Source organism: Segetibacter sp. 3557_3 (assembly GCF_004354985.1).
Classification (GTDB): Bacteria; Bacteroidota; Bacteroidia; order Chitinophagales; family Chitinophagaceae; genus Segetibacter.
The window spans coordinates 115,343-346,028 of record NZ_SMSK01000003.1 but is presented as its reverse complement, the minus strand read 5'-3'; the positions used below and the strand labels follow the sequence as shown (position 1 = coordinate 346,028).

Genomic DNA, 230,686 nt, shown 5'->3' with positions numbered 1-230,686 from the left:
TGGAAAGCCCCGTTGCGGAGGTGTTCTTTATGAATTGTCTTCTGGATGCGCTGTTGTGGGGCATATCGTTATTTTTATCGAATTTATACTATGGAACACGGGCGACACTGATGGTACGGAATTATTTTTGATATTTCAAGCGACAGGTTTAATCACTCTCCTTAACCTAATCCTTTTCCATCCGCGGTATCCGTGTGCTATTGGCTACTTCCCGCTATATCGAAGTAAGGCTTTCAACCGCTTCTTATCGGCTTTGAAGATCGTACCATGTTTATGGCCCTCTGGTACACTTACGATTTTTGTTGCGTCGGTGAAGTTGATGAAGTCGCTTGTTCGTTGCGCGCCGTAGATCTTTTCACGGTATTGATCGTAATACACCAGGTAACCATCTTTTACTTTTGCAACAGCCGGCCCTTCGGTAAACAGCGGTGTAAACGCTTCAGAGGGCTTTGTGAATGGTCCAAGTGGATGTTTGCTGAAAGCGATTTTGATGTTTCGTGCGGGGCGGGTATTGTCTTTCAGCACAAGTACATAATCTTCTTTTCCTCTTTTTACAATCACACAGTCGATCACGCTAAAGCCCGGGTCCAAAAACAGTTTGGTATCACTAAAAGTTTTAAAATCTTTCGTGGTAACATAATACATCCGGTGGTTATTGTCTTCTTCTTCGATTCCGCGGGGAAACCGCTTCGGGATGGTTGTAGCCCATATGATGATGAACTGCTCGCGCTCATCGTCGTAAAACAATTCGGGCGCCCAAACATTAACTGCCGTTGATTCGTTGGCCATCACATCAATGGCACGTTGTTCTGACCAGTTGATGAGGTCCTTTGATGAAGCATAACCAAAACCCTTGTTGCCCTTCCATGCTAAGGTCCAAACAAAATGATAGTTGCCATCCGGCCCCTGAACAATCGAAGGATCACGCATCACCTTATCCCCTATCTGCGGACGAATGAATACCGTATCAAAGTCGTTCCACTTGTATCCGTCGTGGCTGTACAACATGCGAAGGCCTGCTGTTGCCGGTTCGTGAAAAGAGGTGAAGAGGTAGACGTTTTTACCTACGCTGCACGAGGCGAAGAGAACGATGAGATATGAGAGATGAGTGATGAGACGCAAGCGTGTAAAATATTTACTGTTTGTTGTGTAAAAAAAGATGAGTGATGGGATGTAAAGAGATATGAGTTATGGGATATGAGAGATGAGACGCAATGTTGTCAGGTCTCCACTCGCTTCCTTAGTTAATAGATATGAGTTATGGGAGATGAGACGCAATGTTGTGAAGTCTCTACTCGCTGGCTTGTTAATAGATGTTATTGGTAATTAGAGATGAGTTCTCGTGTTCTAACTTCATAGCATTTGTGGATCGTGTTGTATATTTAAATAGTGTTATTTCTTCAGATTTTGTTTCACAGTAATTATTGAACTTTTAATCATTCGCAAAATGTTTTCTGCTTCCGAGTGAATACTCTGAAACTCTGATTCGCTTAAGAATTGGGTTTGATGTAACAGCTCCAACCAATATAAACTTTCGTCGCATTCCTTTTGGGCGATGGCGAGTTTATGCACAAAATCCATTTTGCTTTCACCATTTTGCGCTTCACGAATTAATGCACCAATTGCTGTTCCACTTCGCAGCAATTGTTTACTCATCACAAACTCTTTTTTCACTTCCGTAAGGTACTTGTAAAGGTTGATTACTCTAATCGCGAAATTGAAACTTTTGTCTTTCAAAATGCTCTTCTCCGGCATCTTTCTTCGGTAATAATTATTGATTAGAACTTTGAAACCAACACTACAGCTAGGTAACCATCTTCTCCAAATTCAACAGGCTGAACCATAGTCACGACATTAAAAATTTACGTCTCATCACTCATATCTCATCACTCATATCTTGGCGTCATCTCTCATCGTTCATATCTCATCACTACTTCTCCAACACCAGCACCCAATCGTTCCCTTCCTTCTCTACCCCTGGTGGGTCAAATTGCTTAGTGCCCTTATTATCGAAACGACCGATGGGCTGGGAGGTGCCGTTGCGGGGGTTATACCAGGAGGCCTTTACTTTACTACCACCGGTTTTACCCAGGTTTACTTCGAAGTTGCGGCCGGTATAGCTATAAACAAATGCATAATCTTTACCCCTGGTAGCTGCAATGTATTGGTACTTTTCGCCCTGCTTACCGGCTACCAGCGACTGGTCGGGAACCCGGTCGAAATAAGGTTTTGACAACATGAGTTTTTTTAGGTACTGCAATTGCCCGGCACCAGGATGATCGATGGCATCGGACCAGTAAAAACGTGAGCCATAAGCAGCACCAGTTTCGCCGGGTTTACGCATCTGCATGACCGCGTTGTGCCCATAGGTATAACCGGCTCCACCTGCAAAAACGCTCCAGTAACCATAACGCCTCACATCATTGTCATTCCATCGCGGCTTTGTCGTATCGTGAAGTCCATATGGGATCTCTTCATACGAAGGTTCGCCGTCGAGGGTTGGCTTGATGGGAGTTTTGGCGTAATCCATCAACACGAACTTATAGTTATCCGGACCAAACTTATGTTCGGCGGCAGCGGTATCAAGATCATAGCTTTTATGACCCGACTGAAACATGTTGAAGTCGAGCCAGGGTTCGGTATGAAACCATTCGCTTGAAGTGGTACGTCCAAAAGGATGAAAAGTGATGAGGTGATTGGGGTCGGTCGCACGCAGGTTTGTTCCAATCGCTTTCCAGGTGTTCATCGAGTCGCTTCCCTTTATGTCGCCACCATTTAACCAAACTATATTTGACTTGTCTTTGTACCGGTTCGCGAGCCACTTAGCATATGTTGCACCTTCCTGTTGACTCACCCATCCACTCTTAACATTGCTGCCCCAAACAGGGACCATACCCATGTACAACCCGCGTTCTTCGGCAAGGTTCACGATATAATCCACGTGGTCCCAATAGTCGTATTGGACAGTGTCGGAGAAGCTGGCACCCAGGGTAGTTTTTGGCGTGGCTACATTTTTATTGATCAGTGCTGAGTCGCCGTATGCATTAACCACGTTTAAACTATGCAGAACCATCACCTGGATCATGTTAAAGCCTTTTTGCTTACGGTTATCAAGGTAACGTGCCGCTTCCTCCCTGTTCAGTTTTCCAAAAAGCAGCCAACCGGTGTCGCCAAGCAAGAAAAACGGGTCTCCATTAGCCTGTGTAAAATAACGCCCATCAGGTGATATCGAAAGCTTGCCGGTTTTCTGCCCATAGCTGTTCAGGCTACTGAGTATAATAAGTGCAAGAACAATTCGTTTTAAATACATACCGGATAATTTGTTGCTGGATTAGTTACTTAAGGTTGTCTTGTCTGGTATCTGTGTTGCAAATGATCTGTTGTAGTCGAACAACTCAATCGACTCAAAACATTGTAGACACCAGCCACTTTTTCGCTGGACTGGCATGAGCGTGAATAGGGATCCGCGGATTAAGCGACGATGATAACGCTGCTTGAAACCTACCTCCGAAAAAGGACTCACCGCTTCTATCTGAACTTTGTGATCCAGATAAGTGCTGCCCCACCGGTGTCGCTGTTCAGGCTTAACGTTTTTCCACCACTTACCTCCAGTTCATGACCAATGGCGCTGCCATTTTGCGGGTTGATGTATCGAACGACAAAGCTGCCTGGCTTACCCGACAGGTCAATACTAGTCGCCTGTCCTGTTGTATAAACGATATGTTCACCGTCTTTGTTAGCGAGCATCTTAACCCCATTTTCTTGCTGATGGATTGGTAACATGGTCGCCGCGCTGGAGAAGAATTTGGGGTAATTTATGGTTGGCAGGGCGGGCAAAGAACCACCCGCCATAAATACGGCCCAGCCATAGGTATCGTAGCTGTCACCGGAGTAAATCACAGCTTTGCCAGGGTATTTATCCCTGTACTCCCTTACTGCCCGGTAAACCTGATCAAACGACGTTTTTTTAGGATTGAGTAATCGTGCATGTTGCCGCGGTGCAAGGTTTTGCCCGCCATTTGGTGCATACGCTGATCCATCTGCCTGGAAGTGCCAGTAACGGATATCAATAATGTCGACAGTGCGTGCAAGTTGCGGATCGTTTAAGATGGAGTCCTGAACATCTTTTGTTGCACTTAGACCAATAAATGGATGTTTCTTCTTTTCCTTCTCCCAATCAGCGATCGTATTGATCCAGAATTTTGCAAAGTGAAATGGTCCGGTGAATTCGGCACTGGTAAGATGGATCACGCCCGAGTTATCGGCAAAATTGTCCATACACTTACGGATGTAAGCTTTATTCAATTCACGACGAGCCGGGTTACTGATATCATAAAATTGTGCAGCCAGAAAAATCCGCTTGTCGCCTGCATATGGTGGTGGCTCAGGAAAGGCCGTGCTATTAATGTTGTTTGCAGTGCGCCATGGAAAGTCGGCGTAGTGAGCGCCTGCCTCAATAATGTTGTGTTGAAAATAGTTCTGGTGAACCAACACCTGGCCCTGTTGGTCTGCGAGGTCAGCAAACTTTTTCAAACGACTCCAGTACCACTTGTTGTACTTTGTCAGGTCGTATTTGCTAAGTCCATCCCAAGCTGTTTCTTTTCCGCTGCGGGCAAAAGGCTGTTCATAAAAGGGCGGCCATACTTCGCCATTCATCCTGCGAATACGTTCATGATCATCGCGCCTGCGCTCGTACCATAAACCGTAGTTGTGCTCCAGCGCAACTACCTTCTGGCTTTTCATCAGGTTAACAACGTCTTCCAAATTATCGGTAAGACCGGTGCCTGTGCGACCAGGCACAAAACGGGTGATGTGCGGACTTGCGTCGCGAAGACCAAAAGCCCCCTGAACATTGCCCCGCCACCAGGATACCTCGTGTCTTCTCCCGTGCAATACACTATCGCCACGAACAAGCCATCCATTCACTATGGTCATAGGTGTAACAGGCTTAAGGGCCGCAGGTTTTGCAAATCCAATTTCATCGATTGTTTTTGTACCGGGCTTAGTTGTAACAATTTTATTCTTCGCTGCTACCTGGTCAATCCAGTCGAACAATACAAGTGGTGGATCAGCAGCGATGGCCGTTAGTTCCATGGCCACACTAACCGGCGGGCTGCTGGAAGCCTCGGTAGACATGGGCAGAATGTAAGCGCGGTCCGAAACGTTTTGATTTAATCGCTCTGCCAATTGCGCGTAAAACAAACTGCGCGGTTGAATGGCACCATTCGACTCTGCCCAAAAGCCGTCGCCCGTAAACTGCGCCCAATTACCAAAGGCCCAGTTGTTGGCTGTTGGTGGCTTCACACTTTCCATGATAGCGGCAGTACACTGGTACAATACACTGTTGGCTGCGGCCCAACCCGCACCTTGCGCATCCTGGCCGCGATTGCCAAAACGAAGCGCATTGCCATCTACGTTTACGATGTCGAACAACAGACCTGTTGACCAGCTGTCGATCGCACCACTAAAACTATAAGGCAACTGCGAATGACATTGCACAAATGCATTTGGACCGGCAGTACAAAAAGCTGCAGAGAAATCGTGGTAACCGTTTTCCGCGTAACACCTTTGAAACAGGGTTTGCTGACCACGGGTAATAAAAGTATAGCGCCTCTCGCCGCCAATTTCGGAAACAGGCGACAATGATTTGCAATCTTCAACGGTCACCCGCTTTGCGCCTTCAAGCAGCGATACGGCAGAACCTGCAAAGTGTTCGAAAACAACCTGTCGAACCCATCCGTCTATAACGTTGTTAATTGTGATAGCCATCCAGCGATGGGCTTCGTCTTTTGGATTGAGGGGATCATATGCAGAGCGGCATCGCAGGTTTTCAATACCCACGTTGTTGATACGGCCATTCCACTGGTAAGTAGCAATCAGCCCGCCTCCATACGTCGTATCGAGTGCATTGGTGATGGGCACGTCGAGGGTAAGCTCATCCCCGTTTACAGCGGTTACTTCACGGTCCCAGAAAATGTCGCGCTGACCCGGTTTCCATCCGCTCGCGTCGATACCACCACCAAAATGACGGGTACCCAAAACATCTATCCACTTTTGTGTTGAGGGGCGGTGCACCAATACCCTATCGCCTGTTTTAATCGCCGAACCTTCAACGCGAAACTTATTTGCATTTACGGGAACATAGGGATCGCGTATCCTTACTTCAGCAGCCTTTCGCATATCGTCGATACCTGAAATGGTGATGAGCGTTTCGCGGTCATCGCCGGCACCAAACAAAATGGTTCCATTCGCTCCCATCCCGCTTCCACGAAGTACAACACCTGATGAACGAATCTGTAATCCGCCATTTACCTGGTATGTGCCCTTGTCGAGTAATACGGCACCTTTAAAACCGGACTGATCAGCCGGCAGGCTTGCAACGTAGTCTATTGCCGCCTGTATACGAACGGTTGCATCACCTGCTTTAAGGGGAACAAATACTTTGACGGGTACAGTTGGGATCGCCTGGTTGGAAGCCTTGTACCCGGCATATGAGAAATCGGGAATCCTATTACCGAGTGAGTCAGGGGTATAGATTAAACGACCGGCCTTTTCCGAAAGTGGCGGCGGTGGCTTAATTGGTTTTGGTTGTGCAATAGCCTTTATGCCAAAAAAGGCAAGCAATAAGCACAGCACAACAAGTATGTTAACCGATGTTTTCAAGAATAATGAAGTATAGTTTAATTTCTTTGAACCCAACTGCAGGAATGCTAAAAGACATCGTTGCGTCGCACTCTTGTACGGCAGACTCATTAGGCAGCGAGTGACAAAACATATTCAAACGAAAGCTCACCGGCAAGCGCGACTGGCGCAATCACATGGGATGGGGTTCTTCGTTTGTCGGAATGACGAATGTTTACGATGGGATTCCTCCTTTGTCGGCATGACAAAGGTCACGAAAGGGACTCCTCCTCGCTGGAATGACAACTCGAGGAGATTCCTCCGTTGTCGGATTGACAATAACTTTCGTCGGAATGACAACAGGGTTGCGACGAATGACACCTCTCGCTGAATAGCGATACAATAGTACAAGAGTGCGACGCAACAATGTTCTATAGTATTCCAAATGCCGGGTCCATAAAAATGCTTATGGTTTAGCTGTACTTGTTGTTGGTTTTACAATCCGAAGGTCGACTACGCTGTTAATGTATTCTTCGATGTTGGTATATCCATCTTTATCGCGGTCCAGAACAGCATCGGCCGGATTCTTTGGATTAAGCTTGTGGCTGGTTTCCCATTCATCCGGCATACCATCGTTATCGCTGTCTTTGTATGGTGTTCCCTTATACTCGGGGTAACCACCCACCTGGCTAACATCGGTGATGATGCCTTGCTTATAAGAGTCTTCGGGTAGGCGACGCTTAATGTATTTGCTGCCTACGTTTGTTTTACCACCTTCAATATAACTCACTTTACCAGTACGAACGGTTTCAACAATCCGTTTGTCAACGCCGTCGCGGCGGGGCAATACGGCACCAACATTTTCAAGAACATATTGGTAAGCATCCTGGGCGGAAATGATTTCAACCGGTGCCATGGGCAAGGGCCTATCAACACGGATCCTCTCTTTGTATTTTCCCGCATCTGGTCCATCTGCAACCTGTACCCCGCCATCCCAGTTGTCTTTAGTTACGCGATCATTGCCTTCAACAATGTTTCCGGCGACGTAAGCTTTTCCAAATTCAATACTGTCTTTTTTTGAACGACCCGACTCAGGTTTCAATATCCTGTGGCCTATCGGCTTATCGCGCGGTGTAATGGGTCCGGGCTTATAATAGTTGTTGATGAAGTTGTAAAAGGAGTTGTTGTCGCCGCCATCAGCCGATCGGTTCCACCAGTTAAAAACAACATTATTGGCAAAGCTGAAATCACCATACATACCGATAGATGGATTGCGGCTGATATTGTTTGCCCAGAGGTTACGCATAAACGTACTGTTGAGTCCACCAATGGTGCTGCCAAAAGAATGGTTGTAGGTATCAAGCGCCTCTGAAAAAATGGAGTTCTGTATGGTAACGTTTACGGTCGGCAGTTTTTCTGCTTTGCCGGTACGGTCGTAAACGTGGCGGTACATCGACATGTTTTCATCGAGTCCCCAACTTGCCGAAACATGATCAATGATGATGTTACCTACGCCGTTGCCACCAATGGCGTCGTCGCGACGGGTTACATGGGTAGCACCCCGGCGAAAACGCATAAAACGAATTACAACATCATGGGTATCGATCAGCATTGACTCACCTGCAACACAAACCCCATCGCCGGGTGCAGTCTGTCCAGCAATTGTAATATAAGGTGCGCGGATGTTTATGGGACTTTTTAACTGTATGATGCCGGCAACATTAAACACCACGATACGTGCGCCGCCTTGCTCGCAGGCTTCGCGTAATGTGCCGGGGCCACGATCCTCCAGGCTGGTAACCACATATACCTTTCCACCTCTTCCGCCGAAGCTAAAGGCTCCGCCTCCCTCAGCCCCAGGAAAGGCGAGGATTTTGGATTGCAATAAGTCGGAAGGTTTTTTTGCCCAGGGAACGAAAGGTTTGCCTTTCTTTTCGTCTGCCTGTACGGCAGGTAAAGCTTTCTCCCAGGCTGCATCAGAAAGCTTTTGAAATCTATCCATCTCTAATTTTTGTGAGTCTTCCAGCGCCGGCGGTATCGTTGGATACTGGGCCTTTGCAGTTTGAAAAACAAAAAATGGAATGGCTAAAACAAAGAGCGAAACTTTTATAATCATGCGATAAAAATGCAAAATTCAAAATGCGCAAGAGCCAATTAAAAATGCAAAATGTAAAATGCAAAATCAACTCGTGCACATTCAACGTGACCACTAAACAACAAGTCAACTTGTGAACCCATCAACTCTCAAACGATACCTCAATACTTAACCTGTCAACTTATCAACTATTCAACTTATCAACTATTTAAAATCCTCAATACCTCAATACCCAATACCCACCTACTTCCTAACCGCTACCATCTTCTCAGCACTTGCAGCAACACTGTTCAGGTATTCTTCAATACGGGTATAGCCTTCTTTGTTGTACTGCGAAGCATCTGCAGCGTTCTTAGGATTAAGGCCGTGTTTGGTTTCCCATTCGTCTGGTATGCCATCGTTATCGCTGTCTTTATACGGTGTGCCCTTGTATACGGGATAACCACCAACCTGTTTGATGTCGGTAATGATGCCCTGCTTATACGAGTCAATGGGTAAACGGCGATGTTTGAACTGGGTCGTTGGCAGTTCCACATTGTCTTTATAAGTGATCTTGCCGGTACGTACCTGCTCAACAATCCTGCTGTCTACATCATCACGCCTGGGGAGTGTAGCCCCGGCATTTGAGAGCACGAGGTTATACGCCTCCATAGTAGGCATAATGGTAAGCTCGGGCATCGGCAATGGCTTATCAACCTTTATGTTGTCTTTGTATTGTCCTGCATTCGGCAGTTCTTCTACCTGTACCCCTCCATCCCAATTATCCTTTGTTACGCGATCATTGCCGTCAACGATATTGCCGGTAACATATGCCCTGCCATAAACCTGGTATTTAAGTTTACTTCTACCAGACTCGGGCTTTAAGATGCGATAACCAATGGGTTCATTTCTCGGGGTTGCAGGCCCGGGTTTATAGTAGTTGTTTACGATGTTGTACATGGCTGTGTAATCGCCACCATCGGTGGACCGATGTACCCAGTTAAACACAACATTATTTACGAAATTGAAAACCCCGTTCCAGCCAATAGAAGGATTGCGGCCAGCATTATCCGCCCATATGTTGCGCATGAAAGAACAATTCTCTCCGCCAAGGGTGCTTCCGAAAGAGTGGTTCCAGGTATCAAGACATTCTGAGAAAATCGAGTTTTGTATGGTGATGTTTACGGTGCCCAACTTGGTTTCGGTTTTACCGGTACTGTCGTTGTACATATGCCTGTACATGCTCATGTTTTCATCGAGCCCCCAGCTTGCTGACACGTGATCGATGATGATGTTGCCGACAGGATTTCCACCAATCGCATCGTCTCTCCTGCCTACGTTCGTTTCACCCCTACGGAAACGCATGTGGCGGATAATAACATCATGGGTATTTATCCAAACGGTTTCGCCGGCAACACATACCCCGTCACCAGGTGCAGATTGCCCCTGTATGGTAATATAGGGTGCACGAATAATCAATGGCGTTTTAATACGGATAATACCTGCTACGTTAAAAACAATGGTACGTGCGCCACCCTGCTCGCATGCGTCGCGTAAAGATCCGGGTCCTTCGTCGTTAAGGTTGGTAACAACAATCACCTTTCCGCCACGTCCGCCAAAGCTGTATTTGCCACCACCTTCAGCTCCCGGAAAAGCAGGGATGTCGGCTTGGGGTAAATCTACCGGCCGGCCGGCCCAGGGAATAAAAGGTTTGCCACGTTTTGCTTCTGCCTCTATAATCGGTACGGCTTTAGCCCACGCAAGATCCGACTTGCGCATGGCCTCTTTCATCATGGCGTTGCTGGCCTCCTGGATGTCTTTAGGCACATCAGGATATTGGGCTGATGCGCTACTGCATACACCAGATAATACAAATAGAGCAAGAAGACTTTTCAAATTAAACCTCATTAGAAAGATTTTACGCCAACAAGTAAGTTTTAGAAGACGGTAGTTTTGGTAAGTGAAAGCCTTATCTATTTTTCGATTTTTACGTCAACATTGATATAACTGTCCTTCGCCGGGCTGGTGCCGTTCGCGAAATTGATTTGCATACATCCAACTTTACCTGCCGCGGTTTTGAAATACACGAGGTTTCCAGCCACCAATTGGGTGATCTTGGTGCTCGTACCAGTGGTTAAACTTGCAGCACCTGTTGAACTTGTTGCTGCACGTATTGAAGCAGCAGACAATAAAGTATTAAATCCAGGGCTTGCTGAACGCTTCATTATCGTTACATTTTTAGTCCAGCTGCTGATATCATAATAGCTCAACTGCGGTTGTGGTGCACTCAATGAATAGAGGGAGAACCTCAGGTCGTCTGTTGTACTGGCAGATGCCGTGCCTGAAGTATCGTAATAAACACCGAAGTCGATCGCCGCACTATTTGCAGCTCCAGTTGTATAACTATATACAGTGCCCGTTGCTGCCGACATATAGGTTGTATTCGTTTTTGCAGTGGTATCGGGAACGTACAAAAACCGGTAGGTGAAGTAGTTGAAGTCCGGGCTGACAATTACATTGATGTCCCTGTGACCAATGTAATTACCCCTTGCATCGAGTGCCTGGATACGGTACAGGTAACTGCCATTGGCACTGTCGGCCATTAGTCGTTTGGTAGCAGAATAAGTGTTTGCATTAGCATCGCTTAAAGTATCCCTCACCACGAAAGCAGTTTGATTAACGGGGTTCTTCTGAATGCTAACATACTTCATCTGTTTGTTTGATGAGATTGTAAAGCTAAAAACAAGGCTGTCCTTAGGATTGACGGTTACATCACCCGTAACCGATTTAGGGCCAGTACTGGTGAGCTCAACGATTGCATTGTTGCTGTCTACAGGGTCAACCGTTTTAACGCATGAACTAAAGAAGAAGAAAACGATAACAGTACCCGTTATAAATTTGAGCATAATATTTTTTTTATAATCACTAACTATTGATAAGGATCAAATGTGCCACCTGCCCAGCCATTTGTTTGTGCAATAGCCGGAGTTTGGGTAAACAGGGTTGGCAGTGGGTACACATAGTACCTGTCGGGTAAGATGATATTGTTCGCGCCTTCCAGTGAGGCAATTACACCTGGACCAAATACGCGGTCATAGTTTGCAGGAGTATTGATTGCGATGGTATCCCTTAATTTAATTCCAAAGGCATCCGTTCTTTCAAGGAATATATCTGTAGGTAGTGCTCCGGTACGCGTTGTTCCGGGGTAGTAAGGCGGTTTGGTTGGTACCCTGTACGATTCCCTTGCCGTGATCAATCCAAGATTGCGGGTTCTTCTCAGGTCAAAGTTCCGGGCGCCTTCCAGCGCAAACTCTACTTGTCTTTCTCTAAGTATAAGCGACCGCATAGCTGCCTGGTTGGTTGCAGGAGCCAGTCCGTAGTCAAATGCACCGGCAACAATCCCGGCTCTTACCCTTATGAGCCGAACCATACTTTTTGCTTCAGCCAGGTTGCCTGTTTCATTTGCGCATTCAGCAAGGTTTAGGATGACTTCAGCCAAACGCAGTTCGATCCAGTCCATACCATTGCCACCACCAGTGTTGGAGTTGTAAACCGCCTGGGCGGGTGTAAGTGAAGGGTTGATAAAACGTTTTAAATAAAAGCCGGTGTTGATAGACCCTTCGTCGGTTATGCCAATATAACTCCACTGCTTACGACCGGCCTTTCCGCTCAGCGGCCATACATCGCCATTATAGGAAATGGAAGCTGCGAAACGTGGATCCCGGTTGAGCCAAAAGTGCACAGGATCGTAATTTGAACCTGCATCGGTTGGAGCAAGGCCGTTGGCCATCGGATATGCCTGAACCAAATTCCATGTGGGTTGATTTGAGCCACCACCTGCGGTGCTTTCTGATGCGGGACGCGTAACGTTCTCAACATTCTGGCCCTGGTCTTTAGAGGCCTGGTATTTTCTTACCAGTAGTATTTCTTTGTGATCTTCTGTAAGGAAGATGTTGGCATAGCTCGACAGCAAAACGTAACCATCAGCAACGCACATATCGTAGGCTACTTTATTTGCCTCGTAAGCTGCTGTCCAACGGGATGCGATATTGCTTGGGTTAAATTGAGGACTTGCCCAGTATAATAATGTTTTCGCTTTTACGGCTGAAGCTGCAGCCCGGGTAACACGCCCAATGTCGGCATTACCGGCCCAGGCTTTAGGCAGATAAGCAGTTGCCGAGTCAAGGTCGCTGGCAATCGCTGCTATACATTCACTGGTTTTAGATCGCGGCACCTGTAACTCCTGGTCAGGAGTCTGGGGATGAAATATCAATGGCACACCCCCATACAGTCTTACCAACTTAAAATAAGTATAAGCTCTGAGGAAGAAGAACTGGCCCTTTAACGGCCTTTTTACATCTTCCGTAAGCCTGGTGGAAGCGTTTAGTCCATCTATTGCCTGGTTGCAACGACGAATATCCGCATACCTGTTTGCAGTAAGGCTGGTTCCGCTGGTTCCGATGTCGGTTACGGAATTCTCCGTAAGCTGACCATAAAGCCATGCAGTACTTGCATTGTTTAGTTCGTCGGAAGTGTTGTGTATACCGCCAAGCGTTGGCCATCCCGGCATAACCAGGGCATAAGTTCTGTTGAGAAATAATCCTACAGCACCTACATCCTCGAAAGACCCTTCGACTTCAAACCCATTGGGATCTGCAACTTCGAAAAAATCTTTCTTGCAGGATGAGAGTAGCGCGCCGCCAAGAAGAAAAGCGGCTGTTACGGAAAGTATCTTATATTTTGAAAACTTCATGTTATTGTTTTTTGAATTAGAGACCCACATTCAAACCCAGGTTAATTGTTCTTAATGTCGGATAGCTGGCGAAGTTGCCGGTGTAAGGATCTTTGTATTTGAGTGGGTTAATCAGCGTCCAAAGGTTGGTTCCACTCAACATCACCCTCATATTCGGAATTTTAAATCTTTCTGAAAGTGCCTTTGGTAAGCTGTAAGAAAGTACCATGTTGTTGATCCTTGCACTTGTACCATTAACGGCCCAGAAAGTAGATGCTTCTCTAATCAGCGGCGCATCAGCTCTTGGATACTTTGCATCCGGGTTTTCCGGTGTCCAGTGGTCATTCCAGAAAGCCGGGCCATTCTGGTTGATGGTTGGTACTTTCCGTGCTTCACTATCGAAAAGTCTTTTACCACCCACCACCAGGTTCATGTTGGTCTGGAGCTTGAATTGTTTGTAGGTAAGTCCAAATGTAATTCCGAACGCAGCATCAGGGGTTGTTCTGCCATACATAAGAGTTACGTCGTTATCATCAATTTTTCCATCACGGTTGATGTCTTCATAATTCATAAATCCAACCTGTGGCTTTTGGTTGCCAATGAGGTAGTTTGGATTTTTCGAAAGCAGTGCATCAACTTCCTCCTGCGAACGCAAGATGCCTGTTGCGATATAACCGTAGTTGTTACCGTTATACGTCCGTGGGTCTTTACCAATTGGGTTTGAAAGACCATTGCTGCCGAACAAACCAAAGTTGATCGGGGTATAGTAGTTCTGTAAAAGCTGACCATTCGACCAGCCAAAGTTTACATCAACATTAAAGTTCAGGTCACGACTAAAATTATCCCGGTAACCCACCGCAAATTCAGATCCCCAGGCAAGTTGCCTGCCGTAATTCTTTACGGGATTGATAAGGCCTGAAGTAAGGGGCACTGAAGCAGCATCAAGCTGGGCAAATGCATCAAACGTATATCGCTGGTAAAAATCAGCAGTAATCGTTAATTTGTTGTTGAGCACTGCAGCGTCAAATCCAAAGTTGAAGCTTCTTGCCTTTTCCCAGGTTGCGTCAGGATTGGGGTAAATATTGGGATCAAGACCATTGGTGAAAGTGTTTCCAAAAAGATAACCGGTTGTTTGTGTAAAACGGCTAACATAAGTTTTGTTTGAAAGCCTGTCCTCTCCTACCATACCATATGTAGCCCTCAGCTTTAGATTCGTTAACCAGCCGAAGTCTTTCATAAAGTTCTCATCACTTACTTTCCAACCCACTCCCACAGTTGGGAAGAAACCCCACCTGTTATCAGGACTAAAGTTTGACGAAGCGTCGTAACGACCGGTAAACTCAACAAAATATTTGTTTTTAAAAGAGTAGTCAGCCCTGCTGATACCAGAACGTTTTGCAAACTGTGTAGCCTGCGGGTTCCGGATGATGTCGGTAAGGGAACCGTAGTTTGCAAAGTCGTTGCTCCATGCCCAGAACTCATCGACACCTGCAACCAATTGTGTCAGTTTGGTCAGGAATAGGTTACGGCTATCGGCTTCACTTTGGTCTGTTCCTACCAACACACTAAATTCATGATCCCTGATCTTTTGAGCATAGCTTAAGGTACCAATCAACTGGTAGCTGCCAGATACGGTTGACCCTTCTGACAACTGATCATTATTCGTAATTCTTTGTGTAGGCGTAGTTGCGTTAATAGAGTCGGTATACAGGGTATTACCATTAGCAGTAGGGCCCCTGCGAACGAAGTTGGTTACCGTATATGCCGGGTAGTATTGCTTATCAGTTGCCGTGCGGTTAAGTTTTCCGAACTGCACTTTCGCAGTCAGGCCCTTTAAAAACGCTGGTTTGTACTCAAGCGATGCATTTACACTTAACCCCTGGGAGCGGTTCCTGGTGTAATTACCGGAATTAAACAATGCCTGCATGTTCCAGTTGCCGGGAGGGTTCGGACCGTTCCAAAAGGTTGGCTGACCATTGATGGTAAGCGGTACCCATTTTGGCGTCAGGTAAAGTGCCCTAATTGATAAGTCATCTGTTTCGGCGTTAGCACCTTTTAATGTATTCCTGTTTTCTTCGTTGAAGTCGGTTGAAACGCTGATGTTAGCAGTCAGTCCTTCTATGATTTTTGCATCCATGCCCGAACGTAAGCTGTACTTGCTAACCTTGATGTCACCATAGTTACCGGTTTCTTTATAAAAACTGCCACCTGCAAAAAAGGTAACCCGGTCTGAACCACCGGAAACGTTAAGGGTATGCCTTTGAACTTTACCGGAATGCCATAGATCATCATACCAGGTTCTGTCGGGCATCTCTCTTAACAACGCAAGATCAGCATCAGAAAATCTTTCTACTATCGGGCGGTTATTTAATGCATATCCATCATTCAAAAATTTAGCATGCTCGTAAGCAGTTAAGGTTTTAGGAGGTTTAACCGCTTCGGTTGAAGTACCCAGGTAGCCGGAATACGACAGTCGTGGTTTACCTATCTTACCTTTTTTGGTGGTGATCAGGATAACACCTTTTGCACCTGCGGCACCATAGATGGCTGCAGACGCATCTTTCAAAAATGTAATATCCTCAATTTGGCTTGCATCGAGGTTTTCGAAAAAGTCAGGATTTGGTGACTGGTTATAAATGGTAGGATTAACAACGATACCATCGATAACATATAGCGGTTGAGATGTCAGGCCTGAAAACGTACTAAGCGTTTGCGAATTCCTGATGTTGATTTCTGTGGTTGAACCAGGCTTACCAGATTGAAAGTTTACACTTACGCCCGGCACCCTGTTTACCAATGCTGAACCAATGTTTGCTACGGGAAGATCTTCGATATCTGCTGCCTTAATCGTTGAAACTGCACCCTGAACATTTACCCTTCTCTTGGTACCATAACCAACAACGATGACGTCGTTCATCTTGTTATCGACCTTGATAAGTGAAACAGTGATACCAGTTTTGCTGCCCACCTTTACTTCCTGCTCTGAAAAACCAACATACGACACTACGAGAACGCTCTCGTTCGAAGGAACACTCAAGGTGAACCGGCCATCAGTGTTTGTGGTTGTTCTTTTAGTTGTGCCTTTAAGTGTTACGGTAACTCCCTCTAGTGGCGCAAGGTTTTCCTGGTTGGTGATTACCCCCGTTACAGTTCTTTCCTGGGCAAATAAGGAGAAACTGCTCAGAAATAAGAGGAGTAATGCGAGTGAGCGGCCCGCGCGTTTTTGATTCATATGACACTTTTTATAGTATAAGATGTGAGGCAGTAATTCCAAATACCGGAACAGCAAAGGGTATTTACCGAGGGCAAATCACCATTGGTATAATTGAAACTATTTATTTGAAGTATTGGGCTTGGATGCGTTGATACGCTTAACCCACTCCTCGCGTTCTTTCGTCAGGTTATAGCCGGCTGCAGACAAGTAATTATTGATCTTTCCTTTGTACTTGCCAAACCACTCATGCTTTTTTTGCGATGACTCTGCATCCATAGCATGCTCGCGCGCTTCAACAAGCCACAACATAATTTGCTTCTTTTGTGCTTCAGTCAGTGAAGGGATCATTTCGAGTGTGGCCTTGTAAGTTACATGAACCACGTCATAAGTCATTCCGTCTTTCACCTTATCAACCTGCTCCGGATTTAGATTCCTGGAAAGCGAGGATAGATAAGCAACATGAAGTTTATCAATCTGTGCACTTGCTTCATCCTGTACCTGCTTCACTTGTAAATTCAAAGCTTCTTTGTCCAGAGCTGTCCCGGCCTTTAATGCTTTGATCCTGTTGTCGCGTGAAGTATGAATATCATTCAGGTTTTTGTACTGCCCCGCAATAAGATCGCGTACGGTGGTCGCCTTGCGACTATCGTTGATACCAAGGGTATTTACAATTTTCTGTGCACGTTCAGTAATCGTCTTCAGGTAGGCAGCCTGCCCGGTAGTGTCGGTGCCGGCACTCTGCGAAAACAAGGATAAGGAGAGAAAAAGAAGCACCAACAAAATGCCATACCGGCCGGCATTGAACCTGCCCGCACGATCAGCGTGATCTACTGGAGAATAAGAATAACCGGATTGTCGTTTATTGTTTATAATAGCGACAGCAGGAACCAACGAAGGATGATGATTATCGTGCAAGCAAATGAAATTAAGTTGTTTCAAATTGGTATCGTTAGCAAGTAATTTAAACCGCCCTGAAGTGCGCAATGCAGGTTTATTTTTACTTAGATAAAAGTAGCTACCATTTACCCCTTAAACAATGTCAGGTTTTACTATAATGATGGATGATTTTACTATTTTCAACATTTTAATCCGTCACTAATCCATCCAGGTGCACCATCAATATAAATGTACATCGGTTGCATTCGTCATATTGTAATTGACACCCAACTAACACCCTATTGAAAGTTGAATTAGCTGTTTGCTATAATTCTTTCGCAAATACGCCTGAAGCTTGGCCCACTGATGTATTATAATACTAATATCAATCAACCAATAACCTTTATGCTATGCTTTGTTGCAGATAAATCACCATTGTGCTGGTTGTACCAGACTACCATAACAAGAACGCAGGTATGCTGTTTTTGCCCTTAGATCGGCGGCTTTGGACCCGGGAGTTTCCGATCGAACTGTTGGAATCAAAATCGGCAATGATGGAGAATATGCTCATAATAACACAGGCTGCTTCATCTAAGAAACAGCCTGTATGCGACGCCTTGAAAATATGTGCAAACTTTACTATTTGTTCTTCTTGGTTACCAACTGCAACAAACATGGAACATTGTTGCCCGCCCGGATGAGCCCGTCGGACGAGTGTCCTCACTTGTACTTGTATCAATATGGCAACAATAAACGGTGCACCTTCAAAATACCTGATCCATATTGCGCACCCTAAATCCTCCCTCTAATCCGTCGCTTAAATCTTGAATATAATGCCGCGTGCCCGGCGCTGATAATAGCCCCTTACAAAAATTACGAAAATACATTATACAGCATCTGACAAGGAGGTAAATGTAAAATCACGAATCTTCATCGGTGGTACAATCATATTACCTGTTCTTTCCGGCTTTCCGAGCTCCTCAACATTGTTTAGCATAATAACCGGGCTCTCATTGAACCTGAAGTTTTTAATCGGGAACTGGATCTTTCCGTTTTCAATATAAAATGTACCATCACGTGTTAGGCCCGTTAATAATAAGGTCTGAGGGTCTACGTTCCGTATATACCAAAACCGGGTAACCAGGATACCCTTCTCGGTATTCTTGATCATATTCTCTAACGAAGCGGTACCTCCCTCAACGATAACGCGGTTTGCAGGCGGCAATGCTTCTGCGTTTTTCTGCTGCGCCCAGTAGCGTGAATAGGCCAGCTTTTTTACAACCCCCTTATCAACCCAAACGGTTTTAGTAACCGGGCGGCCATCAGGACTCCATGTTGCACCGGGCAGGTCAGCATTTAATGGATCCGAATAAATGGTCACTTTGGGATCGAATAGCTGTTCTCCCAGCCGGGTACCCCCACCCTTCTTGCTCATAAAGCTCCTTCCCTCATCGGCGTTTCGCGCGTCGAAACCATTCATCAGGTTCGACAACATATCACTGGCAGCAAGCGGCTCAAGTATAACAGTATACTTGCCGGGCTCGATAGCTTTAGCGCCGGCGGAGCCATTTGCTTTTGAAGCAGCGATCCTGGTCAGCGCAAGGGTGTCAAGTTTGGCAACGTCGTTATAACTTTTGTCTACATATCCTGACCCGGTGCCTGCCTGGTTGCGGAGGGTTACCGAAAACGAAACGTCAGTATTCTTGTTATAACCATACAACCCTTTCGAGTTTAGCATGGCGTTGAAGCCGGCCGTGTTTTCGAGAAAACCCGCTGCCTCTAATTTTCCTTCTTTTGCTACGTTCAGGCTTTTTGCAACGGCGTCAGCGCGCTTGTCAGGATCCATAGCAGCAGTTGCAGGTTTAAAGGCAACAGACTCCAGGTAAGTTTGTGGTCCAAGCAAAGGCATGTATTCCGGGTTCTCGGGTGCAAGACTCGCAAGCTCCTCGGCCCTTTTGATTACCTTCTGTAATGAGGCATCATCAAACTCATTTATGGTTGCAGAACCGCTTTTTTTCCCAAACGATGATGTTACACCCAGTGACATCTGGCTTACATCACCGGCGGTTGAAACAGCATTGCGGGCATATCGTATGTTACCACCCTCTGAACCCCCAAGGGTAACGGTGCATTCATCGGCCTTAGAATAGGACAAGGCCTTTTTTAGTATCGCCTGCGCTTCTTCTGTACTTAAGATCGGCATAGTTCAATTATATTTTTCTTGCTGTATTAATTACGTTTACGCCATTGAAACGGGTTGTTGCGCTGCCATGAGAAACCGCATTCGACTGCGAAGGCTGGCCTTTACCATCGTTAAACGCACCACCCAAACGATAATCGCTTTTATCAGCGATATCAGTGCATGAGTTCCAGAACTCACGGGTATTCGCCTGGTAGGCTACGTCCCGGAGCATTCCTGCTATCTTGCCGTTTTTGATTTCGTAGAAAGTTTGTCCGCCAAACTGGAAATTGTACCGTTGCTGGTCAATCGAAAAAGAACCATCACCAATGATATATATTCCTTTCTCTACATTTTTGATCAGGTCATCCACGCTTCGTTTTTCTTTACCCGGCTGCAGGCTCACGTTTGGCATCCGTTGGAACTGTACATCTGCCCAGCTTTGGGCATAACAGCAACCGTGCGACTCTTCTAAGCCGATAATATGTGCCTGGTCGCGGATGGCCTGGTAATTTACCAGTACCCCGTCTTTGATAAGGTCCCATGTTTTGCAACGCACACCTTCGTCGTCATAACCCACTGCGCCCAGCGAACCTTCCTGGGTTTTATCGGCAACAACATTTACGAGTTTACTTCCGAATGCAAAGTTCTTCCCCTGCCATTTGTCTAAAGTTAGAAAACTGGTGCCGGCATAATTTGCTTCATAGCCTAGCACCCGGTCGAGTTCTGTAGGATGGCCGACAGATTCGTGAATCGTTAACCATAGATGGGAAGGATCAAGTACGAGGTCATATTTGCCGGGCTCCACTGATTTAGCCTTATTCTTTTGAGCAACCTCCGCTGTTGCCGCCTTTATATCTTCCAGCATATCGTAGCGCATACCATAGCGTGTAACTATTCCGGGCACTTTTGCCGATGCGAGCGGTTCAAGGTATTCGTAACCCATTCCCATGGGTGAGCTCAAGGCTTTCCTGGTATCAAACTTTCCATTTGCCTGGTCGATTTTCGTAACCGTAAAGGTTGGAAAAATCCGGTGGATGTCCTGGTCGATGTACGACCCGTCAGTAGAGGCAAAATACTTTTGCTCGTTGACGGCGAAAATATTGGAGTTCACAAAATTTGCCCCGTTCTGCATGGCAATTGCGTTTGCTGAAAGCAAGAGGTCCACCTTATCTTTTACGGGAACTTCAAAAGCATTTTTTTGTATCGGCGGTTTCCAACTTACCTCGCCATATCCTTTCTGCGGCGCAAGTCGAACCGGCTCTCCCTGGATTTTAGCGTTTGCTTCTGCCACGGCAACGGCGCGCTCTGCTGTGGCAGCGAGTGAGGCAGTAGTTACATTATTGGTAGCCGCAAACCCCCAGCAGCCATTTGCCAGTACACGAATACCAACACCAAACGACTCCGTATTTGCCACACCCTGAACTTTGTTTTCGCGGGTAGCAACAACCTGGTTAAGGTACCTGCCTATTCGTACATCAGCATAAGTGGCGCCCCTTGCTTTTGCTGCCGATAGTGCTGCATCGGCAAGTTGCTTTTTTACACTAACATCTATCCCTTCATTTATCGCCTGTAATGGATCAATTGGATTACCCAGCAGAAATGAACGCGGGATCACCAACGCACCCAGGCCCATAGCAGACATTTGCAAAAAGTCTTTTCTTTTCAATATTTTCCTTTTTTAAGGTGATGAAGTTTAATGATGAGAATGGCAAATCATGTCCAGCGGCAATGATTATTCGGGTAATGTCTTGCAGTAATTAAACCGTTAAGCAACAGGCAATCTATCCTTTTTTATGCGCTTTTCATTTGGAGGCAAGGAATTTTTTTTCAATCCATAAGAAACTGCAAGCGGCAAGAAACAAGATCAGAAAGTATTTTGGGTTCACTTCAGCCGTCTCCTGTGAAGGTGCAGGCCTTGCGAGTGCTGAAGGTGAATGGCTTAAAGCATATGCTTTGGTTGCTGATATTTTATCAGCTGCTCTAATCGACGCCCATGCGCCCTCAGGGTAAACATACCACCACCTGGTAGTTCCATCTGCCGCTACAATCTGTTGCCAACCTGCCGTTCTCGGCCAAACGGTTCCTTCCCAGGAATATTCCAGGCTTGGATCTTGGCGGAGGTACACCGATTGTTGCCCGGTTACCCCGGTTGGAATGCCTGGCTGATCGGTTCTGAGGCAAAGCTTCGCGGGTTCATTTACAACCGGCAGTAGTGGCGCAGTTCCCCAGCTCTCGCCAGCCTGGGAAGCTCGCAGCGCACCGTTTATGATGGTTGTCCAGAAGCTGTTATACTCCCCCTGTTGTTCGGCGAGCGACCAAACATAGGTATTGGCTAGGGTACTAAATACGATCTTACCTTTTCCAAATAAGCCCGAGTTTACCAGGGTGCGATTTGCCATGTCGTTAACCAGTGCACGGGTTCCGGCAACCGGTTTGATGTGTAAATGGCCCGCTGCCGGCAGTGAAGGCAACTTGATATCAGTGCTGTTGATCCGGGCGTTAATCGTTGCCGCAGTATTCGGATATGAAAGGGTTGGAAATATTCCGCTATAAAACATACCTCTTCCACCCATGCTATCGGCTGTTACAACAATCCCCAGTCCATCGCTAAACACCATTCGCTGAATTAAATTTTGTGATTGGGTGTTGAGCCCTGCCAGTGTGGAATGGTCGGTAATCAACAGGTCGAACTTTGATAAAAGGGATGCACTAAGGGTAAAGGCCGTTGCGATCGAAGAGTTCACGAGATCGGTCTGAAACTTATTTTTACTTATGGATGTTTTTGCGACCACTTCGTATCCCCTGGCAGTGAGCCACCGCTTGAGAAACTTATGTTCAAAGTCGGGAAACGATGCAAGCAGGATTACCCTTAACGGTTTTGGTGACACGACTTCAATGGGTACAGGATTGTTTTCAAGTGTGTCCTTGCCATTAAGTACCGTAAGTTGATACTGATTACGCCCGGTAAAAACAGGTTTTGTTTTGAGTGTAAAACCTGGTTGGTTTGGATCCAGGGATATCGAGTCAACCGTACGCCCCAATAAGGAAAGCGCGACGTTCACTTTTAATTTTTTAAGGTTGTGATAGGTGCCAGTCACCAACAACTCGTTGCCTGCAATAACCTGACGGTTCCAGTTGATCCCCCGCATGCCTTCGACAGAACCAGGTGGATGATATTTCAAAGGCGTATTGTTGAACGTGGCCAATTCAAAGTCAGAAAAGCCATTGCCAAACACATGGATGGTTTTACCCGTTATTTCCTGAACACCCGTAATGAAAGTGGCACCCATATCGGGATCCGCGGCAATCTGATCACTCGTGGTGTAGATGGGCGGTCGGTTTTGTTGAGCACGTATAAACCGATCCACACTATCGCGATTGAAACCGCCGGTCAAGACAATTGCCGTTGCTTTTTCTTCTACTATTTTCCGTTCGTACCGTAGTGGTATGCCAAGAAGGGCTAAGGAGGCGCATGCTACAAGGCTCGCTATGATCCGACCCCACCTGAACAGCGGGTTTGTCCTCCGGTATTCCCGGTAAGCAAGCCACAGGAACAGGATGGTACATGCAACCGCAATGAACAACCATTCAGTCATGTTTCCGGTTTAGGTTCATCAAATAACGGTCACCTAAACGCATGTTCGGGGCTCGCTCAGTTGCGTGCGGGCGTTCAGCCGGGCTGGTAAGCATTTGCTGAAAGGCCATGCCGGCAACCCTGATATCATTGTTCTGGTACCTACCTTCAAGCACATTGCGCAGGGCTTTATACCCGGGCAAAAAAACTGCAGGCTTATTGGCAGCAAAAACAGACAACCTGTTTGCTGCCTGTTGGAGAACGCCGAGGTTTTCGGCGCTGATCTTTTGTGATGGTCGAATGTCTCCCAATACACCAAGTGCCTTGCGAACCACAAGAGCATTGTCTTCTGGCGCCTTCCGTTCTCCACGATAAACGGGCTGATTTACGTCGGCGAGCTCACCCGTCAGTCGCTTTCCTGGTTGCAGGGGGGTTGTTTTTATACCTGTTTTTGCAACGTATGACCTCGACTTTTGTTGAAGATCTTTGAGTAGCCGCAAAGCCCTGTACTCGAAAGGCAGGGCATCACGGGGTTTTATCGTGCGCAATTGTAGTTCGGCCTTCCACATCTCGCCAAGGGTTGCCTTAAGTTGCTTTTTTGTTTGCGGATCAAAAAAGGTAGCATCTTCGGCAATATCGTGTTTATGGGCATAGCTTTCCACTACCTTGTCGGTGTTCCCGAATTCTTCAGCGTGTTCTTCACCTTCATGGTCATGATCCTCTCCGATCTCGTTGTCCGTTTCTTCGCCCAGGAACTTGCCATAGCGCAGCCGTAATAATTTTTGGTCAACCCCAAGGTCATTGCTTTTCGCCGCAAACAGGGCCGCACTCATCGTATCCCTGTCTTTAAGCAACTGCTCCGTTTCGATTATGATCTGGCGTTGGCTCCTAAAGAATTCCGGTTTCAAGTCCACCCCGTTTGCGAGCCCTTCAATCTCCATCAACCTCGCAGTATCTTCCAGCCGAACGATAAAAATATCAGAACGTTTTTCTTGTTCATAACTGTCCCGTGCCGAAATATAGAAGTACAGCTCGTCGCCCGGCTGCATTCCCATCTGATTGAGATCGATACGACTATTCAGTTGATATCTTGCCTTTCCGGGTGTAAAATTTAGAAAGGTCAATTGTTGTTCCTTAAACTTTACGGCTTCCCCGCTTCCACTCGCAATCGTAGCATGAATCGCTGCTGCAGTAATGCTATAATCATCCGTGAGCAACACATCCACCAATGCTCTTGATGGTTGTCCATATTCAATAAGACTGGTTGGCTTTGGAGAACGAACGATAATAGCGGGTGGCTGATCGCGGCGAAGTTCAATACTGTACAGTTCTGATAGGGTGTTGTTGATCCTGACCTGGTAAAACCCTGCAGCGGTAATCTTTTTATGGCTCTGCCATTCAGTTTGGTCTTTTGTAGAAGGCTTCAACCGCAATACCTGCTTATCATTAAAAATGAGCTCCACACTATTTACGGCAAGCGTAGTGGTTACCTGCCAACTTACTGTTGCACCATCTTCAGCAATGAGGTTGAATAACCCTTGCTCGCGTGCCGGTTTCCGGGTGTATGCAGGCGGGCTTATCCGTATGCGGGCCAACCTGATCGCGGCAAGTTTCGTTTCAGCTTTGGGCCCTGCTAGCGGTGCCAGCGAAGCAAACCCGGATTGATTTGGCGCAACCAATAACATTAGCAATACAACAACGACAGCAGCTATAAGTAAACCGGCACCAAACTGCAATCGCTTTCTCAGACCGGGGGGTTCAGGTACCGTTACAGGAGCCTGCAAGATCTTTTGTGCCTGTAGCTTTTCAAGAGGGTTCATCTGCCCGGGAGCCTTTAACAGAAGAGCTGCACTTTCCTGTAAGTGGCCGGCCGTACTGTTGAGGTATCGAACGACTTCGTCCTGCTTTACCGGGTTAAACCAGCGATGCCTTTTTGCTGCAACAGCTGTAATGCATAACATTAGCGCGATTGGCCAAGTAGAAGTGCCAAACCGGATGAATAAGCCAATCATCATGATGAGTGCAGCAGCAAACAATAACAAGTAAGCGAATAAGATCTTCGCCGACCATCGTTTTTGAAATGAAGCTACCAGCTCCTGTCCCCGCGACTCATGCATTGACGACTCCTTTTTTGTTGTGCAGAGATACCCAGCGTTCCGCAATAAACAAGAGGAATGCAAGCAACCAAAACCAGCGGCTCAGATCTTTTTTCTCTGCGAGCTCCGGCTTCGCAGCGGCAACGTTTGCCGGCTTAGTAACCGGGGCAATTTGCAGTGGATCTATACTCCGAAGATCGGTGCCGGTAAATTCCGCTTCCGCGTGGTTGAACATTAAGCGATAAAGTAGTTCCGGAAATTGGCTGCTCCAAGCGAGATCGTTCCAGGCCGGATCAAAGCGACTGTAATAGCGGTAAACTGTCGACTGACCTTGTTCGCTGGTGAGTAATGGCCTTCCGAAGCCATCCTTCCAGAGCACAACTGCGTTGTGTTGTAAAGTTTCCGGTGCATTTACCTGTTGATAAAGATTAGCGGCGATCGGCAATCCCATTGGTATAATCCCGGTTGAATACTGAGCCAATGGTTTGCCGCCGGCATATACAAAGATGTGTTTGTGCGATGTTGATGGCAGTGCTTCATCACTGAGCCAAAAGAGCCAATCACCTGCCGGGACCCCATTCTTCTGTGTTGTGAATGCAATTGATATTGGCCTTTCAGTAAAGTCCTGAATGGCCCGCAATGCTGCATTAACGTACCTCCCGTCATTGACTTGTTTGCCTGAATAAATAACCACCTTTAACTTACTGGTGGCCACCGGAATGCTGTCGCCGGTTTGCGTTATTAAATAAGGTTGGCCCTCATTGCCCTGATGGATAGCCTTAACGTAGGAAGCCGTATCGACAGCAAGATAACTTATGGCCTTTGATGATGAGGTCTCCTGTATAACTTTCAGCCGGTTAGCCGCAGTTCTGAAAGCATCGACAATACTCGTTTGTATGGTATCCAGGGTTGAGTATACCCGCCAGTTCAGGTTCATGGCAACAACCGGCCTTGCGCCGGAAAAGTGCTGAAGGCGATTTGTGGTAAACAGGTAAATCGGAAGTCGTTCTGGTGCCAGCTGGTCGAGTGATTTCACCAGCCCCCAGTAGTTCAAAATGCTCCTTAAGCCGGTATCGTTGACTGCCTGTTTTACCTGCTCCCAATCTGCCTTTTGAAAACCGGGTTCGAAATATCGAAACGTAAAACCGGCGTTTATCAGGGAATCTATCGTGGATCCATAGATGGTGTAAGCCCGGCCGATGTGCTGCCTTTCGATTAACAACCAGCCCTTTTCTGCCGTTTGCCTGGTTTGTTGTAAATAATACGGCTTAGCCAGCAGCAACGCCAGTGCAATCAAAATAAGGCAGCGAAGGATCAGAAGCAGCAGGTCTGAAAGCTTAAAGCTGGTTGCATGCGCTCGTGAACGCTCGGATAGCAAAGCAATACTACCCACTTTCAGCACCTTGCCCGACCTAACATTCCATAAGTGAATGACAATTGGAACAATAATGCCTGCAATCGCCAATAACCATATGGATTGAAGAAAGTACATCGTCAGCCCCGGATTTTATTTCGTTGCACAAGAAAGTCCCGCAATGCCTCATCCACCGGGTGTTCAGTATTGATTAAGCGGTAAAAAATGTTTTTGTCCAGTAATCCTGCGCGTACATCCGCAAGGTATTTCTCTAAAGCCTGCTTGTATAGCTGCTTGCTTTGTGATGGATCAATACGAATGGTTTTGCCCGTTTCAAGGTCCTCAAGCGTGCTAAAACCTTTGTAATCGAGGTTTATTTCGTTAGGTGCAAGCAGGTGAAAGACAATAATCTCATGTTTATTCGAAGCCAACGCATGTAACAAACGGCTAATCTCTCCATCCTGCTCGTAATAATCGGTGATAAAGATGAGCAGCTCTCTTTTGTTGATACCGGAGAAAATGCTTTTATAATCTACCGGGTTGGTGAATCCACCTTGTGGATCGATCTGTTCCAGCTGGTAATAAATGCGGGCAAGGTGCTGATGATCCTGGCGTGCGGGAAGGGAAAACAGTTCGCCTTGCCGGAACACAAACAAGCCGGTTGCATCACCCTGCCTTTGTGCCAGGTAAGCGAGAGAAGCTGCGAGGTATCGCGCGTATTCTATTTTGGTAAAAGCCCCCGATGTATGGTTCATTGATGCGCTTGCATCAACAAGTAGCCGCACCGATATACTGGTTTCTATTTCTGACTCACGGATGTAATAACGGTCGGATCGGGCAAACATCTTCCAGTCGAGGCGGCGAAGATCATCGCCTGGCTGATAACTTCGATATTGGCTGAACTCCATGCCAATACCCTTTACGCTGCTGTTGTGTATGCCCGCCAAAAATCCATCTACCGTGGTTTTTGCAGCCAGCGGCAGGTCTTTTATTGCCATCAGCGTTTTCGGGTCGGCCAGTCGGCTCATATGGTAAAAGGGTTCTGGTTCACAATATCGGTTTCTTACTGCTGCATATGGCTTTACTGTTGAAAGGAGCGTCGCAACCGGAGTTGCAAGATGGACAAATGCCGGTCACCAAAAAAAGCTCACAAGGTAGCAGGCGTTTATCAGCTACACAAGGTTGCCTTTTGGCCTTGAGATGGATTTAAAAAGGGTTTGAGTAACGTCGTCGGAGGTAATATTTTCCGCCTCCGCTTTAAAATTCATGAGTACGCGATGACGTAAAACCGGGCGCGCCATTGCCTGGATATCTTCCATTTGAACAGCATAGCGCCCTTTTAACAATGCACGTGCTTTTGCGGTGAGGATCAGGGCCTGCCCCGCACGGGGACCTGCCCCCCATCGCACCCATTCTTTTACATAAGCATTGGTACTGGTTGCCGGCCGTGTTGCACGAATGATCGAGGACACATAGATGACGAGGTCGTCGTTAATGGTAACATCGCGAACGAGTGCCTGCAGTTGTTGTATCTCCCCGGCGTTTAACACCTGGCCAACATGGGTTTTACGGTTGGCGGTGGTATTGGTGAGTATAGCCGTTTCTTCCTGTTCGGTGGGGTAACCAATCCTGATGTACAATAAAAAGCGGTCGAGCTGGGCTTCGGGCAATGGATAGGTGCCCGCCTGCTCGATCGGGTTTTGTGTAGCCAGAATAAAAAACGGACGATCAAGCGGATAAGTTTTACCCCCATAAGTAACCTCAAACTCCTGCATGGCCTCCAACAACGCCGACTGGGTTTTGGGCGGTGTCCGGTTGATTTCATCGGCAAGGATGATGTTGCCAAACAGGGGTCCTTTGTTAAACTGGAAGAACCTTTTGCCTGTTGAATGGTCCTCTTCAAGCACCTCTGTGCCAACAATGTCGGTCGGCATAAGGTCAGGGGTAAATTGAATGCGGCGAAACGAAAGATCGAGTGCCTGCGCCATAGTGCGCACCATTAACGTTTTAGCAAGGCCGGGAACCCCCTCAATTAAACAGTGCCCTCCGGCGAGTAGGGCAACGATAACTTCCTCCAATACTTCATCCTGCCCAACAATCACTTTCTGGATTTCCCGAACAAGTTGCCCTAACTTCTGCAATAATTGTTGAACCGAACTTTCTGATATTTCCAAAGCAGTATATTTAAGGATCGTTTACGTTGTTGACCAAAGAGGAAATTAGGGCAAAAACAGAAACGAAAAAAATTGCCGGTGACATTCGGCTATAAAAAAGGATCGACATGGTGCGCCCGAGATTTACATTTACACGAATAAGGTACAGGTCGGGCGACTGGAACACCGATCAGCGTATGCCTTCAAATGTGTTGAATTCGCTGATTGAATACACGACCATTCCGGTGAACCTCGAAGAGAGAGTAATCGATTTGTCGGGTGATGAACTTTTCCAGTCACCTTTCACCTACCTCAGCGGGCATAAGCTGGTTCAGTTCGATTCAAAAGAAAGCGCTTACTTTAAAAAATATATTCGCAATGGCGGGTTTACGTTTGTGGATGATTGCAATCATGATATCGACGGCCTGTTTGCAAGATCTTTTGAAACGCAAATGGCTACGTTATTTGGCGCTGGCGCACTAAAGAAGATCCCAAAAACACATGAGCTTTACCGGTCGTTTTTTACGTTTGAAAAAGGACCGCCGACCACATCTTTTGAACTTAACGGCTGGGGCGACGACCTTGTGCACGATTACCTGAAGGCAATAGAGATTGATGGCAGGATCGCGGTATTGTACAGTAATAAAGATTATGGGTGTGAATGGGATTACGATTTCAGGAACAAACGTTTTTTAGCTGAGGATAATACGAAGTTTGCAATGAACATTGTGGTGTATGCGATGGGATGAGCGGGAATGATGAACTATGAATGATGAATGATGAACTATGATGTTGAGCTTTGAGTCATGCGGTTTAGTACATTATATTTTTTATGGACCCGGCTTCAGGAATTCTATAGGACAACGTTGCGTCGCACTCTTGTACGGTTGGGAATGCTATGCGCCAATTTTGTTCTGCCATTGAATTTGCCATGATTGCTTCGCTTTAACCTTTAAGGAATTAATTGAGTATAATGAATTGACTGCCAGACACAGCTAAATTCATTTAAAGCGAACCATACGGATTCAAGTTTTAAAACCAGGATGGTAATGTGAACTTGAGAGAGAATTTGTATTAAAAAAATGGACAATTGTAATCGTTTTCATTCCGATATCGATGTTTTTCATCTTACATTTTACATTTTTAATTATTTAATTATTTAATTCTTCAATATGCTTGACCGTAGGAAATTTTTACAAAACGCCTCGTTGGTAGCTGGAGGCACCTTTTTGGGTTCTGCTTTCAATAATGAAGCATTTGCCATTTTCAAGAACCGTATCGCACCCAGCGATCAGCTGAATGTAGGACTGATTGGCGCCAAGGGTATGGGCTGGTCGGATTTAACGGCCATACTTAAGATACCCGGGGTTAACGTAGTAGCGATATGTGATGTTGATAAATCGGTGATAGATCAACGGATGAACGACCTGGGTAAAATGAAGGTGAATACCGCATCGGTAAAAACCTATGGTGATTACCGCAAGCTGCTCGAGCAAAAAGATGTTGATGCCGTGATCATTGGCACCCCCGATCACTGGCATGCGCTCATGATGATCCACGCTGTTGAAGCGGGGAAAGACGTATATGTAGAAAAGCCTGTTGGCAACTCAATTGAAGAATGCCGTGCAATGGAAAGGGCACAGCAACGATACAATAAGGTGGTGCAGGCTGGCCAATGGCAACGAAGCCAGCAGCACTTCAGGGATGCGGTTGACTACGTTCATACCGGGGTTCTTGGCAACATACGTACGGTAAAAGTCTGGTGTTACCAGGGCTGGATGAAACCAGGGCCCGTTGTTCCCGACAGTGCACCACCTGCTGGTGTTGATTATGCCAGCTGGCTTGGCCCTGCTAAAAAACGGCCATTTAATTCCAGCCGCTTCCACTTTAACTTTCGTTGGTTTTGGGACTATGCTGGCGGTCTAATGACCGACTGGGGTGTACACTTGCTCGATTATGGATTGCTTGGCATGAAGTCGCCTGCACCAAAATCGGTATCTGCATTGGGTGGTCGTTTTGCTTACCCCGACCTTTACGAGGAAACACCAGACACCCTGACCACGCTGTACGAATTTGATGGTTTCAATATGGTGTGGGACTCCGCAATGGGCATCGATAATGGTTCCTATAACCGCGATCATGGAATTGCCTACATTGGTAACAATGGCACACTGATCTTAAACCGCGGTGGATGGGAAGTAATTGAAGAACGCCAAAGTACCAGTAAGGTGAGCAAGCCCCTGGTAAAAGCATCCGACAACGGTTTGAACATGCACATGATCAATTTCGTGAACGTAATCAAGTCCAGGAAAATGGAAGACCTGCATTGTTCTATACAGGCCGGTGCACACGTGGCCACAGTTGCCCAGCTGGGAAACATTGCTTTCCGTAGTGGCAAGAAGTTGGAGTGGGATGCAGCGAAGCATGCGTTTAGCGACAATAGCATAAATAAGGAATACCTGATGAAAGAGTACCACAATGGTTATAAGCTGCCTAAAGTGTAGGCTTGTGGTCATGCATCAAACAGCTGCTTTTGCACGCTGTTAGAAGTTGTGTAGAACCCGATCTTTAACGTGCCTGCTTCTCATTGTACATAAACCAAAAAGTATACAAAAGATTATGAAAAAAGCGTTGCTTGCTATTACGACTTCCCTGCTGTTTACCAGTGGGCTGTTTGCACAGGCAAAACCTGAAGACACCGAATATTATACCCCTGTTCCGCCCATCGTTAAGCCGGGTTCGGGCCCATTTGATGCGCCCGCTGATGCGATCATTCTTTTCGACGGAAAAAACATTGGTGAATGGGTAATGAGCAACGATACCACGGCAAAAGCAAAGTGGATCGTGGATAATGGCATGATGACGGTAGACAAAAAAACCGGCGACATACAAACAAAACGGAGGTTTACCGACTTTCAGCTACACATTGAATACCGGATACCGGAGAACATTACCGGCACGGGCCAGGCACGTGGCAATAGCGGCATTTTCCTGGCCGCCTTCCCGGGTAATGCGGGCGGCTACGAACTGCAGGTGCTTGATAATTACAACAACACCACCTACGTAAACGGGCAGGCGGGCAGCATTTATAAGCAATCACCTCCATTGGTAAATGCTTGCAAAAAGCCGGGTGAATGGCAAACCTATAGCGTCATCTGGACGGCACCACGTTTCAATGATGATGGCTCTGTAAAGTCGCCGGGCAGGATTACAGCGCTTCACAACGGGGTGCTTGTGCAAAACAATTACGAATTAAAAGGCGACACACCTTACATTGGCAAACCCGCCTACAAAAAACATGGTGCAGCACCCATCAAACTTCAGTCGCATGGCGATAAAAGTGAACCCATTAGTTTCAGGAACATCTGGTTGCGGGTATTGTGATGATAGGGGATTTGGGATTGAGGTATTGGGTATTGAGGAGAGAGTTGATTGGTTGATACGTTGATAAGTTGAGTGGTTGAGTGGTTTGGTATTGAGGTATTAAGGTATTGAGGTATTAAGGTATTGGGTATTGAGGAGAGAGTTGATTGGTTGATACCTGATAAGTTGATTGGTTGATAAGTTGATAGGCTGAAAGCCTTTTGTTGAAGGGCAAAAAATTAAAGAGCACAAGATGCAGTCACCTGCAAAATCTTGTGCTCTTTTTTCATTTTGAATTTTTAATTTTTAATTTTTAATTTTCTTCCTCACTCCAGCGCTTTCACAAAATCACTCACCAGGTAGCTGATCAGTTTACCGGTGGTTTCACTTCTTCTGCCATCAGGCATTGCTGATGCGCCTTCACAGATGTGGAGGTATGCCGGTTTTACATCTGCCGCTGCATACGAAACAAACTGGCGTGCATGAATGGACGAGAGCCCGGATGGTGTTGATGCACCACACAATGATTCTTCAATACATTTCAGGTCTACTTCGATCCCGGTTGCCGTATCATCAGTAAAGGCAGTTGCATGTGCAATGGCCTCGAGGAAGGTTTTCTTCTCGTGCAGGAATATGTCTTCGTAAGTAATAAAGTCGATAAACGGATTGTTCACGATATCAAGCCAGATATTCTGCGTCAGGTAGTTTTCGTGTAAACCAAGAATGAAGTACTTCTGAAGGTAGCCATCTTCTTCCGCGTAGCTGAAGCCATTGCCGCTATGTCGGCCTTCAAGCGGCCGGAAATCTGCCTGTGCGTCAAGGCTAAGGCAATTGATGGATGCCAAAGGCACCGCGTTGTTTTTGTATAAGCCTTTAGCCGCACCGCGTATAAGGGGATATGCATTATTATGACCACCGCCGATAACAATCGGGATTTTACCCAGTTGGGTAATGAGCTTAATTAAGGGCTCAACTGCTTCATCAACTTCGTTAACGGCATGCCGGTAAGCGTCAATACGTTCATCAGCGTTTAGCGCATTACTATCAATTAAACCGGATATTGCTTTGAAGTCGTAGTGCCCGAGAACAAGAATATTACTCCCTTCCAGGAAGTCATTGCTTTGGATGTTGAGAAATGCACTTAAGAATGGCTCCCATGCGGTATCGGTGCCACCGATACCGTGGTTGGCTTTCTCACCAATGTCTTCAGGAATACCTATCAGGACAAACTTAGCACCTGACTTTTGAATTGCTTCTTCCAGGTTCGTGGTGTCGGAAAGGGCAAGAACCCGCTCACCTACCTTTGTCTCAAAACGCCTGACCTTTGTTAATGCTAATACGTCTTTTTTGTTGTAAAAGGTAAAATATTTCATATAGCCCATAGTACAGCAGTTGTTGGTTGTGCATGTTCTAAAGGGATAAATGTAAGGAAATAATCTGCATAGCACGGTCGATGCACAGATGTTTGAAGAAGCATCAAAGTTGGCGCTTCTTCTCAGATGCAGAAATCATAATTGTTACCCTGGCATTACCGCTTGTATTTGGAAAAGCCGCAAGCCTTTCAGCTAAGGGCAGAGCCCGTGTTTACCAATATCGGTCGATTAAGGCCGCCACGCGAAATCACTCAAAGTCACAGTATAATTACCCGCCGCATTTTTCTTGCCGCTATATATTTGCGGATACCAGGCTTCAACGGGTGAATAAATTGTTGGCTGCGGGATGGGATCATCAAAACCGTCTCCTTTGTCTATAAAAGCCTTTGTAATCATCGGTTCCACAAAGTTTACACGGCCATTATAGGTTCCGTAGATGAACGTTTTGGTAAACGTTACCCTATCGAATTCCAGGCCGGTGGTGTCTACCCAATGCTTGCCCATGTCAGGGTCGGCGGCTGCAGGCACATAATGAGGTGGCAAGAAAGACAGCGGGGGATTCTTCTTCAATGCAATTGAGTCTTTTTCCCAACTGCCGATGGCCAAACGTTCAGCATTGTTGATGGTGTAAAAGTGAAAATCAAAGTGTGGAATGTCGTAAACGCTATCGGGAGCGTGGCCTTTGGGGTTCCAATCAACCACAATGTGGTCAAAGGCAGTAAGCCGCTTGATCTCATCACTCAGTGTTAACAAATATGTACTATGGCCTGAAGTGCTGAGTCCCTGTAGCGAGGCCGGTGTTAACTCAATGCCAATCGTTAGTGGTTTTCCGTTGGCTACGGTTGAAAACGACCTTATCCTTCCGTTGCCCATTTCAGTCTCCGGACCAGGGGGTGGTGTTTCAATATCGTATTTTTTACAGGAGGAAAGAAACAGGCTGCAGCATGACAGCAACAAAGCGGTTAGTGAAACGGTTTTCATTAGAACGTTTGAATTAATTCGCAATATATTATTTCTTACATCAACGAAAAAACCTCCCATTTGCAGCATGGCGGTTTTTTCGCTGTTGTGGCGGAACCTATTGCTTACGACAAACGCATTCAGATGGTTATTGTTATATCCAATTCCGACTTTTTGTAGAATCAAGCGATTTTTTAATTGCAAATTAATCCGCCTACATCTGCAAACCCGATATAAAACAGCGTACGCGTTGAGTTGTCAGGGTAGTGTGCAGCTTATTTTAAGAAACTGAAATTGCTCAAATCAATGTTAATGATGATAGACCAGCTTGGCCACCTGCCTTACAAGCAGTACCAATCTTTGCGACCCGGGAATGATTAAAACAACCACCGCTTTTTCCGGCTTGGTTGTTCCTGCATCAGGTTTTCGAGAAAAGGTATAACCTCTTCCTGTGACGAAAGGCTATAATCGGCTGCGGTAGTTTCGCTGCCCACACGGATCGTGTAGGCCTTATTGTGTAGCGCTTTAAACATGTCCTCATCTGTAGTGTCGTCCCCAATACAGATCATAAAGTCGGCATTAAAGTGCGTAGAAAGCTTGAGACCAGTAATCCCTTTGTCCATGCCTGAAAGTCGCACTTCGATAACCTTATTTCCATCAATTACCTGGATCGGTGTATTTGAAGTAAGTTGAAGCAGGTTATTCAGGAGTTCCCTTGAACGCACAAAACCGAGATCAGGTTGTGTGTTACGGTAGTGCCAGCTAAGGGTATTTGCCTTTTCTTCAATGAGAGATCCTGCGCAACGCGTCACATAGGATTGAAACATGGGTCGGATCTTGTCCTTCCACTCCGGTGACACCTTGGTCTGGGTTTCCCATTTACCATTTTTATGCTTGATAAAAACACCATGTTCCGACACAAAATGTATGGGAAGATGACTAAGCCACTTGTCGAGCGTTTGGGAATCGCGCCCACTGATAATCACAACTTCATTTTTGGGATCGGCACTCAAATTTTTCAGGCATTGCAATACCTGCTTTCCCGGCGCAGCTTCGGATGGCAGTTTTGTGTAAGGGCTCAAAGTACCGTCGTAGTCCAGTAGAAAACACCTTTTTTTAGCCCCCTGGTAATGCCGGTGGATTTTTTCCGTAGTTGCATTATCCAGCAATTTTGCCTTAGCCCTCCGCTGTTCATTTTTGATCTCTTCCAGTTGATCAAGAAAGTCATTTACCCAAACAACAACATCATACTCCTGCAGCCTGCCCTGCATAGTCTTCATCCGGCTTTTCTGTTCTGCAAGCGGCATTTCCAGGGCTGTAGCCAGGTACTCGGCCATTTGATCGGTATCGGTAGGTGTTAGCAAAAGCGCTTCATTAAGTTCGGCTGCTGCGCCCGCCAGCTCACTAAGAATAAGTACGCCTCCATTGTTGCTGGCTGCTACATATTCTTTAGCAACGAGGTTCATGCCATCTCGTAAAGGTGTAATCAGGGCAACCTCAGCAGTCTGGTATAAGGCACAGAGGTCTTCAAAAGCAAGGTGATTATACCTGTAAATAAGAGGTTGCCAGTGAAGGGTCGAGAACTTTCCGTTGATCATGCTGATATTCTCCTCGATCATTTTCTTCCGCTCACCATAGGTGGGAATGGCATCGCGCGATGGAATAATGTTCAATATAAATATCACCTTTTCACGCCATTCCGGGTAGCGGGTGAGAAATTGCTCGAATCCTTTTAAACGATAATTGAGTCCTTTGGTATAATCCAGGCGATCAACCGAAAATATGATTTTCTTATCGCCATAAACTTTCCTGAGGTCGCTGCTGATCTCTTTTACCTTGCTGTTTTTAACAGCGTCTCGAAACTTTTCAAAATCGATACCAATCGGGAAAAGTTCTGTTTTAATCAACCTGTTGTTAAACTGGATGGTATTATAGTGATTATCGATCCTTAGAATCATCTTAACGGACTGAATAAAGTGGGATACATAATCGTAAGTATGAAAACCGATCAGGTCGGCACCAAGTATTCCCAGCAGTAGGTTTTTTCGCCAGCTAGCTGGAAGTAACCGGTACAGTTCATAAGAAGGAAATGGAATATGCAGGAAAAACCCAATCGTGATCTCTGGAGCCTGCTGCCGCAACAACATCGGCAATAACATCAGTTGATAATCATGTATCCACACCACGTCGCCAGGTTGAACAACCGCTGCAATCTCGCGGGCGAAAAGCTCGTTTACGCTTTTATAAGCATCATAATATTCCGACTGGTATTCCGTTAATGAACTGAAGTAGTGGAACAAGGGCCAGATGGTGGAATTCGAGAAGCCGTTATAGTAATCAGAATATTCGTGCTCGTCAACAAAGATGGGTTGTATGGAAAAATCTTCCCCACTTAATGTACTGCTGTACGCGTTCCATTCTTCCTGCGAAAAGTTTGCACTGCCAATCCATTGTTTGCTCTTGAACTTTCCTGCACTCTGCTTGCTGCGTTCGAAATAGCTCTGGAGGGCACTGACCAGGCCTCCTGAACTTTGCCTTATCACTGGCTTATCACCACTGGTATCTAATGAAAAGGGTAACCTGTTTGAAACAATTATCAATCTGCTCATTTATGCTCATTTAATCTAGAAGCACAACGCATAAAAACTAAGCCATATACATGCAATTGTCACTTCAAACATATGGTTCCACATGCTTAATCAGCCTCCTTTTCAGCTTAACGTGGAGATTAGATACATAAGTTTGTTAATCGCTTGTACAGTCACGCAAAAACCGGAAATATGGCATAGTTTTTCTTCGACAAGCAACAAAAATCTGATTAAGAAGAGATTGGAACCCTATTTTTGCCGCGTTTAAAATCCTTGAATTGAATTACTTCATCTATATCCTCATTCTGCTATCTTTTGTCGGTTGTAACCAGAAATCAACCACCCCGGTGCCGCAGCTACAAGCAAAAGACACATCGTTTTTTAGGAAGCTGTCACCTGCTGAGCGGGCGTTTTACAAAGAGGCTTTATACAAGTCGTACGACTCGCTTTACGGAAGAGGGAACTTCAACGGGAGTATCATCATAGCCAAAAACGGTGAAATCCTTTTGGAAGAATATAAAGGCTACAGCGACTTCTCAACTAAAGACACCATTACCCCAAATACGGCTTTTCACATAGCATCAGTGTCAAAAACATTTACGGGTATGGCAGTATTAAAGTTGTGGGAGGAGGGTAAGCTATCGTTGGAAGACTCGCTAACCAGGTACTTTCCGGAGTTCCCGTACAAAGGAATAACGATAAGGATGTTGCTCAATCATCGCAGCGGGTTGCCTAATTACGTGTACTTTATGCCGGAGGATACGGCTTTCAGAAAGCGGGGACGTATTGCAACAAACGACGACATGTTGCAGGTAATGATCCGTAATAAGCCCGGGATCAACAATTACCCGGATCGTTCTTTTCATTATTGTAACACCAACTTCGCATTGCTGGCGCTCATCGTTGAATATGTTACCGCGCAGCCTTTTCCCGAATACATGCGCAGCAACCTGTTCGTACCACTGGGCATGAAAGACACTTATGTATTTTCCATTGCGGATACCGGGTCATATAAGCCCAGTTATCTATACCCGGCCCGTGCGATCGGAATAGAAAACTGGGATTGCATTTACGGCGACAAAAATGTTTATTCTACCCCACGTGATTTGCTGCTTTGGGATATGGCGCTTTATACCAATCGATACGTAAATAAAGGCACCCTAGAAGAAGCTTTGGTGCCATATAGTAATGAACGTCCCTCCGTTCATAACTATGGCTTAGGCTGGCGTTTGATGATGTTACCGGACAACAAGATCGTTTACCATAATGGTTGGTGGCATGGCAACAATGCCGTATTTACCCGGGTAATTAAGGATACCGCCACCATTATTATAACAGGCAACAGGTATAACCCGGGCATATATCGCGGTATGCACCTTGGCGATATATTCAACCGTCATCCGGGTACTGAACTGCCGGTAATAGTTCCCGGAACCCCTCAAAAGCAAGAAGGATAAACCAGGGCTATCCAGTTACCCGGCAAGGTGAACGAGTGATTACAGCAATGCTGCCTTAACCTAAGTAATGACCAGTGGTCTCAAACTCCCTGCGATTTATCCAACTCCCGGACCATTATTAGTTTGCATTCCAAATCCCGGATCAATTTCCGCAGGTGTAATCTCATAGTATCTTGTATCCGGGCAATTTCAAAACTTCCGGCTGCCACCAGTTTCTCGCCATATCTGCAGTAAAAACAGTCTTGCCACGCCGTCCGGTTTATCCGGTGCTTATTCCTGGCTACACCTTTTCAGCTACAATTAACGACAAGCGGATACATTCGTGTATCGTGCCAAATAGCCGCAAGGAACTGAAGAATAAATCAGCTTAAGGAACAGCATCATAGCGCTTGAGGTTAGAAGCAAATGGTTTTCTTAGGATCGAAATGCTGGTATCTGTGAGGAGGCGTTTCCAAGAATCAGAATGCCGGTCGTTAACCGGCATTAGAAATATGATAAAGACTTCCCGTTTATGGTCCTGTTAGTCTCATGCCTACAAGACAATGTATTCACCTTTTTTATTTACTGAAATTAACGGCAGCTTCTTCTTTTCTTCAAAGATGTCGTATACCTCCTTGATCTTTATCGCAAAGCGTTGCAAGTCCTGGTCGTGTTTTGTAGTACGTGCAAGGTATTCAAGGCTCTTTTTGTTATTGTACCGAATTGGAAAAATGTGCACCGGGATAAAATCTTGTCCCTGGGTTTTTGCATAAGCCGCAAGGATGTACAATTCCTCTATCTGGTTATCCTGGATGGGTATACAACCAACTGTCAGACAACTACCGTGTATATATATTTCACCTCCCGGCTTTATCGAGTCGCTTAGGACCTTGTCGGAAGCATTGGGATAGTTGAGCCCTAACGAAAGATGGTAAGAACTCCTCGGGTTAAACTCATTGATATAGTAAAATCCTTCCGGAACCTGGTAATCACCCTCCATCCGTTTAGGACCCATTCCACCCGCCAGTGCACAAACCTTGTAGGTTTTAAAAAGTTTAAAAGCTTCGTCCTTATTATTTCGCACCCAAACTTCAAGCTGGCTGTCATATTTAAACGACCTGATGTACATCTGCTTAACCGGCCAGGGCAACCCTGCCAGGGCAAACTGCCGCTTTAGGGTATCTTCTTTGCCTTTAATAGCAGAAGCTACACGGGGATAGCTTTTTTGAACGTCAACAAAAGACAGCTGTGCATGCACATTATTCAGCAGAACGAAAAAGGCGATGGTTAACGACAGGGCTTTCATTGAACCAAAAATATTTTATCGCTGCGGATAAAAATTTATTTTATCGTTAAAGTATAAAAAAAAAGTTTTCAGCCGTAGATATGCACATCAGAGATTGCCCCTTGCATCCTGCTCCCTTTCTAATGCCTCAAACAAGGCCTTGAAGTTTCCCTTTCCAAAACTCTTTGCGCCCTTTCGCTGAATGATCTCAAAGAACAGGGTTGGGCGGTCTTCAACCGGTTTGGAAAATATCTGCAACAGGTAACCCTCATCGTCGCGGTCGATCAGGATACCCAATTCCTGCAGTGGTGCCAGATCTTCGTCGATATGCCCTACCCTGTCGAGCACAGTTGCATAATAACTATCCGGTATTTTCAAAAATTCAACACCCCTACTTTTCAGGTCCCGCACTGTTTCCACAATATCCTGGGTTGCCACGGCAATGTGCTGTACCCCCTCACCATCATAGAAGTCGAGGTATTCTTCCACTTGCGACTTCTTTTTTCCTTCTGCAGGTTCGTTAATCGGAAACTTCACAAAGCCATTGCCGTTGCTCATAACCTTGCTCATCAAGGCCGAATATTCAGTTGATATGTCATTGTCATCAAATGTCAGGATGTTCTTAAAACCCATGACATTCTCATAAAACTTAACCCATGGATTCATTTGGTTCCAGCCAACATTGCCTACACAATGGTCAACATATAAGAGGCCGGTAGAGGGCGGGTTATAGTTGGATTTCCATTCTTTAAACCCCGGCAGAAAAATGCCGTTATATTTTTTCCGCTCCACGAACAGGTGTACCGTGTCACCATAGGTATGTATACCACTTAGGGTAACCTCACCATCCGGGTCGGTCAGCTTAACCGGCTCCAGATAACTTTTTCCGCCACGCTTTGTTGTTTCCTCCCATGCACTGGTTGCATCTTCGGTCTTTAGTGCAAGCACCTTAACGCCATCACCATGCCGGTAGATATGGTCGGCAATCTCATTACCAGATCTAAGCGGTGTGGTTAAAACAAAAGTGAGTTTGTGCTGCCGCAGTACATAACTCACCTTATCTTTTAACCCGGTTTCCGGACCTGCATACGCCAGGCTTTGAAAACCGAATGCGGTTTTGTAGAAGTGGGCGGCTTGTTTTGCGTTGCCAACATAAAATTCGACGTAGTCGGTTCCCTGTAATGGGAGAAAATCAGTTTGAACGGGAGTATTCTGCGGTATAGACGATACTGTTTGCATGGAAATGTTGATTGGTAATGGAATAAAAGTTGTCAGTTGTGCAATCAACAGGGCACGAATCCATGGCAAGGGTACTCATAAGTATATGGTATGGCTTGCGCTCGTTCATCGGGTTAAAGATAAAAAATTGGCATGAAGAAGCACCATTTACCGTTGTTAAGCCCGACGGCCAGCAGCTACTTGGCTGTATGCACACATAAACCGTTTGTGTATCCTGCTTCATTCGTTCTGCAGAACCTTTATAATTCAACCTGTAATGTTCCACAGGATCTATAATTAAGGTTCGTGGTTGACCTATGGAGCTGGGCAGGCAGCAACATGAGATATCCCTTCGAGAACCGTCCGGAAAAACGTAGCATGAGAAATAACAAAGCCAGCTTGCAATTACTATGGCAGCCTGACACTCCCGATCAACATCTTTACCCTGTGGCAAGTCCAATCGTACCCCTGGATCACTCAGCTGAGCCACTCGCAAAGGCCCCGGCTTAACCTATAACTATCCCTAAGTTGAGTCCTTAATAAGCGTAAGCCTATATCGAGGTCGGCTGAGTAAAAAACATTGCAGGATATCTTTAAAATGGATGAGGATATTGCTTGCTAAGAAAAAAACTCCGATTGATCATTATTTTCACAAATTGCAACCCTTACCAATGCCAGACTATGTACGACAATTACCCGGACAACACGAATGCTCACCCGACTGCATCTGATGCTGTTGCAGAGCGGCAACCTTCTTCCGAAATATCAAGACCTCCAAAGGTGGGAATTCTCGGTGGAGGTCAGCTTGGTCGTATGTTGTTGCAGGCTGCTGCTAATTATCCTGTAGAAACTTTCGTGCTCGAAAACGATCCCCTATGTCCTGCTGCGCACCTCTGTCATCATTTTACCAACGGCGACATCCGGAATTTCGACGACGTTTACCGATTTGGAAAGGGATTGGATGCAATTACCATTGAAATCGAATCGGTCAATGTTGAAGCACTCGAAAAACTAGCGCTTGAAGGGGTTAAGGTTTATCCCCGGCCGGCTGTAATAAAAACGATTAACAATAAAATAATTCAGAAGCAATTTTACCAGGAGAAAGGCATACCCTCGCCACACTTTGTGGTTACCACCCACCTGCAGGAATTGAACCTGCATAGTGCAATGCTTCCGGCTGTGCATAAGGTAGGAATGGGAGGTTATGATGGCCGCGGGGTGCAGGTCATGCGTACGCAAAATGACTTCACCAAAGGCTTTGATGCGCCATCAGTGCTCGAAAAAATGGTTGACATCAAAAAGGAAATCGCAATGATGGTTGCCATGGACGACCATGGAAAAACCGCGATATACCCTGTGGTAGAGATGGTCATGGATCCGCAATTTAACCTGCTCGACTACCAGGTAAGCCCCGCCCGCGTTCCGGAAACGGTAGGTTGGAAAGCAGAAGCCATTGCTTTAAAAGTCGTGCGGGAGCTCAACAGCCCAGGAATCTTTGCCATTGAAATGTTTGTAGATAAGAATGATGATGTATGGGTTAACGAAACTGCGCCCAGGGTACACAACAGTGGCCATCATACCATAGAAGCTAATTTTTCCAGCCAGTTCGATATGTTATGGCGTGTTCTGCTCGGCTATCCACTTGGAAATACAAAAGCCATTAAACCTTCATGTATGGTAAACGTTGTTGGCGCCGACAACTTCGAAGGTGATGTACACTATGAAGGCCTTGCAGAGATACTTAAAATTGAAAATGCATTTGTTCACCTGTATGGTAAACGAAAAACGAAACCAGGCAGAAAAATGGGGCATATTACGATCATGAGTAACGAAACACACGAACTACCCTACCAGGCAAATAAAGTTAAGCAGGCGTTGAAAGTGCAAAGCATCCAGGTAGATAAAGGTGAAATGTAAGTCGTGAGGGAGGCCGTCACAATAATCACTTGATCACCGCACAACAATCTACCAACAACCCAACAACGCTCAACCCAAAACCTCAATACCCAAATACCCCAATACCCTATACCTTAATACCCTATAACTTATTCCCCAATACCTTTATACCCAGATCCATAATCCGCATCACTAATCGAAATACCTCCATATGACACAATTGGGCGCCGCAGAACCTTACCTTGAAAACGAGTCACCTTTACTGGTTGGAATAATTATGGGTAGCGACAGTGATCTGCCCGTTATGCAGGAGGCTGCAAACGTGCTCAGGCACTTTGGCGTTAACTTCGAGCTAACGGTAGTGTCTGCACATCGCACACCACTAAGGATGATCGAATACGCCACATCAGCCTCGTCGAGGGGCTTAAAGGTGATTATCGCCGGTGCAGGTGGTGCTGCTCACCTGCCGGGCATGATCGCTTCTATCACAAGCCTGCCGGTAATCGGGGTTCCGGTTAAATCATCTAACAGTATCGATGGCTGGGACTCTGTTCTTTCAATTCTTCAAATGCCCTCGGGGGTACCGGTAGCGACCGTTGCTTTGAACGGCTCGAAAAACGCGGGCATTCTTGCTGCGCAAATTCTCGCAACCTCAAACGATACGCTGGCAAAAAAACTGGATAAATACAAAGCGGAACTTCAACAGGGTGTATATGAAAAACTGGATAAATTGGTTGCTGATGGCTGGCCTAATGAGTTCGACAAATCAGAAATTGCCTGATCAACAACCATCGCTAACATTGATAGAGGCGAAGCTCCTGGAAGACTTCCCCTCGGGCTCATCAATAGAGTATACATCGGGTAAGCTATACCTGTTTGGTGACGATGCCACGGAATACCGGGTGCTTGACACCGCATACAACAAGCTTTCGGCCATACAACTGTTTACCAGCAAAACAAAGAGGATTGAGAAGAGTAAGAAAACCGACATCGAATCCTCCACGGTTCTCCCAAACAAGTCGCTTCTGATGTTAGGTTCGGGCTCTACAGCCCTACGAAACAAACTCCTGATCAGCAATGCAACTGGTGATCCAGCCAAACGAACTATCGTACACACCAAAACGTTTAATGCAAGGGTGCGCAAGCGGGGTATCAAAGAAACCAATTACGAAGGCCTCACAGCCCTTAAAGGAGGATTAGTCATCAGCAACCGGGGCAACCTTGCACAACCGGTTAACCACCTGGTTTTTACCAGCAACGATTTCTGGAAGAATCAGTCCCGTGTCTCCTTCCATATTGCTGCGGTACAACTGCCCCGCAATACAAAAGCATTTGCCGGAATATCCGGGCTTGCAATAGATCATAATGACCGGCTTTTTTTTACGGCTTCAACAGAGGCTACAACAAATGCTTATGACGACGGTGAAATCGGAGACAGTTACATCGGGTGGATAAATGATATCAGTACCAAAACATCTGCAGGGTCCATTACACCCAATGGATGGCTTAAACTCAGTGACCATGACTCCGCGTTTAAAGATCAAAAGATCGAGGGTGTTTGTATCCAGGAAGGTAATGGTGCCACCATGCTTTTGCACCTGGTGGCCGATAACGATAAGGGCAATACCCGCCTCTTCAAAGTAAAGCTAATTATCCCTTAATCGGCTAACCTCGCAATGCCAAACTCCTGTGCTGTTGTTTGCGAACAAGCCAGTAATTCATCAAACAATTGTTTGCCATACCGGGCATACCATGGCGACAGGTTATCTACGCGCTCCTGCAAATTGTTACGAGGAAATAACGTCGATTTCACCCATTGAATTTGCCTTGTAGCACTTTCAAATTTTCGCTTTTCCGCCCGTAGCATCTTCTTCTCCAAAGCAATGAACTTTTTATCAAGCTCACTTTGCAGCGCCCCAACGTGAGCCAATAACGTTGGATCCACCTTTGCCGCAACATCCTGGATATGCTTGTAGCTATCCCGAAACTGTTCCCTCTCCTGCTCCAATGACAGTTGTAGCCCAGAACTCCTCCTTACATGTTTTTCGACGAGAACGTCCTGCGGCGCAAAAAATTCTGGCAAGGAAAACCCAAGTTTCGAGACCGTATCCCGCGAAGTTTTGTCGACAAGAACGAATGAATTCCTGAGCAACAAAACGGGGTATGGCACATCTGCAGCATCGAAAACGGCTTTCAATTCCAGCCAGTAGGCAACTTCACCACCACCCCCGATGAAGGCAATGTTGGGTAGTATCATCTCCTGGAAAAGTCCCCTGAGAATTACATTAGCACTGAACCGTTCAGGATGGCTCTCCAGCTCTTCGAGCACCTGTTCCGTCATCCAAACCTTGCCGGGCACCCGGAATACACCTTCTTCAAATACGATCCGGTCACGGGCACCATCATCAAGATAAAACAGGTTGATATCGCGACCACTCGCCTGTACCTTATAGTTTTCGCCTAACTTCTTTGCAGTCGACTCAACCAACGGGTGTGAAAACTGCGCTGTTAACTCGCGTTTTACAATAGGGTTAAATGGCCTTTTCAGGTTTGCATTGTCCGGGATCAGCACGAGGAGCCCGTATTCGCCAAACAGCTGGTTAACCAATACAAGCGTTGCTTGTTGAATGGTAACACCTTCCTGGTAAGCAGACCGCAGCAATTCCGACAATTCATTGCCAAAAGGGAGTACACCCAATTCACCATATATTCTTTCGATCAATGCAATAAGGTGTTTGTCAACTTTCATTCTTCCTACGGCGCCGGTCTGGTTTGTTTTCCACTCGAGCTTTTCACCATTCAGGTTAATATGACCAAGTTCTTCAAGATCGGCGTCTTCGCTACCCATATAATAAAAGGGCACAAAGTGGTATTGCGGCATCTGCCTGCCAAGCTCCTGCGCAAGCTTAATGGTGTGAAGAATTTTGTAGATGAAGTATAGGTGACCCGTAAAGATGTTGGGTTGATGTGCTGTGCAAATGGTGAATGTGGTATCCTGCGAAAGCTTAGCAAGGTTTTCCTGTTGCAGCGCCGAGAGTGGCAATCCATTATATTGCTGCCTGAGTTCTGATACCAACAGCTCCCTGTGAGAAGGTGCATTAATGCGATTGGCAATGGCTGCGCTTATCCCTTCAATTGTAGGCGGATGCGCAATAAGTGGTTTGATGTTTTCTGATCCGTCGAGATAGTCCGTTATGATCCTGGAAAAGTAGCCGGTACTTTTATAAGCAATGTAATCGCAGTTTATCGGCATGGTTGCAGTAGACGATTAGTTTGGTTGTTTTTATTTATAACCATGTGGTAAAGATCCCTGCTGGATGCGCAAGCGCCAACAACAAGTTCACATGTTAAGCTATCACATCTCCTTCCAGGTCGTAATCAAAAGCCTTAGTAATTTTAACCTGAACAAAGTCGCCAATCGGTAAGGGTTTGGGGGTGTTAATGACCACCTCATTATCCACTTCAACGCTGTCGAACTCTGTTCTGCCAAGATAGCGCCCTGCTTCCTTCTTATCCACAATTACTTTAAACACTTTACCAACTTTCTCCTGGTTTTTCTCAAGGCTGATTTCCTGCTGTACTTCCATGATTTCCTGGCAACGGCTTTCCTTTACTTCCTGGGGTATGTTATCAACCAGGCTATATGCACCGGTCCCTTCTTCATGACTATATGAAAATATACCAACCCGGTCAAAACGATGCTCTTCCAGGAACCCCTTAAGTTCTTCAACATCATCCTCCGTTTCACCAGGAAAGCCCGCTATAAGGGTTGTCCTCAGGCATATACCCGGTACTTTCTCGCGAATATTATAAATCAACTCGGTCATCTCTTCCCGGGTTATTTGTCTCCGCATTGCTTTCAACATGTTGTTAGAAGCATGTTGAAGTGGCATATCAAGGTAGTTGCAGATATTGTCCCGCTCCCTAACAGCATCAAGTATCTCAAGCGGAAACTTGCTGGGATAAGCATAATGCAGGCGTATCCACTCGAGTCCTTTAACATCGGCAAGCGCATGTAAAAGCCGGGGTAACTCCCGGCGCTTATAGATGTCGAGGCCGTAATAAGTAAGCTCCTGCGCAATAAGCATGACTTCTTTTACCCCACGTTTCACCAGGCCCTCGGCTTCCGCCACCAATTGCTCTATTGTTTTGCTGGTATGCTGCCCACGCATCAAAGGAATGGCGCAAAATGAGCAGGTACGATTACAGCCTTCGCTGATTTTCAGGTATGCATAGTGCGAAGGAGTACTGAGCAACCTTTCTCCAATCAACTCAGCCTGGTAGTTTGCTTCAAATCGTTTTAAGATCAGGGGCAGCTCCATTGTTCCGAAATAGGCATCCACCTCGGGGATCTCTGCTTCAAGGTTATTTCGGTAACGCTCACTTAAGCAACCCGTAACATATACCTTATCCAGGCGTCCACGGCGCTTCAACTCAACCTGTTCAAGAATGGTGTTTACACTTTCTTCTTTTGCCTTATCAATAAAACCACAGGTATTTACGATAACAATATTGTGATCCTTTTTGGCGCTCTCATGCACCACGGAGATATCATTCGCCAGCAGCTGCCCACTTAACACCTCACTGTCAACCATATTCTTGCTACAGCCGAGGGTGATGATGTTTACCTTATCTTTTCTTAGTGTTCTAGATTTCATAAAGAGCCGCAAAGTTAGGGAGATTGATGTCCTGCCATTGAATTTAACCTTTCATTTATAACTTTTTAAACATCTTCGCCCATGTATAACTACTAACCATTTCTAAACCATTTTCCGATGAAAAAGCTGTTGTTTTCTCTTGCAATGCTGGTATCATTTGCCTCATTTAGCCAGGATGTTTCAGGACCTCCATACGCAACAGCAGCAGGAGTAAAAATATCTTCGGGAGTGGCATTCAGCTATAAGAAATTCGTTACGGTTAAAAACGCACTTGAAGCCCAGGCACTGTTTTTCAGGGAAGGCGTACGGGTGATTGGTCTATACGAATTTCATTACCCGCTTGAAGGTGTTAGCGGACTTGCCTGGTATGTAGGCCCCGGCGCGCATGTTGGTGTATACGGTTCAAAATACAAAGCCATCAACAACACACGCACTGATCTTGGTATTGACGGTGTAATCGGTCTTGACTTCAAAATCCCAAACGTACCCATCAACCTCAGCCTCGACTGGCAACCCAGTTTTAGCATCCTGGGCAACGCAGGTTTACAACCTCAGTTTGGGGGCGTCGGTATCCGGTATGTTCTCAACTAATAATATCTTATTTGAATATTTAAGGGTTCCTGTCCGCGCGACAGGAACCTTTTTGTTTTCAGGAAATCCTGGCCTCACTCGCTGCACCTAAGCTTTTTACCCCCGTTTAGGTTGCTGTATAATTGGCACCACAATAAGTGGGGGGAGTCGTAAGCTATCATAGTTTGTTGAAGCTAAACGGTTGATTAATTAAAAACATAATGGTATTAACGGCTCGTTACATGCTTATTCGCCATAAATCGTGAAATTCGTGCCTTAAATAAGCACTACCTACAGTATGGTCAATAGAAAAGTTCAGGTTTGGTTGCCCTTGTTGTTTTCCGTTGTGATGGTTTTGGGAATGACGATCGGTTACAAGCTCCGGGAAAACACAAGCATGCCGGGTTTCTTCAAGATGAGTAACAAGAGCCCGATGCAGGAGGTGATCGACCTTATTCAAATGAAATATGTTGACCCGGTTAAAACAGATACACTTGGTAATAAGGCGATCCAGGAAATGCTTTCCAGGCTCGATCCACATTCAATTTATATTCCCGCAACCAGGCTCACCGACATCAACGACGAGCTCCGTGGCAACTTCAGTGGAATCGGTGTCGAGTTCCAGCTTTTTTATGATACCGTTAATGTGCTGAATGTCCTCAAAAATGGCCCTTCCGATCTTGCAGGCATCCAGGTCGGTGATAAAATCATCGCTGTAAACGACACCTCAAAGATTGCAGGCGTGAAAATCAAGCCCGACAACATCCGGAAGCTTCTTCGTGGAGAGCGCGGAAGTGAAGTAAAGGTGACTGTCTTTAGAGATGGCAGGCTCAAACCATTTACCATAAAACGCGGCACCATTCCTACCCCTTCCGTTGATGTCGCTTATATGATCACCCCCGAAACTGGTTTTATACACATAAACATGTTCAATGAGCTCACCTACCGCGAGTTTATGCAGTCCATGGAAAAACTGCAGGCCAGCGGTATGAAAAAGTTGATTGTTGACCTTAGGGGTAACGGCGGCGGTCTCTTGAACCAGGCAGTGAAAATTGCCGACGAGTTTCTCGATGGCAATAAGCTAGTCGTTTATACTGAGGGAACCCATGTGCCCAAATACGAATACCGTTGCCAGCGTGATGGATTGTTCGAAACCGGTGCGCTTACCATGTTGGTTGACGAGTCGTCAGCAAGCGCCAGCGAAGTGCTCTCAGGTGCTTTACAGGATTGGGACAGGGCAACCATCATCGGAAGAAGAACATTTGGCAAGGGCCTGGTACAGGAGCAGTTTGGCCTGTCGGATGGCTCGGGTTTGCGCCTGACAGTCGCACGTTATTTTACCCCGTTGGGCAGAAATATCCAGAAGCCCTACAATAAAGGCTACAGCGCCTACGAAGAAGAAGTTTACACCCGTTTTCACAATGGTGAGGTGGTACGGGGTGACTCTACCGCAACGAGTGAGCCATTTAAAACAAAAAAAGGAAGAACCGTTTATGGTGGCGGCGGAATTACCCCCGACATATTTGTTCCATACGACACTACTGCATTGGGCACCGAAGCAAGCCGGCTTTATACGAAAGGCACATTAAGCAATTTTATTTACAGCTATTATATTCAGAATAAATCCAGGTTTACCTCCTATAAAACACCACTTGAGCTCTCTTCCGGCTTCAAAACGACCAATGCTGAATGGAACGCCCTTAAAGATTTTGCCGCCCGTGATTCTATCGATCTCAATAAGGTTACGACAAAGGATCGCGAAGACCTGTTCCGCCGGATTCCACCACTTATGGCGAGGCAGATCTGGAGATACGAAGGCTATTATGAAGTGATGAACAACGACGACGAATTTGTGAAAAAAGCACTGGCCGTGCTTAAAAGTTAGTACCTGTTAAAAACCTTCATACCGGGGTAGCAATTGCTGGCTAATGTACCAGGTCGGCAAACCCGGAAGCGAATACAGTCAAAAAACCTCATCGACCCTGGATATTGGTCCACCGGTTACCTTTCTATAAACTTTACCATCTGCCTTACTGTTAAGGCAATCACCCCATTGCGATTTCATTACCTTTGAATAAAGTCTTACGAATATGTGGTTAAACAGTATCCTTGAAACATTAGGAAATACTCCCCTGATAAAAATTAATAAAATCACCCGGGAACTTCCTTGTACCGTTCTTGCAAAAGTGGAATACTTCAATCCCGGGAACTCCGTCAAGGATCGCATGGCCTTCAAGATGCTGGAAGTTGCAGAAAAGGAAGGCAAGATCAAACCGGGCGGCACCATCATAGAAGGCACAAGCGGAAACACCGGTATGGGCCTGGCACTTGCTGCAGTGGTAAAGGGCTACAAATGCATATTCGCAACCACCGATAAACAATCAAAAGAAAAGGCCGACATTCTAAAGGCAGTTGGCGCCGAGGTTATTGTTTGCCCTACCAACGTTGACCCTGAAGATCCCAGGAGCTATTACTCGGTATCTAAACGCCTGGCTAAGGAAACACCCAACTCCTTTCATATGAACCAGTACGACAACCTGGCGAACCGGCTGGCACATTACGAAACAACCGGTCCGGAGTTGTGGGAGCAAACAGAGGGAAAGATCACCCACCTTGTTGTAGCTACCGGAACAGGCGGCACCATCACCGGAGCGGGCAAATACCTAAAAGAAAAGAATCCTGCAATCAAAGTCTGGGCAATCGACGTGTTTGGTTCCCTTTTGAAGAAATACCATGAAACCGGTGAGATCGACATGAAGGAAGTGCATCCCTATGTAACGGAAGGAATTGGAGAAGACTTTGTTCCGCAGAACTACGACATGTCGGTGATAGATCGATTCGAACGCGTTACCGACAAAGATGGTGCAGTAATGGCAAGGCGAATATCACGCGAAGAAGGTTTGTTTGTGGGCTATAGTTCGGGCACAGCGCTCAAAGGACTCATGCAGTTAAAAGATGAGCTGAAGAAAGACGACCTTGTTGTGGTAATCTTCTGCGATCATGGCAGCAGGTACGTTGCCAAATTATACAACGACCAGTGGATGATGGAGCGTGGCTTCCTTGATGTAAAAACATTCCGTGATATCGTTAGCGGCCGCGCCTCGAAAAGACTGGTTACAATCGGAGCCGGCGAAACCGTTGCTGATGCATTTGAGCTCATGAAGAAGTACGACATCGAGCAAATTCCCGTAATGAATGGCACCGGCATGATCGGCGCAGTTAGCGAAGGTGGTTTGTTCAAAAAGATATTCACCAGCCCGGAGATTAAAACTGCATCAATTGAAAGTGTAATGGAACCCCCGCTGCCATTGGTTGCCTTTGATACACCTATCGAGAGACTAGGCGGCCTGATCACCAAAGGCAACGGCGCGGTTGTAGCGAAAGATGAAAGTGGAAACTACCATATCGTTACGAAATACGACGTCATACAAAGCCTTGCTAAATAAGCAACAATTTTTTTGAACCGGCTTTAGAACTTTGTGGAGGCTTTTGTTGCGCCGTGCCTCCAATTTATTGGTTGGTCGCACTGTACCCCTGTTGTTGCATCGGCAAGGCTGTTTACCGGCCAAATTGTGGGTACCCTGGTTAATGCCCCGATCGCGCTAACCTCAACAACTATGTTAAGCACAAAGCACCTCATTTTTCTTGAAGTAGCCCGGCAGAAGAGCTTTACCAAGGCGAGCCAGGTGCTTTTTCTCTCACAGCCTGCCATCAGCAAAAACATCCAGTCACTTGAAAACGATTACAAGTCGAAGCTGTTTGAACGACAGGGTTTAAAAATAGCGCTTACCCCAACCGGCAAGTTGCTATACGAACGTTTACTTGATGTAAAAAACATACAGGACCAGGTAGATTTCGAGATATCTTTTCTTAAAGATAAACTGCTGGCAAAAGGAATGCTTCGCCTTGGCGCAAGCACGACCGTTGCACTATATATTCTGCCACGTATACTTTCCGCATTTCATAAGCAGTACCCTGAAGTAGAGATCAACCTGTTGAACCGGAATTCCGAATCGGTGCTTGAAGCATTGCTCCAGAAGAACATAAATCTCGGGATTGTTGAAGGCCCCGGCAACACCAAAAATGTAGAGTACCTGCCTTTTCTTACCGATAAGGTTGTGCCCGTTTGTAACTCGCGCAGCAGCCTGGCGCACAAGAAAATTTCCTCCATAAAAGAACTACCTGCAATACCCGTGGTGCTCCGCGAAAAAGGTAGTGGCACTCTTGCGGCACTCAGCCAAAGCCTCGAGGCACATAAAATAAAAATCAGCGATCTCAATGTAAAAGTTCGGCTGGGAGGTACAGAGGCGCTAAAAAATTTCCTGCTTGAAGCTGATTGCCTGGGCTTTCTGCCACAACGTGCAATCATTAAAGAGCTCGCAGCTAATGAACTTTCCGAGGTGCAAATCCAGAATTTAGAAATTACCCGTCACTTCTATTTCATCCAACGCAAGGGAGAATCCATCAATGAGCTAAATAAAGCTTTCATTGCATTTGCAAGAACTATCTATAACCAACAGTTATGACCTATAATCAATTTACATGTGTTCGGTTATGAGTGCGTCTTACCTTTAGTTAATGATAGCTAATAACCCAGTCGCAATTGCAGTATTGCAATGTCCGAACTGTAGTAAAGAATATGATATTCAACAGGTACAATCCTATGCGACCTGTTGCAACCAACCACTGGTCACCCGGTTCGACGATCTTAATATAACCAAGGCAGATATTCTGACGAACGACGACTCAATGTGGCGCTACCGTGCCTTTCTTCCCCTTTTTGAAGATGACAACGTGGTAAGCCTTGGCGAGGGTTGGACAAAGATCCTTTCGCTTACTAAACTCGCCCAAAAACATAACATCAATAGTCTCCTTTTAAAGGATGAAAGCACAAATCCAACGGGCTCTTTTAAAGCCAGGGGGATTAGCATGGCCGTTTCAAAAGCAAAAGAGCTGGGTATAAACCATTGCGTAATCCCAACTGCAGGCAATGCCGGAGGGGCATTGGCTGCCTATTGTGCAAAGGCCGACATCGGTGCTACTGTTCTTATGCCGGCGCATACGGCAGAAACGCTTAAGGAAGAGTGCCGCTTATTCGGAGCCGAACTCATACTTGTCGACGGCTTAATCGATGCCTGTGGCAAGCTTGCAAGGCAGTTGTCAACCGAAAAAGGATACTTTGACATGTCAACCTTAAAGGAGCCCTACAGGCTTGAGGGCAAAAAAACCATTGGTTTGGAGATCGCTGAACAGTTGGATTGGGAGCTTCCTGATGTAATCATATATCCCACTGGTGGCGGCACCGGGCTGATCGGTATGTGGAAGGCGTTTCGCGAACTGCAGGCAGTTGGCTGGCTTACCGGCAAGCTGCCCCGGATGGTGATTGTGCAAACTGAAAATTGCGCACCAATGATGCACCATTTTCACCACAGGAACATCGAGGATTTTAAGCCTAGAGCCTCACTGGCGCTTGGCCTGGCAGTGCCCTATCCCTTTGCAACGGATCTTATGCTACAGGTTATTGAAGAAAGCAAGGGAACCGTTAGAACAGTAAGCGAACAAGACCTGCTCGAGGGCATAAAGCTGGTTGCATCAGAAGAAGGATACCTCTTGTCGCCTGAGGGAAGTGCAACTTATATGGCTTTTAGAAAGTTGCTTAACGAACAGTGGATCGGCGAAGAAGAAAACGTTATGCTTTTCAATACCGGGAGCTGGTATAAATACCGTTGAGCCCCTGCCGCCGTTGACCTGATTTTACATGGGCTCTTGTGTTATCGCCATTCGGCCGTAACTTCCCATTATGCTTACAATTACTGATCAACTAAGTTGCCAACTTGAGCTGCCCGAGCCAGCAAGGCGGATTGTTTCGCTGGTACCCTCCCAAACCGAATTGTTGCATGACCTTGGGCTCGAAAGCGAGGTTGTTGGCATCACCAAGTTTTGTGTACATCCCGAACAATGGTTTCACTCCAAAACCCGGGTTGGCGGAACAAAAAAGGTACACCTTGACCGGGTCGAGGATCTGCAACCCGACCTTGTAATCGGCAATAAGGAAGAAAACATTAAAGAAGAAGTTGAGGAGATCAAAAAGCTTGCTCCTGTATACATAAGTGACGTAAGCACCCTTGAGCAGGCCATCGACATGATTACTGCCGTAGGCGCAATGACCAACACCGAACACAACGCAGGCGAACTCATTACCGCGATCAAACATGGGTTCAACGACCTGGAGCAATATGTAAAAAACACTGCTGTAAAGCGAATTGAACCCCATTTACTTTCCGAACATGTACCCATAAGAACAGCCTACCTGATCTGGCAGGAGCCTTTGATGGCAGTCGGCAGCAATACGTTTATAGATGATATGCTTCAACGTTGCGGTTTGCAAAACATTTTTGCAGCTCAGGAACGTTACCCCATGATAACCGTTGACCAGCTTAGCAAGGACAAATGCGACCTGGTATTTCTATCTACCGAGCCCTACCCTTTCTCTAATGAACACGTTGCCGAACTGCAGGCACAATTACCTGGCAGTACAGTTATGCTGGTTGATGGGCAGATGTTCAGCTGGTATGGCAGCAGGCTGGTAAAAGCCAGCACTTATTTCAAAAGTCTGCTCGAACAGATTAACACTAAACCGCTAAATTGAGCCACCAAGCACGCAAAATGAGTTTTTCAGAAGTTCCTAATGCAGCCGTTCTCAAGATCAATGACGCCCCTTCGAAAAAGAAGCCTTCTTACCCCATAAACGATCGACTTCGCAATTACCTTAAGCAAAATGGAAGAGAGGTGCAGCTGCCGGTAACCTATGCCGACCTGGCGCGAATTACGTATTCCGTACCATTACTCGATAAAAACGGCCAGGATACCCATTGGGAAAAAGTGGTGTACGATATGAATGAGTGGACCTACATACGCGAGGGGCTGCTGAAGATTTATGCTATACTTAAAACCGAGGGTGATACCACCTTTACCAAACACCTCGACGTAGCCAGGATAGACTATTGTGCCTTTGGCAACTCTAATCCTTTTAGAATCCGGATCGTAAATAAGTACAACGACAACTACGATCACTTTTACATAAAAGCTGCCGATGCTTCGAGGATATACGGACTCGAACTGGAACATATTCTGTCGCCAAATAAGATCACCTATTTTACGCAGCACAATACCCTGGTTGAGGAGCACATTCCGGGCATACCGGGGGACATCTTTATCAAGCAATATCTCGACCAGCCGATTACCAATAAGATCAGGTTTGCAAAGGAATTCGTTAAGTTTAATGAGCGGTGTTTTGTTCGCTTACTCGGCGACATGCGCAGCTATAATTTCGTTGTTGATATCACTCCCGACATCGAAGATTTTCAGTACCGGATCAGGGCAATTGATTTTGACCAGCAATCTTATGAGGGCCGAAAAAACCTTTACCTGCCGCAGTACTTCAAGGAGAATTTTGCGCTTGTCGACCTTGCAATGAAACACCTGGACGGCGACTCTATTGAACAGTACCAGAGCGAGGAAAGAACCATGATGGCTTTCAGGGTTGCCGATTCTAGGTACCGGCTTATGGAGCTGCTGAATATTATGACCCGCGACCAGATTTCGACCAATGAGAAAATTGAAAGACTGCGCCAGGAGTTGCAGGACTATTCGGGAAATCGTCGTTTTCCACGTTGCAACACCATGGGCGAACTGGTGAAGTTGCACCTGAAAGACACCCTTGGTAAAACACTGCACCTTATACAGCAGGCGAAGAAAAAGAACAAGTACTAGTTGTTTCCATTGTTCTAATTAGAATGCCGTTAATGTCTTTCATTGTAGCTTATATTTGCCGCGTTTTGTTATACAGTACAAGAGTGCGACGCAACCGGGGTTGCTTGTTGTACTTCTGCCTGGTCCATAAAAAAACAACATTATAGTGGCAATACCGGCATACCGCGGTACTGTTGTTGTACCAAAATAAAATATTATTACCTTCAATTACCCAAGATCAGCATATGAAAAAAGAACAGGAAGAGGACTTAGAGGCTAACCTGGCCGGAGGAGCTGAAGAAAAAAGTGAAGCCGCAAAACCACGATGGTTTACCAGGAGGAAGAAGGGAATTCTGACGTCGACCGCTGAAAAAAAAGAAACCCCCGAAGGATTATGGGTTAAATGCCCCCAATGTAATTATATCTGCACCAGCGCCGACCTGCGCGAGGCGCTTTACGTTTGCCCAAAGTGCAACTACCATCACCGGATTGGCAGTGAAGAGTACTACGAAATGTTGTTCGACAACAAAGAATATGAAGAGCTTTTTGGGAACATCCGGAGCAAAGATTTTTTAGAGTTCACCGACCTTAAGCCGTATAAAAAACGGCTCGAAGACATATGGGCCAAAACAGACCTTACCGATAGTATGCGGGTAGCGGTTGGTGCGGTAAACAGCAACAACATTGTGATTGCCTGTATGGATTTTGAATTTATTGGTGGTAGTCTTGGCAGCGTTATGGGAGAGAAATTCAGCCGCGCCGTTGATTATTGTATCGCCAATAATTTGCCGTTCCTGGTGATCTGCAAAAGTGGTGGTGCGCGTATGATGGAAAGCGCGTTCAGCCTGATGCAACTGGCAAAAACCTGTGGAAAGTTATCGCAACTGAGCGATGCCAAACTGCCTTATATTTCCCTGCTCACCGATCCGACCTTTGGTGGTATTTCAGCAAGCTTTGGCATGCTCGGCGATTTGAACATAGCAGAGCCGGGTGCACTGATCGGTTTCGCGGGCCCGCGTGTAATAAAAGAGACCATTAAAAAAGACCTGCCCCCCGGTTTTCAACGGAGCGAATTTTTACTTGAACACGGGTTTCTCGACTTCATTGTTGATCGCACCAAACTAAGGGACAAGCTTACCCAACTGCTCATATTATTTAATAACTGATAGAACCATTTCATTTTTTACATTTGCCGGCTGCTAATAAAGCCGGCATTTGTATTAATGGGAACAAAAGAAATTAAAAACAGGCAAGCCTATTTTGAATACTTCATCGAGGATAAGTTCGATGCAGGTATGGTTTTGCTGGGCACGGAGGTAAAAAGTATACGTGAGGGCAAGGTTAGTTTCAATGATAGCTTTTGCCTTTTTTTTAAAGATGAATTGTGGCTAAGGGGGATGTATATAGCGGAATATGGACTGGGAACCTCGAACAACCACATTGCAGTACACGATCGTAAACTGTTGCTCACCAAAAGGGAGCTCAAGAAGATACAAAACAAACTAAAGGATAAGGGCTATACGATTATTCCGTTGCGTGTTTACTTTACCGACAAAAACCTGGCTAAAATTGAGATAGGTCTTGGTAAAGGAAAGAAGGTACACGACAAACGGGAAACAATCAAGAAAAAAGAGACTGATCGCGAGATTAAACGTTACCTGAAATAACAGGAATGTAACAACCTGGGATTAACGGGGTGATCGCCAAATGGCATAATTATGGGAACTTGCCCCAGTTAAATTTTTGAGAACTATGTGGAGCACTTGTATCGCTGGATTGTTGAAATACAGATTTGTTTTTGGTCTCTGTTTTTTGTTGTTGGTTTCAGGTGCTTCGAGCGCGCAAAAAGTAACTGGTGAGTGGTACGGTGTTGGAAATGTAAACCGGAATGGCGCTCACAACAGCTATCTTACCGAACTGATACTTGTGCAAAAAGGGAATAAGGTTACCGGTTCGCTCAACTACTTCTTTAAAAGCAATTCTATACAGGCGCGCATAACGGGGGTGTACCTGCCTGCAACAAGAACACTCGAACTTAAAGCAACACCTGTGCTGAATTACAAGGCACGCGATATCAATGGTGCTGATTGCCCCATGGAAGGATCTTTTACATTGACCGTAAGCCGGGTTGAGTCCTCTTTACGCGGCCAGTTTAACCCAACGCCAAATTATCGTTTTACCTGTCCCGCAATAAACATCAAGCTCGTAAAACAAGTAATCAAACCTAAAGATCCTGAGCCGGAGCCGGAAGAACCTGTAGCAGTACTCAGACCAGTGGATTCGCTAACGGCAAACCCGGGAATTAAGCTACCGCCTGCAGACACTATACAACGTATGCAGGAAGCCGCGTTGGTAACAGAACTCAACAAGCGAACTTTCGAGGTAAGCGATATTATAGAAGTAGATGCCGACAGCCTTCAACTCTCGTTATACGATAACGGCGAAATCGACGGTGATACGATTTCTTTGTTCCATAACCGGAAGCTGGTTGCTGCGCATAAGCTTCTTACCGCCCAGGCATTCACTACCATGATAGCACTAGATACATCGATAAACGAGATCAGCATGTTGGCAGAAAACCTCGGCAGTATTCCACCAAATACCGCGATCTGTGTAATCTATGCGGGCACAAAAAGGTATGAACTGGCATTATCAAGCAACTTCATCAAAAATGCTACACTGCGGTTTAGGAAGAAGCCTGCCGCCAATAAACCTCCTATGTAAATACAGTGTTGCCTAAAAGAGTTTACCCTGCGGTTTCTCTTCGGCATCCCTGACTTCCCAATCCATTTCGATGCCTTTGCTGTAATCGGTAAGTTTATTGCCGATTGCTTTCCAACCCATCACCTCAACAAATCCGGCAATTTTAATCTTTTGCGTTTTCGCCTGTGCACCCTTACCACTGTGCAGGTTTAGTACGGGATCCTCATCGGTGGTGACCGCCTCGAGACGATTGTTTGCACCCTCTTTAATAAATGGAAACCTCGTTTTCATTGAAGAAGTTTCGATGCGGAAGCGTTTGATATTGTATTGCTGTTTATCCGCGTCGAAGTAAACGGCGGTGATCACCTTTTCAGGATCAAACTTTTCGATTAACCAGATTTTCTCAGGTTCGAAGCGTTGGGTAAGTTCGGTATCTGTTATTTCATAAGAACCATCATCGTATACCAGCAGAATCTTGTCGTCTTCAAAGCTGCCGAGGTACTCCCCTTTTTCTTCTGAGTTGAGCCGCCCGAACTTATTATCAAACCAAAGCTTTCTACCGGCCAGGGTACTTTTACCAGCCTCTTTGAATTTGACTGCGCGAACCGGGTACTTGGTAACCTGGTTGCCCATGCTACTCCTGCCTTTTATCTCCAGCTCTTCAAAGTAGTATTCAAACTCCTTTTGGCGCGCCGTACAGTTAGGACTTAAAACAACTTTAACCACTTCCGCTTCGCCATTTGGGTTGGCAGTAAAGTAATGGACCTTGCTTTTTTCACTGCCTTTTGTAAGTTCATATTCGCGGTCGCGGGTAATACCCGTTACATTAAACCGCTTACCGTAAGTAACCCCGCTTTCACCATCAACATACATCATGTTATAGGTGGTGCGTTCATCATTTTTTTGAAAAATGGCTGCATGAATAATGTCTTTGCCGATAAAGACTTTATCAGCTACACGCACCACTTTCATCTTGCCTGCCTTGGTAAAAACAATGATGTCATCAAGGTCGGAACACTCGGCAATAAATTCGTCTTTTTTAAGGCTGGTTCCGATGAATCCCTCTGAACGGTTGAGGTATAATTTCGTATTGGCGATTGCGACCGACTTAGCTGTAATGGTGTCGAACGCCCTGATTTCTGTTTTACGCTCGCGACCCTTGCCGTACTTCTTCAGAAGGTTTTCATAGTAAGCAACAGCAAAATCGGTCAGGTGTTCCAGGTCATGCTTTACCTGCTTGATCTCATTTTCCAGTGCCGTGATCTGCGCATTCAGCTCATCGATATCGAGCCTGTAAATACGACGAACAGGTTTTTCAGTAAGTTTTATGATGTCTTCCCGGGTGATATCGCGTTTGAGCTTCTTCTTGAAAGGGTTGAACGCTTTATCAATTGCTTCAATTACTTTCTCCCAGGTTTCATGCTTTTTCTCCAGCTCCTTATAAATCTTTTCTTCGAAGAAGATCTTCTCAAGTGAGGTATAGTGCCACTTGTCCTGTAGCTCGCCAAGCTTAATTTCCAGCTCGCGGCGCAACAGATCTTTTGTTTTGTCGGCAGAAGATTTCAACAGTTCATTTACGCCCATGAAGCGCGGCTTCTGGCCTTCAATTACGCAGGCATTTGGCGAAATGCTTACCTCGCAGTCGGTAAAGGCATAGAGGGCATCAATGGTGATGTCGGGTGAAATTCCCGGCGCAAGTTCAATGTTGATCTCAACATTGGCTGCAGTGGTATCGGTGACTTTTTTTATCTTGATCTTACCTTGCTCATTTGCTTTAACGATGCTATCGCACAACGTTGATACGGTAACACCATAAGGCACATTTCGAATAACCAGTGTTTTTTTATCTACTTCTTCCACCACGGCACGTACGCGAACTTTACCTCCACGTTTACCCTCATTGTAATTGGTAACGTCGATCATCCCGGCTGTCTGGAAGTCGGGGAAGATCTCAAACTTTCTTCCTTTCAGGTACTTTATGGAAGCGTCGATAAGCTCACAAAAATTGTGTGGGAGTATTTTGGTGGACAAACCGACGGCGATACCGTCTGCTCCCTGTGCAAGCAACAAGGGAAATTTCATGGGCAGTGTTACCGGCTCGTTTTTTCGGCCGTCGTAACTGAGCTGCCATTCAGTTGTTTTGGCATTAAAAGCCACTTCGAGGGCGAACTTACTTAAGCGTGCCTCGATGTACCGGGCAGCCGCGGCGGCGTCGCCGGTGTTAACATCACCCCAGTTTCCCTGTCTTTCAATCAGCAGGTCTTTTTGACCCATGTTCACCAGGGCGTCTCCAATAGAGGCGTCTCCATGCGGATGGTATTGCATGCTTTGACCGATGATGTTGGCAACTTTGTTAAACCTGCCATCATCCATTTCCTTCATCGCATGTAGTATGCGGCGCTGCACGGGTTTAAGACCGTCTTCCATTGCAGGAACGGCCCTCTCTAAAATAACATAGGAAGCATAATCAAGAAACCAGTTTTTGTATTGCCCTGTTATCCCGTGATCATTTTCCAAAAAGTCCTGGTCGGTATAGGTACCCTTAGCCATTTTGTATTGATAATTAGTAAACCATCTTTCATCGGTAGCATACGATGCTCATCCTTCAAATAACATCATCTAAAACACTTTCCCGGCCCGATCGAGGTTATCACTGAACATTAATGCAACTTTACTTTCGATTGCATGCTTGCGCCCAGTGATCCAGCCGGCACAATCATTGAACAAGCCTGTTTTGTAAACGAAGCACCTGATCTTAGGGCCTGCCCTGTACAAATTTAGACAACGTAACATGCCTGCGGTTGTTTAGCCCTTAACATTCGATTGATTACCCTTCAACCGGCACCTCCACTTCTGAGGCTAGCTTTAATTCAAACTCCCTTAGATTCCTGACATCACCTTGCGAAACGATCTTGCCGTTCCTGATCAATTCCTTAACCCGGCCGAAGAGAAAGGCATCACCCGTTGTTTCTTTTGCTTTTGAAAAAAATTGGTTGAAGACCTTTTGCACTTTCAGCCATTCGTGTCCGATGTAGTTCAGCAGTTCAGCATCATAATAATCATCTCCTTTCTGAGCCAATTTTTTCCCGCCTTCAAGCAGGCGAACACCTTTGTTTTCGATTCCAAGCTTTTGCCATTCGTCGGGGTCAATCTCGAATTCTGATAGGGTAATCGGACGTGCCAATTTCTTTGCCTTTACGAACTCTTTAGGTTGGATTTGAAAAAGGCTGGTCGGATAGAAAATATTACCTTTTTCGTTTATAAAAGGAAGGTTGTTCAGGTACAAGATAAATATCCGGCCTTGAAAGTCCTTCAATTGACTCACCAGCCAGTAATAACCTGAAACATCGTGTTTATTTTGTGCGGCCCATATCCAAAGCACTTCCTCTTCATCGGCTCTTAGTTTTTCCAAAACTGCGTTGCAGGCATCATGATCGTGATTAAAACCACCTGCTACCAGGTGCTCGAATGGCCCGCCTGTTAGAACATCTTTCCACCAGTTAGCCCTGTTTTCTATCCCTTCCAACGCATAGATGTTGTTGATGGGTCCTACTGCGTAGTCGTCCCTGATAATTACCACTTCACCGGCCATAGTGGTGTCAAGTTCAAAGCTTTTCTCTAGTGCCCCCTTGTTCGCTTCTTCAAAAACGATGTGTATCATTTATGCTATCAATTAGATTTTGTTCCTGAATAGTTACTGAGCCTAAACTGAAGTTTGCTATGCCGATATTGCTTTGTCAGCAAGTGCAGGGAACTTCCACGTTATGCTTCAGCTGCTACATCTTCAGCGATATCAATTTCCACTTTCAGGTTGTCGATAATAAACTCCTGTCGCTGCATGGTGTTTTTTCCCATATAATATTCAAGCAGTTGTTGTATATGTGTTTCCGGCAACAACATAACCGGCTGCAACTTGATGTCTTCGGCGATAAATTTTCCAAACTCTTCAGGGCTAATCTCTCCCAACCCTTTAAAGCGGGTGATCTCGGCTTTTGCACCAATCTTTTTTACTGCGGCGGCTTTTTCGCTTTCATCGTAACAATAGATGGTCTCCTTTTTATCGCGTACCCTAAAGAGCGGTGTTTCAAGAATGTATACGTGACCGTTTTTGACAAGGTCAGGAAAAAACTGAAGAAAAAACGTCAGCATCAGCAACCGGATGTGCATCCCATCCACATCCGCGTCGGTAGCAATTACAATGTTGTTGTAACGTAAGCCTTCAAGTCCATCTTCTATGTTCAGGGCATGTTGCAGCAGGTTAAACTCCTCGTTTTCGTATACCACTTTTTTGGTCAGACCAAAGCAATTCAATGGTTTACCGCGAAGGCTAAAAACGGCTTGAGTATCTACCCTCCTGCTTTTAGTTATCGATCCGCTGGCGCTGTCTCCTTCGGTGATAAACACGGTTGTCTGATTCTTCTTTTCAAGGATCTCATCCTTGTGTTTACCCTCCACCTCATCGTTAAAGTGAAACTTGCAATCGCGAAGTTTTTTGTTGTGGAGATTGGCCTTTTTTGCGCGCTCGTTAGCCAATTTCTTAATGCCTGCGAGTTCCTTGCGTTCGCGTTCGCTTTGTTCGATACGGCGACGCATGGCATCTGCTGTCTGCGGATTTTTATGGAGGTAGTTATCCAGCTCCTTACCCATAAAATCGACCATAAAGTTCCGCATGGTAGGACCGCCTTCATACACGGTTAATGAACCGAGTTTGGTCTTGGTCTGGCTTTCGAATACCGGCTCCTGTACCCGTACGCTTATGGCTGCGCAGATGCTTCCGCGAATGTCGGCAGCCTCATAATCTTTTTTATAGAAGTCGCGGATCACCTTTACAAAAGCCTCTCGAAATGCCTGGTGGTGGGTTCCTCCCTGGGTGGTGTATTGCCCGTTTACAAAAGAATAAATGTCCTCTCCGTAGTCATTGTTATGGGTTATAGCAATCTCGATATCCTCACCCCTCAGGTGAATGATTGGATAACGAATTTCATCGGCATTTGTACGACGTTGTAACAGATCGAGTAAGCCGTTTTTACTTACATACCTTTTGCCGTTATAGTTAATTATAAGTCCGGCATTCAGGTAACAATAGTTCCAGAGCTGGTTGTCGATGTATTCGTGTATGAAATGAAAGTTTTTGAAAACGGTATCATCGGGAACAAAGCTGACCAGGGTTCCGTTTGCTTCCGTGGTTGCTTTTTCCTTATGCTCTTTTATTAAAACACCTTTCTCAAACTCTGCCGTTTTCTGCTTTCCCTCTCTAAAGGCGGTAACCTGGAAATACCCGCTTAGCGCATTTACCGCCTTGGTTCCAACACCATTGAGTCCAACGCTTTTTTGAAACGCTTTGCTATCGTATTTGGCGCCCGTATTTATTTTGCTAACAACATCTACTACTTTCCCAAGCGGAATACCCCGACCGAAGTCGCGGATAGTGACGGTTTTGTTCTCAATGACCAGCTCAATGTTTTTACCATGCCCCATGGTGTGTTCGTCGATACAATTGTCCATCACCTCCTTCAGCAGTACATAAATCCCGTCGTCAGGGCTACTTCCGTCACCCAGTTTACCGATATACATACCCGGGCGCAGGCGGATATGTTCCCGCCAGTCAAGACTCCTGATGCTTTCCTCATTGTAATCGTTCAAATTTAATTTTTCTGCCATTTCTTACGCCATTGACTATAATGATGAAAATCCAACCTTCGAGTTCCTAAACGTTGCCCGCACACAAGTCGATACGTTCAAGGTGCCTGAACTTTAAAAATGTGTTAGGAAGCCCGGCACAGACCCTCAAAAGCAACCCGCAAATATATACGCTCAGCAGATTCAGCCAACATTTGTTATGAACATCAGTTCCATTTATGTGAATACTAACAATTTAGCGTTGAGGATTCCGGTTCAGGGACAAACAGGATCTGGGATTAGGGATCGTTAAAACAAAACTCCACAGGCCGAAAATTTGATTGTTTTTCTACCCTGGAAAGGATCAAATAGCTCGGTAGGTGAGCTCACCGGATTACGGCTTGTGTAGCAGCTCCTTTAAACCTGCTGCTGCAAAGGGCAATGTCGGTAGCGTTTTAATAAGTTGAATTTCCTGGACCAGGGAGGTTTCATTATCCAGGAACCTGAAGATGGCAGATGATTTATTACGTTCAAATAATCGGGTAAAGACCTCCTTTCCGGGAACTTTATTATGTGCCAGAATATGTAGCAAAGTACTGTCGTAAAAAGCAAATCGTTTTTGAGACGGCGCATTGCTAATTAGTGCAGTGCCATTTATGAGCGCCTCAACTACAAAGTCGGCGTGTTTCTGAATAAACCGGAAAGTGTAGCCGCTTGAAGCTTTCGTTTGCCCGCCTGCTGTACCGATATAATACATCCCACCTTCGTGACGGGGAAAAACAGCATTTGTCATTGGAATAATACCAAACTCTTTTTCGACAACGCTGTAATCGGTTAAATTAAGAAAAGTTCTGATATACTCCGCAAGCGCCTCATCGTACGCTTCGGCAGCTAGTAAGTCAGCAGTAAACAAGGTGTATTCAACGAGTGCCCGGTTAGGAGCAATAGGCAACACATAAACGAATGTTGTTCCATGTGCCTGGTTTACACGGAAGTCCATTAAGGTGCCGACGCTTGTGTTGAAGGTATTACCGGGAGTTTCTATGATCCAGCCTTTAAAATGCTGCAGGAGATAAATTGTATGTGTCCGCTTTGCTGAAGGAATATATATAGAATTGAATACCGTAGCATGCAAAGTATTTACCGGCTTCCCGTCTAGTGTTACTTCAACCTTACCTGCATTGTTCGATGTGGCAATTTCGCCATAAGCAACCTGAACATTAGGATGGTGACTGATCTTCTCAAAACAGAACCGGTAGAAGTCAATCCCCCGGATCATCTTATACTCATACGGCTCTATGTTTAATTGTATGGGTCCCTGATCACCGAAAAAGTGCAATTCTTTCCATTTACGAAAGACAACGGGTTCAAAGAAGCTCCCTTCAGCTTCCCAGAAACACCAGGTACGATCGTTCGTGTCTTTGAGCGACTTGTCTAATAATAAAATGGTCTTCTCAGCAAATTTGCCGGAGTCAAGCATTCTCATTACGATGCTGAGGGATGCACACCCTGCCCCCAGGAAAACATAATCGTATGAACTGTTTAGATCAGGCGTCAAATAGAAAGTGGGTTTTTGAATAACAGGTCAGGTGCCGGAGAGAACTTCAGGAATGAACTACCTGCAAAGCCAGTACACGTGCAGTGGAGTCAAGTACCACATCACGTGTCTCGAACTATAGTCAAAGGCAGGTTTGAACAGGAGTTTGGTCGGTGGTAAGAACAGGCCTACGATGTAGCGGTATTCGTGCCAGATAATGCATTAGCCGCATGTCTTTTTTTATCTGCTCTAACTTTATCCCAATATTTCTTGGCAACCAGCAACATACCGAAACTTTCTCCTTCGTGTTTATCGATGTGTTTGTGGTGCATTTTGTGTGCCCACCGGATAGCTCTAACATACACGTTATTTGTACGGGTAAAAAGCTTAAACCGTTGGTGGATGATGATGTCGTGAACGACAAAGTAAGCAATGCCATAAAGCATAATGCCAAAGCCAATTGCGGCGAGCCAATAGATTCTATCCATTACTCCGTATGCAATACACAAGATACTCGGTACAGAAAATATCAGGAAAAAGGCATCATTTTTTTCGAAAAACCCCGGCCCCTTTTTATGATGGTCCTCATGTAAGTACCACAAGAATCCATGCATCACATACTTATGGGTAAGCCAGGTAATTCCCTCCATGATGAGGAAAGTGCCAAGTAAAATGAGTATAAAATATAAGATCTCCATTTGTTTACGTTTTAAATTAACTATCGGTTAATTAAGCCAATTGTTCGTTTGGTTTGCTCAAAATTGCTTTGCAGGACAAGCCGGCCCGGTTGAACCCGTTCGAATGGGCAGCGATTTACAATCGAATATCGCGGCCGGTCCATAAGAAATTGATCAACTAAACAACATGGTTTTAAAAATGATTAAATCAGTTTCAATTGATTTTTTACGCCGGCACGTACCACGATGAAAGCCTTTGAATAGTTCGGAATACGTATCCGTTGTTCCATGATACTGGTTGGATGTGTTTTTTTGATCTTCTTAAATAAGGACAAGTAATATTTATAGGCCACATAAACGCCAAATCTCACCTTTAATGGAAGTTGAACAATGCCTTCATATGCGTGCTCAAAATCCACACCGATCTCCTCTTCTATCTGCCGTTTCATTTCGTCGGTAAAATTATTAAAATCTACCTGCGGAAAATACGTTCGGTTAAGTTGTTGGTAATCGGCCTTAAGGTCGCGAAGAAAATTTACTTTCTGAAACGCCGCTCCAAGTGATTGTGCAAATGGCTTTAACTCGGCATATTTCACCGGATCGTTTTCACAAAAAATATAAAGACACATCAGACCCACCACTTCCGCACTTCCATAGATGTATTCGCGGTAAGCTGCGGTATTATAGCTTGTTTGATCAAGATCAAACTCCATACTTCTAAAAAATGCCTCGATAAGGGCGTGGTCGACGTTGTACTTATTTATGGTCTGTTGAAAACTGTGCAGAATTGGATTTAAACTGATTTTACGTTCAATTGCTTTGTAAGTCTCATGCTTGAACTCGGCAAGTAATTCTGCTTTATCGTATTCATGAAAAGTGTCTACTATCTCATCGGCAAACCTTACAAAACCATAGATGTTGTAAATTGGTGCCCTCATATCCTGGTGCAGGAGTTTGATTGCACTCCCAAAAGAAGTACTATACCGGTGCGTGGTAATTTTACTGCACTCGCGGCTTACTTCATGAAATAATTGCATCATACATTTATTTTTTATCGCTGCATTTCAAGGGTTACGGCCTTACCATAGTGTTTTTGCACCTCTTTTGCTACCACTTCGCCGCTGATCAAACTTGGTGGTACTCCTGGTCCAGGCACAGTTAACTGACCTGCATAAAACAGGTTTCTCACTTTTTTACTTCTGCACGATGGCTTTAATACCGCTGTTTGAAACAGCGTATTTGCAAGTCCATAAGCATTGCCTTTGAAAGCATTGTATTCGTGAATGAAGTCGCCGGGTCCAAATGTTTTTTTGAATATTATTGAATCCCGGACGTTTTCTCCGATACGGTCCTCGAACCTTTTCAAGATCATCTCGAAATAACGCTCCCTTAAACTTTCATCATCACCTGTCAGACCAGTGGCTACAGGAATGAGAAAGAAAAGATTTTCACACCCGTCAGGAGCTGCGGTTTCATCAGTTACCGAAGTAGCACTGACATAAAACAGCGGATTTTCTGGCCAGCAAGGTTTCGTATAAATTTCTGCGGCGTGCTTATCAAAAGGTACATCAAAGAATAGGGAATGGTGTAACAGGTTTTCCAGTTTTTTGTTCACACCAACATAATAAAGTAAACAGGATGGCGCCATCACCCGCTTTTCCCAATAACTTTCAGGGTAACTCCTTAGTTCCGGCGGCAGTAATTGCTGTTCTATAAAATGATAATCAGCAGAGCCGATAACAACATCCGCATCCAGTACAACTTTGCCGGTGTCGGAACCTGCAACCAGGCCGGTAACCTTCCCGTTGTTGATATACAAGTTTTCTACATTGTGTGAGAAGAGGAACTTAACACCTAACTCCTGCGCGAGTTTGTACATACCCTGCACAACACTATACATGCCGCCTTCAGGGTACCATGTTCCCAATTTTACATCGGCATAGTTCATCAGGCTGTATAAGGCCGGGGTATGTTCAGGCAAAGCCCCCAGGAACAGTACCGGGAACTCCAACAAAAATCGCAGTTTGGGATGTTTGAAGAAGCGGGCAAGATGAGCTTTCATAGAGGTAAAAACATCTAACTTAAGCACACCTTTAATGAGGTCCCAGTCTACAAACTCATTCAGCGACTGCCCGGGCTTCAAAACCAGCTTTTGCATACCGGTGCGGTATTTAAACTCAGCTTCGCTTAAAAAGGCATCCAGTTTTTCTCCACTTCCGGGCTCCATTTGTTCAAATAAGCTTCGAAGTTGCTGGTAGTTCGCGGGCACGTCCGTATGATCGTCGTGCCAGTAAACACGGTAGGAAGGATCCAGCCGCTTCAGCCCGTAGTAGTCTTCTACATTCTTACCAAAGTTTCTAAAATACCTTTCAAAAACATCGGGCATCCAATACCAACTCGGGCCCATATCAAACGTAAAACCTTCAGCAATCAACTGCCGTGCTCTACCACCCTGGGTTCCATGTTTTTCAACAACAGTCACCTCCCACCCGTCGCGAGCCACATACGAGGCAGCCGACAAGCCGGAGAACCCACTCCCGATAACAATTGCTTTTTTCAAGCTTCAAACTATTTTGTTGAACAATGCGGAACTAAAACATAAACACGAAGTCATCTGTTTTGTTCATGTCGATTTTAAAAACTTGTATAGATGGCTAGACAAAAACCAGCCTCTGCTTTCCTGCTTTTAGTACCAGGGGTAATGCTGTTTACGCGGGAAAGCAAAACCAAACCAATCCGGTGTAGTGCTCTTTCCTTTGGTATCGTTGCGTAATTAGGCTAAACAGCTGTCCTGATAACGCTGTATCTCTTCTGTGTGCATGCTCCCCTTCTGCCTGGTGAAACTCCTTTGAATTTGATCAACCCGTGCCGACGCCACAGTTCAGACCTACACCCTATTGATAGCGTAAGAACACCCAATAGGTACCAATGTACGCAACGATACGCCATTTTTCACTTTTAGTATTTCGACCACCCTGGTCTAAATCAGCAATTGTTATGGCTGAGGCGAATCGAGGCTGTACAATTTTCTTCCAATCATATTAGAACCTTTGACTTAAGTAAGCCTAAGGTTTTGGCATCTAACATCCACCCGGCGTTCACATTTCAACGATCCAGCATTAACTTAGATTTGCTCAACCCCATGTTATGCGCAACTTAATCACTGTGTTCATTTGCTTAGCAGCTTTCTTCACTTCGTTTGGTCAAACAAGAGTAAACATACTTACGTCCGGGCTAAAGACCAACCTCCGGGGACTGAGTGTTCCAACAGAGCGTATCTTATGGGTTAGTGGTAGCAACGGCACCGTTGGGCGGTCGCTAAACGGGGGTACAACTTGGAAGTGGCAAAACGTGCCTGGATATGGAAATCGCGACTTTCGCGATATCGAAGCTTTCGATAGTGGAACCGCCATCATTATGGCCATCGATAACCCCGCAATCATTTTGAAAACCACTGACGGCGGACTGAACTGGAAGCTTGTTTTTAAAAAAGAGATGGATGGAATATTCCTCGACGCCATGGATTTCAAAAACACGAAAACCGGAATTTGCATTGGCGACCCGCTTCCTGGTACGATCAGAAAATTTTATATGCTCAGAACCCTAGACGGGGGCGACACCTGGCAAGAGACCCCGGAGCAGGCGCCTCCGGCAGCTGAAGGTGAGGCGATTTTCGCAGCTTCAGGAACCAATATCACCTTTGTTAACGATAAGGCTTACGAGTATGTATTTGTTTCCGGAGGCCTTGTTGCTAATCTCTACCAGGTACCAACAAACCAACAAAAGCGTATCTCACGACTTCCGCTTCGCCAGGGAAATGAAAGTTCGGGTGCTTTTTCGGTAACTGCAGACAAACGGGGTATACTGTATGCGGTTGGGGGTGACTATAAAGCGCCGGCTGATACAACAGCAAACTTTGTTGCACAACTGCCCGTTAATAAGGGACATCTTTTTGCGACGCGACCCCCTTTCGGATTTCGGAGTTGTATTCGTAGCATGGGAGAAAACACCCTTGTTACCTGCGGCACCTCAGGTGTTGACGTCTCAAACGACTCCGGCAGAAACTGGCGGAATGTGTCGTTGGAAAGCTTCAATGTCTGTATGATTAAGGGTAAGGCAATTTATCTTGCCGGGGAGAAAGGTCGTGTAGCAATTCTTAAGTAATAACCTGATCATATCTGTTCCTCCCCAAAGCAAGTTAGGTACCTGCCTATGTTTCGTATTTCTGTCGTTTGTAATAGGTTCCCGGTGGCGGAGGCGGTTCATTTTCGCCCGTAATGAATACTGCGGCAACACTCAGCACGGTTAACAAAGCAGCTGAAAACAATACCTCTTCGATGGTCAGCCAATAGCCCCAGACTTTAAACAACTTTCCGTTTGCAGGCGCAGCTTCTTCATAGATCACCATTACCCGCTTACCTTCCATTAGGGTTCGTAAAGGATAACTTGCATTCACCCGGTACCCTTTTCCATTTACCAGGTAATTGGCCTCCCAGCGACCTTGCTGCAAACGAACCGTCGCAGGAACTCTAACCCCGTCAAAAAAGTCTGGGTCACGCGAGAACAGGATGTAGAGCGGGAAGCAGACAAGGTAAAGTGTAAGCGCGGATTTTAGCAAAAACAAACTTTTATATCTGTAACAAAGAGACGCATGATCAGAGCTGGAATAGTATACTTGGCAAGTTATCCAACAGCAAGATTATTCTTTTTTTGTTTGAGTTACACCAACCGAATAGCGTTTAAGCACAACAAGCTTCATGTTATTAACTTCTACCACTAACTTTTTATATTCCTTGAATTGCTTCTGCTGATCCAGGAAGCCGATAATACAACTTAGTTTTTCAGATCCTTTCCGCACCTCTACAACCGGCCATGTTCCAAAGTTGGGCAACCTGAGGGTATCCGTTTCGATCATGCCTTCATACTGCATGCGCAACAGGTACTTAAACGTTTGATTTGTTTCGAATACCTGAACCCCGAAAAACCATTTCTGAACGGGATTTCCAAGTGGCACCATATACGAAGCTACAGGAGCCTTGCTGATGTTGGTACGCACCTCCGGCACAGTGTCGTTTGTTATGATTTTACTGTCAGTCTTCTTATCATTTTCGGTGGTTTCGGTATTGCAGGCTATGGCGAAAAGCATTAAACAAAGAGCCAGGTATTTCATTGTGAAAGTTGTTTATGATCAAATGTATATAAAGTAAGCTTGTTGTAGTTGTGTTTTACTTTAACGATCAGGATGATTGAAAATTACCTGAAGTTTTTTCTAAACGCCTGCCCCACAAGTTTCCCCTTGGCAAACCTGGTTGAATAAGCAGTAGCTAAAATGCCGTCCGGCACACACCGGTTTAAACACGTTTCTCCCCTTGTTTTGCAGGCGTAAGTTTGCGCTAGCCGTCGCACTAACTTTTTCAGATTAGTATATAATTGCATGGCTTTTCTTTTTGCCTGCCCATGAATAGTAACTTGCACGTTTGTGCTACACCATTAGCTGCGTGCCACCGCAACGCTAATCCGTTTGAAGATTGTAAGTTTATCGCATATTAACGAATAACAATGCCGGCAAAACAGGATGTCTTTTTATCACACGCAGGAGAAGATAAAAAAAGGTATGTAGAACCTTTGGCACTTGAATTAAAAAACCGGGGAATTACATTCTGGCTCGATACCCATGCGATCGCGTGGGGCGACAACATTGTTACAAAAATGAGTGATGGTCTTCGTGATAGCAGGTTCGCAATTATTTGCCTGTCAGAAAACTTTATTAAACGCCCCTGGCCACAGAACGAACTTTCCGCTGTGCTTGCCATGCAAACGGAGGATGGTGTAAAACGGGTGCTGCCCCTTATCTTAAACTCAAAGGAGCTGGTCTTAAACCAATACCCTTTTTTGGCGGCATTCGCTTTTAAAGAGTTTATAGTTGGCCCCGAGGCAATTGCCAACGACCTTGCATGGTTACTACAACACAACCAGGCTCAAAAAAAAGCACTCCAGGTGGTCGTAGAGTCCCGTCACACCGGGTTCTTATCTAATCTCGAGGTTTCACCAAATGCAAGCGTTCGTTGGCTCATCGACAAAGCCTCTGCAAGTTTAGGCGTACGTAACGAAGCCGAAACTGGTGCGTATATGCCATTTCGTGTTCGCTGGGTTCTGGTAGACAGCGAGGCAGAAGAGGATTGGCAGCAAATGCCAAGGGCAGAGCAACGTAAGGTGCATGCTATTTTTCAGACCGATGAAGGGACGAAAATCTCAACCAGCGGCTATGACAGGATTGCTGCGCTGAATATGAAAAATAACCGGACGTTTCACTTGTACGCTATTGAAGACGAAGACTTTGATCTCTCGGCTGCCGCGGCAGAATAAGTATTGGCCGTTCCGATAGCGACACGCATATTGCGCCCGGCAAACGTATGAACGGTATATTAATCAATCTTACCGGCTTAAGCGTTTTTTTTGGTGACAAGCTAAAGTAACACTGGTCTACATCGTTGTGTCACTCTCTTGTACCGCAAACCGCTATTCGCCGGGTATCCGACCAACGATTCAGTAGCCAACCCAATTCAAAACCGATAATTAAACGCGATGGCAAAAATATTGGTATTGTTTGCACACCCTGCTCTTGAGAAAAGCAGGGTGCATTCAAGAATGCTCTACCACATCAGGAAGCTTAAGGACCTTACCATAAACGATCTCTACGAGGAATACCCCGATTTCGACGTTGACGTGGAACGCGAACAACGACTGTTACTGCAACATGATGTAATTATCTGGCAACACCCCTTTTATTGGTACAGTGCCCCAGCCTTATTGAAGCAATGGATCGACCTGGTACTGGAACACGGCTGGGCTTATGGTGCAACAGGCAATGCCTTACGCGGAAAAAAAATCTTCAACGCGCTATCGCTCGGCGGCTCCAAATACGCCTACGATCAAACAGGTTTAAACCGGATCCCGATACGCCAATACCTCGCACCATTTGAACAAACCGCAAGGCTGTGCAAGATGCAATACCTTGCGCCCTACATTATCGACGGAACCCATAAACTTACCAATGAAACCATCGAGGTATTGGCGCATCAATATGCCGGCCTCATCAAAAGAATCCAGGAGAACCTGTTAACCTCGGTTCCGATCGAAAATGTGCTTTATCTCAACGACTTGCTTGGCGACGTACAAACTCATCAAACTTTGTAAATGAACCAACAACAGTTTTTTATTCAGGCGGTCATTTATCTGGCAGCCGCCGTAATATGCGTGCCCCTGGCGAAAAAAGTTGGGCTCGGATCGGTACTTGGTTACCTGCTGGCAGGCGTAATCATCGGGCCTGCGGTGCTCGGGATAGCTGGTCATGGAGGCGAGGACCTGATGCACTATGCAGAATTTGGCGTAGTTATGATGCTGTTCGTTATAGGACTAGAACTTGAACCGGCTTTGCTCTGGAGGTTGAGGGTTGCGATACTGGGCTTGGGTGGACTGCAGATGGTGATAACAACGGCACTCATCATGACTGCTTGCATATTCTTTGGCTTTTCCCTGAAAACGTCGCTCGCGATCGGGCTTATCCTCTCTCTTTCATCCACGGCTATTGTCTTACAGTCGTTCACAGAAAAGGGCCTTATGAAGGCCGAAGCTGGTCAAAGTGCATTTTCGGTTTTATTGTTCCAGGACATCGCAGTTATCCCAATCCTGGCGATCTTTCCTTTGCTTGCTGTTTTCCCCATTGTTGCCGACCCGGAAACCCACTCAGGAACGTTAACCGCTGACCAACCAGGATGGGTTCAGGCCCTTATTGTACTTGCATCGGTCGTAGCCATCATCATCGGTGGGCGCTACATTGTACGATACTTCTTCCGCTTGTTGGCTAAAACCGGTCAGCGCGAAATCTTTACGGCAGGCGCTTTATTGTTGGTCGTGGCAGTTACGGTTCTAATGATGAAGGTCGGATTAAGCCCCGCGCTCGGAACTTTCCTGGCCGGGGTGGTCTTGGCCGACAGCGAATACCGGCACGAATTGGAAAGCGACATTGAGCCTTTTAAAGGCTTGTTGCTTGGTTTATTTTTCGTTGCGGTTGGTGTGTCAATAGATTTTACCATTGTTCAACAAACGCCCTTGCTCATCTTTTCGCTTGTAGGAACGTTGATGTTGCTCAAAGGCGGGGTACTTTTTCTTCTTGGAAAGATCTTCAGGTTAAAACACGATCAAAACCTTCTATTTGCATTTGGCCTTTCGCAGGTAGGTGAATTCGCATTTGTGCTACTTTCTTCGTCGGTTAAAGGAGGGGTATTGCCTAAGGGTGAAGTTGACATCATTACGGTTGTTGTTGCAATCTCAATGGTATTTACACCCATTTTACTGTTGATCAATGAAAAGTTCTTTCAGCCTGCAACGGGTACGCGGCAGGCAGCAGATAAAGTGATGGACACCGTTGATGAAAGAAACCCCGTTATCATTGCCGGCTTTGGCAGGTTTGGGAATATAGTTGGTCGCTTTTTAAAAGCAAATGGGGTAGACTCAACGGTACTTGAAATTGATAGCGATCGGGTCGATCTGCTCCGCCGGTTTGGCTATAAAGTATATTATGGTGATGCTACCCGTTACGACTTACTTCATTCTGCCGGAGCAGCTGATGCCCGCCTGCTGATCGTAGCAATTGGTGATCCCGAGAAAGCACTGGAACTGGTAGACACGGCGAAGAAACATTTTCCCAACCTCAGACTTCTTGTGCGGGCATACGACCGTCCCGACACTTTCAAATTTATGGATGCGGGTATGCTCCACATTTACAGGGAAACCATTGATACTTCTTTACGTATGGGTATCGACGCGTTGCAATTACTTGGACGACGCAAATACCAGGCGCATAGAGCAGCGCGGTTATTTTTACGCCACGATGAAAAAGCCTTAAAGCAATTGTCGGCAGTAAGAGACGACAGCAAAGCATACATTACGACCGCGCGTGAATTCATCGATGAACTTGAACAAATGATCAAGAGCGACATTAATGAAGGGAAAAAGTTCCAAAACGATTTTGGTTGGGACGAAGCATCAATGATCAAAGAGGTGAATGAAAATGGCCACGGAAAGCAACCCTCCTGATAGCCGGGTTCTTTCAAGCAACATCTTATGTCAGCCCTGCAATTGCAAATCGGTCAGCTTCTCATAACGTTTATGAGCTTTCTTTTCATAAACCCTGACAAAGTTGATGTTAAAAGGACCTATACCCGTTGCGATAAATTTATCGGCAAGCTCTTTCATTATCGCAAAACCTTCGAGCGTAAAGCCACACCAGAGTCTACCTAATGTTAAATGGGGATGAAAGGTGTTAGGTTCTTCTTTCTTACCAGGTAACCGGAAAGGAACGGTTGCCTGCTTTAACCTCTGGTGAACCGACGCCAAAGAAGGTGCAGCCACGCTCATATACAAAACACCTTTCCCGAACTTGCCTGTACCCGTGAGATCGACCTCAAAGGGTGCAATTTGCCTGCAACTTGCCACAAGTGCCTTCAGCCAAAGCGTTACCTCTGCAACTTCTAGTGGAGGAATGATTGTTATATGTGGTTCAAGACGATTGTCACCAAAAGGTTCCTGGATTGATTTGATACTATCAGCAACTTCAGGAGGTGGAACGATCCCAACAAAAAAGGACATTGCTATATAATAAGATTGAATGAGCCAATCCTGGGTTATGCGGGGCTGCTTAACGAGTCGTAAACAACTACCTTACTCCATAGTGATCCGCAGTCATTGATAAACTGCTGGTGAATGGGATGGACCTGGTAGATATCATGACTTTCCAGGTCATCAAAAAAGATGAGTTCGGATGCACTATAGCTTCCGTCAACTACATCGCGAATACCGGTAACTGCGGGTACTCCGATGAATAATTGGTTTACGGTTTCAATTTGCTCAAGGGATTTTAACCCAGCTAAAAGTTTATCGAGGTCTTCAGCTGAATTCGGATTTTTTAACCAAAAGTATACCTGGTGCACTACCATGTTTTTGCCTGTTTTTTGATTGCTTGCGCCAGGGCCTACACTCGAATTTTGATCAAACAAATCGGGATTTCTATCCATTTTACTGCTTTTTACAAATGTAGCAGAAATGTATATTCGGGTTTGTGGCAAAAGAACTTATATGTATAAAATAGCAAGATGTACAAGCAATGATGTGGCTGAACTACATGCACTGGTTAACATGGCCTATCGTGGGCCAGAGTCGAAAGAAGGCTGGACGAGTGAAGCAGACCTGATAGAGGGTTTGCGAATAAACCAGGACTACTTACGTGTCTTGCTATTGCAGCCGAACGTTGTATTGCTAAAGTGCACAATAGATGATCAACTTGCAGGATGTGTTTCACTTGAAATGGTACATTTCACCTGTCACCTGGGCATGCTAAGTGTGATGCCTGTGCTGCAGAACCTGGGTATTGGAAAATTGCTGGTTGATGCTTCCGGGAAAGTGGCTAGATCGCTGGGCTGCAAACAAATCCAAATCACTGTCATTTCAGTTCGCACTGAGCTTATCGAATGGTACAAGCGACTTGGCTTCCAGGATACCGGTGAACGGCAACCGTTCCCTGTTAAAGACCAAACTTTTGGAACCCCGAGACAAGTGCTTGAATTTTTGATTATGCAAAAACCGCTTACCCACGAAAACTTAAGGTAAAAAAAAGGGCTCCTCCGTAGAAACGGAGCAGCCTCTAACGATTGCTTGCCATATGAAAAAGTTACAATAATCTTTTGTATTCCGGAGTTCGCGTCTATATTTGCAAACTATCGATTTCGGCCTCTAACATTGCTTTCTAACGCTTGTTTGCCATATTTCTTACCCCGTCTTTCAATTACCAAGTAAAACTACGATGTTCTTAAGGTTTTATTAATCGAGTTTTACCGGTTTTTATTATCGCAAAACATCCTTGATTTTATAGAACTCACGCCAGTAGTGTATTTCGGACGCATTACCTCATTATCGCCAAGCTCTAAATCACTTAAAAAAATTTTTCAGGTTCGTGTTTTTACAATATCATGAGATACAGAAATACCTTGTAAAACGCTTTAGAGCAAAAAATTAAGGTTGTTTGTAGTAGAGCTGAATAATTACAACATCGCGCAAAATCAGCTACAAGAAAGTTCTGAAGTGTATGAGAACGGAAATCCCAGCCTGCCGTGCACCGTCTATAGCAAGGTTATGAAAACCGGTCAACTTTAACAACGACCATCGTTTGACTTATACTGGACTAAGTTCCCAGGATTTGATTGATCTCGGCAAAAGACAAACATACGAGGTAATGAATAGGTAGAAGTACATTGGAAATTGATGACGCCTCGTACAACACCAGCGAAAGGTTTTCGCATAAAAAAAAAGGGCTCCTCCGTAGAAACGGAGCAGCCTCTAACGATTGCTTGCCATATGAAAAAGTTATAAAATAATTATCTTATCAGAAACGGGCTATAAATTTGCCACTCTTCGATTTAGGCCTCTAACATTGCTTTCTAACCTGAGCTTGCCATATTTCTGCTCCTGATTACATTGTAAAAATACACCCCAACAGCACCTTCCGCAGATCAACTTTTTTCTTGAATTATTACGCCAAAACCTAGTTTGTTAACCTAAAACGCAAGCGGGTATTGACTTTACGCATAATCAAGATATCATCTCCAACCTGGGGTAAGTAGTTAAAAAAAAGTATAAGGTTTTGATTAGGCCTAAAATAAGTGAGTTTTATCTTCATTTCTGATAGAAACAGAGTACATCCTACCGCAAAACCGTCACATAGAATTAATGATAATAAGAGCCAGGTTAACTTCTCCCGGGTATTACATGAGGTTTATTAGTGGGATCAATCCAAACCAAAGTATATAACTTAATGCAGCAACCAATAGGCCGTCAATACGGGCCGGTGGATAAGGATTACGGAGGTACCTGCATAAGAGATAAACAATCAATAGTGCATGTGGAACCACAAAGACGAGCAGGTTGGTGAAAGCACCCTGCTCTACCTTGAAAAGATGGTACACCAATACAAGCAAAGCCGCTGTTAGCGTAAAAAATATCGCCAGCCGAACAACCCTTTTCTTACCTAAAAGAACGGCTAAAGTATTTTTTGATACCGATTTATCAGCGTCGTGATCAGGAATGCCCGCTAACATAATACTCGGCAGAACACTGAGAAACAGGGGAATGCTCAACAACCATGGCACCTGGTCAGCTAATTTGCCTCCCTGGAAGATATAGCCACAAACGATCACGGCGAAACTATGGGTAAAAGCAACGGTGGCCTCACCCAACCCCCTATACGATAAACGCAACGGCGGGATGGTATAGCCAGTGGTGATTATTGTTAGCACAAGGCAGGTCATCGTTAATGTTGAGAGCGCTCCTTTTGCGGCTGCAAGTAAAACAGCGAGCGCTCCAAAACAAAGAATAAGTGAAGCCAGTATGCCAATTCTCATTTCTTTTGGGCTTAAAAGCTTGTCGACCATTACCCTCGATCCACCGGAAAAGGGACCAAAAAAGCGGTTCTGAACATCGGTGGGATAATCAACATAATCGTTCGACAGTACGGTTACAAGTTCCAGGAAAAACAGCCATAAATAACCTACCCAAAATATAAAGGAACTATACCCATAACCCATTTGCCCGGCTGCAACTGCACCGGCTGCATAGGCAATAAAGGTCATCGGATAAAACTGGAAACGGATTGCTTTAAACCAGGAAAATGCTTTTATACCGATCTTCTGTGTGGGAGAAAGCGCACCTGATCTGAGTTTTTTGCCCAACTGGTAAGCCTTGTTCAACCATAACTTTCTGCGGGTTTCATCCGCTGATTTTACCGGGCTAAAGATTTCATTTTTCAACATCAAGAATCCGCAAAATCCAAGGGTAGCACGGTGCATAGCATTATTACCAGGCGCCCTGTAAACCAGGTTGTAAACAAGTTTGGGTGTGTCCATGGTCGTCATCAGCTGCGCGGTTTTACCCCGCAACAACGGCGCATAACCGGTGCCACCCTCAATCTCCTCAAAAGCAAATCCAGCGGTAAATACACGATCGATAAACCCTTTTAAAATGGCGGGCATGGTTCCCCACCAGGTTGGGTAAACAAAAACAACATGGTCGGCCCAGGCTATTAATTTCTGCGCACGAACCAGTCCCGGTTCCATGAACTGGGTGTTCGGAGAATGATGTAGAACATTAGGTTCGAAGTCTAAGGCGTAAAGATCAATCCTGTGCACAACAGTGCCGGCGGCCGTAGCACCAGCAATATATTGATCACATAAGGCCTCTGATAAACTTGCTTTGCGCGGGTGTCCATTTATGACTAAAACGTTTAGTGGCCTGGATGGCTGGTTGTTCCTGCTCATATACTGCAATGCTATTCCTGATAAACCTTCGGATGATATCATGAACCTTGCAATAATCAGGCACAGGACACCCGTTAACTAAACAGGTATGCTATATCGTCCTCGTCAAGCGACTTCATAAAGCCTTCATCGTCGGCTACCAATTGGTCAGAAAGCTTTTTCTTTTTTTGTTGAAGTCCAATAATCTTTTCTTCAATCGTATCCTTGCAAACAACCTTATAAGCAAAGACCTTTTTCGTTTGCCCAATCCGATGGGTTCGATCGATTGCCTGTTGCTCTACTGCCGTATTCCACCACGGATCAAAAAGAAATACATAATCTGCCGACGTAAGCGTAAGACCTGTATTTCCGGCTTTAAGGCTTATCAGGAATAAGTTTGTTGCATTGTCCTCCTCCTGGAATGCATTCACCATCGAAAGCCTCTTTTCCGGTGGGGTTTGCCCGTCGAAATGGTAATAAGCAATCCCCTGGCGATCGCATTCGCCAGCCAACAGTTTCAGCATGCTGCTAAACTGAGAAAACACCAGTGCTTTATGTTTGCCAAGCACATTTTGAAGTTCCGAGATTAAAACTTCTGTCTTCACGGAATCTGTACAGCCTTGTTGTTCATTCGCCGGAAGCAACAACGGCGAGTTACAAACCTGCCTGAGTTTCATTATCCCTTGCAACACGGCTAGCTTGCTTTTATTTAACCCGTTGTCTTTAATATTCATGAAGATGTTTCCCCGCACCTGGTCCTTGATATCATTGTACAACTCTTTTTGACGTCCGCTCATATTACACCATAGTACAATCTCGGTTTTAACAGGCAGGTCCCTGGCCACCTGTTCTTTTGTTCGACGGAGAATAAATGGGGCCGTAAGTTTCCGGAGTGCAGTTATCTTATCTTCATCCTGGTAGCGATCGATTGCATCAGCATATTCTTTCTTAAAGAACTCCCTGCTTCCAAACATACCCGGAACCGAAAAATTTAGCTGCGAATACAAATCAAACGTGTTATTCACGACCGGTGTTCCACTCAGGGCGATCCTGCTGCCCGCGTTGAGCTGGTTTACCGCAGTTGTAATTTGCGCTGATGGGTTCTTTATGTTATGACTTTCGTCTATTACTGCAACCCCATATTCCTGCCCCGATAGTAACTCAACATCGGACCTTAATGTTCCGTAACTCGTGATGATGACTTGCTTGCCACTTTTTAAGACCTCCTTATCGCGGGAAGCACCGTGATAAACTACCGTAGTAATTCCCGGACTAAACTTATGCAACTCCTGGTGCCAATTATAAATAAGTGAGGAAGGCGAAACAATTATGTTGATATCGGTTGGATTTCGATGTATATGATAAGCGAGAAAACATATGGTTTGAAGTGTTTTACCCAACCCCATGTCGTCTGCAAGGCAGCCCCCGGCACCTGCTTCCGCTAATAGCGTCAGCCACTCAAATCCCTTTTGCTGGTACGGACGGAGTGTAGCATGTACTGTTTCGGGAACGGCATAAACGGGCTCACCTCCCTCCTGCCACTGCTTCCATTTGTCCCACCAGAGCTTTTTGATCAACGGCTTTAGAACCGTACTTTCCGCCGAGCCCGACTCGGCCGCAATTGCCATAAATCGGGTTACACTCACCCGGTCTTTCTGTATTCTTCCATGTTTCACAATGGCGGCATATTGCTCCAGCCACTCGTCGCCGAGTATTCCAAGGCTGGAGTCTTTGAGCATAACCGCTTTTTGACCGGCAAGCAACATTTTTTGTAAAACAGCAAGTGAAAGTTCCTCCTTGCCGAACAAAACTTTCATTTCCAACTCAACACGGCTACCCTCCTCTTTTATTACCCTGGTGCTTGTTTCTGGCTTAAATGACGAATACCTGAAATGGTGCAGCATGTCCATGCCTACCAGTTCAATCCCCATTTCAAGCATCTTGTGAAAGGATTTTAGAAACCATTGCTTTTTTTGAGCCTCTGCAAAAGGCAAATAGAAGTATCCATTTCGTTGCTGTATAAAATTTGGATGAAAAGATGCCAGTTCTTTTACAAAGGCGGCTTCTGTGTCCCGGTCGCGAACAATCATATATTCTTCGCCGTCCACAACAATTTCATAGGTTGGTTTCCAGGGTGCTTCAACTACAAAACCATCGTACACCCACTGTGGGGTAAACATCAAAAAAGCATTATTAAGTTCACTTAATAACACCCGGTGTTGTGGTTTCAGCTGAACTTCTTTCTTCGGAAAATGCCCGTTTCGATTAACGGGGTAGTCTGGCTCCAGCCTGGTTAGAACGTGTTGTGATAAAGCGGTTGGATTAAAAGCAAATTGCAACGGGTTTACTTCTTCAAGCCAGTCAAGTGTCTGCAGGTCTTTGAAAGAAAGCATGAAATACTCGTTTGCACTTTCCAGCAAAAACCGGTAGCGGGTAAATTGAGATAACGGGTACGCTATGCCATTTATTAGTACCAGGGTGTTTAGCACCAGCCGGTTTGCGTCTTTTACTACCTCGAAATGGAGTGCACAAGTAAAGTTGCTGAAAGTGCATGGTGCAGTCTTATACTTTTTACCCGCTATGCTTGTTCTATGGTACCACTTCAGCGAACCCAGAAATGGCTTTAGCCGGCAAAAAAGATCATTATAATGCCGGATGATAGAACGCTCCATGTACAGCTCTCTTGAAACTCCTGCCTTTTGCGATGCCAGTTTCTTCTTGATGTCTTGTTCCGCCACGATCAGGTGGTCGCTTGTAAAACGAACAAGCGCATCCTTGCAGGGAGATGAAACATGTTGAAATGCATTTCTTAACTCACCGGTGCTCAATTCATTTACATCGTAATTTATGCCTGTTGGTGAGCGGTTGATATGTAGTGACCGAATGGGTTCGTGACCCCTGTTCAGGTGTTCAGGTAACAACAATAAAGCAACTTTCTTTTCTATTTTCTCCGCAGTTTTCATTCCTTCCCTTTAGTTGACGCAAACATAACAGATGACCGCTGCAGCTTCCTTGATCTAAACCAAAAGATATTCACATGTAAACGGCACCAACGTGGATAATTTCTTTATGGCGAAGCCCGGAGAGAAAATCTTGTATTTGAAAACCCATTTACCCACGTATTGTTGCAGCAGATCCATTTACGGTTCGCATTTCGCACCAACACAGTACATTTATATCTTTCACCATTCAACCGTTCACATGAAAACATTCTTAATCGTTGTAGCGATAGTGGTTATGCATGCCAGCGCTCAGGCACAAGCTGATCAGCAAGCCATCCGCAGTCTTATGCAAATGCAGGAAAAAGCCTGGAACAAGGGTGATATCAATGGCTTTATGGAAGGTTATCTGAAATCGGACAGTATGCTGTTCGTTGGCAGCAAAGGACCTACCTATGGCTGGAGAACCACGCTGGAACATTACAAGAAAAGCTATCCCGACACTGCCACGATGGGCAAACTCAAGTTTGATATTCTCGAAGTGAAACCACTCGCTGGTCCATATTATTTTGTTTTGGGGAAGTGGCAACTAACAAGAACAATTGGCAATGTGGGTGGCTATTATACCCTGTTATTTCAAAAGATCAATAACCGGTTTTACATAATTGCCGATCACAGCAGTTAGCTGGCGCAAACTACACCTGAATTAATTAAGGTAGCCTAAGGCATCACCCACATGCTCTTCACCAGTGCCTCCTCAACAGCCCGGTATCTTCTGCCGCAGAAAATCAAGCGCTTGTCTTTGGGGAAGTCCAGGTTTCATTTACTAAGGGTGCCTATATTCACTAATAAGGTTCATAAACTACAAGCTTCTTCAATAATGAATGATCACCGTATACTCGCATTGAGCAGTTCAAGGGTTGGCAATTCCGGCTACCTGGAATTTGCAGCACCTGAAATCAAAGATTTTCTCGGACCTAAACCGATCAACATTGCTTTTATCCCTTTTGCCGCTGTAACCAACGACTACGAACACTATCATGCAATCGTACAGGAGGGGCTTAAACAACTGGGGTACAACATTCAATTGGTTACTCCTGGTGAAGCGAAGGCTACGCTGTCTCAGGCGGATGCAATAATGGTTGGCGGTGGCAATACATTCAAACTTCTTCATGATTTATATGCGCTCGACCTGGTAGACCTGGTGAAAACTAAAGTTGCCAGGGGAACCCCTTATGTTGGATGGAGTGCAGGTGCCAACATCGCTGGTGCAACAATTTGCACCACGAACGATATGCCCATCATTCAGCCATTAAGTTTTACCAGCCTGGGCTTCTTTTCTTTTCAGCTCAACCCTCACTACATCAATCAAAAGGTGGAAGGACACAACGGCGAAACCCGTGATGAACGACTAACGGAGTTTACCCAACTCAACCCGGGTATACCGGTTGTTGGTTTGCCAGAAGGAAGTTTGTTGAGAATGGAGGGCGAAAATCTTTACTACAAAGGCATGGCGCCTGCTGTAATGTTTATTGGCAAAAACAGCCAGGTGAGCCGGGAAGAAATCTCCCCCGGCACTGACCTCACACATCTTCAATCGCAATCAATGCGACTATCCGTATGAAAGCACCGGCAACCTTAATAGAAACTATTTGTATCTTCTGAATTCAACTGGATGAAGTCTGGTGTACGAACGTAATTACTATTGTACCTGAAACGGATGTTGCCTTTAAAACTGAGCTTAAAGGCATTCATATCCTGTGCCCTCCTGGGAAAAAATACAAACCGTAATTCGGAGGTGCCAAAAACAAGGTTTTCGTTCCGCGTTCTGATGCCACCGCCAACACCCGCATACAAGTCGGATTTAAACAGTTTGTCATTATCGGCAGTAAGTAAAGAGCCGTCGGCAAAAACAAAAGGCGCCAACTGGAAACCAAATAGCTTATACTTTAGGAACACAAAGGTTTCGGTATATATGCTTAATCGTTGCCGCCCACTGAGGGAGTCCGCAGTAAGGTAACGGACCCCAAGCCCGTTGTTGATTCTTAGCGGTTCGTTTACTACCCGGTTTGAAAGCCTGGTAAAGCTCAGCTTTATGTACTCCCGCATCTTAACGTTTCGATACGTATACAACTTGCTGTACAAACTTCCGCCTACCATCAGGCTTGCGTCTTCCAGTTTTTTGCGGTAGGGAAAAATACCTGACCTAACAAAAGTTTGCAGGAAACTTCCATTGGGTCGAACCTTGTAGCGATTTGCGTTGATACCAAGATATGGGCGGCTAAGCTCCATTTGCCTGTACCAGCCGGCAGTCACCGCTATGTTGTAACCATAAGGAACGTCTTCGGTGGTTCCGAAACCATACAGGTAGTTGGTCTTGTAAAACTCCTGCCTGAAAAAAGTCACCTCCCCCAATAGCGCCCTTTTGTTGTTGTAAAAAGGATCAAAGCCTTTGCCCACCTGGAACGGTAAGTGCTGAAAGTCTTTTTGAAAGTACCGTACTGCAGCAAAGGTGCGGTTAAGGCTTTTGTGTTCTGTAAGCAGTTTCTTAACACCAATGTTGTATCCAACCCAAAGGTCAGTATAGCTGTTTTGGTATTGGTAAAATGAGCTATCCGGCCGGAGAAAACTATTGTATGCTTTGTCGAGGTTGACCTGGACACCCCCTGCAACTCTGGTATATGCTGATACAAGCGGTCTGCTTAACTGTACGTAGAAGGAACGAACACCCTCATCGCCCTGCCTGTCCGGAAAGATTTTCGTGTAACCAACGGTTGCATTTACAAAACTGTGAAGGATACTGTTCTTAGCATAGAGCAGGTCATAGCCAAAGGTTGGGTGTCGCCGCTGATCGACCAACGCCGACAACTGTACCTTCTGACCTGCACCAGCAAGATTGTTCTCGGAGATCTTAAATTTTTGCCGTTTTGCACTGTTTAATTCAAGAGAACCCGTGATACTAAAGAGGTCCTTCGTGATCACCTCAAGGTCGACGGAGTCGGTTGAGCCCGTAATAGGCCTGGCAATTATTCGTACATCCTGGATGAAATCAAGTGTACGTAGGTGCCTTTCGTTATCGGCGACCAGGTAGCGGTTCAAACGGCTGCCTTCCCTGATAAACAGGTTATCGCGAATCACCCAATCCCAAGTGTCGGTATGTAAAGCATTTAGTAGCCTTGTGCCATAGTACTTGATGACTTTGGAGGTATCTGTAAACACCTTTTCGAACCCGAGTTCGCGTATCCTGATCTTCCGGATTACCTTTCCCTGATAATTGACGTATGGGCGTTCGCTTCTGTTGTAAATGACGGTTGCTTTAATCGCACTGTCTTTTTTGCTGACCGTTACCGATCGCATTGCTTTCTGGAAGATGTTGTGTAGAAATCGCTTCCTGGTTGGTGGGTCTTTGGGATCAGTTTTCTGGGCAGCTGACTGGAATAACACAAAAAAGCCAACAAACAGGAAGGTTAGATATGAGGTCTTAGTAGACATTAATCTTTCGGGTTTCCTTTAGGTTCGCCTGGTTGCCTGGATTTAGATGATAACAAATGTATCATCTCCTGCCAATTCGATATCAATGCGGCATACTAATAGCATTATGAGCTTTCTATGGTATGACCGGAAACTGTATGGTATTGGGCAGACCCATTTTGATAACAAGCCGGCTTTTCCCAAGTAATTTATCGTTTGCACTTCCAGTGAAAGGATCTCCCAAAACGAATTTTGCCAGGAGTGCCTATATAAACAGCAGCACAGTGAGAGCGCCAACAATAGTATTCAGCGCATTTACCGCATCGTTGTTTAACACGTGTTTTCTTTCAAGGCTTGCACCTAGAACAGAGTCCGCTAAATTTCCCGCGGTACCTGCAAGTACAATTGCCATAAAGTGTATTGCCGGCGCATTGGTAAGCAATAAATAACAGGCTCCGAGTATAACGCTGCCTAAAATACCTGCAAACGTACCTTCAACACTGACTACACCATTTAAGCCCGCCAGATCCTTCTTAAAGGTAAGAATGTTATAGAAGCGCCGGCCTTTTACCATGCCAATTTCGGATGACAGGGTATCGGCGGTGGCAGCAGACAAACTCCCGGCTAACATCAACAATAAAGTAACGTGAAATTGTGGCAAGAGGTAAGCAAACAAACCCGCCAGCGCTGCTACCCCACCATTTGCGAATACCTGGCCGGCAGTTCTTCCACCGAGTTGGTTTTCAGACGGATCAACTGTTTGCTTCAAGGATTTGTTCCATGATGTAGCGGCTGTGCCCATGGTAAAAAAAGAAGCGAGTAAAATAAGGCCCGTATAGCTTGCCCCAACGAACACCAGCAACCCGGTGACAACAGCTGCGATACCGCCTGCGGGGGTAAGCTTACGCAGTCGCACCACAATGAATGCAGCAACTAAAAGGATTACAATGGCAGGGAGATAAACAGGCATTAGCCAGCTAAAGTACTTCGTTTAGGCTAATTGCAGCGGGGTTCAAAAAAGGCTCATTAGGGAGAAAAAAAACCCAAGAATGAACATTCAATTGAACTTAGAAGAGGAACAGGTCGGCCAGGACGAAGCAGGCAAAAACAATACTGGCAATTCCGTTTGCCGTCATAAACGCGAGATTTACGCGTCTTAGATCGTCAGGCTTTACAATGGCGTGTTGATAGATAAGCATGCCCGAAAAAATTGCTGCACCAAACCAATAAAGCATACCGAAGCTGCCGATTAGCCCCGCAGCAATCACAAGTGCAGCACTGAACAAATGCAGGAGTTCCGAAACATGCAGCGCATTTTTCTTACCCAGGACCGCAGGGATAGAATAGAGGTTATTCTCACGATCGAATTCTACATCCTGTAAAGCATAGATGATATCGAAGCCGCTCACCCAACAAAGAACCGTAAACGAAAACAAGACCGGGAGTAAGTCGAACCTGCCGGTTACCGCCAGGTAAGCCCCAATTGGCGCAAGTGACAATCCGAGGCCGAGCACCAGGTGACACAGTGGGGTAAACCGCTTTGTGTAACTGTAAAACAAGATCACAAAAAGTGCAACCGGGCTCAGGTAAAAACAAATCGGGTTTATAAACCAGGTGCTGGCGATGAAAATGATTGCATTAACAACCACAAAGATCAATGCGCTATTTGCCGAAACGATCCCGGCCGGTATTTCGCGGATGGCAGTTCGCGGATTTTTAGCATCGAAGTTTTTATCCAGCCAACGATTAAACGCCATAGCTGCACTCCGGGCGGTTATCATACACAGTAATACCAGTGCAAAACGAATGGCGATCTCGGTAGCCGTTCCGGGGAGGTTTTTATATTGGTCCAGCAATTCCGGTGGAAACACCGTTGTATGCCATCCCGGTTTTGGGCCGACTACTCCCGTAAACTCAATCAGCCCTGTTTTAACACAGGCCAGGAAAAACCCGATTAACGCAAAAGGCAGTGCAAAAATGGTGTGACTGAATTTAACAAGAGAAAAGTAATGTCGTATCGTAGACATGAAAAGTTGATTAGAGATAAGAAAGTTGCAGTGTGCGACGCAACGATTTCCAGTAGCGGTGCATTGCCGGGAACAAAAATAAACGATCAGCGGTAAACCGGTATCAAGTGCTCGCGAACCCGCCCCGTACCAACTCCCAAAAAACAATTCCTGCGGCAACAGAAACGTTTAGCGAGTGCTTCATCCCCATCTGTGGAATTTCTATACAGCCGTCGGCAATGGCCAGAACGTCTGCACCAACCCCTTCTACCTCGTTGCCAAACACGATGGCAAGCGGGGCATTTTGGGTGTTAAAGTGTTGCAGTTGGACACTTCCCGCAGCCTGCTCGATACCATACACCAGATACCCTTGTGCTTTAACCGCCTGTACAGCCTCGAGGGTTGAAGCAAAATAGATCCAGTCGACGGTTTCGGTTGCGCCAAGGGCAGTTTTTTGGATATCGCGGTGTGGTGGTTGCGGGGTGTACCCGCAAAGGAAGATGGCCTGGAGCAAAAATGCGTCGGCTGACCGAAATATACTGCCAACATTATGCATACTTCTGATATTGTCCAATATGGCTATAACAGGTGTTTTTTCTGCTTCTTTAAAAGCTTTTACCGATTTGCGCCCCAGTTCATCCATGCTTAATTTTCGCATGTGCGCAAAGGTAATTACTTCCATATCTTTCCCCCAGGGTAAATTGTGCCTACTTAACTTAGTTGCGAAACGTAAAATATACACATGAGAAAATTTGATCACTTTATTTTGGCGCTTCTTGTAGCCGCCCCGCTGGGTGTTTGCGCGCAAAACGAGAAAACAGACCTCGCAACGGTTCAAAGGATCCGGCAGGAAGAAATGAACCGCTCCCAGGTGATGGATATCGCCTTTCAGCTAACCGACGTCAGCGGACCACGGCTTACAGTGTCACCGGGATTTTCACGTGCCGCCAACTATGCCCTGCAACAATTGAAATCATGGGGGCTTACCAATGCCATTCTTGATCCCTGGGGCGATTTCGGTAAAGGCTGGGAACTTCAGAAATCGTACGTAGCCATGACTGCGCCATATTATAAGCCATTGATCGGGATCCCGAAAGCATGGTCGGCCGGTACAAACGGGCCAAAATCGGCCGCTGTGCTGTTGGTGTCAGCAAAAGATTCTGCTGCCCTTGAAGGGTACCGCGGCAAACTGGCTGGGAAAGTGGTTCTACTTGAACGCAACGACACTTACCGGCAAAGCTTTACTGCCGATGCAAACCGGTATACGGATGAGGAATTGCAGAAGATGACGGATGCCAAACTTACGCCCCGGGTTCCGGTAGACACTGCCGCGTTACGGCGCAGAAGAGAGCAGTTTGCCGGGCAAAGAGGGGCACTTGCGGTTCCCGCATTGTTGAAAGCGATGGCAAAAAGTGAAGGTGCAATAGCTGTGTTAAGTGCTACAAGCCGAAGCCACGATGGTACCGTGTTTGTTCAGGGAGGCGGCGCATACAAAGCTACCGACCCGGAGAACCTGCTGGACGTTGCCCTAGCCAATGAAGATTATATGAGCATCATGCGCCTCGCTAAATCGGGCACCCCGGTAAGCCTCGAAATGGATGTAAAAACCCGGTTCACCACGGACGACACAAAGGGTTACAACGTAATTGCCGAAATAAAAGGCACCGACAGTAAGCTGAAGGATGAGGTGGTTATGCTTGGTGGTCACCTGGACAGCTGGCATGGCGGCACCGGTGCAACGGATAATGCGGCAGGTTGTTCTATAATGATGGAAGCGGTTCGCCTGATACAAACACTTGGGCTAAAGCCAAAACGCACCATTCGCATTGCTTTGTGGAGCGGTGAGGAGCAGGGTCTTTTTGGCTCACGTGGCTATGTAAAGAAAACCTTTGGCGACCCCGCAACCATGCAATTATTACCTGCACACGAAAAGTTCTCGGCTTACTTTAACCTGGACAATGGCACAGGAAAAGTTCGCGGTATTTACCTGCAGGGCAACGAAGCTGCACGTAATGTTTTTACCAACTGGTTGCAACCATTTGCTGATTCAGGCTCGAAAACAGTTACCATCAACAATACCGGTGGGACCGATCACCTTGCATTCGACGCTGTGGGCCTGCCAGGCTTCCAGTTTATACAAGATGAGATTGAATACGATACCCGTACCCACCACAGCAATATGGATACCTACGATCACCTGATTGAGTCGGACCTTAAACAATCGGCGGCAATCGTTGCAGCTTTTGTTTATAATGCAGCAATGCGCGACGAAAAGATCCCGAGAAAAGAACTACCGAAAGCCAGTGGCAATTAACGACGATTATAACCTAAGGGCTCTGAAAAGAGCCCTTTTTCGTGTATACCCCCGTTTATAGTCGCTGAGCGCGATAGCACGGGGGATGAACTTTCTGAATTGATTTCTATTGGAGCTCCAATGTGCGCTTCGCTCAACATCGTTGCCCCTCGCCTGCGCCATTCGGGGGGTGTCACTCACATCGGCTGTACTTTCTTTCAACAACGGGGCAACGAATATCAACTTTCATTTCGTTCTGGTGTTATCCTGAACTCCCATTCCTGATACCATTTTCATTTCACAAGGTTGTGCCCATCCGCAAAATGTGAATTTGCAATAGGTCAGTGAGCTTAGTCATACGTAATCCGCTAATCGGTAAATCCGCGATCATATAAACGCCTAATTTTAGCATGTGAAACTTGAGAAAACGCCGGGCTACCAGGTAATAAGTGATTGGTTGGCGGGAAAAGGCATGAAGCCGTTTGAATTCCAGCAGGAAACCTGGCGGGCTATCTGTGCGCAGCAAAGCGGCCTGGTTAATGCGCCTACGGGATTTGGCAAAACGTTTTCTGTTTACCTGGGCGCACTCATTAATTTCATCAACCAGAATCCGGCTACGTACAAAACAAAACGAAAAAACGGATTACAGTTACTTTGGGTCACCCCGTTGCGGGCGCTTGCCAAAGATATTGGGCGGGCAATGGAAGAAGTAATCGCAGAGCTTGGAATGAGCTGGCAAATCGGATCCAGGAATGGCGATACCGACCTGAATGAACGCGCAAAGCAAAAGCGCAATATGCCGGAGGTGCTCATTATTACACCGGAAAGCCTGCACCTCCTGCTGGCAACAAAAGATTACCCCACAACTTTTCAAAACCTCCAGACCATTGCCGTAGACGAATGGCATGAATTGCTGGGCAGCAAACGGGGGGTGCAGGTAGAGCTTGCGATCAGCCGGATTGCCGGTGTTAAGAATAGTGCTATCACAAAGGCTTTGGCTGAAACAGCAGTTTCGGCTAATGCGATAGGAGCAACAGCGAAAGTAAAACGGGCCGCGACAAAAACAGGGGATGTGCATCAGCACGAATTGCAGCAGCTCTCGGTTTGGGGCATCAGTGCGACCATTGGCAATCTCGACGAGGCCCGCGACGTGCTACTGTCGCCATTGCAGCAACTGGCAGGAGTTGATACAACTGACACCACGAGATTCCCCATAATTGTCGCCCGTTTGCAGAAAAAAATTGCCATTGAGTCGGTGATCCCCGACGAGATTGAGAAGTATCCGTGGGCGGGGCACCTTGGGCTTAACCTTGCAGAACAGGCAATCGAAATTATCCGCGCGAATACCACTACCCTGATGTTCATCAATACCCGGGGTATGAGTGAAAGATGGTACCAGAAAATACTGGAGCTCGCTCCCGACCTGGCGGGAGCCATTGCATTACATCATGGAAGCATAGAACGCGAACTCCGCACCTGGGTGGAAGAAGCCTTACATACAACTAAGCTAAAAGCAGTTGTTTGCACCGCTAGTTTAGATCTTGGGGTTGACTTCCGACCGGTGGAAACCGTCATACAGGTGGGTTCGCCAAAGGGTGTTGCGCGATTCCTGCAGCGCGCGGGTCGCAGTGGTCATCAGCCTGGTAAGGTGAGTAAGATTTATTTTCTTCCGACACATACGCTTGAACTCGTTGAAGCCGCAGCGCTGAAACAGGCCATGCACGAAAACCTTATCGAGACCCGCGAGCCACGCATACTTTGTTTCGATGTGCTGATTCAATATTTATGTACGCTTGCGATCGGCGAAGGCTTTTTGCCGGATCAGGTTTATGAAGAAGTAAAAAGCACCTGGTGTTTTAGCGACATCACCGATGATGAATGGCAGCAAATGCTACATAGCATCGTGAGTGGTGGCGAGGCGCTGCAACAGTATGATGAATACAAGAAAGTAGAAATCGGTGATGATGGCATTTACCGGATCCGAAACCGGCGTATTGCCATGCGCCACCGGCTTCATATTGGCACCATCGTAGGCGACTCCATGGTGAAGGTTAAGTTTATGGCTGGCGGTTACATTGGCGTAATTGAAGAGTCGTTTATCTCCCGAATGGCGCCGGGCGACGTGTTTACGTTATCCGGGCGGGTTCTCGAATTTGTGATGATCAAAGACATGACCGCGCTGGTGCGAAAATCAAATGCAACCAAATCGAATATCCCCAGCTGGAACGGCGGTCGGATGCCACTCTCCTCTAACCTGGGCAAGATGTTGCGGAAAAAATTTAACGAGGCCCACCATAACGCCACCGACGTAGAGCTACTGGCGCTAAAGCCTCTGTTCGACCTTCAGCAGGAACTGTCGCATGTGCCGCAGGAAAACGAACTTTTGATCGAGCAAATCGAAACAAAGGACGGTTTTCACCTCTTTGTTTACCCGTTTGAAGGCCGGCTGGTGCACGAAGCTATGGCCGCTATCCTCGCCTACCGCATTAGCCAGATTACCCCCATTACCTTTTCGTTTGCCATGAATGATTATGGGTTTGAATTGCTCAGCGATCAACCGATACCAGTTGATGATACAAACGTATACGAGCTTTTTTCTACCGATAACCTGTTTGCCGACATCCAGCGAAGTGTAAACGCGACGGAGATGGCCATGCGCAAATTCAGGGACATTGCGGTAATCGGCGGACTTATTTTCCAGGGGTTCCCGGGTGAACAAAAGAAAACCCGCCACCTGCAATCGTCGGCGGGTTTACTCTTCAAAGTTTTCAGCGAATACGATGCCCGCAATCTCCTGTTGAGGCAGGCGTACAACGAGGTGATGGATCAGCAAATGGAAGAGGTTCGTTTGCGCAGTATGCTGGAGCGTATTCAACAGTCGGCGATCATCCTTACCTACCCCGACCGCCTTACACCGTTCTGTTTCCCAATTAAAGTAGATAGCATGCGGGAAGACATGAGCTCGGAAAAGTTGGAAGACCGGGTGAGGAAGATGCAGGCGAGGCTTACCTCGTAGTAGTTATCCTGAATGATAAATGTTGAGTCATTGTTGTTGATTCAGCAATCTTTGTGGACCAAGCCGCCGTTTTTAATTGTAAATCGTTGCGCCGTGCCCTGAATTTATTAGTGAGTCGCACACCATTCAAAACGGGTTCATACGGGCGCCCGCCCGTATGAACTACTTTCGGACGGGGCTTGTACTGTATACCTTTACCGGGCAAATTAAGCCAGCAAGGGGCTTAACTAAACGACGTTGAATGTTGATCGTAAATGCAAAGAATTTCGATCCCTGGTGATGCGTCAAGCTATGATTTGCAACATTAGCCTTCTAATTAGTGGTTTACAGAATGCAAACACCAGGATTGCAGCGCCAGGTGTCTGAAGATTGTGCCCGGATCTCAGGCAATTTTCTAACATGCCAATATTGTGACCAGTAAGCCTACCTGGCGCCGCAACGTTGTTCCCCCGCAACCTAAACCCAGTTGCTCAGTTTTGAATTTTTACTTTTGAATTTTGATTTTTTCCTTGCGCTTTTCCACATTTAACTTTTGACCCTTCACTCACCTCAGCTTTATAAGTACTTTTGACTGTTTGGCAGCTTGTTCCTGCGTTCAGCAGGCAAATCATTAAAATGGCATCTGACGAAAACAGCAGTTTTGTTGAAAAGATGAGCGGCAAGATCATCATTGCTTTTGCATTGGTGTTACTGTCGCTTGGGGTGGTATGGGTGGTAAATAATCTTGCCTTTAATAAAATCAGCACCATTGTTTCCGACCTGTCTACACCCAACGAAAAGCTCCTGCTCTCCCGCAAACTGTTTATCGATGTTTCTAACCTGCCCCACCTACAACGGTTGCAGGTAATGGCCGGCAAGCGTAAACCGTCGGAGTCTTTTACCAATCAAACACGGCGCATTAACACCACCATCAACCAACTTGGTGCGCTGTTGGTTAATGTGCCTGCGCAAAAAAAGAGGGTCGACTCGATTGGCCGGCTGATGCGCCTCAGCAATAAACTTTTTGCTAACTACCTGCGCCTAGGCTACAATATCGGTCAACGAAGGGCTTTTGAACGGGAACTCAACGCGATCTCAGCGCAGATGGATAGCGACCGGGTTGAGGTGGATACAAATGTTGTAACCCGCGAGAAAAAAGTAAAAACAACCACTATCATTCACCCCGATACTTCCAGAAAAATCAAACCCAAAAAGTCGTGGCTCAAACGAATATTTACGAAAGAAAAAAAGGATACAACTGTACTTGCAACGGCACCCGCACCTAAAGTAATTATTGAAGAAGAGTCATCAACAACCATCGACACCCTTGCGGTAACCAAGCAGGATACCAACCTGGCCGAACTGGGAAGCTCACTGCGCCGGATAGAAAAAGGAAGGCTTAAGTCAACAGAAATGTTGCGGGAGAGCGAACAGGAATTGATAAAGGCAAACGACATTCTTATACACCGATTATTGGGCATACTTAACGAGGTTGAGCAGGAAGAGATGGCACTGGTAAAAGAACAAACCACTACGACTACCGAACTTGCTGCAGACACAATCGCCTTAACGCGTTGGATTACGATAATTTTCATCGTGCTCGCTATAGTGCTTACCTGGCTCCTGCTGGCCGACGTTGCCCGAAGCCGTAGCTACCGGAAACAGCTTGAACTAGCCAAAAACGAGGCAGAGTACCATAGTATGGCGAAGCAAAGGTTCTTAACCAACATGAGCCACGAGATCAGGACACCATTGCAGTCGATCATCGGCTATACAGAGCAGCAGTTACTGGAGAATGGCGATGGCAATAAGTCGGCTGTAAAAGCGGTGTATAGTTCCTCGCAACACCTGCTGCAAATTGTAAATGAAGTACTCGATTACAGCAGGATTACCTCCGGTAAACTAACCTTCGAAAACAACCCGTTTTCGATAACCGATGTTGTTAATGAAGTTTCATCAGGGCTCGAATTGCTTGCAGAAAAAAAGGGATTGCAATTAAATGTTGAGGTCAAAAACACCGAAACAGAATGGTTACTTGGTGATCGCTTTCGCCTTAAGCAGGTGCTGTATAACCTCCTGGGCAATGCCATTAAGTTTACGGAAAGTGGTTCGGTCACTTTATCGGTTACCGGCCTTAAAGATGGGGATATGGGTCGGTTTACCATCGTAGTGGAAGACACTGGCATTGGGATTGAACCGCACGAATTACAACATGTGTTCAGGCAGTTTGAGCAGGCATCTAACAACAAGGGCGGGATGCATTACGGTACCGGGCTTGGGCTGAGCATTGTTAAAGAACTGGTTGAGGCGCAAAATGGAACCATCGCCGTACAGAGCCAACCAAAAAAGGGATCACAATTTACCGTCGCCATTGCTTACCCCCTGACAAATGCGCCGGTGAGTGTTGGCACGAATGATCACCCCGGTAATGGAGTTCATTTTAGTGGAACCGTATGGATCGTGGATGACGATCGCCTGATAAGGAATTTGGCTTCGTTGATCTTCAGCAAATACAACATTCGTCACCGCTGTTTTAGTTCTGCGGAGGATCTCCTGGCAGCAAAATTTGATACGGAAGTTCAGTTGATTGTTTCCGACATCCGGCTGCCGGGAATGGATGGGATCCACTTGTGCCATGAACTAAGAAAGAAGATCGGCCCTGGCATAAAGATCATTGCGCTTACAGCGCAGGTGCTTGCCGAAGAAAAGCAGGCGATTCTGGAGAATGGGTTTGATAGTATCTTGCTAAAGCCATTTACCGAAACCGCGCTGGTAGAAATGGTGCATGAATTCACGATATTGTCCTCACCTGAACCAGCAAGTGCGCTTGATCTTTCGGGCTTACGTAAGTTGGTGGTAGACGAGCACCAGGTAATGGCCATTCTTGAGCAATGCTTTGAAGACACCATTACCGATAAAAAAGAATTGGCGGACGCCGTTAACAGGGGTGATCTGGAAACCTGTAGCCTGATTATTCACCGGCTTGCCGGCCGTGCCGGCCAGGTGGGAGAAAAAGAACTTGCAAAAACACTGCGGTATTGGGAAGCTGAACTGCGGTCCACTGAAGATGCCGGATTGCTCCAAACCATGCATGAGGATGTATTGCCTGAACTCGAAAGTTTTCTTTTCCTGCTACAAAGTACCCTTGGAACTACCGTTTAGCTATTCAATACCGTACTGTTCCATTTTATAGTAGAGGGTTTTACGGTCGATGTTTAACAGCTTCGCCGCTTTAGTTTTATTGTAACGGGTTTGCAACAGCACTTTAGCGATTGTTTCTTTTTCCCCAACTTCCTGTATTGCTTTCAAGTCAACCGTTGGTTTTCTTGACTGTTGGTCAATCGTATCAATCATTTCTTCAGGTAAAACGTCTGTGCCGGCAATATCTGACTTACTTAGCAGCACCATCCTTTTAATTACGTTCCGGAGCTCCCGAAGATTACCCGGCCAGTCATAATCTTCAAATACGCGCATAGCCTCCGCACTAACAGCTTTTACCGAGCGTCCCAGTTCTGCGTTTGCCTGTTCGATAAAGTAGGTGACAAATAACCTAAGGTCGTCTCCCCTGCTCCTTAACGGTGGTACCTGTATCTTGAATTCATTTATCCGGTGGTAGATGTCTTCTCTAAATCCACCATTCGCAATGCTGTTTAACAGGTTGTCGTTTGTTGCGGTAATCAGCCGGATGTCTACATTCACCTGCTTTGTTCCACCAACGGGCTGGATAACCCGTTCCTGTAACATACGGAGTAGTTTGATCTGCACATCATAGCCAAGATTACCAATTTCATCAAGGAATACCGTTCCACCGCTGGCCAGTTCAAAAACACCGGTTTTATCCAGGGCTGCTCCAGTGAAAGCTCCTTTCACATGCCCGAAAAGTTCACTTCCTGCAAGCTCTTTGGAGAGCGTACCACAGTCAACGGCAACAAATGGCTTTTTATTCCGGGTGCTAAACTCATGAATAGAGCGGGCAACGTGTTCTTTGCCGGTTCCGCTTTCACCAACAATTAATACCGACATATCGGTTGGCGCAACGATCCTGATGTGCTCGGAAAGACGTTGCGCGATTTTGCTGTTTCCTTCAATAAAGGCCTTTTTCTTAGGCGGTGCAGCAACGTCAACAGGGTCTCGCTTCGACGCCTCGTTGATGATCATGAGCAGCTCTTCAGGGTTCACGGGTTTGGTGATGTATTCAAATACGCCTGAACGCATGGCTTTAACAGCCGTACGGACGTCGTTGAAGCTTGTCATCATAATCACGGGGCCGGCTGATTGCTTTACCGATAAAGTGGAAAGCAGGTCAAGCCCGGTGCCATCTGGTAAACGATAATCAAGTAAGAACAGGTCGTAGTTGTTGTTTTCTATTGCCTGTAAAGCAGATTTGATATTAGTTTTAGCATCGACCTCGTAGCCGTTTCGCTTTAGAAATCCTTCGAGGATTTTAGCAAACGTAAGATCATCTTCAACTAATAATATTTTGAGCATAATGTCGGTGGTAATATTTAGGTGTCCAAACCCTGATCCGGTTTACTTCTGAGCCAGCATTTCTCTTTTTAACGACCGCGGTAGGCCACAATTTGTTGCACCGGTTTTGTTTGTAACCCCAAATAATCGATTATACTAAGCTTAGCCGGGACATCTCAGTAGCCCGCGTTCATCCTGCTACGGATCAACCAGGTTTCGAGACCGGGTTGATATTCACCTTTAAAGCAGAGAACAATACTGCCGGATTATAGACTGAGACATTGACAAAAATATAAAAGACCGGACAAAGCCGGTCTTTTATATTCCTAATTTGTGGTTAGAATTGTTATTCTACTTTCTTGCCTTCCTTATCGAGCTTCACTACTCTTGCTTCTGTACCCTTGGCAAGTGCAATTTCATAGTACTCCCTGTTGCCTTTAATCCACGATGCCGAACTTACTGTCCACTCTTTAAATTCATCACCGGCTAAAATGTCTTTCACAGCTTTTGGAAGATCTTCTGCTTTCACAGGTGCCTTCTGTGAAGAGTCTTGCGACTTTCTTGTGGTGTCCTGAACTACAAACTTTTCAGTAGTCGAAAATGTGCCTGCATTTGCATCTGTAACAGCTGCAAAGAAAAGCGCAACTGATCCGATAATGATTTTTTTCATGACTGAACTTTTTGATTTGTGGTTGAAATAATACCCGTGAACAAGGAAAAATGTGCCTGTTTATCAGATTGCTGCACGCCATTGAACCTTAGTGATTTAAAGCACAATCCTAAGATGTTGCTATGTCGTATTATTCTACAAAACGGTTCGTAAGTCGTCCATCGACCAAACGCGCCCCAGCTCCGTTATGAATACATTAACAAGTTAGGGGCCGAAACTTAAGTCAACCTGTGATGGTGAATAGACCACCTTCAGAAACCCGTTAAGACTCATAATCGATTCTTGTATCCACCCCTTGGTACAAGGAATTCATGTTCATTTACCGTTGTGTTCATCCGCGCGCAGTGCCTGCCGTACGCGACGAAACTTTGTATGAACGAGTTCATCCGGGTCGGCACCCGGGCTGATGATACTATTAAAGCAGCCCTGGAAGAGAATAGTACGTAAATACCAGCGTACCTGATTTCAACTTGCCATGCAGATCTTATAGCGTCTCGTTCGTTGTCGTTCATTAGTTCATATATCACTTAGCTTTTTCACCTATTTTCATCTTTTAAACCAAGCGAATGATCAGGAGTATAGGGGTTTTTACCATTGTTTGTTTTTGCACTTTTGCCTTACGTGCCCAATCGTCCAACCCGTCTTTTGTAACCGACAGCCTTGAAAAATATATTCAACAAGGAATGAAGGACTGGAACATACCCGGTCTTGCCATCGCCATAGTAAAAAACAACCAGGTTGTTGCAATGAAAGGTTATGGTGTCCGCGACATCAACACAAAAGCACCTGTTGATGAGAACACCCTGTTTATGATTGCCAGTAACACTAAACTCTTTACCGGAACAGCTGTTGCCCAACTGGATCATGAAAAGAAGCTGTCGTTGGATGATAAGGTTACCAGGTACTTTAAAGATTACGCCTTATACGACAAAAATGCTTCAGAAATGGTGACCGTTCGCGACCTGTTAAGTCACCGGATTGGCACTAAAACTTTCCAGGGTGACTTCACTTTTTGGAACAGCAAGTTGAGCCGGTACGAGATCATCAAGCGAATGCGTCTGTTAACACCACCCGGGCAATTTCGACAGGATTTTGGTTACTGCAACAGTTGCTTTTTGACGGCTGGGGAAATTATCCCGATCGTAAGTGGTAAACCGTGGGAGGTATATGTTTACGACAGCATTCTGATGCCATTGAATATGAACAACACCCATATGTTGAGCCAGGGAATTTCAGAAAGGCCGAACGTGGCAAAACCCTACACCACCCAGTTTACCGGAAGTTTATATGAGCTGGGTTACGACAAGATTGACAATATTGGTCCTGCAGGGAGTATGGTAAGCAACGTTAAAGACATGAGTAAATGGCTGATGATGCAACTAGATAGCGGCCGTTATGAAGGTAAACGCATTTTGCCCTGGGCAGTAATACAGCGTACCCGCGATGTAAATACAACCATCCGGAGCCGCAAGTCTACGGCTTTCCCCACTCATTTCAGTGGGTACGGCCTTGGTGTGTTTTCGGCTGATTACAATGGCCGGCAGGTATATCACCACACCGGCGGTGCGTTTGGCTTTGTCACCAATACCTGTTTTGTACCAGAGGAAAAGCTTGGTATTGTGATACTCACCAATAATGACAACCAGGAATTTTTTGAGTCGCTGCGTTACCAGTTACTCGACGCCTATCTTGGAGTGCCCTATGTAAACAGGTCCCTTTCCGCCTTGTCATCTTTCACCAGGGGTGAAGCAGAAACCATTTCAGATATAGCCGACTATAAAGCCCGGGTTAAAGGCTCGTTGCCGTCGCTTGCCCTTTCAGCTTTTGTTGGCACTTACCAAAATGAATTGTATGGCGAGATGGAAATTAAGCTTGCTCCTCAGGGGAAACAGCTGCAACTGAATTTCAAAGGGCACAATAATCTATCGGCAACGCTGGCCTATATGGACAATAACGAATGGTTGCTGACTTATTCGCCACTGGCATTCGGCATATTCCCAACCAGGTTCAATATCGCAAATGGCAAGGTGATATCCCTGTCAGTGAAAGCAAACGACTTTATCGAGTACGACCCGTATACGTTTACGAAAAAATAAGCCCATGAAAAAACTCCTACTGGCGCTTGCTGCTTTCCCGGCTTTATGCCTCAGCGCCCAGGATATTGCTTCGGTGATTGCGCAAAAAACAACAGCAATCAACAACGACCTGATTGGATGGCGACGCCATTTGCACGAATACCCTGAATTGTCGAACAGGGAAACAAAGACGGCAGCATACGTTGTAGAACGGCTGAAAGGTTTAGGACTCGAGATTAAAACTGGGATTGCAAAAACAGGTGTTGTAGCTATTCTTAAAGGTGGCAAACCGGGACCGGTTGTCGCGCTGCGGGCCGACATGGATGGACTGCCTGTTACTGAACGGGTAAAGATTCCTTTTGCGTCAAAGCAAATTGCGGAATACAACGGCCAACAAGTTGGGGTAATGCATGCATGTGGTCATGATACCCATACGGCTATACTAATTGGTGCAGCTACCGTGCTGTCGCAAATGAAAAAGGATGTACCCGGTACTGTTGTATTCCTGTTCCAGCCCGCTGAGGAAGGCTCGCCAATTGGAGAAGAAGGTGGCGCTTCGCTAATGGTTAAAGAAGGAGTGCTGAATAACCCAAAAGTTGAAGCGGCGTTTGGACTGCACATTAACTCGGCAACAGAAGTGGGGACGATTAAATACAAGAGTGGTTCCGTAATGGCGTCCGCCGATGAATTTAGCATTAAGGTAAAAGGAAAACAAACGCATGGAGCTTATCCCTGGCTTGGTATAGATCCTATTGTAGTTTCATCGCAAATCATTATGGGTCTGCAAACCATTGTGAGCCGCGAAAGCGAACTAACAAAAGCGCCTGTTGTAATTTCCGTAGGCATGTTTCACAGCGGGGTACGTATGAACATTATACCCGAAGAAGCAGACCTTACCGGAACGATCAGGACCCTGGATGCGAATATGCGTAAACTCGTGTTTGAAAAAATAAAAACCACCGCTACGCACATTGCTGAAAGCGCCGGTGCACAAGCAGAAGTGAAGTTTGAAAACAAAACGCTGGTAACCTTCAACAATCCGGAACTCACAAAACGCATGTTACCATCTTTTGAAACAGCAGCCGGGAAGAATAACGTGAAAGAAATGGAATGGGTTATGGGTGCTGAAGACTTTTCTTTTATCGGCGATAAGGTTCCTTCGGTATTCTTCTTTTTAGGTGGAATGCCTAAGGGACAAGATGAAAAAACTGCCCCTCCCCACCATACCCCTGACTTTTTTGTCGACGACAGCAGGCTTGATGTTGGCGTAAAAGCATTTTGCCAGTTGGTGTTCGATTATGCAAAAACAGGCCAAAAATAATTTGTCATAAGGGCTATATCCGTCTTCCAAAAAGAAGGCTGCCAATTCTTACCATATTACTACCCTCTTCGATCGCGATTTCGTAATCGTCGCTCATCCCCATGGAGAGCGTTTTCAATGCGCAATTTGACGAGGCCATGCTTTGGTATTTGTCAAACAGGTATTTTAAAAACTTGAATTCACCCCTGATCTGTTCCCTGTTGTCGGTGAAAGAAGCCATCCCCATGATTCCACGGATATAAACGTTTGAAAATTCAAGTGGGGTTTGGGTAACCTGGGCAAGCGCATCAAACAGGGTCTCTTCCGTAAGCCCGAACTTGTTAGGCTCTTCAGCTACATGCACCTGCATAAGGCAATTAATTACCCTGTCGTGCTTTTTACCTTGTTTGTTAATTTCCGCCAGCAGCTTTGTACTGTCAACCCCATGTATCAGGTGTACAAAAGGTGCAATCTGTTTTACCTTATTGGTTTGTAGATGTCCTATAAAATGCCAACGTATATCAACAGGCAACATCAGCTGCTTATCTACGAGCTCCTGCACATAGTTCTCTCCAAAGTCGCGCTGACCTTCATTATACAACTGCATAATTTCTTCAGCACTCCGCACCTTGCTTACCGCTACAAGTTCAACCTGTGCCGGTTCCAGAACCCCAAGAATTTGCCGATATAGCTCAATGTTTACCCCCATATGCCATGCTGATGTTTGCAGCAAAAGTAACCGAATTCGGGAACGTTGTCCTGCTGATTATCCCCGGATTGCTTTCCATGGCCAGCCAAATATTGAAATGTGCCTGACTGGCCGGAATAAGCGACTATGATGGGCATGAAAAAGCCCTGGCGAAGTTCTTTACCAGGGCGTTCAATCGTTTATATTGATTTATTTTAGAATAGTTCTGCCGATCACAATGCGCTGTACCTCGCTGGTGCCTTCATATATCTGGGTAATCTTTGCGTCGCGCATCAGTCGTTCAACATGGTATTCCTTTACAAAGCCATAACCCCCATGTATCTGCACGGCCTCTGTCGCAGTCCACATAGCCGTTTCACTGCTGAATACCTTTGCCATTGAAGAGCTTAGCGTGTAGTCGCGGCCATTGTCTTTATCGCTCGCTGCTTTCAGGCACATCAGGCGTGATGCATCGATCCGGGTTGCCATGTCTGCAAGTTTAAACTGGATAGCCTGGTGATGCATAATTTCTTTCCCAAACGCCTTTCGTTGTTTTGCATAAGCAAGTGATAGTTCGTAAGCACCGCTCGCGATGCCCAACGCCTGCGAAGCAATACCAATCCGCCCACCGGCAAGGGTCTTCATGGCGAACTTAAAACCAAAGCCATCTTCGCCGATCCGGTTTTCTTTTGGCACTACCACATCGGTAAACATCACCGAGGTTGTATCACTTCCGCGTATGCCTAATTTGTTCTCTTTGGGCGCAACCTCAACACCCGGGGTGTCTCTTTCAACAATAAATACATTGATGCCATTGCTTTTCTTCGCAGGATCAGTTTGCGCAATCACGAGATAAACGGATGCGCTGGCCCCGTTGGTGATCCAGTTTTTTGTGCCATTCAGCAGGTAGTGATCGCCCCTATCTTCTGCCATTGTTTTCTGGGAAGTGGCATCACTGCCAGCCTCCGGCTCACTTAACAGGAACGCGCCAATATATAGTTCGCCATCTTTCTGCCCCATAGCAAGCGGGGTCAGGTATTTCTCTTTTTGTGCGTCGTTGCCAAATTCCTGTATACCCCAACATACAAGGCTATTGTTAACGCTCATGCATACACTGGTGCTTGCATCAATCTTACTGATCTCTTCCATTGCCAATACATAGCTTACGGTATCCAAACCGCTGCCGCCATATTTTGGGTCGACCATCATGCCCATAAAACCCAACTCACCCAGCTTCATGATCTGTTCTTTGGGAAACTTCTGTTGTTCGTCCCGCTGTATTACCCCGGGCAGACATTCGTTTTTAGCGAAGTCCCTCGCAGCCTGCCTGATCATCTGTTGTTCTTCGCTTATAATGAAATCCATCGATTTGTTTTGTGCAAGTTAATCATTCGGTAACCGAGTTCACAGTGTTGCCGAATACCTTAACGAATAATAAAATGAGTTGTGTTTGGCTATCCGGCATACCCTCCGGTGAGCATTTGCCTGGTTGCGCCAATCCTTATACTAAAACACGCGATGGTTTCAGCTGTTCAGGTACCCGCCGGGTTGATTAGGATTGACCAAAAAACATATAAGTGAGCAAGATCGAGGTACAAATGCCAACAAGGTCGGCAAGCAACATTGCGCCTACTGCATAACGGGTATTGCGTATCGATACCGCCCCAAAGTAAACGGCGATTACGTAGAATGTAGTATCCGATGCACCCTGGAAAATGGAGGCAAGCCTGCCGGCAAAAGAGTCAGCGCCAAAAGTTTTCATGGTATCCACCATCATTCCCCTGGCGCCACCGCCACTAAGCGGGCGGATGAGTGCGGTTGGGAGGCCGTCAACAAAACGGGTATCCGTACCCAGCAAGGCAAACCCGGTTTTAAGCACATTCATGATAACATCAAACGTTCCACTGGTGCGCAGCAAGCTTATCGCTACCAGCATACCAACAAGATAAGGAATGATCCGTACGGCGGTATCAAAACCACCCTTCGCACCGTCGATAAATGCATCAAAAACATCGATGTTCTTATAAATGGCACCAAACACAATTAACAGGAAGATCAGCAGGATAAGGCCGTTGCTCAGCACGCTCGAAAAAAGCTGTACCCCTGCTGCATCAAGCGATGACAGATAAACTACGAGTAACACGATGATCGCCGAAAAGCTGCCTACCCATGCCAGTATCACGGGCTGAAATATCCGGATTTTTTGTTTGAAGGCAACGATAAACATTGCCGCCATTGTCGCCACGAAGGTGGTGATCATACAAGGAATAAAGATGTCGGTGGGGTTTGCTGCTTTCAACGAAGCGCGAACCGCAATGATGCTTACGGGGATGAGGGTAAAACCGGCTGCATGCAAACACAGGAACATGATCTGGGCGTTTGAGGCAGTTTGCTTTTCCACATTAATTTCCTGCAAACTTTCCATTGCCTTAATGCCAAATGGTGTTGCTGCATTGTCGAGCCCCAACAGGTTTGCGGAAAAGTTCATCATCATATGTCCCATCGCCGGGTGTCCTTTGGGCACCTCGGGAAACAGTTTACCAAAAAAAGGCCCGATTATTCTTGATAACAGCCGGATCCCGCCTGCTCTTTCCGCGATGCTCATAAAACCCATAAAAAGGGCCATAATCCCGATAAGGCCTATGCTGATATTGACGGCGCTTTTACAGGTTTCGATAATACCATCCGCCCGTTTAAACAATTGGAATTGAACGGCACGAAAGCCAGAAACCCGGATGCCCGGGTGTTCAGCAATAAGCCTTTGCACGGTCGGCGATGAGGGCTCGCCCGAAATCAACAGGCTGGGTGGGTGTATCGAGTCGGACGGAACGTAAGCATAACCTGCGAGGTACCTCGTAAAGCTTTCCGTTGAACCAAATGATGAAGGATACTTGTTATCTGCTAAAATGTACCGGATCGTATCTACCGGATCGTCTGCTTTGCCCGAAACCATCCTGCTGAAAATTCCGCTGTCCCCCGAAAATGTGGCCCTTGCCGCTGCTACCAATATCGCTACAATAATAAACGCCGACCATATTCTGCTCAATGCCATACTGGGATAGGTTGTCTGACCAAAAAGTTTGAAGTTAATGGTTTCACTTCTAAAATCTTTTACCAAATCTGAATGCCTATATTTGCGGCCGTTTTGAAAGAGGAGTAATGAGTTGAGAGTTGAGAGTTATGAATTAAGAGTTGTGGGTTGGGAGTTAAGAGTTGAGAGTTAAGAGTTGAGAGTTAAGAGTTAAGAGTTGTGGGTTAGGAGTTAGGAGTTAGGAGTTAAGAATTAAGAGTTGTGGGTTTGCATTTAGAGTTAGGTTGGGAATTAGGGCTGGAAGTTAGGAGTAACGTTTTAGTTGAGAGATGAGCGTTGAGCCAGAGGATTTCGAATTTACATGGGATCAGGGGCGGTATGGGAAAAGTACCTGTTACCTTGGTTTTTTTGGGACGAGCTTTTCGATGGCTATTGAACATCGTTGTGTCACTCACTTGTACGGTAGAAGCAACATGCGGCAAAGAGCGGAGATTAGTGTGAAGTTTTGTGAAGGGTGTTATTATGTTAGATGAACCATTAATGCCGTTTAGTATAGCCCCTTGTTCGTGTGACTTGCCCGGCAAGAGTATTCGGTTGAAGAGTGCGACGCAACGATGAATCATAGCATTCCTGGAGTTGGGTCCAAAAAAAAGCTTAACCGGATGATTGCTGGTACATGATGAATTGCAGAAGTGGTCAAGCTGGAATGTCGGGCATGGAACTCAATATGTTCACCACATGTTCCTTTTACATTTTTGTCTTACCTGGAATTTTGACTTTGGATTTCGAATATTAATACATCTTACATTTTAGCACATGGGTTTACAAGCAGGCATCGTGGGATTACCAAACGTGGGTAAATCAACTTTATTTAATGCATTAAGTAATGCAAAAGCTCAGGCGGCAAACTTTCCGTTTTGTACCATTGAACCAAACGTTGGGGTAATCACCGTGCCGGATGACCGGCTGATTGAACTGGAAAAGCTGGTGAAGCCGAACAGGGTTGTACCTGCTACGGTTGAAATTGTTGATATTGCCGGCCTCGTAAAGGGTGCGAGCAAGGGCGAAGGACTGGGAAACCAGTTTTTGGGAAACATCCGCAGCACCGACGCCATCATCCATGTGCTTCGTTGTTTTGAAGACGATAACGTTATTCACGTTGATGGATCGGTTAACCCGGTTCGCGACAAAGAAATCATTGATACGGAACTTCAGCTGAAAGATCTCGATACGCTGGAGAAAAAACTTTCTAAAAACGAGAAACTTGCAAAATCAGGTGATCGCGACATTACCCGCGGAATCGAACTGCTGCAACAGCTGAAACAATTTCTCGTGCAAGGTAAAAACGCCCGTGGCTTTGAAGTTAGCCCTGAAGAGAAAGAAAAACACTTCGGCGACCTTTTCCTGCTTACCATGAAGCCAGTGATCTATGTGTGTAATGTGGATGAGAAAAGCGTGGTATCAGGTAACAAGTTTACAGAGGCGGTTAAAGAAGCCGTCAAAAATGAAAACGCCGAGATTCTGCTGATCAGCGCAGAAATCGAAAGTGAAATTGCGGTAATGGAAAGCTACGACGATCGCCAGCTGTTCCTTGAGGACCTTGGCCTTCACGAAAGCGGGGTTGCACGCTTAATTACTTCAACCTACCGCCTGTTGAACCTCGCTACCTATTTTACAGCGGGGGTGCAGGAGGTAAGGGCATGGACCATTACGAAAGGGATGCTTGCACCACAGGCAGCAAGCGTAATCCATACCGACTTTGAAAAAGGTTTTATCAGAGCAGAAGTCATCAAGTACGCCGACTTTGTAAAATACGGGTCGGAAGCTGCATGCCGCGATAATGGAAAACTTGCGGTGCAGGGAAAAGAATACCTCGTAGAAGACGGAGACATCCTCCACTTCAGGTTTAATGTATAGTTAACGCGTCGGGCCTTCTTGAATGATTAATCACGTGGCTGGCAACAATGTAATGTGCCATCCTCCGGGCTTTACCACCTGGAGTCCCCAGCAATTATAATGGGAGTAATAACCGATTGGGGTATACTATCCTGCAAAACCGGTTGAGGTTTCGGTTTGGCTACCAGCCTGTAACGCATCAATACCTCGTCGTGCAGTACGATGTTCAGGTATTGAACTTCGGTTGATGGTACAACGTACTGGTACCTGATGATCGGCTTACCTTCAACATATTGCGGTTTAAGATATGCCCATGATGGCGGCAACAGGCTTATGGTGGAGTCAAACTGCGGATCGTAAGTTCCTTCGAGGTTGGTTCCAATATCGGTTGTTTCTATCTCAAATGTGAGGGTATCTCCTACCCTTGCATCGACTGTGCCTTTTTCGGGTTTAAATGATTTTACCCTGGACTTGATAAACCGCTGTGATTTGAATGGCGTATGATCGAATTCTTTAAACAGGGGTGGTTCCGTTAAAAATGACCATTCGAGATTTTCAGGATAGTGTTCGGCTATAAACTGTTTTGGCGGTGTAAGAAAGTACTCATCGTTTTGGTGCCTGATGAATCGTTCGCCCATATAACTTACATAACCACTTGCCCAGGTGACGTCCAGCAGGTGCCATACACTATCAATACGAACAGCGTTCCACGAATGATTGGATTTAAATTTCGAAGCATTCGCGCTAAAATTGGTTCTGCTGTAACCGGTAACCACTTCAGCCCTGATGTTCGCGTAACTACAAAGCGTTGCAAACAAACGGGCGTACCCATCACACAGGGCCTCACTACTCCGGAGCACATTTTCCGCAACGCGCTCATTTAAGGGTTTAAGTACGGAGCTGGTATCGTCATCCTCAACAGGTATGTTCTTTTTAAGATTTCGCGGGTTCCACGGACGTAGCTTATAAGAGATGTTATCGGTAATCCAGTTGAAAATCGAACGAACTTTTTCAAGCTCGCTATGGTAAGGCTGGGTAAGCTGGATTGCCAACTCCGCAGGTGAGGTTTGCCTTTCAGGCCTGTATCGAACGGGCAGCCTGTTATAAGCCATCTCCTGTGAAAACAGCACGGTTGAAAACAAGAAAAGAAAGATGGAAAGCAACGGTTTCATATCCACAAACAAGGCGGTAGATGTTTCAGACTGCAATTTAAGTTATAAAAACTCCGGCAAACAGTTTAACATTTTTGCTAACGATTTGGGTCCCTGGCGGCCTTGTTGCGGCGACGTTACTTAGTAGTTTACAAACAAACCCAGCAGCATGCTAAAGAAGTGTTTGTTGATCGTGGCCATCCTTTCCAACATGGCTGTTTGTGCGCAGGAAAAAAGTATAGCAACCTCGTGCTTGAAGGTGGTGGCGTTCGGGGCTTTGCTTATGTTGGTGCTTCTGAAGTTCTTGACAGCCTTGGCATCTTGCAACAAATTGAGCGGGTTGGCGGAACTTCCGCGGGTGCCATCCAGGCAACGCTGCTGGCTGTTGGTTACACACCAGCAGAAATGAAAAAGATTGCTGCCGATATTCCTTTGAAAGATTTCAACGATGGTTTTTTTGCTTCAGGCTTTTCGAGGATGAAAAAAAGGTTCGGTTTCTTTAAAGGTGAGAAAATTACGGAATGGATGAATAAGCTCATTGAGGCAAAGACCGGTGACCGGAACATTACTTTTGCGCAACTGCATACACAAAAACAGGCAAAAAACTATAAAGACCTGTACATCACCGGAACGGACCTGACTTACCGGACACTTAGAACCTTTTCATTTGAACAATATCCCGGAATGCGCATCGCTGATGCGCTGCGGATATCCTTTTCCATCCCGCTTTACTTCGAGCCGGTACTAATTGATGACAGCGGCCATGTTCGAAAAGATCGGGCCAATGGCACTTATCACCTTATGGTCGACGGGGGGCTTCTTTCAAACTACCCCATACAGCTGTTTGACGCCCCAAGATATATGGATGATACAAGCAATTCCGGTTTGAAAATCAACCCTAAAACACTGGGACTTCTACTCGACAAACCACAGCAACTCCAATATGCAAAAGGTGGGGTATACCCGTCTAAAATTAGCACGCTCCACGACTACTTCCGTGCGGTATATGAGTCGGTGATTGACAAGCCCAATCCCGACGAGCCTTCGCTGACCAGGACGGTGACCATCAGCCACCTGAACTTGCCTGGCAGGGTGAGAAAATTGAAGCTTTCCACGATAAACCATCTCGTAGAAAGTGGCAAGGCCGGCATAAGGTTATTTTTTGATGCAAATGGGGGGCAGTATTCGACTTCCCGCTAAGGTTTCTCAAGACTCAGCTGTCAGCTGCCCTAAAACTCCGACAGCCGATCGCATCCTAAATGAGTTTAAACAGCTTATACAGCCGGATGGCTGACTATACCGGTTTAATGCAGCCTTGGGGAAGGAGGAGTTCCCTGGTATTAGTATTCCTTCATTAGCTAAGGGCACAGTTTTAGTATTCCCGTATTCACTATCCATCACCAAAAAATTTGAAAATGAAAAAAAACATGCTGCGAAATTTTGTTGTACTCTTCGCCCTGGCTGTACTATCAGTAACCCTTTACTCCTGCTCAGGAAGAAGCGATGAAGAAATCAGGAAAGACATCACGGAAAAACTTGCTGCCAATCCGGACATGGCAGGGGTCAATGCCGCTGTTGTCGACAAAATAGCCACACTTTCGGGGCAGGTGAAAGACGAGCAAATACGCGAAAAAACCGAGTCTGTTGTTACAGGAGTTAAAGGAGTTAAGCAAGTTGTAAATGATATTAGTATTGCTCCGCGCATACCTGACAACCCGGTTGAAGTTGCTCCTGACGATGCAATCAGTCGCGGCGTAACCGATGCAGTAAAAGACTTTCCTGGTGTTAATGCCTCTGTAAATAACGGGGAAGTTACACTTACCGGAACCATTACCAGGGACAGGTTGGTCACACTAATGCAGTCCATCAGCACCCTTAAACCAAAAAAGATCAACAATCAGCTTACCATTAAATAAACATCTATGTCGTTACAGGATAAATACCGTGAACTGATTAATGCTGCTACTACATCAGAAGTAAAAAGTCTTCAGGTAAGGGAGCAGGATAATATTCTATACATTGATGGCAGCGCGCCATCGGGACAAGTAAAAGATCATCTTTGGGACGTCTACAACAAGATTGACCCTGATTTCCGCTCAGGCGACCTGATCTTGAATGTGAATGTTTCGGCCACGCCTGGTGGAAAAGCAAAGGTGATTACCCAAAGCTCAAACCTGAACATCAGGAAGGGACCGGGTACTGACCAACCACTGGTTGGAAAAGCTGCCCACAATGAGCTGGTGACACTAATCAGCAAAACCAACGATCAATGGTTCCTGATTCGAACTGATGCTGGGGAAGAAGGGTATGCGTACGCGCAGTACCTGGAACCACAAAACGCATAAGCGTTTTAAGTTTATGTAAAAGGCCCCAACATTCGGGGCTTTTTGCATTTAGATCCAACTGATCCATGTGCCTCCGGTCGCTTCAAAAAAGAACTCAGGTTCCAACTTCAAGATGTGCAACGGTTACCCATTTACAGCCACCCGATTTTGCTTACTTTACGGCTCACTCAGTTCATTACAATTATTCTGTATGAGATACTTTCTGGTATTTATTGCAACGTTATGCCTCCTCTCTGCCACTGCACAGGACAAAATTGCTGCAAAAACCAAAAACATGAAGCGTTACGATGGCCTTTTCACCTTTTGGTGGGACGAGACGAACGGTAAAATCTGGCTGCAGACGGACCTGATGAATACCCCATTTTTGTATGTCAATTCGCTGCCCGGAGGCCTTGGATCAAATGATATCGGGCTTGATCGCGGTCAGATCGGTGCTAGCAGGATCGTCTATTTTTCCAAAGTGGGCAAAAAAGTGTGGCTCGTTCAACCAAATACCCGTTACCGGGCAGGAAGTGCAGACCTGAAAGAACAACAAGCCGTAAAAGAATCGTTCGCCGAATCGATTATTGCAGGTTTTATTGCTGAAGAAGAGGAAAATGGAAAGGTTCTGATTGATCTTACTCCTTTTTTGCTACGTGATGCCCAGGGAGTTGCTGACCGGTTAAGGACGATGCGTCAGGGGAGTTACGCGCTTAACGAGGCGAGGTCGGGTATATACCTGGAGCATACCAAAAACTTTCCGCTAAATACAGAGTTCGAAAGCACCGTAACATTCACGGGCGGCGGAGATGCAGGCAGGTTTGTTAGTTCAGTTACACCGTCTCCCGAAGCCATCACTTTGCGGATGCATCATTCCTTTGTTCAATTGCCGGATAATGGGTACAAACCAAGAAGGTATGATATAAGGAGTGGCTATTTCGGCATCTCCTATTTCGATTACAGCACTCCTTTCAGTGAACCCATTGAACAAATGTTCATCAGCCGACACCGGTTGGTGAGAAAGAATGCAGGAGCTGGAAGAAGTGAAGCTGTTAAGCCGATTGTGTACTATCTCGACAATGGCACACCCGAACCCATACGGTCTGCGCTTTTAGACGGTGCCCGGTGGTGGAACGAAGCTTTTGAATCAGCAGGCTTTCAAAATGCTTTCCAGGTAAAGATGTTACCAGATAGTGCAGATCCAATGGACATCCGGTACAACATGATCAACTGGGTTCATCGCTCCACACGCGGCTGGTCGTATGGCGCAAGCGTAACGGATCCCAGGACGGGTGAAATAATAAAAGGACAGGTAACACTCGGATCTTTACGTGTGCGCCAGGATCACCTCATTTTTACCGGCCTGCTATCCCCATATGAAACTGGCAAACCGGTACCTGAAACAATGAGGCAGGCTGCGCTTCAACGCCTGCGGCAGCTTGCTGCTCATGAGGTGGGTCACACCCTCGGCCTTCAGCATAACTATGCATCAAGTGTCAACAACCGCGCATCAGTAATGGACTACCCGCATCCTGCTGTATTCCTGAATAAAGAAGGAAAAATTGACTTTAGCAATGTGTACACCAACTCGATCGGTGAATGGGATAAAAGAGCCATCCAGTACGGTTATCAACAGTTTGCCGATACAGAGGAAGCAGCTGCACTGGACGGATTACTAAACGAAAATAGTGCTCGTGGATTGCTTTATATTGCCGACGCGGATGCCCGGGCACAGGGCGGCATGCATCCGGCGGCTCACCTTTGGGACAATGGAGCCGATCCCGCAGCAGAACTTGCAAACACCCTTGCTGTCAGACAAAAGGCCCTGCAACAATTCTCGCTAAGTGCCATCGAGGTAAATACTCCTGTTGCAAAACTTGAGGATGCGCTGGTGCCGGTGTACAATTATCACCGTTATCAACTTGAAGCTGTATGCAAACTCATCGGGGGAATGAACTATAGCTATAGTGTGCGCGGGGATACCAAGCAAACCCCACCCCTTCCCCTGCCTGCTTCCGTGCAACAAAAGGCACTTGACGCCGCGTTGGAATGTTTAAGTGCCCGGGTGTTGACAATACCCAACCGGATCATTGAGCTTATTCCACCTCGTCCGCCGATGTATTATAATGTTGGTGAACTGTTTGACAAGCGTACGGGTATGAGTTTTGACGCGCTTGCAGCTGCCGCCGCACTCACAACTTACGAACTAAGTTTTCTACTGTATCCCGAGCGGGCAAACAGGCTGGTTGATTTCAAGGCCGGGCATAATACACCTGGCTGGGACGATGTTCTGACGCAGATACTTGAGAAAACCTGGAACGTGCCGGTTGAACAGGGACTTTCCGGACAGGTTCAGTTGCAGACGCAGCAATTGGTGTTAACGCACCTGCTTGGGCTTGCCGCAAGCGAACAATCTACCTACCAGGTGAAAGCAATCTGCTTCGAAAGGCTTCAGTGGCTCAAGAAGTTTGCAACAACTAAGCTAACCAGTTCAAACCGGTTACGTGCACACTACCTATATACCATCGAACGGATCGTAAATCCAAAGGAAGTTACACTTCCGGCCACTTTGCAAATTCCACCTGGTGCACCTATTGGCTGCGACGCTGAAATGTAGGCAGGTAAAAACACATCAAGGCATTCGTGAACGAAGCAAACCGCACGGTGCAGGGGTTGTCTATCGCGCTGTTAGGTGTTGAGGATCAACGACGGGGGGCATGGCAATTGCAGGCAAATCATTAATACACCAGAAAACTAATTATGCAAGCTACCCCCTCTGAGGGCTTATACAAGGCGTTGATAAAGGCTATCACTTTTGCCGCCAGTATCATCATTTTTCTTTGGTTACTGTTTAAGATTACGAGCGTAATTATGCTGCTATTGTTTGCCGTAGTGCTTGCATTAATTATCAATGCTCCGATTACCTGGCTCGAGAAAAAGGGTATGAAGAGAATATGGGCATGTGTTATTGTATTCGGGTCGATGGTGCTTACCATTGTTGCTTTATGCTGGCTAATCATACCCATTATCAGCAACCAGGTTTCTATACTGATCAGCAACATTCCCGATTATGCGAGCCGTCTATCCTTCAAGTTTTCTGAATGGTTTAAGAACTATCCCAACCTGAATAAAGGATTACAAAAAGGCAGCATTGACGTGCTGCAGTTTGTGCCTTCATTACAAAATACCATCATAAACATTGGCAACTATTCGCTATCCCTGATCAGTTCGCTATTGATATTCATACTTATGATGAGCATGATTGCCTACATGGTCGTTCAGCCACGACCCCTTGTAGAATTGTACCTTTCTTTCTTTAGTTTAAGCAATCGCGACAAAGCGGCCAATGCACTCTCGAAATGTTCTATAATGCTGGTAGGCTGGTTTAATTCCAACCTCATTGCCGGCCTGATCAATGCTGTTTCTATCACGGTGTTCCTTAACATTATGGATGTACCGGCAGCGCTGGTATGGGGAGTACTGGCGTTTTTTTCGGGATTGGTACCAAAGCTTGGATTTTACATAATGGCGGTGCCGCCACTATTGGTCGCCCTGTCAGTGAGCCCCATGACAGCACTTTGGGTTGCCATTTTCTTCCTGGCACTTGATGAGATCATGGGCGATTTCATAATGCCTAAAGTGCGCTCGAATATGATGAACATCCACCCGGCATCAATCATCATATTACTTTTTGCTATGGGGGCGGCCTTTGGTGTATTTGGAATTATCATGGCGACTCCTATCGCAGCAATCATTAAGGCTTACTATGAAGAATTTTACCTGAGCAAAGCCAAAAACGATGACCACATGGAACAGCGGATTGACCATATCCTTTACCGGGAGGTCACACCGGCGAATGATCCCTTACCCTAATACCATTCCATGTTGCATATTCGCGGATCAAACGATGTTGATGGGAACCATAGACAATGGAAGTTGCCGCATGCGATAATCACAATGTGAAGCGTTCTACTACGCAAGCATTTTATTCTGAAGGTTTGCTCCGCTTGTCAGGTCGTAAAGTTCCTTTTTTGTTGCCAGGCTTCTCAGCATGGTCAAATGACCATTGTGGTGCATATCTGTTCCAAGAAAGTCAACCATGTTATTCTTGAACAGTTTCTCTGCAGCTTTCTTTACGTCCGGCCCATAGCCGCCCGACAATGAACCTAAGTTGACCTGTAGTTTACAACCGAGCTCTTTGTAGCGCTTATAGGTATTGAAGTTCTTGTGATAATAACTATACCGTTCCGGATGAGCCAACACAGGAATTAAACCCAGTATTTGCAGCTTGAACAATGACTCTTCAAAATAAGGGGAAGGCGCCAGGTACGACATTTCAACAAGGATGTGGTCCTTACCGAGGGTGAGCAGGTCGTTTCGGGTTGCCCCTGCAAGCAATCTTGAAAATTCATCGTCCACCATATATTCAGCAGCAGCCTCAATTTCAATATCCAGTCCTGCCGATGCAATTGCTGCTCTAACGAGTTCGAGTTTTGGCAGAATAGTCTCCCTGGAGTTTGGATACAGGTCCGACAGGATATGTGGAGTGCAGATCAGCTTACGATAGCCAAGATCTTTCAAGGCGGTGATCAGTTCCATGCTTTTGGTAATGTCTTTCGCTCCGTCGTCGATGCCTGGCAAAAGATGTGAATGCATATCAACTGCAAGGAAAGACAAATCTGCTTCAACCTTTTTTGTACCAAACAAGAAATCAAGCATATAGTTATTTTCAGATTACCCATTTTTAATGACCCGACAGCAATAGCAAAGTGGATCCCGGCGGAACAGTTTCCGAAACGACACAAGGCTTTAAAGGTCGGCTCAGCACCGGCTGCACATGCGCCAATAAATAATGGATTAGAAAGTTGAATTCAAAAAATGCGCCGGGAAAGCATTTGGGCAGTTCTTGTTTATAACGATGCTGTATAAAAGGCCAGGCAGAAGCAATCCGAAGTGTAGACCACCCTAATGTAAGTGCTATGGCAAGGTACGGAGCAATTTAGCAGGGTTGCCCGCATAAACTCCCGGCTGGGTAATGTTGCGCGTTACAACTGCTCCGGCCCCGATGACGGCATGGTCGCAAATGGCAACAGGTAATATGGTTGCATTACTCCCAATGGAAACCCCATTGCCAATCTGCGTTGAACGCCATAGGTTGCGGTCACCACCTGCGGGGCCACCACTAGAAAAGAGGTCGTTGATAAACATAACCCCATGACCAATAAAGCAATCATCTCCTATGGTCACCAATTCGCAAATAAAACTGTGTGATTGAATTTTGCAGTTCTTACCGATTGTGACGTCTTTTTGTATTTCTACAAAAGGTCCGATAAAAGTATGGTCACCAATTTTACAGCCGTAGATGTTTACTGGTTCAACTACTTTCACGCTTTCACCAAATTCAACGTTTCTTATGCACGCCTGCAAGGGAATATATCGCATGACTAACAGTTACGTAGATTTTTTGCAGATTGGTAAATTTTGTCGATGATTTCAACAGTTTTGAGGCCCTCAAATGAATTGGTAGATATGGAACTGCCCTTGAGCAAAACATCTACGAGGTTTTCATATACCTTATCATGATTGCTCATCGAGCCAACATAGGTGCCGTAGTTGTTGGCTTTGTTGCCCTCGGGAAGGTCGCGAAACTCAAAACCATCTATATTTTGGTACTCGAGCTCATTAAGGTATTGGCCGCCAATTTTTACTGTTCCCTTTTCCGCAAAAATGGTAATTGAACCTTCCATATTTGCCCGATAACTGTTAACAGTATAGTTGATCGTACCAATGGCGCCGTTGTAGAATTCGAGTGCAACGGCCCCCGTATCTTCAAACTCGATTAAGCCCTGGTGGCCAAAGTTACCAGTCAAAGCAAAAGCCCGTTTTACGTCTCCAACCAACCAGTACAGCAGGTCGATGAAGTGGCTAAATTGGGTAAAAAGCGTTCCACCATCGAGATCAAGTGTTCCTTTCCACGTATTCTCATAATATTCAGCATTCCGGTTCCAAAAACAATTTAGCTGTATACTATAAATCTTTCCAAGAATGCCTTTGTCGATGGCATCCTTCAAAGCGGCAACGGGCGGATTAAAGCGGTTTTGTTTAATGGCAAAAAGCCTGCGGTTCGCGCGTTCTGCTTCCTTGATCATCTCGCCGCAATCGTTCACATTAATGGCCATCGGCTTTTCGCACAACACATGAAACCCTGCGCGAAGGGCCGCTATACTGTGTTGTGCATGCAAACCATTTGGAGAGCAAATAGATACGACGTCAATTGTTCGTTCTTCTTTTATAAGTAAGTCGATGCCGGTATAAGCAACGGCATCAAACTTCTCGGCGAGCGCGTTCGCCTTTTCAGGAACAATATCACAAACGGCAACAAGTTTCCCAATATTTGCGATATGTTCTGCATGTCGTTGTGCGATCCTGCCGCAACCGATAATCGCGAAATTGATCTTTCTCATGAGCTGTTATTTCCCGTCCGGTCTAAAATAATCTGCTTTGTTCCGGTTAACAGAACAAGCAACCTTATATAAGGAAACTCTAGCGCTTCGACAATTGTTGAGCCGGGTGTAGGGTCGGGTTTTTACGCGAAAGAAAGCCAATTTTCAATAAGGTCAATAAGATTCCGTCCAGTCTTTATTAAATGTGTGTTGGTTACGAACTTATTAACGATGGTGCACACATTTTATTTGAAACCGGCGAGCTGGATTTATCAGCTTCTGCCTTATGCTTAACAGGAGAAGGTATTTAGGTCAAGGGAGTAACGTATTCAACCGGAAATTCGACAGTCATGATCTGGCCAAGAGACTCCAGTTTTACAAAAACTTTCCGGTTTCCACCACGAATAACGGTGCCTTCGCTGTTCATAAAAATTCCGTGGTTTACAACGATCCGCGTATTTTCATCCAGCGACTCCAACGACTGTATGGTAATTGATGCATCTTTTTCCAGCAGGAACTTTTTAATAATCTGTATCTCCTCTTCTCTTATAACAGCGGGCTTACCAACGTGGTGAACAAAATTGATAACCCCATCGGTCATCAGCACCTGCACCCGCTCTGGTTCTGTAATGTGTACAAACACATACGATTTAAAAAGCGGCTCTTCAATGATTTTCTTTCTGTCACTCCATTGTTTTTCTACTTTCTGAAGTGGGCACCAGCTCTCAAGGCTCTTCTTTAGTAGTACTGTATCCACCTTTTTTTCCCATCTGGGCTTTGTATAAATGGCATACCATTTCTTTTCCATCAATCACCGGATTTGAAACAAAGATAAAGCTTAGGAGTATAGTCAGCGCACAGAGAATGGAGAGTAAATCCAGACATTTTCGCTACGGTTTAAGCATCATCCCGAATGCGTTGTTGTTCATCAAACGCCTTCGGTAAAGCTGGCATATAAATGATAAAGGCTGCCTCCTTTCGAGAAGACAGCCTTTGATGATTTACCTGTTTATACTTGATCATAGTAAGTTCTTGTACCCTGATCGGTATATCAATTTAAAAAGATGCCGTACAAGTGAGCGACACCCACGAACCGGGTTCATCGGGGCGGGCGTCCGACTGGGTCTATCCGGGCGGGCAACCGGAGATCAATAGCGAACATTTGCCAGTCCAAAAAATCGTGGAATAAACCCCAGTTTCCGGTTAAGTACCCAACTAAGGTTTCCTGGCGATCACCACAGCTTTTGTACCGATCATATCATTTACCACATTAGCGGTTTCATTGATATAAATATCAGTACGAAGGTTTTTCAGCCATGCCCGATAACGCTCCCCTTTCTCTTTGTCAACATTGTTGTACTTCAACGTATCTGCTGTTAAGCCTTCAATAGGCAGTTCAGTTTTAGATTTCGACAGGGTATCATTCTGCTTTACAGCAGCGCGAATGCTCTTTTGCTCCTGCGCAAATTTCTGATAGTTGAGGTTGTACTCTTTATCGTTCTGCACCGCAAGCCATTCCGCATTCTTTTTTATCGTTGTAAACGGAATGCTGTTTGCAATTCGCTGCTGACTTGCTGCCTTAACAGTCGCTAGGTTGTAGGTAGCCTGCCACGGTTTGAAATTCGACTTTTGGATTTCGTCCCACTTTAATGCATTTGGATTGTCTTTCTCCCTGAACTTTAAAGACTCATATTGATCCGGGATGATGATATCGGGTGTGACACCACGCAATTGGGTAGATCCTCCATTAACGCGGTAAAACTTCTGAAGCGTGAGCTTTATCGCACCATATTCGGTTAAACCGCTCGCGAAATCAAGAGGCTTTCCGAAAGGAATATTACGCTGAACAGTTCCTTTTCCATAAGTTGAACTACTGCCGAGGATAACTCCTCTTCCATAATCCTGGATTGCGGCTGCAAATATTTCAGAGGCACTTGCGCTAAATTCGTTTACCATTACTGCGAGGGGACCTGAGTAGAGTACTGATTTGTCGTTGTCACCAAGCACAGTTGGTTTACCCTCACGATCCTTCACCTGAACAATTGGTCCATCAGGGATAAATAAGCCAACCATATTTACAACATCCATCAAAGAACCACCACCGTTGTTACGCAAATCGATGATAATTCCATCTACATTAGCTTCCTTAAGCTTCTGAACTTCTTTCGCGACGTCAACTGCAGACCTGGAGCCATTCTGCCGCTCAAAATCAGCATAAAACTCCGGAAGGTAGATATACCCAATCTTGTTTTTATCCTTGATAATTGCGCTCCTGGCAAATCCTTCATCCTGCACGATTTCGTCGCGGATGAGGGAGACTACCTTTAATGAGCCATCGCCTTTTTTTAAGGTCAACCTTACTTCCGTGCCTTTTGTACCACGGATGATCTTAACTGCATCTTCAACTGCATATCCTGTAAGGTCAACAGGCTCCTGCTTACCCTGGCCAACCCTCATAATAATATCACCTACCTGTACTTCCCCGCTTTTCCAGGCCGGGCTACCGGTCAGCAGTGTGGCTACTTTTATTCCACCTTCTTCTTCTTTAAGTGACGCTCCAATACCATAGAAACGTCCACTCATCTGTTCGTCAAAGGACCTTTTCTCAACCGGTGGAAAGTAATCAGAATGCGGATCCATAAATGTCGTGATACTGTTGATAAGGGTATTAAACCGATCCTCATCAGTCAGTTTATACTTCATCCTGTCAAAAGACTTATCCATAATCTTCATCACCTTCTGACGAGCTTCAGCTTCTATTTCTTTATCTGTCTTAACAACAAAGTCTTTAGTTCCTTTATTCTTTTCGCGCTGCTCCATCAGGTCATTATAACGCTCAAGGGTAAGGTACTTCAACTTCTTGCGCCAGCGATCTTTCCGTTCTGCGTCCGTAGCAGGAAAGTTCAGCTTATCTCCGTCGGCGACAAGTTTTTCATCAATGGTGAAATCGAATGGGTTTGCCAACAATGTTTTATAAAGCGAAGCAATCTCCTGTTGCCGCTTCGTAAATATGGGGTTCAGCGTAGGGAGGAACTCCATTGTTGCACCATGTATTTCATCGTCGATATAGGTTTCGTATTTTTTCAACGAATTCAAATCCGACTGGAGCAGTATGTTTTTCTCCGCGTCAATTTCACCAAGAAATTTTTTGAAGATCTCGCGTGAGAAATCATCATTTATGGGTTTAGGATCATAGTGATTTTCCTCGATGATGGAACCCAACGTAGTTAGTATCTTCTGTTGTTTCGAAACGGTCTTTCCATCCTCTCCAAGTGATTTAAATGCCCAAAAGATTCCTGCAAATACCAGCAGCAGCACTAAAGGCAATACCTTAGGTTTCATCATAAATTGTAGAATTTGTTTCATTAAGTATCAAAAATAAAGTAAAAAAAAGTGCTGTTGGCGTGAGTCCGGCATCTTAACAAGCTTTTACAGCCACATATTAATTATCCAAATTCAGCTACTTAGTACCTTGAAAAACAATGCATTGGAACAGATGGAAAAACAAAGATTCCGAACAGAAGTTCAATTTTGTTTAGCGAATTGTTACAAACACATCTTTTCCCCCGTTTACAACGATAATCACTGTACTTATCATACAATAGTCACACCTGATTTCAATGTACTTCAAAAAACCGGCAAATAGGCTGAGTGGATAGGGAAACACCTAAATAGCAACCTATGCCGGCTTCCCTGGTTACAACCTGAGAAGCATGTTCGTGCACGATTAACAATATCGTGGAAATATGACAGCCATTTGCAATTGGAAAACACTTTTTCCCTATTTTTGCAACCGTTAAAAACGGAGATCGTAGCTCAGTTGGTTAGAGCGTCAGTTTGTGGCACTGAAGGCCGGGGGTTCGAGACCCCTCGGTCTCCCAAAAGAACCTTGTTGCAATGCAACGAGGTTTTTTTATAATTCTACTCCATGTCGAACTGGATCTTTGTTACCCCCCTATTGTCTGCTTTGTTGGGTTGGCTCATTATGGCGGCATTTTGTTATCTTCTTTTTCGCAAACCCTCCGGCTTTCCGGGACAACTCTCGCTTGAAAAAGTTTTACTCGCACGTAAAGACCAAATTATTACACTGGTTGAAAGTGGCTTAATTAAACAACTTGAAGAAGGTTCGCTGAAGAACATCGTCAACCCGGATGCCGCTTATCAGCAACTCAACCCTATGATTGAGCAACATATTGATGTGTTTCTGCGCCACAAATTGAAACAAGAGATACCCATGATCGGCTCTCTTATCGGCGATAGGACAATAAGCCAGCTGAAAACTGTTTTCATGAAACAGTTGGAAGAACTATTCCCCCAAGTTATGGAAACTTATTTTGAAAAGGCGATTACCAAAACTGAACTGCAACCAATTCTTGAAAGGACCGTCGGCAGGGCTATTCATTATACTATTATTGCCGGTCCAACGTTTTTCAAAGGTGAGCTTCGTTCATTGCAATGGTTGGGTGCTGTTTTCGGTTTTATAATCGGGCTGCTCCAACTCCTGCTCATCCTGGTAATGTTGTAGGCATCGTATGGGAGACTTTCAGGCTGTAATTACGCACATCATCCCATTCACCGGTAAATCCGGGAAACACAACTGGCCATTTATCCGTTTTGGGAGATTGCTGAACAGCCTTCCCCCAAAAAATCGACTTTATTTACCGCTTATCCTTATTTATGAACTTTCATAACTATTTCGACAACAATTTTGCCCTTTATTTATAAGCATATATATGAGAAAATTAGTACTTGTAGCATTTTTATTATCTGGTCTTGGTTTATCGGCTCAGCCCCCGGGAATGCGTCCGGGAGCAGGTAGAGGAGGTGGTCAACAGATGAATACCGGCCACTTTTATGGTAAAGTTGTTGACAGCAAAACAAACAAAGCAGTTGACGGCGCATCAATAATCCTTTTGTCAAACGGCGTTGATTCTGCAACAAAAAAATCCACCCAGGCAACCATCAAAACGGCCATTTCAGCAAACAATGGCGATTTCAGCTTATCAAACCTTCCGGTTTTTGGAAACTTTACCCTTCGTGTTTCAGCTATAGGTTTTAAGCAAAAAGACCAGGCGCTCTCTTTCGGACTTCGTCCCGGCCCCGGTGCAAACCAGGAGCAAATGATGAGTATGATCGACCGTGACCTTGGCAATATCAAACTCGAGCAAGACGCAGCAACACTTTCTAACGTTACCGTTACAGCTACCCGCCGCCTTTTCGAAATGGGTGTTGATCGCAAGATCTTCAACGTTGACCGTAACCTGGTGAGCACCGGACAAACGGCAACCGAGGTGATGAAAAACATTCCATCCCTCAGCGTCGACATTGACGGCAACGTGACCATGCGAAATGCGTCACCCCAGCTTTTTGTAGATGGTCGTCCAACAACACTTACCATGGACCAGATACCTGCCGATATCATCGACAGGGTGGAATTGATAACCAACCCTTCTGCTAAATTTGATGCATCCGGCGGTAATGCGGGTATCCTCAATATCGTGTTGAAAAAGAACAGGAAAACCGGCTACAATGGCGGTATTCGTGCAGGTATCGACTCCAGGGCACGGGTTAACCTAGGTGGCGACATCAACCTCAGACAAAACAAATTAAACTTCTTCCTTAGCGGAAGCCTGAACCAACGCAAGTCTAAGTCGTGGGCAACTACCGACCGGCAAACGCTTACTACCCCACTCAGCGAAATCCACCAAACAAGTGAAGGCATTGGTAAAAATCTCTTTGGCTTTGCAAGGGGCGGATTTGACTACTTTATCGACATCCGTAACACGATTTCTGTTACCGCAAACTATAACCGTGGTAACTTCCTTAACGATGACGACCAACGTATTGACTCTACCATCAACAAAGTATTCTCAAGTTATAGTGACCGGATCACCAAGACCGACGGTAACTTTAGAAATCTTGGTTCGCAGTTAAGTTACAAACACCTGTTTTCAAAGCCTGGCCACGAGCTAACAGCCGATGTTAACTACAACCTCAGTAAAAATGATAACATAGGCAACTTCAGAACAGAGACTTTCGGAGCATCCAATCGCCCTAAAGCATTACCCATATTGCAAAGAACCGCTGGAAGCGGGCAAACCAAGAACCTGATATTCCAGGCAGATTACGAAAACCCGATCTCCGATAAACAAAAACTCGAATTGGGCGCACGGGCATCCATCCGGGACTTTGAGAACATTAATAACCAGTTCTTTTATGATTACAATCGTGTTGGTTATGTGTTGTTCCCTAATATCAGCAGCAGCTACAGCTTTACCGACAGGGTTTATGCAGCTTATGGTACTTATAGCTTACAGGTCAACAGGATTAGCTACCAGTTTGGTTTAAGAGCGGAAAGCTCTACTTACCAGGGTAATCTGGCCGGCAAAGACTCCAGCTTCAATGTCGACTTCCCCTTAAGCCTCTTTCCAAGCACTTTTATCACTTATAAGCTAACCGACAACCAGGACCTGCAACTTAATTACTCACGGCGGATCAACAGGCCAAACTTCTTCCAGTTGATGCCATTTATCGATTATTCAGATCCACAAAACCTCAGCGTTGGTAATGCAGGACTCCGTCCCGAGTTTACCAACTCACTGGAGGTTTCCTATAATTATAACTACCAGCGTGCTGCAAACCTGTTGGTCAGTACATTTTTTAAGCAAAACGACAACCTGATCACCCGTTTCCAATATGTGGGCAAAAACCCGATCGAAACGCTTGACAGTGCAGTATTCAACACCTATATCAACGCAAACAACAGCCAGACTTACGGTGTTGAGGTTACCAATCGTATGCCCCTGGCCAAGTGGTGGGATATGACGGTTAACGTAAACGTTTTCAATTCCACCATCAAGATCGCAGCCCAGGCAGGACAACCGGCGCTTACCAACCAAAGAACAAGCTGGTTTGCGAAAATCAACAACAGCATCAAATTACCAAAAGGCTTTGCTATCCAGCTTTCGGGTGATTATTTCGCTAAAACCGTTCTTCCACAGGAAGGTGGTCGCGGCGGCGGTGGCGGTGGCCCACGCGGTGGTGGCGGTGGCGGCGGCTTTATGTTTGGCGGTGGAGGAGCAGGAACTGCACAAGGTTATATCAACCCGCGCTACAGTGTTGATCTTGCAATCCGCAAAGACTTCACTTTAAAAGGTGGTAATACCGCTTCACTAAACTTAAGCGTCAATGACATATTCAGAACGCAGTTGTTCAGTACCTACTCTGAATCGCCATACTTCTTCCAAACTTCCGAGCGCAGAAGGGATCCACAAATCGTAAGATTGAACTTCAACTATCGTTTCGGTAAATTCGACGTTAACCTTTTCAAACGCAAAAACGATCGTTCACTTGATAGTGGAGAAGGAATGCAACAGTAATTACTGTTAACAGCACCACAATACAAACAAGGCCGCCTTCAATCGAAGGCGGCCTTTTTATTTAAGAACACTATGGTTAATGTTATAAGCGACTAATACATCAGCCGTTTTTTCCTTTCAGCATCGGCACAAAAGAGAAGTTATCAAAACCTTCCTCGGTAGTGCCGCCGTCCGCCTCTTTGGTTATTCTCAGCATTCGCTGGTGTTTTCCTTCATCAACAGGTATCACCATTTTTCCGCCAATTTTTAATTGTGCAATAAGCTTTGGTGGTACAAAAGGCGCCGCCGCAGTAATAATCACCTTGTCAAACGGAGCATAGGTGGGTAATCCCTCGAAACCATCCCCATAAAAGAATTTGATATTGGGGTACTTATTTCTAAACACAAAATCTTTGTTGTGTTCAAATAGTTTTCGCTGTCGTTCAATCGTATAAATGGTAGCTCCCATTTCGGCGATTACAGTGGCCTGGTATATGCTCCCTGTTCCAATTTCCAACACCTTATCAAAGGGCTTCACCTCAAGCAACTGGGTCTGGTATGCAACCGTATAGGGTTGCGAAATGGTTTGACCGGCAGCAATCGGGAATGCCCGGTCCTCGTAGGCAATTTTATCAAACGCAGAGTCGAGGAAGTAGTGGCGCGGAATATGTTTTATGGCTTCTAATACCCTTTCATCTGTAATCCCTTTTTCTCTTAGCAGGTTCACCAACCTCATCCGCATTCCCTTGTGCTGGTATGTATCTTCGTACTTTCTCATTGCAGCTACTAAAGTAATAAAGCGCAACCTTAAATCACAGTAATACAAAGCGCCTGAGAAAAGATTTCCAGGCGCTTTAGATATCAACAAATGGGTATGTAGAGGTATTGTTTGCAGTTACCGCTTTAATGACTTTGTTTTAAGTCGAATAAGGCGCACACGCAACAAACTACTTTAGCTTCATATCAGTGATAATGGATTGAATTTTCTGATCGAGGCTGGCTTCAACGGTCTCGAATTCTTCGAGGCTGCCAAGGGGTTCATGAACACTAAAGTAAAATTTGATCTTTGGTTCTGTTCCACTTGGGCGTGCCGAAATCTTAGACCCATCGGCAAGTATAAACTGCAATACATTGCTCTTAGGCAGGTTAATGTCCCACGACTCTTTGGTAATAAGATTAGTGCCGTTTTGTAATTGGTAATCGAGTAGTTGAACCACTTGCGACCCGTTGATGGTTGCCGGTGGTTGCAGGCGATATTGCTGCATCATCTCAGCAATCTCTTCCTGGCCGCGCATGCCCTTCTTGGTAATTGAAATCAGGCCCTCTTTGTAAAACCCGAACTGGATGTACAGATCAATCATTTTTTCAAAGAGCGAGCGGCCTTTATCCTTTTCATATGCAGCCATTTCGCACAACAAGGCTACAGCAGATATTGCGTCTTTGTCGCGGACCTTGTCACCGGCCATCAATCCATAACTCTCTTCACCCCCAATAACATAGTTTTCCTCTCCTTCTTTCTCTTTAATCAACTCGGCGATCCACTTAAAGCCGGTAAGTACATTATAGCAATTTACTTCATAGGCCTTTGCTATGGCATCAATCATCTCCGTAGTTACAATGGTTTTTACCACCATATCGTTCGGTTGATTGATCCCCTTTGCTTTTCTTGCTTCAATCATATAATTAAAAGCAAGTACTGCCGTTTGGTTGCCATTCATGAGTACCCAATTACCCTTATGATCCTTCACGCCAATGCCTACCCGGTCACTGTCCGGGTCGGTGCCGAGCAAGATGTCGGCGTCAATCTTTTTGGCCTGGTTTAAGCCAATGCTCATCGCTTCACTCTCCTCAGGATTTGGGTACACCACAGTTGGAAAGTTTCCATCCGGGGTGGCCTGCTCTTCTACAATATGCACATTGGTAAAGCCAAATCTTTCCAAAACCTGGGGTACCAGCGTAATTCCTGTGCCGTGTATGGAGGTATAAACGATCTTAAGGTCTTTCTGCTTTTCAATTACTTCAGGGTAAACACTCAGGTCCTTTACCATGTCAATATAAGTGTCGTCCATACCTTTCCCGAGAATCGAAATGTTCTCGTCGCCGCCAGTCCAGATCACCTTATCAACACTGGTGATTGCATCAACCTCTTGTATCACATTTTTGTCATGTGGCGGCACCAGTTGTCCACCATCATTCCAATAGGCCTTGTAGCCGTTATACTCTTTAGGATTGTGCGACGCGGTACATACTACGCCCGCATGACAACCAAGATGCCGTATCGTAAAAGAAAGCTCCGGCGTGGGTCGCAACGCTTCAAAAAGGTAAACTTTTATACCATTTGCAGCAAACACATGCGCAGTTGTCTCCGCGAAAAACCGGCTGTTATTCCGGCAATCGTGTGCAATAGCCACCTTAATTTCACTCTCACCATAGGTTTTCTTCAGGTAGTTGGCAAATCCCTGCGTTGCCATACCAACGGTGTATCTGTTCATCCGGTTGGTGCCGACTCCCATAATTCCACGTAAACCGCCTGTGCCGAACTCAAGGTTCCGGTAAAAGCTATCGGCTAGCTCGTCGGAGTTTTCTATTGCTTTAATTTGGTCTTTGGTGTCCTGGTCGTAGTTTCCGTTTAACCAGACGTTTACTTTTTCCTGAATGGCAGCATCCATTTTGGTGGCGTTTTTGGTGAATATTTTTGATACCGGCGATGGTAACTCCGATGGATCATCGTTGCGTCGCAATCACTTTGACGGCAGTACGCACATCGACTTTTTACGGCTGGCAATTTTAAGCATAAAATACCATAGATAAACCGCAGTCGAAAAGTTTTATATGTGTTTGACCAACAAAAGTAATCGGTTCGGTTGCGAGCGCCGGGTCAACGAAATCTCCTTGCACGACCTTTCCGCTGCCCGGTTCCGTTAAGCGCTGCGGCCCTGTTCAGGCCCGAACTACCAGACCTGCAGGATTTCCGGCTACAGGCTTCGACCACCAGTTGGCTATGCCCTATGGTGATCTAAAGTTTTCTTAAGTAAAACCACATTCACCTGCTAAACGTTATTTACCTGCAAATTTCACCTAGGTTTGAACATCGAAATGAAAAATCACTACTTACTTCTTCTGGCGTTATGGGTACAATTGGCTGGTTTTTCACAGCAAGTGCAGGATACGATACCGTTACAGGATAGCGTGGATATTATTCTGCAGGAGGACACGATAGCGCCCGTGCTAGGACAGGCGGCCCTTGCGTCCCTTAAACCACTTCATTACGAATACAACCGCAACCGGGTGAAACTGGTTGCTGCAGGCAATATTGCCGGCTATAGCCTCAGTATGGTCGGTTTATACGCTGCATGGTACAGTCAATACCCGCAAACATCTTTTCATACATTCAACGACAACCGCGAATGGCTGCAGGTGGATAAAGTTGGTCATGCCTACAGTGCCTATGCCTGGAGCTATGCTTCTATGGAAACGTGGCGGTGGACCGGGGTGAGCCGAAATAAACGCATCTGGTTGGGCGGGCTCAGCGGTGCAGCCTACCAAACCGCCATTGAGGTACTGGACGGCTTCAGCGCTGGTTGGGGCTGGAGCTGGGGCGACTTTGCGGCGAATATTGCCGGAAGTGGCCTGCTTATCGCGCAGGAACTTAAGTGGGATGAACAGCGGCTTCAGCCGAAATTCTCTTTTCACCACAAAAGTTACCGCAGTAAGGACCTGAATGCGCAGTCAAACATCATGTATGGCGAGCGGATATATGAGCGCTTTCTAAAAGATTATAACGGCCAAACCTATTGGCTCAGCGCAAACCTAAGGTCATTTTTTCCCGGTAGTAACCTGCCAGCCTGGCTGAATATTGCAGGCGGTTATGGAGCCGAGGGCCTGTTCGGTGCAAAGGATAATGTTGCTTCCGACGATCACGGCAACCTGATCTTCAATCGCCGCGACGTCAGGCGATATCGTCAATGGTTTCTCGCGCCCGATGTTGACCTCAGGAAGATCAGGACGAACAGCAAAGCTTTACGACTTGCACTCGGCGCGCTCAATGTGCTTAAATTCCCAACCCCTTCCCTCGAGTTCTCCAACAACCGGGTCAGCTGGAATTGGATACATTTTTAGTGATTTGCGGATTCCGGATTATCGAATAACGGATTACTGGTTGTCTGAAGAGTAAATATCTATCCTCCCTGAGTACGCAATGTCCAGTCATGCCGATTTCTTCGATGCAAGGGCCTTTCGCCTTACGGTAATGCAGTGCAGATGTACCAATATTTACTTGCCCACAAGTTTTCTGCTCCACAATCCGCCAATCCGCAATCCGCAATTCGCTATTGCCATCAAACTAAATAAGCGCCCTGCACCGCACCATCCTGCACTTCTACCTGAATGTGGTCGAGCAGTGTAGTGGCAACAGACAGGCCAACAAAATCAGTTTTAATGGGGAAACTGGTATGCATACGTTCCACAAGAGAAAGGATCTGGATGCGCCTGGGGAATGTTTCCAGTAGTGGCTTAAGTGCATACAGCAGCGTTCTTCCGCTGTTGATTACGTCATCTACAACAATCACGTTTACGTTGTTAAAGTCCATATTGCCTTCATACGTTACTTCAGCCGCACTTACTTTGTTAATGCTGCAGGCAACAATACGTATCTCCGTGTCGAGGTAGGGTTTTAATAAGCGGGAGATCATCTCGGCAATCACCATCCCATTTTCCCGTATGCCAATGAGCACCAATGGGGTTGGATCGCCGCTCAGCTGTTCAGCTATCTCAAGTGCCATCCGGCTCATTTTTCGTTCGGCAACGTCTTTCGTGAGGATACAAATTTTTTGACTCATGGCTATATTTCGGCCTCGCAAAATAGTATAAAACGGGCACCCTCTATAAATGATTTGTGAGCTGCCCCGCAAAAAGGGGAAAACCTGCATGCCGGTTTCAGGTAAAAACTTAAAGCCGTTTACACCGGCACAGGATTGTCGTTTCAAATGCTACCTTGCGGGTATAATCTAATCGTATGCTTGTTCTTCAGCAGGTTCTTTTTGTTTTGCTGGCAGGCGCTGCCACATGGTTGTTTAGCAGGAAAGTTAAGGAGATCAGCAGGAACATCAGGCTTGGCCGTGAACACGATCCTACATCTACCATTGCCGAACGCTGGAAGCGGGTGGTGCTGCTGGCACTTGGCCAAAAAAAGATGTTTAAATACCCGCTCGTAGCAGTACTGCATTTTGTGATCTATGCAGGATTTATCATTATTAACGTTGAAGTTCTCGAAATTGCTATTGACGGCATCTTTGGCACACACCGCATTTTCGCAGGTCCATTGGGAATGTTTTACAGCTGGCTGATTAACAGTTTTGAGTTCCTGGCGGTGCTGGTAATCGTTGTTTGCGTCATTTTTCTTGCGCGTAGAAACGTGCTGAAGTTAAAACGGTTTTGGAAACGAGAGTTGGATGGCTGGCCGCGAAGCGATGCCAACTATATCCTCATCGCCGAGATCATCCTCATGTCGCTGTTCTTAACAATGAATACGGCTGACTATGCCTTGCAACTCAAGGGCAGCGAACACTACACCCAAACCGGTCCATTCTTTTTCTCGGGACTCATCGCTCCTCTTTTTGAAAGTATGGGAACAAGCACCCTGGTGGCAATAGAACGCACCTGTTGGTGGTTACACATTGCCGGCATTTTTGCTTTCCTGAATTACCTGCCCTACTCAAAGCACCTGCACATTTTGATGGCCTTCCCAAATACCTATTATGCCGACACGGATCCGAAGGGCAAATTCAGGAATATGCCGGCGATCCAAAACGAGGTTCTGTATGCCATGCAACCTGAACTCGCCCCTGCAGCAGGCACCGAACAACCCGTGAAGTTTGGAGCGAAAGATGTGCAGGACCTCACCTGGAAAAACCTGATGGATGCCTACACCTGTACCGAATGCGGAAGGTGTACCGTTGCATGCCCTGCAAATATGACCGGCAAGCTCCTCAACCCGAGGAAGATTATGATGGATACCCGCGACCGCATGGAAGAGGTCGGCAAAAAACTCGACAAAGACGGACAACCTACTGATGATGGCAAGACCCTTTTGCGCGATTACATCACCGAAGAAGAATTGCGCGCATGCACGACCTGCCAGGCTTGCGTGGAAGAGTGCCCCGTAAGTATCAATCCCCTCGACATCATTGTTCAGCTCCGGCGTCACCTGATCATGGAAGAAAGCAATGCTCCCTCAGAGTGGAACGGAATGTTTAGCAATACCGAAAACAATTTTGCCCCATGGAAACTATCACCAGACGATCGCGACCGGTGGACGGAAGGGTAAGGGGTTGGGCGTTGGGTATTGAGGTATTGGGTAATTGTTAAGAAGTTGATTGGTTGATAAGTTGATTGGTGGGAGTAGGTATTTGGTATTGGGTATTGGGTATTGGGTATTGGGTATTGGGTATTGGGTATTGGGTATTGGGTATTGGGTATTAAGGTATCGGGTATAAAGGATAAGTTGACTGGTTAATAAGTTGATTTTGCTTTTGGCTGTAGCGGCTACGTTGTGGAAGGAATTCTCAATGCTGATTGGAACACCCCATTCAACATTTAACATACAACATTTAAAATAAAAACCTGTCGTCAGTCACGGCTGCTCCGGTGATTGCAACCTCGCCCTTTCTTCCGGGTGCAACTGATCTTCCGGAATATCGTGAATTTTTTGCACCGCGTCTTTATGGCGATACATCTTCCAGATTTGCAGTAAGGCTGTTATTGAAAAGATGCCGCCGATCACCCAATTCAGACTGTTTTGGTTTGCGTCCAACTTCGTCACTACCCATTTACCCCCGAAAATAAACAGGCTGTTGCCCATGAGGGTACCAATACCTATGCCCCCGATATATATGTTGTAATAATCGTTGCGGGGTAGCAATATCTTTTTGGTAAACAGTACGGTGCTCCAACCAAACCAGAATGGAATCTGAACAGGGTTTATTGCGCTCATCATAGCACCCAGGAAAAACCGGTGCATGGTGTTAGACAGTATCACGTTTTTTGCCTCCCCATGTTGCTGCAATGCTGCAGCAAACGAGGAAACGGCCAGCGCAATCACAATGAAAAGGGTAAACCACTCCAGCATCTTTAATATCCGCTCATGTTTCCGGATCTTATCTATGGCAACGAGTGATATTCTTACATAAATCAACTCAACCAGCAGGCATCCTGCAATAAACCAAAGGGCGGGGCGATAACCGTCGGAAATAGATATTTGCATTGCAGCAATATTCAGCGTTCCAAGCGGCAACGTGCCGAGGAAGCTCACCAGCATACCGGTAAGAAAAAGGCGAATAATTTTCATACGTCTTGTACTGCAATGTAAGCGAATTACGAGATTTCAACTTGATGCCGAAGCGAATCGCATTAGTATGCTTTGTCGATCTTTCGCATTCGCTCAAAGAAAACCGCGGCATTTTGAAGGTGCCGTTTACCTCTTTGAAACGACCAGTATGGAACACCGCGGCGATGATTGATTTTTGCAATATGGTACATCTGTTTCCAGTGCCACGCTATCTCTTTCAGTGCTTCCAGGTAACTCATCCCACAGTCATATATGTGATTGGGCTCCGCCCCTGCACCGTTGAATTCGATCAACATGATGTTCCGACCAGCCTTAAGATCTTCAATGGAAGTACACTTTAAATCGTAGCGGCCATAGTAAAAGGCTCCGGTGTTATTGCTGATCGTATCGAACACCGCAGTAAGTCGCTCATCAATTTCGCTGTGCAGGTTGATAAAGCGGGCACCGCGGTTGTGGTTGCCGGTAAAGCTCAACTGAAAGACCTCTCCTTTTGTAATCACTTTGTCCAGGTTATCTCCATGCATCTGCCGCATCTCGTCTTCGCGGTAGCGGGCCTTTGGATGTTGTTGAATAAGGCCGAGCAGTGTGGTACTACCATCACCAACAACCTGCAGGTATTCTTTTAATATAAATCCCGTCACCTTACCCTTAGTCTGGCCGGGGTATCGCACGTGAAATACGCTGAATTCCAGGGGAAGGTCGAGATAAGCCTGTACCAGGTAGTCGGCCTGTATGCGTTCGTGGTAGGTTTTTAGCTCATCCAGGTTATGGATCTTCCTGACCATCAGCCCCTGCATACCAACCTCCGGTTTAGCAATAAAGGGATAATCAAATCCCACCTCCGCTACCTTTTCGCAAACGAGGTTATAGTCCAGCTCAGCAGTGAGGTGCAGTGTTTTAGGGTAGTATTCCTTTGGAAACTGCTCATACATTTCCTTTTTTGTTTCCCCTTCGAAGCCCGAAAATTCAAGCGTTGGATTGACCGGTGAAAAAAACCAAAATGCACGTGCCTTTATCGCATAGTATATCCACAGTAATGAAAGCGGGGCATAGATGACCTTAAAAGGCCAGAGTTCCCAATGGGTTATTTTTTGCCAGGTCTTTTTCAGCTTTTGGGGTTAAGGCGGCAAAAGTAGCGCAGTCCTGATGCAAAAGTGAAAAGTAAAAAGTAAAAAAGGGCAAATACGTGGGTTGAGAAGTTTATTGTTGTTGTTAACTCGTAAGAAGTTATAACAACTTTTCCGCTTTACCCCTTAGCAATTGGGGATGTCAGCACCATTACGTCTCATATCCCATCTCTCATAACTCATAACTTTCCAACGTCTCATATCTCGTCTCTCATACCTCCTAACTTCTCTCATCCGCAATTCGCTAATCCGTAATCCGCTAATCTGGCTAGACCAAAATGAAATACATTTGAAAAAATGTTCCAAATGCAGGTTCCAACGATGGCGGATATGATGGCCAGTGGTGATAGTCCGGAAATATTATTTTGGGTGGGTTGTTCAGGAAGCTACGACCAGCGTGCGCAAAAGATTACCCGCGCTTTTGCGACAATCCTAAACAAGGTAGAGCTGAAATATGCCATTCTCGGGAAGGAGGAAGCTTGTACAGGGGATCCCGCCCGGCGTGCGGGCAACGAGTTCCTTTTTCAAATGATGGCTTACAACAACATACAGGTGCTAAATGGTTATGGCATTAAAAAGATTGTTACCACCTGTCCCCACTGTTACAACATCTTTAAAAACGAATATCCCGAGCTGGGGGGAAACTACGAAGTCATTCACCATACTACCCTTTTGCAACAATTGATTGATGAAGGCAGGATTAAAATGAAAGAAGGTGGCACTTACAAAGGGCGCCGCATTACTTATCATGATAGTTGCTATCTCGGCAGGGCCAACGGGATATACGAGGCCCCCCGAAAAGTTTTGGAAGCTTTGGATGCCGAACTGGTCGAGATGAAGCGGTGCCGGGTAAACGGGCTCTGTTGTGGTGCCGGCGGTGCGCAAATGTTTAAAGAGGAGGAACCCGGCGACATCCGCGTAAACCAGGAACGCACGAATGAAGCAATCGGCACCGGCGCAACGATTATCGCAGCTGCGTGCCCTTTTTGTAATACCATGCTAACGGACGGAGTTAAAAACAGCGACAAAGAAGGCGATGTGGTGGTTATGGACGTCGCAGAACTTGTAGCCGCCAGCATCGACTAAACCATGAAGCAGTTTAAATGGGGTTGGTTTCTTTTGCTTGCACTTGCACTCACCGCATTGTTGTACGTTTTCGACGCACTGTTATACAAGCTCCACATCAGGGGGGTCCTGCACCACCTGGTGCTTGGGTTTATCATTGCCATTCCCCTTGCACTGATTACCAAACCGCGATGGTAATCTAAAGTTTAACAGCCGGATGCGCGGGGCTGAAGCTAGATGCCTGTAGCTTTGTCAAAGAAAACATCACATCTATTTAAATTGAAGCTATGAACCTGGATTATCGCTCCTTGCTACCTGAAGACTTTGACCCATCCTCGAGAGTATGGGTTTACCAGTCGAGCCGGCTTTTCTTCCTTAGCGAGGCACCCGAAATCGAAGAAATGCTGAATGAATTTGTAAATAGCTGGCGTTCGCATGGGGCGGTGGTAAAAGGTTATGCAAACCTGTTTTTCGGGCAGTTTGTTGTGGTTATGGCCGATGAGTCGCAGGCAGGTGTTAGCGGATGCAGCACCGACAGTTCGGTTCGATTGATCAAAAACATAGAAGAACGTTTTAAGGTAGACATGTTCAACCGCCAGAATCTGGCTTTCCTCGTAAAAGAAAAGGTGCAGCTCATCCCCTTGTCACAATTGAACTATGCGGTTGAAAATGATTTTATCACTCCCGAGACGATCTACTTCAATAACCTGGTGGCAACCAAAGCAGAACTCGAAAACAAATGGATGATCCCCGTTAAAGAAAGCTGGCTGGTGAGTCGGATTGGGAAGAAGGGTATTGAGGTAGCAAGTTGATAAGTTGACTGGTTGATTGGTTGAGAGGTATTGGGTATTTGGTATTGAGGTATTGGGTATTGAGGTATTGGGTATTGAGGTATTGAGGTATTGAGTAATAAGTTGATAGGGTGATAAGTTGAAAGGTTGATTGATGGGAAGCTATACTAAAAAGTATTTATAAGAGCACAGACGCTTGCTTGTCGGGAATCAATTTTTCATTTTACATTTTACATTTTTAATTATCTTATATAAGCTTTTTACTTTTTACTTCATTTTACATTTTCTTCTTCACTCTTTCCAGCACCGCTTTCTTTTCCTTCTCGCTCATGCGCTTCTTTTGAGTGCGGTTTAACTGCCAGCCAAGCGATACCCGAAAGTTGCGGGTGTTGGTGGAACTAAAGTTTTCGAGCATAAAGTTGCTTCCATAGGTATAGGTGGTATACTTCTGTACCCGAAGCGGATCGATGGCATTTAAACCAACGGTTAACCTGCGCGCAAAAAACTTTCGCTGTATACCCAGGTTTAATTGAAGGTTGCTCCGGGCCCTACCCTGCGGATCGGCGAAGCTGCTGTACCGCGCATTGCCTTCAAACGTCGTAAGTGGATTGGGCATATAATTATAGTTCAGGCTGGTGTAAAAGGTTTGCCCGTTACGATATTTGAAAAGGAGCTTATCCGCAGCATTGTATTGATTATAACTATAGCCTGCACTCATGTTGATCCGCAGCTTTTTGCTGAAAGTATAGCCGCCCCAAAAGCTTGCTTCATATTCCCTGCGGGCAGCAATATTCTGGTAGGTCACCTGGGTTTTACCCGCCTCAACCAGGCTCCTGATGGTGTTGAAAATGTCCTTTACATTGTTATATCCAAGTGATCCGTTGAAGTAGTATTTTCCTTTTGACAAACCAATATTAAGGTCAAAGTTTTCTGCAAGCGAAGGGAGCAGGTTCGGGTTGCCAAACCGGATATTATAGGGATCATTGTAGTCAACACTGGGGTTTAGCTCGGCTATGCCCGGCCGGCGTATGCTTCTGCGGTAAACAAACGAAGCGTTAACGGTTTTGTTGAACTCTTTGCGGATGGTAAGATTCGGCAACAGGTTCCAATAGGTATTGTTTACGTCGGCAGCATTTCCCTTGATGAAGGTAAAGTCAAATTGGGTTTGCTCTACCTGGGCACCGGCAGTGATTCGCCATTTTGCCGGCAACTGGTAGCTCATGCCTGCCCGCGCAGTATTGATGGTTTGATGAAACCTGAAATCGGTGCTGAGCAACTCGTTGATCACAAATTGTTGCTCCAGCTTTTTTAGAAAACTCGTGTTCAAAACATTGTGGTAATTGTTTCTGCCGTAAGATATTCCGGTGCTGAGCATTGCGCCTTTCCAGCGTAAAGGCTTATCGTAGTTGATCCTAAGTGAGTATGCATTGCTGTACACGTCGGTAGCCTGGTTTTGCGAGGAGTCGAGGCCAGTAGGTAAAAAGTTGGGTTGTAAAAATTGTTGGTAGAAATCGCGACCGTTATCATTCTTGCCGAAATTGCCCGCGGCAATTACCTGTAAACGTTCGATATAGCTTTTACCCCTGTAAGTGTACGATAGTGTAAGGCTATTGTTGTAACCATTACCGACGGAGGCATTTTCACGGGTACTGAGCCGGTATATTTCCTTATCGCGGTTTAGGTTAGCATATTGGGTAAAGCTGTTGTTATCGAAGTAGTTCAGGTTGTTTTGGAAAACCGCATTAAAGCTGTTGTTTTTGTCGAGCTCATACTCGCCCTGCAGGCGAATATTTGGCCGCAGGTTTTGGTTCTTAAACCTGCTCCCGGTGTTAAAGAAGTTTGTAGAATCGCGGTAGTAATTCTCTCTTCGACTATAACTGTTCCCTGTAAACTGGCTTGCCGCCAAACCAAGCGTTGTATTGAAGGAGTACTTCTTGTTACGGTACGACATATTTGATGAGAGACTACCCTCTCCCCTTGTTCCGCCGCTTGCAACCACCCGGCCAACGAGGCCAATCTTGCCTTTTTTTGTTACGATGTTAATTACCCCGCCGGCTTCTGTTGCGTACTGGGGTGGCGGGTTCAACATCAATTCAATTCTATCGATACTGCTGCCCGGCATACTTTCCAGCAGGTCTGCCAGCTGAGCCGCAGAAAGATCGGTTGGCTTATCGTCGATAAGGATTTTGGGTTCCCTGCCCTTGAGTAATACCTTGCCATTGGGATCGTTAGCGATCATGGGCATACTCTTTAACAGTTCAGCCGTGCTGGAGCCGCTGCTTAAAGCACTTTCGCCCACGTTATAAGTGATTTTACCGTCTTTATTTTCGATTAGTGGCTTTTCAGCATATACAATAACCTCGGCAAGCGCTGCTGAAGACCGGCGGAGCTTAACATCGCCCAGGTTGAAGTCGAACCGTTCTTCCCGGATGAATATGCTATCCATTGTTACCGTTGCATAACCGATGCTTGTGGCGGTAAAACGATATAGGCCAAAGGCCAATGCTTCAAGTTCGAAGCTGCCGTTTTTGTCGGTAACTGATGACCGTTTACCACTACCGTCGCGCATCAGCGAAAGGCTGATGGTAGCATCCGGAATGGCTTTACCTGACTCATCTTCAAGCAAGGTACCGGTAATAACCCCAATGTTTGTTTTTGAGGGTTTTGCAGACTGTGCAAAAACCTGGAAACAGGCAAACAAAAGCAGGCAGGTAATGCTGGATCTCACTTAACAAATATCGTAACGACCAACGACAAAACGAACCTTGAAAAAGGGACTAAATTCACCCTAAGCCCGGGAAACCCGTGATCCCGTAAAAACCGGGTTTAAACGGTTGTTTGTTTCGGTTAAAGGGGCATCTTAATAGGTAAAGTGCGTTGCCCAAAGCACAAAAAGATGAACGGATTGCGACGCAACCGGGGTTTAATCGATGAACAAATGCCGGTACCAAAAAAAACATGTTTATGGGTCTGCACGAATTCGAGGCCCCCGATACATGATCGCTTTACCAACAGGGATGAGCAGGTGCTGTGTTGCTCCAGCATAGTACAGGGCGACTGCATCTTAACCGGCCGGATTGGGACAGAACGTGGGGCGAGCACCGCTGAGTTGCATACTGAAAAACAGTTGCTTTTGCGATTTGATGCATTACCAGTATTTTCGCGTGCCGGTTGAGTGTTGAGCTGTGTAAGTTTACACGAACACCTTACCTTCCGTTCATCTATCAACCAGAACCATCTACTATCAACCATCAACTTATTTAAACATGGCTTACGACGTTATCGTATTAGGAAGCGGCCCGGGCGGGTATCCCGCAGCTATCAGGGCTTCACAGTTAGGACTTAAGGTTGCCATTATAGAAAAGGAAAGCCTCGGGGGAATTTGCCTTAACTGGGGTTGTATACCCACCAAAGCATTATTGAAAAGCGCACAGGTTTACGAATACCTGAAGCATGCTGCTGATTACGGCGTTCAGGCCTCGGGAATACAACACGATTTTGGGGCGGTTATCAAGCGCAGCCGTGGCGTTGCCGATAAAATGAGCAAGGGCGTTCAGTTCCTGATGAAGAAAAACAAGATAGACGTGATCATGGGTTACGGAAGGCTGAAGGCAAAAGGCCAGGTTGAAGTAACGGGTGCAGACAATAAAACACAGCTGGTTGAGGCAAAACATATTGTAATTGCCACGGGCGGACGTGGACGGCAATTGCCCAACTTACCAATTGACGGTAAAAAGGTAGTTGGCTACCGCGAAGCGATGGTATTGCCAAAGCAGCCTAAAACAATGATCGTTGTAGGAAGCGGCGCAATCGGGGTTGAATTTGCTTACTTCTATAACGCCATGGGTACGAAGGTTACGATAGTTGAATTTATGCCTAGGGTTGTTCCGGTTGAAGACGAAGAAATTTCGAAAGAGCTCGAAAAACAGTTTAAGCGGCAGGGGATTGAAATCCTGACCAATGCTACTGTTGAAGCTGTAGATACATCAGGCGAAATCAGCAAAGCGCGTGTAAAAACCCAGGCTGGTGAAAAGATACTTGAAGCTGAAGTTGTATTAAGCGCTGTTGGAGTTATCGCGAACATCGAGGATATCGGCCTGGAAGCACTGGGTGTAAAAACCGAAAAAGGAAAAATTACCGTTGACAAATACGGGCAAACAAACGTACCGGGAATTTATGCGCTGGGCGATTGTACACCCGGGCAGGCGCTTGCGCACGTTGCCAGCAAAGAGGGTATTAACGTGGCGGAGTTTATTGGTTACAACGAGAAAAAATACGGTCACCTGCCTGAAGGCATGGATTACAACAATATTCCGGGTTGTACCTACTGCTCTCCTGAAATTGCCAGCATTGGCTTTACGGAAAAGGCAGCACGGGATGCCGGCTACGAAGTTAAAGTGGGTAAGTTTCCGTTTATGGCGAGTGGTAAGGCCAGTGCATCGGGAAGCACCGAAGGTTTTGTGAAAGTGATCTTCGACGCTAAATATGGTGAGTTCCTTGGAGCCCATATGATTGGCAACAGTGTTACGGAAATGATTGCAGAGGTATCGGTGGCAAGGAAACTTGAAACAACAGGGCACGAGATACTGAATGCAGTTCACCCGCACCCCACAATGAGCGAGGCGTTGAAAGAAGCAACAGCTGTAGCTTATGGCGAAGCAATTGATATTTAGTGCAGGATTAATATTTAATTCAGGAAAGGGCTGCCGGGTGCAGCCCTTTTTATTTTGCCCTTTATTTGTTGATGGCGGTGAGGCTTAGTTCAGGATGATGCTGTTGCAGGCACGATCAATAAAAGACTCATCATAATTTATCGACCCAGGGCGGGACCATGATTTAACCATGATGATGTATATTAGTGGCGCTTGCCGGATAAACAAAAAAGTTGAACATGACCAGATTTGAAACGGCAATAAACTTATTCGATACCTATAACCGGCAGGATCCTCACCAGCTATCGTGGGAAGGGAACACCTACCCTGCCGAGTATTTTTATGCGCTCAAGCTTTACGAATGGGTCACCAGCCTTGAGCCATCAGCGGGGGAAAGCCTGTTACTCGCCTCAAGGTCGCAACACATTGGCCGGTGGAAAACACCGCGTAGCGTTTATCCCGACGGCAAGGCTGGCTACCTAAATTGGCGCAAAGACCTTGCACGATTTCATGCCTCAACGGCAGGGGAACTGATGCAGCAAGCGGGCTATCAAAAGCCTGAGATCGAGCCCGTTAAGCATATCATCCTAAAAGAGGACTTGCGATACGACCGAGAAGTGCAGGTAATGGAAAATGCTTTGTGCCTTGTTTTCCTGCAGTACCAGTTTGCTGACTTTTTACAAAAACATGAAGACGATAAGATCGTACATATACTAAAACGCACCTGGAAGAAGATGACAACACCGGGTCATGAGGCTGCAGCTTTGCTGCAATTTGATGAACGGGGACAGCGGTTGTTGCACATGGCGCTGGGATGAGTGAAGAGTTGAGAATTATGAGTGAAGAGTTATGAGTTGAAAGTTATGAATTTTGAGTGAAGAGTTATGAAACATTGGAATGGTATGAGTTATGAGAGATGGGATATGAGACGTTTGGAAGGTATGAGTTATGAGAGATGGGATATGAGACGTAATTTTTTATCGTGTTCAATATTTATAAGCAGGCTCATCTTAGATTTCCCGGCCTCGCCATTTTTGACTTTTTACTTTTGACTTTTTACTTCTGCCTTTGTACTTGACTTTTTTATGAAGCCGGCAGAAGAACTTCCTGCGGCTTTGGTGGCGACGCTCCGTTTAACAGAATCGCCCTGATCTACTGCCTTAAACAGCAGGATCTCGGCGGATCTGAAGACTTCTGACTTTTTACTTTTGAATTTTGACTTTACACCAATGAGTTTACAACTAAACCGGACGGAATTTGGCGACCCTGCAAATACGGGAAATGTGCTATCGAAAGCGGAAGCGCTTGCTTTGCTCGACAGCTGGGTGTTAAATGACCGGCTTAAACTACATATGAAGCAGGTTGCACACCTGATGCATTGCTGGGCCGCCGAGAAACTGCAACTTGATGAAGCGGGACAATGGCGATGGGAAATGGCCGGATTGCTACATGACGCAGACTGGGATCAGTGGCCTGACCAGCATTGCAGGAAGATCATAGAAGAGCTGGAGAACCGAGGAGTGGATCCGGAAATTTTACGCGCAATTGCTTCACATGGTCCAGCTCATTTTGGCGTAGCACCGGTGAGTGCAATGGATAAAATGTTGTATGCTTTCGACGAATTGAGCGGCTTGATACACGCTTACGCATTAATGCGCCCGGGCGGCTATACGGGCATGGACGTAAAGGGTGTAAAGAAGCGCTTGAAAGAAAAAGCATTTGCGGCAAGCGTTAACCGCGACGAGATTTATGACGCACTGGATCGCGCTGGCATAAGTGTCGACGATACGATAGCTTTCATTATTGCCCGCCAGGGCAGTGTGACTACGTAGCACAAAAAAGCCTGTGTAAAAACACAGGCTCAAACACTGAAACATGAAGCTAACCGAGTTTACCTTTCCAGGTTTATTTTTTTAAATGACTTGTTTATGATGACGCGTTTTTATTAATGCGGAACTTTCTTAGTGACCGGGCAGTTGCTGCTATAAAATCGGCTGCTGCAATAATTACCGGTCTTTATGATGACGCGTTTTTTTCGACGCGGAGCTTTCGTTGTGACCGGGCAGTTGCTGCTGTTAATCAGCTGCTGCAAAAATTGCCGGTCTTTATGATGACGCGTTTTTATCAACGCGGAACTTTCGTTGTGACCGGGTAGCTGCTGCTATAAAATCGGCTGCTGCAAAATTGCCGGTCTTTATGATGACGCGTTTTTATCAACGCGGAGCTTTCGTTGTGACCGGGCAGTTGCTGCTATAAAATCGGCTGCTGCAATAATCACCGGTCTTTATGATGACGCGCTTTTTCGACGCGGAACTTTCGTTGTGACCGGGCAGTTGCTGCTGTAAAATCGGCCGCTGCAATAATTACCGGTCTTTATGATGACGCGCTTTATCAACGCGGAGCTTTCGCTGTGACCGGGCAGCTGCTGCTGTTAATCAGCTGCTGCAAAAATTGCCGGTCTTTATGATGACGCGTTTTTATGGACGCGGAACTTTCGTTGTGACCGGGTAGCTGCTGCTATAAAATCGGCTGCTGCAAAATTGCCGGTCTTTATGGTGACGCGTTTTTATCAACGCGGAGCTTTCGTTGTGACCGGGCAGTTGCTGCTATAAAATCGGCTGCTGCAATAATCACCGGTCTTTATGATGACGCGTTTTTATCAACGCGGAGCTTTCGTTGTGACCGGGTAGCTGCTGCTACAAATCAGCTACTGTAAAAATTGCCGGTCTTTATGGTGACGCGTTTTTGTCGACGCGGAGCTTTCGTTGCGACCGGGCAGTTGCTGCTATAAAATCGGCTGCTGCAATAATCACCGGTCTTTATGATGACGCGTTTTTATCAACGCGGAGCTTTCGTTGTGACCGGGCAGTTGCTGCTATACATCGGCTGCTGCAATGATTACCGGTCTTTATATGATGCACTCCAAAAAAGAACTGTGCGAAATCTCTGCCTCTCCCATCCTCCGCGGTTGGAAAATGAAAAATGTAAAATGTAAAAAAAGAACTCCGCGCAAACTCTGCCTCTCCAATTCTCTGCGGTTTGAAAATGAAAAATGTAAAATGTAAAAAAAGAACTCTGCGGTATCTCTGCCTCTCCCCTTCTCCGCGGTAATCCTCGCCAATCAGTAATCCGCCAATCCGTAATCCGCCAATCTTTTTCTCTCCCGTTCCAATCCGCTATTCGCCAATCCGTAATCCGCTAATCTAGTTCTCTCTGCGAAATCTCTGCCTCTCCCCTTCTCCGCGGTTGTAATCCGCCATCCGATAATCCGCTAATTCGCAATCCGCCAATTCTATTCCAGCTCAGCAACTACACGTCCTTTCCAGGCTACATCGAGGATCATGGAATAACCTGAAGCTACCAGGTTGTGCCACAACTTCATATCGATGTCGGCAACCAATTTACCATTAGCGGCATGGGTAACCGTGAGGTAGGTTCGCGGTGAGTATTGCTTTGTATAAGAACCGTAACCAGATTGGTTGTAATAATTCGCCCAGTAAGCGTCACCGTCGCGGTTATCGTCTGTCATTACCGCAAGCGTACCTTCCTTATCGAGTGTATATTTTCCGGGGCCGGTAAAATCATTGATGACAATCTCTGCTTTAAATGGCTTGGTTGACTCGGCGTAGACTGATGAAAACTTTATATTGAGTTGTTTTTTTCCGTTGTAATTCAGGATAGATGCATGTGTTTCCGGTGCAGTGAAAGTGTAAGTAAATTCTTTTTCTTCCGCAACTGTAAACTCAGTTACGCCATTAACATCGGCAGCGGGTTTGTTGACCTGGTCTTTTTTACAGGCACTTGAAAATAAAACAATGGATAACAGAACAAAGGCGAAACGTTTCATAAGTTAAGGTGGTGAATGGATTTAGTAATTAAGTATATGAGATGAAGGTGATTGACTCCTGTGTGGTATGAGCCGCTACGTTAATTTTCTTTTTTCAAAAAGGTCGGCTTCATCGTGGGCACTGGTACAAGCACGGGTTTAGCATTCCGGTTGAAGTCAACATCCTGCAGGTTTACAAAAGCAATAAGTTGCTGTACCAATCGCTGCATTTTTGATGATAGTTTTGTTTTCATGTTGTAGTGTTTATTGTGTTGTGCTCGTTGTTTTGATAAGACAAATGTCGCCAGCAATGCTCTGCCGGGCAATCGCATAAATGAGTGAAAAAAGCAGCTGCTGTAAATAGGCAAAAAGCTGTTTGCGGGGTTAAAAAACCATTTGTACCGGCTAAAATGCGGTATGACTGAACAATTCATGCTTATGATGAAACAACGGCATAGCATAAGTATGTGGTTAACAAGAAAAGGGAATACAGGTGATTGCATCTGCTACATTCCGTGATTACTTTTTTCAAGCCCGAGTTTGGACGCATTTTAGCCCAGCTTATCGTCCTGGCAATGCCATGGCAGAAGGTGAGCAACGCTTGCGTGCATACACAAATGGGGGGCTGAATACCTTCCGGAAGTAACACCCTTGCCATTAATGCTTTGCTTGTGTAGTGCCGAATTTTTTAAGGGATTCGCTTGCAACAGGCCCATAATTAGCCGAACTTTATAGGATAAATTTTCTGCCATGAAATACAGTGTTGCCAATACCGTTCTCGCCGGTATTGCCGGTACAGCGGTAATTACCAGCATGATGCTGCTGCTGTCAGCTGTAGGAATGCCAGATATCGAATACGGAACAATGCTGGCTACCTTTACCCATACCAGTCCGATTGTTGGTTGGATCATGCACTTTGCAATGGGTATCTTACTTGCTTTTCTTTATGTAAATTATTTCAGGGACGAGATCAATGGGCCATATGCCATGCGCGGTTTGATCTACAGCGTTTTGCCCTGGGGTGTAACATTGATCATGTTATTTCCAATGCTTGGCATGAAAGCCATTTCTGCCAACTCCCAATCTCCGGGCATTTTTATCTTAAGCACGATGATCGCTTACCTGGCTTATGGGTTTGTGATGGGCGCAATCGCAAAACCCCATCACCAAGCCGATGTAAGGCATGCATGAAGCAGGTATTTTGTAATTAGGCCTCATTGCAAACAAGGTGGAGGTACGCATAGCCGGCCGCTGATCTGGTTGGTATACCACTGTTATAATAAGGCTGAAAAAGAACATTGCGAGGATTAGGTGCCAGCGCAATAAGAGTCTGGTCAATGCCATGGTACCAGGAGCCATGCAGCTTTACAACACTCCCTTTAGGGGCGTGGCCATTGCCCACCCCGAACACTTTAGTTTAATCGTTAGTATACAATTGGATATCGGCTTAAAGAATTTGGATCCGCAATACAAATTCCTGGCAAACCGGGGCAGATGATCACACCTGATTAGATCACTATTTTCGGGGTTAATGCTAAGAGGAACTAACCTTCAGAAGCGACCTCAAAAGTAATATGCTGTATTGCCTGGTAGGTTACCTTGCGCCCATTTTGCACCGCGGGTTCCCATCGGCCACCACGAAGAATCACCTTAACGGCTTCGGCTCCGCAGGCGCGGCATTCCATGGGTACATCTATTGCGCGCACGTTGCTGATATTGCCTTCCCGGTCGACAATAAACTGCACCGTAACCGTATACCTCCCAACGGGCGCACCTTCGTCGTAGGCAACCTGCGCATTTAGGTTACGCTCAAGGTACCGCTTCCAGCCTGCAAGTCCGCCCGGGTACTTTGCTTCTATCTCCACCTGGGTAAATGTGCGGTCATAATCCTCTACCTTATTCACAACAGCCGGTGTTCCACCAATTGCCCGTTCAGCAGGCGGAGCAACATAGTCGATGTTTCGCTCACCTTCAACATTGAGCTTCCCAATTTGTGTATCCTCCATTTCGGCCATCACTTTTAGCTGATCTTCTTCCGTTACAAGCTCATCTTTGGTGATGATCAGATCGGTGTATTTTGTTGCTGCTACCTTTTGTTGCACAGGCTTTAGTGGTGGTGGTGGAGGCAATGGTTCAGGTTTTTTGTCGGGTGCATTTTCGAGTTGTACTTCCGTCATATACTTCAGCACAGGACCATTATTATTTTTACCTGCGAGAAGGGAACCAAGGAGGAGAAAAAAGCAGGTAAGCATCATCATTCCAACTGCAATGAATAATCGCCGGTTGTAAAATTTCCTTAATTCATAAGCACCGTATGCTTTATTTCTTCCTTCAAAGATAATATCCAGCAGGTCGGCGGTAAGGATGGCATCTTTTTGCATGAGTTATGTTTTTCAGTAAGACGCCCGGCTGAAAATATTTCCATAATGCATCATCCAAATTTGTATCGACAAAAACGTTTGTAAAAAAGCAGCTATTTATTTAATAATATTTTATGTAATTAGCATAATTAATCATCTTATTAGCCAGGATTTAATTTCCATTAATTAAATAAATAAACCTTTTTTGTTTATCGTTAATTAGTTTATCGCACTTAATTAATCCGTTTACTTCATCTGCTCGGTTTAGGAATTCACAATTGTTTTTGTTGTACCAGCTACAACAGTATGGACGCGTTAATAAGCCGGGCCTCATAGCCCTGATTGAAGCGGTTAGCTACCGCGGTGGGTGGCCTTGTGCGTGGGCGCGGTACTAATAGCGAAAAGCAGGACCAAAGCTCCGGGTTGCATAGCTGACGGGCTCCGGTAAACCATCCCGAAACCCGATCTTAAATGCCCACACGTTTTCCGGGCAGTCAGCTTTGCCTGTAAGCAGCAGCGAATAGATTTGTGGTTAAACGGGAGATACGTTAATGTTATAAACAGCTGTTTATGCAGGCAGTGAATGGTATAATATTGCAGTACTAATTCAAGTGCATGAATACTGAAATAACATTATTGCTGGTGCTTTTAGCAGGGGTAGTCGCGGGAGCAATCATCAGCTGGCTGATACAAACCCCTAAGCTTAAAGGATTGCACCAGGTACTTGAAAACAATAACCGCGAACTGGAGCAACTGCGCAGCAGTTTACAGGCCACCCAGGAAGAACGTAATCAACTTAATGGTGCGTATATGGCAAAAGAGGCTTTGTACCGGCAAAGCACTCAGGCACTTGAACAGGCCAAACAACTACTGCAGGAAAATGCACAACAATACAACAAGCTTAACGAGGAGAAAACGGGACTGTACGAAAAGCTGAAATTTACCCGCGAAAAACTCGACAACCAACAAAATGACATCCTCAGGCTGCGTGAGCAATTCCGGCTTGAGTTTACCGAGATTGCTCATAAGATACTCGACGACAATACAAAAAAATTTACAGAAAGGAACGAGGTACAGATCAAGCAAATACTGGAGCCGCTAAAGTTGAACATCCAGGAGTTTAAACAAAAAGTTGAAGACACCTATGACCGCGAATCGAAGGAGCGGTTTTCACTAGGGCGGGAAGTACAACGCCTTATCGAAATGAGCCAGCAGGTTAGCCAGGAAGCCAACAACCTGACCACAGCGTTGAAGGGCAACAACAAAATGCAGGGCAACTGGGGCGAGATGATCCTGGAGAGCCTTCTTGAAAACAGCGGACTTTCAAAGGGCCGTGAATACCGTTTACAGGAATTTATCCGCGACGAGTCGGGCAACATTGTCAAAGACGAAAATGGCCGTGGCCTTCAACCCGATGTTACCATTTACTACCCTGACGACCGGAAAATCATCATCGATTCCAAAGTATCACTTGTATCCTGGGAACAATGTGTGGGATGCGACGATAAGGAAACACAAAGGGCCTACCTGGTAGATCATATCCGATCGATGCGCCAACATATCGACGGACTCAGCAGGAAAAACTATCCGAAATACGCAGCTGCGCTTGATTATGTAATCTTATTTGTACCTGTTGAGCCCGCTTTTCTTGAGGCCGTGAAATCCGACCCCATGCTGTGGAAGTATGCCTACGAAAAAAGGATACTGCTTGTAAGCCCAACCAACCTTTTTTCGGTGCTTAAGATTATTGCAGACCTATGGAAAGTGGAACAACAAAACCGCAACGCGATACACATTGCCGAAAAAGCAGGAGCCTTATACGACAAGTTTCATTCGTTTTTAGAAAACCTTGAAGGGGTTGGGAAAAAACTGGATGATGCCACCCAATGTTATGCAGAAGCATTAAAGCAACTGACTACCGGGCGTGGTAACATCATCGGGCGTATCGAAGAATTAAAACGTATGGGGGCAAAGGCCAATAAACAACTGCCCTCAAGGCTTACCAATGAATCCGACGAGCAGGGGGGAGAATAGCGGATTAGCGTTCAAGAAAATTAAAAATTAAAAATGTAAAATGTAAAAAGCTGATTGGAAGTGGTTCCTATACCATTAATTGATCTCGGAGAGGAAGCAGCCAAAATCTCAAATTTTGTAGCTTCGCTTGTGGCACCAAACGTTTGTTGCACTTTGTTGCCTGCGAAAACCGTTTGTATTTGCGCCAAGCAATTCACTCCTTAACCGGAGATTAGAAAACTTCCAGCATGCAGCTATCTTATATCATTGGTGTTCTACCTTGTGCTATCTCTCGACATTGCTCCTATTTTGTTAACTCCACATCGGTTCTCATCTTTACTCCCACTGGCATTCCCTCCTATTTGTGTGATCCGGGTTCCAGGTTCTTTAGTTATCCTTGTCCCTCAACTCGTGCCGTCCCTTACTAACTAATTCTATCTCTCGCAATCCGTCCTATCCGTGTCAACCGTGTGCCAGTGCCATCTAATCATGCCACTACTCCGTACAACAAATATCCGGAACCGGCACCAACGTGCTCGTACGCAGGATCCTTCCACTTCCCAACTGATCCGTTAGCGGACGAACCCGCTCCGCCTTCTGCGCCTCATTAATAAATTGCTCTTCCATCCTTCCCTGCAAATTTCTTTCAAGCTGAGCCTGCTTTTCCGTGGCAACCGCATTAACCTCCCTGACCGATGATTTGAACCGCTGAACTTCCATACCTTCTTCCAGTTTCACCACCTGCCGGTTGGACAGGCGGGGCGAATTTGAGCCGGCAGTATTTGCGGGCGGGGGACTGTAAAACTTATCGTAGGTGGGCAGCATTTCAACAACAAGTACACTAAGGTTACTGTCTACCGGTAAGCCGTATTGCTGCAGCAATACGATCACATCCTTATTTTTCCAGCCGGTGATACCATATTGTACCGCGTCGGTATTGATATCGATCACCTGCTGACCAGTTGTGGGATTTACGGGTATGCGTTGCCGTACAAACAACTGGTCGTCGAGGAGCACATTGCGAAATACCTTGTCGTCGGCGCGTTTCACCTGCGCATACAAGAGTGCCCAAAGTTCGGTGCGTGGCGGCTTGCTGGTTACGTCTTCGCCGTTATAAACCGTTTGCGCATAAGGCGCATTTACCATAATGTGTTTTTCATTGCGGTTTACGATACAGAATAGTTGTGGCGCAGGATGCTGCACACCCGTTGTACGCAGCGCACTCCCAAAGCGTGCCTGTGCGGTACTCCATCCCCGCTTATGGCCCACACGTATTTCGTAGGTGAAAAAGCCAAATAACTCCGCAGAAGAAGGATGCAGGCCCGGTGGCAACGGCACCAGGAAGTGCACCTTGCTCACGTCTGCCGGCGTGAGTTCCTGCATTGCATTTAGCCCGCTTTTATCATCGGTATGGTTGGGTCCAATAATCCTCATGGGTTCCGGACTAACCGGCAGCGATGGCTCTTCCGGTGCCCTGAACATTTCAAACTCCCACCTGGCAAGCAGTGGGTCCGGTGCATAGGCCAGAAACCTGATGAAGTATGCATTATTTTTATTCATCAGTGGTTCACTGAACTCAAGCCACAAGTAACGCCTTCTTGGCTCCGTGCTCGAATAACCGGGATCACTTACATACTTACTTTGCGCAATACCTGCACTCACAATGCGGGGCACCTGCCCGGGCTTTGTAGTAATGGGCAAGTGCAGCACAAGTTCAAGGTCGGGATCCGTTGTTACGGGTACGGCAACCGGTACAGACTTAAACCGGGGCTGTACCCGGTAGCTCACCATAATTTCTTCAGGGTGTTTCGAAGCGTCCGTCGACTTCGGCTCTACGGCGTCGAGATAACACAGGTAAGTCTGGCTGCGGTCGGGATTATACAAGGCCTGCACATTAATCGCCTGTTTCATTTCAATATCACCAACCTGCACCTCGGGGCCCCATCCAATAGAATTTCGATCTTCCGCTTCAAGACCGGCACCTACAAATTTTAATTTTCGGAAAATCTTAAAACTTACGGGTTGAGCGCCATCCCATGTCCAGTCGCGGTTTAGCAAAAGCGTGATCGGAACAACCCAGTGATTCAACAAGTCGCTTTTGGTAGAAAAGGTAAAGCTTGTACTATCCGGGCTAAGGTTATGGCGAATGGGCCGGCTTGCACCAAACTGGATGCGTGTGCCCGGCTTGCCTACAAGGCTAAGGCCTTTTGCTTCTACGGGAACAATTCTCCCGATGCTGTCGGCCAGCCTCTCCATCATACTGCCGGTATTGGTAACCTGGTAATTTTCTACGAACACCTCGCTTAGTGTCGCTTTCAGGTAGGTATCTGTGTCGGGTTGTAACCAAAGGCCACGAATGCGGTCAATGTCGGCAGATGGTTTAAATAAAGCAGTCTCATCGTGACTGGCACTTCGCGTAACGATTACTACAGGTTTGCCTTTTCGTGGCAGGCTGCTGTTTTTCGCATAATATTCATCGCGGTTCGTTACGAGTGGGCGGATGGTGATCCGTACGTCGCGGGAAGTCGGTAATATGATATCGTTGTGGCTGTCTATGCTGTCGCCGCCGGCAACAAGCCCGAGGGTTCCGAGGTCTTGCGAGTCGGTGAAGTTTAACACAGGTGCATCTACAAATGTCAGGGGTATGGTCAGGTCATCGTTAAAGCCACCTGCATCGGGGAATTGCCTTTTAGTAATGTATAGCCTTGCATAACTCTCCCGGCTGTCGGTATCGTAGCGCAACAACATATCCATTTCAAGCGCTTTTACCTCAACAAGCACTTCTACAGCGTCTACGTCAGGATCAGGCAGGCCAACTTCACGTCGCTCAAGTATGGCTGCATTTGCATCCGCGGCAAGGTCAGCTACGGCATTTGGATACCGGCCCGTAAACATTACCGAAGGATAGCCAAGCAGCGGCCGCTTCATGGTAATTTCCGGGTCGCTGAAGTACACAAAGTCCTGTTCCGGCAACTTATTTTTAAGGCGAACCGTTTGTGGTTGAACAGTACGCCTGAAATCGCAACGGCCTTCCGGCGCAGCCGAGGAATACCTGCGGCTTTCTTCCAACATTGGACCCCCGCCGCTGATATCGGCCAGTCTTACCCGAAACTCGTACTTCGTTCCATACAACAACTGAAACCCATCCAGGCCGGCGGCAGCATATTGATCAAACTTCTTTGCCTGCTTATCGGGAACGGTATTCTTGTCTTTTTGAAAAATGGTGATCGCGTCGGTATCCGGCAACACCAGGCTTTTGCCTATCCAGTTTGCATAATATTGTGGCAGCCAAAATGGTTGGTCCTTTCGTGCATCCAGCTGTGCAGGATAAACTTCTACCCCAAGCTCTTTCTCTGCATCAACTTTGTCTATGAGGGTATCACCTATTGCCAGGTTGGCTTTATTGCGCACCTTACACAGGGGTAACCATGCATTGGGGTTTGGAACAATGTCGCTTTGCAACCGGACATCAACCCGGTATTGCATTACGCCCATCGGTGCGATATTCCGCCTGCCTGCGCCAAGGGTGGTGTCTTCATTCAGTTGCCTGTTCATCCAGATGATTAGTTGTTCATCGTCCCATGCCAGCCGGATACCCGCATCAGTAATCACGGGCAACTCCTTGTCTTCGTTTTCCCGCAACAGGTCGCTGCTAACCGGCTGGTCAGCATGTACGATTTTGCAGAAACCGTCGTCGTATTGTTCCGTTTCAACCAGTAGTTCATCCATATTTGCCGGTGCGACGGGCACGTCTTCATCCGCAGGGTTGGGCGGAACGTTTACCAGTACGGGAAACTGGATGGCGGCCAAAACCGGGCGATTTTCACCTTTCTTAAGCTTTGGTATACGTGCCGCAAAACGTTTCACGCGTTTTTGATCCGCATCCATAGCAGCTTTAAAACTGCAGCCATCCGCCAGGTCGATGTACAGCCAACCCCCCTTTTTTACCTGCTCCGGGTCAATGTCGAAAGTCGTTTCATAAACAAAACCCACCCTTTCTGCGAGGGCCGGCTGGCGAAGGCAAAAAGCAAATACTTTCCCCCAGCTCAAACTGTCAACCGACGACTTAAATGTGGGATCAATCGGTGTATTGTCCTTTACCGCACAATGATAGCTATCATCGATTGCAGCATCCCTGGTCCGGGGCGTGGTAAAGTTGAAACTGTTGCGATAGCTTTCCGGCAGGTACTTTCTTGCCCGATGGGTGGTACTCGCCTTTTGCAGTTTTTCGGTGCTTCTGATACCGCCCAGTCCATCAGCAATTTGCTTGAGGAGTTGATTTACGTTTGGCGGCATTGCAATACCAGCAAAAGCGAATTGCTGGTCGGGTTCTGTTATCGACGGATACTTTTCCGGGTCGGCAATAAACCTTGCACGCAACGCCATTGTTGCCTCTCCCCACGGGGGTGTTCCCGGGCCTACCTGGTCTGGCAAGGTGGGATCGATATTGCGTGGAATCACCAGTGCCCTAACGGTGAGCTGGTTATTGTTCCAGCGTTGCGGAAAACATAAAATAGACAAGGTTGCTGCCATAAACGTTGATTAAACCTGGAGTTAATATTTCAGCCAAATGCAAGCACGTTTGCACCCGGTTTGCTTTTTTGGTGACCAGCGGAAGAGCCCTGGTTGATCTGTGGTTGCGACGCTCCGTTCGACTTTGAGATCATTGTTCAACTTTCCGCTCTGCTGCGTAAAAGCAAGCACACTGATAGCACGGGTTTGATGGATAGGTGATCATCGAGCATGGATTTATCAATCACGCTTGTCCGATTTTTGTCAAAAACAACCGGTATTTGCAATTGGCTGATTCAATGTTCCGTTATTTCTTCCTCCCTAATATCCTTCCTATCCCTGTCATCCGTGTGCCATGATGCTAAGCAATTTTCCGTTAGCACACGGATAGCACGGATTTGATGGATGGGTAGCGGATCATAGATCTTCGGGCATGGATACATTACTTCCGCTTGTCTTGACTTCTTCCATACCGGGTATTCGCAATCAGCTATTTCAATGTTCCATTGTTGTTTCCTCCCTAATATCCGTCCTATCCCTGTCATCCGTGTGCTATAATGCTAAGCGATTTTACGCTGCTCCTGCCACGACTCTGTAAAGCTGATATCAATAATAAAACAAATGCTGATGTCGAGGCTGAACGTTACCTGGGCGATCATATTGGTTTCACCACTTACATCCGGACCGCCAATACGTTTCTGCACCTTGCCGCTCGCTTCTATTTGTATGGTAACGGTAACTATTCCCCCAAGGATTTCGGCACGACCCTTAAAGAGCACAAAGCCTGCTACGGTTACCTGGGTGCTGTCGAGACTCATTTCCACGCCAACAGCAAAGTATACGCTAACGCTGCCAATTACTGGAAGTGCAACAACAGCCTCAACGCCAAAACCAAACTTCATATACAATGCAGGTCCCTTTATGGTGTCGGCACTAATGCGTACGGTCACCTGGCCGACGGCGTATATGGTGCCTACACCAACGCTCACGCACATTACGCTAAGCTTACCATAAAACTCAACAAAGGCACCGGCCCCGGGAGTAGGAATGCCATTGGTTGGCGGGAGCGGAACAGCAACGTTAAAGTAAACCCCAACCTTAAGCCCCGCTTCCAATCTCAGGGGAGCGGCAGCCGTATCCATCTTGGGGGGTGGAAACTTGATAACCGGAATCTCCTTATCAGCCTGGAATTTATATTCCCAATTATTCGGGCTGTTACTCATCGCGATCTTAAGACCCTTTTGCAACAAGCCTTTATAATCATCCTGAACAGAAAGCTGGCTCAGCAATACCAGTATGTCTACTACAGGTTTAAGGTCGGGCCCAAATTCGAGTTCAGGACCGATAAATGAGGGTGAAGCATTCTTTTTGGTGTCGAACTTTCCCCTGATCAGGAGCAATCGTTTGAAGGGTCCAAGATCTACAACCATGGTTACATCGTTCATCTTGTTCACCCATTCCGCAGCTTTACTATCAATATCAAAATCCAGCTTTGCTTTAACCGGCCCGCCACCATCGGTAACTGTGCTCCCATCGGTTTTTGTCGGCTTGTAGTCGACATACACCTTTACATCGTTGGTTTTTACTATGTACCACGGACCCTCAGGAAGCAACTGCACAAGTTTCTTCTCCGCGTCAGCAATGGTATTGTTCAGTAGTTTGTAACCCTCATCGATGATCTTCATTCCAAACTGGTTGGCAAGCTCACCGATCTGGTCCATCTTAGGTAAGTTCTCAAGCTTTGGAAATATGCCTTTACTGTTCATCAACCGGTAAGCATCGGCAAGGTCAGGCACACTTCCCTTTAACAGGTCAACTCCTCTTTGGAAAAGCGGATTTCTGAACAAGACCTTGTTCTCACCCGTGCTTTGCAAAAATCCAAACTGTTTTGCTCTTGCCTCCAGGCCTTTGAAAAGCTCGGTTGCTTCGGCGATGTTTACGGGGTTTGTGGTTTTATTCTGGTTATAGGGCAGCTTGGTTGGATCAGCCGGCGGTGCAGCTAAAAACTCGCGCGCCCCCGCACGAACAAGTGGAATAACATCGTTTTTGCTTAAAGGCGTTACCTCCTTAGTTGTGCTGTTGTGTTGTACAACGCTCCAACTTCCGTCTTTCGGTAGAATAGGTGTGCCTTTCGCCGCGGTCACAAACACGCGTTTGTTAGCAGCATCTTTAGACGGGTTTACTTCTACCCTTGTAACCCGCATCTGCTGTTTACTTTGATTGATGTTCACGATGCAATCAACCGGACCGCCGAGTCCCTCCATAACTGTAAGCAGGTTAGCGAAGTCTTCCTGGTCGATAAATACACCCCTTGGCCGAAGCTGGAGGTAGCCAAGCATTCGCTGGCTAAGCACCTTACCGCCTTGTGCGCCCTGGATGATGTCGTCAATTTTAACGTCGGCATCAAAGTACACCGGAACCAATTTAACGTCGAGTACGGTACTGCCGGCAATTTCTTTGGGGTGCCCGAGGTCGTCAATGTATACACCAGTAGTTTTCGTCCACGAAGTAGTAAATGGAGCAAGTGTGTTATCCTCTTTGATATTGCGAACATTATAAACCCCTTCAACCATCCCGGGGTGAAAAACATAGGTACGTGCGCGCTCCTGGATTTTTGCCGCTTTTAATGCAGCACTGTCTGACGCATGGTCTTTTATTGGTGTTCTGAAATCGTATATCCCATCACTTTCCGCTTTCCAGCCGCTGTCGACACGCCATTCGAAAGCATTACTTCCCCGGTAAATCGTTATTGTTCTTACAACCCTGATCCCCCAGGGGTAAAGCACACTTTTTACCTGGATTACCTCATGCGCTGTACGGCCTTTCCAAACGTCAAACATCGCCTGCGAAGTTTGTGCAAGGGCAGCATTTTGGTTTACCCAATGGCTGAATACGTTTGCCCCATAACCGCTGAAATCATATCGTTCGAGAGGTACATATTTGTTAAGGTCAAAACCGGTCAGTGTTCCGAATTCGTCATTAAAGATTTCTGTTACGCTGCCCGACAATATGCTTCGCGCACCCGTTGCCGGGCTAAAAAGATTATATGCATTTGGCAGCTGATGGGCGCTGCCCCTGAATATCTTGTTTCGATTAATGGGATCGTCAAGGCCCTCTGTTTTTATTTGCAAACCGGTATTTAACTCACCTTGAAATTGCTGTTTAACCAGTTCAAACTTCGGGCTTGGCTGGCCTGCTTGTTTGTAGTACATCGCAAGGGCCATCATTCCAGAGGGCAGCGTAAAATAACTCCACGCCAAAAAATTGTTTTTCTTATCGTACCACTCCGAAAGCTTACCGGTAAGCGGTATTGGCGCCAGGCTAACAGGTTCGTTACCATTGTTGGCGATTTGTGCAGGCACCCCATCGTTCATAAAGTACAGCAACCCGGGGTGCGGATCTTCGGCCATGTTGGTAATCTCTGTAGTGATATTGATGACCGGCTCCCAACTGATCTGGGGTAAAGCATACACCTGTACAAGGCGACTTGTTGCCTGCACATCAAGACCACTGATAGATATGGGACTACCCGTAATCTCTTCCTTTACCGCGTGCGTCCGGTTGTATGCAAAATCATCCGAAGCATAGCTAAGGCTAATTCCCATCAAATCGGCATTGGTACTTACATCCAACAGGGCAAATGCATTACGGAAAGGAGATACACTCCCCCGGGCAAAGCTTTCGTTCACCATCATCATGTTTCGTGTTTCCACACTTAACATCGAACCGGGGATATCCTGGTTATCCGTAACATTTTGCCACTGACGCGAACGGACCGTATTAGTGGCCTCCATTGTTTCCCGCTGGTATTGCTGGAGTACCTGCGGATCTTTCAAAGCGTCGAGCCGGATCCGTTTAGCCGGCACCTGCCTGGCTGTAGCGCCAGGTACATTCGCCTGGGCCGCGGGTTTATCACCCATAAAAAAGTTTACTTCAGGCGCATCCATTTCTTTCCAGGTCATCAAACACACCAGTAAAGCATCGATGTCTGAGAGTGCAAAAACATTCGGAGGTGATCCACCGGCAGCGTTAGCATTACGAATGGATGCCGATGAGCGGCGACGCAAGAGACCGATGTTTGCCGCATATGGGTCGGGAAGGGTTGGCAGGTATTGTAATAACCCAAAACCATAAATCAGCAAGCACTTTTCAAATGTGTCTTCATTCTTCAGATCGCCGTAAAGCAACATCGACGTGACCGGGCTGACCGTAAGGAGTGCATTGTTGAGGGCAATCGCAGAAGTTTCAAAAGTGACGGGCAAGTTTACCCCGGCAACCGGTTTGTGGGTTTTGCTCCAGTTGTCCTCGATAATGTTATCATCGTATACTAAAACAAGCTGCAGTGCTTTGCTGATGGTAAGTGAAAAGATCGTTTGCAGACTTTCAACCTTAAATGGGGTTCCGTTTACTTTTACAGGTTTATCTATGCTGGTTGTGCAGTTTGCCTGGGCGGCAACCGACTCGGTTCCGGCCTGCAAACTGTCGTAAAAGAAAAAGAATTGCCGGGTGTACGAGAGGTCAATGTATTGAACGGGTTTAGGAATGCCTTCAATAATTTCCTGCCAAAGATGATAGCGTTGTTTGCCCATGCTGGACGCAAACAGGGTTGCAATGTTTATTCTTCCGGGCATCAGCATTACCAGGGCATTCTTTAGTGCTGCACTGCTTTTCTCAGCGAGGTTTGAATCTTTCAAACCAAGCCAGCTTACTTCCAGTCCACCCAGAACTCCTATAGCCATGGCGCCGGTGCCGTCGGCTTGTAGCGGGGCAGCAATATCAACGATGGCACCGCTGATTGCCCAGGCACTCTCGGCTATCAGCGCTTTACCGGCAACGGTACAAACAGGACTTGCAGCATTAGCAATGGTAAACTCAGGGGCGCTTGCTTTAAAAGGGATGGTTATCCTGTTAAGCTCGGCATTCCATCTTATCGGGCCGGTATTGTCGAATGTAAACCCGATATCCTGTCCATATAAGTTCCATCGTGCATTGTCAACAGTGAGCGATTTACCGGTATGGTTAAGGGTAAATGAAAGTTTTTTGGGAAGCTCAATAGATGCATTTCTAACATCAATGCCATTATCATCGGGCGATACATCTGTCACAACCTTTTGCAACAGGTTCAATTTTACCGCCGCTTCCATCCCATTGGGAACAATAAGTTTGTTGTCGGTTGTTAATCCCAGCGGACCGGTAAAACTGATTTCGCTTTCGTTTACCGTTAGTCCACAATAAAGGTTATCGGGAGAAGCAGGGGCAAAAAGATCTGCGTGTAACCACACACTGCCTTTTGGAATTTTATACGTACGCGGCCCTATTGGTCTCACGAGGCTGCTTTCTTCTATCGGACAAAGCATAAATGGCCGGTTTGCTCCTTTAAGCCATACCTGCACAACGGGGATAATACGGTAAAAGTCAAACCAGACCTGTCGGCCATCCCGGTTGGTAAAAGGCCCAAGCGTATCAACTATGTTGGCACCACGTGCCCAATCAGGAATACTGCCACGCACCTGGCTCGACACAAATGGAACTTCCCGACGGGCTACACGTATGGTCTTGTCAATGGAAAGATTCTCCTGCTGGAGGCGCTGCAACACGGTGCCCAACTGCTCGAAATCCGCAGTAGCCAATTGGCGGGTTGCAAAATCTTCAAGCCGGTCAAACTGGAACCTTCCTGGCGTGGTAGCGCTTACGGGTGGTGCATTAAACAACGCGGTTGCAATAGCGGTTTGCAAGCGGAGCAACTGGTCACCATCGAGCTCAGGGGTAGTAATGATGTCGCCACACAATTGCGCCAGCATTGCCAGTAACGGAGTTTCCTTCATGAGAAAGGCTTTGAATAGTTAGTTAGAACCTGGTTGTAACCTAAAGAGAAACAAGGGGCTACGACTTGTACCTTTACAAAATAGATTGCTAATTGCGCAAATGCAAGCAAATGGCGGAAATTTGCCAAATGATAACGAACGTATCACTGAGCCTGCTAGACACAGAAAAACCCGCCGGTTGGCGGGTTTAAGTCAATAAGAATACAATATCGTTTACTTAAGCATGGTCGCAGAAAACTGGTGAATATTGTAATGCGGTACAAGTGAGTGACACAACGATGTAAAATAGCATTCGTTAGCTGGTCACCAAAAAATGCGCTTAATTAAACGATGTTTCGTCCTGGACGAAAGTCTATTTTAAACTTCTGTCAATTCCCATTTCAAGACCCCTAAGTTCGGCGAGCCCACGTAGCCTGCCAATTGCGCTATACCCGGGATAAGTTTTCTTCTTTAGGTCGTCGAGCATCTGGTGTCCATGATCCGGCCGCATTGGGATCGAAACACCGCGACGACGCATGGTAAGCACCAATTGTTTTACAACTTCATACATATCCACATCCCCTTCCAGGTGATCGGCTTCGTAAAAATTACCATGCGCATCGCGGCGGGTGGCGCGCAGGTGCAGAAAGTGAATATGATTGCCAAGTCTTTCTACCATGCCCGGCAGATCGTTATCGGCTCGAACCCCATAGGAACCGGTGCAGAAACAAAGCCCGTTTGCAGCTGATGGCGCGGCATCGAGTAACTCCCTCGCATCCTGTTCTGTACTTACAATTCTGGGCAATCCCAATATAGGATATGGAGGATCATCAGGGTGAATGGCCATCTTAAGCCCGACCTCTTCTGCAACCGGTACAACCTGTTGCAGGAAATAAAACAAGTGCTGCTTGAGTTTATGCGCATCAATGCCTTCATAAGTTTTAAGGGCGGCCAAAATCTGTTCAACAGTAAACCGCTCTTCACTCCCTGGCAATCCCAACAAGGCATTGTTAAACAGTGTCTGTTTTTCATCGTCCGACATCACCAAAAAACGGTCATGTGCCTGTTGTTTTTCTTCCGGGGTATAGTCGTTTTCTGCCCCTGGCCTTTTCAAAAGAAAAAGGTCAAATGCAATAAAAGCGGCCTTTTCGAAATAGAGCGCTTTACTACCATCGGGCATCGTATAATAGATGTCGGTCCTCATCCAATCAAGAATGGGCATAAAATTATACGTCACCACCTTTAAGCCGCATTCAGCTACATTTCGCAGGCTAATCTTATAATTTTCAATATGGGTTTTGTATTGCCCGATTTGCTTTTTAATCTCTTCGTGCACAGGTAGACTTTCAATGACGGTCCAGGTGAGACCTGCAGCTTCCACTTGCTGCTTACGTTTATTAATTTCTTCAATGGTCCACACATCCCCTACCGGAATATGGTGCAGTGCAGTAACAACACCTGTGCAGCCTGCCTGCCGGATGTCGGATAAACTTACCGGATCATTGGGTCCGTACCAGCGCATCGTTTGCTCCATTAACATGTGAAAGAGGTTATGAGTTGAAAATTGTGAGTTTAGAATTATGTGTGATGAGTTGTGCGTTTTGAACGACTTTAAGATGTCGTATCATCTGCAGTAACATGGTTGCAGTAGATAGTTGTTCTTTTTAGCGTCGCTAAATTATTCCTTGTTTGTGCATAATGCGCAAATGTGATTGACTATTTTGAGAAATGCCCATGTAATTAATGGGCAGCAGTAGGATTGGGAACAGGTCGTCCGCAAGCGTGGCTGGCGGTATTCAGGTTTGGTATAGGCGGCATTGATGGGTTGAGAAGCTTACTGTCCTCTTTAAGTTCCTTTGTGGCCGGGAGGGTTTAAGAAATGGACATTAATTATAGACCAATCAACCTTTCTAAATTATGAGTTTTCTTGCATTAATGATACTCCCTCAACTTATGACGTACAAGCCCGCGTTCTATTGGAAGCGCTTCTGATAGCTTGTGTTTTATGGCAGCATATTGCCGTGTACTGCTGTGCTGGTTGTAGCGGGTAAACGGATGGATTTGTCGAAGTTCAAGTCTTTTAATATTTGACTTGGTTCCCCAAAAAACGTTAATGTAAAAAGCCGCCTCGACTTCAAAAGTTGAGACGGCTTTTTAGACGGTTGAAATTATTTCCTGACCTCCAGCTTAGCCACCTGCCGGCTTCCGTTCGCATCTATGCGAACGAAATAAGTTCCGCTCACTAGTCCGAGCGTTGAAACGGTTTCAACGCCGTTAGACGGCAACTTTTGCGTTCTCAAACTGCGGCCGAACACATCAAGTATGGTTATGCTCCCCTGGTTAAGTGCATCAGGTGTTGTGCGGACAACAAAGTTCGCACTGGCGGGATTTGGATACACTTGAACAAACAGGCCGGGTTTAGTACCAAAATTAACCTGGCGTACTCCGTAGTAAGTTTTTTTACCGTCCTTATCAACTTGTACCAGGCGGTAATAGTTTACACCTTTATGTGGCGATGGGTCGACAGTACTGTACTTGTAACTGAGTTGCCCATGCACACTTGCCTTTACTATGGCAAGTATGGTGTAGTTAGCACCATCTGTTGAACGTTCTATCTCATAGCGATCATTGTTGATTTCATTGGTGGTGGACCAGGTAATTTCAGCACCTGAGCCGGATTTTATCACCTCAAACAGTTTGAGCTTAACCGGCAAGACAGTGCTTTGTACATATTGTTTAAGCCAGATCATTGCCGGCTTTTCCGCACCGTTTGCATAAACAAGCGGTGCGCCCTGGGCGGTCCGCCAATGACCGGGACGATGTCCCCACATGGTTATTCCTTTGATTGCCGGGTGCTCCCAGAACAGTGGAAAAACACGCTGGTATTCCCGAAGCTGAACGGTGTCACCTTGTGGTGTTTCAGCGGGCGGACCGTCGATATCAAGTTCTGTAATGTAAACGGGGAGCCCGGTTGCCGCTAATGCATTTACGTTGTTGCGTAGTGTTGTCAACGAGGTTCCGGCTGTGGTAAAAGCATGTCCCTGCTCCCCTACTCCATCAATCAGGTTTTCTGCTTTTAGCAGGTTGATGATGTTAACATATGTGGCAGTGGCACTGTTGCTATTGATAATGCTGTAATCGTTGAGCCAAAGTTTGGTTGAGGCAGGGAAATATTGTCGCGCTAGTCTGAACGAGGTTATTATCCAGTCCCATCCGGAGGCACCGCTACCACCAAGTGCATTAATGTAGTTTCCTCCTCCGTTGCCGGTACGATTTGGTGGCTGGTGTAAAGGTTCATTGACCACTTCCACAAAATCGATCGCAGGATACCGTTGGGCCACTGCGGCATACCATTCTTTGATTTCAATCAATTGTGAGTCGGGCGGAAGACTCTCGATCCATGCAGGTTGCTGGCTCCCCCAGATAAGCGTATGCATCTTGAATGGGTAGCCGCTGTCTTTTGCAAGTTTATAAGCAGAGTCCATCTCCGACCAGTTCATAACATTACGCACTGCCTCTACGGTGCCCCATTTGCCACCATTTTCGGGTGTTACCTGGTTCCAGTATTTGCCAAAATTCACTTTTTGTGGATTCGAGTAAGCAGAGCCGAGCCACTTTGCTTTTCCCGTAGCAATCGGTGGTCCGGACGGGGTATAAGGCGGCGGCGGTGGAGTCGTAGTTCCTGGCTCGCCATTGTCAAGGTTCTTTACCGTAAAATAAAAGCTGCTCAGGCCAAATACAAATTTTTCCAAGTCAAGCCCGTTTTCGCGCCCGCCTATCTGGAACGTTTGTGTAAGGTTTCCGGCAGGCACGTTAAAACTGATTGGTGATTCGCCGCCATTAAACAGCGACATGTTTACCCACTTCCAGACATTGTTGGCCGCCACGGATCCGCTACCGGTTACAATGATATTGGATGTGGTATCGCCAACATTGTTCAGGTTGTTGGCCAATATCCAATCGTTGTCTGCAGCAGTGCCGGTTGCCGCTAACTGCTTTGTACCAAATCCATTTGCATAAAAGTAGCTGTCATCATTTGCACCACCGGATCCAACCCGGATACGCGCATAAAGCTGGTATGTCCCAGCCATGGGGAAAGTAACCGTATACGTTACCACCCGGTTGGGTGTCCCAGGGTTTCCCGAAGCAACCACGTCGGTTGTTGCCCTGATAAACGTAATCCCTGATTGCGTCACGGTAGTAAACTCTGAACCGGCTGTTCCGCTCTCTGCTTCAACCATTACAAAATTTTGCGCAAATAGCGCAGCAAACGAGCAACCCAGCAGTACCATTGTAAGTAAAACTTTTTTCATGCTGTTAGTATTTGTGGTTTTAGAAGTGGCAAATATTGAATTTAGGGCTTTCAATCGAACTTGCTCAGCCTTTAGATTGCGTGAAAACTGATCCTGGAGAAACGGGTCTTTTGAACCGGGATCACGGTAACAAAGAAGGGTGAATATAACATCACCCTTCTTATTACCTGAATCTGTTTGTTTTTATTGATAACCCGGGTTTTGGTAAGCAGCCTTTTCCTCAGCCGTAGCTTCCATTCCGTCCAGTTGGCTTTGCGGGATAGGTCGAAGGTAGTGTCTCGGCTCAATGGTGCGATTGAATGTTTGCGGGGTATGATTTCCATAATTTGCACCACCGATAGCGTACGTTGATGCAACATCGTTCCACTTCTGGGTACGCACCAGGTCAGACCAACGAAGACCTTCACCAAAGTATTCACGGGAACGTTCTGCAAGTATATAATCGATGTCTATCGTTCCAGGTGTGGCAGCAGTCAATGCAGCGCTATTGTCTGACACGAAAGCTGCGTTGGACTTGTTGGAAAACCTCCATTTGCCTGCTCTTGCGCGAATAACATTGATCAATTCACGGGCATTTTTGCCGCTAACGGTCGTAGCTCCCTTTACAGCAGCCTCAGCAGCAATAAAATAAAGTTCAGAGAACTTTGCAATTTTGAATGGGCGAGTACTTGTTGCATTAGGAGAACCTAAACCGGTTCCATTATCTGTACGGTAAACGCCCATCTTCCAAAGACCAGGATATACAATTCTGCTTATACCACTTGGAGGTATTACAAAATCAGCCCGGCCAGGTAACTGACCTGCCCCAATATTATTAGAAACTTTCCCCGCAAATCGCTGCCCGGTAGGATAAACAATACCGGCAGCCTCCGCGTCACTATCAAGGAAAGTCAATATTGCGTCACCCGGGGCTACCGGAAGATCATTAGCATTATAAAGAACAGGGTTAGGTGTTCCTCCCTTAGGCCAATTGCCCCTGTAAACCGTTGTAAACGTACCATCGTAACGCGAGTCCAGTGTTTTTTCTGCAAACGTGTTTGTAAAAACACCGATGGGTGGAGCCATACGGGTGTATGGTCGACCTAGCGCCTGGGCCGCTTCCCGTTGAACAGAACTTATAGCTGTGCCGGTACCGCCCGGATTTGAAGCGCTTGTGATTACCGTATAGTTCCAGGTTACCATCCAAATTGCAGAATTCCTGCCAGGAGGGTTCCCGATTTCACCATCGAAGCCGGTAACAATCGGGGCTCCGTTATACAGTTCACTCTCCTGGGTATGGTCGGCATACAACAGCATTTCTTTGTTGCGATCGTTACCGCCTACGTGTACGTCGTAAAACGTGTTTTCCAAACCATAAGGACCGGGATTGTTTATACCTTCTACAGCGATGTCATAAGCTTTTTGAAAGTAAGATTGTGCACTTTGCCCGGCAGGATCTGTTCTCGGGGTTGCAGGATAGGTTGGAATGTTGTTGGGATTTTGCAGCCACCATGCATAGGTCAAATAAGCTTTCGCAAGATAAAGACGTGCAACCGTTTTTGTAACTCCGCCCGTTACCCGTGGAGTCACTGGCAAGTCGGCTATAGCTTGAATTAAATCAGGAAATATCGCTTTTGTATATACCTCAGGAACGGTGTTACGAACTGACTTTCTTGACGGAGCTGTGTTAAACTTTAGTTCACCTGCACCAAGATCTAAAGGCACACCCCCAAAAGTTTGCACCAGCAAAAAGTAATCGAAGGCGCGGAAAAACCTCGCTTCTGCTATCAGGGAAGCAGAGATACCCGGTACTGCGAGGCCATTTTCGATAACACCACTAGCGGTGTTGATGTTAGAAAATGCTGCGCCCCAAAGGTTATCGGACCGGCTGCTTTGCGGGGTTATACTTCCAACGCCGCTAAGATCCATATCCCTGAAATTTGCATCGGCGCTTTGCGCATAGGTATATTCATCTGTGCCGGTTTCTAACGTGTTGTAGTAATAAGGCTGGCCATAGATGATCCGGAGATGACCATACATGGAGGTGATACCGCCCTGGACACCTCTTTCTGTTTTGAAGAAGCTGGGTTCATAAAAACTACGCGGCTCCTCCTCAAGGATTTTTTTACAGCCCGAAAAAACCAGTATCAGGAGCGCTGATCCAAGAAGGAATTTTATGCTTATATTTTTCATTGTAATCTTTTTAAAATGTCAGATTAAGGCCTAAGATATAGTTGCGGGTCGACGGCGTGTTGAAGCCAACGGTAAGAACGCGGTTCGGAATTGCCTGGCCGCTTGAAGCCGTATTTTCATTTCCAGCTGAATTCGTTTCAGGATCCAGACCGGATTCCCTGTTAAACGGCGAGAACATGACAAAAGGATTTTGAGCAGTAAAATACATCCGCAACTTGGGACCAGTGCTCTTCAGCAGGCTATGGTTGAAGTTGTAGCCGAGTGTGATTGTACGCACTTTCAGGTAAGATCCATCGAAGTAGCTAAGTGTGCTGGCATATTTTGGATTATCGCCGCTGATCGGACCTGCAGGATTGGGATACTTTGCATCTGGATTGGTTGGCGTCCAGTAATCAACCTTGATGTTATTTCTCCGTCCGGTTAGCAAATTGAGGTAACCATTGGGTCCATGAATGGTACTTATGAGAATGCCACCTTTCCTGTAAATCGCTACGAGTCCCAGGTCAAAACCCTTATAAGCTACACGGGTATTGAAACCGCCCTGCCAGTCCGGATCGACGTCCATAATCTGGCGGTCAGCACCTGATATTTGTCTCAGTGGCCGGCCATTACCATCATATCCGCCTGTGTAGAGCACCTTGATCATACCAACCCTTCCACCCGGGTCCAAAATGTTCTGAAAGTTGTCAGCACTATCCTGTGCGCTGGTCCAGAGACCTACTTTCTGATAGTCGTAAATGGAATTGATATTATGCCCTACAAACCACGAGTTCCCCTCATTTCTGGTTTCACCTGAGGCCAGAGAGGTTAACCTGTTTTGGTTTGTATAGAAATTCAATCCGGCTTCCCAGGTCAGTGATTTCGTGTTGATGATTGTACCATTCAGGCTAAGCTCCAATCCTTTGTTTTGTGTGGCTCCAATATTGGCAGTATAGCCGCTAACACCTGAAGTCGGGGGCAAGCCAAGGCCTAGCAGGATGTCCTCTGTTTTGGTGATATAGTACTCAACGGTTCCCGATAAGCGGTTCTTCAGCATGCTGAAATCAACCCCGAAGTTTAAGGTTTTAGAAAACTCCCAGCCTAGATTTTCATTTGGCAACTGAGAAACAAAGTAACCGGTAGCATAGTTTGTAGGGCCGAAGTTGTATGGCCTGGTATCTAAGCGCCCAAGGGTAGCATAGGGAGAAATAGCCTGGTTAGACGTTTGTCCGTAGCCCGCACGCAACTTTAGATTATTTATGGCGTTGACTCCCTGCATGAACGTTTCATTAGAAAGGTTCCAGCCAACGGATACGGCCGGATAAGTGTGCCATTTATGGCCAGGTGCCAGCCTTGAGGAACCATCGGAACGTAAGGTAGCGGAGATCATATAGCGGTTGCCGTAAGAGTACATTACACGTCCCATATAGGACATGAGCCCCCACAATTCGTAACTCTGGTTATTAGGATTTACTGTTATGTTCTGACCCGCCTGACCTAAGTTATAAAATTGGAAAGAAGCGGCAGGAATATCTTGCCCGGAGATGTTTGACCTGGTAGATTGATTTTGCTCAGTTGAGTACAAAGCCACTGCATTAATGGTGTGTTTTCCACCAAAAGTGCGATCATAAGTCAGAACGTTCTCCAGGGTGTAATGATATGTAAGTCGGTTGTCTACAGAAGCAGAGGAGATCGCATTACGGTCTATATTTCCAACTCCCTGCCCCGAAAACGAACCATTCGTTGACTGCAGGAAATCGAGCCCGAGATTTACCCGATATTTCAATCCATTCACAAAAGGCAACTTAACCTCCGCGTAGATAGAGTTGTAAGAGGCAAAACCACGGTTTTCATTTAGCCAAAGACCATTGTCGGTTAAACTGTCTATTATCTTGTTGGTTAATACAAATTGTTCGTCCTGGGCCATTCTGATCACCCTTTTTAAGGTACCATCGGTATTGTATGGATTTGAGATAGGCGTTGCTGCCAACGTGCTGTATAATCCAACCTGGTTACCCTCACTTTGGTTGAAATTGTCGTAAGTAGTAAAGCCAAAGCGAAAATTCTTTCCCACCTGCTGATCCAGTGAGCCCCTCAATGAATAACGCTTGTATTGCTGCGAAGGCACGACACCCTGGTTCTGGTAATAACCCAACCCGAAATTGTAGTTGCCGGTTTCAGTTCCGCCGGAAACACTAACGTTATGATCGGTAACAATACCCGTTTTGTAAAACATATCCTGCCAATCAACATCTACGTCATTTGACTCATCTGGCCCGTTCACGAATTGACCCCGCGCAGCCCGAAGTGCGGCGAACTCAGGTCCATTCATCATTGGATATTTTGCAAAAATCTTTAATGCACCCGTATAAGTATTGTAGGAGATTCTCGGCTTTTGTCCTTTTTGTCCTTTGTTCGTGGTAATTAGTATAACCCCATTCGCTCCACGGGAGCCATAAATAGCAGTAGCGGAAGCATCCTTCAAAATGTCAACACTCCTGACATCGTTAGGATCGATATCGGAAATAGAACCAGGAAAAGGAATACCGTCAAGCACTATTAAAGGATCGTTACTAGCACTTAATGAGCGCGTTCCCCGGATCCGGATCTGCATGGACGCCCCTGGCCGGGTTGAGGTTTGCGCCATTTCAACACCCGGCAAACGACCCTGCAATGCCTGCGCAATGTTTGGTGATGGAACATCCCGCATGGCAGCACCACTAATGGAAGCTACAGAACCCGTAACAGCTTCTTTACGCTGGGTACCATAACCAACCACCACGACCTGCTCGAGGTTGGCTCCGGATGAAGCCCGCAGCTGTACGTCAACGGTTGTACGATTGCCAACGTTTACCTCCTGATCAGTATAACCTATTGCAGTTATCCTGATGGAAGCATTTGCTGGAACGCTCAATGAAAAAGTTCCATCGGTTCCGGCCGAAGTTCCGGCTTGCGAACCAACAACAGTGATTGTTGCACCGGCCAGGGGTTCCCCCTGGTCACTCGTTACCTTACCGGTAATCCTGACCTGTGCCATTGCCGGCAAGACGGCAAATAAAATCCAGCAAATAGCCATCGTGAGCTTTTGCAGGCTACTCTTAGCCAAACGTTTCATAATTGATGATTTAGTATTGATGTATTGGGTTGTGCGAGATAATAAGCCAAGCCCCGGTAGATCCGGAAGACATAGAAGCTTATAGAGATTAGTAATTAGTCATCAGTGCATAAAACCATTTAGCCGGTAAGTAACCGGTAAGGCAGCACGAAAGCGGATCGATGAAATCGGGGACATGCACCCCGGAAAGGAGGATAGATGTTAATCATATAGCAAGGCTGATAGGTTAATTAGCAAATTAAAAGTAACTAATTTTCGTAAAATGCAACCGATTGCAATAACTTTTTTTAAAAATTCATACATTAGCTAAATAATGGAGTCTGCCATATGACAAAAGGGAAAGAGATTACCATATATGACCTCGCCGACAAACTTCGGATCTCCAGTGCTACAGTAAGCAGGGCGCTTAAAGATGATCCGGTGGTCAGTAAAAAAACCAGGCTGAAGATTGCTGAACTGGCTGAGGAAATGGGTTATCGAACGAATCACTTTGCGCGAAACCTGCGAAGCAAGAAAACAAATACAATCGGGGTTATTATCCCGCGCATTAACAGCCATTTCATGTCGAGTGTTATCTCGGGAATCGAAAAAGTGGCCAATCAGTCCGGCTATAACCTTATCATCAGCCAATCGGGAGAGTCGGTAGAAAAAGAAATTGCCAATGCAAAAACCATGTTTAACAGCCGGGTAGACGGGCTGCTGGTTTCGCTGGCTTACGATACTACCAATATCAATCACTTCGATGTTTTTTTCAAGAATAATGTTCCGATTATCTTTTATGATCGTATCCCACAACAAAGAGAGTCAACAAACGTGATTATTGATAATCAGAGGCGAGGATATGAGGCAACCCAACACCTGATCGAACAGGGTTGCAAAAGGATCGTACATGTTACTGCCTTATTAAGACGCAATGTTTACCTGGACCGTTTTATGGGTTACAAACAGGCGCTTGCAGATAATGATATCCCATTCAAAGAGGAATACCTCATCATTAACGATCTCAGTAAGCAAGGTGGTGCAGAGGCTGCAAAAGTGATCATGCAAATGAATCCCTTACCGGATGCGGTGTTTGTTGCCAACGATGACTGTGCTGTAGGCTGTATGCTTGCAATGAAAGAAGCCGGTATCAGGATCCCCGAACAAATCGCCTTTGTGGGGTTTAATAATGATCCTGTAGCCTCGGTTGTTGAACCTCACCTTACAACGGTAAACTACCCGGGATACGACATCGGGGAAGCCGCAGCACAAAACCTGATCGATCACCTGAAAGGTAAAACATCCATGACGGTAACTGATGCGATTGTGCTGAGGTCGGAACTTGTTATCAGGGCTTCCTCCCAACGAAAAGCTGCATCCGGATCGCTGCTTAATAAATCTTCAAACAAAAAATAATCGCCTAAAAGAACGACAAATTATGCCATTACAAAATTTCAAACGATTTGTGCCGATTGCCGTTGCAATAGCCGTTGCTGCATGCAATCAAAGCCAGTCAACTGCTGATGGAAGTTCAGACTCAACAAAAGGTTCCGGGTCGGACAGCACCCAATACCTGTCGCAACCATTGGTTACGCAAATGTATACGGCCGATCCTTCGGCACACGTGTTTAACGGCCGGATCTATATCTATCCATCGCACGATATTGATGCCGGTGTTCCTGAAAAAGACGATGGCTCTCACTTTGCAATGACCGATTACCATGTATTATCGATGGACAGCATAAATGGGAAGGTAACGGACCATGGAGTTGCGATGGATATCAAAGATATTCCATGGGCAGGCAGGCAGCTATGGGCTCCTGATGCCGCTTACAAAAATGGCAAGTACTACCTTTACTTCCCCGTCAAAGACAAAAAGGATGAGTTCAAGATAGGTGTGGCAACAAGCAATTCACCTACCGGACCGTTTAAGCCCGAAGCGCAGCCGATTGCCGGCAGTTTTAGCATCGACCCTGCGGTGTTTACCGACTCAGATGGTAATAGTTATATGTACTTTGGTGGTATCTGGGGTGGCCAGTTACAAAAATGGCAGAGTGGCAAGTTCGACTCCACTTACGGACAGGAACCCGCAGATGATAAAGTTGCTCTATCCCCAAAAGTGGCGAAGCTGCGAAAGGATATGCTTGGCTTTGAGGGAGCTGTAAAAGACGTACAGATCGTAGATAAAGATGGCAAACCGTTTATGGCGGGCAATCATGAGAAACGCTTTTTCGAAGCTTCTTATATGCACAAGTACAATGGGAAGTATTACTTTTCTTACTCAACCGGCGATACTCATTTCATCGCATATGCAATCGGCGATAATCCACTTGGACCATTTACTTACCAGGGCGTGATTTTGAACCCGGTACAAGGCTGGACCAATCACCATTCGATTATTGAAATGAATGGCAAGTCGTACATTTTTTACCACGACACCCAACTGTCCGGCAAAACCCACCTGCGTAATGTGAAAGTAACCGAGCTTAAGTATAATCCCGACGGAACCATTCAGCCCATAACAACTTTCCAAAAAGGATAAAAGAATTCGAATAATGTTTAATTAAGCATACGAGTATACTCCTCATATGTAGTTTAGTATACCTGATTGCTTAATCATCTTTTGCCCGTAAAGCCGCCCGCGATTCACTTCGTTGGGCGGCTTTCTCATTAGAGAACAGGTAACTACCAGCCGAATGTTCATGCTGTTCACCGTTTTGGTAATGATGAGGTATGAACGATGAATGATGAATGAATTTCCCGCATGGACCATCATTGCGAGCGCAGCGAAGCAAGCCCATATTATAGCCGGTCGTCATTGCGAGCGCAGCGAAGCAATCCTATAGCAACGATGAAGTATGAACGATGAATGATGAATGGAATTTCCCGCACTAACCCTCATTGCGAGCGCAGCGAAGCAATCGTATAGCAACGATGAAGTATGAACGATGAATGATGAATGGAACTTCCCCCAAGCAGCGTCATTGCGACGGCAGCGAAGCAATCCCTTGTTTTAGCATCGAAAGCATGTGCCTGGCATTGCACCGTCATTGCGAGCGCAGCGAAGCAATCCCCTGTTTTAGCATCGAAAGCATGTGCCTGGCACTGCACCGCCGTTGCGAGCGCAGCAAAGCAAGCCCATATTTTGGCCGGTCGTCATTGCGAGCGCAGCGAAGCAATCCCTTGTTTTAGCATCGAAAGCATGTGCCTGGCACTGCACCGTTGTTGCGAGCGCAGCGAAGCAATCCCATGTTTTGGCCGGTCGTCATTGCGAGCGCAGCGAAGCAATCCCTTGTTTTGGCATCGAGGTATTTTGATTAGCACTGCACCGTCATTGCGAGCGCAGCGAAGCATTTACAAAAACAACTCATCAACCGACGGGCCAACCAAACGATATTGCTATCGATCCGAATTATCCAGGATCCCTTCTAATGCACGCTGCCAGTTTCCATATAAGTCGTTGTAGTGCTCAGCCTGGGTTGGGGTTATAATGTGCAGGATCTCGCGACCGCTAAATGCTTCAGCGGCATTGTGGAAGTAACCCACGCCGATGCCGGCACCAAGTGCGGCGCCAACACTGCCATCACATTCATAAAGTTCTACAGGCACACCGGTTGCATTTACAAAAGCATTTGCAAATACATTACTCAGGAACATGTTTGCTCTACCTGCACGTATGACTGTCGGGGTCATTCCGCTTTGACGCATGATGTCGAGACCATAGCGAAACGCAAAAGCAATACCTTCCTGTGCGGCATGAAACAGGTGTGCAGCACTATGTTTATTAAAATCAGCATTGAGTATCTGGGCACCTAACACACGGTTGTTAAGGATACGCTCTGCACCATTACCAAACGGGAGCATAACCAATCCGTCGCTTCCGGGTTTAACAGCACCGGCCTGCTCATTCATTTGTGGGTAGGATAAGCTGTTACCTGTGACGTTTCGAACCCACTTGTTCAGAATACCCGTACCATTGATACAAAGCAATACGCCTACCCTTGTTTGTTGCGCATTGTGGTTGACGTGTGCAAAGCTGTTCACCCTCGATTGTGGGTCGGAAGTAAGCTGGTCGCTCACTCCATAGATGACACCTGAAGTTCCGGCGGTAGCTGCAACTTCTCCTGGTTGAAGCACATTCAACGAAAGTGCATTGTTCGGCTGATCGCCGGCTTTATAGGTTACCGGTATTCCGGCTTTTAAAGATAATTCATCGGCGACCTTACCGGAAAGCTTGCCATGGGTGCTAAATACGTCATTGATTTCCGGAATAAGTTTTTCTTCAAAACCAAACTGACTTAAGACCTCGGTGGAAAGCGCATTGGTTTTAAAGTCCCAGAAAATTCCTTCTGACAAGGCCGAAGGTGTTGTAGTGATGTCGCCGGTTAAACGTTGGGCGATAAAATCGCCAGGTAACATAATCTTGTGAATTTGCGCATAAATCTCCGGCTCATGTTCTTTTACCCATGCCAGTTTCGCCGCGGTAAAATTGCCGGGTGAATTCAACAAACAACCTAAACAATACGCACTACCAAGTTCATTAAAAGCCCGGTCGCCATAGGATACTGCCCGGCTGTCGCACCAGATAATGCTGTTGCGTAAAACATCGCCCTTCTTATCAAGTAATACGAGTCCATGCATCTGGTAAGATATCCCGATTGCACCGATGTCATTTTTGTTGTAATACCCAAGACTATTCACTTTCAGGATGGCTTGCCTGACATCGTTCCACCACTTTTCGGGTGATTGTTCAGCCCAACCGGATTGTAGTGAAATGATCTCCGACTCTGTCTCAGGATACTGAGCACTGGCGATCGTTTGCTGGGTAGCGCCGTCTACTACCGAAACTTTAATGGAAGATGTTCCGACGTCGATGCCAAGAAGTAACATGGTAAGCTATAATAATGGATGATGAACTGGAAATGCAGGATTACAGAATATTAACGCGTGCAGAACCATACAAAATGCCGGGTGATGATGTTGAATGCTTGCTCTCGGATTAGTTGGGTGTCCTTGGATAAGCGCTGCGTATTGAAACTACAGCACAAGAGTGCGACGCAACGATGATCACCAGAATTACCCAAGCCGGGTCCAAAAAATTTTTCAGTATAGGATATTGAGTGCTTTATTAGCGGCGGCAATGCAGATAAACAAACATTGCATCTATGCTATATTTTGTTTGTAACAGTATTGTGATCTACAACGGGCAGATCACAATACTATTGATAGCTTCAATCCTGCTACCAGCAAACAACAAGTGTAAAGTGCAATACTAACCCTGCTTTCTCGCAATTGCTTTCTTTACCGACTCTACAATGCTTTTGGCATTGAGGCCGTACTTCTCCATGAGTTGTGCAGGGGTTCCACTTTCACCAAAGCTATTGTCGACCCCAATCATTTCTACCGGTAAAGGGGTGTTGCGTGCAAGCAACTGGCAAACCGCATCGCCAAGTCCGCCGTTGAGCTGGTGCTCTTCTGCAGTTACCACGCAACGCGTTTTTTCAGCCGAACGAAGAATGGCTTCAGTATCGAGCGGTTTGATCGTATGAATGTTGATGATCTCCGCATCGATCCCTTCTTTTTCAAGCTGCTCACCTGCAAGGATTGCTTCCCATACCAGGTGACCGGTTGCAAAGATGCTCACGTCTTTACCTTCGTTTACCGTCCATGCCTTACCAATTTCAAACTTCTGATCGGGATCGGTAAAGATGGGAACCACAGGTCTGCCGAAACGCAGGTATACTGGTCCCTGGTAATCGGCGATGGCTATTGTAGCAGCTTTGGTCTGGTTGAAATCGCAAGGGTTGATGACGGTCATTTCAGGCATGGCCCGCATCATTGCAATATCTTCAAGTATCTGGTGTGTTGCACCGTCTTCACCAAGCGTGAGGCCGGCATGCGATACGCATATTTTTACATTGGTGCCTGAATAAGCCACGCTCTGGCGGATCTGGTCGTAAACACGGCTGGAACCAAAGTTTGCGAAAGTAGTTGGATAGGGAATAAAGCCGCTAAGTGCAAGACCTGCTGATACACCAATCATATTGGCTTCAGCTATTCCGCACTGTATAAAACGCTCGGGATTTTCTTTGATAAAGGTGTCGAGCTTTAAGGATGCAACCAGGTCGGCACAAAGTGCCACAACGTTAGGATTTGTTCTGCCCAACTCAGCAATGCCTGCGCCAAATCCCGAACGGGTATCTTTCTTTTCGGTAAAAGTGTATTTCTTCATGTAGTTGATGTAGGTTGGTGAGGAGGATTAGTAGTCGCCAAGTGTTACGGGTAATTGCTTCAGTGCGATATCAAGTTGCTCATCATTTGGTGCAGCACCGTGCCACTTATGCGTGTACATCATGTAATCCACACCAAAGCCCATTTCGGCTTTCATTAAGATCAACACCGGTTTTTTGTTACCCGTTTTTTGTTTAGCTGCCTCGAGTGCCTCCAGCACCTGCAACATGTCGTTACCGTTTTTCAGTTCAACGGTATCCCAACCAAATGCTTCGTATTTCAACCGCAGGTCACGGTTGTGCATCACCTTGTCGGTTGGTCCGTCAATCTGCTGCCCGTTCCAGTCGATGATTGCAATTAGGTTATCGAGCTGGTGGTGTGCAGCAAACTGTACCCCTTCCCAGATCTGTCCCTCCTGTTGTTCACCATCCCCCATCAGTACATAAACAAGCCGGTCTTCTTTACGAAGCCTTTTTGCAAATGCGGCACCAGCTGCAACAGAAAGCCCCTGCCCTAATGAACCCGATGCAATCCGAACCCCTGGCAGGTGTTCGTGCGTTGCGGGATGCCCCTGAAGGCGGGAGTTTATTTTCCGGAATGTAGACATTTCAGCCGTTGGAAAATATCCGCGCCGCGAAAGCACGGAATAAAATACCGGTGAAATATGTCCGTTGGATAAAAAGAATAAATCTTCGTTTTGTCCCGGCCGGGAAAATTCAAGAAAGCCCTCTGCGTTTTTGGTTTCGTTGATACGCATTACGTGAAAGTAAAGGGCAACGATCAGGTCGGCACATCCCAGTGATCCGCCGGGGTGACCCGACTGCGAGGAGTGTACCATTCGCACGATGTCGCGCCTTACCTGGCCGGAGATTTGGTCAAGCTGTTTTGGTTCCATGTATGATTACATTTTTTTAGCGTCTTCTAAAAATTTGGCGAGGCCAATGTCGGTGAGGGGATGTTTCAATAGGCCCAGAATTGGCTCAAGCGGGCAGGTGCATACATGAGCACCCATTTCAGCTGCGCGTATGATGTGATTGGGGTTGCGAATGGAAGCGGCAAGTATCTCTGTTTTGTATCCTTGCACTTTAAATATGCGGGCAATCTGGTCGATCAACATCATGCCATCCCAGCCACTGTCGTCGATACGGCCAAGGAATGGAGAAATATAAGTGGCGCCTGCTTTTGCAGCAAGTATAGCTTGTCCGGCCGAGAAGATCAACGTACAATTGGTGCGGATACCATTATCGGTAAACCACTTGATGGCTTTTACACCATCTTTAATCATCGGAACTTTTACAACAATGTTTGGATGAATGGCAGCAAGCTTCTTCCCTTCTTCTATGATGCTATCGACTGTAGTTGTAAGTACTTCTGCAGATATGTCGCCGTCAACAAGCTCGCATATCGTTTTATAATGTTGATTGATGGCTTCTTCTCCCTTAATGCCCTCTTTGGCCATCAGCGATGGATTGGTTGTAACACCATCCAGGATGCCTAAATCGTGGGCCTCTTTAATCTGCGCGAGATTGGCCGTGTCGATAAAAAATTTCATAGCAGTTGTTATAAAGTTTTAAAGTATGAACCACCCGGCTTGCCCGGAATGCTCCGGACCGCCGGGCGGTGTTGAACTATTTTGCAGGCTGAAGGTACATAAGATAACCTAAAAACGATTTTCAGCAGATCGCAATTAAAAATGCGTGCGATCTAATTCACCCCACAATAGAAATCTTATTGCGGGCGGAATTGTCCGAATTACTGCAGTGGCCTACCGTTGTTTAGATAAAGCGGTTGATGATGTTTTCGAGGTATTCCTGCTTGCCACTACGAACTTCGGGTTCACCGCTTTCGATTGCATATGCACGAAGGTCCTCGAGGCCAACTGTGCCTTCTTCAAATTGTTTTCCCTTGCCTGAGTCGAAGGACGAATACCTTTCCTGCCTGAATTTTTTGTAATCCGACTTCTGTAAAATGTTATCCGCAGTAATCAGTGCCCGTGCAAATGTATCCATACCACCTATATGGGCAAAGAAAAGATCGGCAGGATCAGTTGAGTTTCTCCTGATCTTGGCATCAAAATTAACGCCCCCGCCCTGCAGTCCACCAGCCTCCAAAAAGACGAGCATTGCTTCGGTTAACTCATTCAGGTCATTGGGGAATTGGTCGGTATCCCATCCATTCTGAACGTCGCCGCGGTTTGCATCAAGTGAACCAAGTACCCCTGCATCAGCAGCTACCTGTAATTCGTGTTGGAAAGTATGCCCGGCTAATGTGGCGTGGTTTACTTCTATATTAATTTTAAAATCGTTCAACAGGTCATACTGGCGCAGGAAACCGATTACTGTTGCACAATCGTAATCATACTGGTGTTTGGTTGGTTCCATAGGCTTTGGCTCGATAAAGAAAGTGCCTTTGAAACCATTTTTTCTTGCATAATCTTTTGATGCATGCAGGAAACGTGCAAGGTGTTCCTGTTCACGCTTCATATTCGTATTCAACAGGGTCATATAACCCTCTCTCCCTCCCCAAAAAACGTAATTCTCACCATCGAGGGCAATGGTTGCGTCAAGCGCTGCTTTTACCTGTGCAGCACCATGCGCAAGTACCAGGAAATCGGGGTTGGTAGAGGCCCCGTTCATAAAACGTTTATGTGAAAACAGGTTCGCCGTTGCCCACAACAGCTTTACCCCTGTTTGTTGTTGTTTTTGTTTGGCATAATCAACCATTGTTGCTAACCGGCGATCATTATCTGCAATGTCGTTTGTATAATCTACTACATCAACATCATGGAAGCAATAATAAGGCAGGTTCATCTTGGTGATGAATTCAAACGCAGCATCCATCTTGTCTTTCGCCCGCTCGACGGCGTCCTGCTTGCTGTTCCATTCGAATTCGAAAGTTGGCCCGCCAAACGGATCAGAACCATCGGCATTAAAGGAGTGCCAATAAGCGCAGGAAAATTTAAAATGATCTTTCAGCGATTTACCCGCTACAACCCTGTTTTCATCGTACCACCGAAAAGCAAAAGGATTATCGCTTTCAGGACCTTCATATTTAACCTGGCTGATACCTTTGAAATATTCTTTGTCTCCTAGTGCAACTGACATAATTGAGGTTTTGATTTGGTGTATGCAAAAATTATTTGAATGATGGATAAGGCTGAATACGGCATATTATGCCCGGAATTATAACCCTTATTAGCTGAATAAACGTGACCGCAGAAGTGAATAAAAACGGGAATAGCAGAAGGTGCAGTGTTTTCAATGGCGACGTATCGTTTACAGAGACAAGAATAAAGAATTCCTGCACAATATCGGCAGAAATTATAAAAAATGTAACCGATTGCAGAGATTTTAGAAAAAAAACCTACTTTAGCCAACCGGTCACCTGCGCATGCTGAACTACCGCACTTCTCTTGTATCAGCAACTGCAGCAGCTAACATTGCATCAGCCATGAAATTATCGATAATTGTTCTTGTTTTCGTTTTTAATTGTTTTTCGGCCTTTGCCGATAATGGTTACCGCCTATGGCTCCGATACGATCCAATTGAAAACGTACAATTAAAACAGCAATACAACAATGCTATATCGGGTGTATTTTATCCTGGTAGCTCCTCAACCATCCTTGCTGCCAAAAGTGAATTGGTTTCCGGCTTAAAGGGACTGCTCTCCCGGCAATTGGCCGAACAACAAGCACCAGCTGCTAATTCAATTGTTGCCGGCACACCTTCAACGGCAAAACTTATTGCATCGGCTAATGTCGATCTTAGTGCCGTTGGAAATGAAGGGTATATTATCAGAACTGTTTCGCTTAATGGTAAAAAAACAACCCTGATTACCGGCAATACCGATATTGGCGTGATGTACGGGGTATACCATTTCTTACGCTTGTTACAGGCTAACCAGCAAATAAGCAACCTCGCTATTACAAGCACCCCTAAAATTAAACTCCGCTTATTAAATCATTGGGACAACCTGGACCGAACCGTTGAGCGGGGTTATGCAGGCTTTTCCATCTGGGACTGGCACCGTCTTCCCGGTTACCTTGATCAGCGTTATACCGACTATGCAAGAGCCAATGCCTCTATCGGCATAAATGGCACCGTGCTTACAAATGTTAATGCAAATGCATTGGTGCTGACCAAACCATACCTTGAAAAAGTTTCTGCCCTGGCCAAAGTATTTCGGCCTTATGGCATAAAGGTTTATCTCACCGCACGGTTCAGTGCCCCTGTTGAAATTGGCGGCCTAAAATCTGCCGACCCACTCGATCCCCTGGTGCAGGAATGGTGGAAGCAAAAGATTGCTGAGATCTATACGTATATCCCAGATTTCGGCGGCATTCTCGTAAAAGCAAATTCAGAAGGTCAGCCGGGTCCGCAGAACTACGGTCGTTCACACGCCGATGGTGCAAATATGTTTGCTGATGCACTTGCACCCCATGGTGGTATCGTTATGTGGCGGGCCTTTGTATACAGCAATGAAACACCTGACGACAGGTTCAAGCAAGCTTATAACGAGTTTAAACCACTCGACGGCAAGTTCAGGAAAAATGTGATGGTGCAGGTTAAAAATGGCCCGATCGACTTTCAGCCGCGTGAGCCTTTTCACCCGCTATTTGGTGCAATGCCCGGCACCCCGCTGTTGATGGAATACCAGGTAACCCAGGAGTACCTCGGTCAGGCAACACACCTGGTATACGAAGCGCCACTTTTTAAAGAAGTGCTAGATGCCGATACCTATAGCAAGGGTGCGGGTTCAACAGTAGCTAAAGTAATCGACGGTTCACTTGATCAACATTCGCTTACGGGCATGGCAGGTGTGGCTAATATTGGTAACGACATCAACTGGACAGGACATCCGTTTGCCCAGGCAAACTGGTATGCACTTGGCCGGCTTGCCTGGAACACCGGGCTGTCATCAGCGCAAATTGCCGACGAATGGCTACGCCTTACATTTTCCAATAAAACTGCTTTTATTACCCCGGTGAAAAAACTCATGCTCTCCTCGCGTGATTTAATGGTCAACTACATGACCCCGCTTGGTTTGCACCATATCATGGGCAATGGCCACCATTACGGGCCTGCGCCATGGACCAATCGTGCAGCGCGTGCCGACTGGGATCCCGTATATTACCATCGTGCAGACAGCATTGCTATTGGTTTTGATCGTACTGCCACCGGAAGCAATGCACTTGCCCAATATGCACCCGAGGTAAGAAAGCTGTACGAAAATGTAAACACTTGCCCCGAAGATTACCTGCTGTGGTTCCACCGGGTTTTGTGGACGCATAAAATGAAATCCGGAAGAAACCTTTGGGATGAGCTTTGCTTCAAATACTATTCAGCTGTTGATAGTGTAAGGCTGATGCAACAAACCTGGAATGCGCAAAAAGCCAATGTGGATGCAGACCGCTTCGAACAGGTAAAAATGTTGCTTGCCGTACAGGAACAGGAAGCTGTTTGGTGGAGAGACGCCTGCCTGTTATACTTCCAGTCATATTCCAAACGGCCGCTTCCCGAAGGTTATGAAAAACCTGCTCACAACCTCGCATATTACCAATCACTCAGGTTTCCCTATGCACCCGGAAACTAAAGAGGGTATGCTTTAATTGAGATCTTTTTAGGAAACAAATCGAAAAATCATCTATGGAACATAAAGCACAGAAGGTTGCAATTGTAACAGGCGGAGGTTCGGGTATAGGATTGGCGATTGCCGAAAAATTTGTCAACAATAATTACCTGACCATTATCATTGGTCGCGATCAGCAGAAGCTCGATAATGCAAAACAACAATTGGGCGATCTCTGCGTGCCCATCAGCTGCGACTTAAATAACCTTGAGGCTATACCGCCCATGGTTAAAAAAATTATTGCGGAACATGGACAAATTGATGTACTGGTTAATAACGCCGGTATCAATATGAAAAAGGAGTTCACAGAAGTAACCGATGAAGATTTCCAAAAGATCATTCTTACGAACCTGACCTCAATATTTGTACTCTCGCGGGAGGTGGTAAAATGTATGCTTGAAACAGGTAACGGTTCAATCATCAACATTAGTTCCATGGCGTCGCAATATGGCATTCCAAAAGTAATTGCGTATACCGCATCCAAGTCGGCCATTGAAGGTATGACCCGCGCAATGGCGGTTGAACTATCACCCAAAGGCATACGCGTTAACTGTATCGCACCAGGTTTTATTGCAACAGAAATGTCGGCAAAAGCACTCAACAACGATCCCGAAAGAAAAGGTAAGGCTATGGGCCGGACACCTATGGGGGTGCTGGGTGCACCTGCTGATATCGGTGATGCAGCTGTGTTCCTTGCAACCGACGGCGCCAAATACATTACGGGTGTGGTCCTGCCGGTTGACGGCGGTAATTCAATTGGCTTTTAAGTATTGAACAACCCATACCGTGTACACACCTATAAAGGGTGGTTGTAATCGGCCGTAAACCGTTTTCGAAAATTTTTATGGACCCTGCAATAGACTTTCATGGCATCGGCCGTTGCGTCGCACACTTGATCTTTTAGTACAATAATGACCTTTGAAAACCCTCCAGAATAATTTATCCATGAGGTATACACTAGTGCTGATATTGCTGTTTTGTGGTGCACGACTCAATGCACAAAATTTTGTATTCAGTAGCACCCAGGGTGCCTTTCCCCTTGCTGATGCTAACGGGGCAACATCCATTTATGTAGACGACTCCGATCACTGGCTTGTTCAACAGTCAGCACAATTGCTTGCCGGCGATATTGAGAAAGTTACCGGGCACAAGAGCATCGTATTACACGAATTACCAACACAGGCCGCAAACCTCATTATTGTTGGTAGCCTGAATAAATCAGGTACAATCAAACGGTTAATATCGGCAGGCAAACTCAAAACAGGTCAACAGGCAGGCAAATGGGACGGCTATCAATATGGCGTTGTTACAGCCCCGTTTAAAAACATTGGCAAAGCCCTGGTCATCACCGGAAGTGATAAAAGGGGAACCGCATACGGAATTTTTGACATCGCTTCTGAAATCGGTGTTTCGCCCTGGTATTGGTGGGCCGATGTTCCCATCGTAAAACAGAGTGCGATTTACCTCAGACCCGGTGTATCAAAGGCCGATGCGCCTTCCGTAAAGTACCGCGGCATCTTTATTAACGATGAAGCGCCTGCTTTTTCGGGTTGGACAAAAGAAAAGTTTGGGGGCGTTAATCACACGATGTACGAAAAGATGTTCGAGCTGTTACTCCGGATGAAAGCAAACTATCTATGGCCTGCGATGTGGGGCAACGCCTTCAACGACGATGATACCCTTAATCCGGTGCTGGCCGACAAGTATGGGATTGTAATGGGCACCAGTCACCACGAACCTATGCTGCGCGCACAACAGGAGTGGAAGCGTTATGGTAAAGGGGTATGGAACTATACTACCAACGATAGCGTATTGCGCTCTTTCTGGAGAAAGGGCATAGAAAATATGGGCACCCATGAAAGCATCGTAACAATAGGTATGCGCGGCGATGGCGACGAACCCATGACCAGTGGCACGGCTACCGAACTGCTGGAGCGGATTGTAAAAGATCAGCGAAAGATCATTGGCGAGGTAACAGGCAAAGATCCCGCACAAACACCCCAACTCTGGGCGCTTTACAAAGAGGTGCAGGATTATTACGACAAAGGAATGCGGGTACCCGGTGATGTTACGTTGCTGCTTTGCGACGACAACTGGGGAAACATTCGAAAGTTGCCCAAGAAGGGAGAAAAACATCCTGGTGGATATGGCATATATTATCACTTCGACTATGTTGGGGGCCCCCGAAACTATAAATGGATCAACACGAACCAGATTGAACGCACCTGGGAGCAAATGCATCTTGCTTACGAATATGGGGTTGACCGGATTTGGATTGTAAATGTGGGCGACCTCAAACCCATGGAGTTCCCGATCAACTTTTTCCTGGATTATGCCTGGAAGCCTGAGCAGTGGCCGGCTGAAAAACTTCCGGATTATTACACCATGTGGGCGACAAAACAATTTGGCAAGCAACACGCAAAAGAGATCGGGAATATCATTGCCCTTTATTCGAAATACAACAGCCGCCGCAAGCCCGAATTACTTTCACCCGACACCTACAGTCTCGCAAACTATAATGAAGCAGAACGGGTTGTTGTCGAATACAACCAACTGCTTGCAAGGGCACAATCAATTGCAAAGCAGCTGCCGGCTGCTTACCACGACGCTTATTATCAACTTGTGTTGCACCCTGTTCAGGCAAGCGCAAACCTGAATGAGTTGTACCTGGTGGTTGCAAAAAACCGGGAGTACGCAAAACTCGGGTTACCCGGAACTAACGCCCTTGCAGAAAGGGCAAAGGCACTTTATGTGAAAGATTCACTGATCAGCAATTATTACAACGATACACTGGCAGGCGGCAAATGGCGGCACATGATGGACCAGACTCACATTGGTTATACTTACTGGCAGCAACCCCTGACCAATGCAATGCCACAGGTAAAGTACCTGGAGAACGATAACACCGGTAACGTTAAATGGCTGGACAGTCTCCGGCTTGCGGTCAACAGTTCTTCGAAACAAGCGCAGCCAAATAGCGGGAAAGTATTCAGCGAAAAAGACGGATACATTTCCATAGAAGCACCCCACTATTCAAAAGCGGTTGGCTCAAGAGGTATACAGTGGCAGGTCATACCAAACCTGGGCAGAACATCATCAGCAATCACCCCTTTCCCCGTAACGGCTGACAAGGTCAACCCCGCTGCCGGTACTCCCGCCCTTCATTACGACATTGAGCTGACTGATGCAGACAGCATTAGCGTGCAGATTCACCTCTCACCTACCCTCAATTTTCACAATGAAGGTTTGCGTTTTGCAATCTCGATAGACGACCAAAAGCCGCAGGTGATCAACATGCACGAAGGCAATTTTGAAAGGCAGTGGAACCAATGGGTTGCCGACAACATCATTTTAAAAACGAGCAAACTAGGGATTACCAAAGGTGGTGCACATACCATAAAATACTGGATGGTTGACCCTGGCGTTGTATTGCAAAAGCTGGTTATTGATACGGGTGGTCTTAAGAAGACTTACCTGGGTCCGCCGGAAACGAAGTAAGTTATGAGTTGAGAGTTATGAGTTATGAATTGAGCGTTATGAGCCAAGAGTTAACAGTTTTGAGTTAACAGTTATGAGCGCAGAGATATGAGTTATGGAGTGATGCGTTTAGAATTTTGGATTATAAGTGCATCGTTATGAGTCATCAATCATTAATTAGTGTCGTTTAGTTAAGGTTTGGTTTCTGTACCTGGCGCATCAAATCCCATCGTACAACGGAGTGACACAACGATGTTAATGCAGATATCCTGTTCGCTATCAAAAATTTTTCATTAGACGACATTGAATTACGCTAAAAAGTGATGATGGATGAATTATGAGTGCGGAGTTATGTGTGCGGGCAACAGTTTCATTTCACTTGTGAAGGCGTTTAACTCTTTAATTTTACATTTTGAATTTTACATTTTAAATTCTGAATTGAATTATATGTGTCTACCCCGATTTATTGCTGCAAGAGATTTTCGCCATGTACTGTTACTACTGCTGTCCAGCTTTGCCATTGCATCTGCCAGCAAGGCCCAATCAAATGGGGCTTACGGCTTCAACAACACCAAACTGTCGTTTGAGCAACGCGTTGATGACCTTGTCGGACGACTTACCCTCGAAGAAAAGGTTGCGCAGATGTTGAATGCTGCGCCAGCTATCCCGCGCCTCGGCATCCCTGCTTATGACTGGTGGAACGAAGTTTTACATGGTGTGGCTCGTACACCCTATAAGGTTACGGTCTACCCCCAGGCTATTGCAATGGCGGCCACTTTCGACACCAATTCGCTAAAGCAAATGGCCGACTACTCCGCACTGGAAGGTCGCGCTATTCACAACAAGGCCATTCAACTGGGCAAAACCGGCGACCGCTACCTGGGGTTGACTTACTGGACACCCAACATCAACATCTTTCGTGATCCACGTTGGGGCCGGGGACAGGAAACCTATGGCGAGGACCCGTTCCTCACTGCTATGCTTGGCAGAGCGTTCGTGCAGGGTCTCCAGGGCACCGACCCAAAATACCTGAAAGCAGCGGCCTGTGCGAAACACTATGCCGTTCATAGTGGTCCGGAACCTTCGCGCCACGTTTTCAACGCAACCACGTCGGATTATGACCTCTGGAACACTTACCTGCCTGCATTTGAAGAATTGATTACCAAAGCAAATGTTGCGGGCGTAATGTGTGCCTACAATGCCTTCAGGGGACAACCTTGCTGTGGCAGCGATCAACTGATGGTAGACATCTTAAGAAAACGCTGGAAGTTTAATGGCTATGTTACTTCCGATTGCTGGGCGATCGACGACTTTTTCAAAAATCATAAAACCCATCCGGATGCAGAGAGCGCTTCGGCCGATGCCGTCTTGCATGGCACCGACATCGACTGTGGTACAGCCGCATATAAATCCCTTGTACAGGCAGTTAGAAATGGCAAGCTCACCGAAAAACAACTTGATGTATCTGTAAAACGTTTGTTTATGATCCGGTTCAGGTTGGGCATGTTTGATCCGGCTTCAATGGTAAGCTATGCGCAAACCCCGGCTTCGGTGCTGGAGAGTGCACCACACCAGGCACATACATTGAAGATGGCAAGGCAATCAATTGTTTTGCTTAAGAATGAAAATAACACGCTACCCCTGAGTAAGCAAATCAAAAGGATCGCCGTACTCGGCCCTAATGCGGATAATCCGATAGCGGTGCTCGGCAACTATAATGGTACACCTTCACGAATTGTAACAGCATTACAGGGCATTAAAGAAAAGCTCGGAGCAAACGCTGAAGTCATCTACGAAAAGGCAATCAATTTTACCAACGACACTTTACTTGCCTATACCGACCTATCTGACCGGTTTTCTTTCGAAGGAAAAAAAGGATTTAAAGCCGAATATTTTTCCAACAACGACCTCAGCGGCACACCCTTGCTTACCCGGATGGAAGAGCAGGTAGACCACAACTGGCAGGAGGGTGAAATGGTGGTTCCGAACCTGAAAGCGTACAATTTTACCGCCCGTTACAGCACCGATTATGCTGCAAACACCACTGGCGATATCACGTTCGAAGTAGAAGCAGATGATGGCTATCGATTAATGGTAAACGGCAAAGAGCAACTAAATGCATGGACCCGGAACCGCTGGGGCGCCCGCACGTATAAGCTGAGTACCGAAGCCAGCAAAACTTACCGGATCGTTTTAGAGTATAACCAGATCGAAGGCAAAGCATCGGTCAGACTAAGAACAGGAAACTTTGCTGCAACAGACTTTACTGCACTAGCGGCCAGGTTAAAAGATGTTGATGCAATCGTATACGTCGGTGGCATTTCACCGCAGCTCGAAGGCGAAGAAATGACGGTTAATTATCCCGGCTTTAATGGTGGCGACAGAACAACCATAGCCTTACCCGCTGTGCAAACAAGGCTGTTAAAGGCTCTTTCGGCTACCAACAAACCCGTTGTATTTGTTGCAATGACGGGTAGTGCAATCGCCTTCCCCTGGGAAGCCGAAAATCTTCCTGCGATAGTTAATGCATGGTATGGCGGGCAGTCTGCGGGCACCGCCCTGGCCGATGTATTATTTGGTGATTACAATCCTGCAGGCCGCTTACCTGTTACCTTTTACAAGAGTGATAGCGACCTGCCCGACTTCAACGATTATGGTATGGCAAACAGAACTTACCGGTATTTCAAAGGTCAGCCGCTCTATGGTTTTGGTTATGGTTTAAGCTATAGTAACTACAATTATTCCGGCCTGAATGTTCCTGCCTCAGCACGCAAAGGGGCAAGTATAACTGTGTCTTGTACGGTACAAAACAGCGGTAAAAAAGATGGCGATGAAGTTGTGCAGCTTTATGTTTCTGGTTCCGACAAAAACGCACCCTTAAGGGCGCTAAAAGGCTTTCAGCGTATAACGCTTAAAGCAGGTGAGAAAAAACAGGTAACTTTTAGACTGGCTACTAACGATCTTGCGATTATGGATACCGCAGGTAAACCTGTTCCATTATCAGGTGCCGTAAAAATCAGCATCGGCGGATGTCAGCCCGGCGAAGCAAATGATTTATCAAAGCGAGTTGCGCAAGCTACGGTGATGATGAAGTAGAAGAAACAATAAAAAATTAAAAATTAAAAATTAAAAATCACACTCGATCAAGATGATGCTTTCTAATCCAAAACCAGTGGTTTGAATTGGGGTTACGCGACAAACACTAGCCTTCATACAAGCAACGTTGCGGCCGGCAGTTCTTTCAACGATCGAGTACCAGATTTTTTCATTTTACATTTTACATTTTTCATTTATACCTGACTTTTGACTTTTGACCTGGCTTGCCATTCAGACGGGCTCAGTTTCCATGCAAACTATAGAGGAGTTTTAGTCGCGCCAGCCAAAAGAACAACTGACTGTTGGACTCACCTTATTGAAGGTTGGCTATACCGATTAGCTAAGATTCATCAACTTGTAGTCGCTTTTAAAATTCTACTTTTAACTATTGGCTTTCCAAAGCATATTAACCCGCTTACATGCATAAACGCCCATCTTCATTTTTTAAGTACTTACTTATGATTGCAATACTTGCACTTTCCCTAAGCGACTCGGGTGCACAGATTACTGGCGCCGAGGGACTGGTTGCGCCGGGTGCCTCACTCCGGCTGGTCTCCGACAGTTTTAAGTTTACTGAAGGCCCTACGGTAGACCAGCAAGGCAATGTTTTCTTTACCGATCAGCCAAACGACAAAATCTGGAAGTATAGTGCGGATGGGAAACTAAGTGTATTCATGGAAAAAACAGGGCGGTCAAATGGGATGCATTTCGATCGCAAAGGAAATTTGTTATCGTGCGCGGATGAAAGAAATGAAGTGTGGTCGATTAGTCCTGATAAAAAGGTGACGGTAATTCTCAAGGACTTGAGCGGGCTCAGGCTAAATGGTCCGAATGACCTTTGGGTACAGCCGAATGGAAGTATTTACTTTACCGATCCACTATATCGCAGGGCGTATTGGGGAGGAGAAGTCAGCCGGGTTAAAGGTGAGAAAGTTTACTACATGGCGGACCAGAAAAGCCAACCGGTTGTGGTTGACGACACCATAAAAAAGCCCAATGGCATCGTCGGAACTCCGGACGGCAAGCTGTTGTATGTTGCTGATATCGGTGCAGGTAAAACATATCGTTACACCGTCAATAAAGACGGATCTTTAAGCAACCGTACCCTGTTTGCAAACCTTGGTTCCGACGGCATGACACTGGACGAAAAAGGGAATGTATACCTTACGGGTAATGGGGTCACGATATTTGATAAAGAAGGTAAACAGGTGGGTCATATTAAAGTGCCCGCAAACTGGACCGCTAATCTTTGTTTTGCTGGCAAAGCGCGAAAAACACTTTTCATCACGGCCTCCGAGTCGGTCTTTGTTCTTGACATGAATGTTAAAGGGGTTGAATAGCGATACCTTCATAAAAGCGGGTGAAAGCACCCTTAGCTGCTGTTCCGTTTGGGTGCTAACGGCTTTAAACAACTCAAAAATATTCTTTATTGACGTTCCGATTGCTAATCTCTCCTACCCTCCCAACCCACTTCCAACATGAAATTTTTACCGGCTTTTATTCTCCTGTGCTTTCAAACGGGTGTCGCCATTGCCCAACCCAGCCAACAGGCAAGGGATAGCATAAACAAGCTGAGCCAGGAGGATCATAAACATATGCTTGGCTTATTGCAGATCAATTCACTTAGGCAAGGCGCAAACGGCAATGATCCCAACGCACCTAATGCAGCCAACTACGATGAAAGCAAGGCGAACCCTTACCCTGCCTTGCCTGACCCGCTGTTGCTAAAAAATGGCAAACCCATTACCAATGCAAAACTTTGGTGGGAACAACGCAGGGGTGAGATTATAGAGGACTTCAACCGCGAAGTGTATGGCCGTATGCCCGCAACAACACCTAAAGTTCGATGGGAAGTTGTATCAACGGCTAGCGATACGGTTGGCACTTTCCCGGTTATCACGCGCAAACTGATCGGCCATGTTGATAATAGTAGCTATCCCTCTGTTACAGTCGATATCCAGCTAACGGTAAGCACACCCGCGCTTGTAAAAAAGCAGGTTCCTGTTGTTATGGAACTGGGTTTTGTTTTTCCCCCCGGCTTTCGCATGCCGGCTCCAACCGCCACCGCGAACAATGCCGCCGCACCTGCACCACCTTCGTGGCAGCAGCAGGTGCTTGAAAAAGGATGGGGTTATGCCATACTCATTCCAACCAGCATACAGGCAGATAATGGTGCCGGCCTGAAGCAGGGCGTTATTGGACTTGTTAACAAAGGACAGCCTCGTAAACCCGAAGATTGGGGTGCCTTGCGTGCCTGGGCATGGGGAGCGAGCCGGGCACTGGATTATTTTGAAACAGACCCGATGGTAGATGCAAAACGGGTGGCCATCGAAGGACACTCGAGATATGGCAAGGCTGCCCTGGTGGCCATGGCTTATGATCAACGTTTCGCAATCGGCTTCATCAGCTCTTCGGGTCAGGGTGGTGCAAAGCTACACCGGAGGAACGCTGGTGAACTAGTGGAGAACATTGCAAGCTCCGGCCTTTATCACTGGATGGCAGGAAACTACCTTAAATATGCCGGTCCGTTAACCTGGAATGATCTGCCGGTAGACGCACATGAACTGATTGCTTTATGCGCACCAAGACCGGTATTCATTAGTGCCGGCGATAAAGGGGATGCATGGGTGGATGTTCGAGGTATGTTTATGGCAGCCGTAGCTGCAGGACCGGTTTACCGGTTGCTTGGTAAAAAAGACCTTGGAACAACAACCTTTCCTGCCCTCGAAACCGGGCTCATGAGTGGAGAAATCGCTTTCCGCCAACATTCGGGTGGGCACACCCCAGGCCCAAACTGGCCTACCTTCCTGGAATATGCTTCCCGGTACCTGCGGTAACTGGATCAAAGTTGTGCCAGTGCATCAGGAACCTGAAAGCCCTCATGGAAATCTATACAACGAGGGAACATAGTACTTATTACCGGGCGGAAAACTGCCCATTATCATTACCCGAAATATCTGCAGCGAACTTTCCCTTTATGGAGGTAATCCAAAGCATACAAAACAAGATTTATGAAGTAAGGGGCGAACGCATAATGCTGGATAAGGATCTCGCTGCCCTTTACGGAACAGAAACAAAATCACTGAACCTCGCGGTAAAGCGAAACATAAAAAGGTTTCCGCCTGACTTTATGTTCCAGCTTTCGCGGGAAGAGTATAATGCTTTGAGGTTGCAGATTGAAACCTCAAGTGAGCCGGTTCACGAGATGAGGTTGCAAAATGAAACCTCGAAAAAGCGGGGTGGTACCCGCTACCTCCCTTATGCTTTTACCGAACAGGGAGTTGCCATGTTGAGCGGGATACTGAATTCTGATACAGCCATCAACATGAACATTGCGATCATGCGCGCCTTTGTAGAAATCAGGCGACTTGTGCTTTTGCAGGCCGATGTAAAACTGCAACTGAAAGAAATACAACAGCAGATTACGAATCATGACAGCCAGTTATCGCAGATTTACGATGCGATAGAAAACCTGTTGGATGAAAAGTCAGCCGGAAAAAAATGGCAAGACCGGGAAAGGATCGGCTTTAAAAAGTAGCTGTTCTAAAGGCCATAAGATTTTGCTAGATTAAGCGGATTATGGCTCAAGTAAGTAATAGGCAAGCGATAAACCTATTTTACAATACTTGCCTTTTGAATATAGTCCAGTAAAGGAAAGTACTGCTTAAAATACCGGTTTCCTCCTGCAAAAGCAGAGTCCTGCCTGCCACCCCTGATGCCGCCTGCTGAGCGTTCACCATAACCTGAATAAAGCGAGTCGGCTACATCCATTCCCGAGATCACTTTTGCGAAAGGTACAAATGGAACCGTATCGTGCGTGGAGCTGTTGTCGCGCAGGTTGATGAAAACCTGGGTTGTTCTGGCATTTGGATCTTTAAAGGCAAAAGCAACTGTACCGCGCTGGTTGCTTACCACGCGTGGGTCGTCGGGAATTGTGCGGGTACGCCAAACCTGTGCAACCCTGGGGTCGGCAGCAATACCAAACTGTGCCCAGGTTCCCGCCCGGATCCGGAAGAGCGGCGAATTATTGTAGTAACCATGGCGCACGAGGTTGTAAAACCGATCAACACCATTGGGCGCCCATTCACGTCGGCTCTCTAAAAGGATATCACCTTTGGTGGTTTTCAGGAGCACGTTGAATATAGCCGGTGCCTGCATTTGAAAAGCAGGATCACCAGGATCAGACAACCTTGACGCCGGACGGCAATGCAGAAAGCCGGTTATTGCAAGGGTGGCAAGGGTAAGTTTAAAAGTGCTGATCATAACATTGACGCCTGAATGGTATTTGAAAATTAAGCAAAATGCATATTCTAATGGAACAATGTACCATGGAGTAGGTGCAACACCAAATCCAATAAGTGCCGATAATGGTTTAAACATTACATTTAAAAAGCACTTTGGGGGTAAATAAAAGGTGCGACTTATCTTGGCTGTTTTCGGGCATGGCGGGGTAGCACAATACAGCTCTTCAAGGTGAACATATCCGTTGCAGTGCGAACGTTAAAACCGCCATGAGCAATGCGGTACAAGGGAGTGACACCCCCGTCCGAACCGGTTCATCCGGGCGGGCGTCCGACTGGGTCTATCCGGGCGGGCAACAGAAGCCCGGCAGCGATATACCGCAGGTCACCAAAAAAACAATATGGCTTAGCTGAGATTAAATTCTTAGAGCAGAAATAAATTGTAGCATGGCTAAACAACTTAGAAGTTATGACTGGTTTTTTGACACCATTGGAAGTAAGATCCCCTTGCTGGTAAACCTGAAACCATCAGGCGAATACCTGATGGAGGACTTCTACTATGCGGGCGGACTGCCCGTGGTAATCAATCAGCTTAAGCCCCATTTGCATAACGATTCTATAACTGTTAACGGCAAAGCAATTGGTGATAACAACCATAAACCCATTTGCTACAATAACGACGTGATTGCACCACTGGAACAGCCGCTTCAACCGCATGCGGGCATCGCCGTTTTAAAGGGCAACCTATGCCAGGATGGTGCGGTTATTAAGCCTTCAGCTGCTTCCCCTACCCTTATGAAGCATAGCGGTCGTGCCGTTGTTTTTGAAAGTATAGAAGACTGTCATGCGAGGATTGATCTACCAGACCTGGACATCGACGAGCATTGCGTGATTGTGCTAAAAGGTGTCGGACCCGCCGGTTACCCCGGCATGCCCGAAGTAGGCAATGTTGATTTACCCGAAAAATGGTTGATGAAAGGTGTACGCGATATGGTTCGCATATCCGACGGCAGAATGAGTGGTACAGCCGCCGGCACCGTTGTGTTGCATGTATCGCCAGAGTCGGCCATTGGTGGCACGCTTGCGCTGGTTCAGGATGGCGACATCATTGAACTGGATGTTGAACAACGGCTGTTGCACCTGCACGTCGGCGACGAAGAACTGCTAAGAAGAAGGGCCTCATGGGTACCGCCACAACCAATGGCTGTAGGTGGTTATGTAAAGTTGTATATTGATCAAGTACAGCAGGCACACCTTGGAGCCGACCTGGATGTGCTGAACGGTGGATCAGGAGATATTGTAACCCGCGACCTGCATTAACCAAAACTATCAAGGCATGCCATTGCTCATCATTCTGTTTGGAGTAATTATCCAGGTATTTCTTACCATTAAGAAGGTAAGCCCGTTTCTTTCGTTGCTAATCGTATCCCTAATTGTGGGGCTGTTGCTGGGTATGCAACCTGCCGCTTTGATGATGTCGGTAGAGAAAGGTGTGGGCAGTACATTGGGTGGGCTTGCATTGATACTTTGCCTGGGTGCCATTCTCGGGAAAATGCTTGAAATAAGTGGAGCTGCTGAACAAATCACCCGAACGCTGATCAATGCTTTTGGGGAGAAACACATTCAGTGGGCCCTGTTGCTGACAGGCTTCCTGGTGGGCATTCCCCTTTATTATAATGCCGGCTTTATCATACTGGTACCGCTGGTATTTTCAATTGCTAAACGAACCGGGTTGCCTTTGCTGTACCTCGGAATCCCGATGGCTGCAGCATTAAGTACAACACATTGTTTCTTACCTCCACACCCCGGCCCTGTTGTATTAACAAATGCGCTTAATGCAAGTATGGGTAAAACGCTTTTGCTTGGTCTTGTAATCGCAATACCAACAGTGATCATTGCGGGCCCCTTGTTGGGTAGGGTTCTGAAAAAAATACCAACGATAATTGAAGAGACAGAAGAGCCGGAAACTTCCACCACGGCAATTGTACTACCTGGTAAATGGGAAAGTTTTTTAATTGCCCTGTTACCTGTGTTCCTGATTACACTTGCTGTTGCTATCGCACATTTTTTTGACAAAAATAGTTTAATGGTAAAGGCTGTACTGTTTATGGGCGACCCAACCATTGCCTTATTGATTTCAGTACTGTTTGCAACTTACTTTTTTGCCTTAAAGCGCGGCGTGTCGATGAATGGTGCTATGCAGTGGGCAAGCCATGCAGTGTCGGGAATTGCCATGATCCTCCTGATTATTACAGCCGGTGGAGTATTGAAGCAGGTATTGATAGATAGTGGTACCGGCACCTATATTACGGGGTTTAGCAGCAGTATGCAAATTCATCCGTTGATCTTTGGCTGGCTGGTGACTGCCTTACTCAGGGTAACCATTGGTTCTGCAACAGTAGCAGGCATTACGGCAGCAGGGGTGGTATCGCCGTTGGTGCTTTCAGGTGCAGTCTCCCCAGAGCTGATGGTGCTTGCCGTTGGCTCAGGTAGTGTTTTTGGCTCCCACATCAATGACTCCGGCTTTTGGATGTTTAAGGAGTTTTTCAACCTAAGCTTAAAACAAACCTTTCTTTCCTGGACCGTAATGGAGAGCCTGATTTCCTTTCTTGGCTTGGCCGGGGTAATGGTACTCGATCTGTTCTACTAAGCTCATCCGCTAAGGCTCATTATTGTATTGGTTGCTGTGGTTTGTTCTCGACGCCGATAACCATATTGAACTTACCCGACGTTACGCCTTCAGCCATAAGATTACTGCCAACCACAATCCGGTATGTTCCACTGTCGGCAGCTTTGTAGTCGAGCCGGTTTCCAAAAGGACCATCAGTACTACCCGATGGTGTATGCAATTGATTAATGCGCAGGTTTAAGCCGGGTGTAACATTTTTTACCACAGCCATTAACTTGCTACCCTTGTTAACGTTCACCAGTACGCTTAACGGTTTGCCATTAAGGAGGTCCGCAGTGATAGCGGCTGTATTGCTACCTTGCTCAAACTGTATGGCAATGGTGCTATCGTTTTTACCGATGGCCGGGGTACCCGCTACTATATAAGGCGTATCAGGCATTGTTCCAGCTGGTGAGTCTGTCGCGGTTATTTTTTCGCTGCCGTTGGTACACGATGCAAAAAGCAGGCTGGCGATAAACCATTTTTTCATACGGATGTGGGCTTTTATGATCACACAATATCGGGTAAAATATCTTGCCACTAATTGCTGTTTATAAAGCGGTGAAAGAAATGATATTGGCAATAAGTGTTAATAAATAAAGCTGGACTCTGGTGAGTTTCAGACAATGAATTTACAAACACTTGCAGGCGGGGAACTAATGTTATGGATGCAATGATGTGCGTGTCTTATTGCCAGCCGTATTATTCGTTTAAAAAGAATTGCGTTGTGCAATCGAAGAATCCGGTAATTGCCCGGAAGGTTATTTAAATTGGCGAAAGAAGTAGCAATCCAAGCGCTTTCGCATCTTTAATCTGCACGTCTTTACCTGAAAATTCAATTAGTTTCTCCTGGGTTAATTCGGTAAGTATGCGAAAAGCGGTTTCATAAGTTGTGCCTGCGTACGAGGCAAGATCCTGGCGGGTAAGCGATATGTTGAGGAGTCCCTGGTCATCAAGACCAAACTTTTCTTCCAGTTTCAACAGCGCGTAAGCTACCCTACCCTTCACGGGCATATGGGCCATGTTGCGCATATTCTGTTCCGAAACCTGTAATTCCTGTGCATAAAACATCAGCAGGCTAAACGCATAATCGTGATTTACCTTGAGGGTAGCGAGAAAAAAGTCCAGGTTGATAAAACAGGCAGAAACATTCTCCAGGGCAGTAGCAGACACGGGGTAAAAAGTCTCTTTGCCAAGTCCACGATGTCCTACAATATCGCCGGGCCCGGCGAATCTTACGATCAGTTCTTTCTCGTCGCCCCAACGTTTATGCACTTTCACTTTGCCCTCGTAAACAAAATAAATGCCTGTAACAAGATCATCTTCGTGGAAAAGGGGTTCGCCTTTTTTAAAAGAATAGGTAATCCGGTTAGCGTCGAGTGCCGGCAACCATTCCTTTAAACATCCTTTGCAAAGACTGCAATGCTGTAGATCGCAATTCGTTTTGCTCCTTTTCATAACGGCAAGATAGGGACGAATGTGATCTGCCGAAATGGAATCAAAAACTTTCAGGTATAATCCTGGTCAATGTGCAGGTTCACCAAAGCATGCGATATTGTAATAAAGCATCCGGGCTGTGGCCTTACAACACTCCTCCTGCACAGGCTGTTCAGCAAATGGTATAATTGGTTTTATCGCTTTTCAGCAACCCGGGTTAACATGTTCTGCTGACCGGCATAGTGGGTTATAAGTGATGGATGCAGTGCAACTACGTCACCTACCATAATAATGCTGGGGTTGGCGAGTCCTGCATGCAGCGACCTGAAGTAAATGTCTTTGACCTTACCAAGAACGATCTTCTCCTTCGGTGTAGTACCATCCTGGATAATTGCAACCGGGGTCTCTCCCTTTCCATTGGCATTGAAGATATCCATGATGGCTTCAAGCCGGCTCATGGCCATTAAGATAATAACAGTAGCTGAAGATTTCGCTGCCAGTGCGATGTCGGGCGAAATCTCTCCTGATTGAGTCGTACCAGTAGTTACCCAGAAGCTCTCATTGATACCCCTGCTGGTTAATGGTATCATCTGGCTTGCAGGGACCGCGAGTGCACTGGAAATACCGGGCACGACTGATACCGTTATGCCTGCCTGCCTGGCAGCATCTATTTCTTCTGTTGCCCTCCCGAATACGAAAGGATCACCCCCTTTCAACCTGACCACATTACCATGAGAAAATGCGTAACCTACAATCAGCTCATTGATCTCATGCTGCGATAAAGCATGACAACCGTAACGTTTGCCAACAAAGCGTGTAATCGCATCGGGATTTGCATATTCCAGTAACGTATCATTCGCAAGTGCATCATATAAGATTACGGCAGCATTCCGAATTGCTTTCAACGCTTTTAAGGTAATTAACTCGGGATCACCAGGACCGGCGCCCACGAGTGTTAAATGGGGAATAAACATATTATTAAATTAAAGATGTAATATATTTTGAAAGAATCTTGTAAAAAGTTGAACTACTAACCAAATTACTTCATAAATTTATGATGTAAATCACAGATAACCCAACAAAAGAGCTCTTTTTCTTACACAAACATTATATGTAGATTATTTATAATTGTTCATACGCTTGCCATACTTACTTAATTAAACCCGCGTTATGAAAATTGTAATTATCGGAAACGGAATGGTGGGCTACAAATTCTGCGAGAAACTCGTATCGAAGTGCCCGGATCGCGACCTTTTATCCATCGTAGTTTTTGGCGAGGAAATTCGTCCGGCTTACGACCGGGTTCACCTGAGTGAATTTTTCTCCGGGAAAGGTGCCGCCGACCTCGCGCTGGCCCCTGCCAGCTGGTATTCAGACAATAACATACAACTGCACCTGAGTGACCCGGTTACCAGCATCGACCGGTCCAACAAAACGGTCCATTCTCATAAGGGCCTTACAGTAGCATACGACGTACTGATCCTTGCTACCGGATCTTCCGCATTTGTTCCGCCTATACCCGGGGTAGAAAAAGAAGGCGTGTTTATCTATCGTACCATAGAAGATTTAGAGATGATGCAGGACTACGCCAAACGCGCCAAAAAAGGTGCGGTAATCGGTGGCGGACTGCTCGGCCTTGAAGCAGCTAAGGCGATGATCGACCTGGGCATCCCGGATACCGTGGTAATTGAATTTGCCCCGAGGCTTATGCCCCGCCAGGTTGATGACGCAGGTTCGAGAATCTTAAAGTCGAAATTGGAAGCACTCGGCCTTAGAGTACAAACCAACAAAAATACCGCAGCTATACTTGGTGATGAATATATAACCGGGATGCAGTTTACCGATGAGACGCATCTGCCGGTTGACATGCTGATCATCTCAGCAGGCATAAAGCCGCGGGATGAGCTTGCCCGTGCAGCAGGACTCGAAGTAGGCGCACGTGGCGGCATCGTGGTAAATGACCATATGCAAACCAGCGATCCCAACATCTTTGCTATTGGCGAATGTGCATTGCACAACGGAATGATCTATGGCCTTGTTGCCCCTGGATACGAAATGGCCGAAGTTGTGGCTGCACAGCTTTGTGGGTCCGTTAAATCGTTCCATGGTTTTGATATGAGCACCAAGCTAAAACTGATCGGCGTTGACGTTGCAAGTTTCGGTGATCCTTTTATCGCAGGCTCAGAATTTCGCAGTGTAGTATTTGAAGACAGTTGTAAAGGAATTTACAAACGCATCAACATTACCGCGGATGGGAAGCAACTATTGGGTGGCATACTGATCGGTGACGCAGCCGACTATAATATGCTTCTTCAAACCGTAAAGAATAAACTGGCGTTGCCGCCGAACCCGGAGGATCTTATTCTCGGTGCACGAGGGTCTTCCGAAGGACATGAAAATGCAGGGGTTTCATCACTTCCTGATGAGGCACTGATCTGCAGCTGCGAAAGCATTACCAAGGGACAGGTTTGCAATGCGGTAACCGCGTCAGGATGCGAAACAGTAGACGCGATAAAAAAATGCACCAAGGCCGGTACGGGATGCGGTGGCTGTATACCCATGATAAAAGACCTGATGGTGCATACCATGAAGTCGCAGGGCAAGTATATCAGGAACGTACTGTGTGAACACTTCGACCTTTCAAGACAGGAACTATACGACCTGATAAAAGTTAAGGAACTAAAAAGTTACGATCTCGTATTAAATGAACTTGGGCATGGCGACGGTTGCGAAATTTGCAAACCCGCGGTCAGCTCCATCATGGCCAGTATCTGGAACGAAATGATCCTGAAAAAAGGTAACGATACTGCCCAGGACTCCAACGACCGGTACCTTGCAAACATTCAAAAAGGCGGCACCTACTCAGTTGTGCCCAGGATACCCGGCGGCGAAATTACGCCCGACAAATTAATCGTCATCGGCTCTGTTGCAAAGAAATATAACCTGTATACAAAGATCACCGGTGGACAACGGATCGACTTATTTGGTGCACACCTTAACGACCTGCCGAATATATGGAAAGAACTTATTGAAGCAGGTTTTGAAAGTGGCCATGCATACGGCAAAGCCTTGCGTACGGTAAAGAGTTGTGTTGGCTCAACCTGGTGCCGCTTTGGACTTCACGACAGTGTAAGTTTCGCCATTAAGATCGAAGAACGCTACCGTGGTGTACGCGCCCCGCACAAATTCAAGTCGGGCGTAAGTGGATGTATTCGCGAATGTGCCGAGGCGCAGGCAAAAGACTTCGGGATCATGGCCACCGAAAAAGGCTGGAACCTGTATGTATGCGGCAACGGTGGATCCAAGCCACAACATGCGCAGTTGCTGGCAACCGATCTCGACGATGAAACCTGCATCAGGTATATCGACCGGTTCCTGATGTTTTACATTAAAACCGCTGATCCGTTAACCCGTACTGCGGCATGGCTAAATAAAATGGAAGGCGGGATCGACTACCTTAGAAATGTAGTGGTAAACGACAGCCTTGGCTTAGCCGCCGAACTTGAAGCTGCCATGCAGTTGCTGGTAGACAACTACAGCTGCGAATGGAAAGAAGTGGTGGAGAACCCCGAACTACAAAAACGCTTCAGCCATTTTGTAAATGCTCCTGAAGAAAAAGACCCCAGCGTAAAATTTGAACCCCTGCGGGAACAAAAGATCGCAGCCAACTGGAAGTAATCGCAATTCAAAAGTCAAAACTAAAAAGTAAAAAGTAGTAAACATGAGTTTTGTAAAGCGTCACGTCTACATGTAAAAAGCTCGTCGCCGCCGCACTTCATGAAGCTTCGGTCATTACATCGACTGGCCGTGCACCCCTGTTGACTTTTGACTTTTTATTTCTTCCTCCCTCCGGCCTCTGACCATTGCCCCTCTCAACGATTGCCTGCCATATGCTTTTGAGCTGCGCCTGCAGTAATGACTAAATCAAAAACATATGAGCACAATTACCGAAAACATTACCTGGTTCGCCGCATGCCGGTCTGCCGATGTACCGCAAAATGGCGGTGTATGTGTCAAGTACAATAATGACCAGATTGCATTGTTCAACTTCACGCGGCGGGGCGAATGGTATGCCTCGCAAAACATGTGTCCCCATCGTATGCAAATGGCGCTCAGCAGAGGCATGATTGGTTCGCAGGATGGTGAACCAAAAGTGGCTTGTCCATTTCACAAAAGAACTTTTTCGCTTATTACAGGCGCCTGCCTGAATGGAGACGAATGTGCGATAAAAACTTATCCCGTTAAAGTAGAGGATGGACTGGTATATATCGGTATTCCCGAAGCTGACGGTCCACTACCCGCATAAAAAAAGCCCATGCAGGCTGCCACCTGCAGGGCCGACGTTTTAAATAAATCACTCACTTAAAACAACCCCAAATGTACACCAAAACCCTATTGCATTCCACCACCATGGTGGGGTTCGCATGGCTGAGTATGGCTTCGGGCGCAGTTGCACAATTAAGTGTATCAGCACAGTTGCGAACCCGTACCGAACTACGAGCTGGCCAGGGAGCCCCTTTACCCAAGGGAAGCGATCCGGCTTTTTTTACTTCGCAACGAAGCAGGTTGAATGTCGGCTTTGCCGGCCACCGTTTTAAAACAGGGCTCACCCTCCAGGATGTAAGGGTATGGGGACAGGATGGATCAACCATCAACCGTACCGTTTCTGCAGACAACAACGGACTTAAGGCACACGAAGCCTGGGCCGAAATTCAGCTCACCGATACGGCGTTAAAAACCCAAACGCTTTTATTCAAGATTGGCCGGCAAGAACTCGTTTATGATGACCAACGTTTACTGGGCAATCTCGACTGGCTGCAACAGGCAAGATCGCACGACGCAGCAGTGTTGAAGTACGAAGTTAGAACCTGGTCCATACACGCCGGTGCGGCCTTCAACCAAAACAGGGAAAACGCTTCCGGCACAACTTACAACAGCAATCCTGCAGGTAATTATCCCGGCAATACAAACGGCGGATCCATGTATAAGAGCATGCAATATTTACATGCCGCAAAAAAGTTGAATGCCGGTCAGCTTTCCTTCTTGTTCTTCACAGACCAGTTTAGCAAATACCGGATGGATACCGTAAACAACATTGGCTATAAAAGTTTTCAACCAGGCAGTTGGGCAAGAGCTACAACCGGTATCTACTTCAACAATGTCGTCGGAAAATGGGCCATCACTTCTTCTGCTTATTACCAGTTTGGCAAAACCTTTAACACCCAAAAATTACGCGCTGTGCTTGCAAGTGCTTTTGTACAACGCAACTTCAATAAACAATGGAGTTTGGGTGCAGGAGTCGATTATACATCAGGCGGAAACAGCGGAAACAGTTTCGATCCGCTTTATGGAACACCGCATAAGTTCTGGGGCCTGATGGACTACTTCTACGTGGCTTCTTCATTTGGCAAAGGTGGTCTCACCAATTCTTATATAAAAACAAGGTATAAGGCAAATGACAGACTATTGTTTGCGGCCGACCTTCATCAATTCAGCAGTGCAACCGCCATTAACTACAATGGTCAATCCAAAAGAAACTTTGGCCAGGAGGCTGACCTTGTTGCGACCTATAGCCTTACAAAAACCATTGGACTCGAAAGCGGTTATGCCCACTTCTTTGCCACTCCCCTGCTAAATGCCCCGGCTGTTAAAAATGTTGCAAACGGTCGCACGAACGCTGACTGGGCCTACCTCATGATCAACATTAGACCCGAGTTTCTCTTCAAATAACATATCCCTGACAATCTTTTAATACCAAAATATTTGTTTATGTCTAATTCTGCTTTACCCCTGAACCGTCTTAACATCTTTAGTTTTAAAGGTGTTCAAATGAAAACCTTTCATATCACGTGGCTCATGTTTTTTGTCTGCTTCTTCGGATGGTTTGGGCTTGCTCCGCTGATGCCATCCATTCGTGAAGACCTGCACCTAACCAAATCACAGGTGGGCAACCTCATCATAGTTTCGGTTTCGTCAACTATCATTGCCCGTTTGATCATCGGAAGGTTGTGCGATACCTGGGGACCCAGGAAAACTGCCGTTCGCTTACTGATCGTTGGCTCGCTGCCGGTCTTCCTCGTAGGTTTAGCAAACGATTACACTTCTTTCCTTTTATTCAGGGCAGCCATCGGTGTTATCGGAGCTTCGTTTGTAATCACGCAATTTCACACCAGTAAGATGTTCGCATCGCACATCAAAGGCACGGCAAATGCGGTTGCAGGTGGCTGGGGTAACCTTGGTGGTGGTATTACCAACATGGTTATGCCACTGATATTTGCAGCAATCGTTGGCTTTGGTTTTACAAAGGGAGATGCGTGGCGATATGCCATGATCGTTCCCGGCATCATGATGTTGATTGTTGCATTCCTGTACCACCGATATACAAAAGATACACCTGCCGGCAACTACGACGAGATTGGCAAGACCGCCAAAGCAACCGTGAAAACAGATTACTCCGTACTGAAAGACTGGCGGATATGGGCGCTCACGATGGCTTATGCCATGTGCTTTGGTATGGAAATCACATTCGATAACGTTGCATCACTTCATTTCGTCGACACCTTTAAACTATCACAATCATCTGCAGGTTTCTGGGCAGGGGTTTTTGGCCTGATGAACCTGTTTGCACGCGCACTTGGTGGCATCCTTTCCGACAAAGCAGGTAAGCGTTATGGCATGCGCGGCAAGGGTATCCTGCTCGCAATTGTGCTGTTGCTCGAAGGCCTCGGGTTGATCCTCTTTGCCCAGGCAGGAACAATGGTATTCGCGATCTTTTCGATGCTCACGTTTGCTTTGTTTCTGAAGATGGCAAATGGTGCTACCTATGGCATCGTGCCATTCGTCAACGAGAAAAATGTTGGACTCATCAGTGGTATTGTAGGCGCGGGTGGTAACCTTGGTGGTATGTTGTTCGGGTTCCTATTTAAGTCCGAGACGATCACCTATGCACAGGCATTTACCTATATTGGTTATATCGTGATCGCTGTTGGGCTTATTGTATTGGTCACCCGTTTTTATACCAAAGCTGAAGTATCAGAAGCAGTTTCGTACGATGAAAATGTTGCGATTGCCTAAAAAGGTGAGGTATTGGGTGTTGATATGGCAATGTCGTTTGCTTAAGTAAATTTTTATGGACCCGGCTACAGGAATTCTATAGGACATCGTTGCGTCGCACTCTTGTACGCCTGGAGGTGACTGGGCAAACAAACTGCATAGTCAGCTTAACTAAACGATTTGGATTGAGGTATTGGTTATTTGGTTGGGAATTAGATATTGGGTATTGAGGTATTAGGTATTGAGGTGGGTTACACGGCAAATAAATAAAAGGATCAACGTATGTCGGAATCATTTAAATCAACCTGCTGTTATTGTGGTGTCGGCTGTGGTGTTGTGGTGCATAAGGATCGCCAAAATAAAATAACCATAGAAGGCGATAAGGATCATCCCGTAAACAAGGGAATGCTTTGCAGCAAAGGCATGAACCTGCACTATACGGTAATGGATCGCAGCGATCGTTTGTTGCACCCTGAGATGCGGTATAACAAAACGATGAGCAGGCAACGCGTATCGTGGGACCAGGCAATCGACAGAACCGCAACAGTATTCAAAACGCTGATCGAAAAGTATGGTCCGGAGTCCGTTGGTTTTTATGCGTCGGGGCAATGCCTTACAGAAGAATACTATGTATTGAATAAGTTGGTAAAAGGTTTTATAGGCAGCAACAACCTCGATACCAACTCGAGGTTGTGCATGAGCAGTGCAGTAGTTGCCTACAAAATGAGCCTGGGAGAAGACAGCGTTCCTACCTGCTACGACGACCTTGAACTTGCCGACTGCATCTTTGTTGCGGGTGCAAACCCAGCCTGGTGTCATCCCATTATCTGGCGCAGGATTGAAGCAGCGAGAAATAAGAACCCTAACTTGAAAATTATTGTTAGCGATCCCCGCACAACGCAAACCTGCGCTTATGCGAATGTTCACCTGCAACTTAAACCCGGAACCGACATTGTGCTTCACCATGCCATTGCGCGTGTGCTGATCGAAAACGGAGACGTAGATACCACCTTTATAAAGAACCACTCGGAAGGTTTTGAAGCTTTCCGGAATAAAGTCATGGAACGCACCGTTGCAGAGTCTGCAGCGATATGCGATATACCTGAAGCCTCCATCCGCGAAGCCGCAGGTTGTATCGGTAATGCAAAGGGTTTTATCACCATGTGGACAATGGGGCTAAACCAGAGTGTTGTTGGTGTAAATAAGAATCTCTCATTAATCAACCTGAACCTTATTACCGGCCATATCGGGAAACCGGGAAGCGGGCCATTTTCCCTCACCGGTCAGCCAAATGCAATGGGTGGCCGCGAGGTTGGGGGTATGGCAAACATGCTGCCGGCACATCGGAACCTCGCCAACGCAAAGGATCGTGCATTTGTACAGGACTTTTGGGGTGGCAAGCCTATTTCCCCGACGCCCGGCTATACTGCAACTGAAATGTTTGAAGCCCTGAACGATGGCCGGCTCAAAGCTGTGTGGATTGTTGGCACCAACCCGCTGGTGAGCCTGCCCGATGTTCGGATGGCGGAGCAGGCGCTCAAAAAAGCCCGGTTTGTGATCGTGCAGGATGTAAGCAATCGCTCTGGTTCGTTGCCCTATGCCGATGTGGTACTACCCGCTGCAGCATGGGCCGAGAAAGAAGGTACCATGACCAATGCAGAGCGACGTATCACCTACCTCAATAGAATTATGGATGCCCCCGGCGAAGCCATTCCGGATTACGAAATCATTTGCCGGTTTGCGCGTAAGATGGGCTATCATGGTTTTGACTTCCAAAACGCGGCTGAGGTATATGCCGAGCACTGCCGGCTCACCGCAGGTACCAACATCGACATCAGTTGTTTAAGCCATGCAATGTTAAAAGAGCAAAGCAGCATTCAATGGCCGTTAACAGTTCCTTCGGCAAATGCTGGTGAACCCGTTGCAATCTCAGGAACAGCACGCCTGTTTACCGATCGGCAATTTCACACTGCTTCCGGAAAGGCAATTATCCATACCGTTGACGATGTTAATACTTCTGAGCGTACTTCTCCCGACTATCCCCTGATATTAACCACCGGCAGAATTCGCGACCAGTGGCATACCATGACAAAAACCGGGAAAGTAAGCAGGCTAAAAAAGCATATCTCAAACGCCTTCCTGGAGATACATCCGGCAGATGCGGCTAAGCGAAACATCCGCGAAAACGACCTGGTAAACATCAACAGCACACGGGGGCAAGTTCTCGTGAAGGCAAAACTTTGTGCCGACATCAAGCGTGGTGTCGTGTTTTTGCCGATGCACTGGGGCAAGGTGCTAAACAGCGATTTAAACCGGGCAAACAACTTAACCAACAACCTGGTTGATCCCCTTTCAAAAGAACCCGACTTTAAGTTCTCCGCAGTTGAAGTTCAGCTGCACCAAAAGCCAAAGCAGAAGGTCGTGATCATTGGCGCGGGCGCTGGGGCCTATGGTTTTGTAAGAAGTTATCGTGCCCTAAATACTGGTGATGAAATCGAAATCTTCAGTCGCGAGGACTTCCCTTTTTATAATCGTGTAATGCTACCCGATTACATCAGCGGTGTGCAGCAATGGCGCCAGTTGGTTAAGATGGCCGACGAAGAGGAAGTAGCTATGAACATCAGGCTGCACCGTGGTTTGAGCATTGAACATATCGACCGGGAAAACAGGATATTAACAGACGATAGGGGAGAAAAACACAGTTACGATATACTCATTATTGCAACCGGCAGCAGGGCAATTATGCTCAGGGACATTCCTGAACTTAAGGGCATATTTACCATGCGTACCAGGATAGACGCAGACAATTTCAGGTACCATGTTGATCCTTCAAAAGGAAAAGTAATTATCGTTGGTGGAGGACTTCTTGGTATTGAACTCGCTGCATCGCTGCGCGAAGTAAGCGTGGAAGTAACGATTGTACAAAGGATTTCGCGTTTGATGGACCGGCAACTCGACATGCTTGGCAGCCAGTTGCTGCATGAAGAACTCACCGACAAAGGTGTTGAGATCTTTTATGACGACGAGATAGAAAGGTTCCTGGGTAGCGAAGCGATATCGGGTATACGTTTAAAAAGCGGGCGCGAAATCAACTGCCAGGCCATTGTTATTGCCATTGGCACCATTCCGAACATCGAGATTGCCCGTGCATGCGGGCTTGAGCACAAGCGTGGTGTTGTGGTAAATGAATACCTGATGACCAACGACCCAAACATTTATGCTATCGGCGAAATTGCCGAGTTCAAAGGATTTCTCTACGGAATAACTGCGGCGGCAGAACAACAGGCTGAAATTGTAGCGCGACATTTACAAGGCGACATCTCCATGTATTATGAAGGTTCACTGTTAATGAACATATTAAAGATGCATGGTACCGACCTTGTATCGATGGGTATACCCGAGGCACCACAAAACGATCCGGCATACGAAGAAGTTGTATTTATCGACAAGGCGAAACGCTATTATAAAAAATGCATTATACACAATGATGTATTGGTTGGAGCGATTTTAATTGGCGATAAAACCGAGTTTATCGAATACAAAGAACTGATACAAGGCAAGATGGAATTGTCGGAAAAGCGGCTTCAGCTGCTCCGATCAGGCAAGGCTGCCGAACCCGTAATCGGCAAGTTGGTTTGCTCCTGTGCGGGTATTGGTGAAGGCAACATACTAAACAAAATAAAAGAAGGTTGCCATGAGCTCGCCGCACTTTGTACCGCTTCCGGAGCGGGCCTTGGTTGTGGAAGTTGCCGCCCTGAAGTAAAGGCCATCCTCGATAAGGCGCAGCTATCCCAGTCGACCGCACAGGGATCGGAAATAGGTAGCGACATGATTGTTCTCGAAACCCAAAGGGCCTAGTCTGAAATGATTTATGTCAAGCCAATCTAAAAATATTTGTTGTTGCCATATTAAGTAACGCCGAAAATCGCAGACTACCGATCAGCCCTGTACAACCGATAAACTGAGCGTAGCAACGATGTTGCCCAATGATATTCTGCCGGTCCACAAAAGAAAATAGAAAAAGCATTTGCTAATGGTACAATCACAAACGGTTTATATCAATTTCAGGGGTGGTATTGTATCACCGGGCAACCTCGAAAACATTCTGAAGATTGCAAAAAATTACAAAATTGCACATGTTCGTTTTGGGCTAAGGCAACAACTTGTGGTTGATGTGCCGGTGAAGTACTTTGACGCATTTGTAGGCAGGTGTTTGGACCAGGACGTTAGCTGTTCGGATAAAAAACAGGCATTACCCAACCTGGTAAGCTCCTACCCTGCTGCAGGCATATTCTCGGGAGAAACGTGGTTGCGTGAAGGGGTTTACAAAGATGTGTTTGACCTGTTTGATTATGAACCGCGACTTAAGGTTAATGTTTGCGACAGCACGCAAAACCTGGTACCGCTTTATACCGGGCACATCAATTGGGTTTCGTCGCCTGCTGTTCACTTTTGGCAACTTCATTTGCGTATACCAAGAACACTTTCGGTGCATCGCTTTCCAGGCCTGGTGTATACAAACGATATTGCACGCATATCAAAAAGCATAGAACAACTTATACTTGAAAACCCGGCAACACAAACCGCTTCAGCGATTTTCGATTTACTTGCTGCTTCAAATATCAACAACAAACCTGAGGTTGAAAACGTTCCGCAACCTGCTTTTTCGTTACCTTATTACGAAGGATTTAACCGGTACGACAACAACTTTTGGTTGGGCATTTATCGCCGGGATGAGCTGTTTTCTGTTCCGTTCCTGCTTGATGTTTGCGCAATATGTTTGCAAACAAAGATCGGCCAGTTGTATACAACACCCTGGAAAAGCCTGGTGATAAAAGGAATTGAAACAATGGACCGGTCGATATGGGAACATGTGCTTGGGCGTTACCGCATTAATGTGCGGCATGCCGCAAATGAATTAAACTGGCAGGTTGAAGAAAACAGCGAAGAGGGTCTTCAGATTAAAAGGCACATTGTACGTTACTTTGATAAAGAAGACGTAAGAACTTTTGGCTTATGCTTTGCCGTTCAAGCCAAGCCCTATTCGCGTATGTTTGGTTCGGTGCTCATAAGGAAAGAGGCCATAAAAAACCCCGGCAGGTTAAAGTCGCTCGAACGTTTTGAGATACTACATACAAAAGACTTCAATCCCAATTCCGAAGGTTTTATCTCGTATAGAAAAAACGTTGAAAAAGATTATCTGGGCACTTACCTCGTTTCGTTATGCAAAGCTTTTTACGACCAGCAACAGGCAATGTTCAGTAACCCGGTACCGATAACACCAACATTGGGTACTGCCGCAAAGCAGGTAACAAACTCGGTGCACCAATGCACAGACTGCCTGACGGTTTATGATCCTGTTGTTGGCGAACCCGAGCTGGAGATAGCTGCAGGCACAGCCTTCAACGAACTAAACCCCGGTTTTTGTTGCCCGCTTTGCGGATCACCGAAGTCGTCGTTTAAAGAAGTTGACCAGTCTACGCTGCAGTTACAAACTGCCTAAATCAGCAGGCGAGTTATAATTTTTCAAAGCTTTCCGGAACGATTCAGGAACGGGCACATACCGTGTATTTACCTGGCTGAGCATAAACCGGAGGCTATGTTTTTGCAGCCCCTCGCTTCTGTAGCGTGCAAGCACCCTTGCAAGAACCCCGGCCCTGTAAATACCACAAAGCGGCTCGGGCTGTTGACCATCGATGAACACATAAGCATCGGAATTTCCTGCTATGTATTCTTTCACCAACATTAGGAGGACGGCGGGCAACATGTCTGGCATATCACAGGCAAGAACAAAAAGGTCCTCTGTAGGAAAATGGATATGTGCCGACAATATGCCCTTTAAAGGACCACCAATGTGTAATGAGTTATCGTCCGTAACGATAAGATTATTTTCATGCCCTGCTGCAAACAAGTGGTGGTTTTCATCATTAACTGATAATACCACCTGCACACCAAGTGAAGCTAAGTTTGCAGCTGCTATCTCGGCCCAAGTAGCAGACCCCTTCATCAATAACCCTTTGGTGGTGCCCATCCGGCTGCTTTGCCCACCGCATAATACGAGCCCTGTCACAGATCCATTTTTGAAATTACCACGATCAGGCTGTTAATCATTGCTGTGTCTTAAACCTTCTGCAACATGAAAAATGTGGATCACATAAGGGAACAGTGCATCCATGGTTTCTTCTGCGCCGCGTGTTGAACCGGGCAGTGTTAACACCAATGAATTCTTGATAAAGCCGGCAACACCCCGCGATAGCATTGCATAGGGCGTGCGCTCCTGGCCATAGCTTCGCGCAGCTTCCATAATGCCAGGGATTGCCCGTTCGATCAGGGGTTCTATGGCCTCTGGTGTAACGTCTCTTTTGTACAAGCCCGTACCGCCGGTAAATATGATGATGTTAAAAGCATGGGCAGCAAGTTCCCTGCACTTGTGTTGTATCGTTTCATAATCGTCGGCAATGATGCTGTACGATGAAGTACTAAGCCCATTCTTCCGGAGTTTTTCGATGACCGCTTTTCCGGCAAAATCTTGTTTGGTGCCAGCCGATACGCTGTCGGAACATACCACAACGGCGCATTTCATTTCGTGCACCGGAAAGTCGGTATATTGGGATTTGCCTCCTTTTTTCTCCTGCAGCTTTATGTTTGTTATCTCCACTGCTTTGTCGATCGGCTTTAGCATATCGTACATGGTTAGTGCCGTAATCGCTGCACCATGCATGGCCTCTACTTCAACACCGGTCCGGTAAATGCTATGGACCTCCACCTGTACAATAATTTCAAGTCCTTCAACATGATGAGTGATGCCTGTAAATTCAACGGGGAGCGGATGACAATCGGGTATAACGTCGCTTGTTTTTTTCACTGCAAGCAAGCCGGCTGCTCTTGAAAATTCAAATACGTCGCCTTTGGGTACCGTTCGCGATTGTATCGCTTCTATGGTTTCAGGTGACGACACTTTAACTACAGCAGTAGCAATAGCCTTTCTTAAACTTTTTACTTTATGCGTTATATCAACCATGATAAGTAAATTAACAATTGTGTTTGTTGTGCATGATAACAAATGCTATCTGCAATGATCAGGTATTTTGCTGCCCATGCAGTTTTTCTTTATGGACCCAACATTAGTTCTTTGTGGGGCTTCATTGGCGTCGCACTCCCGTCCGACTGGCGCTGCCGGGCGGGCTTGTACAGCAGGACCTCTAAGCGACGATCATGCAGGCACAAACTTCGACACCATTCTTATTGGTAAAGCCAGGTGATCCATCTAATAGCTCATCTCGTCGAGCTTTACCTTACCCCTGAATGTCCAGAACATAAAACCCGTATAAGCTGCTGCAAGCGGCACCCCAACTGCTACAAACATAAGTTGAATTTCGAGTGATTTTGCGGATGATGATGCATTTTGAACCGTAAGCGTATACGCGGGATCAAGGGTTGAAATCACCAGGTTTGGGTAAAGTTCTATTGCTACGATGATCAGCAACAGCGCAACGGTAAGCGACGAGCACATAAAAGCCACCAGGTATTTACGTTTGGCAATAAGCCGGGTGATGTTTGCAACAGAAAGCACCATCATAATCGGAATGATAAACATCCAGCTGTTGTGGCGTATTCTTTCGGATAAATGCGGCACGTACAACAGCGTATAAAAGCTCAGCAGCAATATGCTGATCACAAAAAATATGGTGCTGTGTTTTACGAGTATGGTAAGTTTTGCATAGAGCCGGTTTTCCGTTTTCATTACCAGGAAGATTGCACCATGCATCATAAACAGGGCGACCGTTGTAATGCCGACCATGATGGCATATGGATTTAAAAAGTACAAGGTGCTACCGGTAAAGTTGCCCTGTGCGTCAATAGGTATACCCAACAGTACATTACCCAGTATGATACCAAGCGAAAACCCGAGTAAGGTGCTGGATACGCAATAAGAAATATCCCATGTTTTTCGCCACCACTTCATGGGCTCCTTACTGCGAAACTCAATCGAAATTGCACGAAAGATGAGCATAGTAAGAAAGAGCATGAAGGGGATGTAAAATGCCGAAAAAATGGAGGCATACACTTTCGGGAAACCCGAGAAAAGGGTTCCGCCGCCAATGACCAACCAAACTTCATTGCCATCCCATACTGGTCCGATTGCATTCAGGGCAATACGGCGGCTTTCTTCTTTTTTGAAAAACAAGTGCAGTGATCCGGCACCAAGGTCGAAGCCATCGAGTATAGCATAACCCGTAAACACGGCACCAATCACCAGGTACCACCAGGTTGCATAATCAATACCAAGAAATGTATCCATGCTTATAAATTAAAACTGGTCGGCCATACTCTCCTGCTGCGGCCTGTGCACAACGTCTGCTTTGTAAGGGCCATGCAATATTTTTTTATTCAGCAGGTAAATAAACAGTATAAACAGGAGGAGGTAAACAAGGGTAAAAAGGATCAGGGAAAACAACACCTGGTTTGCGGTAACCGACTTCGACAAAGCATTCGACGTTCGCAACAGGCCGTAAACAACCCACGGCTGACGGCCGGTTTCTGCTGCAAACCATCCAGCCTGGTTAGCAAGCTGTGGTAATAGCACCGAAAACTGGAACACCGTCATTAACCACTTCTTTTGAAACAGCAATCCTTTATACCACAAAAAGCAGGCATACAAAGTCAGTCCAATCAACACCATACCTATTGTGATCATAATGTGGTAAGATTGGAACACGATATTTAAGGCGCCGGGCCGATCTGCTACTGGAAAGCCCTTCAAACCTTTTATGGGGGTGGTAAAATCCTGGTGGGTTAAAAAGGTGAGCCCCTTTGGAATGCTAAGGCCAATCGTTTTTTCTTCCTTTTTGTCGATCCAGCCAACAAGGTACATATCCGCAACCGCAAGGCTATCGAAGTGTCCTTCAAACGCGGCCAGTTTTGCAGGCTGGTGTTCAGCAACAACTTCGGCTGACTTGTGGCCGATAAACAATTGAGAAAGTGCGGAAACGGTCGCAATCACCAGCGCAATCCTGAATGCTGCTGTCGAAAACTGGAGGTGCTTATTTTTTCGAATATAATAAGCACTGATACTAAGTACGAGGAATGAGCCGGCAAGAAAAGACCCTACCCAAACGTGCGACACCCGCTCGATGGAAGAAGGGTTAAAAACCATTGCCCAAAAATCGGTGATCTCCGCACGCGCCTCAAGGCCATCACCAACAACCCGGTAACCGCGCGGAGTTTGTTGCCATGAATTGGCCACCACGATCCAGATCGCCGAAAACATAGATCCAAGAAATACCATGATGGTTGCGAAAAAGTGGGTTGCAGGTTTCACCCGATCCCAGCCAAATACAAGCACCCCGAGAAAACCGGCTTCAAGGGCAAACGCAAAGATTCCTTCTGCAGCAAGTGCCGATCCAAAAACGTCGCCCACGTATTTCGAATAGGTTGCCCAGTTGGTTCCAAACTCAAACTCCATTACAATACCTGTGGCTACGCCGAGGCCAAAGATCAGGGCAAAGATCTTGGTAAAAAAGCGTGTCATATCCTCGTACATCTTATTGCCGGTGCGCAGGAAGAGACCTTCCATAGCAACCATACACAAGCCGAGGCCAATACTTAATGGTGGATAGATGTAATGAAAAGAAATGGTGAAAGCAAATTGGATACGTGAGAGTATTTCTACATCCATTTGAATTGTTTATGCAGGATTGGAGTTGGGCAAACAACCGCACAAAGGTAAGCCGTATGCCCAGTTAAGGTTCTAAAAACCTGCCGGAATTTAGAAGCTAAGTTGTTCACATCAACTCTCTTACCATCGACCTTCAAGACCTGCTTGCATTCCAAGGTTACCAGCGGATGCAATGTAACGGGTTAAGAGAACCCCGGCGTGGAAACAAGGCCGGAGCCTGAGGTAGAAAATTGGTATACATCCCGATGCCACCGGGAAAACAAAATGCCGTTCATTTGCATGCCGTTCACCGGGTAATGCTAACAGCAAATGACACCAAACAGGAAATTATGGAGAAGACTAACCAGGTCGGTACACCTTGTGCTTGGCTTATCGTCGGGGCTGATCATATTCATCGTTTCATTAAGTGGGGCCATCCTGGTGTTCCAGGATGAGATAAAGGATGCGTTTTATTCGTACCGGAAAGTTGAGCATATAACGACAGAAAGAAAACCTGTTGCGCAATTATTGGACACAGCCCTATCTGTTTTTCCCGAAGGAACTCCCGGCCGGATTGTCTGGTTCCCAAAAGAGCGCCCGGCCATCTTTACGGTAAATACCAATACCGGAAGTTACCAGGTGTATGTAAATCCATATTCGGGCAGGGTATTGCATAACGAAAAGGCAGGCGAAGGTTTTTTCGTGAATATGGAACGACTGCACACCCGGCTGCTGTTACCGGCTATATGGGGACGTAAGATCGTCGATCTCTCCATTGTTGTTTTTGTAATCATGCTGATTACCGGACTGATCCTGTGGTGGCCGCAAAACCGTGCACAGAAGAAGCAAAGCTTTAGCATCCGGTGGCGAAGCAGGTGGCGAAGGCGAAACTTCGACCTGCACAAAGTACCCGGTTTTTACGTGTTCCTGGTCGCCCTCGTGCTTGCGATTACCGGGCTGAGTATGAGTTATCCATGGCTTCGAAACGGCCTGAGCAAACTGGCCAATTTTGGGCAGGTTTATGAAGGCGAAAAGGAGGTTTTTCCGCGATCAGATACCATGCAGTTAACAAGTCTGCCGGTCGCTACCCTGATTGATACGGGTTTCAACCAGGCACGCAGGCTAGATACCGTATCTGAGATGTTTTCGGCTTACCTGCCATTTGGCAGAAGTGGTGTTCTGAGTATTTCCGGGTATGGAAAGGCTTTAAGCCATTACCGTCGGAACGACTTTTACTTCGACCAATATTCGGGTGTACTCATCAAAAGCCAGTATCACCGAAATGTGAGCAGGGGCGCGAAAGTGAGTTCCGCCCATTATGACCTTCATACGGGTAGAATGTTTGGACTGGCAGGTAAATTGATCAGTTTTGTTGCCTGCCTTGCATGTGCCGGCTTACCCATCACCGGCTTTTTTGTCTGGTGGGGACGTTCAAGAAAATCGAAGTACAAACAAGGATTTGCAGCTGCCCGTATAGCAGTGCATCAACGAGGGAGCCGGGGTTGATAACTGGACCCAAAAAGAGATGCTGTACCCAAGGCCCTCAACATTAAACGTATCGCTATGAACTGGATATTACTGATTATTGCCGGCTTGTTTGAAGTCGGATTTGCAACTTGCCTTGCGAAAGCAAGAGAAACAACTGGCCTTAATTCCTCCTTGTGGATGGCAGGTTTCTTTGTTACCCTTTCCTGCAGTATGCTACTACTTTATAAGGCAACGCAAACCCTTCCAATAGGAACAGCATATGCCGTATGGACCGGTATCGGGGCAGTTGGAACAGCATTGGTTGGGATAGTTTTCTTCAGGGAGCCCGCTGATTTCTGGAGGATATTTTTCCTGGTAACCCTCATCAGTTCAATCGTGGGTTTGAAATTTGTTACCAATTAACATGCAGTTCGCCAAAGATGGAAAACGGAAGGTATCAAGTGGATATTGGTCTATAGCCTGGCAAATCGCTTTAAAAATTGGGCAAAAAAAAGTGAATACAACAACCGTTATATTCACTCGTCTCTCATGTGCAAAGTCTGTCAGCGCATTACGGTCGCTGTTCCAGAATAGTGAACTTGCTAACACTTATCTTTAACGATGATGCGTTATTTCGTTTCTTCAACCTTAAGTATTGTACAACTGCGGCTGATTGGGCTAAGTTTCAACTTCTCGATCCTTCAAAAAAGATTATTCTGTACACTGCAGAACAGCATCAACAGGGTTTCGCCGAAAAGGTTCGATTAACCTGATTTTTCCCGCTCATCTTGCCTGGTAAATGCCAGGGTTTACCATGCAGGTCTGCAATACCGGGTGTGAAATGCTAATGTTTTGAATTTCTTATATCAATCTCGTTTACTTAAGAGAAATCTTTGGTGACCAGCTGCCGGAATTCTATTTGCCATCGTTTCCCGCCTGGATGAACCCTGTTCGGACGCCGGCCCGGATGAACCGGTTCGGACGGGGGTGTCACTCCCTTGTACCGCATCCCTTTATTCACCAGTTTCTGCCACTCACCTTAAGTAAACGACATTGGTTCTTATATTTAAGAAAGAAGCATCCTAACACCAAACATGAGCGATTATTGTAGCAAAAAGAGTTCTTCTTTATTTCTTCTCACTTTAGCCGATGTTGCAAGCACATCTTTTTCGGCGTCGCGGTAGCCCAGGGGTAGCAGGGTTACACTTCTCAAACCCTTTTCGTTCAGGTTCAGCAACTTGTCGAGTGCCACATTGTTGAACCCCTCCATTGGGGTTGCGTCAACATGCTCTTCTGCTGCGGCTGCAATAGCGGTACCAAAGGCAATATATGTTTGCCGTGCTGTCCAGTTCAGGCTATCCTCAAACGAACGCTCTGCCAAGGGGGTAAGCATCGCTTTAAACTGCTGCAATGAGCTTTCACCCACATTCCGGGTTTTCGCAATCAGCTTAATGTACTCATCGACGTGTTCGGGTGTGATTTTGTTCCACGCGGCAAACACCAGCAGGTGAGAACTATCAATAATCTGCTGCTGGTTGTTGGCAATCGGCAGTATTTGTTTTTTAAGTTCCGGATCGGTAATCACCAGAACGGTATATGGCTGCAGACCCATTGAGGAAGGAGCAAGGCGGATGGCTTCAAGTATACGTTCTACTTTTTCCTGCGGCACAGGTTGACCATTCATTTTTTTAGATGCATATCGCCATTCAAGGGCTTCAAGAAGTTTCATAAAGTTTGTTGTTGAAATTAGTTGTGTAATATTTTCCATCCTGCCTGACCTTTATAGCCATGACGGATATTAGCGTTAATCAGTAAGAGGGTCATGTTTTCCAGTGTGCGGCTGAATGTGAGGTCTCCGGCAATTACGGGATTAAAGCCAACCTCTGTTATCAGTTCAGCTACTTCCAGGAGAGCTTCATCATCATTGCCGGCAATAAATGCATCGAGCTTATATCCGCTAACATCGGTATGATTGAAAGCAGCGCTGAAGTTGGTGCTAAAAGCTTTTACAACCCGCGCGTGTGGAAGCAGCTCCTGTAATTGTTCCCCTGCACTGGTGCCCGGCTCAGTTACAAGGCGGCAAAAATCAGCGCTCAGGGGATTGGATATGCTGATCACGATCTTGCCTGTGGCAACGGCCCTGATTTGCTCCGCCAGTGTAGCTTCGGCTGCATAGGGAACGGCGGCGATTATGATATCTGCCTCCCAGCTTGCGTCTACACTGCAGCCGATAATCTCCGCGTCAGTATCTCTTTTTGTCTCCTTGAGTGCGGACAGTAGCCCGGATAATTTTTCCTGGTTGTTGCCAAAGAGCAAGAGACGGTTTGGACCATTTACAAGTCCCTTAGCAATTGCACCGCCCATTTTGCCGGTGGCGCCGATGATTGCAATGGTTTTTTGAGCGGCCATACTGGTGATGTTTGTTTAGCAAAACTACGCCTGCATGCCGGGGTGAGCCATTGCGCTGGAACAAGAAATTACATTGATCTGGGTCAAGAAATAACGGACTTCACCCTTGCCTTTCGCACTGCCTATACCCTCAAACTTTCCTGTTCTTCGGGTTGCGCAGGCGGCTCAGGGTTTCAGGGGTTATACCCAGGTAGGAAGCCATCATATGTTGGGGTACACGCTGGGCAATTCCGGGACAGGAAGCGAGGAGCTGCCGGTACTTTTCTTCGGCTGTATGACTAAGTGAACTGACCAATCTCCGCTGGATGGCGATAAGACTATTTTGCAACAGTAAACGAAAGTACCGCTCCAGCTTTGGCACCCGCACCAGCATTTCTTCTTCAGCAGGTTTGGTCAGCAACAGCAACTCACAGTCTTCAAGCGCATCGATATTGTAAACAGATGGCTCAGCAGTGAGAAAACTAAACTGATCGCTAAGCCACCAGCCTTCAAATGCAAACTGCATAATATGCTCGGTACCCTTATCGTCAACGGTGTAGCTACGTAGCATGCCTTTTTCTACAAAAGCAACGTACTTACATACATCGCCTTCCTGTAGCAGGTACTGCTTTTTGCGCAGCTTTTTGGGTATGAAAAATGTTTTACATACCGCACTCTCTTCAGGGGTGATGGGCACTTTTTCGTTGATCTTTTGCAGTAGCAATTCGAACATATACAATGCATCCGGGATGAGCCACAAAAATAGCTGAAGTGCTTCTGCTATTTTCAAGTCCCAGAACTATTTTGAAACCTGAGTATATGGAGAAATCCATTTATTACACACTGCTGTATGATAAGGCGGTAACACCATCTCCATTTTTTAAAGCTGGTTTTACTGGTTTTTACTAATTTGAACCCAATTGCCCGCCATTGATAGTGTTGCAGAACCCCTACTCCGTATATCTTAAACTTAGATAATGCACGAAAGAAATTACATCAAGATTGGCGTGGCAGGACCTGTTGGCTCGGGCAAAACCGCGCTTATTGAACGGCTTTCGCGGGCAATGTATAGCCAATATAGCATTGCCGTAATCACAAATGATATCTATACTAAGGAAGATGCTGAGTTCCTGACCAAAAACAGCCTGCTGCCTGCGGAACGGATTATTGGTGTGGAAACAGGAGGATGTCCGCATACGGCGATTCGCGAAGACGCAAGCATGAACCTCGAGGCAGTAGAAGAGATGGCCACGCGAATACCAGGACTGGAAATTATTTTTATTGAGAGCGGTGGTGATAACCTTTCCGCCACGTTTAGTCCTGACCTTGCCGATGTGACCATATTTGTAATTGATGTTGCAGAAGGTGACAAGATACCCCGCAAAGGCGGTCCTGGAATAACGCGCAGTGATCTGCTGGTCATCAACAAAATCGACCTTGCGCCTTATGTATTTGCCAACCTTGACATCATGGACAAAGATGCAAGGCGGATGCGTAAAGGTGCACCATTTGTGTTCACTGACCTGGTGCGCGGACAAGGGCTTCATGCGATTATCGGCTGGATCAGAAAATACGCATTGATGGAAGAAGTAAATGAACCCGAACTCATCAGATGAGCGGGAGAATCCATATCATAGCCAGTGGTCGTGGAAAAACCAGGCTTAAACAGGCGTTCTTTTCGCAGCCATTTAAAGTGGCAAACATTACCGAAGGTCGCAACGAGCAAGAACTTACACTTATGATGATGAGTTCATCCCCCGGGATCCTGGAGAAAGACTGTTATGATATCCGGATTGAAGTAGAAGAGGGAGCATCGCTTAAACTATTGACACAAGGTTACCAGCGAATTTTTACCATGGCTGGTTCGGCACGACAAACAACCACGGTTTTGCTTGCAGAAGGTGCTTCCCTTACTTACCTGCCCCACCCTGTTGTACCGCACCGCAATGCCGATTTTGGTTCCATCAACGAAATCCACCTCGGCCGTTGCCACCACCTGACCTGGAGTGAAATCATTACATGTGGAAGAAAACTGAGCGACGAAGTTTTCCAGTTCAGGAGATACCACAGCGTGACCAACATTTATATCGGAGAAAAACTCGTTGTAAGAGAAAACTTGTTGGTGGAACCGGGCATTATTAATCCCGCGCAGATGGGGCAGCTTGAAGGCTTCACGCACCAGGCAAGCTTTGTATGTTTGAACAACAAGATCGACTGCAAGGTGGTGATTGCCAGGTGCCGGGAAATGCTTGAAAATTATACAGGGATAGCTTATGGGGTTTCCTTATTGCCTGTCAACGGCATTGTAGCAAGGGTGCTCGGATATAAAGCAGAACAACTTCATGATATTAATAAAGCGCTGTCGGAGGTAGTAAATGCACTTACAAGGACAACAGTGCAGCCGGCACTATAGTAAGGGTATACTGCCGCTAATCAGAAAACTTGAATGGCACTTGCATTGAAATTTACAGAACCTCAGATTACGCCTACATGACAGCTGAATTATCTTACCTGGTCCTTACGGCGATAACCATTAGCCTGGTACATACCATTACCGGCCCCGATCATTACCTTCCATTTATAGCATTGTCGAAAAGCAAAGGTTGGTCTTTGCGGAGAACGGTGTTCTGGACACTCGTTTGTGGTATCGGCCATGTGGGAAGTTCGGTTGCTTTGGGACTAGGTGGGGTTGCACTCGGATGGTCGCTTGCAAAAATCAGTTGGTTGGAAAATGTACGGGGAGGACTAGCCGGCTGGACCATGTTGATCATCGGGTGTGTGTACTGTCTTTATGCATTTTGGCAGTTATCAGCAAACAAATTGCACAAACATTTTGAGGCAGATGAAAACAACATCTATGTTTACGAACACCGGCATGGGACAATGGTATTACCAAGGGAGAAAACGGTGGTTACACCATGGATTATGTTTATTGTATTTCTATTGGGACCATGTGAGCCACTTATACCGCTTCTGTCGTTTCCTGCAGTTAAACACTCTATAACAGGTGTTGTTGTATTGGTTGGCGTATTTACCGTTTTTACGCTTTGCGCGATGGTAACAATGGTGCTGTTGGGTTATTACGGACTATCTCTTTTCGACCAGCGAAAAATGGAAAAATACGCCCATGTCCTTGCGGGTACCACGGTGTTGGTTTGTGGTGCAGGAATGTTATTTATGGGTTGGTAATGAAAAGTTGTAGGTCAGGAAGCGAGTTGTTTTTCTGTTTCGGCGGTAGTTGTACCTGAAAACAAAGCCTGGGTCAGGAGCGGGATAACCGCATAAGGAAGTGGGCTGATTCCTAAGTTTAGCACCAGGTTTATCTCTACAAATGGAAGGTATTGCTGAAACCCTGAAATGCAAAGAAGTGCTACAAACATGCTTAACAGGCAGGCAAAAGTGTTGAATGCAAGCCAGATCTTCACCATGTTGGTGCTCGCGTGCTTTCTGAATACGTTATATCCGACTAAGGCAATACAAGCTATAATGAACGGCGGAAACACAAGCTTGCCATGAAGCCAGTAACCCCGTTCGTTACTGATATGGTAGTAGCCGCTGAACAAAAGAACCAGCAGTAAGCCAAGGCTATACCTTACCCTATACCAGCTTCTTGGCGTCATACTTTTTCATATAAATGACCCATCCGGCAAAGATGAACCCATACATTAAAAATGTAAATGCATAATGGTGTGCAAAGTCGGAGAGTTCGGGATGATTCAGGTTGAGCCATGTGATCGCACAACAGCGAAGCACGTTAAGGAAAAATATAGCTGCAATTCCCATGATTGAAAAGGCAAATTGGCGGGCTAAGCTCGTGGCAAGACAAAAGATAAAACCTGAGTAAAGCACGTACAATTCAAGTGCATTGCAAGGATCGGCGATAGACAGCACCTTGACATTAGAAAGAAATACCTGGATGGCATTTGAGCCTGATTTAACCCAGGAGAAACCACCTGAATAAAGCTCATTTAGCAATTGGGTAGTAGCCTTGCCCGTGACAGTTGTCAGCCATTCATTTGCAAGGTGGTTTGGAATTAAGATGAGGTGGTATAATATCATCCAGCAAGCAAGGAATAATGCTGCGCGTTTTAGGAACTGTAACACACTTGCAGATGCTTTACCGAAGGTTCTTTCAAAAAATATGGCGATCATATGAGCGGAGGCTAGTTAATGAGTTCGGCCGTTGAGTTAGCAATCTGGCGTTGATGTGCAATGAGGTTGTTTACTCTTGTTAGTTGTCGTAACACTATTGACAATCGGTTTTATTGTTGGCTGTTTATGGCAGTGGTAATCAGGGAGCGGGAGTTTGCGTGAGGGATTGAAGTGGAAAGCCCGGAGTTCCCCCCACTTTTTGGGGGGAACGAGGACTTGGAACGCCCGCCCGGCTGAAGCCATTCGGACGGGAAAAGCCCGACCCCCAACATGGGTTGGGGGGCACGCCCAAATTCCGCTTTTAACAATAGCCAATCATTTTCCTGGTCGACTTGAACGTTTGGGTACATGGCTGGTATGATACTGTGCTTATTTATCGGCCGGCTCTGTTGTGGCGCGAGCCTTTTTACGCGCGTCGATCACCTTTTTTGTTCCGTAGCTAATGCCAGCTGCGAGTAAAAGGCTGATGCCCCCGTCAACGGGTACTTCTGCGCCACCCGGGTCGAGCCCATCGCCTGGAGGTGGAGGTCCCTGGGCAAAAAGCGCATTAGTGGAAAGCAGTAAACAAAAGATTGCCATTGAAACAACCTTTAAGAATGTTGCACATGTTCTTGCTATCATAATAATGAGATTGATTAGTGTTTAAAGCCCCGGGCAACATTGCTGTTGCCCGGAGTTTGCTTATTGAACAATTACGTTTTGGGTAAATGTGCTTTGTTTATTAAGACCACCGGTAAGTACAAAATGATAGTTGCCTGCACCAGTATTCTTTGGTAGGAAAACCACAAGCACTTTAGCAATGCCATCGTGCTGAACCTCGCGAACATAGACCTGCTGGCCACCCTGGTTATAAACAGCCAGGGTGTATACACCTTTAGGCATGTTAGCCAGGTGAACATTTGCTTGTTTGTTTTGAACCGGGTTTGGAGAAACGGTAAATGCAGGATTTGCTTTGCCGGATTGCACTTTGGCCACTGCGCTGTACCTGGCTGAGCCATCATGTTCCACAATACGGATGCGGTAATAATTGGCACCCTGCAGCGGAATGGCATCGAACAAAGTGTATACTTCAACCTTGTTTTGGTTACGTGCCGAAACTGTGCCCAGTTGCATGTAGTCGATCGCATTGGCAGACCTTTCTACTGCGTAATGACTGATGTTTGTTTCGCTTTCAACATTCCATTCTACCTGTATACCCTGGTTGCTTTGCCATGCCTTAATACCCTTAAATGTAATGGGCAATGCAGACCCGGTACGGAATACAATCATGAAACGACGTGGGTTGGCAGAAGCCGTATTTGCATCAACGGTAAACCTGATTTCGGTATTGTTGGTGAGGCTGAGCGCGGTCTCTTTTACGAGATAGTTGTCTACGAGGTATGCCGACAGGAGCGGATTGTCAAATGCTTCGGGTAGAATGCTAAAGCCATAATTGTTGTTTGCTTTGATCGCATCGATGTTCAGGAACAGGGTATCGGTTGTAACGATCTGAGGCCTTCTTTCAATACTTAATCTGAGACCAGAACGGGTAAGCGAAAAGTTTTCGTCGTAATTATACATCTTAACCGCATCATCGGGTCCGGCTTCAGCAGCATACCCCTTACCGAATTTAGCAAGAACCCCATCAACTGCTACGGCTGTATTCGCTGCAAAACGGTTGAGTACAACCCTCATCTGCCGGGCTGCTTCTGTTCCCCTGAACAAGTTGTTGGTATTGGTGCCCGATGAAGCCTTGCTGTTTTCGTTGAATGTGATCGCTGTATTGCTGCCACTATTTTGAACCTGCACCAGCACTGCCTGACCATTTTGAATAATATTGGTTTGCGCAGTATGTGATGGCAGGTAATCGATGTCGTAGCTGCTGGTTTGATTATCCCAGCTTACGGTAACGTAGCCGCCAAGCGTTGTGCCACTGCGTTGCGGATCCCATGCCCAAAAACCGTTTTTAATGTTGGTTTTGCCTATGGTTGCAAAGTCGACAGGTGATGCATATGGATTACCAACGAGCACAAAATGATCAGCCGCTATATTGTTGTAACTAAAGGTTTGCGTGCCACTTTGCAGACGGCCCCTCGTGCGCATGGTTGTGGCTGATGCTCCGGTTGCTTCATTGATGTTGCCTGAACCATAGTGGCCGCTGACAAACAATGAATACGACCTGTTATCGGCAACTGTATTTGCACCTCCTCCATCATTGTCGCTGACTGGTGAAGCAGTGGTGTTGTTGAGGTTAACCCAGGCATTTGCATTTTCGTCGAACCGTTGAATGGATGTTCCGTTACCACCGGTGGCAAATCCATTACCACCCGTTGGTCGCCAGATCTCGATACCGGTATTTGGAATAACGGAGCCGTTATTCTGCCAGTTAGCGAATACAGAACCACTGTTTGATACGGGTGCTGTAACAAAGCGCCATGCTCTTTTTGCCGGGAAGTAACGCTCGACGGTTACATCGCCGCTAATGTAATTGCCGGTGCCTGCAGCAACTGTTGCAATCCCTGTTGCAGTAGATTTTAACACGAGGCCGCCATTGGTATTGAGTGCACCTGCAACCGGTGTGAACACCCCGGTAAGGTTAACGGTGCTACCTTGTACGATTGACGCTCCTGCCGGATTATCGATTTGCAGGTTGGTGACTGTTGTGTTGCCGCTGATGAGCTGCGGAGAAGTGCCGTTGAGCACAATGTTGCCGGTGCCGCTGATCAATACATCGCTGCTGTTGCCACCAGCAAGATTGCCGGCCACACCCAAATTTGCCGCAAGGGAAAGTCCTGCACCTGTTGCAATGTTGAGGCTGCCAATGCTGATCGGTGAGGTTACGGTAGGTGTTCCTGTAGGAATTACGACATCAGCTGAGGTACCGGAAGGCACCACGTTAGGGGTCCAGTTGGCACTGGTGTTCCAATTGCCATTGCCACTATTCCAGGTGTAGACATTTGTAACGGTTACGGTGATTGCATTGCTTCCAGCACTAGGCTGTGAAAGACACTGAGCGTTACTGGTAAGTTCAACTTCAATAACATCTCCATTTTGTAGCGTAGCAGTAACGTAAGTATTCGATGCACCGGATTGAACCACAGAACCATTCAGTATCCAATCGAAGTAAGGGGAACTACCTCCGTTCGTAGGGGTAGCGGTGAACTGAACCGTAGTGCCTGAAGCAATAACACCAGATGGATTAGCTGCAATGGACACTGAAGGAACCAACATTGCAGGACAAGTTGTAGCTGTTATTGTGTTTGAAAAACTTCCCTGACCTGTGACTGAAGACTTTTCAGCCCGTACGCGTATATAGTACGTTGTGTTGGGACTTAATCCTGTAACTGGCGTGCTTGTTGCCAGACCAACATCTTTTCCATTATAGCCAGCGACGAAGCTTGTAAAGTTTGCATTTGTCGATACGTCTATTAGATACTTCTCTACCGTTCCTCTGAGCGGAGCAGACCAATTTGCGGTCATGGCATTTGTGGTTAAAAGTGTGGCAGGAGTAGTGGTAGGTACAGCCATAGCATAACTTTCAATCCAGTTTGATGTTGACCCGGTTAGTCCGAAACCAGACAGGGTTCCGTTAAGCGCATTAACTGTTGCATCATAAGCTACAGTTTGCCCCGTGTTGTTACCCGAAGCTATACCCTGGTCGAATTTGTAGTAAGCTACCAGTCCGGCGGTTGAAGCCGGCACCGTGTCTAAACGGGCAGTGGCAATTTGTGCCGCAGTACGCTGGGTATTCCAAACCCGCACTTCGTCGATTGCCCCGTTTAGAACCTCACCTGTTGCAGTAGCAGAGCCTCCGCCGATGATTAACGGCAAACCCGTAGCAGTTCCCATACCATTTGTGGTTGAGCCGATAAATACCCCGTTTACGTACACGTCGGACGTAGCTGCTTTTATAACCACCGCAATGTGATACCATTTTCCGGGAACAAATGAAGTTGGCATTGTTACGGGTGACCAAACACTGCCATTCCAAAGACCAATAAGGTTGTCGCCCATGTGTACACTAAAACGTGAACCATTAGGATCGTTTCTTACACCAACCAACAAGGCGTTTTGGCCATTTAGCGCGTCGCGTTTAACCCAGCATTCAACGGTACCTGTGGCAAAGTTGAGCACAGGGCTAACAGAAGAAACCACGGCCTTGGATACTCCACTATAATGCAGCGCATTTCCGGGTGGAGTTTGGGCGACCGTTGTTGCCGATGAAGTATTCGAATTAATACCTTGTCCGCTTACAGATGCCTTTTGTGCACGAACCCGGTAGTAATAAGTTGTGGATGGTAAAAGATTGGTCACGGTAAATGAAGTTGCCGTTCCTACATCAGCACCATTATAACCTGCAACAAAGGAGCTGAATGTGGGTGAGGTAGAAACATCCAACAGGTAGCGCTCTACTATACCAACCGCTGGAGCGGTCCATTGTGCAAGAAAACTGCCTGACCCTACGGTAGCGGGTGCAGAAGTTGCCGGCACCACCATAGCATAACTTTCAACCCAGTTCGACGTTGCCCCGGTTAATGTAAAATTGGTCAAGGTTCCATGTAAAGCGTTTGGTGTTGCATCAAAGGCTGTGGAAAGTGCCGTGTTTGCACCGGATGCCGTACCCTGGTCGAACCGGTAGTAAGCTTTCAACCCCGATGTAGACGGTGCAACTACATTATACATTGCTGACTGCAGCTCAGCCTGGGTACGTTGTACATCCCAGATACGAACTTCGTCAACAGCGCCATTCAGGTAACGCGCCGGAGCATCGTTCCACATACCAATTCTCAGGTTAACCGCAGCGTTATAGGGGATACCGGTATTCACGTTCCCGATATCGGTACGGGTACCGACCGGGTCGCCGTTTACATATAGCCGCATTGTTTCCCTTGTACCGTTCCAGGTTGCAGCAAGGTGATACCAGGTATTTGTCTGGAGGTTGCTCGCAGGATACGAAATATAGCTTGTATTTGAGCCATCACGCATACAGAAGAACGATAGATTGCCGCCATAAATCAGCAGCTCAACTCCGTAGGATATAATACTTCGGCTAATTATTTCCTGGTCGCCAAAGCCGTTGAACCTGACCCAGCATTCCATTGTTTTCATGTTTGCCGGTGCGACAACTGCACTGTTTCCACAATTGATAAAATCATTTACCCCATCAAAATTGATGGCATTACCTGGTGCCGGCATATTCGTCGCGGTAACGGTGATTACATTTGAAAATGACGATAAACCTGTTGCTGTGCAGGTTACCCGAGCACGATAGTAAGTAGCGCCAGGATTGATGATTGTTCCCGTATTGTAATTGGCTCCGGTTGCACCGGCGATATCGGTGTAAGTGCCATTCATGATTGATGATGATTGCCATTGAATGGTTATTCCTGATACCCCGGAAGTATAACCTGCCAATGATAAAGCAGCACTTTGGTTGGTAACAATATTTCCTGAGGCAGGACTCACGGTTGATGTACCCGGGGTCGGAGTGCCGGTACACGCAGGTGTTGGATCCGGGGAAGTATACCATACACTTACATTAGCACCATTTTGACCGTAAGAAGTTGGCGTACCATCAATCGAGGGATAAGGGCCAGTGTGAGAATTAAACACCATTGCAGAGCCAGATGCTGCATAGAAATATACACGAAACACGATCGAACCTGCAGCAATAGAAGTAGTGGGTAAGCTAACAGAAGTAAGCGTATAACTACTGCCGTTGTTAGAGAACTCACCTAGCGACGAGGCATATCCATCGACACTCCAGCGGAGTTGTAGTTTACTATTACCTAAAATAGCAAGACCCGATAAAACAAAGCGATCGAATCTGATGGTTGCATTAGTGTTTAAGGTATAAGAGAGATAAGGTGCTGTAGCAGTATTGAGTGTTGCCGAGGTGTTAGGGTTGACCCAAATAGTGCGGTTGTCATCGTACCTTGTTAGACCACTATAATTTAGTTGTGACGTTGTAAAGTAGGGTGAACTAATACTTCCGTTTAGCGGAAATACCTGTGTATTCGAGTTGTAACCCGACCACCACGTGGCCCGGTAGGGCTGAGCTGCCAGCGGAGTAATGCTCCCAAGTAAGACCAGCAGTAATAGAACTTGTAAAGTTGATTTCATAATTCCAGGTCTGATGATTTAAAGATTGTTGCTTTTGAGATGAAATAAGCCGGTGCCGACGACGCAGTGTCACTTCTGCTTACAATACTGCTTAAGTGACTAGGAGCCTGATACGAGCTTAATGCGAAAGGAGGAGAGCTACCGGGCAAATCGCCGGCTTGATCGGGCATGAGTTTGTCCTGATGTGGTGTTTGATTCATAGCAGAGGTTGTTTTTCCAAAGTATTGGTACGTAGGCCGGGTTCGCCTATTCCTATTATGGAACACGGTAAACCAATTTGGGAATCATCAACGATGGCTTGCTGATACTTATTGCAGTGGAAAGAAGAAAATTTTTTCTTTATTTAGGGCCGTTGCATTTACGGGAGTACTGGCAGATTCGTTCGTAATCTTATCATCTTGGCCGCCCTCGTCTTTCGTAACCAGACGTCATTGAATTTGCCAGGCTTTATCAATGGAATATACCTGTTCTTAGCCACGGCAACATTGAAGCGGTTAAGTAATTGTAAATTGCAGGAATTATGCGGAAAGACTTCAAGATCGACAGCATCAACGAACTGCTGGAAGAATGTATACTGGCTTATCCTGTATCTTCCTTTATCATCAGCTTGTACAAGCAATATCGTGAGCGTGGAAGTTTGAGCAAAAAACAGCTGCAGGGATTATATGCGAAGGCGCTCAAGGTAAAAGAAATCCCACCCGGCAAGCTGGCTGCTGTTGAAGCAATCATAAAGAAAATGCCGACCCGCGATAAATCCGCCTTGCCCACCCCAAAACCACTCTACCAAAAGGATGAGTCTGCCGGAAAGCTCATCAGCGACATACTTGAAAGATTTCCCGAGCACAAGCGGGTGTTATTTCTGCGGGCCAAGTTCTCGAACAATGAACCCCTGAGCTCTACAGATCTAAACGACCTTCAGCGAATTGCCCAATTGCTGAAAAAATAGTTGCTTTAAGTTCCCCTAAGCCTATCGCTACAGGCGGTTGTACCTTAAGTCATCATTTTGAGATAGGGGTAGTCACATGTTTATGCGAGGCGGATTACCCCAGTCGACATCCGAATAGCGTTATGAGTGGTCATAAGGCCTGATAAACCCTCATTTGTCCATTATCAGGCATTTTCATCTCAAAACGGGGCTTTTGTTTTCACCATTTTATGCGGTTGGATTGCCATGATCTAAAAGACATTTTTGCAATGAAATCAAAACGCGGAAAACCGTTAAACTAAAAAACAAAAAATCAAACCAAGATGAAAAGAAGTTTTCTATTATTAGCTGCAGCAGCGCTGGCATTTAGTTCCAAAGCACAGGACATTCAAAAAAATGCAATTAAAATCAACCCAATGTCGTTGCTGGTAAAAACCGGTAATATCTCTTATGAAAGAGAAGTCAAAGAGGGTCAAACATTCCAGGTTGGTGCATTTTATACCGGCCTTTCCATCTCTGACTTTAAGTACGCCGGATATGGCATTACACCAGAATACCGCTTTTATTTCGGCGGACAAAAACAGTCATTTAACGGCGGATATGTAGCTCCTTTTGTACGTTATCAGAACTTTACGATTTCAGATAAAGAATCAGACAATGAAGCCGGTTTTTCAACCATCGGAGGTGGCGCAATCGTAGGATGGGAAAAGAGATACAAAAGTGGTTTCGTGCTTGACATCTTTGCAGGTCCTTCTTACAACAACGTAAATTTCAAAAACAAAGCAAAGGAAGATGAATTCGAAATTAAAGGAGGCATCAAGGGCTTTGGTCTTAGAACCGGGATTGCAATAGGCTTTGGCTTTTAAAATTATCACACACTGGAACAGGATCTGTAAATGACTTAATCTAGATTACAACGGCCTTTCCTATTCCATCAAACCAAAACTATAAAGGCGTAAGCAACTCTTGACAGAGGGTGCTTACGCCTTTTCTCTTTAGCGTTATTTTGTTCACGATATAATGAGAAATTTATTAAACAGGAACAATAGCAATCTTAAAGAGTGTTACCTCGATTTGAACCCCGTTCACCAGTAGAGTCCCTGGATAGGGAGAGCCGGGTGCGTCAGAATTTCTTGAATATACTTTCGTTAATAAGTCCAGATTGTTGTTAAACCATCCACACGGCATAACAAGGGTATCCCATGGGTTTGGGTTACAATGGTTGGTATCAAGTTCAACCTGTTCCATTTTCAAACGACAGTGATGAGCGTTGCGCACCTCAGTTTGGTTGTAAAATTTGACCCATCAAAAAACAACGTATAAAAGACAACGGGTGATGAATACTGCTAACGTCCCCGACGACCAGCAACCAGCAATACAACACCCGCAGCCACAGCTATACCTCCCGCATAAACCGGCCAGCCAATCGTTTTCTTCTCATTCCTGTTAACTTCAATAGGACCAAGGTCTATCACTTTCTCTTTTTTAGTAAAGCTTATTCCCGGCACCAGGAACATTAATATTCCAACTACAATAAGAATAATCCCAAGTGTTTTCATCCTAATAGTTTTAGTAGTTACCTGGTTAAACCAGGAATGCGATTATAGTTGAATAATGTCGAACCCTTATTATAAATCGTGCAACGGCACTATGGGCGATAGTGCAACATCCTGATATAATGAAATGATTATCTAACGGGAACGGTTAACCTTAATTGAATAAGGTTTTCATCTTTCGACAAACCGTAAGTAACCTCAGCCAGGATCTTATTAAATGGTGCCAACAATACCCCCGCACCGTAGCCTACGTGCCAGGTATCTGATTGTTCGCCAGGGAGCCAAACCCTTCCGTTATCAAGAAAGCCCACCAGGCCAAGCTTGCCATTGTAGATGTAACTTTTTACGTTATTTATGAAACGCAGTTCATTGCTGTTATAAAAAGCTGTTTTACCCCAAAAACGCGTTTGCCTGAACCCTCTTAATTGTTGGCCGCCGCCTACCGCAGCATATTGGTAAAACTCTGGTTTCCCGGTGATGGTTTCTGCACCAGCTCGCAGGCTGAGTGAAAACTTAGGTATTAACGGCAAGTATACCTGCGAATGTGCCTGGAAGTTTGCTACCGAACGTTCAGCATCCTTTAGATTCTGCAGGAAAGATGCCCGGGCCATCAGGCCAAAACCACGGGTTGGAACAACGGGATCATTCAGGTCGTAAAGGTTGTATTGCGCCTCGGCACCAGCAAATTGCTTAGGCCTGAAAACCATGGTACCAGGGTTGAGATTTTTACCCGTATACCGGCCGGTATCGTTAATTATCCTGACCTGCTGAAAAAGGCCGTTAAATTGTATAGTGCTCCTCCCAATCTTTCGTTTGAGACCAACTGCAGCCAACCATTCTTCAGTTCTGGCACGGTAGTAATCAATATCATCAACAACGAACTTCGAGTCGTTACCCATCCCGAAATAATTGGTCCACCGAACAGCATCATATATGCCACTGAGGTTCAGATCCCATTTGCCAATAGCTGATGGATAAACACCTTTGTAAATAAGACTTAATGCAAGTTGCGAAATGGAATAGTTTAGCGATACATTGTGTTTATAAGCAAACGGAGACTTTCTCCACTTTTGTTTGAGCACATTATATGCAACACCGACAAATAGCCGGTCTTCGTTCGTGTAGAAAACCACCGGCGATATGCCTTTTTTGCTGTAGGTGTAATTAGCATATTTAAACGCATGTACTGCTGAGTCGGAGGCAAGGTGATATTTTGTTGCAGAACCTGTATTGAAGGAATTATCCTTATTGTCATAAATGTGTACTCTTGCTTCGCCGGTTGTCGTGACCGAATCGCGATCTTCGCCGCCAATGATGCGCAGGTTAATAGGGCTTGCAGACGTTCCTTTTACATCAAATATATCATTTCCCCCAAGTCCGAAAATCCTTACCTCCCTGGTCTCGGATGCTTTAAAGGTTCGTTGGTAATAAGGCGCATTCTGTCTCAGGTTGTTTTCTCCCGTTGCATAGATCTTTACCACCATTTCTTCCTCGTTGGGAACAGTTACTTCGAAATGTTCGTTGCTTTTGCTTCCTACAACATCAACCTCCTTAGCAATGAAACGATAATATTCCGCAGCATATTTTACCAGCTTTGATCTCCTACCCTGCAAGGCTTCTGTGAGTTCTTGATTAGACATACCCTGGATCTCCTTTGGCATCTGGGCAAGGGCGATTGCAATTTCTTTGTCGGTTATTGCTTTTTCAATTTCGGCAGCCATCTGCTCCCATCCCTCAAGTCCTACACTGTTTGTAAAAAAACGGTCGAGGTTTCGCTCTTCGTAGTTAAAGCTTTTTACGTCTTCCATTATGGGTTTAAATGGCTGAAAGTAACTTAAACCCGAAGCTTTGATAAGCGTAGACAATAAAACCCCGTTGTATTTAAAAAATGCCTGATCACGGTCCTGCGGAACATTATAGTAAACTTTTACTTTCGACTCGTCACGTGTTCCCCACTCCCATTGCTTCTCATGCCTGTCCCAATCATTAATCAGCATGTCAAACAAACGGTGTTTGATAAAGCTGAGTTGATTAATGCGAATGTTATTGTCTGCAAACATCTTTTCAAGCAGATCATCAGTGCCGATGAAGTCGCCGAAATTTCCAAGGTTGGCAGCTCCCTTCCAGTCTCCTGAAAGCTTCTGTTCAAAAAGGTAGACTTCGTTCCCAAACTGCCTGAAGGTATCTATAGCCTTCTGCTTTGGCATGTACACAAATGATGGATTGGTATGAAAGAGATTTGCTTTCCCGGCAAGGTGCGACGCGGCCGCCGATGCGTAGGGGTGCGACATGGATACTTTATCATCAACCAAATCTTCGATGAAGGTGCCAAGGAATTCTTCCGGCAATACTTTGCCAAGTGTTTTATTAACGGATCGTATTGTGTAGGTTTTTTTATCGCGGGTAACTACCTGAAGTGATTTTGTCTGGTTTCCTCCACCGGCTTTTACAGGCGTTAACCCGCCACCCAGGGTGTCGAGCATGGCTACGGGTAGCCGAACCGGGGTGCTCCATTCTTTCCTGTAGTTCGTACCCCATAACCATTGATGAAACCGGGAAGTCTGGTATTCCTTTCCGGCGGGTATTGTTT

The 230,686-nt window shown here is 46.2% G+C and carries 161 protein-coding genes and 1 tRNA gene (2 of these 162 cut by a window edge); 72 read left to right on the top strand and 90 right to left on the bottom strand.

The genetic code is table 11. From position 1 onward, the window contains the following. The 18 genes from EXU57_RS07665 to EXU57_RS07580 all read right to left on the bottom strand — a co-directional run. On the bottom strand, positions 1 to 64 hold the 5' portion of the coding sequence (locus tag EXU57_RS07665) for an SGNH/GDSL hydrolase family protein (protein ID WP_133267596.1). The gene continues 701 nt to the left of window position 1, outside the view; the window shows 64 of its 765 coding nt (coding positions 1-64); it begins with the start codon at positions 62 to 64; the stop codon falls past the left edge of the window. Positions 65 to 204: 140 nt separating this feature from the next. Continuing rightward, on the bottom strand, positions 205 to 1,122 hold the full coding sequence (locus tag EXU57_RS07660; RefSeq protein ID WP_133267595.1) for a glycoside hydrolase family 43 protein: 918 nt from the start codon (positions 1,120 to 1,122) through the stop codon (positions 205 to 207). Positions 1,123 to 1,392: 270 nt separating this feature from the next. After that, a complete protein-coding gene (locus EXU57_RS07655; protein ID WP_133267594.1) occupies positions 1,393 to 1,755 on the bottom strand; it encodes a four helix bundle protein in 363 nt (120 codons plus the stop codon). A 175-nt stretch (positions 1,756 to 1,930) separates the two neighbouring features. Next, positions 1,931 to 3,310, bottom strand: a complete 1,380-nt coding sequence (locus tag EXU57_RS07650; RefSeq protein ID WP_133267593.1) for a glycoside hydrolase family 140 protein — start codon at positions 3,308 to 3,310, stop codon at positions 1,931 to 1,933. 218 nt (positions 3,311 to 3,528) lie between these two features. After that, a complete protein-coding gene (locus EXU57_RS07645) occupies positions 3,529 to 6,663 on the bottom strand; it encodes a DUF6298 domain-containing protein (RefSeq protein ID WP_207955416.1) in 3,135 nt (1,044 codons plus the stop codon). A 424-nt stretch (positions 6,664 to 7,087) separates the two neighbouring features. Beyond that, positions 7,088 to 8,737, bottom strand: a complete 1,650-nt coding sequence (locus EXU57_RS07640) for a polysaccharide lyase family 1 protein (RefSeq protein WP_133267592.1) — start codon at positions 8,735 to 8,737, stop codon at positions 7,088 to 7,090. A 222-nt stretch (positions 8,738 to 8,959) separates the two neighbouring features. Further along, on the bottom strand, positions 8,960 to 10,603 hold the full coding sequence (locus EXU57_RS07635) for a polysaccharide lyase (protein ID WP_133267591.1): 1,644 nt from the start codon (positions 10,601 to 10,603) through the stop codon (positions 8,960 to 8,962). A 65-nt stretch (positions 10,604 to 10,668) separates the two neighbouring features. Next, positions 10,669 to 11,601, bottom strand: coding sequence for a hypothetical protein (locus EXU57_RS07630; RefSeq protein ID WP_133267590.1), 933 nt, complete (start codon positions 11,599 to 11,601; stop codon positions 10,669 to 10,671). Positions 11,602 to 11,624: 23 nt separating this feature from the next. Further along, positions 11,625 to 13,448, bottom strand: coding sequence for a RagB/SusD family nutrient uptake outer membrane protein (locus tag EXU57_RS07625; protein WP_165958070.1), 1,824 nt, complete (start codon positions 13,446 to 13,448; stop codon positions 11,625 to 11,627). A gap of 16 nt (positions 13,449 to 13,464) precedes the next feature. Next, positions 13,465 to 16,659 (bottom strand): SusC/RagA family TonB-linked outer membrane protein, encoded by a 3,195-nt coding sequence (locus tag EXU57_RS07620; protein ID WP_133267588.1) that lies wholly within the window; start codon positions 16,657 to 16,659, stop codon positions 13,465 to 13,467. 99 nt (positions 16,660 to 16,758) lie between these two features. Next, the gene (locus tag EXU57_RS07615) at positions 16,759 to 17,580 is read right to left on the bottom strand and encodes a DUF3826 domain-containing protein (protein WP_207955415.1); all 822 of its coding nucleotides are present in this window, start codon (positions 17,578 to 17,580) and stop codon (positions 16,759 to 16,761) included. 823 nt (positions 17,581 to 18,403) lie between these two features. After that, complete coding sequence (locus EXU57_RS07610) at positions 18,404 to 19,720, bottom strand: TldD/PmbA family protein (protein WP_133267587.1); 1,317 nt, start codon at positions 19,718 to 19,720, stop codon at positions 18,404 to 18,406. A gap of 7 nt (positions 19,721 to 19,727) precedes the next feature. Beyond that, positions 19,728 to 21,365 carry a TldD/PmbA family protein gene (locus EXU57_RS07605; RefSeq protein ID WP_133267586.1) on the bottom strand — a complete coding sequence of 546 codons (1,638 nt, stop codon included), beginning with the start codon at positions 21,363 to 21,365 and terminating at the stop codon, positions 19,728 to 19,730. Between the two features lie 136 nt (positions 21,366 to 21,501). Then, positions 21,502 to 23,295 carry a hypothetical protein gene (locus EXU57_RS07600; RefSeq protein WP_133267585.1) on the bottom strand — a complete coding sequence of 598 codons (1,794 nt, stop codon included), beginning with the start codon at positions 23,293 to 23,295 and terminating at the stop codon, positions 21,502 to 21,504. Continuing rightward, a complete protein-coding gene (locus tag EXU57_RS07595) occupies positions 23,288 to 25,390 on the bottom strand; it encodes a DUF4175 family protein (RefSeq protein ID WP_133267584.1) in 2,103 nt (700 codons plus the stop codon). Before EXU57_RS07595 ends, EXU57_RS07600 begins: the two co-directional genes overlap by 8 nt. Next, a complete protein-coding gene (locus EXU57_RS07590; RefSeq protein ID WP_133267583.1) occupies positions 25,383 to 26,861 on the bottom strand; it encodes a BatA domain-containing protein in 1,479 nt (492 codons plus the stop codon). Before EXU57_RS07590 ends, EXU57_RS07595 begins: the two co-directional genes overlap by 8 nt. A gap of 2 nt (positions 26,862 to 26,863) precedes the next feature. Next, the gene (locus EXU57_RS07585; RefSeq protein WP_207955414.1) at positions 26,864 to 27,751 is read right to left on the bottom strand and encodes a DUF58 domain-containing protein; all 888 of its coding nucleotides are present in this window, start codon (positions 27,749 to 27,751) and stop codon (positions 26,864 to 26,866) included. A 144-nt stretch (positions 27,752 to 27,895) separates the two neighbouring features. Beyond that, the gene (locus EXU57_RS07580) at positions 27,896 to 28,897 is read right to left on the bottom strand and encodes an AAA family ATPase (protein WP_133267582.1); all 1,002 of its coding nucleotides are present in this window, start codon (positions 28,895 to 28,897) and stop codon (positions 27,896 to 27,898) included. A gap of 107 nt (positions 28,898 to 29,004) precedes the next feature. Here EXU57_RS07580 and EXU57_RS07575 point away from each other — a divergent pair, with 107 nt between their 5' ends. The 3 genes from EXU57_RS07575 (at position 29,005) to EXU57_RS07565 (ending at position 32,260) form a co-directional block, all read left to right on the top strand. Next, complete coding sequence (locus EXU57_RS07575) at positions 29,005 to 29,625, top strand: DUF4159 domain-containing protein (protein WP_207955413.1); 621 nt, start codon at positions 29,005 to 29,007, stop codon at positions 29,623 to 29,625. A 423-nt stretch (positions 29,626 to 30,048) separates the two neighbouring features. Further along, positions 30,049 to 31,380, top strand: a complete 1,332-nt coding sequence (locus EXU57_RS07570) for a Gfo/Idh/MocA family protein (protein WP_133267581.1) — start codon at positions 30,049 to 30,051, stop codon at positions 31,378 to 31,380. Between the two features lie 115 nt (positions 31,381 to 31,495). Continuing rightward, complete coding sequence (locus tag EXU57_RS07565; RefSeq protein ID WP_133267580.1) at positions 31,496 to 32,260, top strand: DUF1080 domain-containing protein; 765 nt, start codon at positions 31,496 to 31,498, stop codon at positions 32,258 to 32,260. Positions 32,261 to 32,565: 305 nt separating this feature from the next. Here the strand turns inward: EXU57_RS07565 and EXU57_RS07560 are convergent, their stop codons facing one another. From EXU57_RS07560 to EXU57_RS07550, 3 genes are all read right to left on the bottom strand, one after another. Further along, entirely contained in the window at positions 32,566 to 33,612 is a 1,047-nt protein-coding gene (locus EXU57_RS07560) for a formimidoylglutamase (RefSeq protein WP_133267579.1), read from the bottom strand. A gap of 228 nt (positions 33,613 to 33,840) precedes the next feature. Beyond that, complete coding sequence (locus EXU57_RS07555; RefSeq protein ID WP_133267578.1) at positions 33,841 to 34,593, bottom strand: DUF5602 domain-containing protein; 753 nt, start codon at positions 34,591 to 34,593, stop codon at positions 33,841 to 33,843. Positions 34,594 to 34,949: 356 nt separating this feature from the next. Beyond that, positions 34,950 to 37,181, bottom strand: a complete 2,232-nt coding sequence (locus EXU57_RS07550) for a bifunctional alpha,alpha-trehalose-phosphate synthase (UDP-forming)/trehalose-phosphatase (RefSeq protein ID WP_133267577.1) — start codon at positions 37,179 to 37,181, stop codon at positions 34,950 to 34,952. 257 nt (positions 37,182 to 37,438) lie between these two features. Here EXU57_RS07550 and EXU57_RS07545 point away from each other — a divergent pair, with 257 nt between their 5' ends. Continuing rightward, positions 37,439 to 38,617 (top strand): serine hydrolase domain-containing protein, encoded by a 1,179-nt coding sequence (locus EXU57_RS07545; RefSeq protein ID WP_133267576.1) that lies wholly within the window; start codon positions 37,439 to 37,441, stop codon positions 38,615 to 38,617. Between the two features lie 532 nt (positions 38,618 to 39,149). On the opposite strand, the gene EXU57_RS07540 is transcribed toward EXU57_RS07545, so the two are convergent. Further along, positions 39,150 to 39,902, bottom strand: coding sequence for a murein L,D-transpeptidase family protein (locus EXU57_RS07540; RefSeq protein WP_133267575.1), 753 nt, complete (start codon positions 39,900 to 39,902; stop codon positions 39,150 to 39,152). An 87-nt stretch (positions 39,903 to 39,989) separates the two neighbouring features. Further along, positions 39,990 to 41,120, bottom strand: a complete 1,131-nt coding sequence (gene hppD / locus EXU57_RS07535) for a 4-hydroxyphenylpyruvate dioxygenase (RefSeq protein WP_133267574.1) — start codon at positions 41,118 to 41,120, stop codon at positions 39,990 to 39,992. Positions 41,121 to 41,780: 660 nt separating this feature from the next. On the opposite strand from hppD, the gene EXU57_RS07530 reads away from it, so the two are divergent. The 3 genes from EXU57_RS07530 to EXU57_RS07520 all read left to right on the top strand — a co-directional run bounded on the left by EXU57_RS07530 (position 41,781) and on the right by EXU57_RS07520 (position 44,656). Further along, positions 41,781 to 43,016: a 5-(carboxyamino)imidazole ribonucleotide synthase gene (locus EXU57_RS07530; protein ID WP_133267573.1), complete on the top strand. Its 1,236-nt coding sequence runs from the start codon at positions 41,781 to 41,783 to the stop codon at positions 43,014 to 43,016. Between the two features lie 190 nt (positions 43,017 to 43,206). Next, positions 43,207 to 43,776: a 5-(carboxyamino)imidazole ribonucleotide mutase gene (gene purE, locus EXU57_RS07525; protein WP_133267572.1), complete on the top strand. Its 570-nt coding sequence runs from the start codon at positions 43,207 to 43,209 to the stop codon at positions 43,774 to 43,776. Then, positions 43,709 to 44,656, top strand: a complete 948-nt coding sequence (locus tag EXU57_RS07520) for a DUF6929 family protein (RefSeq protein ID WP_165958069.1) — start codon at positions 43,709 to 43,711, stop codon at positions 44,654 to 44,656. Before purE ends, EXU57_RS07520 begins: the two co-directional genes overlap by 68 nt. Here EXU57_RS07520 and bshC read toward each other — a convergent pair. Both bshC and rimO read right to left on the bottom strand, forming a co-directional pair. Continuing rightward, the gene (gene bshC / locus EXU57_RS07515) at positions 44,653 to 46,248 is read right to left on the bottom strand and encodes a bacillithiol biosynthesis cysteine-adding enzyme BshC (RefSeq protein WP_133267570.1); all 1,596 of its coding nucleotides are present in this window, start codon (positions 46,246 to 46,248) and stop codon (positions 44,653 to 44,655) included. The genes EXU57_RS07520 and bshC overlap by 4 nt on opposite strands. Before the next feature lie 94 nt (positions 46,249 to 46,342). Next, positions 46,343 to 47,653 (bottom strand): 30S ribosomal protein S12 methylthiotransferase RimO, encoded by a 1,311-nt coding sequence (rimO, locus tag EXU57_RS07510; RefSeq protein WP_133267569.1) that lies wholly within the window; start codon positions 47,651 to 47,653, stop codon positions 46,343 to 46,345. A 117-nt stretch (positions 47,654 to 47,770) separates the two neighbouring features. Here rimO and EXU57_RS07505 point away from each other — a divergent pair, with 117 nt between their 5' ends. The 10 genes from EXU57_RS07505 (at position 47,771) to EXU57_RS07460 (ending at position 58,699) form a co-directional block, all read left to right on the top strand. Further along, the gene (locus EXU57_RS07505; RefSeq protein WP_133267568.1) at positions 47,771 to 48,244 is read left to right on the top strand and encodes a hypothetical protein; all 474 of its coding nucleotides are present in this window, start codon (positions 47,771 to 47,773) and stop codon (positions 48,242 to 48,244) included. 277 nt (positions 48,245 to 48,521) lie between these two features. Further along, positions 48,522 to 50,108 (top strand): S41 family peptidase, encoded by a 1,587-nt coding sequence (locus tag EXU57_RS07500; RefSeq protein ID WP_133267567.1) that lies wholly within the window; start codon positions 48,522 to 48,524, stop codon positions 50,106 to 50,108. A 205-nt stretch (positions 50,109 to 50,313) separates the two neighbouring features. After that, positions 50,314 to 51,669 carry a pyridoxal-phosphate dependent enzyme gene (locus EXU57_RS07495; protein ID WP_133267566.1) on the top strand — a complete coding sequence of 452 codons (1,356 nt, stop codon included), beginning with the start codon at positions 50,314 to 50,316 and terminating at the stop codon, positions 51,667 to 51,669. Between the two features lie 171 nt (positions 51,670 to 51,840). Further along, a complete protein-coding gene (locus EXU57_RS07490; protein ID WP_133267565.1) occupies positions 51,841 to 52,749 on the top strand; it encodes a LysR substrate-binding domain-containing protein in 909 nt (302 codons plus the stop codon). A 52-nt stretch (positions 52,750 to 52,801) separates the two neighbouring features. Then, entirely contained in the window at positions 52,802 to 53,953 is a 1,152-nt protein-coding gene (locus EXU57_RS07485; protein WP_133267564.1) for a threonine synthase, read from the top strand. A 70-nt stretch (positions 53,954 to 54,023) separates the two neighbouring features. Then, the gene (locus tag EXU57_RS07480; protein WP_133267563.1) at positions 54,024 to 54,872 is read left to right on the top strand and encodes an ABC transporter substrate-binding protein; all 849 of its coding nucleotides are present in this window, start codon (positions 54,024 to 54,026) and stop codon (positions 54,870 to 54,872) included. 17 nt (positions 54,873 to 54,889) lie between these two features. Beyond that, a complete protein-coding gene (locus EXU57_RS07475; protein WP_133267562.1) occupies positions 54,890 to 55,996 on the top strand; it encodes a hypothetical protein in 1,107 nt (368 codons plus the stop codon). A gap of 224 nt (positions 55,997 to 56,220) precedes the next feature. After that, complete coding sequence (gene accD / locus EXU57_RS07470; protein WP_133267561.1) at positions 56,221 to 57,141, top strand: acetyl-CoA carboxylase, carboxyltransferase subunit beta; 921 nt, start codon at positions 56,221 to 56,223, stop codon at positions 57,139 to 57,141. Between the two features lie 57 nt (positions 57,142 to 57,198). After that, entirely contained in the window at positions 57,199 to 57,642 is a 444-nt protein-coding gene (gene smpB / locus EXU57_RS07465) for an SsrA-binding protein SmpB (RefSeq protein WP_133267560.1), read from the top strand. 112 nt (positions 57,643 to 57,754) lie between these two features. Further along, positions 57,755 to 58,699, top strand: coding sequence for a hypothetical protein (locus EXU57_RS07460; protein ID WP_133267559.1), 945 nt, complete (start codon positions 57,755 to 57,757; stop codon positions 58,697 to 58,699). A 12-nt stretch (positions 58,700 to 58,711) separates the two neighbouring features. On the opposite strand, the gene EXU57_RS07455 is transcribed toward EXU57_RS07460, so the two are convergent. The 7 genes from EXU57_RS07455 to EXU57_RS07425 all read right to left on the bottom strand — a co-directional run bounded on the left by EXU57_RS07455 (position 58,712) and on the right by EXU57_RS07425 (position 69,071). After that, positions 58,712 to 61,228, bottom strand: coding sequence for a DNA gyrase/topoisomerase IV subunit A (locus EXU57_RS07455; RefSeq protein ID WP_133267558.1), 2,517 nt, complete (start codon positions 61,226 to 61,228; stop codon positions 58,712 to 58,714). A 277-nt stretch (positions 61,229 to 61,505) separates the two neighbouring features. Beyond that, positions 61,506 to 62,339: a DUF1835 domain-containing protein gene (locus EXU57_RS07450; RefSeq protein ID WP_133267557.1), complete on the bottom strand. Its 834-nt coding sequence runs from the start codon at positions 62,337 to 62,339 to the stop codon at positions 61,506 to 61,508. Between the two features lie 101 nt (positions 62,340 to 62,440). Beyond that, positions 62,441 to 64,339: a DNA topoisomerase IV subunit B gene (locus tag EXU57_RS07445; protein WP_133267556.1), complete on the bottom strand. Its 1,899-nt coding sequence runs from the start codon at positions 64,337 to 64,339 to the stop codon at positions 62,441 to 62,443. Positions 64,340 to 64,691: 352 nt separating this feature from the next. Further along, complete coding sequence (locus EXU57_RS07440; protein WP_133267555.1) at positions 64,692 to 65,855, bottom strand: lycopene cyclase family protein; 1,164 nt, start codon at positions 65,853 to 65,855, stop codon at positions 64,692 to 64,694. A 167-nt stretch (positions 65,856 to 66,022) separates the two neighbouring features. Continuing rightward, positions 66,023 to 66,532 carry a sterol desaturase family protein gene (locus EXU57_RS07435; RefSeq protein WP_133267554.1) on the bottom strand — a complete coding sequence of 170 codons (510 nt, stop codon included), beginning with the start codon at positions 66,530 to 66,532 and terminating at the stop codon, positions 66,023 to 66,025. A 182-nt stretch (positions 66,533 to 66,714) separates the two neighbouring features. Then, positions 66,715 to 67,551: a phytoene/squalene synthase family protein gene (locus tag EXU57_RS07430; protein ID WP_133267553.1), complete on the bottom strand. Its 837-nt coding sequence runs from the start codon at positions 67,549 to 67,551 to the stop codon at positions 66,715 to 66,717. A gap of 11 nt (positions 67,552 to 67,562) precedes the next feature. Then, positions 67,563 to 69,071, bottom strand: coding sequence for a phytoene desaturase family protein (locus EXU57_RS07425; protein WP_133267552.1), 1,509 nt, complete (start codon positions 69,069 to 69,071; stop codon positions 67,563 to 67,565). Positions 69,072 to 69,658: 587 nt separating this feature from the next. Here EXU57_RS07425 and EXU57_RS07420 point away from each other — a divergent pair. Continuing rightward, on the top strand, positions 69,659 to 70,675 hold the full coding sequence (locus EXU57_RS07420; protein WP_133267551.1) for a WD40/YVTN/BNR-like repeat-containing protein: 1,017 nt from the start codon (positions 69,659 to 69,661) through the stop codon (positions 70,673 to 70,675). A gap of 46 nt (positions 70,676 to 70,721) precedes the next feature. On the opposite strand, the gene EXU57_RS07415 is transcribed toward EXU57_RS07420, so the two are convergent. After that, positions 70,722 to 71,129, bottom strand: a complete 408-nt coding sequence (locus tag EXU57_RS07415; protein ID WP_133267550.1) for a hypothetical protein — start codon at positions 71,127 to 71,129, stop codon at positions 70,722 to 70,724. Positions 71,130 to 71,210: 81 nt separating this feature from the next. Further along, positions 71,211 to 71,681: a hypothetical protein gene (locus tag EXU57_RS07410; protein WP_133267549.1), complete on the bottom strand. Its 471-nt coding sequence runs from the start codon at positions 71,679 to 71,681 to the stop codon at positions 71,211 to 71,213. A gap of 389 nt (positions 71,682 to 72,070) precedes the next feature. Between EXU57_RS07410 and EXU57_RS07405 the strand changes: the two genes are divergently transcribed. The 3 genes from EXU57_RS07405 (at position 72,071) to EXU57_RS07395 (ending at position 75,610) form a co-directional block, all read left to right on the top strand. Further along, a complete protein-coding gene (locus EXU57_RS07405) occupies positions 72,071 to 72,877 on the top strand; it encodes a toll/interleukin-1 receptor domain-containing protein (RefSeq protein ID WP_133267548.1) in 807 nt (268 codons plus the stop codon). Positions 72,878 to 73,096: 219 nt separating this feature from the next. Beyond that, a complete protein-coding gene (locus EXU57_RS07400; RefSeq protein WP_133267547.1) occupies positions 73,097 to 73,708 on the top strand; it encodes an NAD(P)H-dependent oxidoreductase in 612 nt (203 codons plus the stop codon). Further along, positions 73,709 to 75,610 carry a monovalent cation:proton antiporter-2 (CPA2) family protein gene (locus EXU57_RS07395; RefSeq protein WP_133267546.1) on the top strand — a complete coding sequence of 634 codons (1,902 nt, stop codon included), beginning with the start codon at positions 73,709 to 73,711 and terminating at the stop codon, positions 75,608 to 75,610. 30 nt (positions 75,611 to 75,640) lie between these two features. Here the strand turns inward: EXU57_RS07395 and EXU57_RS07390 are convergent, their stop codons facing one another. Then, positions 75,641 to 76,162, bottom strand: a complete 522-nt coding sequence (locus EXU57_RS07390; RefSeq protein ID WP_133267545.1) for a 2'-5' RNA ligase family protein — start codon at positions 76,160 to 76,162, stop codon at positions 75,641 to 75,643. A 35-nt stretch (positions 76,163 to 76,197) separates the two neighbouring features. Beyond that, the gene (locus EXU57_RS07385) at positions 76,198 to 76,587 is read right to left on the bottom strand and encodes a Dabb family protein (RefSeq protein WP_133267544.1); all 390 of its coding nucleotides are present in this window, start codon (positions 76,585 to 76,587) and stop codon (positions 76,198 to 76,200) included. Between the two features lie 61 nt (positions 76,588 to 76,648). Here EXU57_RS07385 and EXU57_RS07380 point away from each other — a divergent pair, with 61 nt between their 5' ends. Then, positions 76,649 to 77,179, top strand: a complete 531-nt coding sequence (locus EXU57_RS07380) for a GNAT family N-acetyltransferase (RefSeq protein ID WP_165958068.1) — start codon at positions 76,649 to 76,651, stop codon at positions 77,177 to 77,179. 1,151 nt (positions 77,180 to 78,330) lie between these two features. Here the strand turns inward: EXU57_RS07380 and EXU57_RS07375 are convergent. Together EXU57_RS07375 and EXU57_RS07370 are read right to left on the bottom strand one after the other, a co-directional pair. Beyond that, positions 78,331 to 79,920, bottom strand: a complete 1,590-nt coding sequence (locus EXU57_RS07375; RefSeq protein ID WP_207955412.1) for an NAD(P)H-dependent oxidoreductase — start codon at positions 79,918 to 79,920, stop codon at positions 78,331 to 78,333. Between the two features lie 32 nt (positions 79,921 to 79,952). Then, the gene (locus EXU57_RS07370) at positions 79,953 to 82,820 is read right to left on the bottom strand and encodes a DEAD/DEAH box helicase (protein ID WP_133267542.1); all 2,868 of its coding nucleotides are present in this window, start codon (positions 82,818 to 82,820) and stop codon (positions 79,953 to 79,955) included. Positions 82,821 to 83,058: 238 nt separating this feature from the next. Here EXU57_RS07370 and EXU57_RS07365 point away from each other — a divergent pair, with 238 nt between their 5' ends. Together EXU57_RS07365 and pepE are read left to right on the top strand one after the other, a co-directional pair. Then, positions 83,059 to 83,481 carry a YybH family protein gene (locus EXU57_RS07365; protein ID WP_133267541.1) on the top strand — a complete coding sequence of 141 codons (423 nt, stop codon included), beginning with the start codon at positions 83,059 to 83,061 and terminating at the stop codon, positions 83,479 to 83,481. Positions 83,482 to 83,676: 195 nt separating this feature from the next. Next, positions 83,677 to 84,420 carry a dipeptidase PepE gene (gene pepE / locus EXU57_RS07360; protein WP_165958067.1) on the top strand — a complete coding sequence of 248 codons (744 nt, stop codon included), beginning with the start codon at positions 83,677 to 83,679 and terminating at the stop codon, positions 84,418 to 84,420. 14 nt (positions 84,421 to 84,434) lie between these two features. On the opposite strand, the gene EXU57_RS07355 is transcribed toward pepE, so the two are convergent. The 4 genes from EXU57_RS07355 to EXU57_RS07340 form a co-directional block, all read right to left on the bottom strand. Beyond that, positions 84,435 to 86,288 carry a hypothetical protein gene (locus tag EXU57_RS07355; protein ID WP_133267539.1) on the bottom strand — a complete coding sequence of 618 codons (1,854 nt, stop codon included), beginning with the start codon at positions 86,286 to 86,288 and terminating at the stop codon, positions 84,435 to 84,437. Between the two features lie 244 nt (positions 86,289 to 86,532). Beyond that, a complete protein-coding gene (locus EXU57_RS07350) occupies positions 86,533 to 87,237 on the bottom strand; it encodes a DUF92 domain-containing protein (protein ID WP_133267538.1) in 705 nt (234 codons plus the stop codon). A 97-nt stretch (positions 87,238 to 87,334) separates the two neighbouring features. Next, positions 87,335 to 88,294 carry a UbiA-like polyprenyltransferase gene (locus EXU57_RS07345; RefSeq protein ID WP_133267537.1) on the bottom strand — a complete coding sequence of 320 codons (960 nt, stop codon included), beginning with the start codon at positions 88,292 to 88,294 and terminating at the stop codon, positions 87,335 to 87,337. Between the two features lie 103 nt (positions 88,295 to 88,397). Beyond that, positions 88,398 to 88,931 carry an RNA methyltransferase gene (locus EXU57_RS07340; RefSeq protein ID WP_243745539.1) on the bottom strand — a complete coding sequence of 178 codons (534 nt, stop codon included), beginning with the start codon at positions 88,929 to 88,931 and terminating at the stop codon, positions 88,398 to 88,400. Between the two features lie 84 nt (positions 88,932 to 89,015). Between EXU57_RS07340 and EXU57_RS07335 the strand changes: the two genes are divergently transcribed. From EXU57_RS07335 to EXU57_RS07325, 3 genes are all read left to right on the top strand, one after another. After that, positions 89,016 to 90,587 carry a M28 family metallopeptidase gene (locus EXU57_RS07335; protein ID WP_133267536.1) on the top strand — a complete coding sequence of 524 codons (1,572 nt, stop codon included), beginning with the start codon at positions 89,016 to 89,018 and terminating at the stop codon, positions 90,585 to 90,587. Positions 90,588 to 90,978: 391 nt separating this feature from the next. Next, positions 90,979 to 93,582 carry a ligase-associated DNA damage response DEXH box helicase gene (locus EXU57_RS07330; RefSeq protein WP_133267535.1) on the top strand — a complete coding sequence of 868 codons (2,604 nt, stop codon included), beginning with the start codon at positions 90,979 to 90,981 and terminating at the stop codon, positions 93,580 to 93,582. A 615-nt stretch (positions 93,583 to 94,197) separates the two neighbouring features. Next, a complete protein-coding gene (locus EXU57_RS07325) occupies positions 94,198 to 96,723 on the top strand; it encodes an ATP-binding protein (RefSeq protein WP_133267534.1) in 2,526 nt (841 codons plus the stop codon). On the opposite strand, the gene EXU57_RS07320 is transcribed toward EXU57_RS07325, so the two are convergent. Further along, positions 96,724 to 98,049, bottom strand: a complete 1,326-nt coding sequence (locus tag EXU57_RS07320) for a sigma-54-dependent transcriptional regulator (protein WP_133267533.1) — start codon at positions 98,047 to 98,049, stop codon at positions 96,724 to 96,726. Positions 98,050 to 98,374: 325 nt separating this feature from the next. After that, positions 98,375 to 98,698 carry a hypothetical protein gene (locus EXU57_RS07315; protein ID WP_133267532.1) on the bottom strand — a complete coding sequence of 108 codons (324 nt, stop codon included), beginning with the start codon at positions 98,696 to 98,698 and terminating at the stop codon, positions 98,375 to 98,377. A 566-nt stretch (positions 98,699 to 99,264) separates the two neighbouring features. Between EXU57_RS07315 and EXU57_RS07310 the strand changes: the two genes are divergently transcribed. After that, on the top strand, positions 99,265 to 100,794 hold the full coding sequence (locus EXU57_RS07310) for a serine hydrolase (RefSeq protein ID WP_133267531.1): 1,530 nt from the start codon (positions 99,265 to 99,267) through the stop codon (positions 100,792 to 100,794). 4 nt (positions 100,795 to 100,798) lie between these two features. After that, positions 100,799 to 102,094, top strand: a complete 1,296-nt coding sequence (locus tag EXU57_RS07305) for an amidohydrolase (protein ID WP_133267530.1) — start codon at positions 100,799 to 100,801, stop codon at positions 102,092 to 102,094. Between the two features lie 13 nt (positions 102,095 to 102,107). On the opposite strand, the gene EXU57_RS07300 is transcribed toward EXU57_RS07305, so the two are convergent. From EXU57_RS07300 to EXU57_RS07290, 3 genes are all read right to left on the bottom strand, one after another. Next, on the bottom strand, positions 102,108 to 102,782 hold the full coding sequence (locus tag EXU57_RS07300; RefSeq protein WP_133267529.1) for a YggS family pyridoxal phosphate-dependent enzyme: 675 nt from the start codon (positions 102,780 to 102,782) through the stop codon (positions 102,108 to 102,110). A 189-nt stretch (positions 102,783 to 102,971) separates the two neighbouring features. Further along, the gene (locus tag EXU57_RS07295) at positions 102,972 to 104,126 is read right to left on the bottom strand and encodes an acyl-CoA dehydrogenase family protein (RefSeq protein WP_133267528.1); all 1,155 of its coding nucleotides are present in this window, start codon (positions 104,124 to 104,126) and stop codon (positions 102,972 to 102,974) included. A gap of 187 nt (positions 104,127 to 104,313) precedes the next feature. Then, positions 104,314 to 105,813 (bottom strand): nucleoside recognition domain-containing protein, encoded by a 1,500-nt coding sequence (locus EXU57_RS07290; RefSeq protein ID WP_243745538.1) that lies wholly within the window; start codon positions 105,811 to 105,813, stop codon positions 104,314 to 104,316. A 795-nt stretch (positions 105,814 to 106,608) separates the two neighbouring features. Here EXU57_RS07290 and ychF point away from each other — a divergent pair. Further along, complete coding sequence (ychF, locus tag EXU57_RS07285; protein ID WP_133267527.1) at positions 106,609 to 107,709, top strand: redox-regulated ATPase YchF; 1,101 nt, start codon at positions 106,609 to 106,611, stop codon at positions 107,707 to 107,709. 71 nt (positions 107,710 to 107,780) lie between these two features. Here the strand turns inward: ychF and EXU57_RS07280 are convergent, their stop codons facing one another. Beyond that, positions 107,781 to 108,860, bottom strand: a complete 1,080-nt coding sequence (locus tag EXU57_RS07280) for a transglutaminase domain-containing protein (protein WP_133267526.1) — start codon at positions 108,858 to 108,860, stop codon at positions 107,781 to 107,783. A gap of 198 nt (positions 108,861 to 109,058) precedes the next feature. Between EXU57_RS07280 and EXU57_RS07275 the strand changes: the two genes are divergently transcribed. The 5 genes from EXU57_RS07275 (at position 109,059) to EXU57_RS07255 (ending at position 115,036) form a co-directional block, all read left to right on the top strand. Continuing rightward, positions 109,059 to 110,039: a patatin-like phospholipase family protein gene (locus tag EXU57_RS07275; RefSeq protein WP_165958066.1), complete on the top strand. Its 981-nt coding sequence runs from the start codon at positions 109,059 to 109,061 to the stop codon at positions 110,037 to 110,039. Between the two features lie 215 nt (positions 110,040 to 110,254). Beyond that, positions 110,255 to 110,755: a BON domain-containing protein gene (locus EXU57_RS07270; protein ID WP_133267524.1), complete on the top strand. Its 501-nt coding sequence runs from the start codon at positions 110,255 to 110,257 to the stop codon at positions 110,753 to 110,755. A gap of 6 nt (positions 110,756 to 110,761) precedes the next feature. Beyond that, a complete protein-coding gene (locus EXU57_RS07265) occupies positions 110,762 to 111,184 on the top strand; it encodes an SH3 domain-containing protein (protein WP_133267523.1) in 423 nt (140 codons plus the stop codon). Between the two features lie 190 nt (positions 111,185 to 111,374). Continuing rightward, positions 111,375 to 113,780: a zinc-dependent metalloprotease gene (locus tag EXU57_RS07260; RefSeq protein ID WP_133267522.1), complete on the top strand. Its 2,406-nt coding sequence runs from the start codon at positions 111,375 to 111,377 to the stop codon at positions 113,778 to 113,780. Positions 113,781 to 113,923: 143 nt separating this feature from the next. Continuing rightward, on the top strand, positions 113,924 to 115,036 hold the full coding sequence (locus EXU57_RS07255; protein ID WP_133267521.1) for an AI-2E family transporter: 1,113 nt from the start codon (positions 113,924 to 113,926) through the stop codon (positions 115,034 to 115,036). A 99-nt stretch (positions 115,037 to 115,135) separates the two neighbouring features. Here the strand turns inward: EXU57_RS07255 and EXU57_RS07250 are convergent, their stop codons facing one another. The 5 genes from EXU57_RS07250 to EXU57_RS07230 all read right to left on the bottom strand — a co-directional run bounded on the left by EXU57_RS07250 (position 115,136) and on the right by EXU57_RS07230 (position 120,951). Then, on the bottom strand, positions 115,136 to 115,882 hold the full coding sequence (locus EXU57_RS07250) for a tyrosine-protein phosphatase (protein WP_133267520.1): 747 nt from the start codon (positions 115,880 to 115,882) through the stop codon (positions 115,136 to 115,138). A 258-nt stretch (positions 115,883 to 116,140) separates the two neighbouring features. Next, the gene (locus EXU57_RS07245) at positions 116,141 to 116,605 is read right to left on the bottom strand and encodes an acyltransferase (RefSeq protein ID WP_133267519.1); all 465 of its coding nucleotides are present in this window, start codon (positions 116,603 to 116,605) and stop codon (positions 116,141 to 116,143) included. 2 nt (positions 116,606 to 116,607) lie between these two features. Then, positions 116,608 to 117,627: a Gfo/Idh/MocA family protein gene (locus tag EXU57_RS07240; protein ID WP_133267518.1), complete on the bottom strand. Its 1,020-nt coding sequence runs from the start codon at positions 117,625 to 117,627 to the stop codon at positions 116,608 to 116,610. 286 nt (positions 117,628 to 117,913) lie between these two features. Continuing rightward, positions 117,914 to 118,414, bottom strand: coding sequence for a UpxY family transcription antiterminator (locus tag EXU57_RS07235; protein ID WP_133267517.1), 501 nt, complete (start codon positions 118,412 to 118,414; stop codon positions 117,914 to 117,916). Positions 118,415 to 118,821: 407 nt separating this feature from the next. After that, positions 118,822 to 120,951, bottom strand: a complete 2,130-nt coding sequence (locus EXU57_RS07230) for a carboxy terminal-processing peptidase (protein WP_133267516.1) — start codon at positions 120,949 to 120,951, stop codon at positions 118,822 to 118,824. A 460-nt stretch (positions 120,952 to 121,411) separates the two neighbouring features. On the opposite strand from EXU57_RS07230, the gene EXU57_RS07225 reads away from it, so the two are divergent. From EXU57_RS07225 to EXU57_RS07215, 3 genes are all read left to right on the top strand, one after another. Continuing rightward, positions 121,412 to 121,485 (top strand) — tRNA-His (locus EXU57_RS07225). A 79-nt stretch (positions 121,486 to 121,564) separates the two neighbouring features. Beyond that, a complete protein-coding gene (locus EXU57_RS07220; RefSeq protein WP_133267515.1) occupies positions 121,565 to 122,131 on the top strand; it encodes a hypothetical protein in 567 nt (188 codons plus the stop codon). Positions 122,132 to 122,339: 208 nt separating this feature from the next. Further along, positions 122,340 to 124,985 carry an outer membrane beta-barrel family protein gene (locus EXU57_RS07215; protein WP_133267514.1) on the top strand — a complete coding sequence of 882 codons (2,646 nt, stop codon included), beginning with the start codon at positions 122,340 to 122,342 and terminating at the stop codon, positions 124,983 to 124,985. A 100-nt stretch (positions 124,986 to 125,085) separates the two neighbouring features. Here the strand turns inward: EXU57_RS07215 and EXU57_RS07210 are convergent, their stop codons facing one another. Then, on the bottom strand, positions 125,086 to 125,742 hold the full coding sequence (locus tag EXU57_RS07210; protein ID WP_133267513.1) for a protein-L-isoaspartate(D-aspartate) O-methyltransferase: 657 nt from the start codon (positions 125,740 to 125,742) through the stop codon (positions 125,086 to 125,088). Positions 125,743 to 125,911: 169 nt separating this feature from the next. Then, entirely contained in the window at positions 125,912 to 127,633 is a 1,722-nt protein-coding gene (locus tag EXU57_RS07205) for a phospho-sugar mutase (RefSeq protein ID WP_133267512.1), read from the bottom strand. A 427-nt stretch (positions 127,634 to 128,060) separates the two neighbouring features. Here EXU57_RS07205 and EXU57_RS07200 point away from each other — a divergent pair, with 427 nt between their 5' ends. Further along, positions 128,061 to 129,083, top strand: coding sequence for a DUF2279 domain-containing protein (locus EXU57_RS07200; protein WP_133267511.1), 1,023 nt, complete (start codon positions 128,061 to 128,063; stop codon positions 129,081 to 129,083). Positions 129,084 to 129,301: 218 nt separating this feature from the next. Here the strand turns inward: EXU57_RS07200 and EXU57_RS07195 are convergent, their stop codons facing one another. Then, on the bottom strand, positions 129,302 to 129,802 hold the full coding sequence (locus EXU57_RS07195) for a phosphoribosyltransferase family protein (RefSeq protein ID WP_165958065.1): 501 nt from the start codon (positions 129,800 to 129,802) through the stop codon (positions 129,302 to 129,304). A 176-nt stretch (positions 129,803 to 129,978) separates the two neighbouring features. Between EXU57_RS07195 and EXU57_RS07190 the strand changes: the two genes are divergently transcribed. Next, positions 129,979 to 131,289 carry a 4Fe-4S dicluster domain-containing protein gene (locus tag EXU57_RS07190; RefSeq protein WP_133267509.1) on the top strand — a complete coding sequence of 437 codons (1,311 nt, stop codon included), beginning with the start codon at positions 129,979 to 129,981 and terminating at the stop codon, positions 131,287 to 131,289. 306 nt (positions 131,290 to 131,595) lie between these two features. On the opposite strand, the gene EXU57_RS07185 is transcribed toward EXU57_RS07190, so the two are convergent. Together EXU57_RS07185 and EXU57_RS07180 are read right to left on the bottom strand one after the other, a co-directional pair. Further along, on the bottom strand, positions 131,596 to 132,309 hold the full coding sequence (locus EXU57_RS07185; RefSeq protein ID WP_133267508.1) for a LysE family translocator: 714 nt from the start codon (positions 132,307 to 132,309) through the stop codon (positions 131,596 to 131,598). Positions 132,310 to 132,371: 62 nt separating this feature from the next. Beyond that, positions 132,372 to 133,241, bottom strand: a complete 870-nt coding sequence (locus EXU57_RS07180) for a hypothetical protein (protein ID WP_243745537.1) — start codon at positions 133,239 to 133,241, stop codon at positions 132,372 to 132,374. A 501-nt stretch (positions 133,242 to 133,742) separates the two neighbouring features. Between EXU57_RS07180 and EXU57_RS07175 the strand changes: the two genes are divergently transcribed. From EXU57_RS07175 to EXU57_RS07170, 3 genes are all read left to right on the top strand, one after another. Then, positions 133,743 to 134,522 carry a (Fe-S)-binding protein gene (locus tag EXU57_RS07175; RefSeq protein WP_133267506.1) on the top strand — a complete coding sequence of 260 codons (780 nt, stop codon included), beginning with the start codon at positions 133,743 to 133,745 and terminating at the stop codon, positions 134,520 to 134,522. A 3-nt stretch (positions 134,523 to 134,525) separates the two neighbouring features. Continuing rightward, positions 134,526 to 134,699, top strand: coding sequence for a hypothetical protein (locus EXU57_RS25025; protein WP_165958064.1), 174 nt, complete (start codon positions 134,526 to 134,528; stop codon positions 134,697 to 134,699). 89 nt (positions 134,700 to 134,788) lie between these two features. After that, on the top strand, positions 134,789 to 135,313 hold the full coding sequence (locus tag EXU57_RS07170; protein ID WP_133267505.1) for a hypothetical protein: 525 nt from the start codon (positions 134,789 to 134,791) through the stop codon (positions 135,311 to 135,313). Positions 135,314 to 135,569: 256 nt separating this feature from the next. Here EXU57_RS07170 and EXU57_RS07165 read toward each other — a convergent pair whose 3' ends face one another. Then, positions 135,570 to 138,020, bottom strand: coding sequence for a TonB-dependent receptor domain-containing protein (locus EXU57_RS07165; RefSeq protein WP_133267504.1), 2,451 nt, complete (start codon positions 138,018 to 138,020; stop codon positions 135,570 to 135,572). A 538-nt stretch (positions 138,021 to 138,558) separates the two neighbouring features. Between EXU57_RS07165 and lpdA the strand changes: the two genes are divergently transcribed. The 3 genes from lpdA to EXU57_RS07150 all read left to right on the top strand — a co-directional run bounded on the left by lpdA (position 138,559) and on the right by EXU57_RS07150 (position 141,776). Beyond that, positions 138,559 to 139,965, top strand: coding sequence for a dihydrolipoyl dehydrogenase (gene lpdA, locus EXU57_RS07160; RefSeq protein WP_133267503.1), 1,407 nt, complete (start codon positions 138,559 to 138,561; stop codon positions 139,963 to 139,965). 218 nt (positions 139,966 to 140,183) lie between these two features. Next, a complete protein-coding gene (locus tag EXU57_RS07155) occupies positions 140,184 to 140,762 on the top strand; it encodes a DUF4202 domain-containing protein (RefSeq protein ID WP_133267502.1) in 579 nt (192 codons plus the stop codon). A gap of 411 nt (positions 140,763 to 141,173) precedes the next feature. Beyond that, entirely contained in the window at positions 141,174 to 141,776 is a 603-nt protein-coding gene (locus EXU57_RS07150; protein WP_133267501.1) for a hydrolase, read from the top strand. Between the two features lie 1,460 nt (positions 141,777 to 143,236). On the opposite strand, the gene EXU57_RS07145 is transcribed toward EXU57_RS07150, so the two are convergent. Together EXU57_RS07145 and EXU57_RS25020 are read right to left on the bottom strand one after the other, a co-directional pair. Then, positions 143,237 to 143,791 (bottom strand): hypothetical protein, encoded by a 555-nt coding sequence (locus EXU57_RS07145; RefSeq protein ID WP_133267500.1) that lies wholly within the window; start codon positions 143,789 to 143,791, stop codon positions 143,237 to 143,239. 80 nt (positions 143,792 to 143,871) lie between these two features. Continuing rightward, positions 143,872 to 144,024, bottom strand: a complete 153-nt coding sequence (locus tag EXU57_RS25020; protein ID WP_165958063.1) for a hypothetical protein — start codon at positions 144,022 to 144,024, stop codon at positions 143,872 to 143,874. Positions 144,025 to 144,520: 496 nt separating this feature from the next. On the opposite strand from EXU57_RS25020, the gene EXU57_RS07140 reads away from it, so the two are divergent. Beyond that, positions 144,521 to 144,961 (top strand): DUF6789 family protein, encoded by a 441-nt coding sequence (locus EXU57_RS07140; protein WP_133267499.1) that lies wholly within the window; start codon positions 144,521 to 144,523, stop codon positions 144,959 to 144,961. Between the two features lie 353 nt (positions 144,962 to 145,314). Here the strand turns inward: EXU57_RS07140 and EXU57_RS07135 are convergent, their stop codons facing one another. Next, positions 145,315 to 146,151, bottom strand: a complete 837-nt coding sequence (locus EXU57_RS07135; RefSeq protein WP_133267498.1) for an energy transducer TonB — start codon at positions 146,149 to 146,151, stop codon at positions 145,315 to 145,317. A 594-nt stretch (positions 146,152 to 146,745) separates the two neighbouring features. Between EXU57_RS07135 and rmuC the strand changes: the two genes are divergently transcribed. Next, positions 146,746 to 148,164 (top strand): DNA recombination protein RmuC, encoded by a 1,419-nt coding sequence (rmuC, locus tag EXU57_RS07130; protein WP_133267497.1) that lies wholly within the window; start codon positions 146,746 to 146,748, stop codon positions 148,162 to 148,164. A 474-nt stretch (positions 148,165 to 148,638) separates the two neighbouring features. Here rmuC and EXU57_RS07125 read toward each other — a convergent pair whose 3' ends face one another. The 6 genes from EXU57_RS07125 to EXU57_RS07100 form a co-directional block, all read right to left on the bottom strand. Then, positions 148,639 to 152,676: a hypothetical protein gene (locus tag EXU57_RS07125; RefSeq protein WP_133267496.1), complete on the bottom strand. Its 4,038-nt coding sequence runs from the start codon at positions 152,674 to 152,676 to the stop codon at positions 148,639 to 148,641. A 539-nt stretch (positions 152,677 to 153,215) separates the two neighbouring features. Beyond that, on the bottom strand, positions 153,216 to 158,480 hold the full coding sequence (locus tag EXU57_RS07120) for a hypothetical protein (RefSeq protein ID WP_133267495.1): 5,265 nt from the start codon (positions 158,478 to 158,480) through the stop codon (positions 153,216 to 153,218). A 352-nt stretch (positions 158,481 to 158,832) separates the two neighbouring features. Continuing rightward, on the bottom strand, positions 158,833 to 159,999 hold the full coding sequence (uxuA, locus tag EXU57_RS07115; RefSeq protein ID WP_317130024.1) for a mannonate dehydratase: 1,167 nt from the start codon (positions 159,997 to 159,999) through the stop codon (positions 158,833 to 158,835). Positions 160,000 to 160,627: 628 nt separating this feature from the next. Beyond that, positions 160,628 to 162,772: an endo-1,4-beta-xylanase gene (locus tag EXU57_RS07110; RefSeq protein WP_133267494.1), complete on the bottom strand. Its 2,145-nt coding sequence runs from the start codon at positions 162,770 to 162,772 to the stop codon at positions 160,628 to 160,630. A 183-nt stretch (positions 162,773 to 162,955) separates the two neighbouring features. Continuing rightward, positions 162,956 to 164,944, bottom strand: a complete 1,989-nt coding sequence (locus tag EXU57_RS07105) for a RagB/SusD family nutrient uptake outer membrane protein (RefSeq protein ID WP_133267493.1) — start codon at positions 164,942 to 164,944, stop codon at positions 162,956 to 162,958. 10 nt (positions 164,945 to 164,954) lie between these two features. Continuing rightward, positions 164,955 to 168,038: a SusC/RagA family TonB-linked outer membrane protein gene (locus tag EXU57_RS07100; RefSeq protein ID WP_133267492.1), complete on the bottom strand. Its 3,084-nt coding sequence runs from the start codon at positions 168,036 to 168,038 to the stop codon at positions 164,955 to 164,957. 327 nt (positions 168,039 to 168,365) lie between these two features. Between EXU57_RS07100 and EXU57_RS07095 the strand changes: the two genes are divergently transcribed. Continuing rightward, the gene (locus EXU57_RS07095) at positions 168,366 to 169,433 is read left to right on the top strand and encodes a LacI family DNA-binding transcriptional regulator (RefSeq protein WP_133267491.1); all 1,068 of its coding nucleotides are present in this window, start codon (positions 168,366 to 168,368) and stop codon (positions 169,431 to 169,433) included. Positions 169,434 to 169,455: 22 nt separating this feature from the next. Then, positions 169,456 to 170,559: a glycoside hydrolase family 43 protein gene (locus EXU57_RS07090; RefSeq protein WP_133267490.1), complete on the top strand. Its 1,104-nt coding sequence runs from the start codon at positions 169,456 to 169,458 to the stop codon at positions 170,557 to 170,559. Positions 170,560 to 171,416: 857 nt separating this feature from the next. Here the strand turns inward: EXU57_RS07090 and EXU57_RS07085 are convergent. The 5 genes from EXU57_RS07085 to xylA all read right to left on the bottom strand — a co-directional run bounded on the left by EXU57_RS07085 (position 171,417) and on the right by xylA (position 177,352). Continuing rightward, a complete protein-coding gene (locus EXU57_RS07085) occupies positions 171,417 to 172,907 on the bottom strand; it encodes a xylulokinase (protein WP_133267489.1) in 1,491 nt (496 codons plus the stop codon). A 382-nt stretch (positions 172,908 to 173,289) separates the two neighbouring features. Continuing rightward, the gene (locus EXU57_RS07080) at positions 173,290 to 174,249 is read right to left on the bottom strand and encodes a transketolase family protein (RefSeq protein WP_133267488.1); all 960 of its coding nucleotides are present in this window, start codon (positions 174,247 to 174,249) and stop codon (positions 173,290 to 173,292) included. 27 nt (positions 174,250 to 174,276) lie between these two features. Then, the gene (locus EXU57_RS07075) at positions 174,277 to 175,143 is read right to left on the bottom strand and encodes a transketolase (protein WP_133267487.1); all 867 of its coding nucleotides are present in this window, start codon (positions 175,141 to 175,143) and stop codon (positions 174,277 to 174,279) included. Between the two features lie 6 nt (positions 175,144 to 175,149). Further along, positions 175,150 to 175,800 carry a fructose-6-phosphate aldolase gene (gene fsa / locus EXU57_RS07070; protein WP_133267486.1) on the bottom strand — a complete coding sequence of 217 codons (651 nt, stop codon included), beginning with the start codon at positions 175,798 to 175,800 and terminating at the stop codon, positions 175,150 to 175,152. Between the two features lie 223 nt (positions 175,801 to 176,023). Beyond that, positions 176,024 to 177,352: a xylose isomerase gene (xylA, locus tag EXU57_RS07065; protein ID WP_133267485.1), complete on the bottom strand. Its 1,329-nt coding sequence runs from the start codon at positions 177,350 to 177,352 to the stop codon at positions 176,024 to 176,026. Between the two features lie 346 nt (positions 177,353 to 177,698). Here xylA and EXU57_RS07060 point away from each other — a divergent pair, with 346 nt between their 5' ends. The 7 genes from EXU57_RS07060 (at position 177,699) to EXU57_RS07030 (ending at position 189,987) form a co-directional block, all read left to right on the top strand. After that, entirely contained in the window at positions 177,699 to 179,840 is a 2,142-nt protein-coding gene (locus EXU57_RS07060) for an alpha-glucuronidase family glycosyl hydrolase (RefSeq protein ID WP_133267484.1), read from the top strand. Positions 179,841 to 179,893: 53 nt separating this feature from the next. Next, positions 179,894 to 180,643: an SDR family NAD(P)-dependent oxidoreductase gene (locus tag EXU57_RS07055; protein ID WP_133267483.1), complete on the top strand. Its 750-nt coding sequence runs from the start codon at positions 179,894 to 179,896 to the stop codon at positions 180,641 to 180,643. 178 nt (positions 180,644 to 180,821) lie between these two features. Continuing rightward, a complete protein-coding gene (locus EXU57_RS07050; RefSeq protein ID WP_133267482.1) occupies positions 180,822 to 183,374 on the top strand; it encodes a glycosyl hydrolase 115 family protein in 2,553 nt (850 codons plus the stop codon). A gap of 426 nt (positions 183,375 to 183,800) precedes the next feature. Then, positions 183,801 to 186,449 carry a glycoside hydrolase family 3 C-terminal domain-containing protein gene (locus EXU57_RS07045; RefSeq protein WP_133267481.1) on the top strand — a complete coding sequence of 883 codons (2,649 nt, stop codon included), beginning with the start codon at positions 183,801 to 183,803 and terminating at the stop codon, positions 186,447 to 186,449. A 458-nt stretch (positions 186,450 to 186,907) separates the two neighbouring features. Continuing rightward, positions 186,908 to 187,789: an SMP-30/gluconolactonase/LRE family protein gene (locus EXU57_RS07040; RefSeq protein ID WP_207955411.1), complete on the top strand. Its 882-nt coding sequence runs from the start codon at positions 186,908 to 186,910 to the stop codon at positions 187,787 to 187,789. A gap of 138 nt (positions 187,790 to 187,927) precedes the next feature. Then, complete coding sequence (locus EXU57_RS07035) at positions 187,928 to 189,286, top strand: alpha/beta hydrolase family protein (RefSeq protein ID WP_133267479.1); 1,359 nt, start codon at positions 187,928 to 187,930, stop codon at positions 189,284 to 189,286. A 44-nt stretch (positions 189,287 to 189,330) separates the two neighbouring features. Continuing rightward, positions 189,331 to 189,987 carry an ORF6N domain-containing protein gene (locus tag EXU57_RS07030; RefSeq protein ID WP_317130023.1) on the top strand — a complete coding sequence of 219 codons (657 nt, stop codon included), beginning with the start codon at positions 189,331 to 189,333 and terminating at the stop codon, positions 189,985 to 189,987. Positions 189,988 to 190,061: 74 nt separating this feature from the next. Here EXU57_RS07030 and EXU57_RS07025 read toward each other — a convergent pair whose 3' ends face one another. Continuing rightward, positions 190,062 to 190,829 carry a peptidylprolyl isomerase gene (locus EXU57_RS07025; RefSeq protein ID WP_133267478.1) on the bottom strand — a complete coding sequence of 256 codons (768 nt, stop codon included), beginning with the start codon at positions 190,827 to 190,829 and terminating at the stop codon, positions 190,062 to 190,064. A 308-nt stretch (positions 190,830 to 191,137) separates the two neighbouring features. Between EXU57_RS07025 and EXU57_RS07020 the strand changes: the two genes are divergently transcribed. Further along, positions 191,138 to 192,010 carry a dihydroxy-acid dehydratase gene (locus EXU57_RS07020; protein WP_133267477.1) on the top strand — a complete coding sequence of 291 codons (873 nt, stop codon included), beginning with the start codon at positions 191,138 to 191,140 and terminating at the stop codon, positions 192,008 to 192,010. Between the two features lie 16 nt (positions 192,011 to 192,026). Further along, positions 192,027 to 193,340, top strand: a complete 1,314-nt coding sequence (locus EXU57_RS07015; protein WP_133267476.1) for a gluconate:H+ symporter — start codon at positions 192,027 to 192,029, stop codon at positions 193,338 to 193,340. A gap of 19 nt (positions 193,341 to 193,359) precedes the next feature. Here EXU57_RS07015 and EXU57_RS07010 read toward each other — a convergent pair whose 3' ends face one another. The 3 genes from EXU57_RS07010 to cobA all read right to left on the bottom strand — a co-directional run bounded on the left by EXU57_RS07010 (position 193,360) and on the right by cobA (position 195,769). Next, entirely contained in the window at positions 193,360 to 193,848 is a 489-nt protein-coding gene (locus EXU57_RS07010) for a hypothetical protein (protein ID WP_133267475.1), read from the bottom strand. A gap of 275 nt (positions 193,849 to 194,123) precedes the next feature. Then, complete coding sequence (locus EXU57_RS07005; protein ID WP_133267474.1) at positions 194,124 to 194,816, bottom strand: Crp/Fnr family transcriptional regulator; 693 nt, start codon at positions 194,814 to 194,816, stop codon at positions 194,124 to 194,126. Between the two features lie 173 nt (positions 194,817 to 194,989). Then, positions 194,990 to 195,769: a uroporphyrinogen-III C-methyltransferase gene (gene cobA / locus EXU57_RS07000; RefSeq protein WP_243745536.1), complete on the bottom strand. Its 780-nt coding sequence runs from the start codon at positions 195,767 to 195,769 to the stop codon at positions 194,990 to 194,992. Positions 195,770 to 195,965: 196 nt separating this feature from the next. Between cobA and nirB the strand changes: the two genes are divergently transcribed. The 6 genes from nirB to EXU57_RS06970 all read left to right on the top strand — a co-directional run bounded on the left by nirB (position 195,966) and on the right by EXU57_RS06970 (position 207,351). Continuing rightward, entirely contained in the window at positions 195,966 to 198,473 is a 2,508-nt protein-coding gene (nirB, locus tag EXU57_RS06995) for a nitrite reductase large subunit NirB (RefSeq protein ID WP_133267473.1), read from the top strand. 256 nt (positions 198,474 to 198,729) lie between these two features. Next, positions 198,730 to 199,101 carry a nitrite reductase small subunit NirD gene (nirD, locus tag EXU57_RS06990; RefSeq protein ID WP_133267472.1) on the top strand — a complete coding sequence of 124 codons (372 nt, stop codon included), beginning with the start codon at positions 198,730 to 198,732 and terminating at the stop codon, positions 199,099 to 199,101. A gap of 71 nt (positions 199,102 to 199,172) precedes the next feature. Further along, positions 199,173 to 200,525 carry an alginate export family protein gene (locus EXU57_RS06985; RefSeq protein WP_243745535.1) on the top strand — a complete coding sequence of 451 codons (1,353 nt, stop codon included), beginning with the start codon at positions 199,173 to 199,175 and terminating at the stop codon, positions 200,523 to 200,525. Between the two features lie 39 nt (positions 200,526 to 200,564). Beyond that, positions 200,565 to 201,869 (top strand): MFS transporter, encoded by a 1,305-nt coding sequence (locus tag EXU57_RS06980; RefSeq protein ID WP_133267471.1) that lies wholly within the window; start codon positions 200,565 to 200,567, stop codon positions 201,867 to 201,869. A 261-nt stretch (positions 201,870 to 202,130) separates the two neighbouring features. Further along, positions 202,131 to 205,706, top strand: coding sequence for a nitrate reductase (locus EXU57_RS06975; RefSeq protein WP_133267470.1), 3,576 nt, complete (start codon positions 202,131 to 202,133; stop codon positions 205,704 to 205,706). Positions 205,707 to 205,881: 175 nt separating this feature from the next. Next, a complete protein-coding gene (locus EXU57_RS06970) occupies positions 205,882 to 207,351 on the top strand; it encodes a rubredoxin (RefSeq protein ID WP_133267469.1) in 1,470 nt (489 codons plus the stop codon). On the opposite strand, the gene EXU57_RS06965 is transcribed toward EXU57_RS06970, so the two are convergent. From EXU57_RS06965 to EXU57_RS06950, 4 genes are all read right to left on the bottom strand, one after another. Continuing rightward, a complete protein-coding gene (locus EXU57_RS06965) occupies positions 207,337 to 207,918 on the bottom strand; it encodes a molybdenum cofactor guanylyltransferase (RefSeq protein WP_133267468.1) in 582 nt (193 codons plus the stop codon). The two genes, EXU57_RS06970 and EXU57_RS06965, sit on opposite strands and share 15 nt — an antisense overlap. A gap of 33 nt (positions 207,919 to 207,951) precedes the next feature. Continuing rightward, on the bottom strand, positions 207,952 to 208,869 hold the full coding sequence (moaCB, locus tag EXU57_RS06960) for a bifunctional molybdenum cofactor biosynthesis protein MoaC/MoaB (protein WP_133267467.1): 918 nt from the start codon (positions 208,867 to 208,869) through the stop codon (positions 207,952 to 207,954). 246 nt (positions 208,870 to 209,115) lie between these two features. Then, positions 209,116 to 210,150, bottom strand: coding sequence for a cytochrome d ubiquinol oxidase subunit II (cydB, locus tag EXU57_RS06955; protein ID WP_133267466.1), 1,035 nt, complete (start codon positions 210,148 to 210,150; stop codon positions 209,116 to 209,118). Positions 210,151 to 210,159: 9 nt separating this feature from the next. After that, positions 210,160 to 211,527 carry a cytochrome ubiquinol oxidase subunit I gene (locus EXU57_RS06950; RefSeq protein WP_133267465.1) on the bottom strand — a complete coding sequence of 456 codons (1,368 nt, stop codon included), beginning with the start codon at positions 211,525 to 211,527 and terminating at the stop codon, positions 210,160 to 210,162. A gap of 309 nt (positions 211,528 to 211,836) precedes the next feature. On the opposite strand from EXU57_RS06950, the gene EXU57_RS06945 reads away from it, so the two are divergent. After that, entirely contained in the window at positions 211,837 to 213,012 is a 1,176-nt protein-coding gene (locus EXU57_RS06945; protein ID WP_133267464.1) for a PepSY-associated TM helix domain-containing protein, read from the top strand. A gap of 57 nt (positions 213,013 to 213,069) precedes the next feature. Continuing rightward, positions 213,070 to 213,396, top strand: coding sequence for a DMT family transporter (locus EXU57_RS06940; protein ID WP_133267463.1), 327 nt, complete (start codon positions 213,070 to 213,072; stop codon positions 213,394 to 213,396). A 679-nt stretch (positions 213,397 to 214,075) separates the two neighbouring features. On the opposite strand, the gene EXU57_RS06935 is transcribed toward EXU57_RS06940, so the two are convergent. From EXU57_RS06935 to EXU57_RS06925, 3 genes are all read right to left on the bottom strand, one after another. Then, positions 214,076 to 214,702 (bottom strand): nitroreductase family protein, encoded by a 627-nt coding sequence (locus tag EXU57_RS06935; protein WP_133267462.1) that lies wholly within the window; start codon positions 214,700 to 214,702, stop codon positions 214,076 to 214,078. 17 nt (positions 214,703 to 214,719) lie between these two features. Continuing rightward, positions 214,720 to 215,382 carry an NADPH-dependent F420 reductase gene (locus EXU57_RS06930; RefSeq protein ID WP_133267461.1) on the bottom strand — a complete coding sequence of 221 codons (663 nt, stop codon included), beginning with the start codon at positions 215,380 to 215,382 and terminating at the stop codon, positions 214,720 to 214,722. 130 nt (positions 215,383 to 215,512) lie between these two features. Next, on the bottom strand, positions 215,513 to 216,151 hold the full coding sequence (locus EXU57_RS06925) for a Crp/Fnr family transcriptional regulator (RefSeq protein ID WP_243745534.1): 639 nt from the start codon (positions 216,149 to 216,151) through the stop codon (positions 215,513 to 215,515). Positions 216,152 to 216,338: 187 nt separating this feature from the next. Between EXU57_RS06925 and ureG the strand changes: the two genes are divergently transcribed. The 3 genes from ureG to EXU57_RS06910 all read left to right on the top strand — a co-directional run bounded on the left by ureG (position 216,339) and on the right by EXU57_RS06910 (position 218,550). Further along, on the top strand, positions 216,339 to 216,977 hold the full coding sequence (ureG, locus tag EXU57_RS06920) for an urease accessory protein UreG (protein WP_133267460.1): 639 nt from the start codon (positions 216,339 to 216,341) through the stop codon (positions 216,975 to 216,977). Next, positions 216,974 to 217,774, top strand: coding sequence for an urease accessory protein UreD (locus tag EXU57_RS06915; protein ID WP_133267459.1), 801 nt, complete (start codon positions 216,974 to 216,976; stop codon positions 217,772 to 217,774). The genes ureG and EXU57_RS06915 overlap by 4 nt, the downstream gene beginning before the upstream one ends. 77 nt (positions 217,775 to 217,851) lie before the next feature. Beyond that, positions 217,852 to 218,550: a sulfite exporter TauE/SafE family protein gene (locus tag EXU57_RS06910; RefSeq protein ID WP_133267458.1), complete on the top strand. Its 699-nt coding sequence runs from the start codon at positions 217,852 to 217,854 to the stop codon at positions 218,548 to 218,550. Positions 218,551 to 218,564: 14 nt separating this feature from the next. Here EXU57_RS06910 and EXU57_RS06905 read toward each other — a convergent pair whose 3' ends face one another. From EXU57_RS06905 to EXU57_RS06890, 4 genes are all read right to left on the bottom strand, one after another. Next, positions 218,565 to 218,981 carry a hypothetical protein gene (locus tag EXU57_RS06905; RefSeq protein ID WP_133267457.1) on the bottom strand — a complete coding sequence of 139 codons (417 nt, stop codon included), beginning with the start codon at positions 218,979 to 218,981 and terminating at the stop codon, positions 218,565 to 218,567. Then, a complete protein-coding gene (locus EXU57_RS06900; RefSeq protein ID WP_133267456.1) occupies positions 218,959 to 219,513 on the bottom strand; it encodes an exosortase/archaeosortase family protein in 555 nt (184 codons plus the stop codon). The genes EXU57_RS06905 and EXU57_RS06900 overlap by 23 nt, the downstream gene beginning before the upstream one ends. 369 nt (positions 219,514 to 219,882) lie before the next feature. Beyond that, a complete protein-coding gene (locus EXU57_RS06895) occupies positions 219,883 to 220,134 on the bottom strand; it encodes a PID-CTERM protein-sorting domain-containing protein (protein ID WP_207955410.1) in 252 nt (83 codons plus the stop codon). A 60-nt stretch (positions 220,135 to 220,194) separates the two neighbouring features. Next, the gene (locus EXU57_RS06890; protein WP_133267455.1) at positions 220,195 to 225,615 is read right to left on the bottom strand and encodes a LamG-like jellyroll fold domain-containing protein; all 5,421 of its coding nucleotides are present in this window, start codon (positions 225,613 to 225,615) and stop codon (positions 220,195 to 220,197) included. Between the two features lie 520 nt (positions 225,616 to 226,135). Here EXU57_RS06890 and EXU57_RS06885 point away from each other — a divergent pair. Both EXU57_RS06885 and EXU57_RS06880 read left to right on the top strand, forming a co-directional pair. Continuing rightward, complete coding sequence (locus tag EXU57_RS06885) at positions 226,136 to 226,561, top strand: hypothetical protein (RefSeq protein WP_243745533.1); 426 nt, start codon at positions 226,136 to 226,138, stop codon at positions 226,559 to 226,561. A 302-nt stretch (positions 226,562 to 226,863) separates the two neighbouring features. Beyond that, the gene (locus tag EXU57_RS06880; protein WP_133267453.1) at positions 226,864 to 227,406 is read left to right on the top strand and encodes a DUF3575 domain-containing protein; all 543 of its coding nucleotides are present in this window, start codon (positions 226,864 to 226,866) and stop codon (positions 227,404 to 227,406) included. Positions 227,407 to 227,886: 480 nt separating this feature from the next. Here the strand turns inward: EXU57_RS06880 and EXU57_RS06875 are convergent, their stop codons facing one another. Continuing rightward, positions 227,887 to 228,099, bottom strand: a complete 213-nt coding sequence (locus EXU57_RS06875) for a hypothetical protein (RefSeq protein WP_133267452.1) — start codon at positions 228,097 to 228,099, stop codon at positions 227,887 to 227,889. A 128-nt stretch (positions 228,100 to 228,227) separates the two neighbouring features. Then, positions 228,228 to 230,686, bottom strand: the 3' portion of a protein-coding gene (locus EXU57_RS06870; protein WP_165958062.1) for a BamA/TamA family outer membrane protein. Its footprint extends 97 nt past the window's final position; only the last 2,459 of its 2,556 coding nucleotides appear in the window; the start codon falls outside the window, past its right edge; the stop codon is at positions 228,228 to 228,230.

Coding starts and splice junctions, on each gene's coding strand:
- EXU57_RS07655 (WP_133267594.1), bottom strand. CDS start 1,755: ATGCCGGAGAAGAGCATTTTGAAAGACAAAAGTTTCAATTTCGCGATT.
- EXU57_RS07650 (WP_133267593.1), bottom strand. CDS start 3,310: ATGTATTTAAAACGAATTGTTCTTGCACTTATTATACTCAGTAGCCTG.
- EXU57_RS07640 (WP_133267592.1), bottom strand. CDS start 8,737: ATGATTATAAAAGTTTCGCTCTTTGTTTTAGCCATTCCATTTTTTGTT.
- EXU57_RS07635 (WP_133267591.1), bottom strand. CDS start 10,603: ATGAGGTTTAATTTGAAAAGTCTTCTTGCTCTATTTGTATTATCTGGT.
- EXU57_RS07630 (WP_133267590.1), bottom strand. CDS start 11,601: ATGCTCAAATTTATAACGGGTACTGTTATCGTTTTCTTCTTCTTTAGT.
- EXU57_RS07625 (WP_165958070.1), bottom strand. CDS start 13,448: ATGAAGTTTTCAAAATATAAGATACTTTCCGTAACAGCCGCTTTTCTT.
- EXU57_RS07620 (WP_133267588.1), bottom strand. CDS start 16,659: ATGAATCAAAAACGCGCGGGCCGCTCACTCGCATTACTCCTCTTATTT.
- EXU57_RS07610 (WP_133267587.1), bottom strand. CDS start 19,720: ATGCCGATCTTAAGTACAGAAGAAGCGCAGGCGATACTAAAAAAGGCC.
- EXU57_RS07600 (WP_133267585.1), bottom strand. CDS start 23,295: ATGACTGAATGGTTGTTCATTGCGGTTGCATGTACCATCCTGTTCCTG.
- EXU57_RS07595 (WP_133267584.1), bottom strand. CDS start 25,390: ATGCATGAGTCGCGGGGACAGGAGCTGGTAGCTTCATTTCAAAAACGA.
- EXU57_RS07590 (WP_133267583.1), bottom strand. CDS start 26,861: ATGTACTTTCTTCAATCCATATGGTTATTGGCGATTGCAGGCATTATT.
- EXU57_RS07585 (WP_207955414.1), bottom strand. CDS start 27,751: ATGAGCCGACTGGCCGACCCGAAAACGCTGATGGCAATAAAAGACCTG.
- EXU57_RS07575 (WP_207955413.1), top strand. CDS start 29,005: ATGGTGCGCCCGAGATTTACATTTACACGAATAAGGTACAGGTCGGGC.
- EXU57_RS07570 (WP_133267581.1), top strand. CDS start 30,049: ATGCTTGACCGTAGGAAATTTTTACAAAACGCCTCGTTGGTAGCTGGA.
- EXU57_RS07565 (WP_133267580.1), top strand. CDS start 31,496: ATGAAAAAAGCGTTGCTTGCTATTACGACTTCCCTGCTGTTTACCAGT.
- EXU57_RS07560 (WP_133267579.1), bottom strand. CDS start 33,612: ATGAAATATTTTACCTTTTACAACAAAAAAGACGTATTAGCATTAACA.
- EXU57_RS07555 (WP_133267578.1), bottom strand. CDS start 34,593: ATGAAAACCGTTTCACTAACCGCTTTGTTGCTGTCATGCTGCAGCCTG.
- EXU57_RS07550 (WP_133267577.1), bottom strand. CDS start 37,181: ATGAGCAGATTGATAATTGTTTCAAACAGGTTACCCTTTTCATTAGAT.
- EXU57_RS07540 (WP_133267575.1), bottom strand. CDS start 39,902: ATGAAAGCCCTGTCGTTAACCATCGCCTTTTTCGTTCTGCTGAATAAT.
- hppD (WP_133267574.1), bottom strand. CDS start 41,120: ATGCAAACAGTATCGTCTATACCGCAGAATACTCCCGTTCAAACTGAT.
- EXU57_RS07530 (WP_133267573.1), top strand. CDS start 41,781: ATGTACGACAATTACCCGGACAACACGAATGCTCACCCGACTGCATCT.
- purE (WP_133267572.1), top strand. CDS start 43,207: ATGACACAATTGGGCGCCGCAGAACCTTACCTTGAAAACGAGTCACCT.
- EXU57_RS07520 (WP_165958069.1), top strand. CDS start 43,709: ATGAAAAACTGGATAAATTGGTTGCTGATGGCTGGCCTAATGAGTTCG.
- bshC (WP_133267570.1), bottom strand. CDS start 46,248: ATGCCGATAAACTGCGATTACATTGCTTATAAAAGTACCGGCTACTTT.
- rimO (WP_133267569.1), bottom strand. CDS start 47,653: ATGAAATCTAGAACACTAAGAAAAGATAAGGTAAACATCATCACCCTC.
- EXU57_RS07505 (WP_133267568.1), top strand. CDS start 47,771: ATGAAAAAGCTGTTGTTTTCTCTTGCAATGCTGGTATCATTTGCCTCA.
- EXU57_RS07500 (WP_133267567.1), top strand. CDS start 48,522: ATGGTCAATAGAAAAGTTCAGGTTTGGTTGCCCTTGTTGTTTTCCGTT.
- EXU57_RS07495 (WP_133267566.1), top strand. CDS start 50,314: ATGTGGTTAAACAGTATCCTTGAAACATTAGGAAATACTCCCCTGATA.
- EXU57_RS07490 (WP_133267565.1), top strand. CDS start 51,841: ATGTTAAGCACAAAGCACCTCATTTTTCTTGAAGTAGCCCGGCAGAAG.
- EXU57_RS07485 (WP_133267564.1), top strand. CDS start 52,802: ATGATAGCTAATAACCCAGTCGCAATTGCAGTATTGCAATGTCCGAAC.
- EXU57_RS07480 (WP_133267563.1), top strand. CDS start 54,024: ATGCTTACAATTACTGATCAACTAAGTTGCCAACTTGAGCTGCCCGAG.
- EXU57_RS07475 (WP_133267562.1), top strand. CDS start 54,890: ATGAGTTTTTCAGAAGTTCCTAATGCAGCCGTTCTCAAGATCAATGAC.
- accD (WP_133267561.1), top strand. CDS start 56,221: ATGAAAAAAGAACAGGAAGAGGACTTAGAGGCTAACCTGGCCGGAGGA.
- smpB (WP_133267560.1), top strand. CDS start 57,199: ATGGGAACAAAAGAAATTAAAAACAGGCAAGCCTATTTTGAATACTTC.
- EXU57_RS07455 (WP_133267558.1), bottom strand. CDS start 61,228: ATGGCTAAGGGTACCTATACCGACCAGGACTTTTTGGAAAATGATCAC.
- EXU57_RS07450 (WP_133267557.1), bottom strand. CDS start 62,339: ATGATACACATCGTTTTTGAAGAAGCGAACAAGGGGGCACTAGAGAAA.
- EXU57_RS07445 (WP_133267556.1), bottom strand. CDS start 64,339: ATGGCAGAAAAATTAAATTTGAACGATTACAATGAGGAAAGCATCAGG.
- EXU57_RS07435 (WP_133267554.1), bottom strand. CDS start 66,532: ATGGAGATCTTATATTTTATACTCATTTTACTTGGCACTTTCCTCATC.
- EXU57_RS07430 (WP_133267553.1), bottom strand. CDS start 67,551: ATGATGCAATTATTTCATGAAGTAAGCCGCGAGTGCAGTAAAATTACC.
- EXU57_RS07420 (WP_133267551.1), top strand. CDS start 69,659: ATGCGCAACTTAATCACTGTGTTCATTTGCTTAGCAGCTTTCTTCACT.
- EXU57_RS07410 (WP_133267549.1), bottom strand. CDS start 71,681: ATGAAATACCTGGCTCTTTGTTTAATGCTTTTCGCCATAGCCTGCAAT.
- EXU57_RS07405 (WP_133267548.1), top strand. CDS start 72,071: ATGCCGGCAAAACAGGATGTCTTTTTATCACACGCAGGAGAAGATAAA.
- EXU57_RS07400 (WP_133267547.1), top strand. CDS start 73,097: ATGGCAAAAATATTGGTATTGTTTGCACACCCTGCTCTTGAGAAAAGC.
- EXU57_RS07395 (WP_133267546.1), top strand. CDS start 73,709: ATGAACCAACAACAGTTTTTTATTCAGGCGGTCATTTATCTGGCAGCC.
- EXU57_RS07390 (WP_133267545.1), bottom strand. CDS start 76,162: ATGTCCTTTTTTGTTGGGATCGTTCCACCTCCTGAAGTTGCTGATAGT.
- EXU57_RS07385 (WP_133267544.1), bottom strand. CDS start 76,587: ATGGATAGAAATCCCGATTTGTTTGATCAAAATTCGAGTGTAGGCCCT.
- EXU57_RS07380 (WP_165958068.1), top strand. CDS start 76,649: ATGTATAAAATAGCAAGATGTACAAGCAATGATGTGGCTGAACTACAT.
- EXU57_RS07375 (WP_207955412.1), bottom strand. CDS start 79,920: ATGATATCATCCGAAGGTTTATCAGGAATAGCATTGCAGTATATGAGC.
- EXU57_RS07370 (WP_133267542.1), bottom strand. CDS start 82,820: ATGAAAACTGCGGAGAAAATAGAAAAGAAAGTTGCTTTATTGTTGTTA.
- EXU57_RS07365 (WP_133267541.1), top strand. CDS start 83,059: ATGAAAACATTCTTAATCGTTGTAGCGATAGTGGTTATGCATGCCAGC.
- pepE (WP_165958067.1), top strand. CDS start 83,677: ATGAATGATCACCGTATACTCGCATTGAGCAGTTCAAGGGTTGGCAAT.
- EXU57_RS07355 (WP_133267539.1), bottom strand. CDS start 86,288: ATGTCTACTAAGACCTCATATCTAACCTTCCTGTTTGTTGGCTTTTTT.
- EXU57_RS07350 (WP_133267538.1), bottom strand. CDS start 87,237: ATGCCTGTTTATCTCCCTGCCATTGTAATCCTTTTAGTTGCTGCATTC.
- EXU57_RS07345 (WP_133267537.1), bottom strand. CDS start 88,294: ATGTCTACGATACGACATTACTTTTCTCTTGTTAAATTCAGTCACACC.
- EXU57_RS07340 (WP_243745539.1), bottom strand. CDS start 88,931: ATGCGAAAATTAAGCATGGATGAACTGGGGCGCAAATCGGTAAAAGCT.
- EXU57_RS07335 (WP_133267536.1), top strand. CDS start 89,016: ATGAGAAAATTTGATCACTTTATTTTGGCGCTTCTTGTAGCCGCCCCG.
- EXU57_RS07325 (WP_133267534.1), top strand. CDS start 94,198: ATGGCATCTGACGAAAACAGCAGTTTTGTTGAAAAGATGAGCGGCAAG.
- EXU57_RS07320 (WP_133267533.1), bottom strand. CDS start 98,049: ATGCTCAAAATATTATTAGTTGAAGATGATCTTACGTTTGCTAAAATC.
- EXU57_RS07315 (WP_133267532.1), bottom strand. CDS start 98,698: ATGAAAAAAATCATTATCGGATCAGTTGCGCTTTTCTTTGCAGCTGTT.
- EXU57_RS07310 (WP_133267531.1), top strand. CDS start 99,265: ATGATCAGGAGTATAGGGGTTTTTACCATTGTTTGTTTTTGCACTTTT.
- EXU57_RS07305 (WP_133267530.1), top strand. CDS start 100,799: ATGAAAAAACTCCTACTGGCGCTTGCTGCTTTCCCGGCTTTATGCCTC.
- EXU57_RS07300 (WP_133267529.1), bottom strand. CDS start 102,782: ATGGGGGTAAACATTGAGCTATATCGGCAAATTCTTGGGGTTCTGGAA.
- EXU57_RS07295 (WP_133267528.1), bottom strand. CDS start 104,126: ATGGATTTCATTATAAGCGAAGAACAACAGATGATCAGGCAGGCTGCG.
- EXU57_RS07290 (WP_243745538.1), bottom strand. CDS start 105,813: ATGGCATTGAGCAGAATATGGTCGGCGTTTATTATTGTAGCGATATTG.
- ychF (WP_133267527.1), top strand. CDS start 106,609: ATGGGTTTACAAGCAGGCATCGTGGGATTACCAAACGTGGGTAAATCA.
- EXU57_RS07280 (WP_133267526.1), bottom strand. CDS start 108,860: ATGAAACCGTTGCTTTCCATCTTTCTTTTCTTGTTTTCAACCGTGCTG.
- EXU57_RS07270 (WP_133267524.1), top strand. CDS start 110,255: ATGAAAAAAAACATGCTGCGAAATTTTGTTGTACTCTTCGCCCTGGCT.
- EXU57_RS07265 (WP_133267523.1), top strand. CDS start 110,762: ATGTCGTTACAGGATAAATACCGTGAACTGATTAATGCTGCTACTACA.
- EXU57_RS07260 (WP_133267522.1), top strand. CDS start 111,375: ATGAGATACTTTCTGGTATTTATTGCAACGTTATGCCTCCTCTCTGCC.
- EXU57_RS07255 (WP_133267521.1), top strand. CDS start 113,924: ATGCAAGCTACCCCCTCTGAGGGCTTATACAAGGCGTTGATAAAGGCT.
- EXU57_RS07250 (WP_133267520.1), bottom strand. CDS start 115,882: ATGCTTGATTTCTTGTTTGGTACAAAAAAGGTTGAAGCAGATTTGTCT.
- EXU57_RS07245 (WP_133267519.1), bottom strand. CDS start 116,605: ATGCGATATATTCCCTTGCAGGCGTGCATAAGAAACGTTGAATTTGGT.
- EXU57_RS07240 (WP_133267518.1), bottom strand. CDS start 117,627: ATGAGAAAGATCAATTTCGCGATTATCGGTTGCGGCAGGATCGCACAA.
- EXU57_RS07235 (WP_133267517.1), bottom strand. CDS start 118,414: ATGGAAAAGAAATGGTATGCCATTTATACAAAGCCCAGATGGGAAAAA.
- EXU57_RS07230 (WP_133267516.1), bottom strand. CDS start 120,951: ATGATGAAACCTAAGGTATTGCCTTTAGTGCTGCTGCTGGTATTTGCA.
- EXU57_RS07215 (WP_133267514.1), top strand. CDS start 122,340: ATGAGAAAATTAGTACTTGTAGCATTTTTATTATCTGGTCTTGGTTTA.
- EXU57_RS07210 (WP_133267513.1), bottom strand. CDS start 125,742: ATGAGAAAGTACGAAGATACATACCAGCACAAGGGAATGCGGATGAGG.
- EXU57_RS07205 (WP_133267512.1), bottom strand. CDS start 127,633: ATGGATGCTGCCATTCAGGAAAAAGTAAACGTCTGGTTAAACGGAAAC.
- EXU57_RS07200 (WP_133267511.1), top strand. CDS start 128,061: ATGAAAAATCACTACTTACTTCTTCTGGCGTTATGGGTACAATTGGCT.
- EXU57_RS07195 (WP_165958065.1), bottom strand. CDS start 129,802: ATGAGTCAAAAAATTTGTATCCTCACGAAAGACGTTGCCGAACGAAAA.
- EXU57_RS07190 (WP_133267509.1), top strand. CDS start 129,979: ATGCTTGTTCTTCAGCAGGTTCTTTTTGTTTTGCTGGCAGGCGCTGCC.
- EXU57_RS07185 (WP_133267508.1), bottom strand. CDS start 132,309: ATGAAAATTATTCGCCTTTTTCTTACCGGTATGCTGGTGAGCTTCCTC.
- EXU57_RS07180 (WP_243745537.1), bottom strand. CDS start 133,241: ATGTATGAGCAGTTTCCAAAGGAATACTACCCTAAAACACTGCACCTC.
- EXU57_RS07175 (WP_133267506.1), top strand. CDS start 133,743: ATGCAGGTTCCAACGATGGCGGATATGATGGCCAGTGGTGATAGTCCG.
- EXU57_RS25025 (WP_165958064.1), top strand. CDS start 134,526: ATGAAGCAGTTTAAATGGGGTTGGTTTCTTTTGCTTGCACTTGCACTC.
- EXU57_RS07170 (WP_133267505.1), top strand. CDS start 134,789: ATGAACCTGGATTATCGCTCCTTGCTACCTGAAGACTTTGACCCATCC.
- lpdA (WP_133267503.1), top strand. CDS start 138,559: ATGGCTTACGACGTTATCGTATTAGGAAGCGGCCCGGGCGGGTATCCC.
- EXU57_RS07155 (WP_133267502.1), top strand. CDS start 140,184: ATGACCAGATTTGAAACGGCAATAAACTTATTCGATACCTATAACCGG.
- EXU57_RS07150 (WP_133267501.1), top strand. CDS start 141,174: ATGAGTTTACAACTAAACCGGACGGAATTTGGCGACCCTGCAAATACG.
- EXU57_RS07145 (WP_133267500.1), bottom strand. CDS start 143,791: ATGAAACGTTTCGCCTTTGTTCTGTTATCCATTGTTTTATTTTCAAGT.
- EXU57_RS25020 (WP_165958063.1), bottom strand. CDS start 144,024: ATGAAAACAAAACTATCATCAAAAATGCAGCGATTGGTACAGCAACTT.
- EXU57_RS07140 (WP_133267499.1), top strand. CDS start 144,521: ATGAAATACAGTGTTGCCAATACCGTTCTCGCCGGTATTGCCGGTACA.
- EXU57_RS07135 (WP_133267498.1), bottom strand. CDS start 146,151: ATGCAAAAAGATGCCATCCTTACCGCCGACCTGCTGGATATTATCTTT.
- rmuC (WP_133267497.1), top strand. CDS start 146,746: ATGAATACTGAAATAACATTATTGCTGGTGCTTTTAGCAGGGGTAGTC.
- EXU57_RS07125 (WP_133267496.1), bottom strand. CDS start 152,676: ATGGCAGCAACCTTGTCTATTTTATGTTTTCCGCAACGCTGGAACAAT.
- EXU57_RS07120 (WP_133267495.1), bottom strand. CDS start 158,480: ATGAAGGAAACTCCGTTACTGGCAATGCTGGCGCAATTGTGTGGCGAC.
- uxuA (WP_317130024.1), bottom strand. CDS start 159,999: ATGTTAATGGAGCAAACGATGCGCTGGTACGGACCCAATGATCCGGTA.
- EXU57_RS07110 (WP_133267494.1), bottom strand. CDS start 162,772: ATGAAAAAAGTTTTACTTACAATGGTACTGCTGGGTTGCTCGTTTGCT.
- EXU57_RS07105 (WP_133267493.1), bottom strand. CDS start 164,944: ATGAAAAATATAAGCATAAAATTCCTTCTTGGATCAGCGCTCCTGATA.
- EXU57_RS07100 (WP_133267492.1), bottom strand. CDS start 168,038: ATGAAACGTTTGGCTAAGAGTAGCCTGCAAAAGCTCACGATGGCTATT.
- EXU57_RS07095 (WP_133267491.1), top strand. CDS start 168,366: ATGACAAAAGGGAAAGAGATTACCATATATGACCTCGCCGACAAACTT.
- EXU57_RS07090 (WP_133267490.1), top strand. CDS start 169,456: ATGCCATTACAAAATTTCAAACGATTTGTGCCGATTGCCGTTGCAATA.
- EXU57_RS07085 (WP_133267489.1), bottom strand. CDS start 172,907: ATGTTACTTCTTGGCATCGACGTCGGAACATCTTCCATTAAAGTTTCG.
- EXU57_RS07080 (WP_133267488.1), bottom strand. CDS start 174,249: ATGAAGAAATACACTTTTACCGAAAAGAAAGATACCCGTTCGGGATTT.
- EXU57_RS07075 (WP_133267487.1), bottom strand. CDS start 175,143: ATGGAACCAAAACAGCTTGACCAAATCTCCGGCCAGGTAAGGCGCGAC.
- fsa (WP_133267486.1), bottom strand. CDS start 175,800: ATGAAATTTTTTATCGACACGGCCAATCTCGCGCAGATTAAAGAGGCC.
- xylA (WP_133267485.1), bottom strand. CDS start 177,352: ATGTCAGTTGCACTAGGAGACAAAGAATATTTCAAAGGTATCAGCCAG.
- EXU57_RS07060 (WP_133267484.1), top strand. CDS start 177,699: ATGAAATTATCGATAATTGTTCTTGTTTTCGTTTTTAATTGTTTTTCG.
- EXU57_RS07055 (WP_133267483.1), top strand. CDS start 179,894: ATGGAACATAAAGCACAGAAGGTTGCAATTGTAACAGGCGGAGGTTCG.
- EXU57_RS07050 (WP_133267482.1), top strand. CDS start 180,822: ATGAGGTATACACTAGTGCTGATATTGCTGTTTTGTGGTGCACGACTC.
- EXU57_RS07045 (WP_133267481.1), top strand. CDS start 183,801: ATGTGTCTACCCCGATTTATTGCTGCAAGAGATTTTCGCCATGTACTG.
- EXU57_RS07040 (WP_207955411.1), top strand. CDS start 186,908: ATGATTGCAATACTTGCACTTTCCCTAAGCGACTCGGGTGCACAGATT.
- EXU57_RS07035 (WP_133267479.1), top strand. CDS start 187,928: ATGAAATTTTTACCGGCTTTTATTCTCCTGTGCTTTCAAACGGGTGTC.
- EXU57_RS07030 (WP_317130023.1), top strand. CDS start 189,331: ATGGAAATCTATACAACGAGGGAACATAGTACTTATTACCGGGCGGAA.
- EXU57_RS07025 (WP_133267478.1), bottom strand. CDS start 190,829: ATGTTTAAACCATTATCGGCACTTATTGGATTTGGTGTTGCACCTACT.
- EXU57_RS07020 (WP_133267477.1), top strand. CDS start 191,138: ATGGCTAAACAACTTAGAAGTTATGACTGGTTTTTTGACACCATTGGA.
- EXU57_RS07015 (WP_133267476.1), top strand. CDS start 192,027: ATGCCATTGCTCATCATTCTGTTTGGAGTAATTATCCAGGTATTTCTT.
- EXU57_RS07010 (WP_133267475.1), bottom strand. CDS start 193,848: ATGAAAAAATGGTTTATCGCCAGCCTGCTTTTTGCATCGTGTACCAAC.
- EXU57_RS07005 (WP_133267474.1), bottom strand. CDS start 194,816: ATGAAAAGGAGCAAAACGAATTGCGATCTACAGCATTGCAGTCTTTGC.
- cobA (WP_243745536.1), bottom strand. CDS start 195,769: ATGTTTATTCCCCATTTAACACTCGTGGGCGCCGGTCCTGGTGATCCC.
- nirB (WP_133267473.1), top strand. CDS start 195,966: ATGAAAATTGTAATTATCGGAAACGGAATGGTGGGCTACAAATTCTGC.
- nirD (WP_133267472.1), top strand. CDS start 198,730: ATGAGCACAATTACCGAAAACATTACCTGGTTCGCCGCATGCCGGTCT.
- EXU57_RS06985 (WP_243745535.1), top strand. CDS start 199,173: ATGTACACCAAAACCCTATTGCATTCCACCACCATGGTGGGGTTCGCA.
- EXU57_RS06980 (WP_133267471.1), top strand. CDS start 200,565: ATGTCTAATTCTGCTTTACCCCTGAACCGTCTTAACATCTTTAGTTTT.
- EXU57_RS06975 (WP_133267470.1), top strand. CDS start 202,131: ATGTCGGAATCATTTAAATCAACCTGCTGTTATTGTGGTGTCGGCTGT.
- EXU57_RS06970 (WP_133267469.1), top strand. CDS start 205,882: ATGGTACAATCACAAACGGTTTATATCAATTTCAGGGGTGGTATTGTA.
- moaCB (WP_133267467.1), bottom strand. CDS start 208,869: ATGGTTGATATAACGCATAAAGTAAAAAGTTTAAGAAAGGCTATTGCT.
- cydB (WP_133267466.1), bottom strand. CDS start 210,150: ATGGATACATTTCTTGGTATTGATTATGCAACCTGGTGGTACCTGGTG.
- EXU57_RS06950 (WP_133267465.1), bottom strand. CDS start 211,527: ATGGATGTAGAAATACTCTCACGTATCCAATTTGCTTTCACCATTTCT.
- EXU57_RS06945 (WP_133267464.1), top strand. CDS start 211,837: ATGACACCAAACAGGAAATTATGGAGAAGACTAACCAGGTCGGTACAC.
- EXU57_RS06940 (WP_133267463.1), top strand. CDS start 213,070: ATGAACTGGATATTACTGATTATTGCCGGCTTGTTTGAAGTCGGATTT.
- EXU57_RS06935 (WP_133267462.1), bottom strand. CDS start 214,702: ATGAAACTTCTTGAAGCCCTTGAATGGCGATATGCATCTAAAAAAATG.
- EXU57_RS06930 (WP_133267461.1), bottom strand. CDS start 215,382: ATGGCCGCTCAAAAAACCATTGCAATCATCGGCGCCACCGGCAAAATG.
- ureG (WP_133267460.1), top strand. CDS start 216,339: ATGCACGAAAGAAATTACATCAAGATTGGCGTGGCAGGACCTGTTGGC.
- EXU57_RS06915 (WP_133267459.1), top strand. CDS start 216,974: ATGAGCGGGAGAATCCATATCATAGCCAGTGGTCGTGGAAAAACCAGG.
- EXU57_RS06910 (WP_133267458.1), top strand. CDS start 217,852: ATGACAGCTGAATTATCTTACCTGGTCCTTACGGCGATAACCATTAGC.
- EXU57_RS06905 (WP_133267457.1), bottom strand. CDS start 218,981: ATGACGCCAAGAAGCTGGTATAGGGTAAGGTATAGCCTTGGCTTACTG.
- EXU57_RS06900 (WP_133267456.1), bottom strand. CDS start 219,513: ATGATCGCCATATTTTTTGAAAGAACCTTCGGTAAAGCATCTGCAAGT.
- EXU57_RS06895 (WP_207955410.1), bottom strand. CDS start 220,134: ATGATAGCAAGAACATGTGCAACATTCTTAAAGGTTGTTTCAATGGCA.
- EXU57_RS06890 (WP_133267455.1), bottom strand. CDS start 225,615: ATGAAATCAACTTTACAAGTTCTATTACTGCTGGTCTTACTTGGGAGC.
- EXU57_RS06885 (WP_243745533.1), top strand. CDS start 226,136: ATGCGGAAAGACTTCAAGATCGACAGCATCAACGAACTGCTGGAAGAA.
- EXU57_RS06880 (WP_133267453.1), top strand. CDS start 226,864: ATGAAAAGAAGTTTTCTATTATTAGCTGCAGCAGCGCTGGCATTTAGT.
- EXU57_RS06875 (WP_133267452.1), bottom strand. CDS start 228,099: ATGAAAACACTTGGGATTATTCTTATTGTAGTTGGAATATTAATGTTC.